Annotated in this window: 170 protein-coding genes and 6 pseudogenes (1 of these 176 running past the window's edge); 105 read left to right on the top strand and 71 right to left on the bottom strand. The window is 71.8% G+C overall.

The features are described from left to right. A protein-coding gene (locus tag OG344_RS17280; RefSeq protein WP_150940250.1) for a response regulator transcription factor crosses the window boundary here: on the bottom strand, positions 1 to 94 show its beginning. It extends 590 nt beyond the left edge of the window; 94 of the gene's 684 nt are visible here — the first part of the coding sequence; the start codon lies at positions 92 to 94; its stop codon lies beyond the left edge, outside the window. A 158-nt stretch (positions 95 to 252) separates the two neighbouring features. On the opposite strand from OG344_RS17280, the gene OG344_RS17275 reads away from it, so the two are divergent. Continuing rightward, complete coding sequence (locus tag OG344_RS17275; RefSeq protein ID WP_405083996.1) at positions 253 to 885, top strand: hypothetical protein; 633 nt, start codon at positions 253 to 255, stop codon at positions 883 to 885. Positions 886 to 913: 28 nt separating this feature from the next. Here OG344_RS17275 and OG344_RS17270 read toward each other — a convergent pair whose 3' ends face one another. Beyond that, a complete protein-coding gene (locus OG344_RS17270; RefSeq protein ID WP_327044316.1) occupies positions 914 to 1,582 on the bottom strand; it encodes a DUF305 domain-containing protein in 669 nt (222 codons plus the stop codon). Between the two features lie 418 nt (positions 1,583 to 2,000). Between OG344_RS17270 and OG344_RS17265 the strand changes: the two genes are divergently transcribed. The 4 genes from OG344_RS17265 (at position 2,001) to OG344_RS17250 (ending at position 5,729) form a co-directional block, all read left to right on the top strand. Continuing rightward, entirely contained in the window at positions 2,001 to 3,005 is a 1,005-nt protein-coding gene (locus OG344_RS17265; RefSeq protein WP_327044315.1) for a LacI family DNA-binding transcriptional regulator, read from the top strand. Next, positions 2,992 to 4,524, top strand: a complete 1,533-nt coding sequence (locus OG344_RS17260) for a serine/threonine-protein kinase (protein ID WP_405083995.1) — start codon at positions 2,992 to 2,994, stop codon at positions 4,522 to 4,524. Before OG344_RS17265 ends, OG344_RS17260 begins: the two co-directional genes overlap by 14 nt. Before the next feature lie 282 nt (positions 4,525 to 4,806). Continuing rightward, entirely contained in the window at positions 4,807 to 5,235 is a 429-nt protein-coding gene (gene mscL, locus OG344_RS17255; RefSeq protein WP_405083994.1) for a large conductance mechanosensitive channel protein MscL, read from the top strand. A 122-nt stretch (positions 5,236 to 5,357) separates the two neighbouring features. Next, the gene (locus tag OG344_RS17250) at positions 5,358 to 5,729 is read left to right on the top strand and encodes a hypothetical protein (RefSeq protein WP_405083993.1); all 372 of its coding nucleotides are present in this window, start codon (positions 5,358 to 5,360) and stop codon (positions 5,727 to 5,729) included. A gap of 136 nt (positions 5,730 to 5,865) precedes the next feature. Here the strand turns inward: OG344_RS17250 and OG344_RS17245 are convergent, their stop codons facing one another. Together OG344_RS17245 and OG344_RS17240 are read right to left on the bottom strand one after the other, a co-directional pair. After that, positions 5,866 to 6,093: a DUF6158 family protein gene (locus OG344_RS17245; protein WP_405083992.1), complete on the bottom strand. Its 228-nt coding sequence runs from the start codon at positions 6,091 to 6,093 to the stop codon at positions 5,866 to 5,868. Positions 6,094 to 6,104: 11 nt separating this feature from the next. Further along, positions 6,105 to 6,254 carry a hypothetical protein gene (locus tag OG344_RS17240; protein ID WP_405083991.1) on the bottom strand — a complete coding sequence of 50 codons (150 nt, stop codon included), beginning with the start codon at positions 6,252 to 6,254 and terminating at the stop codon, positions 6,105 to 6,107. 266 nt (positions 6,255 to 6,520) lie between these two features. On the opposite strand from OG344_RS17240, the gene OG344_RS17235 reads away from it, so the two are divergent. The 5 genes from OG344_RS17235 (at position 6,521) to speB (ending at position 11,931) form a co-directional block, all read left to right on the top strand. Continuing rightward, positions 6,521 to 6,964 carry an ATP-binding protein gene (locus OG344_RS17235; protein WP_327044301.1) on the top strand — a complete coding sequence of 148 codons (444 nt, stop codon included), beginning with the start codon at positions 6,521 to 6,523 and terminating at the stop codon, positions 6,962 to 6,964. A 61-nt stretch (positions 6,965 to 7,025) separates the two neighbouring features. Further along, a complete protein-coding gene (locus tag OG344_RS17230; protein WP_405083990.1) occupies positions 7,026 to 8,465 on the top strand; it encodes an MFS transporter in 1,440 nt (479 codons plus the stop codon). 211 nt (positions 8,466 to 8,676) lie between these two features. Further along, a complete protein-coding gene (locus OG344_RS17225) occupies positions 8,677 to 9,138 on the top strand; it encodes a PH domain-containing protein (RefSeq protein ID WP_405083989.1) in 462 nt (153 codons plus the stop codon). Positions 9,139 to 9,146: 8 nt separating this feature from the next. After that, positions 9,147 to 10,877, top strand: coding sequence for a PH domain-containing protein (locus OG344_RS17220; RefSeq protein ID WP_405083988.1), 1,731 nt, complete (start codon positions 9,147 to 9,149; stop codon positions 10,875 to 10,877). 40 nt (positions 10,878 to 10,917) lie between these two features. Next, positions 10,918 to 11,931 (top strand): agmatinase, encoded by a 1,014-nt coding sequence (gene speB / locus OG344_RS17215; protein WP_327044297.1) that lies wholly within the window; start codon positions 10,918 to 10,920, stop codon positions 11,929 to 11,931. Positions 11,932 to 11,984: 53 nt separating this feature from the next. Here speB and OG344_RS17210 read toward each other — a convergent pair whose 3' ends face one another. After that, positions 11,985 to 12,290, bottom strand: coding sequence for a hypothetical protein (locus OG344_RS17210; protein ID WP_405083987.1), 306 nt, complete (start codon positions 12,288 to 12,290; stop codon positions 11,985 to 11,987). On the opposite strand from OG344_RS17210, the gene OG344_RS17205 reads away from it, so the two are divergent. The 7 genes from OG344_RS17205 to OG344_RS17175 all read left to right on the top strand — a co-directional run bounded on the left by OG344_RS17205 (position 12,277) and on the right by OG344_RS17175 (position 19,906). Next, complete coding sequence (locus OG344_RS17205) at positions 12,277 to 13,002, top strand: hypothetical protein (protein WP_405083986.1); 726 nt, start codon at positions 12,277 to 12,279, stop codon at positions 13,000 to 13,002. The two genes, OG344_RS17210 and OG344_RS17205, sit on opposite strands and share 14 nt — an antisense overlap. Positions 13,003 to 13,097: 95 nt before the next feature. After that, a complete protein-coding gene (locus OG344_RS17200) occupies positions 13,098 to 14,132 on the top strand; it encodes a rod shape-determining protein (RefSeq protein WP_405083985.1) in 1,035 nt (344 codons plus the stop codon). A gap of 53 nt (positions 14,133 to 14,185) precedes the next feature. Further along, positions 14,186 to 15,058: a rod shape-determining protein MreC gene (gene mreC / locus OG344_RS17195; RefSeq protein ID WP_405083984.1), complete on the top strand. Its 873-nt coding sequence runs from the start codon at positions 14,186 to 14,188 to the stop codon at positions 15,056 to 15,058. Further along, the gene (locus tag OG344_RS17190) at positions 15,058 to 15,624 is read left to right on the top strand and encodes a rod shape-determining protein MreD (protein WP_405083983.1); all 567 of its coding nucleotides are present in this window, start codon (positions 15,058 to 15,060) and stop codon (positions 15,622 to 15,624) included. The genes mreC and OG344_RS17190 overlap by 1 nt, the downstream gene beginning before the upstream one ends. Further along, complete coding sequence (mrdA, locus tag OG344_RS17185; protein WP_405083982.1) at positions 15,617 to 17,653, top strand: penicillin-binding protein 2; 2,037 nt, start codon at positions 15,617 to 15,619, stop codon at positions 17,651 to 17,653. Before OG344_RS17190 ends, mrdA begins: the two co-directional genes overlap by 8 nt. Beyond that, the gene (gene rodA / locus OG344_RS17180) at positions 17,650 to 18,837 is read left to right on the top strand and encodes a rod shape-determining protein RodA (RefSeq protein WP_405083981.1); all 1,188 of its coding nucleotides are present in this window, start codon (positions 17,650 to 17,652) and stop codon (positions 18,835 to 18,837) included. Before mrdA ends, rodA begins: the two co-directional genes overlap by 4 nt. After that, positions 18,830 to 19,906 carry a DUF2293 domain-containing protein gene (locus tag OG344_RS17175; protein WP_405083980.1) on the top strand — a complete coding sequence of 359 codons (1,077 nt, stop codon included), beginning with the start codon at positions 18,830 to 18,832 and terminating at the stop codon, positions 19,904 to 19,906. Before rodA ends, OG344_RS17175 begins: the two co-directional genes overlap by 8 nt. Here OG344_RS17175 and OG344_RS17170 read toward each other — a convergent pair. Then, positions 19,903 to 20,805 carry a serine/threonine-protein kinase gene (locus OG344_RS17170; protein WP_405083979.1) on the bottom strand — a complete coding sequence of 301 codons (903 nt, stop codon included), beginning with the start codon at positions 20,803 to 20,805 and terminating at the stop codon, positions 19,903 to 19,905. The genes OG344_RS17175 and OG344_RS17170 overlap by 4 nt on opposite strands. Before the next feature lie 40 nt (positions 20,806 to 20,845). Then, the gene (locus tag OG344_RS17165; RefSeq protein ID WP_405083978.1) at positions 20,846 to 22,954 is read right to left on the bottom strand and encodes an N-6 DNA methylase; all 2,109 of its coding nucleotides are present in this window, start codon (positions 22,952 to 22,954) and stop codon (positions 20,846 to 20,848) included. Between the two features lie 97 nt (positions 22,955 to 23,051). Here OG344_RS17165 and OG344_RS17160 point away from each other — a divergent pair, with 97 nt between their 5' ends. Then, positions 23,052 to 23,747 carry a PP2C family protein-serine/threonine phosphatase gene (locus tag OG344_RS17160; RefSeq protein ID WP_405083977.1) on the top strand — a complete coding sequence of 232 codons (696 nt, stop codon included), beginning with the start codon at positions 23,052 to 23,054 and terminating at the stop codon, positions 23,745 to 23,747. Between the two features lie 40 nt (positions 23,748 to 23,787). On the opposite strand, the gene OG344_RS17155 is transcribed toward OG344_RS17160, so the two are convergent. Further along, positions 23,788 to 24,357, bottom strand: coding sequence for a CGNR zinc finger domain-containing protein (locus OG344_RS17155; RefSeq protein WP_405083976.1), 570 nt, complete (start codon positions 24,355 to 24,357; stop codon positions 23,788 to 23,790). A gap of 134 nt (positions 24,358 to 24,491) precedes the next feature. On the opposite strand from OG344_RS17155, the gene OG344_RS17150 reads away from it, so the two are divergent. Together OG344_RS17150 and OG344_RS17145 are read left to right on the top strand one after the other, a co-directional pair. After that, the gene (locus OG344_RS17150; RefSeq protein ID WP_405083975.1) at positions 24,492 to 25,598 is read left to right on the top strand and encodes an acetate/propionate family kinase; all 1,107 of its coding nucleotides are present in this window, start codon (positions 24,492 to 24,494) and stop codon (positions 25,596 to 25,598) included. Positions 25,599 to 25,649: 51 nt separating this feature from the next. Beyond that, entirely contained in the window at positions 25,650 to 26,480 is an 831-nt protein-coding gene (locus tag OG344_RS17145; protein WP_405083974.1) for a PhzF family phenazine biosynthesis protein, read from the top strand. 175 nt (positions 26,481 to 26,655) lie between these two features. On the opposite strand, the gene OG344_RS17140 is transcribed toward OG344_RS17145, so the two are convergent. Together OG344_RS17140 and OG344_RS17135 are read right to left on the bottom strand one after the other, a co-directional pair. Then, positions 26,656 to 27,153, bottom strand: coding sequence for a DinB family protein (locus OG344_RS17140; protein ID WP_405083973.1), 498 nt, complete (start codon positions 27,151 to 27,153; stop codon positions 26,656 to 26,658). Positions 27,154 to 27,335: 182 nt separating this feature from the next. After that, complete coding sequence (locus OG344_RS17135; protein ID WP_405083972.1) at positions 27,336 to 28,373, bottom strand: carboxymuconolactone decarboxylase family protein; 1,038 nt, start codon at positions 28,371 to 28,373, stop codon at positions 27,336 to 27,338. 194 nt (positions 28,374 to 28,567) lie between these two features. On the opposite strand from OG344_RS17135, the gene OG344_RS17130 reads away from it, so the two are divergent. Both OG344_RS17130 and OG344_RS17125 read left to right on the top strand, forming a co-directional pair. Beyond that, entirely contained in the window at positions 28,568 to 29,749 is a 1,182-nt protein-coding gene (locus OG344_RS17130) for a sensor histidine kinase (protein ID WP_405083971.1), read from the top strand. Continuing rightward, entirely contained in the window at positions 29,746 to 30,420 is a 675-nt protein-coding gene (locus OG344_RS17125; protein ID WP_327044281.1) for a response regulator transcription factor, read from the top strand. The genes OG344_RS17130 and OG344_RS17125 overlap by 4 nt, the downstream gene beginning before the upstream one ends. Positions 30,421 to 30,456: 36 nt before the next feature. Here OG344_RS17125 and metE read toward each other — a convergent pair whose 3' ends face one another. Both metE and OG344_RS17115 read right to left on the bottom strand, forming a co-directional pair. Further along, positions 30,457 to 32,733 (bottom strand): 5-methyltetrahydropteroyltriglutamate--homocysteine S-methyltransferase, encoded by a 2,277-nt coding sequence (metE, locus tag OG344_RS17120; protein ID WP_405083970.1) that lies wholly within the window; start codon positions 32,731 to 32,733, stop codon positions 30,457 to 30,459. A gap of 153 nt (positions 32,734 to 32,886) precedes the next feature. Further along, the gene (locus OG344_RS17115) at positions 32,887 to 33,435 is read right to left on the bottom strand and encodes a hypothetical protein (RefSeq protein WP_405083969.1); all 549 of its coding nucleotides are present in this window, start codon (positions 33,433 to 33,435) and stop codon (positions 32,887 to 32,889) included. Positions 33,436 to 33,497: 62 nt separating this feature from the next. On the opposite strand from OG344_RS17115, the gene OG344_RS17110 reads away from it, so the two are divergent. Next, the gene (locus tag OG344_RS17110) at positions 33,498 to 34,163 is read left to right on the top strand and encodes an SDR family NAD(P)-dependent oxidoreductase (RefSeq protein ID WP_405083968.1); all 666 of its coding nucleotides are present in this window, start codon (positions 33,498 to 33,500) and stop codon (positions 34,161 to 34,163) included. Between the two features lie 7 nt (positions 34,164 to 34,170). Here OG344_RS17110 and OG344_RS17105 read toward each other — a convergent pair whose 3' ends face one another. Then, on the bottom strand, positions 34,171 to 34,512 hold the full coding sequence (locus OG344_RS17105; protein ID WP_150940170.1) for an MmcQ/YjbR family DNA-binding protein: 342 nt from the start codon (positions 34,510 to 34,512) through the stop codon (positions 34,171 to 34,173). Between the two features lie 108 nt (positions 34,513 to 34,620). Here OG344_RS17105 and OG344_RS17100 point away from each other — a divergent pair, with 108 nt between their 5' ends. After that, entirely contained in the window at positions 34,621 to 35,373 is a 753-nt protein-coding gene (locus OG344_RS17100; protein WP_405083967.1) for a maleylpyruvate isomerase N-terminal domain-containing protein, read from the top strand. A gap of 125 nt (positions 35,374 to 35,498) precedes the next feature. Here OG344_RS17100 and OG344_RS17095 read toward each other — a convergent pair whose 3' ends face one another. The 3 genes from OG344_RS17095 to OG344_RS17085 are packed head-to-tail and all read right to left on the bottom strand — an operon-like array spanning position 35,499 to position 41,583. Continuing rightward, a complete protein-coding gene (locus OG344_RS17095; protein ID WP_405083966.1) occupies positions 35,499 to 36,128 on the bottom strand; it encodes a hypothetical protein in 630 nt (209 codons plus the stop codon). A gap of 41 nt (positions 36,129 to 36,169) precedes the next feature. Beyond that, on the bottom strand, positions 36,170 to 38,560 hold the full coding sequence (locus OG344_RS17090) for a family 43 glycosylhydrolase (protein ID WP_405083965.1): 2,391 nt from the start codon (positions 38,558 to 38,560) through the stop codon (positions 36,170 to 36,172). 41 nt (positions 38,561 to 38,601) lie between these two features. Next, positions 38,602 to 41,583, bottom strand: a complete 2,982-nt coding sequence (locus tag OG344_RS17085; RefSeq protein ID WP_405083964.1) for a family 43 glycosylhydrolase — start codon at positions 41,581 to 41,583, stop codon at positions 38,602 to 38,604. Positions 41,584 to 41,783: 200 nt separating this feature from the next. Between OG344_RS17085 and OG344_RS17080 the strand changes: the two are divergent. The 3 genes and pseudogenes from OG344_RS17080 to OG344_RS17070 form a co-directional block, all read left to right on the top strand. Then, positions 41,784 to 41,981: pseudogene (locus OG344_RS17080) on the top strand (SAM-dependent methyltransferase); the annotation flags it as partial. Between the two features lie 30 nt (positions 41,982 to 42,011). Continuing rightward, on the top strand, positions 42,012 to 42,932 hold the full coding sequence (locus tag OG344_RS17075; RefSeq protein WP_405083963.1) for a LysR family transcriptional regulator: 921 nt from the start codon (positions 42,012 to 42,014) through the stop codon (positions 42,930 to 42,932). A gap of 456 nt (positions 42,933 to 43,388) precedes the next feature. Next, entirely contained in the window at positions 43,389 to 43,826 is a 438-nt protein-coding gene (locus OG344_RS17070; protein WP_327044272.1) for a DoxX family protein, read from the top strand. A 53-nt stretch (positions 43,827 to 43,879) separates the two neighbouring features. On the opposite strand, the pseudogene OG344_RS17065 reads toward OG344_RS17070, so the two are convergent. The 3 genes and pseudogenes from OG344_RS17065 to OG344_RS17055 all read right to left on the bottom strand — a co-directional run bounded on the left by OG344_RS17065 (position 43,880) and on the right by OG344_RS17055 (position 45,660). Beyond that, positions 43,880 to 44,412, bottom strand: a pseudogene (locus tag OG344_RS17065) (gamma-glutamylcyclotransferase). Between the two features lie 482 nt (positions 44,413 to 44,894). Next, positions 44,895 to 45,203: pseudogene (locus OG344_RS17060) on the bottom strand (ATP-binding cassette domain-containing protein); the annotation flags it as partial. Further along, a complete protein-coding gene (locus OG344_RS17055; protein ID WP_405083962.1) occupies positions 45,178 to 45,660 on the bottom strand; it encodes an FCD domain-containing protein in 483 nt (160 codons plus the stop codon). The gene OG344_RS17055 and the pseudogene OG344_RS17060, both read right to left, overlap by 26 nt. Between OG344_RS17055 and OG344_RS17050 the strand changes: the two are divergent. Beyond that, positions 45,650 to 47,647 (top strand): annotated as a pseudogene (locus OG344_RS17050) (glycoside hydrolase family 9 protein); the annotation flags it as partial. The gene OG344_RS17055 and the pseudogene OG344_RS17050 overlap by 11 nt on opposite strands. A gap of 2 nt (positions 47,648 to 47,649) precedes the next feature. Here OG344_RS17050 and OG344_RS17045 read toward each other — a convergent pair. After that, the gene (locus OG344_RS17045; protein ID WP_405089110.1) at positions 47,650 to 48,072 is read right to left on the bottom strand and encodes a hypothetical protein; all 423 of its coding nucleotides are present in this window, start codon (positions 48,070 to 48,072) and stop codon (positions 47,650 to 47,652) included. Between OG344_RS17045 and OG344_RS17040 the strand changes: the two genes are divergently transcribed. From OG344_RS17040 to OG344_RS17020, 5 genes are all read left to right on the top strand, one after another. Beyond that, entirely contained in the window at positions 47,996 to 48,328 is a 333-nt protein-coding gene (locus tag OG344_RS17040) for a cellulose binding domain-containing protein (protein WP_405089109.1), read from the top strand. The genes OG344_RS17045 and OG344_RS17040 overlap by 77 nt on opposite strands. Positions 48,329 to 48,341: 13 nt before the next feature. Continuing rightward, a complete protein-coding gene (locus OG344_RS17035) occupies positions 48,342 to 51,083 on the top strand; it encodes a glycoside hydrolase family 9 protein (protein ID WP_405083961.1) in 2,742 nt (913 codons plus the stop codon). A gap of 92 nt (positions 51,084 to 51,175) precedes the next feature. Then, positions 51,176 to 52,615: a cellulose binding domain-containing protein gene (locus tag OG344_RS17030; RefSeq protein WP_405083960.1), complete on the top strand. Its 1,440-nt coding sequence runs from the start codon at positions 51,176 to 51,178 to the stop codon at positions 52,613 to 52,615. 244 nt (positions 52,616 to 52,859) lie between these two features. Continuing rightward, positions 52,860 to 53,798 carry a cellulose binding domain-containing protein gene (locus OG344_RS17025; RefSeq protein ID WP_405083959.1) on the top strand — a complete coding sequence of 313 codons (939 nt, stop codon included), beginning with the start codon at positions 52,860 to 52,862 and terminating at the stop codon, positions 53,796 to 53,798. Positions 53,799 to 53,846: 48 nt separating this feature from the next. Continuing rightward, positions 53,847 to 54,620 (top strand): ribonuclease HII, encoded by a 774-nt coding sequence (locus OG344_RS17020; protein WP_405083958.1) that lies wholly within the window; start codon positions 53,847 to 53,849, stop codon positions 54,618 to 54,620. A 5-nt stretch (positions 54,621 to 54,625) separates the two neighbouring features. Here OG344_RS17020 and OG344_RS17015 read toward each other — a convergent pair whose 3' ends face one another. From OG344_RS17015 to betA, 11 genes are all read right to left on the bottom strand, one after another. Continuing rightward, positions 54,626 to 57,229: a DUF222 domain-containing protein gene (locus OG344_RS17015; protein ID WP_405083957.1), complete on the bottom strand. Its 2,604-nt coding sequence runs from the start codon at positions 57,227 to 57,229 to the stop codon at positions 54,626 to 54,628. Between the two features lie 236 nt (positions 57,230 to 57,465). Further along, positions 57,466 to 58,830, bottom strand: a complete 1,365-nt coding sequence (locus tag OG344_RS17010) for a hypothetical protein (protein ID WP_405083956.1) — start codon at positions 58,828 to 58,830, stop codon at positions 57,466 to 57,468. Further along, on the bottom strand, positions 58,830 to 59,405 hold the full coding sequence (locus tag OG344_RS17005) for an RNA polymerase sigma factor (RefSeq protein WP_405083955.1): 576 nt from the start codon (positions 59,403 to 59,405) through the stop codon (positions 58,830 to 58,832). The genes OG344_RS17010 and OG344_RS17005 overlap by 1 nt, the downstream gene beginning before the upstream one ends. 84 nt (positions 59,406 to 59,489) lie before the next feature. Further along, positions 59,490 to 59,909 carry an aspartate 1-decarboxylase gene (gene panD, locus OG344_RS17000; protein ID WP_405083954.1) on the bottom strand — a complete coding sequence of 140 codons (420 nt, stop codon included), beginning with the start codon at positions 59,907 to 59,909 and terminating at the stop codon, positions 59,490 to 59,492. A 74-nt stretch (positions 59,910 to 59,983) separates the two neighbouring features. Further along, positions 59,984 to 60,571, bottom strand: a complete 588-nt coding sequence (locus OG344_RS16995; protein ID WP_405083953.1) for a sarcosine oxidase subunit gamma — start codon at positions 60,569 to 60,571, stop codon at positions 59,984 to 59,986. A 52-nt stretch (positions 60,572 to 60,623) separates the two neighbouring features. Continuing rightward, complete coding sequence (locus OG344_RS16990; protein ID WP_405083952.1) at positions 60,624 to 63,545, bottom strand: 2Fe-2S iron-sulfur cluster-binding protein; 2,922 nt, start codon at positions 63,543 to 63,545, stop codon at positions 60,624 to 60,626. Further along, positions 63,542 to 63,820, bottom strand: coding sequence for a sarcosine oxidase subunit delta (locus OG344_RS16985; protein ID WP_405083951.1), 279 nt, complete (start codon positions 63,818 to 63,820; stop codon positions 63,542 to 63,544). Before OG344_RS16985 ends, OG344_RS16990 begins: the two co-directional genes overlap by 4 nt. Positions 63,821 to 63,877: 57 nt before the next feature. Then, positions 63,878 to 65,104 (bottom strand): sarcosine oxidase subunit beta family protein, encoded by a 1,227-nt coding sequence (locus tag OG344_RS16980; RefSeq protein ID WP_405083950.1) that lies wholly within the window; start codon positions 65,102 to 65,104, stop codon positions 63,878 to 63,880. Further along, positions 65,101 to 67,584, bottom strand: a complete 2,484-nt coding sequence (locus OG344_RS16975; RefSeq protein ID WP_405083949.1) for an FAD-dependent oxidoreductase — start codon at positions 67,582 to 67,584, stop codon at positions 65,101 to 65,103. The genes OG344_RS16980 and OG344_RS16975 overlap by 4 nt, the downstream gene beginning before the upstream one ends. 2 nt (positions 67,585 to 67,586) lie before the next feature. Continuing rightward, positions 67,587 to 69,077 (bottom strand): aldehyde dehydrogenase family protein, encoded by a 1,491-nt coding sequence (locus tag OG344_RS16970; RefSeq protein ID WP_405083948.1) that lies wholly within the window; start codon positions 69,075 to 69,077, stop codon positions 67,587 to 67,589. Positions 69,078 to 69,163: 86 nt separating this feature from the next. After that, a complete protein-coding gene (betA, locus tag OG344_RS16965; RefSeq protein ID WP_327044253.1) occupies positions 69,164 to 70,828 on the bottom strand; it encodes a choline dehydrogenase in 1,665 nt (554 codons plus the stop codon). Positions 70,829 to 70,942: 114 nt separating this feature from the next. Between betA and OG344_RS16960 the strand changes: the two genes are divergently transcribed. After that, entirely contained in the window at positions 70,943 to 71,746 is an 804-nt protein-coding gene (locus OG344_RS16960; protein ID WP_405083947.1) for an IclR family transcriptional regulator, read from the top strand. Here the strand turns inward: OG344_RS16960 and OG344_RS16955 are convergent. From OG344_RS16955 to OG344_RS16945, 3 genes are read right to left on the bottom strand one after another with little or no spacing between them, the layout of a single operon-like run. Continuing rightward, positions 71,724 to 74,108 carry an FdhF/YdeP family oxidoreductase gene (locus OG344_RS16955; protein ID WP_405083946.1) on the bottom strand — a complete coding sequence of 795 codons (2,385 nt, stop codon included), beginning with the start codon at positions 74,106 to 74,108 and terminating at the stop codon, positions 71,724 to 71,726. The genes OG344_RS16960 and OG344_RS16955 overlap by 23 nt on opposite strands. Then, the gene (locus tag OG344_RS16950) at positions 74,105 to 75,235 is read right to left on the bottom strand and encodes an aromatic ring-hydroxylating dioxygenase subunit alpha (RefSeq protein ID WP_405083945.1); all 1,131 of its coding nucleotides are present in this window, start codon (positions 75,233 to 75,235) and stop codon (positions 74,105 to 74,107) included. Before OG344_RS16950 ends, OG344_RS16955 begins: the two co-directional genes overlap by 4 nt. Then, positions 75,232 to 75,549 (bottom strand): bifunctional 3-phenylpropionate/cinnamic acid dioxygenase ferredoxin subunit, encoded by a 318-nt coding sequence (locus OG344_RS16945; RefSeq protein WP_405083944.1) that lies wholly within the window; start codon positions 75,547 to 75,549, stop codon positions 75,232 to 75,234. Before OG344_RS16945 ends, OG344_RS16950 begins: the two co-directional genes overlap by 4 nt. A 251-nt stretch (positions 75,550 to 75,800) precedes the next feature. Between OG344_RS16945 and pdhA the strand changes: the two genes are divergently transcribed. From pdhA to OG344_RS16920, 5 genes are all read left to right on the top strand, one after another. Next, positions 75,801 to 76,886 carry a pyruvate dehydrogenase (acetyl-transferring) E1 component subunit alpha gene (gene pdhA, locus OG344_RS16940; RefSeq protein ID WP_405083943.1) on the top strand — a complete coding sequence of 362 codons (1,086 nt, stop codon included), beginning with the start codon at positions 75,801 to 75,803 and terminating at the stop codon, positions 76,884 to 76,886. A gap of 99 nt (positions 76,887 to 76,985) precedes the next feature. Next, on the top strand, positions 76,986 to 77,882 hold the full coding sequence (locus OG344_RS16935; protein WP_405083942.1) for an SGNH/GDSL hydrolase family protein: 897 nt from the start codon (positions 76,986 to 76,988) through the stop codon (positions 77,880 to 77,882). Positions 77,883 to 78,361: 479 nt separating this feature from the next. After that, positions 78,362 to 83,107: a ThuA domain-containing protein gene (locus tag OG344_RS16930; protein ID WP_405083941.1), complete on the top strand. Its 4,746-nt coding sequence runs from the start codon at positions 78,362 to 78,364 to the stop codon at positions 83,105 to 83,107. Positions 83,108 to 83,411: 304 nt separating this feature from the next. Next, complete coding sequence (locus tag OG344_RS16925; RefSeq protein ID WP_405083940.1) at positions 83,412 to 85,175, top strand: discoidin domain-containing protein; 1,764 nt, start codon at positions 83,412 to 83,414, stop codon at positions 85,173 to 85,175. A 17-nt stretch (positions 85,176 to 85,192) separates the two neighbouring features. Continuing rightward, the gene (locus tag OG344_RS16920) at positions 85,193 to 88,669 is read left to right on the top strand and encodes a discoidin domain-containing protein (RefSeq protein WP_405083939.1); all 3,477 of its coding nucleotides are present in this window, start codon (positions 85,193 to 85,195) and stop codon (positions 88,667 to 88,669) included. Between the two features lie 83 nt (positions 88,670 to 88,752). Here the strand turns inward: OG344_RS16920 and OG344_RS16915 are convergent, their stop codons facing one another. The 5 genes from OG344_RS16915 to OG344_RS16895 all read right to left on the bottom strand — a co-directional run bounded on the left by OG344_RS16915 (position 88,753) and on the right by OG344_RS16895 (position 94,622). Next, positions 88,753 to 90,225: an ATP-binding protein gene (locus tag OG344_RS16915; RefSeq protein WP_405083938.1), complete on the bottom strand. Its 1,473-nt coding sequence runs from the start codon at positions 90,223 to 90,225 to the stop codon at positions 88,753 to 88,755. A gap of 13 nt (positions 90,226 to 90,238) precedes the next feature. Beyond that, a complete protein-coding gene (locus OG344_RS16910; protein WP_405083937.1) occupies positions 90,239 to 90,688 on the bottom strand; it encodes an ABATE domain-containing protein in 450 nt (149 codons plus the stop codon). Positions 90,689 to 90,697: 9 nt separating this feature from the next. After that, on the bottom strand, positions 90,698 to 92,143 hold the full coding sequence (locus OG344_RS16905) for an MFS transporter (protein WP_405083936.1): 1,446 nt from the start codon (positions 92,141 to 92,143) through the stop codon (positions 90,698 to 90,700). A gap of 53 nt (positions 92,144 to 92,196) precedes the next feature. Beyond that, positions 92,197 to 93,831: an FAD-binding oxidoreductase gene (locus tag OG344_RS16900; protein ID WP_405083935.1), complete on the bottom strand. Its 1,635-nt coding sequence runs from the start codon at positions 93,829 to 93,831 to the stop codon at positions 92,197 to 92,199. Between the two features lie 116 nt (positions 93,832 to 93,947). Then, positions 93,948 to 94,622 carry a GPR1/FUN34/YaaH family transporter gene (locus tag OG344_RS16895; RefSeq protein ID WP_405083934.1) on the bottom strand — a complete coding sequence of 225 codons (675 nt, stop codon included), beginning with the start codon at positions 94,620 to 94,622 and terminating at the stop codon, positions 93,948 to 93,950. A gap of 189 nt (positions 94,623 to 94,811) precedes the next feature. Here OG344_RS16895 and pabB point away from each other — a divergent pair, with 189 nt between their 5' ends. The 11 genes from pabB (at position 94,812) to OG344_RS16840 (ending at position 109,491) form a co-directional block, all read left to right on the top strand. Then, positions 94,812 to 96,977 (top strand): aminodeoxychorismate synthase component I, encoded by a 2,166-nt coding sequence (gene pabB, locus OG344_RS16890; protein WP_405083933.1) that lies wholly within the window; start codon positions 94,812 to 94,814, stop codon positions 96,975 to 96,977. After that, positions 96,974 to 98,431: a 4-hydroxyphenylacetate 3-hydroxylase family protein gene (locus tag OG344_RS16885; protein WP_405083932.1), complete on the top strand. Its 1,458-nt coding sequence runs from the start codon at positions 96,974 to 96,976 to the stop codon at positions 98,429 to 98,431. Before pabB ends, OG344_RS16885 begins: the two co-directional genes overlap by 4 nt. Further along, entirely contained in the window at positions 98,428 to 100,188 is a 1,761-nt protein-coding gene (locus OG344_RS16880) for an ABC transporter ATP-binding protein (protein WP_405083931.1), read from the top strand. The genes OG344_RS16885 and OG344_RS16880 overlap by 4 nt, the downstream gene beginning before the upstream one ends. Next, a complete protein-coding gene (locus tag OG344_RS16875) occupies positions 100,185 to 101,972 on the top strand; it encodes an ABC transporter ATP-binding protein (protein ID WP_405083930.1) in 1,788 nt (595 codons plus the stop codon). The genes OG344_RS16880 and OG344_RS16875 overlap by 4 nt, the downstream gene beginning before the upstream one ends. Further along, positions 101,960 to 103,444 carry an FAD-dependent monooxygenase gene (locus OG344_RS16870; RefSeq protein WP_405083929.1) on the top strand — a complete coding sequence of 495 codons (1,485 nt, stop codon included), beginning with the start codon at positions 101,960 to 101,962 and terminating at the stop codon, positions 103,442 to 103,444. Before OG344_RS16875 ends, OG344_RS16870 begins: the two co-directional genes overlap by 13 nt. Before the next feature lie 106 nt (positions 103,445 to 103,550). Beyond that, entirely contained in the window at positions 103,551 to 104,243 is a 693-nt protein-coding gene (locus OG344_RS16865) for a class I SAM-dependent methyltransferase (RefSeq protein WP_405083928.1), read from the top strand. 33 nt (positions 104,244 to 104,276) lie between these two features. After that, positions 104,277 to 105,107, top strand: a complete 831-nt coding sequence (locus OG344_RS16860) for a DUF5602 domain-containing protein (RefSeq protein WP_405083927.1) — start codon at positions 104,277 to 104,279, stop codon at positions 105,105 to 105,107. Between the two features lie 114 nt (positions 105,108 to 105,221). Beyond that, positions 105,222 to 106,109 carry a thiamine pyrophosphate-dependent dehydrogenase E1 component subunit alpha gene (locus OG344_RS16855; protein WP_405083926.1) on the top strand — a complete coding sequence of 296 codons (888 nt, stop codon included), beginning with the start codon at positions 105,222 to 105,224 and terminating at the stop codon, positions 106,107 to 106,109. Next, on the top strand, positions 106,106 to 106,336 hold the full coding sequence (locus OG344_RS16850; protein ID WP_327044229.1) for an acyl carrier protein: 231 nt from the start codon (positions 106,106 to 106,108) through the stop codon (positions 106,334 to 106,336). Before OG344_RS16855 ends, OG344_RS16850 begins: the two co-directional genes overlap by 4 nt. Next, positions 106,333 to 108,462, top strand: coding sequence for a 2-oxo acid dehydrogenase subunit E2 (locus tag OG344_RS16845; protein WP_405083925.1), 2,130 nt, complete (start codon positions 106,333 to 106,335; stop codon positions 108,460 to 108,462). The genes OG344_RS16850 and OG344_RS16845 overlap by 4 nt, the downstream gene beginning before the upstream one ends. A gap of 18 nt (positions 108,463 to 108,480) precedes the next feature. Continuing rightward, a complete protein-coding gene (locus tag OG344_RS16840; protein ID WP_405089025.1) occupies positions 108,481 to 109,491 on the top strand; it encodes a 3-oxoacyl-[acyl-carrier-protein] synthase III C-terminal domain-containing protein in 1,011 nt (336 codons plus the stop codon). 143 nt (positions 109,492 to 109,634) lie between these two features. Here the strand turns inward: OG344_RS16840 and OG344_RS16835 are convergent, their stop codons facing one another. The 3 genes and pseudogenes from OG344_RS16835 to OG344_RS16825 all read right to left on the bottom strand — a co-directional run bounded on the left by OG344_RS16835 (position 109,635) and on the right by OG344_RS16825 (position 121,782). Further along, complete coding sequence (locus OG344_RS16835; protein ID WP_405089108.1) at positions 109,635 to 116,594, bottom strand: amino acid adenylation domain-containing protein; 6,960 nt, start codon at positions 116,592 to 116,594, stop codon at positions 109,635 to 109,637. Positions 116,595 to 117,305: 711 nt separating this feature from the next. Beyond that, positions 117,306 to 119,635 (bottom strand): annotated as a pseudogene (locus OG344_RS16830) (AMP-binding protein); the annotation flags it as partial. A 254-nt stretch (positions 119,636 to 119,889) separates the two neighbouring features. Beyond that, positions 119,890 to 121,782 (bottom strand): AMP-binding protein, encoded by a 1,893-nt coding sequence (locus tag OG344_RS16825; RefSeq protein WP_405089024.1) that lies wholly within the window; start codon positions 121,780 to 121,782, stop codon positions 119,890 to 119,892. A gap of 224 nt (positions 121,783 to 122,006) precedes the next feature. Between OG344_RS16825 and OG344_RS16820 the strand changes: the two genes are divergently transcribed. The 20 genes and pseudogenes from OG344_RS16820 to OG344_RS16725 all read left to right on the top strand — a co-directional run bounded on the left by OG344_RS16820 (position 122,007) and on the right by OG344_RS16725 (position 146,349). Then, positions 122,007 to 122,789 (top strand): alpha/beta fold hydrolase, encoded by a 783-nt coding sequence (locus tag OG344_RS16820; RefSeq protein ID WP_327044224.1) that lies wholly within the window; start codon positions 122,007 to 122,009, stop codon positions 122,787 to 122,789. Further along, complete coding sequence (locus OG344_RS16815) at positions 122,786 to 125,932, top strand: condensation domain-containing protein (RefSeq protein ID WP_405089023.1); 3,147 nt, start codon at positions 122,786 to 122,788, stop codon at positions 125,930 to 125,932. Before OG344_RS16820 ends, OG344_RS16815 begins: the two co-directional genes overlap by 4 nt. Before the next feature lie 35 nt (positions 125,933 to 125,967). Further along, complete coding sequence (locus OG344_RS16810; RefSeq protein WP_150929924.1) at positions 125,968 to 126,168, top strand: MbtH family protein; 201 nt, start codon at positions 125,968 to 125,970, stop codon at positions 126,166 to 126,168. Between the two features lie 35 nt (positions 126,169 to 126,203). Then, a complete protein-coding gene (locus OG344_RS16805; RefSeq protein ID WP_405089022.1) occupies positions 126,204 to 130,682 on the top strand; it encodes an amino acid adenylation domain-containing protein in 4,479 nt (1,492 codons plus the stop codon). 26 nt (positions 130,683 to 130,708) lie between these two features. Continuing rightward, entirely contained in the window at positions 130,709 to 131,830 is a 1,122-nt protein-coding gene (gntD, locus tag OG344_RS16800; RefSeq protein WP_405089021.1) for a guanitoxin biosynthesis L-enduracididine beta-hydroxylase GntD, read from the top strand. Then, on the top strand, positions 131,827 to 134,043 hold the full coding sequence (locus OG344_RS16795; protein WP_405089020.1) for an amino acid adenylation domain-containing protein: 2,217 nt from the start codon (positions 131,827 to 131,829) through the stop codon (positions 134,041 to 134,043). Before gntD ends, OG344_RS16795 begins: the two co-directional genes overlap by 4 nt. Beyond that, positions 134,040 to 134,945 (top strand): prephenate dehydrogenase dimerization domain-containing protein, encoded by a 906-nt coding sequence (locus OG344_RS16790; RefSeq protein WP_405089019.1) that lies wholly within the window; start codon positions 134,040 to 134,042, stop codon positions 134,943 to 134,945. Before OG344_RS16795 ends, OG344_RS16790 begins: the two co-directional genes overlap by 4 nt. Then, positions 134,942 to 136,612: a benzoylformate decarboxylase gene (mdlC, locus tag OG344_RS16785; RefSeq protein ID WP_405089018.1), complete on the top strand. Its 1,671-nt coding sequence runs from the start codon at positions 134,942 to 134,944 to the stop codon at positions 136,610 to 136,612. Before OG344_RS16790 ends, mdlC begins: the two co-directional genes overlap by 4 nt. After that, a complete protein-coding gene (locus tag OG344_RS16780) occupies positions 136,566 to 137,447 on the top strand; it encodes a thiopeptide-type bacteriocin biosynthesis protein (protein ID WP_405089107.1) in 882 nt (293 codons plus the stop codon). Before mdlC ends, OG344_RS16780 begins: the two co-directional genes overlap by 47 nt. Then, positions 137,360 to 137,989: pseudogene (locus OG344_RS16775) on the top strand (lantibiotic dehydratase C-terminal domain-containing protein); the annotation flags it as partial. The gene OG344_RS16780 and the pseudogene OG344_RS16775, both read left to right, overlap by 88 nt. Positions 137,990 to 138,114: 125 nt before the next feature. Next, a complete protein-coding gene (locus OG344_RS16770; RefSeq protein WP_405089236.1) occupies positions 138,115 to 138,525 on the top strand; it encodes a hypothetical protein in 411 nt (136 codons plus the stop codon). A gap of 173 nt (positions 138,526 to 138,698) precedes the next feature. Continuing rightward, positions 138,699 to 140,057 (top strand): DegT/DnrJ/EryC1/StrS family aminotransferase, encoded by a 1,359-nt coding sequence (locus OG344_RS16765; RefSeq protein ID WP_405089017.1) that lies wholly within the window; start codon positions 138,699 to 138,701, stop codon positions 140,055 to 140,057. Beyond that, positions 140,054 to 140,905, top strand: a complete 852-nt coding sequence (locus OG344_RS16760; RefSeq protein ID WP_405089016.1) for a transketolase — start codon at positions 140,054 to 140,056, stop codon at positions 140,903 to 140,905. The genes OG344_RS16765 and OG344_RS16760 overlap by 4 nt, the downstream gene beginning before the upstream one ends. After that, positions 140,902 to 141,957, top strand: coding sequence for a transketolase family protein (locus tag OG344_RS16755; RefSeq protein ID WP_405089015.1), 1,056 nt, complete (start codon positions 140,902 to 140,904; stop codon positions 141,955 to 141,957). The genes OG344_RS16760 and OG344_RS16755 overlap by 4 nt, the downstream gene beginning before the upstream one ends. Beyond that, positions 141,954 to 142,130: a lysine biosynthesis protein LysW gene (locus OG344_RS16750; RefSeq protein WP_150929950.1), complete on the top strand. Its 177-nt coding sequence runs from the start codon at positions 141,954 to 141,956 to the stop codon at positions 142,128 to 142,130. The genes OG344_RS16755 and OG344_RS16750 overlap by 4 nt, the downstream gene beginning before the upstream one ends. A gap of 3 nt (positions 142,131 to 142,133) precedes the next feature. Beyond that, positions 142,134 to 143,003: a lysine biosynthesis protein LysX gene (gene lysX / locus OG344_RS16745; protein WP_405089014.1), complete on the top strand. Its 870-nt coding sequence runs from the start codon at positions 142,134 to 142,136 to the stop codon at positions 143,001 to 143,003. Beyond that, the gene (argC, locus tag OG344_RS16740) at positions 143,000 to 144,022 is read left to right on the top strand and encodes an N-acetyl-gamma-glutamyl-phosphate reductase (protein ID WP_405089013.1); all 1,023 of its coding nucleotides are present in this window, start codon (positions 143,000 to 143,002) and stop codon (positions 144,020 to 144,022) included. The genes lysX and argC overlap by 4 nt, the downstream gene beginning before the upstream one ends. 19 nt (positions 144,023 to 144,041) lie before the next feature. Further along, a complete protein-coding gene (locus OG344_RS16735) occupies positions 144,042 to 144,869 on the top strand; it encodes a [LysW]-aminoadipate kinase (RefSeq protein ID WP_405089012.1) in 828 nt (275 codons plus the stop codon). After that, a complete protein-coding gene (locus OG344_RS16730; RefSeq protein ID WP_405089011.1) occupies positions 144,866 to 145,942 on the top strand; it encodes a [LysW]-lysine hydrolase in 1,077 nt (358 codons plus the stop codon). Before OG344_RS16735 ends, OG344_RS16730 begins: the two co-directional genes overlap by 4 nt. Further along, the gene (locus tag OG344_RS16725; RefSeq protein WP_405089010.1) at positions 145,939 to 146,349 is read left to right on the top strand and encodes an MmcQ/YjbR family DNA-binding protein; all 411 of its coding nucleotides are present in this window, start codon (positions 145,939 to 145,941) and stop codon (positions 146,347 to 146,349) included. The genes OG344_RS16730 and OG344_RS16725 overlap by 4 nt, the downstream gene beginning before the upstream one ends. A gap of 42 nt (positions 146,350 to 146,391) precedes the next feature. Here the strand turns inward: OG344_RS16725 and OG344_RS16720 are convergent, their stop codons facing one another. Both OG344_RS16720 and OG344_RS16715 read right to left on the bottom strand, forming a co-directional pair. Beyond that, positions 146,392 to 148,380, bottom strand: a complete 1,989-nt coding sequence (locus tag OG344_RS16720; protein ID WP_405089009.1) for a BTAD domain-containing putative transcriptional regulator — start codon at positions 148,378 to 148,380, stop codon at positions 146,392 to 146,394. A gap of 58 nt (positions 148,381 to 148,438) precedes the next feature. Further along, on the bottom strand, positions 148,439 to 148,786 hold the full coding sequence (locus OG344_RS16715) for a chorismate mutase (protein WP_405089008.1): 348 nt from the start codon (positions 148,784 to 148,786) through the stop codon (positions 148,439 to 148,441). A 535-nt stretch (positions 148,787 to 149,321) separates the two neighbouring features. Between OG344_RS16715 and OG344_RS16710 the strand changes: the two genes are divergently transcribed. Further along, positions 149,322 to 150,746 (top strand): IS701 family transposase, encoded by a 1,425-nt coding sequence (locus OG344_RS16710; protein ID WP_405089007.1) that lies wholly within the window; start codon positions 149,322 to 149,324, stop codon positions 150,744 to 150,746. Here the strand turns inward: OG344_RS16710 and OG344_RS16705 are convergent. Then, on the bottom strand, positions 150,690 to 152,603 hold the full coding sequence (locus OG344_RS16705) for a helix-turn-helix domain-containing protein (RefSeq protein ID WP_405089006.1): 1,914 nt from the start codon (positions 152,601 to 152,603) through the stop codon (positions 150,690 to 150,692). The two genes, OG344_RS16710 and OG344_RS16705, sit on opposite strands and share 57 nt — an antisense overlap. A gap of 621 nt (positions 152,604 to 153,224) precedes the next feature. On the opposite strand from OG344_RS16705, the gene OG344_RS16700 reads away from it, so the two are divergent. After that, positions 153,225 to 153,902: a class I SAM-dependent methyltransferase gene (locus tag OG344_RS16700; RefSeq protein ID WP_327044199.1), complete on the top strand. Its 678-nt coding sequence runs from the start codon at positions 153,225 to 153,227 to the stop codon at positions 153,900 to 153,902. 420 nt (positions 153,903 to 154,322) lie between these two features. Here the strand turns inward: OG344_RS16700 and OG344_RS16695 are convergent, their stop codons facing one another. Continuing rightward, positions 154,323 to 155,399 (bottom strand): glycerophosphodiester phosphodiesterase, encoded by a 1,077-nt coding sequence (locus OG344_RS16695; protein WP_405089106.1) that lies wholly within the window; start codon positions 155,397 to 155,399, stop codon positions 154,323 to 154,325. 344 nt (positions 155,400 to 155,743) lie between these two features. Here OG344_RS16695 and OG344_RS16690 point away from each other — a divergent pair, with 344 nt between their 5' ends. Next, positions 155,744 to 156,415 (top strand): flavin reductase family protein, encoded by a 672-nt coding sequence (locus tag OG344_RS16690; protein ID WP_405089005.1) that lies wholly within the window; start codon positions 155,744 to 155,746, stop codon positions 156,413 to 156,415. Positions 156,416 to 156,529: 114 nt separating this feature from the next. Here the strand turns inward: OG344_RS16690 and OG344_RS16685 are convergent, their stop codons facing one another. From OG344_RS16685 to OG344_RS16675, 3 genes are all read right to left on the bottom strand, one after another. Then, positions 156,530 to 157,636: an ABC transporter permease gene (locus tag OG344_RS16685; protein WP_405089004.1), complete on the bottom strand. Its 1,107-nt coding sequence runs from the start codon at positions 157,634 to 157,636 to the stop codon at positions 156,530 to 156,532. Positions 157,637 to 157,649: 13 nt separating this feature from the next. Next, a complete protein-coding gene (locus OG344_RS16680; RefSeq protein ID WP_405089003.1) occupies positions 157,650 to 160,385 on the bottom strand; it encodes an alpha/beta fold hydrolase in 2,736 nt (911 codons plus the stop codon). 170 nt (positions 160,386 to 160,555) lie between these two features. Beyond that, positions 160,556 to 162,007 carry an alpha/beta hydrolase family protein gene (locus OG344_RS16675; RefSeq protein ID WP_405089002.1) on the bottom strand — a complete coding sequence of 484 codons (1,452 nt, stop codon included), beginning with the start codon at positions 162,005 to 162,007 and terminating at the stop codon, positions 160,556 to 160,558. 181 nt (positions 162,008 to 162,188) lie between these two features. Between OG344_RS16675 and OG344_RS16670 the strand changes: the two genes are divergently transcribed. The 6 genes from OG344_RS16670 (at position 162,189) to OG344_RS16645 (ending at position 168,281) form a co-directional block, all read left to right on the top strand. Next, positions 162,189 to 162,896 (top strand): tryptophan 2,3-dioxygenase family protein, encoded by a 708-nt coding sequence (locus OG344_RS16670; protein WP_405089001.1) that lies wholly within the window; start codon positions 162,189 to 162,191, stop codon positions 162,894 to 162,896. Next, a complete protein-coding gene (locus OG344_RS16665; protein WP_405089000.1) occupies positions 162,893 to 164,092 on the top strand; it encodes an aminotransferase class V-fold PLP-dependent enzyme in 1,200 nt (399 codons plus the stop codon). The genes OG344_RS16670 and OG344_RS16665 overlap by 4 nt, the downstream gene beginning before the upstream one ends. Continuing rightward, positions 164,058 to 165,410, top strand: coding sequence for a hypothetical protein (locus OG344_RS16660; protein ID WP_405088999.1), 1,353 nt, complete (start codon positions 164,058 to 164,060; stop codon positions 165,408 to 165,410). Before OG344_RS16665 ends, OG344_RS16660 begins: the two co-directional genes overlap by 35 nt. Continuing rightward, positions 165,407 to 167,014: an FAD-dependent monooxygenase gene (locus OG344_RS16655; RefSeq protein WP_327044190.1), complete on the top strand. Its 1,608-nt coding sequence runs from the start codon at positions 165,407 to 165,409 to the stop codon at positions 167,012 to 167,014. Before OG344_RS16660 ends, OG344_RS16655 begins: the two co-directional genes overlap by 4 nt. Before the next feature lie 78 nt (positions 167,015 to 167,092). Next, complete coding sequence (locus OG344_RS16650) at positions 167,093 to 167,503, top strand: Rieske (2Fe-2S) protein (RefSeq protein ID WP_327044189.1); 411 nt, start codon at positions 167,093 to 167,095, stop codon at positions 167,501 to 167,503. A 1-nt stretch (position 167,504) separates the two neighbouring features. Further along, positions 167,505 to 168,281, top strand: coding sequence for a cyclase family protein (locus tag OG344_RS16645; RefSeq protein WP_405088998.1), 777 nt, complete (start codon positions 167,505 to 167,507; stop codon positions 168,279 to 168,281). 80 nt (positions 168,282 to 168,361) lie between these two features. On the opposite strand, the gene OG344_RS16640 is transcribed toward OG344_RS16645, so the two are convergent. The 5 genes from OG344_RS16640 to OG344_RS16620 all read right to left on the bottom strand — a co-directional run bounded on the left by OG344_RS16640 (position 168,362) and on the right by OG344_RS16620 (position 173,929). Further along, a complete protein-coding gene (locus OG344_RS16640) occupies positions 168,362 to 169,348 on the bottom strand; it encodes a GNAT family N-acetyltransferase (RefSeq protein WP_405088997.1) in 987 nt (328 codons plus the stop codon). Positions 169,349 to 169,415: 67 nt separating this feature from the next. Beyond that, positions 169,416 to 170,432 carry an aspartyl/asparaginyl beta-hydroxylase domain-containing protein gene (locus OG344_RS16635; protein ID WP_405088996.1) on the bottom strand — a complete coding sequence of 339 codons (1,017 nt, stop codon included), beginning with the start codon at positions 170,430 to 170,432 and terminating at the stop codon, positions 169,416 to 169,418. Positions 170,433 to 170,493: 61 nt separating this feature from the next. Further along, the gene (locus OG344_RS16630) at positions 170,494 to 171,786 is read right to left on the bottom strand and encodes an MFS transporter (RefSeq protein WP_405088995.1); all 1,293 of its coding nucleotides are present in this window, start codon (positions 171,784 to 171,786) and stop codon (positions 170,494 to 170,496) included. Continuing rightward, the gene (locus tag OG344_RS16625; RefSeq protein WP_405088994.1) at positions 171,786 to 172,859 is read right to left on the bottom strand and encodes a GNAT family N-acetyltransferase; all 1,074 of its coding nucleotides are present in this window, start codon (positions 172,857 to 172,859) and stop codon (positions 171,786 to 171,788) included. The genes OG344_RS16630 and OG344_RS16625 overlap by 1 nt, the downstream gene beginning before the upstream one ends. 158 nt (positions 172,860 to 173,017) lie before the next feature. Further along, a complete protein-coding gene (locus OG344_RS16620) occupies positions 173,018 to 173,929 on the bottom strand; it encodes an SDR family oxidoreductase (RefSeq protein ID WP_327044183.1) in 912 nt (303 codons plus the stop codon). 166 nt (positions 173,930 to 174,095) lie between these two features. Between OG344_RS16620 and OG344_RS16615 the strand changes: the two genes are divergently transcribed. From OG344_RS16615 to OG344_RS16605, 3 genes are read left to right on the top strand one after another with little or no spacing between them, the layout of a single operon-like run. Continuing rightward, on the top strand, positions 174,096 to 175,826 hold the full coding sequence (locus tag OG344_RS16615; protein ID WP_405088993.1) for a methylmalonyl-CoA mutase: 1,731 nt from the start codon (positions 174,096 to 174,098) through the stop codon (positions 175,824 to 175,826). Then, complete coding sequence (locus OG344_RS16610) at positions 175,811 to 176,212, top strand: cobalamin B12-binding domain-containing protein (RefSeq protein ID WP_405088992.1); 402 nt, start codon at positions 175,811 to 175,813, stop codon at positions 176,210 to 176,212. Before OG344_RS16615 ends, OG344_RS16610 begins: the two co-directional genes overlap by 16 nt. Next, positions 176,209 to 176,358, top strand: coding sequence for a hypothetical protein (locus OG344_RS16605; protein WP_405088991.1), 150 nt, complete (start codon positions 176,209 to 176,211; stop codon positions 176,356 to 176,358). Before OG344_RS16610 ends, OG344_RS16605 begins: the two co-directional genes overlap by 4 nt. Positions 176,359 to 176,381: 23 nt before the next feature. On the opposite strand, the gene OG344_RS16600 is transcribed toward OG344_RS16605, so the two are convergent. After that, positions 176,382 to 177,188: an arylamine N-acetyltransferase gene (locus OG344_RS16600; protein ID WP_405088990.1), complete on the bottom strand. Its 807-nt coding sequence runs from the start codon at positions 177,186 to 177,188 to the stop codon at positions 176,382 to 176,384. Here OG344_RS16600 and OG344_RS16595 point away from each other — a divergent pair. Next, positions 177,187 to 178,251, top strand: a complete 1,065-nt coding sequence (locus OG344_RS16595) for an aminotransferase class I/II-fold pyridoxal phosphate-dependent enzyme (RefSeq protein ID WP_405088989.1) — start codon at positions 177,187 to 177,189, stop codon at positions 178,249 to 178,251. The two genes, OG344_RS16600 and OG344_RS16595, sit on opposite strands and share 2 nt — an antisense overlap. A gap of 66 nt (positions 178,252 to 178,317) precedes the next feature. On the opposite strand, the gene OG344_RS16590 is transcribed toward OG344_RS16595, so the two are convergent. Beyond that, on the bottom strand, positions 178,318 to 178,806 hold the full coding sequence (locus OG344_RS16590; protein WP_405088988.1) for an ATP-binding protein: 489 nt from the start codon (positions 178,804 to 178,806) through the stop codon (positions 178,318 to 178,320). 318 nt (positions 178,807 to 179,124) lie between these two features. Between OG344_RS16590 and OG344_RS16585 the strand changes: the two genes are divergently transcribed. Both OG344_RS16585 and OG344_RS16580 read left to right on the top strand, forming a co-directional pair. Further along, on the top strand, positions 179,125 to 179,952 hold the full coding sequence (locus OG344_RS16585) for a helix-turn-helix domain-containing protein (protein ID WP_405088987.1): 828 nt from the start codon (positions 179,125 to 179,127) through the stop codon (positions 179,950 to 179,952). Continuing rightward, a complete protein-coding gene (locus OG344_RS16580; protein ID WP_405088986.1) occupies positions 179,943 to 180,149 on the top strand; it encodes a DUF397 domain-containing protein in 207 nt (68 codons plus the stop codon). Before OG344_RS16585 ends, OG344_RS16580 begins: the two co-directional genes overlap by 10 nt. 6 nt (positions 180,150 to 180,155) lie before the next feature. Here OG344_RS16580 and OG344_RS16575 read toward each other — a convergent pair whose 3' ends face one another. Both OG344_RS16575 and OG344_RS16570 read right to left on the bottom strand, forming a co-directional pair. Continuing rightward, positions 180,156 to 182,090, bottom strand: coding sequence for an ATP-binding protein (locus OG344_RS16575; protein WP_405088985.1), 1,935 nt, complete (start codon positions 182,088 to 182,090; stop codon positions 180,156 to 180,158). Between the two features lie 147 nt (positions 182,091 to 182,237). Continuing rightward, positions 182,238 to 183,236, bottom strand: coding sequence for a glycoside hydrolase family 11 protein (locus tag OG344_RS16570; protein WP_405088984.1), 999 nt, complete (start codon positions 183,234 to 183,236; stop codon positions 182,238 to 182,240). A 17-nt stretch (positions 183,237 to 183,253) separates the two neighbouring features. On the opposite strand from OG344_RS16570, the gene OG344_RS16565 reads away from it, so the two are divergent. After that, positions 183,254 to 183,634, top strand: a complete 381-nt coding sequence (locus tag OG344_RS16565; protein ID WP_405088983.1) for a hypothetical protein — start codon at positions 183,254 to 183,256, stop codon at positions 183,632 to 183,634. A 299-nt stretch (positions 183,635 to 183,933) separates the two neighbouring features. Continuing rightward, positions 183,934 to 185,025 (top strand): glycoside hydrolase family 11 protein, encoded by a 1,092-nt coding sequence (locus OG344_RS16560; protein WP_405088982.1) that lies wholly within the window; start codon positions 183,934 to 183,936, stop codon positions 185,023 to 185,025. A 130-nt stretch (positions 185,026 to 185,155) separates the two neighbouring features. Here OG344_RS16560 and OG344_RS16555 read toward each other — a convergent pair whose 3' ends face one another. Then, positions 185,156 to 185,863, bottom strand: a complete 708-nt coding sequence (locus OG344_RS16555) for a ThuA domain-containing protein (RefSeq protein WP_405088981.1) — start codon at positions 185,861 to 185,863, stop codon at positions 185,156 to 185,158. Between the two features lie 252 nt (positions 185,864 to 186,115). On the opposite strand from OG344_RS16555, the gene OG344_RS16550 reads away from it, so the two are divergent. From OG344_RS16550 to OG344_RS16520, 7 genes are all read left to right on the top strand, one after another. Then, positions 186,116 to 189,688: a WGR and DUF4132 domain-containing protein gene (locus OG344_RS16550; RefSeq protein WP_405088980.1), complete on the top strand. Its 3,573-nt coding sequence runs from the start codon at positions 186,116 to 186,118 to the stop codon at positions 189,686 to 189,688. Then, on the top strand, positions 189,685 to 190,761 hold the full coding sequence (locus OG344_RS16545; RefSeq protein ID WP_405088979.1) for an AAA family ATPase: 1,077 nt from the start codon (positions 189,685 to 189,687) through the stop codon (positions 190,759 to 190,761). The genes OG344_RS16550 and OG344_RS16545 overlap by 4 nt, the downstream gene beginning before the upstream one ends. A gap of 2 nt (positions 190,762 to 190,763) precedes the next feature. Further along, on the top strand, positions 190,764 to 193,007 hold the full coding sequence (locus OG344_RS16540) for a DUF5682 family protein (protein ID WP_405088978.1): 2,244 nt from the start codon (positions 190,764 to 190,766) through the stop codon (positions 193,005 to 193,007). Positions 193,008 to 193,021: 14 nt separating this feature from the next. Further along, entirely contained in the window at positions 193,022 to 194,143 is a 1,122-nt protein-coding gene (locus OG344_RS16535) for a VWA domain-containing protein (protein WP_405088977.1), read from the top strand. Beyond that, positions 194,140 to 196,182 carry a hypothetical protein gene (locus OG344_RS16530; protein ID WP_405088976.1) on the top strand — a complete coding sequence of 681 codons (2,043 nt, stop codon included), beginning with the start codon at positions 194,140 to 194,142 and terminating at the stop codon, positions 196,180 to 196,182. Before OG344_RS16535 ends, OG344_RS16530 begins: the two co-directional genes overlap by 4 nt. Before the next feature lie 244 nt (positions 196,183 to 196,426). Continuing rightward, complete coding sequence (locus OG344_RS16525; RefSeq protein WP_405088975.1) at positions 196,427 to 197,140, top strand: TetR/AcrR family transcriptional regulator; 714 nt, start codon at positions 196,427 to 196,429, stop codon at positions 197,138 to 197,140. A 62-nt stretch (positions 197,141 to 197,202) separates the two neighbouring features. Then, positions 197,203 to 197,619 (top strand): hypothetical protein, encoded by a 417-nt coding sequence (locus OG344_RS16520; protein WP_405088974.1) that lies wholly within the window; start codon positions 197,203 to 197,205, stop codon positions 197,617 to 197,619. Between the two features lie 109 nt (positions 197,620 to 197,728). On the opposite strand, the gene OG344_RS16515 is transcribed toward OG344_RS16520, so the two are convergent. Then, complete coding sequence (locus OG344_RS16515; protein ID WP_405088973.1) at positions 197,729 to 199,051, bottom strand: ABC1 kinase family protein; 1,323 nt, start codon at positions 199,049 to 199,051, stop codon at positions 197,729 to 197,731. 9 nt (positions 199,052 to 199,060) lie between these two features. Continuing rightward, positions 199,061 to 199,603 (bottom strand): flavin reductase family protein, encoded by a 543-nt coding sequence (locus tag OG344_RS16510; RefSeq protein WP_327044160.1) that lies wholly within the window; start codon positions 199,601 to 199,603, stop codon positions 199,061 to 199,063. Positions 199,604 to 199,813: 210 nt separating this feature from the next. On the opposite strand from OG344_RS16510, the gene OG344_RS16505 reads away from it, so the two are divergent. Further along, positions 199,814 to 200,539 (top strand): TetR/AcrR family transcriptional regulator, encoded by a 726-nt coding sequence (locus OG344_RS16505; protein ID WP_405088972.1) that lies wholly within the window; start codon positions 199,814 to 199,816, stop codon positions 200,537 to 200,539. Positions 200,540 to 200,574: 35 nt separating this feature from the next. Here OG344_RS16505 and OG344_RS16500 read toward each other — a convergent pair whose 3' ends face one another. The 5 genes from OG344_RS16500 to asnB are packed head-to-tail and all read right to left on the bottom strand — an operon-like array spanning position 200,575 to position 206,784. Beyond that, positions 200,575 to 201,237 carry a hypothetical protein gene (locus OG344_RS16500; protein WP_405088971.1) on the bottom strand — a complete coding sequence of 221 codons (663 nt, stop codon included), beginning with the start codon at positions 201,235 to 201,237 and terminating at the stop codon, positions 200,575 to 200,577. 27 nt (positions 201,238 to 201,264) lie between these two features. Continuing rightward, a complete protein-coding gene (locus OG344_RS16495) occupies positions 201,265 to 202,647 on the bottom strand; it encodes an acetyl/propionyl/methylcrotonyl-CoA carboxylase subunit alpha (protein ID WP_405088970.1) in 1,383 nt (460 codons plus the stop codon). A 2-nt stretch (positions 202,648 to 202,649) separates the two neighbouring features. Beyond that, complete coding sequence (locus OG344_RS16490) at positions 202,650 to 203,168, bottom strand: acetyl-CoA carboxylase biotin carboxyl carrier protein (RefSeq protein ID WP_405088968.1); 519 nt, start codon at positions 203,166 to 203,168, stop codon at positions 202,650 to 202,652. Then, positions 203,165 to 204,910, bottom strand: coding sequence for an acetyl-CoA carboxylase, carboxyltransferase subunit beta (gene accD, locus OG344_RS16485; protein ID WP_405088967.1), 1,746 nt, complete (start codon positions 204,908 to 204,910; stop codon positions 203,165 to 203,167). The genes OG344_RS16490 and accD overlap by 4 nt, the downstream gene beginning before the upstream one ends. Before the next feature lie 38 nt (positions 204,911 to 204,948). After that, the gene (asnB, locus tag OG344_RS16480; RefSeq protein ID WP_405088966.1) at positions 204,949 to 206,784 is read right to left on the bottom strand and encodes an asparagine synthase (glutamine-hydrolyzing); all 1,836 of its coding nucleotides are present in this window, start codon (positions 206,782 to 206,784) and stop codon (positions 204,949 to 204,951) included. 261 nt (positions 206,785 to 207,045) lie between these two features. Between asnB and OG344_RS16475 the strand changes: the two genes are divergently transcribed. The 3 genes from OG344_RS16475 (at position 207,046) to OG344_RS16465 (ending at position 214,485) form a co-directional block, all read left to right on the top strand. Next, on the top strand, positions 207,046 to 212,943 hold the full coding sequence (locus OG344_RS16475) for a type I polyketide synthase (RefSeq protein ID WP_405088965.1): 5,898 nt from the start codon (positions 207,046 to 207,048) through the stop codon (positions 212,941 to 212,943). A gap of 6 nt (positions 212,944 to 212,949) precedes the next feature. Next, positions 212,950 to 213,408 (top strand): acyl-CoA thioesterase, encoded by a 459-nt coding sequence (locus OG344_RS16470; protein WP_327044152.1) that lies wholly within the window; start codon positions 212,950 to 212,952, stop codon positions 213,406 to 213,408. A 654-nt stretch (positions 213,409 to 214,062) separates the two neighbouring features. Further along, positions 214,063 to 214,485 (top strand): helix-turn-helix domain-containing protein, encoded by a 423-nt coding sequence (locus tag OG344_RS16465; protein WP_405088964.1) that lies wholly within the window; start codon positions 214,063 to 214,065, stop codon positions 214,483 to 214,485. 26 nt (positions 214,486 to 214,511) lie between these two features. Here OG344_RS16465 and OG344_RS16460 read toward each other — a convergent pair whose 3' ends face one another. Genes OG344_RS16460 through OG344_RS16445 form a run of 4 tightly spaced genes read right to left on the bottom strand, consistent with a single transcriptional unit; the run spans position 214,512 to position 220,768 of the window. After that, the gene (locus OG344_RS16460; protein WP_405088963.1) at positions 214,512 to 215,843 is read right to left on the bottom strand and encodes a cation:proton antiporter; all 1,332 of its coding nucleotides are present in this window, start codon (positions 215,841 to 215,843) and stop codon (positions 214,512 to 214,514) included. 41 nt (positions 215,844 to 215,884) lie between these two features. Beyond that, complete coding sequence (locus OG344_RS16455) at positions 215,885 to 216,946, bottom strand: enediyne biosynthesis protein (protein ID WP_405088962.1); 1,062 nt, start codon at positions 216,944 to 216,946, stop codon at positions 215,885 to 215,887. Continuing rightward, entirely contained in the window at positions 216,943 to 218,925 is a 1,983-nt protein-coding gene (locus tag OG344_RS16450) for an FG-GAP-like repeat-containing protein (RefSeq protein WP_405088961.1), read from the bottom strand. Before OG344_RS16450 ends, OG344_RS16455 begins: the two co-directional genes overlap by 4 nt. A gap of 55 nt (positions 218,926 to 218,980) precedes the next feature. After that, positions 218,981 to 220,768, bottom strand: a complete 1,788-nt coding sequence (locus OG344_RS16445; protein ID WP_405088960.1) for an NAD(P)/FAD-dependent oxidoreductase — start codon at positions 220,766 to 220,768, stop codon at positions 218,981 to 218,983. Between the two features lie 729 nt (positions 220,769 to 221,497). Between OG344_RS16445 and OG344_RS16440 the strand changes: the two genes are divergently transcribed. The 3 genes from OG344_RS16440 to OG344_RS16430 all read left to right on the top strand — a co-directional run bounded on the left by OG344_RS16440 (position 221,498) and on the right by OG344_RS16430 (position 224,750). Then, positions 221,498 to 222,301 carry a helix-turn-helix transcriptional regulator gene (locus OG344_RS16440; protein ID WP_405088959.1) on the top strand — a complete coding sequence of 268 codons (804 nt, stop codon included), beginning with the start codon at positions 221,498 to 221,500 and terminating at the stop codon, positions 222,299 to 222,301. Positions 222,302 to 222,384: 83 nt separating this feature from the next. After that, entirely contained in the window at positions 222,385 to 223,386 is a 1,002-nt protein-coding gene (locus OG344_RS16435) for a DUF1702 family protein (RefSeq protein ID WP_405088958.1), read from the top strand. After that, positions 223,383 to 224,750 carry a cytochrome P450 gene (locus OG344_RS16430; RefSeq protein WP_405088957.1) on the top strand — a complete coding sequence of 456 codons (1,368 nt, stop codon included), beginning with the start codon at positions 223,383 to 223,385 and terminating at the stop codon, positions 224,748 to 224,750. The genes OG344_RS16435 and OG344_RS16430 overlap by 4 nt, the downstream gene beginning before the upstream one ends. Positions 224,751 to 224,816: 66 nt before the next feature. Here the strand turns inward: OG344_RS16430 and OG344_RS16425 are convergent, their stop codons facing one another. Further along, a complete protein-coding gene (locus OG344_RS16425; protein WP_327044143.1) occupies positions 224,817 to 226,361 on the bottom strand; it encodes a GMC family oxidoreductase N-terminal domain-containing protein in 1,545 nt (514 codons plus the stop codon). Positions 226,362 to 226,711: 350 nt separating this feature from the next. On the opposite strand from OG344_RS16425, the gene OG344_RS16420 reads away from it, so the two are divergent. The 4 genes from OG344_RS16420 to OG344_RS16405 are packed head-to-tail and all read left to right on the top strand — an operon-like array spanning position 226,712 to position 230,656. Then, positions 226,712 to 227,533, top strand: a complete 822-nt coding sequence (locus OG344_RS16420; RefSeq protein ID WP_405088956.1) for an SAM-dependent methyltransferase — start codon at positions 226,712 to 226,714, stop codon at positions 227,531 to 227,533. A gap of 8 nt (positions 227,534 to 227,541) precedes the next feature. Then, a complete protein-coding gene (locus tag OG344_RS16415; protein ID WP_405088955.1) occupies positions 227,542 to 229,092 on the top strand; it encodes a GMC family oxidoreductase in 1,551 nt (516 codons plus the stop codon). Between the two features lie 47 nt (positions 229,093 to 229,139). Beyond that, positions 229,140 to 229,766, top strand: coding sequence for a peroxidase-related enzyme (locus tag OG344_RS16410; protein ID WP_327044140.1), 627 nt, complete (start codon positions 229,140 to 229,142; stop codon positions 229,764 to 229,766). 14 nt (positions 229,767 to 229,780) lie between these two features. Further along, on the top strand, positions 229,781 to 230,656 hold the full coding sequence (locus OG344_RS16405; RefSeq protein ID WP_327044139.1) for an SDR family NAD(P)-dependent oxidoreductase: 876 nt from the start codon (positions 229,781 to 229,783) through the stop codon (positions 230,654 to 230,656). Positions 230,657 to 230,686 lie beyond the last annotated feature (30 nt).

Raw genomic sequence — 230,686 nt, 5'->3', positions numbered from 1 at the left:
CCGCGCTGCGGACGGCGTGGCTGCGCCCCGTCAGATCGCGGATGATCGCGGAACGGACGAACTCGTCGTCCTCCACCACCAGAACGGTCGCCATGGGGCAGAAACGTACACTCTTCACCCCTGTCGCGTCCGCCGAAGAGCGATCCGGAAAGTACGGATCAAGGGAGATTCGCCCCGCCTTTATGCCCTTATAGATCATCCGAAAACCAGTCAGGACGGGAGATCCGGACACGAGATAGAGTGAGCGGCCACATGAGACGGTCCACCGGTTACATGATCGCCTGGTGCGGGGCCACCGCGCTGGCCGTCGGTGTGTCCTGGCTCGGCGTGCGCGACGTGCTGCGCAGTGCGCTCCTGGACGACGCCCCCCTCGCCCCGGTGGTGGCCGTCGCCGCCCCGGTCACCGCCTACGCGGCTCTTCCGTCCGCCGATCCGGGGACCGATCCGGACGCGGCCCCCACTCCCGGCCCGGAGTCCCCGCCCCCGTCTCCGTCCTTGTCACGGTCGCCGTCACCGGCACCGCGCCCGGCTCGGCGGAACGCGACCGCCACCACGTCGCCGGCGGCCCCCTCCTCTCCCACGGCCCGCACCGACCGTCCGGACGACGGGGCGGGATCGGCCCCGCCCCCGCCGAGCGCCCGGCCGCGCCGCGACCAGGCGGAGGAGACCCTGCACACGTTCACCCTGAAAGGCGGGCGGGCGACGATCGCGGTCACCTCACGGGACTGCCGGGTCGTCACGGCCACGCCGAACGACGGCTACCAGGTCAAGGTCTGGGAGGAGGAGCAGTGGCTGCGCGTCGCCTTCCTCCGGGAGGTGCACGAGTCGTCGGCCTTCTGCGCGTGGAACGCCCTGCCGCCCAGGCTCGACACGTACGAGCGCTGAGCCGGCGGCCCGGCCGGGCGGCCGGGGGTCACTTCAGCTTGGCGAGGTACTCCTTCAGCTCCTTGACCTCGGCGGACAGGGCCGTGGAGATCGCAGTGGCCAGCGCCTTCCCGCCCTCGAAGGCGCCCTTCTCCTGCTCGGCGCCCGCGATCGCGATCGCCCCGCCGTCGTGTTTGATCATCAGGGTCGTGAACCGCTTGTCGAAGGCGGGGCCGCTCAGCTTGGCGAGCGCGTCGACCTCGGCCCGCGTCTGCGTGCCGGGCATCTTGTGGTCGCGCGGCAGCGGCTCGGCGCCCCACATGTCGAGCCAGCCCTTCAGCGTGCGGATGTCGGTGTCGCGGGCCGACAGGATGCGGGAGGCCATGTCCCTGACCCAGGGGTCACCGGCCCGCGTCTGGGCGAGCGTGGCCAGGTCGACGGCCTGGAGGTGGTGCGGGATGATCTTTCCGGCGAACGCCACGTCGGCGGCGTTGTGATCGGCCGGCGTCTCCGCACCGCCGGGATCGGCCGGCGTGGCGGTGACGGTCGTGCCCTCCGAGGGCTCGGCGGCGGCGGCCGAGGCCGGGGCGGGGGCCGGAGAGGGGGCGGCGCCGTCCGCCCCGCCGCAGCCGGCGAGCAGGGCCATCGCGAGCACGGCGGTCAGCGTGCCTGTCAGGCCGGGGTTTACAGGGAGCGGGCGGCGGGGGGCGGTCGTCACTGGGGGGCCTTTCCGGTCGGGGCTGGGGGACGGCGGGGACGGCCACCGGGGCCGGGCGTGGGCTTCCGGCTCGGGTCGGGCCGCGGGCCCCGCGCCACACCGGCCCTGGTTCCTGGCGGAGGACCCTACCGCCATACCGCCACCGTCACCACGCCGTAACGGGCGCCCACCATCCGCCGACCCGCCCGCTTTACGGCATATTTACTCTAATTTACGGACAAGGTGGACATATAGGGTCAAACCGAACTTCTACTACCCCAAGCAACCCCAGTGCTCTAGCCTCCAACTATGTCAAACAGGAGCGAAACTCTACGAAAGGTTTCACACCGAGGAAACCTCTGTTGACACGAGCGAAACAGTGATACTTTCGCTTGGGAGCGCTCCCAAGCCGTGTGACCCTTCGGGCCGAGGAGACCGGATGGCCGATCTTCCCACCCTCGCAGAGGTAGCCGCCGCAGCCGGCGTCTCCCCGGCAACAGCTTCCCGGGTCTTGACCGGCTCGGTACGCGTGACCACATCGACCCGTCGGCAGGTCCATGACGCGATGTCGCGTCTGGGCTATGTCCGGCGTCGCGCCCCTCGGGGTGCGGCGGGCAGGCGGGCCGAGCAGATCATCGCCGCGGTCGTCTGCGAGCACAGTCCACGCCTATTCACCGAGCCGTTCTATGCCAGGCTCCTGTCCGCGTGCGAGGAGGTGCTGGCGACGCACGGGGTGCCGATGGTCATGATGACCGCGACCCCGGCGACCGCCTCCATCGCCGCGCCACCGCTGGTCGCGGGCGCCGTCGACGGCGTGCTCCTCATCGGAGCGCGAGCGCGGCACCCCCTCGCGGTAACGCTGGCGGCGTCTGGCGTCCCGGTGCGCTGTGCCGGGCGGCCGCCAGACGGCATCGACCTGCCATTCGTCGACATGGACAACCGTGACGGCGGACGGCAGGCGGCCGAGCACCTGCTGCTCAACAACCGCAAGCACATCGCCACGATCGCCGGGCCGCCGACCCTGCCGGCCGCCCGCGACCGGCTGGAGGGCTTCCGGCAGACGCTGCGCGACGCGGGGGTGCTCGACATGCCCGTGGCGTACGGCGACTTCACCCACGCGTCGGGCGCGCACGCCATGCAGTGGCTGCTACAACGGGCGCCGCACCTCGACGCCGTCTTCGCGGCGTCGGACGTGATGGCGGCCGGGGCCATGCAGACGCTGCGCCGCGCCGGACGCAAGGTGCCCGACGACGTGGCCGTGATCGGGTACGACGACGCGCCGGTGGCCCGGCACACGTCGCCGACTCTGACCACGGTCCGGCAGCCCGTCGAGGAAATGGCCACGCTCGCCGCACGACTGCTTCTCATGACACTCGGGGACGGGGAGAATCCCAAGGGCAATCCGGTGCTCCCCACGGAACTGGTGGTTCGTGAATCGGCCTGAGCTTAGAGAAGGCGACATCCTGACCCGTCGTTACCTGCTCCAGGAGCGGTTGGCGACGGGCGGGATGTCGGTCATCTGGCGTGCCTTCGACCAGTCACTGCAGCGCATGGTCGCGATCAAGGTGCTGGACGGCTCGCTCGACGACGAAAACCCCGGCCGGGAACTCATGCGCAGGGAGGCCAGGGCCACCGCCCGGCTGATCCATCCCGACGCGATCGAGGTCTACGACTACGGGGAGACGGTCACGAACGGCGGCAGGCTGGCGTCCTTCGTGGTCATGCGGTTGCTTGAGGGCCGGTCGCTGGCCGACCGGATCATGGAGGGCCCCCTGCCCTGGGCCGAGGCGACGCAGATCGCCGCCGGGCTGGCGCAGGTGCTGGCGGCGGCGCACGACCGGGGCATCGTCCACCGTGACGTCACCCCGGAGAACGTGCTGCTCGCCGCCGACGGGCCCAAGCTGCTCGACTTCGGCATCGCCGCCTTCATCGGCGAGACCGACGACCAGCTGGTGGCCGACTTCGGCACGCCGCCCTACGTCGCCCCCGAGCGGCTGAGGGGGACGACGGCCGACCCGGCGGTGGACGTCTACGCGCTCGGCGTGCTGCTGTTCGAGATGCTGACCGGCTACCTGCCGTATCCCGAGAAGACCTGGGAGGCGATCGAGGCGGCACGGCGGGACGGTCCGCCGCCGGTCCCCGAAGGGGTGCCCGGCCTGCCGCAGGAGGTCGCCGACCTGTGCCGGCGCTGTCTGTCCGGCGATCCCGCCGACCGGCCGAGCGCCCGCGCGGTCGCCGCGGCGCTGGCCGCGGTGCGCAAACCGCCGGGACCGCGAGGCGCGGGCTGGGGCGCCGCCGCCGTCGGAGCCGCCGCTCTCGGCGGCATCCTGTGGGTCTCCCAGTCGGGGGGCCAGGGCCTCGGCGCCGCCGTCGTGCTCAACCCGGCCATCGCGCAGCCGGCGCAGGCCATCGCCACGCCGTCGGCCGCGCGCGTCAAACCGGTGGCCGAGCCTGTGGCCGACCCCATGGCCGAACCCATGGCCGAACCCCTGGTCGAAGCCCGCCACACGGCGGGACCGGTCGCCCGGCACACCGCTAAGCCGGCGACCGACCCCGCCCGCCCGCACGGGCCCTCCCCCTCCCCCTCCGCGACGAAGACCAGGGTCAAGAGCCGGTACGGCGGCAACTCCGCCCAGCCGCGCGCGACGGTCACCCGCAAACCCGGCGTGACCACGCTGCCCCTGGCCACTCCCGCCCCCTACCTGGCGGTCGAGACCGCGGTGCGCCGGTTCACGCTGCTCGTGGACGGCGCCGAGGCCACCCATGACATCGACGACGATGTGGCGCTCGACCTCAAGCAGGTGCTGCGCAACGCGGTGGCGGCGGGACAGGGACTCACCGAGGTGCGGACCAAACTGGAGGTCCGCTACGGCGAGGGACGGCTGCCACTCGTGCTGAAGCAGGAGCTGCACCACGCGCTGGACGGCGTCGAGGCGGCGCTCGCCCGCTCTACTGGTACCTGATTTGGGAGCGCTCCCAGAACAACTTTCTGTTGTCGGGTGTCAAGTAGGAGAGTCGAGGCGTGTCCGTAAAGCGCCCCGACCGGGACCGAAATAATCGTCTGTTTCGCCCGCCCGGCGGGCCGCCCGGTCTTGGGCGGCCCAGTTCCTTGATCGGCACAGTTCCTTGATCGGCACCTCACCGCCCGGCCCGGTCCCTCCCGGCGACGAAAGGATTTAGCACTGCCCCCTGACTCGCGTCAAGCCCTTGAATAGCGGTGGCAAAACCCGATACCTCGTTTCCTCATGAGCGGATTCAAGAAGTTCCTGATGCGGGGCAACCTGGTGGAGCTCGCCGTCGCCGTGGTCGTGGGCGCGACGTTCAGCGGGCTGATCCAGGCCCTCGTCAAGGACCTCGTCACGCCCCTGATCGCGGCGATAACCGGAGGCCGGGAGCCCGACTTCTCCGGCTACACGTTCACCCTCAACGGCGCGGAGTTCAAGTACGGCGACTTCGTCAACAGCCTGCTGTCGTTCCTGATCGTCGCCGCGGTGGTCTACTGGCTGGTCGTCCTGCCGATGACCCGCTTCCTGGCGCTCTTCGAGACAAAGAAGGAGGCCACCGAGAAGCAGTGCCCCGAGTGCCTGTCGGACATCCCCCTCGCCGCCCGGCGCTGCGCCTTCTGCACCGTCGAGCTGTCCACCGTCTCCGCGGCGGACAGGCCCCCTGCCTGAGTCCCCCGTCTCCGAACACCGCTCCCGACGACGCCCGTCGGCGCTGCAAGCGGCTTGTAAGCGGAGCGAAAGGGGCCGTCCGTAGTGTCCGGCGCGTTGCAGATCGCGCTCAGGAAGGCGTCATGAACATCCTCAGGAACAGCCTCGCCGTCGTCGCGGCGTCCACCCTTCTCACCCTGACCGCCGCTTGCGGTGGCGGCCAGACGGCCGTTTGCGAGGAGGCCGTCAAGGCGTTCACCGATTACAGCACCAAGGCCGCCGCCGCGGCCGGCGACATCAAGGGCCTCAACACCGCGACCGGCGACCTGGCCGCCCAGCTCAAGGACCTGTCCGGCAAGGCCGACGGCGACCTGAAGGTGGCGCTCGCCGGCATGGCCGACTCGTGGGGCTCCTTCAAGATCGACCTGTCGGACCCGGCCGCCGCGGCCAAGCTGAGCGAGTTCGGCCAGAAGGCCACCCAGGCGACCCAGGAACTCGGGAGCGCCTGCTCCTGACCCGGGTCACACCCCATGGACCCCCGGCCGGCCCCGGCGACACGGGCGAGGCGCGCGGTGTGGCGCACCACCGCCGCCGTCCCCGTCGCATGGGCCGGCCGGGCCTCACCGGCCCCACCGTCGCCCGGGCTCCTCCTCACGCGCTGCGCTGCCTCGCCCCCTCCCGCAGCCGCTCCGGATCGACCTGCCGGTCCGGGTAGCGGTCGAGGTACTCGCTCTCCAGCTCCCGCGTCCGGGAGGTGTGGCGCTCCAGCGCGTCGTCCGACCCGTGGAAGAACGTGTCGCTCCGGGTCTCGTGCAGATGGCGCAGCTCGCGGAGCAGATCCTCGTCGCCCAGGTCCCGGGGGTCGACTCCCATCGTCATCACCGTTCTCCTCACACCTCTGTCGGCTTTTCCCAGTGCTCGTCCGGGTTCCCGTCGTCCGGCTTCGCGTTCGGCGGATCCGTCTCGGACGGCATCCACTCGCCGGCGATGTCCGGCTCGTCCGCGTCGATATCGATATAGCGACCGTCTTCTCTTCGCATGCCAGGTCTCCTGCCCGGTGAGACGACCCCCATACCGGCCCGTCCGCAAAGGCCGGAGGCGGGCTCAGGACAGGACCGCGGGCGGAGCCGGATCGCCGGCCCGCCCCCTCCTCCCATGCGGCGTGCTGCCCCTTATCCCACGATAGGAAACCAGGCAATCGCATTCGCCATATTGCGGAGCCGAATTGCAAAGTGCAGGATGAACGCAGTCTCACATGGGTTTCGATTCCCCGACGGCAGGCGGGTGCACAGGGAGTTATCACGGGATGACAATTCTCAACCTCTCGGGGAGAATCGCGATCTCACGCCCCTTCTCGGGAGACCCGTCCCAGGTGCGGGCCGCCCGGCGGTTCGTGGCCGCCCGCCTCGGCGACGGCCACCCCTGCCGGGACGACGCGGTGCAGCTGACCGGCGAGCTGATCGCCGAGTCCCTGCGGCACGCCGACTCCTGCGGCCGGCCGCCGGGCTACGGCGTGTCGGTCCTGGCCACTCCCGGAGCCGCCCGGGTCACGCTGTCCACGCAGGGCTGCGGCTGCTGGACGTCTCCCGACCTCACGCCGGGGCGCGGCGTCCACCTGGTGGACCTGTTCACCCGGCACTGGGGCGTGTCGGCCAGCCGCGCCGGAGTCTGCGTGTGGTTCGAGCTCGGGCACGACGGCGTCGTCCCCCCGCCCGGAGGCGTGGGAAGCGAAGGCGCCAGGACGGTCTGACGTGAATTTCCGGCCCGATATCGGGTAGTCGGGCGCCATATCTTCCGAAGAAGGGGACGATATGGCGCAGATAAGCACCGACATTCCCGCGCGGCTGGATCGGCTCCCCTGGGCTCGCTGGCACTGGCTCGTGCTCATCGGGCTCGGCACCGTCTGGATTCTCGACGGGCTCGAGGTGACCATCGTCGGGGTCATCGGCCCGCGCATCACCGACCCGAGCAGCGGGCTGGGGCTCAGCGACAGCGAGGTCGGCGTCGCCGCCGGCGTGTACGTCGCGGGAGCCTGCCTGGGCGCACTCTTCTTCGGCCACCTGACGGACCGGTCCGGGCGCAAGAAGCTCTTCCTGGTGACGCTCGCCCTCTACCTCGCCGCCACCGTGGCCACCGCCTTCGCCCACGACGCCTGGTACTTCTACCTGTGCCGGTTCTTCACCGGCGCCGGCATCGGAGGCGAGTACGCCGCGATCAACTCGGCGATCGACGAGCTCATCCCGGCCCGCGTGCGCGGCACGGTCGACCTGGTGGTGAACGGCTCCTTCTGGCTGGGCACGGCGCTCGGCGCCCTCATCGCGATCCCGGCGCTCGACACGAGCCTGCTGTCGGCGGGGCTCGGCTGGCGTCTGCTGTTCGGGCTGGGCGCCATCCTCGGCGTGGCCATCCTGCTGGTCCGCCGTACGGTGCCGGAGAGTCCACGCTGGCTGTTCATCCACGGCCGGGAACGGGAGGCCGAGGAGATCGTCCGGGAGATCGAGACGAAGGTCCGCGACGAGAGCGGGAAGACGCTCGAACCCGCGCACCGGGAGATCAGGATCACCCAGCGTGAGCGCACCCCGCTGACGGAGGTGGCGGCGACACTGCTGCGGCGCTACCCCAAGCGCACGACGGTCGGCCTGTCGCTGTTCGTCGGCCAGGCGTTCCTCTACAACTCGATCTTCTTCACGTACGCGCTGGTGTTGGCGACCTTCTTCAAGGTGCCGGACGGCAGCACACCGTGGTATCTCGTCCCGATCGCGATCGGGAACTTCCTCGGCCCGGTCCTGCTCGGCCGGTTCTTCGACACGATCGGCCGCCGCACGATGATCGCGGGCAGCTACGTGCTGTCCGGCCTGCTCCTGCTCGGCACCGCCGCGCTGTTCGACGCGCAGGTGCTCTCTCCGGTGACTCTCACGATCTGCTGGATGGTGGTGTTCTTCTTCGCCTCTGCCGGGGCGAGCAGCGCCTACCTGACGGTCTCGGAGATCTTCCCGATGGAGACCAGGGCCCTCGCCATCGCGCTGTTCTACGCGGTCGGCACCGGGCTCGGCGGCATCATCGGGCCGGTGCTGTTCGGCCGCCTGGTGGAGAGCGAGAACGTGGGCAACGTCGTCGTCGGCTACGTCATCGGCGCCGTACTGATGATCGCGGCGGGGCTGGTGCAGTGGTTCATGGGTGTGGAGGCCGCGCGGCGCTCGCTGGAGGACATCGCCGCCCCCCTCAGCTCCGAGCAGCACCAGATGGCCTGACCGCCCACCGAGGACGGCCGTGGAGTCGATCTCACGCACGGGAGGGCCGCCCAGATCATGCGTCCCGCGGCGGAGGAGCAGGCGGCGTTCCCGGTTCGCGAGCTCCTGCCCGCCCTCTGATCCGCGAGCCGGGGGGCGATGCGCCGGGACGCGGACGATCGGGCAGAGTTGAGGCGTGGACGTCCCAACCCTTCGACTCCCTCGGCACCGCGTGAGCCGCACCGCCATCTGGTACTGGGCCGCGCGGGCCGCCTTCGGCTGGCTCATCCTCCTCGCGGCCCAGGTGATCTGGCTGGTGGCCGACAAGCACGGCGTGCCGCTCTCCGCGCACGTCATCGGCCTCGCCGCGACCACCGTCGTCGCGGCGGCGCACATCACGGTCATGCCGCAGTGGCGTTACCGGGTGCACCGCTGGGAGGCCACCCCGGCGGCGGTCTTCACCCAGTCGGGCTGGTTCCGGCAGGAGTGGCGCATCGCCCCGGTCTCGCGGATCCAGACGGTGGACAGCGAGCGCGGCCCGCTGGAGCAGCTTTTCCGTCTCGCCAACGTCACCGTCACCACGGCCTCGGCCGCCGGTCCCATCAAGGTCGGCGGCCTCGACCGGGACACGGCCCAGCGCCTGGTCGCCGAACTCACCGCCAACGCCCAGGCGACGGCGGGCGACGCGACGTGAGCGGCCCCATGAGCGATTCCGCCGGTGGTCCCGTCAGTAATCCCGTCAGTGGCCCCGCCAGTGCTCCCGCCAGTGGTCCTGTAAGCGGTCCCGAGGGCGGCCCGGCCGAGCCCGGCTGGCGGCGGCTCAGCCCGCGGATGCTGCTGGTCCACCCCGTCCAGGAGGTCGTACGGGCCGCCCCGGCCCTGCTCGGTCTGCTGGTGGCGGGAACGAGCAGCGGCGGGAAGGGTCACCTGTGGAGCGCCGCGGGGGTCGGCCTGACGGTCCTGTTCGGCATGCTCCGCTGGTTCACCACGACGTACCGGATCTCCCCGGAGCAGGTGCAGGTCAGGCGCGGGCTGCTGAACCGGAAGGTGCTGACCGTGCCCCGCGACCGGGTCCGCACGGTCGACGTCACCTCCCACGTGCTGCACCGCGTGCTCGGCCTCGCCCGGGTGGAGGTGGGGACGGGCACCTCCGACCGCAGGCACGACAGCCGGCTCAAGCTTGACGCGCTGAGCGCCGCCGAGGCCGCCCGCCTGCGCGTGGAACTGCTGCACCGCTCCCCCGCCGCCCAGTCCCCCGCCGCCCAGTCCCCCACTGCACAGTCTCCCGGGGCGTCTCCGGTGCCGCCGTACGCCGGGAGCACGCCGATGGGCGGCGCCACCGGGGAGACCGAGCTCGCGCGGATGCGCCCCGGGTGGGTCAGGTTCGGGCCGTTCACCATGTCCGGGCTGGTCACCGTGGGCGTCGTCGGCGGCTTCGCGTCCCGCCTGGTCTCGGAGGGGAACATCGACCTCGACCGGGTGGGGCCGGTCCGGGAGACCTGGCGGTGGTTCAGCGCGATGTCGCTGGCGCTGGAGATCGCGACGGTGCTGCTCGCGCTCGTGGTGTTCGTGGGCGTCGCGTCCACGCTCGGTTACGTCCTGGCGTACGGGAACTTCCGGCTCACCCGGCACGCCGAGGGCACCCTCCACGTGACCCGGGGCCTGCTGACCAGGCGGGCCACCACCATCGAGGAACGGCGGCTGCGGGGGGTCGAGATCGACGAGCCGCTGCTGCTGCGGGCCGTACGCGGCGCCCGGCTGTCCGCCGTGACGACCGGCCTGCGCTCGAAGGAACGCGGCCAGCGCGGCGGCTCGACGCTGCTGCCGCCCGCGCCCCGCGCGGAGGCCGTCGCGGTGGCCGGGCTCGTGCTGTCCCACGCGCCCGGCGCCACCGGCGGCCCGTCGCCGGCCACCGCACCTCTCGCCGGGCCTCTCACCGGGCCACTCACCGGACCACTCACCGGGCCTCTCACTCCGCACGGGCCGGCCGCGCTGCGCCGCCGCTTCACCCGTGCGTACGGCGTGCACGGGCCCGTCCTGCTCGCGCTGCTCGCGCTGTGGGCGTGGGCCGGGCTGCCCTCGTGGCCGTGGCTCACCGCCGCCGCCCTGCTGCCGGTGACCGCGCTGCTCGCCGCCGACCGCTACCGCTCCCTCGGGCACGCCCTGACCTCGGGATACCTGGTGACCCGATGGGGCGCGCTCGTCCGCCGCCGGGTCGCGCTGCGGTGCGACGGCGTGATCGGCTGGACCGTCGAGCGGTCGTTCTTCCAGCGGCGGGCGGGCCTCGCGACGCTGACGGCGACCACCGCGGCGGGGGCGCAGAGCTACCAGGTGCGCGACGTCGATCTCGCCGAGGCGCTGCGCCTCGCCGCCGTGGGCACCCCCGGCCTGCTCGACCCGTTCCTCGAACGTGCCGGTTCTGTCAATCAATAGACTCTAGTGTCCGATAAGACCGGTAAGACGTAGGAGTGGGATGAGCCGCTACGGCCAGATGTTCGGCCCCGACATCACCTTCCTCGGGGTCGAGCGGTGCGACCTCGACGACCCGGCCGGCTACGCGGGAGCCGACGTCGTGATCCTGGGCGCGCCGTTCGACGGCGGCACCTCACACCGCCCGGGGGCCCGCTTCGGCCCGAACGCCATCCGCCAGACGTGCTATCTCCCCCACGACGGCTCCCGCCCGAGCCTGGCGCTGCGCGTGGACGCCCTCAAGGACCTGCGGGTGCTGGACGCCGGAGACGTGGAGACCTACGCCGGCGACATCGAGGGCAGCCTGCGCGCGATCGAGGACGCCGTCGCCCGCATCGCGGCCTCCGGGGCCGTGCCCGTCGTCCTCGGCGGCGACCACACGATCGCCCTGCCCGACGCGACCGGCGTGGCGCGGCACCACGGCTTCGGGCGCGTCTCCATGATCCACTTCGACGCGCACGCGGACACCGGCGACATCGAGTTCGGCCATCTGCACGGCCACGGGCAGCCGATGCGGCGGCTGATCGAGTCGGGCGCGATCCGGGGCGACCGCTTCCTGCAGATCGGCCTGCGCGGCTACTGGCCCGGCCCGGAGATCCTCGACTGGATGGCCGGTCAGCGGATGCGGTCATACGAGATGACCGAGATCGTCGCCAGGGGGCTCGACGAGTGCCTCACCGAGGCGTACGCCATCGCGCTGGACGACTGCGACGGGGTCTACCTGTCGGTCGACGTGGACGTCTGCGACCCGGGCCACGCGCCGGGCACCGGCACCCCCGAGCCGGGCGGTCTGTCGGCCCGCCAGCTTCTCGACGCCGTCCGGAGGACCTGTTACGAGCTGCCCGTCGTCGGGCTGGAGATCGTCGAGGTTGCTCCGCCGTACGACCACGCGGACATCACGGCCTATCTCGGCAACCGGGTCGTCCTGGAGGCGCTGTCGGCGATCGCCCGGCGCCGCAGGGACGCCGCCGAGGGCACCCGCTGGGACCCCAGGCGTCCCCTCCTCGACGGACGCTGATCCGTTCGGTCCGGTAATCACGGTCCGCACGGTCTGGTAATCACGTCTGGTAGTCATGGTCGGGTGACGCGATCGAGAACCGCCGCACCCACCCCCGCATCCACAGCCGTGGCCGTCGTGCTCACGGCGCTCCTGACGGCATGCGCCGCGAACGGCGCCCCCACGACCCCCGCGACCCCCGCGAACTCAGCGAACTCCGCGCCCCAGGCGGCCGCGAAGTCGTCGGCGCGGGCGTCGGCAGGGACGTCGGCAGGGACATCGGCGCGGGCGTCAGTGCAGGCGTCAGTGCAGGCGTCGGCGAAACCGGTGCGGGTGCCGGCCGGGGTCACGGCGGGATACTCGGTGGTGGACCTGACCACCGGCAGGACCATCGCCCAGCGCCTGGCGCACCACCGGTTCCGGTCGGCGTCGGTGGTGAAGATCCTCATCGCGACCGACTACCTGGAGCGGCACCGGGGCGCGATCCCCGCCCGGGACGGGGCGCTGCTGACCCCCATGCTCCGCGGCAGCGACGACGACGCGGCCACCGCCCTGTGGAAGCGCGGGGGTCAGGGGGAGATCGTCCGGCGGATGGCGCGCCGGATCGGCCTGTCCGAAACCTCTCCGCCGCCCGCGGCGAAACCCGGCTTCTGGGGCTACACCGCCATCAGCGCGGCCGACATCGCTCTCGTCTACCGGTATCTGCTGAAGCGGGCCGAACCCCGCGTCCGCGACTTCGTCCTGGGCAACCTGCGCCAGGCGTGGCGGTGCGCGAGCGACGGCTTCGACCAGTATTTCGGCATTCCCCGCGCCGTTCCCCGGCCCTGGGCGATCAAGCAGGGATGGTCCGGCTACGGCTCCGTGCCCCCGGTCCGGTGCGCCCGCGCGAAGGCCGCGTCGTACCGTATCGGGCCGGTCACGATGGGCCGCGAACCGGTTGATTTCGGCCGTCCGGTGCTCCACACTACAGGCATGATCAGCGACCGGCTGATCATGGTCGTGCTCACCCTGCAGCCCTCGGGGGCGTCCTTCACGAAGTCGGCCGAACGGGTGACGAAGCTGGCGAGGGACCTCTATCTCAGCGTCACCTAGCGGCCCGCATTCGTGCGGATGTGTTCTGTTTCAGAGGCGGGGGCGGCGGGCAGCGATCACGCGTGCTCTCCCTCCTCTCTGAAAGCTGGTCGCCGATGGGTTTCCCGTGGGGATTGCTCGGCCGGGACATGGCGGTCGACCTCGGTACGGCCAACACGCTGGTGTACGTCCGCAAGAAGGGCGTCGTCCTGGACGAGCCCTCGGTCGTTGCGATCAACCTGCACAGCGACCGGATCGTGGCCGTCGGGACCGCGGCGAAGGAGATGATCGGGCGGACCCCGCCCCACATCGCGACTCTGCGCCCGCTCAAGGACGGCGTGATCGCCGACCTCGACGCCGCCGAGCGCATGCTGCGGCACTTCATCCAGCTCGCGCACCGGAACCGCTACCTGGCCAAGCCCCGCGTCGTCGTCGCCGTGCCGAGCGGCACCACCAGCGTCGAGCAGCGCGCGGTGCGCGAGGCGGCGTACGAGGCGGGGGCCCGGCGCGTCCACATCATCGAGGAGCCCATGGCGGCGGCGATCGGCGCGGGCCTCAACGTGGGCGACACGACCGGCAACATGGTCGTGGACATCGGCGGCGGGACCACCGAGGTCGCGATCGTCTCGCTCGGCGGGGTGGTCGTGTCGAAGTCGGTGCGGGTCGGCGGCGACGAGCTCGACGAGGCGATCGTCAACTACGTCAAGAAGGAGCACTCCCTGCTGCTCGGTGAGCGCACGGCCGAGCACATCAAGATCTCCATGGGCAGCGCCCGGCCGGGCGGCGACGACACGGCGACGCGGCCGATCCGGGGCCGCGACCTGGTCACCGGCCTGCCCAAGACGGCGACGATCACCAGGGGCCAGGTCAGGGAGGCCATCGAGGACCAGGTCCAGACGATCGTCGACGCCGTCCAGACCACGCTGGACCAGTGCCCGGCCGAGCTCGCGGGCGACCTGATCGACAACGGGATCGTGCTGACCGGCGGCGGGGCGCTGCTCGAAGGCCTCGCCGGGCGGCTGGAAGAGGCGGTCGGCATGCCGATCCACCTCGTCGAGCAGCCGCTCCAGTCGGTCGTGCTGGGCGCGGGCCGCTGCACCGAGCGGTTCGACGACATGCGGGACATGTTCCTCCCCGAAACCCGCAGATGAGGATGCCAGGTCACCCAGGCCGCCCGGCTCATCCGGGTCGCCCGGGTCGCCGGGTGCCCGTGCTGCTGGCGCTCGCCGCCGTCGCGCTGATCGCGGCCGACACGGTGACCCCGCTGGATCCCCTGCGGGCGTTCGGGTCGGCGGTCTACGGCGGGCTGGAGGACGCGGCGTCCTCCGGCGTCCGCTGGGCGTCGGGCGCGGGCCGCCTGGAGGACCTCGAACGGGAGAACGCCCGGCTGCGCGCCGACCTGCTCGCCGTCCGCCGGGCCACCCCGTCCCCGGCCCAGGGGAACGGCTACCAGGTCGTCTCGGCCCACGCCGTCGGCTTCGGCCGGGACGGCACCGTCACCATCGACGCCGGGGCCGGCGCCGGGGTCACCCCCGACATGACGGTCTTCGACGGCGACGGGCTGGTCGGCCGGGTCCTGCGCACCGGCCCGGGGACGGCGACGGTGCAACTCGCCACCGCCTCCGGCGCGTCCGTCGGCGCCCGCCTTGAGGGCTCGCGAGAGGTCGGCCTGGTGACCGGCGTGCCCGAGCACGGCCTGCTGCGGCTGGGCCTGCTCAACCCCTCGGCCGACGTGAAGCCGGGCGACCGGGTGGTGACGCTGGGCTCGCGCGACCTGCGGCCGTTCGTGCCCGACGTGCCGATCGGCACCGTGATCAGTGTCGAGCCGGCGCCGGACGCCCTGACCAGGACCGCGCTCGTGCGCCCCTTCGCGCGCTTCACCGCGCTGGAGAACGTCACGGTCGTCCTCGGGCCGCTGCCGGACGCCGGGCCGGACGGCCAGGCCGTCCCGGACACGGCGGCGGACGCTCCCACGACCCAGCAGCAGCCCGAAAAGACGCCCGAGAAGTCCAAGAAGTCCAAGAAAAAGAAGAAAACGAAGAAGAAGGACTCGTCCGGGCACGCGGAGGGGGCGTGATGAGGGCGGTCATCCTGTCGGTGCTCCTCGTCCTCGCCGCGCCGGTGCTCCAGGTCACCGTGGTCAACGGGTGGTCGCTCCCCGGCGGAGTGCCCGACATCGTGCTGATCTGCGTGATCGCGCTCGCGCCGGCGCTGGGGTCACGCACGGGGTCACGCACGGGGTCACGCACGGGAGCGGGAGCGGGGGCGGGCGCGCTCATGGGGTTCGCCGCGGGCCTGGCCGCCGACGTCGCCCCGCCCGCCGACCACACCATCGGACGGCTCGCACTGGTGCTGTGCCTGGCCGGCTGGGTGTCCACGCGGATCCCCGCCGACGACGGGGCCGGGCGCCGTGTCGCGGGCACCGCCGTCGTGGCCCTCGGCGCGTCGCTCGCCGGGGGCGTGCTCGCGGCCCTGCTGGACGGGACGCCCTGGGCCGCCGCGCTCGCCCCCGGCGCGATCGCCTGGACCACGGGCGGCGCGGCCCTCGTGACGGCCGGGCTCGCCCTCCTCCCCCGCCGCCGGTCCTTCGGCCGGGTGCCGGCCTCCCGCCCCCTCTACGCGCGCGGGGGACGGCGTGCGTAGCGGCGCCCGCGGGAGCGCCCCCGGCGGCGTCCGGGGCAACGCCGGCCGGGGACGCCTCACGGTGGTGTTCGTCGTGGTCACCACGCTCATGCTGACCCTGCTCGGCCGCCTGTGGTACTTGCAGGTGGTCACCGGCTCGTCGTACTCCAGGGCCGCGACGGAGTCGCGGGTGCGCTCGGTGGTCCTGCCGCCCGTGCGCGGCCAGATCCTCGACGTGCGCGGCCGGCCGCTGGTGGCCAACGAGACCCGGCCGCAGGTGTCGGTGGACTACATGGCCCTCCTCCACCAACCGGACGGCGGGACGGACGTGCTGACCCGGCTGGCGCGGGCCCTGGGCCGGCCGTACCAGGAGCTCGCCGACCGGGCCAGGCTGTGCGGCAGGAACGTGCCACGGCCGTGCTGGCCCGGCTCGCCGTACCAGCCGATCGTCGTCGCCGACGACGTCAGCGTGCGCACGGCGCTGTGGATTGCGGAGCGGCAGAACGAGTTCCCCGGCGTCAGCACGGCGCTGCGGCCGGTCCGGACCTATCCGCTCGGCCCGGCCGCGGCGCACGTCCTCGGCTATCTGCAGCCGCCCTCCCCCGACGACCCCGAAGGGGGCCCCGAGCTGATCGGCCGCGACGGCCTCGAAGCGCGGTACGACCGCGACCTGGCCGGCCGGACCGGGATCAGGGAGGTGGCGGTGGACAGCACCGGCAAGGTCACCGGCCTGATCCGCGAGGAGGCCGCCGTGCCCGGCGAGACGCTGGTGACCAGCATCGACGCGCGCATCCAGGACCTGGCCGAACGGGCGCTGGCCCGGGCGGTGACCGGCGCGCGCGGGCGCGGCGAGCCCGCCGACAGCGGCGCGGCGGTCGTGCTGGAGGCGAAGACCGGGCGGGTGACGGCGATCGCCGACTACCCCAGCTACGACCCCGTCGTGTGGGCCGGCGGCATCTCCCAGCGCGCCTACGAGGACCTGCCGCTGATCAGCGCCGCGGTGCAGGGGCAGTGGGCCCCGGGGTCGACGTGGAAGGTCACCTCGACGGCCGCGGCGGCGAAGGCGGGCTACGGCCTGCGGGACTCCTACGACTGCCCGGGCGGCTACCGGATCGGCGGCCGGGTGTTCCACAACTTCGAGAGCGCCGAACTGGGCCGCATGGACATGCGGCGGGCCCTGGTGGTCTCCTGCGACACGATCTTCTACCGCTTCGCGGAGCGCATGTGGAAGCGCGACGGCGGCCTCACGCCCGTGAAGCGGCCCAAAGACCCGATGCAGGGGATGGCGAAGGAGTTCGGGTTCGGCGCGCCCACCGGGATCGACCTGCCGCACGAGGCCGCCGGGAGGGTGCCCGACCGGGCCTGGAAGAAGGCCAACTGGGAGCGGACCCGGGCCGACGCCTGCCGCCGCGCCAAGAGCGGCTATCCGGAGGAGTCCGACCGGAAGCGGGCGGCCTACCTCAAGGCGCTCGCGGCCGACAACTGCCGTTCCGGCGGGGTCTGGTGGGCCGGGGACGCGGCCAACTTCTCCATCGGCCAGGGCGACGTGCTGGTGACGCCGCTCCAGCTCGCCCGGGGCTACGCCGCGCTCGCCAACGGGGGCACGGTCTTCAGCCCGAGGATCGGCAAGCGGATGGAGCGCCCCGACGGCACGGTGGTGCGCACCATCGCCCCGCCGGTCGTGGGAAAGATCGACGTCTCCCGCAGGACGCTGCGCTTCATCCGCGACGCGCTGGCCGGCGTGCCGCGCGAGGGGACCGCGGCCGGCGCGTTCGCGGGGTTCCCGCTCAAGCGCTTCCCGGTGGCCGGCAAGACCGGCACCGCCGAGGCGTACGGCAGGCAGGACACCTCGTGGTTCGCCTCCTTCGCCCCCGCGAAGAACCCGAAGTACGTCGTGGTGGTCGTGGTGTCGCAGGGTGGCACGGGCGGGACCACGGCGGCCCCCGCGGCCAGGGAGATCTGGGAGGGCATCGACGCGCTCACCCACCACGACAAGCACAAGAAGCCCGCCAAGAAGGACAGCAAGCACAAGAAGGGGGGTGGGCGATGACAGCACTGGGTCCCCTGCCCGTACGGCTGCCATCAGCCCGCGCGACCCGCCGGCGGGCCTCGGGGGGCGTCTCCCTCCCGGCCCTGGGGCTGGTGCTGCCCGCCGTCGCGCTGTCGGCGATCGGGCTGCTGCTGGTGTGGTCGGCCACCCGCGGCCGGCCGGGCTCCACCCTGCCGGAACGGCAGGCCGTCAGCGTGGGCATCGGCGTGGTGCTGATGTGGGCCGTCTCACGGATCGACCTGCGGCTGCTGCGGGCCTACGTGCCGCTGCTCTACCTGCTCGGGCTCGCCGGGCTGGTCGCCGTGCTGACCCCGCTCGGCCGTACGATCAACGGCTCGCACGCCTGGATCGTCCTCGGGGACGGCCTGCAGTTCCAGCCGTCGGAGTTCGCCAAGGCGGCCACGCTGCTCGCGCTCGCGACGGTCCTCGGCGAGCTGCGCGACGGGGAGCGCCGGCCGGGCGCGGGGGCGGTGCTGCTCGCGCTGGGGGTGGCGGCGGTGCCGGTCGGCCTGATCGCGCTGCAGCCCGACCACGGCACCGCCCTGGTCTTCCTGGTCCTCACCTTCGGGATGATCGCCGTCTCCGGCGCGCCCAAGAGGTGGTTCGCGGCGTTCGCCGCGGCCGGGGCCGCCGGGGTGCTGCTGGTGTGGCGGCTCGACCTCATCCGGCCCTACCAGCTCCAGCGGCTGATGGTGCTGGCCGACCCCGACGCCGATCCGATGGGCATGGGCTACAACGCCACGCAGTCCAGGATCGCCATCGGCTCGGGCGGGCTGCTCGGCAAGGGCCTGTTCCACGGCGAGCAGACGGCCGGCCACTTCGTGCCCGAACAGCACACCGACTTCATCTTCACGGTCGCCGGCGAGGAGCTCGGCTTCCTCGGCGGCGCCTGCGTGATCCTGCTGATGCTCGCCCTGCTGTGGCGGGGGCTGTGGATCGCGGCCCGGAGCCCCTCGCCGTTCGGCACGGTCCTGGCCGGCGGAGTGGTGTGCTGGCTGGCGTTCCAGACGTTCGTCAACGTGGGGATGACGATGGGCCTGCTGCCCGTCGCCGGGCTGCCGCTGCCGTTCGTCTCGTACGGCGGGTCGGCCACGATCTCCAGCCTCGCGGCCGTGGGGCTGCTCGCCGCCGTGAACCGCCGCACCCGCACTCCCCGCATAGGGCAATCTAGGAGGGGTGCGTAGCAAGCTCGGCGGACGGGTGGCCCAGGCGGCGGAGATCGCCCTGGCCACCCGCAGATACGTGACCCCCATCGACGTCCTCACCGGCCTGCGCTGGCTGCACGACCGTCACGTGCAGACCTGGCGGCAGGGCCGCGTGGACAGCCTCGAACGGCTGGCCGCCGTGGACGCGGACCGGATGGAGGAGGCCCTGTCGCATCTGCGGGAGTGGGCCCGGTCGCGGAACCTGCTGGAGAGCGAGGCGGCGTACACGGCCGGGACCCGCGACCGGCGGCCCCTGCGCTTCACCGCCGCGGGCGGCGAGGAGATGGAGCGCGCCTTCCGGATGCACTGGCTGTCCCCCGACCTGAGCGAGGCCCGGCGGCGGCAGATCGAGGAACGGCAGGACCGGGCCCCCGACCTCGTGGTCGTCGCGCCGCTGGAGGCGTGGACCTGCGCCGGCTGCGGGGAGAGCGGGCCGTATCTGATCATGGAGGACGACGCGCCCCACTGCCTGACCTGCGCCGACATGGACCATTTGTGCCTGCTGCCCGCGGGGAACGCGGCGCTGAGCCGCCGCGCCAAGAAAGAGAGCGGGCTGTCGGCCGTCGTGGTCCGCTTCAACCGGCGGCGCAAGAGGTACGAGCGGCTCGGCGTCCTCGTGGAGGAGGAGGCGCTGGCGCGGGCCGAGGAGCAGTGCCTGGCCGACGAGGAGGTGCGGCTGCGCCGCCGGGAGCGCGACCGCGAGCGCCGGGCCGACGAGGACGCCGGGTTCCGGGACCGGATGGCCGCGGAGATCCGCCGGTTGTTCCCCCGCTGTCCCGCCGGGCGGGCCGAGGCCATCGCCGGGCACGCCGCCGTGCGCGGCAGCGGACGGGTCGGCCGCACCGCCGCCGCCCGCGCGCTGGACGAGGGGGCCGTCACGCTCGCCGTCGTCGCGAGCGTGCGTCACCTGGACACCGAGTACGACACGCTGCTCATGTCGGGGGTGCCGCGGATGACCGCCCGCGAGCGGATCCGCTCCCGGGTCGACGAGGTGCTCACCTCCTGGCGGGCTGAAGGGGGCACTGAGCGGGCTCCCGGTGACGTCTAGCGGACGCGGCCGACCATCTGGGCGTACATGCGCCCGGGGCTCGGCACCGACGACGGGTTGAGGAAGCCGGGCAGCGGGGGCAGGTCCACCGCGAACGGCTGCAGCCGCTCGAACAGCGCGTACGCGTCGGACGGGCGCCGGTCCGGGTCCTTCTCCAGCAGTTCGGCGACCAGGCGGTCCAGCGCGGCGGGGACCCCCGGCACGCGGGGCGGCCGCTCCTTCACCTGTTTGTCGAACACGGCGTACTCGGTGGGCCCGGTGAACAGCTGCCTGCCCGTCAGCATCTCGTGCAGCACGCAGCCGAGGGAGTAGAGGTCGCTCTTCGGCCCGGCCACCCCGCGCTGGATCTGCTCGGGCGACATGTACGCCGGGGTGCCGAGGATCTGCCCGATCCGGGTGAACTGGGCCGTCACCCCCGCGCGGTCCGCCTCGCGGAGCATGGCGAGCCCGAAGTCGAGGAGCTTGACGCTGCCGTCCGGGCAGAGCATGAGGTTGGTCGGCTTGAGGTCCCGGTGGCAGATCGACAGCTTGTGCGCGGCGGTCAGCACGGCACAGGCCTGGGCGGCGACGGCCGCCGCCCACGGCACCGGCAGCGGGCCGTGCTCGCTCAGCAGGTCGGCCACGGTCACGCCCTCGATGAACTGCATGACCTGGAAGAGGCGCTGCTCGTAGGTGCCGAAGTCGTACAGGACCGGCGCCCCTGGATGGTCGAGCTTGGCCAGGATGCGCGCCTCACGGATGAACCGGCGCTGCAGCTCCTCGTCGGGGCCGTCGGGCAGGCGCAGGAACTTCACCGCCACCTTGCGGTCGAGCCGCCGGTCGTGGCCGCCGTACACGGCGCCCATGCCACCCTGGCCCAGGGGGAGGTCGTCCAGCTCATACCGGTCGCCGATGACCATGCGCCCCTCCCGTCGACCTTTCGGGGAAAAAGCTACACCGTTACCCGCGCGGGCGAAGACGTCCGCCGACCAGCCCTTCGACACCGAGGCGGGCGAGCGCCTCCCCGGCGGCCGCCACCTCCCGCAGGCCGTCCTCCAGCGCGAGCAGCCGCCGGAAGGCCGCGCCGTACGCCCGCTGGGCGGTCAGGGGAAGCTGGGGGACGCGGGCCCGGCGCGCCTCCACCCGGCCGCTGCCCGGGTGCGGGCGGCCCCCACCCGCCGCGTACCGCAGGAATCCGGCGAGGAACTCGGGGTCCACCTTGCCGGGATCGACCCGGAACAGGCTGAGATGCGGGCCGAGCACCGCCCCGTCCGTCGTGACCACCCGGGCGGTGACCGCGGACGCCACGACGTCCCCGGGCCGTACGGCGACCAGGCCGGGGGCGGGGGCGATCCGCCGCGCCGGCGCGGCCCCCGTCGTTCCTGGCGCCCCCGCCGCCCCCGCCGCCCCCGTCGCCCCGGCCGCCCCGGCCGCCAGGTCGTCGGCGGTCAGCACGGGCACGCCGTCCTCCCCGTTCTCAGCGTCCCCGGAGGCGTCGATGGTTTCGGGGGTTTCGGGGGTTTCGGGGGTTTCGCCGTCCGGGAGAGCTCTCAGCGGCGAATGGCGGATGGTGACCAGCCCGGCCCTGGCCATCTCGGCCACGGTCGACCAGGAGACGTCCCAGCCCGCCCCACCTCCGGTGAGCACCTCCAGGTCCGGCAGGCCGTCGGCCAGGGCCGCCGACACCTCCCGGAAGCGTTCCCGTGCGGCGGGGAAGCCCCGGGTGTCGACGCGCGGAGACAGGTGCCTCGCCGGGCTCACGTCCACCTCGTCGTCGAGGATGTCGATGATCCGGACGACGCGGCCGCCGCGCGGCGGTTCGGCCTCGGCGAGGTGGGCCCGCCAGCACCGCTCGACGGACTCCGGGTCGTCGCCCGCGTCGCCCACGACGATCGTGGCGGGCCCCCGCTCGCCCGGCTCCGGCCTGCGCAGCAGCCACAGGTCGGGCCCTCCGGCGGCCAGCGTGAAGACGGCGCGCAGCGCGCCCGCCCGCAGCAGGTTCGCGCGGATCCGCCGGCCCGGGCGGCGGCTCGCCGCGGCGGCCGGCATCAGGATCGCCACCAGCCCGCCGGGCCGCACGTGGGCGAGGCAGTGCTGCACCCAGGCGAGCTCCGACTCGCCCCGCGGCGGCATGCCGTGCTGCCAGCGGGGGTCGCCGACGAGGTCCTCGTGTCCCCAGGCCCGCTCGTTGAACGGCGGGTCGCACACGACCGCGTCGACCGGCCGTTCCGGCGGGAAGGCGTCGTTTCGCAGCGCGTCCCCGGGCACGATCCGGGCGTCCCGCCCGCGCAGCAGCAACCGCAGCGCGGCCAGGGCGGCCGCCGTCTCGTTGGCGTCCTGGCCGAGGAGCCGCACCGCGTCCGCCGCGTCGCCCGCCCCGGTTGAGCCGACCGCCCCGGCCGGGCCGGTCATGACCTCCGCGGCGCCGAGCAGGAGCGTTCCCATGCCACAGGCGGGATCGAGCACGGTCCGCGCCTCCGCGCAGGCCAGCCGGGTCATGAGGGCGGCCACGTCGGGCCGGGTCAGCGCGAGCCTGCGGCTGTGCGCCTCGGCGTACCGCTCGCACAGGAACTCGAACGTCGCGGCCGCGCCGTGCCGCTCGGCCATGGCCGCGACCAGGCGGAGCAGCCCGGGCTCGGCACTCGGCGTGTCCCCCGGGAACAGGTCGCCGGTCGCCTCGGCCACGGCACGCGGGAGCCGTACGGCGAGGTCGGCGGACCTGGCGAGCCGCTTCCAGCCGCCGGGGTCGCGCTGGACGTAGAGCAGGAAGGCCCCCGCCTCCCGGATCACCTCGCCCAGCCGCAGGTCGTCGGCCGAGGCGCGCAGCCGCTGCCAGACGCGGTCGCCCTGGGAGACCTCGAACGACTTGCCGTTCCGGCGCAGCCACGCCTCGACCTCGGGCAGCGAGAAAAGCGGGCTGGAGGCGGTTCCGCCGACGGGCTGGGGGAAGTCGTCGTACCGGCGGCGCCAGTTGCTGACCGCGGCCCTGCCGACGTCGGCCAGCCGGGCGATGTCACCCGCGTTCACGGTCGCTTCGACGCCGGCCTCCACCGGGGCCTCGTGATCCATGAACACGAGGGTAGCACCATGCTTGTGAAGTGACTCAACCAATGGTTTACTCAAAACCATGACGCACAGCCGCATTCGGTATGCCGCGGGGTCGGACGTGGGACGCTCGCGTGCCAACAACGAGGACTCGGTGCACGCGGGCGAGCGCCTGCTCGCCATCGCCGACGGAATGGGCGGCCACGGACACGGCGAGGTCGCCAGCGCCGCCGTCATCTCCGAACTGGCCCGCCTGGAGGACGATCCCGCTCCCGGCGACCCGGTCGCCGCCCTGGCGGACGCCGTACGCGAGGCCGGGCAGCGCCTGGGCGACCTCGCCGCGCAGGACCCCGCCCTTGAACGGATGGGCACGACCGTCACGGCCATGCTGTGGGACGGCGAGGGCAGGTTCGCCCTGGCCCACGTCGGCGACTCCCGGGCGTACATGCTGCGGGACGGCGCCCTCTACCAGATCACGCGGGACCACACCCTGGTGCAGTCGCTGGTGGACGACGGGCGGATGAGCCCCGACCAGGCGGCCCGTCACCCGCGGCGGTCCCTGCTGCTGCGGGCGCTGGAGACGAGCGGCCTGGCCGAGCCCGACCTGTCGCTGCGGGAGGCGTACCCGGGCGACCGTTACCTGCTGTGCTCCGACGGCCTGACCGCCGTCCTCGAAGCGGAGGCGCTGCACACCGTCCTCAGCACGGTCGCCGATCCCCGGGAGGCGGTCGCCCGGCTGATCGAACTGGCCAACGAGGGCGGCGGCCCGGACAACATCTCCTGCGTGGTCGCCGACGTCGAGCCCGCCGAGGCCTGACCGCTCATCCGGGCGCCGCTCGCGACGGCCCTCGCGTGCGTCAGGCGCCGCGGGCCCGGAAGGCGGCGGTCTTGACGCGGTTCTGGCAGGCGGTCGAGCAGAAGCGGCGGGTACCGTTGCGGGAGGTGTCCACGTACACCCGGTCGCAGTGCGGCGCGGTGCACACCCCAAGCCGGTCGTGCAGGTCGCTGCCCAGCACGACGGCGAGGCCCGTCGCGCAGCCGGCCGCGTAGTTGCCCGCGAGCGTGCCGCCCGCGCCGTGGAAGTGCAGGTGCCAGGGCTCGCCGTCGTGCCGGTCGAGGTGCGGCCGGGCGTCCGTCTCGGCCAGCAGGCGGTTCACCGTGCGCGCCGCCGTGTCGACGTCCCCGCGTGCCACCGCCTCGAACACGCCGCGCAGCGCCCGCGCCGTCTCCGCCAGCTCGCCGGCCTCCGTCTCGCCGATCGCGACGGATCCGCCGCGACCCGCGTCGAGGATCTCGGCGACGACCTCGGCGCGTGCCCCGTCCGCGGGCGGCGCGTACGGACGCCCCCGCGCCTCGCCCGCCGTCAGCGCGTTCACCAGGCCGACGGCGATGACCACCACCGCGTCGGTGTGACTGTTGAAGTTCACGGTTACGCCTTCACATCGCGGTACCGCACTGCAGTACCGCATTCCGGTACGTGACTGCCGAAATCCTACATGGCAGTTACAGCGGCCTGAGCCCGCCGTGTTTGCGGGGCGTGACGGCGGGGAGACGGATCGCCATGACACCGGTCGTGCTCACGGTCAACGCCGGCTCCTCCAGCCTCCAGCTGCATCTGGTGCGGGAGGGCCGGGTGCTGCGCAGCGAGCACAGCGAGCAGAGCCCCGACCCCGCCGCCGCGGAGCGCACGCTGTCGGACTTCCTCTCCGGCGCCCTCTCCGGCGCTGGTGGGGGCATCACCGCGGTCGGTCACCGGCTCGTCCACGGCGGGGAGGCCGTGCGGGCGCCCACGGTCGCCGACGACGGCGTGGTGGAGGCGGTGCGCGGCTACGCCGACCTCGCGCCGCTGCACGTGCCGCCCGCGCTCGCCCTGGTCGAGGCGGCCCGGCGGGTGCTGCCGTCCGTGCCCCACGTGCTCTGCCCCGACACCGCCTTCCACGCGGGGCTGCCCGATGCCGCCGCCACGTACGCGCTGCCCGCCGAGTGGCGGCGCCGCTGGGGCCTGCGCCGGTACGGCTTCCACGGGCTGTCGTACGCCTGGGCGGCCCGGCGGGCGGCGGAGCTGCTCGGGCGCGAGGACCTGCGGCTCGTCGTCACGCATCTCGGCGGCGGTTGCTCGGTGTGCGCCGTACGGGCCGGGCGGAGCGTGGACACCTCCATGGGGTTCACGCCCCTGGAGGGGGTGCCGATGAGCAAGCGGTCGGGCAGCGTCGACCCCGGCATGCTCCTGTGGCTGCTGTCCGGATCGCGGCTCACCCTGGAGGAGCTGCGCGACGGGCTGGAGCACTCGTCCGGGCTGCTCGGGCTCTCCGGCGGCCTGTCCGGGGACACCCGCGACCTCGTCGCGTCGGGCGCCCCGGCCGCCGCGCTGGCGCTCGACGTGTTCGCCCACCGGGTGAGCCGCGAGATCGCCGCCTCGACCGCCGCCCTGGACCGGCTCGACGCGCTCGTGTTCACCGGCGAGATCGGCTGGGACCAGCCCGAGGTGCGCGAGGCGGTGTGCCGGAGGCTGTCGCCGATCGGCGTGGCGCCTCCCGCCGTCGGCGGCGTGTACCGGGACGGCGTTGTCAGCCCGGAAGGCGCCCGGGTGCCGGTCCTCGTCGTACGGCCCCGCGAGGAGCTTCAGGTCGCCCGGGAGACCCTCGCCGCGCTCGGCCATCCCTTCTGACCGCACGGGCTGAACGGGCGGGCTGAACGGGCGGCCGTAGAATCAGCCGACATGCGTATCTTCACCGTCGACTCCTTCACCGACCGGCCGTTCCGGGGCAACCCGGCCGCGGTGTGCCTCCTCGACGACACCGTGCCGGACGAGTGGATGCAGGCGGTGGCCGCCGAGATGCGCCACTCGGAGACGGCCTTCGTCCTGCGGGAGGGCGGCGGGCCGCGCTCGCTGCGCTGGTTCACCCCGGCCGTCGAGGTCGCGCTGTGCGGGCACGCCACCCTGGCGACCGCGCACGTCCTCTACTCCCTGGGCGAGTCCGGCAGGCTGGAGTTCGCCACGAAGAGCGGCGTGCTCACCACCGAGCAGGCCGGTGACGGCCTGATCGCGATGGACTTCCCCGCGAAGCCGGCCACGCCGGGGACGCCGCCGGACGGCCTCGTCGAGGCCCTCGGCGTCACACCGATGTGGACCGGGCGCAGCGAGTTCGACCTCCTGGTCGAGGTCGGGTCCGTCGCGGAGGTGCGGTCCGTGAACCCGGACATGGAGCGGCTGACCGGGGTGGAGGCCCGCGGCGTCATCGTGACGGCCTCCGGCCAGGGCACCTCCGCCGACTACGTGTCACGGTTCTTCGCCCCGCGGGCGGGCGTGCCGGAGGACCCCGTCACCGGCTCGGCCCACTGTGTGCTCGCGCCGTACTGGTCGGCCCGGCTGGGCCGGGACGCGCTCGTCGGCGAGCAGGTGTCGGAGCGCGGCGGGACCGTGCGCACCACCCTGCGCCCGGCCCCGCCAACCACCCCGGGCTCCACCCTGGGCTCCACCCCGCAGGGCGACCGCGTCGAACTCGCCGGGCATGCCGTGACCATCTGGTCGGGCGAACTGGAGGTCTAGTGCTGTGACCGGAAACGATCACCGGGTTGGCGCGTAAGACGGTCCTGCCGGTTGGATGGTGCTGATCACGTTCGATCGGCAGTCGGGAGGCCAGGTGACGCAACCGGTCAAGGTCCGCAAAGGGTAGAAGCTGCAGCGGATCGTGCGGCGCGGCACATCGTTTCCGGTGACAGCACTAGGCGCGCCGGTGGTCGCCGCTCGCGCCGTCGATGAGCTCGCGCACGATGTCCATGTGGCCGACGTGCCGGGCGGTCTCCTCGATCATGTGAATGAGCACCCAGCGCAGCGTCATCCTCTCGCCGCGCTCGTTGGTGCCGAGGTCCTCGAGGCCGAACTTCTCGATGACCTCGTCCGAGGACGCGCGGGCGCGGGCGTAGAAGGCGAGGACGTCGGCCGTGGTCTCGCCGGGGTCGACGCGCAGGTCGGCGTCCTCGTCATCGTCGTCGAACGGGAGCTCCTCGTGCTCCTGCCCGAACGTGTCGGCGAACCACCAGTACTCGACGGCCGCCAGATGCTTGACCAGACCCAGGAGGTTCGTCCCAGACGGGGTCATGGGGCGTCGCAGCGCCTCGTCGTCCAGGCCCTCGACCTTCCACAGCACCGCGTCGCGATGCCGGTCCATGCTGGCCTGGAGGCTTTCCTTCTCAGCACCGGTGAACGGGACTCTTTTCATGCCCGGAACGTAACAGTTGCCCCGTCACTCGGGCTAAGTGGTGGGGCCACCCGGCACACCCGCCATGGACCTCGAACGGCGTGTCATCAGACCCGGTGAACGTATGTGGTCAACGCCCTAGGCAAGGTCTGGGCAGTGTTTAGGCAGTGTTTAGGCAGTGTTTAGGCAGTGTCGGACACTCCCTAGGCCGTCGCGGTGAGCCCGGCCTCGACGCGCTCGACGGCGGAGATCGCCCCGAACGCCAGCAGACGCACGAGGTCGGCGTCGGACCGGCCGCCACCGGCCTCCCGCCAGGCGGCGACGTCCGCGTCGGTCACCCGGTACGGCGCGAGAGCGGCCAGCAGCGCGAGCCGGGCGGCCGGCCTTCGCGCGGGGGCGACGTCCGCGAGCGGCCCGGACGGCCACCCGGACAGCGGAGGATGCCCGCCGTCCCAGACGGCGACGGCGTCCAGGACCGCCTCCACCGCCTCGTCGTCCAGCAGGGCGGCCCCCTCTCCCGCGCAGGCCAGCAGCGCGGCGAACGCCGCGCCCATCGGGGCGCCCGCCGCCCAGGCGGGCTCCCGGTACGCCGGCAGCCCGCGCAGCAGGGGCAGCGCCTCCCCGCGCGGCGGCCTCCGGCGCACCGCTCCGGACAGGGCTCCGCCGCCCAGGCGGCGTACCAGCCGGGACCGCTGCAGGCCGGCGGGCAGGAGGTCGGCGGTGAGCAGGGACGACACCATGCGGTTGACGAAGTGGAATGCCAGCGCGGTGCCGATGTGTTCGGCGGCCTGATCGGGAGGGCACGGCGGCCTCCGCCCGCCGCCGGTCGTGGCTGTGGCTGCGGTGGCTGTGGCTGTGGCTGTGGCTGTGGCCCAGTCGAACAGCCGCGCGTGCTCCGGATCCGGCGGCCGTTCCCCTCGCGCGATGGTCTCGGCCAGCCGGTGCTCGCCGGTCGCGTGCAGCAGCACGGTGTGCGCGTCCACGCAGAACGGGCATTCGTTGGCCAGCGACACCCCGGCGGCGACGACTTCCTTGGCCGCCCTGGGCGCCTCGCCCGCGAGCAGCGACTCGCGCAGCAGCGCCCAGGTGGCGGCCAGCACGTCGGGCGCCGGCGACAGCGTCAGGAAGAGCGGCAGCCGGGTCAGGCCGAAGTCACGGGCGATCTGGCGGTAGACCTCGGCCACCCTGCCGGTGGCCGCCTCCACGGGCACTGGTGTCACATAGCGGTACGGTGTCGGCATCTCGGCCTCCCAGGAGTCGAACGCTCAGGCGCCGATCCTGCCGGTCACGGCCCTCCGGGTCGTCGTACGGCGGGAGAGTCCGCGGGCCGCTCCCCCGGGGAGCGAACACGGCCCGGCGTACTCCGCCGGGAGTAGCGCCCGAAGGGTCCGCCGGGAGGAGGCGGGCGAACCGGACGCGGTTTACGCTTCGGGACATGGACCGTGATCGCGGGCTTCGGCCGTACGCCCAGGACGGGGTGGCGGCGGCCGTCCTGGCGGCGCTGCTCGTGGCCGGCACCCTGATCCCCGGCGCCCCGAACGGCCCGGCGCGGGTGGGGGTGATCGGCTATCTCCTCCTGGTGGGCGGGTGCGCCGCCGTGACCGCGCGGCGGGCCGCGCCGGTGGCGGCGATGGCCGTCGCGACGGCCTGCATGATCGGTTACGCCCTGGTGGTGTATCCGGAGACCGCGCCCGCGTTGCCCGTCCTGATCACCGTCTACTCGGCGGCGAGCGCCGGGCGGCGCGGGTGGGCGCTGTCGGCGAGCGTGGTCTACCTCGGCGGCACCCTGCTGAGAGAGCTGGCGGACCTCGGCGCGCGGACCCCGCGCGAGGTCCTGGACCAGGCCGGTCTGCTGGTCGGCTGGTTCGTCGCCGCCAACGTGGCGGGAATCGTGTCGCGGCAGCGCCGGGCGTACCTGCGCCAGGCCGAGCAGCGGGCCGCCGAGGCGGAGCGCACGCGCGAGGAGGTCGCGCTGCGCCGGGCCGGCGAGGAGCGGCTGCGGATCGCGAGGGAGCTGCACGACTCGCTCACCCACAGCATCTCGATCATCAAGGTGCAGGCGGGCGTGGCCGTCCATCTGGCGCGCAAGCGGGGCGAGGTGGTGCCGGCCGCGCTGCTGGCGATCCAGGACGCGAGCGCGGACGCCATGCGGGAGCTGCGGGCCACGCTGGAGGTGCTGCGCGAGCCCGGCGAGGAAGGCGGCGGCGACGAGGACCGCGCCGGGCGGATCGGCGAGCTGGTCGAGCGGGCCCGGTCGGCGGGCGTGCCGGCCACCCTGGCGGTCACCGGCACGCCGCGCCCCCTGCCGCCGGAGGTGGACCTCGCCGCCTACCGGATCGTGCAGGAGGCGCTCACCAACGTCACCCGGCACGCCGGAGCCGCGTCGGCCTCCGTACACGTCGGCTACCGGCCGGACGCCCTCGTCGTACGCGTCGAGGACGACGGCCGGGGCGCGACCGGAGCCCCGGACGCCGCGCATGAGCCGGGGGTGGGGCTCACCGGCATGCGCGAGCGGGTGTCCGCGCTCGGCGGGCGCATCCAGGCCGGGCCGGGAGCGGAGGGCGGTTTCCGCGTCCACGCCGAGCTTCCCCTGCCCGCCCGGGAGGGAGTGGCGTGATCAGGGTGCTGCTCGTGGACGACCAGGCGCTCATCCGGGCGGGTTTCCGCGCGCTGCTCGACGCCGAGGACGGCGTGGAGGTGGTCGGCGAGGCGGGCGACGGCGCGCAGGGCCTGGCCCTGGCCGAGCGGCACGTGCCCGACATCGCCCTCGTCGACATCCAGATGCCCGTGCTGGACGGCATCGAGACGACCCGGCGGATCGCCGCCGATCCCCGGCTGGCCGCCACCCGGGTGGTGATCCTCACGAACTACGGTCTTGACCGGTATGTCTTCGACGCGCTGCGGGCGGGCGCGAGCGGGTTCCTGCTCAAGGACACCGATCCGGTGGAGCTTCTCCAGGCCATCAGGGTCGCCGCGCGGGGCGACGCCCTGCTCTCCCCCGCCGTCACCCGGACGCTCATCAGCGAGTACGTCTCCCGCCCACCGGACGCGACGCCCGCGGCCACCCTGGACGCGCTCACCAACCGGGAACGGGAGGTCGTCGCCCTGGTCGCCCGCGGCCTCACCAACGAGGAGATCGCCGCCCACATGGTCATCAGCCCCTTCACCGCGAAGACCCACGTGAGCAGGGCGATGACCAAGCTGGGCGCGCGCGACCGCGCTCAGCTCGTCGTCTTCGCCTACGAGTCCGGCCTGGTCTCGCCCCGGCGTCCCGCCTCCCCGCGGTGAACCGCCGCTCATGAAGCCCTGCCGCTCATGTGCCGCTCATGAAGCCGTGCCGCTCGTGTGCCGCTCGCGGAGGCGGGCGGCGGCCTCGGTCACGTTGGCGAGCGCGGCCTCGACCTGCTCGTGCGACCGGGTCTTCAGGCCGCAGTCGGGGTTGACCCACAGCCGGTCGGCGGGCACCACCCGCAGGGCCTCCTCCAGGAGCCGTTCCACCTCGTCGGCGCCGGGCACGCGCGGCGAGTGGATGTCGTAGACCCCGGGGCCGAGCCCCCGGCCGAAGCCGCCGCCCTTCCCATCGGCGACCCCGGCGACCCCGGCGAGCACTCGGCCGCGTGAGCGGGCCGACTCGACGCTGGTCACGTCCGCGTCGAGGGCGTCGATCGCGGCGAGGATCTGGTCGGCGTCCGAATAGCACAGGTGCGTGTGGATCTGGGTGTGATCGCCGGCGCCGGAGGTCGCCCAACGGTAGGCCACGACGGACCACTCCAGGTAGGCGGCCTGCCCGGCCCGGCGCAGCGGCAGCAGTTCGCGCAGGGCGGGCTCGTCCACCTGGATCACCCCGATGCCCGCCTCCTCCAGGTCGCGCACCTCCTCGCGGACGGCGTCGGCGACCTGGAAGACCACGTCGCGCAGCGGCAGGTCGTCGCGGACGAACGACCACGCCACGATCGTGACCGGGCCGGTGAGCATGCCCTTGACCGGTCTGCTCGTCAGCGACTGCGCGTACCGCGCCCAGCGCACGGTGATCGGCTCCGGCCGCCGCACGTCGCCGTGCAGGATGGGCGGCCGGGTGCAGCGCGAGCCGTACGACTGGACCCAGCCGTGCCGGGTGACGGCGAAGCCGTCGAGGTGCTCGGCGAAGTACTGCACCATGTCGTTCCGCTCGGGCTCGCCGTGCACGAGGACGTCCAGCCCCAGCCGCTCCTGCACCGCGATGACGTGCTCGATCTCGGCGCGGACCATGCTCTCGTACGCCGCCTCCCCCATCTCCCCGTCCGCCAGCGCCGCCCTGGCCCGGCGCAGCTCCCCCGTCTGCGGGAACGAGCCGATCGTGGTGACCGGGAAGAGCGGCAGCTTCAGGCGCTCCGCCTGCGCCGCCGCCCGTACGGCGTAGGGCGCCCGGCCCCCTGTCGCCCGGGCTCCGGACGCGGGAGCCTGTGCCTGTGCCTGTGCCTGCGGCGCGGGGAGGCGGGGCACGTCGGTGCCGGGCACGTCGGCGAGCAGGGCCGCCAGCGCGACCACCTCGGCGACCTTCTGCTCGGCGAACGCCAGCCGGCCCCGCAGGGCGGGATCGAGATCGGTCTCCCGCTCCACGTCGTACGGCACGTGCAGGAGCGAGCACGAGGTGCCGGCCACAACCCGTCCGGCCTGTTCCCGTACGGCGTGCAGCGTGGCCAGCGCCCGGTCCCGGTCGGTGCGCCACACGTCCCGGCCTGGCACGACGCCCGCGACGACCGTCTTGCCGGCGAGGAGGCCCACGTCGCCGGCCGTGCCCAGGGCGGGATCCACGGCGAGATCCAGGGCCACGGCCTCGACCGGCGTCCGCGCCAGCACGGGCAGCGCCTCGCCGAGGCTCCCGAAGTACGTGGCGACCAGCAGCGCGGGCCGTTCCGCCAGCCCGCCGAGCCGGCCGTACGCCGCCTCGACCGCGGCGAGTTCGGCGGGGGTCCGGTCGGCGACCAGCGCGGGCTCGTCGAGCTGCACCCACCCGACGCCCTCCGCGGCCAGCGCGCCCAGCAGGCGTCCGTACACCTCGACCACGTCGTCCAGCCGGTCGAGCGGCGCGAAGCCGTCCGGGCTTCCCGGCGCGGCCTGCGACAACAGGAGGAACGTCACCGGTCCGACCAGCACCGGCCGCGTCTCCAGGCCCAGCGCGCGAGCCTCGCGGACCTCCGAGAGCGGTTTGGCGGCGTCGAGGGAGAAGACCGTGTCCGGCCCGATCTCGGGCACGATGTAGTGGTAGTTGGTGTCGAACCACTTGGTCATCCGCAGCGGCGGCAGCCCATCGGCGCCGCGGGCCATCGCGAAGTAGGCGGCCAGGTCGTCGTCGTTCCGGTAGCGGTCGGGCACCGCGCCGAGCAGCACGGCCGTGTCGAGGACGTGGTCGTAGTAGGAGAAGGTGTTCGACGGCAACCCGCCCAGGCCCAGCTCCGCCAGCCGCCGCCAGGTGTCCTCCCGCAGCCGCCGCGCGGTGCGCTCCAGGGCCGCGCGGTCCAAGCGGCCCTCCCAGTACGCCTCCAGCGCCCGCTTCAGCTCCCGATCGGGCCCGATCCTCGGATACCCCAGCACGGTCGATCCGGGAAAAGACGACGTCATCACGGCTCCTCGCTACGTCGGACAGGACGCCCCGCATCCTCCCCTCACCCGATTCCGCCGCGACGGATTCATCACCCATGCTTATGGATCACCTCGATCTCGTCCTGGCAGGCCGAGGGCATCGATAAGCCGGCGTGAACGGCATGCACCGGCTCAGTGAGGGACGTCCATCCGCTGGGTGCCGATCACCGACAGCAGCCGCAGCGCCTCCTCGGACGGCGAGCCGGGGACGGCGGTGTAGATCACCACCTGCTGGTCGCGGTCGGCGATGTCGAGGGTGTCGCAGTTGACGACGACCGGGCCGACCATCGGGTGCCGGAAGGTCTTACAGAGCGTGTGCGGGCCCTCCACCTCGTGGGAGGCCCACAGCGCCGCGAACTCCGGGCTGCCCGCGAGGAGCTCGTCCACCAGCCCGGTCACCTCCGGCGCGTCCGGGTAGCGGGCGGCGGCGGCACGCAGCCGCCGGGCGGCGCGGCGGGCGAACGCGTCGGAGTCGGAGACTCCGTACAGGCGGCGTCCCTCCCGGTGCGGCCCGAGGAACACGCGGCGCACAAGGTTGCGGTCACGCCGCGGCACAGCCGAGAAGTCCTCCATCAGGGCGGCCGCCAGGTCGTTCCAGGCGAGCACATCGAGCGTCGCGGACGTCACGAACGCGGCGGACTGCGGCAGCCTCCGCACCAGGTCGAGGATGCTCTGCGGCACCTCCCGCGGGACGCGGCATCGGGGCCGCGGCGGCGCGGCTGTTCGCCCGGGAGGGCGTCCGCGTGCTGCTCGCGGCCCGGACGGAGGACCAGCTCAAGACGGTGACCGAGGAGATCCGGGCGGCGGGCGGCACCGCGGACCACGTGGTGTGCGGCCTGGCCGACGCGGCCAGTGTGCGCGCCGCCGTGAGCCGCGCCGTGGACCTGTACGGCCGGCTCGACGTCGCCTTCAACAACGGGGCGACGGGCCAGCGGCGGCCCGGCCCGATGGACCGGATGCCCGAGGACGACTTCGACCACCTCTACGCCGTGAACCTCAAGGGCGTTTGGCTGGCCATGGTCGCCGAGGTGGAGGCGATCCGGGCCACCGCCGGCACGGGCGCCATCGTCAACAACTCGTCCGTCGGCAGCTGGGGAGGCAACCCCGAGCTGCCGGCCTACGCCGCGATGAAGCGGGCGGTCAACAGCCTCACCGAGTCGGCCGCCGTCACCTACGGCCCCGAGGGCATCCGGGTCAACGCGATCGCTCCCGGCAACACGCTCACCGAGATGATCCGCGAATGGGAGGCCAGATCGCCCGGACTCCAGGAGCGGCTCACGGCGATGACGCCGCTGCGCCGCGGGGCCGACCCGGCCGAGATCGCCGAGGCCGCCGCCTGGCTGCTGAGCGACCGCTCCTCCTTCGTGACCGGCGCCGTCCTGCGGGTCGACGGCGGCGCCCGGGTCTGAGCGGGGGTCAGAGCGCGTCGTACGCGGCGGCCACCTTCTTCGGGACGACCATCCGCCACGCGTCGGTGACGAGCTCCCGCATCTCGGCCACGTCGATGGCCGCCAGCCGGACCCTGACCCACTGGTAACGCTCGTCCGAGGGCAGGGGCATGAGGAACTTCTCCGGCTCGGCGGCCACGAGGGCCGCCCGCTCCTCCTTGGGGAACCCGAAGCCCATCAGGGTCTCGTCCGGAGACACGGAGGCGTACACGATGCCCCTGACCCGGAACTTCACGTGATCGCGGACCAGTGCCTCCTCGGTGCGCGGCAGTGCCCGCGCGACCCGCCGTACGTCGTCGACCGTGACCATCGGACGCTCTCCTCCCGTTGCCGACGAACAGTAGCGGCGGCCACCGACATTCCGGCAGGCCTGTGGAAATCGTTCGAGGACGCCGGCGGGGGCTGATCTGATTAGGGCATGGAACACCCTCGACTTCTTGAGCATCTCGCCAGGGACTTCTCCCTCCTGCGCGCGGCCGTGGTGGCCGCCGAGCCCACGGCGGCCGTGCCGACCTGTCCGAAGTGGTCGGTCGCCGACCTGACTCGGCACGTCGCCCAGGTCTACCTGCACAAGACCGAGTGCATCCGGCTGAACGCCTTTCCCGAGGCATGGCCGGAGGACATCCCGTCCGACCCGCTGACCGCACTGGACAGGTACTACGAGCGGCTGACCTCGGCCTTCGCCGAGCACTCCCCCACCGATCCCGCGGCGACCTGGCACGAGCCCGACCAGACGGTCGGCTTCTGGATCCGCCGCATGGCCCTGGAGACCGTCACCCACCGCGTCGACGCCGAGCTCGCCGCGGGCGGGCCGGTCTCACCTGTCGCGAGCGACCTGGCTCTCGACGGCGTGGACGAGGTGCTGACCCTCTTCCTCGGCTATGGCAGCACCAGGTGGGACGACGACTTCGGCTCGCTGCTGGAGGCACCCGATCCGCGTACGCTCTCGGTCTCCACCGGCCACCACGCCTGGACGGTGCGGGCCACTCCGGCCGGGGTGGAGGTCCGGGAGGCCGCGACCGGCCTCGACGGCGAGGCCCTGGTCAGCGGCGAGGCCGAGCCGCTGCTGCTGTGGTTGTGGAACCGCGGCGGCGACGGGGACGTGCACCTGTCCGGTGACCAGGCGCTGCTCGACCAGTTTCACGCCTTGCGCACCGCTGCCACACAGTGAACGGCCCGCACGGCCACCGGCGCCTTGTCGCGCACGTGCCCCGCGACGCGTGTCGCGGGGCACGTCAGGTTCCCTCAGCAGCCCTTCCAAGCAGGGCGTGAGCCGGACGGCGTCCCGCCTTCGGCTCAGGACTGGTTGAACAGCGAAAGCGTCAGGGTCGAGTGGTACTCGCCGGCGGCGACGTCGACGGGGGTGCGCAGGGCGAGGTCGGCGTTGACCTTCGAGGTGCCGATCTCGGTGGCGGAGTCGGCGGTGGAGACGAGGAGTTCCTGGCCCTGGAGACCGACGTTGGGGGCTCCGGAGCCGTCGGAGATGACAGAGGAGATGGGTTCGCCGGCGGAGACGGCGCCGGTGGTGCTGTCGGACAGCAGGCGGGGCTTCCAGCCGAGGTATTCGGGGCCGATGGGGGGTGCGGCGCTGCCGGTGGCGGTGAACGCGCTGGCCTGGCCGACGACGGCCCAGAAGTCGCCGGCGGGGATCTCGTCGGGCTGGCGGGTGTCGGTGACGGTGACGGTGGGCAGGGTGCCGACGAACTGGCGGGCGGCGGCGTCGGAGCCGTTCTCCTGGAGGGAGACGCCGTTGTTGTCGGCGACGGTCATGGAGACCTGGCCGGGGGTGGTGGTGGGGGTGATGGTGACCGAGACGTCGATGCCGGCGCCGGGGTCGTCGGCCAGGGCGGGGGAGGCGCCGAGGCCGGTGAGGGTCAGGCCGAGCACGGAGGCGGCCAGTATCTGGGTGGTGCGGGTCATTCGCATGGGGTGATCACTCCGATGTGCGGGGGGTGGGGCCGGTGCGGTCAGCGGCAGGCGGCCGCGTTGTAGGCCGCGTCGTAGGACGTGGTGACCTGCTTGCCGCCGATCGTCGCGGTGCCGGTCACGGTGACCGTGCCCGCGTCGATCTGGGCGGCCCGGGTGTTGAAGGACTGGTAGGCCTGCTTGCCCGGAGCCACGTCGGCCACGGTCCTGGTGCCGTACGGGGTGGCCAGCGTGATCGTGGCCGGCGCGTCGCCGGCGTTGACGGCCGTGACCGCCAGGTACGCCGAAGCGCCGACGCAGCGGGCGGAGGCGGTGACGGTCAGCTTGACCTCCGGCGAGGACTGCTCCGCGGCGAAGGCCCAGGAGTCGATCTCGAAGAGGTCCGCGCCCTCGGGCCCGGCGTAGGTGAAGTACACGTCGTGGACGCCCTTGACACCGTCGAGCCTGGCGCTCAGTCTCGTCCACTCGCCGAGCGGGGCGTCGACGGGGATGGTCGCCACCACGGGCGAGGCGCGGCCGTCGAGACGGACGTCGATCTTCCCTCCGGCCGCGAGCGGGCGCACCTTCGCGGTGACGCCGGTGGCGCCGGCCGCGCCGAAGTCGACCTTGGCGAGCGACGTCCAGTCGCCGTTGTCGATGTCGTACACCACGAGGTTCGGCGCCTGCGTGCCGAACTCCTCAGATCCGCCGTCGACCTTCTTCGTCGCGATGCCCTGCTGCCACGCGATCGTCTCGGCCTCGATCACCCGGTACGGGTCGAGGGCGCGGATCTGCTCGACACCCTTGTAGTCGCCCCTCACCTCCTTGATCGTGCCGTCGGCGTTGAAGTCGAGCTTGGCGAGGTGCGGGCTGCGGAAGCCCTGGGTGGCGCCGCCCGTGATGCGGCTGTTGAGCGTCTGGGCGTGGTACGTGAAGTAGTACTGGCCGCCCAGCTGGAACACCGACTGGTGGTTGTTGCCGCCGGCGCCGAAGTAGGTGCCGGGGTTCTTGAAGATGATCCCCTTGTACGTCTCGGGGGTCCACGGGCCCATCGGGCTGTCGGCCATGAGATAGGCGATCGCCCCGGTCGGCGGGCCGTTGGGGTCGACCGCGCCGCCGAACCCGAAGTTCGACGAGTACGAGTAGTAGTACCTGCCGTCGCGCTTGAACAGGTGGCCGGCCTCGAACACGAGCGGCGCGTCGATGACCTCCGCCGAGCCCTTCGTGCTGATCATGTCGTCGCCGAGCCTGATCACCCGCGTGGACTTCGGGTGGTTGGTGTTCTCGGCGCTGCGCGTCCCGTCGTCGCCGCCACCGCCGAAGACGAGGTAGCCCTGGCCGTCGTCGTCGATGAACACGCCGGGGTCGAAGAGCCAGTTCTTGCCGTTCGACGCGCCCGGGGTGGCGCTGGTGATGAGCAGGCTGCCCCGCTCGTCGCGCCACGGGCCGACCGGCGAGTCGCCGACGATCACGCCCGAGGCGCCGCCGCTGTTGGCGAAGTAGAGGAAGAACTTCTCCTTGCCGCCGACGACCTTGCTCTCCATGGCGGGGGCCCACGAGTTGCCGGCGTAGCGGGCGACGCCGCTCGGGCCCGCGACGGGGATCTCACCGTGGTCGACCCAGTTCATCAGGTCGTCCGACGAGATGACGGTGATCGTGTTGATACTGGCGTAGGTGTTCGTCGTGGAGACCCCGTTGGGGCCGGGCTTGTACTCCTGCGTGTCGTTGGTCATGTAGATGTACACGCGGCCGTCGTGGACGAAGGCGTTGCCGTCCGCTCCGAACTTGTGGGAGATGAGCGGGTTGCCCTCGCCCGGGTTCTTGCCGAGCGCCTCGATCGTCGTGGAGGCGGTGTACTCCGAGACCGACACGTCGTCGACCTTGAAGTCCATGAGGTGCGTGTTCGGAGCGGACGCGGGGTCCGACGTCCAGGGCGTCTCGATGAAGAGCCGCGCGGTCGTGACGCTCTGCCCCGCCGGGATCGTGAACGTGCCCTGGATGAGCCCCCACTGCCCGCGGGCCACCGTCACCGTGCCGACGTTCGTGTACGTCGAGCCGCCGTAGTGCATGGTGGCGAAGAACTGCTTGGTCGCCGGGCTGCTGGGGTTCTCGTACTTCACCCGGGCCGTGATCGCGTACGTCTTGCCGGCCTGCACCTTGCCGGACAGGTCCTGCATCGGGCCGGATCCGGTGGTCTTCCGGTCCGTGACGAGCACGGCGCCCGAACCGGCGAAGGCGTCCGTCGTGGGCGACAGCGTGGCGCCGTCCGTCGAGTTCCCGTTGTTGACGAACCAGCCGCTGAGACCGTCCTCGAACCCGCCGTTCACGATGATGTTCGGGCCGGCGGCCTGGACCGGCCCCGACGTCGCGGCGACCGCCGTGGCCAGCAGGGCGCCGGTCATCGCCGCGGCGGCGACCCGTCGCAGGGCCGACTTTCTGACGCGCTTCAACACGAATGTCTCCTTGAGCTCGGACTTTGCGGGGACGTGTGGGGTCAGCGGCAGCCGGCCGCCGGGTGGGCGGCGTCGTAGGACGTGGTGACCTGCCTGCCGCCGATCGTGGCGGTGCCGGTCACGGTGACCGTGCCCGCGCCGACCTGGGCGGCCCGGGTGCTGAAGGACTGGTAGGCCAGCTTGCCCGGGGCCACGTCGGCCACGGTCCTGGTGCCGTACGGGGTGGTCAGCGTGATCGTGGCCGGCACGTCGCCGGCGTTGACGGCCGTGACCGCCAGGTAGGCCGAGGCGCCGACGCAGCGGGCGGAGGCGGTGACGGTCAGCTTGACCTCCGGCGTGGCGGTCCTGAGCGTGCCGAGCCGGGCGAGCTGGTAGCTGAGCGCCCGCTCGGGCGCGTCGATCTGGTTCTGGGTGCCGAACCGCCCGGCCCGCGCCGCGGTGGCGTCGGCGAGCGCGGCCTGCGTCTCCGCCCACGCGTCCGCCGGATAGTCGCGCCTGTCGAGCGTCCCCGCGTGGGCGATGGCGGCGTCGAGGGCGCTCGTGTCGAGCGGCTTGTTCTGCGCGGTCAGCGTGTCGCTGAGCTTGTAGTAGTCGAAGTCGACGCGCCCGCCGGTCTCCCTGGTCGCGTAGTCGAACAGGCCGACCCGGTGCCCCATGAAGTGCGAGAGGCTGCCGTCCAGCGTCTGCGGGCCGACGCGGCCGCCGAGCTGGGTCCACTGCAGCCCGTCCAGGCTGTAGTAGAACGTCGTCCACAACTGTCCGGCCGGCGAGGCGAAGTCGAGGTCCGCTTTCACGTACACCTGGGTCGCGTCCCCCAGCGGCACCGTCGTGCCCGGCACGAAGCTCTCGGCCGCCGCCTGGTCGATGTCGACGGCGAACGGCTGCCCCCGGTTGACGACGCCCAGCGTGTTCCGGCCGTCGGCGCGCCTGACCGCGACGTAGGAGAACCCGCGGTTGTAGGCGGCCAGTCCCGCGACGTCGCCGTCCTTCATGCCGGAGACGTCCATCCTGGTCTCGGCCGACTGCCGGGGCCCGAACGTCCGCTGCGACAGCGTGTTGCGCGCCTCCTCGAACCAGGTCAGCTCGTCCCGGTTGGAGAGTTTGGTGTAGACGTACTTGCCGGTGACCACCTTGCCGGTCGTCAGCCGCAGCCATCCGTCCCGGTCCGTCAGCGACCAGTACCGGTTGTCGGGAGCGTGGTTCCACTCCCACACCGGGGCGAGGCGCGACCCGTTGGGGGTGATCTCCTCCTTGGCGGGGTACTCGGTCGTGACCGGCTGCCCGACGACGGAGACGTCGTCGATGAGGTACTCCACGCTCGACGACGCCGGCTGCGGGTTCGCCCAGGGCGTCTCCACCGCGAACTTGAAGTTGTCCACGTTCGCCGTCGCCGGCACCGTGTACTGGCCCGTCACCGTCGTCCACTGCCCCGCCGGAACGTTACCCGACGCCATCGTCTGGACGCCCGAGCCCCAGTCGGCCACGAGGTTGAACCGGATACTGGCCGGGCCCGACGCGTACTTGATCTTCGCCGACACGGTGTAGGTCACACCGCGCTGCACCTTCCCGTTCAGGTACTGGTTCGGACCGGAGCCGTTGAGCGTGCGGTCGCCGACCTTCAGCGCCGCCGAGCCCGCGGCCGGGCCGGTCGCATCCCGGCTGATCGTCGCACCGTACTGCGTGCCCCACGGCGAGACCGTCTCGGACTCGAACCCCGGGTTCTGCAGCAGTTCGACGCCGATGAGCGAGCCGTCGTACGCGGGCGGCTGCGGGATCGTCCAGTCCTCGTCCAGGTACGCCCGGTGCGGGGCGTCGTTGGCGAAGTCGTCGGAGGCGACGATGCTCTTCTGCTGCTCGAACCTCTCCTCCGCCGGGCTGAGCCTGATCGGCTTGGCGAACGCGCCGCCCACCGGCACGACCCCGTTGTTCCCGAAGACCGGCCAGCCGTCCTGCCAGGTGGCGGGGATCAGCGCCGGGGTGCGGCCGATCGGGAAGTTGTCGCGGAAGAACATGCCGTACCAGTCGGTGCCGCCGCCCGCACGCGAGATCGGCACGAGGCTGCCCTGCGCGAAACCGTTGGAGTTCAGCACCCCCCGTGCCTCGTAGGTGTTCGTGCCGTCCGCCGAGGTGTAGCGCCCGAGCAGGTCCCTGGAGCGGAACATGACGACCTGGCGCCCCTGGCCGGACGGCCAGGTGATGATGACCACGTAGTAGTAGCCGTTGATGTGGAAGACCTGGGCGCCCTCGAACAGGCCCCCGATGAACGGCTTGCCGGCGTAGTCACTCGCCGCGAAGATGCTCGGAAAGTCCTTGTCGATGCCCGACATGTCGGACTTGAGGCGTACGGCGCTCGTGTTGCCCGAGCCGTAGAAGATGTACGCCGTGCCGTCGTCGTCGAAGAACAGCGACGGGTCGTGCAGACCCCGGCCCAGCGGCGTGCGCTTCCACCTGCCGTTCTCGACGTCGTCGGTGCTGTAGAGGTACGCGCCGCCGAGGTTGTTGGTGTTGAAGACCGCGTAGAACCTGCCGTCGTGGTAGCGGAGGGACGACGCCCACTGGCCCTGGCCGTACGAGTTCTGCCCGTTGCGCAGCGAGAACGCGTCGCCGATGTCGGCCCGGTCGAACACGTAGTTGACGATCTCCCAGTTCACGAGGTCGTACGACTTCATGATCGGCGCACCCGGGCTCAGGTGCATCGTCGTGCTGATCATGTAGTAGACGTCCCGGTGCTCCTTGTTCTCCGCGGCCGGGACGCGCTCCACGCTGATGTCCGGCACGTCGGAGTTGAGGATGGGCACCGTGTAGGTGCCGTCGCCGGTCCCCTTGTCGGTCGAGGTGTACGACGGCTTGGGCGACCATGCGTCGTCGGAGGTGTGGGCGGAGTCGGCCGCGGCCGCGCCGCCTGTGGACACGAGGCCGGCGCAGAGAAGCGCGCCGGCCGTCGCGATCGCGGTTCTGCGCAGGCCGACCGGCCCGAGCGGGTCGCGCGGGACCGATCCAGAAGATCGGGGGGCTACGGACATGGGGGGTCTCCAGTCATAAATATGACGCGCCCGTTAATAGTGTTTGCGCTAACATGTCCTGTCAAGGCTCAAGTGATCGGATGATCTGAAATGTCCGCGCTCACCTCACCGGTCAGGTCCCGGGCAGGCCCCGGGCAGGTCCCGGTCAGTGCCCTCCGGACGGCACTAGGGTTGTGCCGGGGAGGTCGGATGAGTGCAGGCTGGGTGGACGGTCCCGGCGACGAGGGCCGTCCCGGGCTCGAACGAGCGTGCCGCACGCGGCGCGCATCGCGAACTACTTCCTCGGGGGCAAGGACCACTTCGTGTACGTCGACAACGACCCGCTGGTGCTGGTGCGCGCCCACGCCCTGCCGACCAGCTCTCCGCCCGGGGTGACCGACTCCATCGAGGCCGACGCCGGGTGCGGGGTCGGCCGCAAGCCCTGACCCGTGGACCCCGCCCCGCCACTGCGTGACATCGGCTGCTTCGCCCTCGTCGCCCGGCATCTCAGCTTCTCCCGCGCCGCCGCCGAGATGGGCGTCTCCCAGCCCGCGGCGAGCCAGGCCGTCGGGCGGCTGGAGCGCGTGCTCGGGGTCCGTCTGTTCGAGCGGACCAGCCGCGAGGTGCGGCTGACACCCGCGGGAAAGGCGCTGCTGCCGTACGCCGAGACGCTGCTGGAGTCCGCGACGGCCTTCTCGGCCGAGGCGCGGCGGCTGGCCGCACCGGCGGACGCGGGTGTCCGGCTGGCCTATCCCCCGCTGGTGGGTGGTCTCGCGGCGCGGGTGGCCCGCCGGATGGCCCGCCGCGATCCCCCGGCCGAGGTGGACCTGCGTCCCGCCGGGCGCGCCGCCTGCCTCGCGGCCGTCGCCGCCGGGGAGGTGACCGCCGCGATCCTGGCGAGCCCCTTTCCGCGCGATCTGACCACGGCCGCCCGGTTCCACGTGCCCGTGAGCCACCTGGCCGTGCCCGCCGGCGACCCGCTCGCCGCCCTGCCCCGGCTGCAGCCCGAACGGCTCGCCCGGCACCGGGTGCTCGTGCCGCGCGAACGCCCCCCGGGCGGCATGTGGGCACGGCTCGCCGCCCGCGTCGAACCCCACCGGCAGCATGTGGTGGCCGAGGAGATCGACGACTACGCCGCCGCGCTCGACCTGGTCGCGGCGGGCGTCGGCCTGCTGCCGACTCCCTCTCTGCTCGTCGCGTCCGTCCGCAGGGACGACGTCGCCTTCGTCCCGCTCGACGCGGGCGACCTGCGGCTGACGTACGCCCTCGCATGGCAGCGCGATCAGCAGGGGGAATGGCAGGGCGAACGGATGCCGGCGGGCCTGATGGCACTCGTGCAGACCGTGCAGGAATGTCTCTGGACCCGGTGATGCGCGGTCTGTGCTTGGTCCGGGAGAAAGTTTCATGCGGCCTGAATGGTCCTTGCAATGGTGAACATGCGGACGGCCGGAGCACTAGCAGGCATTATCCGGCGCGGCGGCGCCGCGGCCCCCCCTAAAAATTACTTGAACTCTTGACCAAAGACCGGCTTGAGAGCAATCTGAGACCAGCGCGACCCCGTGTCCGTTCGGCGCCGGACAGGGCATCGGGCGCGTCGCGGTCCATGGACGCATGAGCGACACCACCAGCGACGCTGCTGGTGTTCCAGGAGTTGACCTGCACTTTCGGGGTCTTCACCTCTAATCGCGCGCGGCTTCCCACAGCCGGGCGTCGTATCCGCCGACAATGCGAAAGCTCAGGACGCCGGAGATTCTGCACGGTTTACAGAGTCCTGACCGAAAACATTCGGCGGCCGGTTCTCCTCATTCCTCCAAGAAGGTGATCACGTGAAAATCGGTCAGATCAGCGGGCCGGTGCTCTCGCTCTTCCGTGTCGTCACAGGCCTGTTGTTCGTCTGCCACGGCGCGTCGTCGATCTTCGGGATCATGGGCGGCAGCCGGGGAACCGGCCAGGTTCTGCCCTTCGGCTCGTGGCCGGGCTGGTGGGCGGCGGCCATCCAGCTGGTTTTCGGCGCGCTCGTCCTCATCGGGCTGTTCACCCGCGTCAGCGCACTGCTCTGCTCCGGCTCGATGGCGTACGCCTACTTCGTCGTCCACGCGCCGCAGAACCTGTTCCCGATCCGCAACGGCGGCGAGGCCGCGGCCATGTTCTGCTGGTCGTTCTTCCTCATCGCCGTCTTCGGCCCCGGCTCCTGGGCGCTGGACACGCTGATCCACCGGGCGCGGCACCACGAGGTCGAGAGTTACACGCCCGCCACAGCGTAGGAGTGCCAGCGTAGGAGTGACAGCACAGGCATGAACAGCCTCGCGGCCGGGCGCTACGCGCGCCCGGCCGCGAGGTAGGCGGGCCAGCTGCCCAGACCGGTGATGTCCCTGGCCGACCCCACGGCGTACGCCTCGCACAGGAAGCCCCGCACCCGGCGGCCGTCGGAGAGCTCCTCCGTGCCGAGCCCGAGCGGGGCGGGGATGGTCACGAGCAGCTCCCCAGCGCGGCCGGTTCGATCTCGTGCAACTCGACCTCGACGGAGGAGCCGCCCTCCTCCCTGACCAGGCCCGGCCTGTCGCCGAGGTCGTAGAGCCGGTAGCAGGGGGCCGTCCGGGCGACGGCGGCGAACCGCGCGCCGAGCGCCACCAGGTGCGGGTGCAGCGGCTGGCCCACCCGGTGGGCCCCGACCACCGCCAGCGGGACTGTGCCGTCCACCGACACCCGGCCCGCCGGCGTCCGGGGCGCCGAGTCCTTCTCACCCTTCTCCCCCAGAAAGCCCGCGCCCAGGGCGGCCAGGAAGTCGTCGGATCCCGCCGGAGCCAGGAAGGCACGGTCGGCACGGCCAGCGCGTCGATCCGGGTCCATACGGCCGCCGTGGCGGCCCGCAGCTCCGCGCCGCCACGACGCCCGCCAGGCGGCCGTCGTGCAGGACGGCGACGCGGTCGCTGATCGCGATGAGCTCGTCGAGGTCCTCGGAGACGACGAGCACGCCCGCGCCCGCCCGGGCGCAGGCCGCAGGCGACCTCGCACAGCTCCCGCTGGCCGCTGCCCGCCACCCCCGCGATCCCGACGACCTCGCCGGGCAGCACGTCGAGCGTGACATCGCGCAGCCGGAGCACCCCGTTGTCGCCGTACGCGCTCACCCCCGTGAGGGAGAGCGCGGCCGTACGGCCGGGCGGCGGCACGGGGCGGTCGGCGGGCAGCGGCGGCACCGCCCGGCCCACCATCGCCTCCACCAGTTCCGCGTCGTCGTACGCCGCCGGGTCCGCCCCGCGGTGATCACCCGGCCGCCGCGCAGCACCGTGACCCGGTCGGCGATCGCCCTGACCTGCGACGTTCTCTGTCACGGTCAGCGCCGGGACCAGCCGCAGTTCCTGGAACACCATGCCGATCCCGAGGGACCGGGCGGCGGCCGGGCTGCCGACCCGCACCGGCGTGCCGTCCACCACCAGGTCGCCCGCGTCGGGCCGGTGCACGCCGTAGATGAGCTTGAGAAGGGTGCTCTTGCCCGCGCCGTGCTCCCCGACGAGGGCGTGTACCTCGCCGGGGCGTACGTCGAAGTCGACCCCGTCGTTGGCGACGACGTCGCCGAACGCCCGGGTCAGGCCGCGGGCCGCGAGCAGGGGATGGTCAGTGGGAGCCTCGGTCAACGTCATGGCGCCTGCCTCGGTTGAGGGCCATCTGGGTGATCGCGCGAGCGGCTCTGCGCTCGACGACGTCCATCGACTCCCCGACGTGCCGGCGCATCGCGGTCAGGGCGTCCTCAAGGCGCCCGGCGAGGACCTCCTCGACGATCTCCAGGTGCTGCAGGATCGTCAGGGTGATGCGGTCGGCGGTCAGGAAGTCGTACATGCGCACCGCTCTGATCCGCGCGTTGACGGACGCGAGGGTGCTCGTGAGCGCCGCGTTCCCCGAGGCGCGGCTCATCGTGACGTGGAAGTCCTCGTCCATCACCACGAACTGCGGGTCGGGCTCCGGCTGGTCGTCCCGCAGCGCGCGCCACTGGTCGCGCAGGGGTTCCAATACCGCCGGGTCGTGCCCGCGTACGGCCGGCTCCAGCGCGCGGCTGATCCCGCGCAGTTCCAGAGCGGCGTTTCTCGAAATGTCCGGCATGGTTAATTCGTGGTCGCCATGCCCTCACAGCCGCCGGGCCCGTACTGAAAGTTTCACTTCCCCGGCTCGCCGCGACGCCCCTGACCTGTACGGACGGCCCCGCCTCCGGGGCCGTGCTTGGAGCACGCCAGGTCCCGTACGCACCATCCGGGCGGGAGCCCCTTCCGGGTCGTCCCGCCCGTTCATCGTTCCTGGGGGCATGTTCATGCGACTACCGCGACGGCTGCTGAGCGCGAGCACGGCGGCTGCGACAGTGTTGACCGGCGCAGTGCTGTCGGTGACCTCCGCCGGCGCTCCCGCCTCCGCCGCCACGTTCGCCTACGGCGAGGCGCTGCAGAAATCGTTCCTGTTCTACGAGGCGCAGGAGTCGGGCCGCCTGCCGTCAACGAACCGGGTGACCTGGCGGGCCGACTCGACCGTGAACGACGGGAAGTCCGCCGGAGTCGACCTGTCGGGCGGCTTCTACGACGCCGGCGACCACGTGAAGTTCGGCTTCCCGATGGCCTCCATGACCACCACCCTGGCCTGGGGCGGCGTCGACTACCGGTCGGCCTACGAGAGGTCGGGCCAGCTGCCGTACCTGCTGAACACGCTGCGGCAGTCGGGCGACTACTTCATCAACGCCCATCCCGAGCCGAACGTCCTCTACGTCCAGGTCGGCGACGGCGGCGAGGACCACTCCTACTGGGGCGCGCCGGAGACCGTCGAGGCCAAGGGCCACAAGCGGCCGGTCTACAAGATCACCGCCTCGTGCCCCGGCACCGACGTGGCGGCCGAGACCGCCGCCGCGATGGCCGCGTCGTCGATCGTCTTCCGGCCGACCGACCCGTCGTACGCCGACACGCTGCTGACGCACGCCCGGCAACTGTTCACGTTCGCCGACACGACCAAGGGGACGAACGGCCGCGACACGGCGTACGTGAACTGCGTCAGCGCCGCGCAGGGCTTCTACAACTCCACCGGTGAGGGCGGCCAGGTGGAGGGCGCCACGAAGATGTACTGGGACGAGCTGGCCTGGGCCTCCGTCTGGCTCTACCGGGCCACGGGCACCGCGAGCTACCTCGACCGGGCCCGCGAGTTCTATCCCAAGATGGGCACCCAGGAAGACCCGGGGAGCAACGGCGTCCAGGTGCCCGTCTTCAACTTCGGCTTCGGCTGGAACGACAAGCAGTACGCCGTCTACGAGCAGATGGCCGAGCTGACCGGCGAGCAGAAGTACAAGGACGACGTCCAGCGCTACCTCGACTACTGGACCGTGGGCTACAAGGGCAAGAAGGGCACGATCACGCCCGGCGGCCTCGCGTACATCTTCTACTGGGCCTCGCTGCGCATGGCGGCCAACACCGCGTTCGTCGCGCTGAGGTACGCGGACTACCTCGGCTCGTCCAGCTCGCTCCGCGCCCGCTACCACGACTTCGGCAAGCGGCAGATCGACTACGCGCTCGGCGACAACCCCCGCCACTCCAGCTACATGATCGGCTTCGGGACCAACCCGCCGCGCAACCCCCACCACCGCGGCGCGCACGGCTCCTGGACCAACGCCGGTCCCGACGGCGAGCCCGCCGTCAGCAGGCACATCCTGTACGGTGCGCTGGTCGGCGGCCCGGACGGCGCCGACGCCTACACCGACAGCCGGGGCGACTACGTCAAGAACGAGGTCGCGCTCGACTTCAACTCCGGCATCACCAGCTCGCTCGCCGTCCTCTACGGCACGTACGGCGGGTCGCCCCTCGCGACGCTGCCGCGCGAGACGCCCGACGGCCCCGAGTTCTATCTGGAGCCGACGATCACCCACACCACCCGGGAGACGGCGGCCAAGACCTTCGTGATCAACAAGTCGGCCTGGCCCGCGACCGTGCTCGACCGGGCCAAGTTCCGCTACTACTTCACGCTCGACGGCTCGACGACGGCGAGCCAGGTCACCGTGAGCACGTCCTACACGCAGTGCAAGCAGCCCACCGGGCCGCACCTGCTGGAGGGCAGGACGTACTACGCCGAGGTCGACTGCACCGGCACGCTCATCTTCCCGGGCGGCCAGTCGGAGTTCCGCCGCGAGGTGCAACTCCGGATCAGTGTGGCCGACGGCGCGACCTGGGACCCGTCCAACGACTGGTCGGCGAAGGGCGCCGACCGCATGACGCTGTACGGCAACGACGGCAGGCTGCTCTGGGGCACCCCGCCGGGCTCCGGCCCGTCCCCGTCGGTGTCGCCTTCTGCGTCCCCCTCTGCGTCTCCGTCGGTATCGCCCTCTGTTTCTCCCTCTGCGTCGCCTTCTGCGTCCCCCTCTGCCTCGCCTTCTGCGTCGCCTTCTGCGTCCCCCTCTGCGTCCCCCTCCGTGTCACCTTCGGCCGGGGGCACGTGCAAGGTCGCGTACGCGACCAACGACTGGGGAGGCGGCTTCACCGCCACCATCACGATCACCAACGCCGGGACTGCGACGATCAACGGCTGGACCCTGAAGTTCGCCTTCCCCGGCACCCAGAAGATCACCCCGCCCGGCTGGTCGGCCACCTGGACACAGAGCGGGACCAGCGTCACCGCGGCGAACCTCGACTGGAACAAGACCATCGGTGCGGGCCAATCCGTCCAGATCGGCTTCCAGGGCACCTACACCGGTTCCAATCCCAAGCCCACCGCCTTCACCCTCAACGGCACCACCTGCTCCTGATATGAGGCGTTCGATGAGACTCCTTTCCCTGGGCGGGGTGGCCGCCGTACTGGCCGCCCTGCTCGTCCCGGGTTCGGTGCCCGCCCAGGCGGCGAGTTCGTACAACTACACCGAGGCCCTGCAGAAGTCGATCTACTTCTACGAGGCGCAGCAGTCGGGCAGGAAGCCCGCCTGGAGCCGCGTGGAGTGGCGCGGCGACCGCACGCTGAACGACGGCAAGCCTGCGGGGGTGGACCTGTCCGGCGGCTGGTACGACGCGGGCGACCACGTCAAGTTCGGCTTCCCCATGGCGTTCACCACCACGATGCTGGCCTGGGGGCTGGTCGAGAACCGGTCCGGCTACGGGACCCAGCTCACGCCGATGCTGAACAACCTCAAATGGGCCACCGACTACCTGATCGCCGCCCACCCCGAGCCGGAGACGTTGTACGTCCAGGTGGGCGACGGCAGCGTGGACCACGCGTACTGGGGCCCGCCCGAGGTGATCGACATCAAGGGCATGTCGCGGCCGGTCTACAAGATCACCCCGACGTGCAAGGGCACCGACGTCGTCGCCGAGACGGCCGCGGCCATGGCGGCCTCCTCGATGGCCTTCCGCCAGAGCGATCCGTCGTACGCCGACACGCTGCTCACCCACGCCCGGCAGCTGTTCACGTTCGCCGACACGACCAAGGGGACGAACGGCCAGGACACCGCGTACACGAGTTGCGTGCCGGGCATCTCCGGCTACTACAACTCGACCTGGGAGGGCGCCTCCGACCACCCCGGCGCGACCAAGATGTACTGGGACGAGCTGGCCTGGGCGGCCGTGTGGCTCTACCGGGCGACGGGCACGGGGAGCTACCTGGACAAGGCCCGCGAGTTCTACCCCAAGATGGGCAGCGAGCCCGACGTGGGCCAGGGCGCGGGCGGGACGATGGTGCCCGCCTACACCTTCGGCCTGGGCTGGAACGACAAGGAATACGCCGTCTATGCGCTGATGGCCATGCTGACCGGGGAACAGAGGTACATCGACGACGTCCAGCGCTACCTCGACTACTGGACCACCGGATACAAGGGCAAGAAGGGCACGATCACCCCCGGCGGCCTCGCGTACATCTTCAACTGGGCCTCGCTGCGCATGGCGCTGAACACGGCCTGGGTGGCCCTCGTCTACGCCGACCACCTCGGCTCCGGCAACGCGCTCTACGCCCGCTACCACGACTTCGCCAAGCGGCAGGTCGACTACTCCCTCGGGGACAATCCCCGCCACTCCAGTTACATGGTCGGCTTCGGGGCCAACCCGCCGACGCACGTCCACCATCGGGCGGCCAGCGGCCAGTACCTCGGCTACATGAGCGACACCACCGGCCCGAACCTGCACGTCCTGTACGGCGCGCTCGCCGGAGGACCGGACGCCGCCGACGCCTACGCCGACAGCCGTACGGACTACGTCCGCAACGAGGTGGCGATCGACTACAACTCCGGCATCACCAACGTGCTCGCGCGGTTCGCCAAGGAGTACGGCGGCACGCCCCTGGCGGGCTTCCCCGCGCCGGAGAACAAGTACGACGAGATCACCGCCGCTGTCGGCAACGTCTACACCGGTGGGGACGGCACTTCGCTGACCGTCACCATCACCAACACCTCGAACTGGCCTCCGCGCGTCCTCCAGTCGGGGAAGGCGCGTTACTACTTCACGCTCGACGGCTCCACCTCGGTCTCCCAGGTGAAGGTGACCGGCGGCGACACCAGCGGCTGCGCCGTGAACGGGCCCGTCCTCGCCAGGGACCGCACCTACTACGCCGAGGTGGACTGCACCGGCAAGCCGATCTACCCCGGCGACGCCCAGCTCTACCGGCGCAGCACCCAGTTGCGCATCTCGGTGCCGAACGGCGCGGCCTGGGACCCGGCCAACGACTGGTCGGCCTCGACCGCCTCCCACGTGCCGGTATACGACGGGGGCACGCTGGTGTGGGGTACCCCGCCGGAGGGCACGGCCAGCCCGTCGCCGTCTCCCAGCCCTTCGCCCTCCCCCAGCCCGTCGCCGTCCTCATCACCGTCATCCTCGCCGTCGTCCTCGCCGTCTTCGGTGGACACCACGCCGCCGAGCGCGCCCACCGGACTGTGGGTCTGCGGGGCGGACTTCGCGAACGCGGTGCCGATGTGCTGGACGGCCTCGACCGACGACGTCGGGGTCACGGGCTATGACGTGTACATGAAGCAGGGCACCGGCTTCACCAAGATCGGTTCGTCGACCACGCCCCTCTACGTCGCGGAGAGACTGGTCGCCGGCACGAGCTACACCTTCTACGTCGTGGCACGGGACGCCGCGGGCAACACCAGCCAGCCCTCGGCCACGCTCACCGCGACCGCCCAGACCGGCCTGTCCAGCCCGTCTCCGTCCCCCAGCCCGTCTCCTTCCCCCAGCCCGTCGCCGTCGCCCAGCCCTTCACCGGGTGGCGGATGCCGGGTGACGTACGGGACAAGCGACTGGGGCGGCGGGTTCACCGCGACCGTCACGATCGCCAACACCGGCACGAACGCGATCAACGGCTGGACGCTGAAGTTCGCCTTCCCGGGCGACCAGAAGGTCACCCCGCCCGGCTGGTCGGCCACCTGGACCCAGACCGGTGCGAACGTGACGGCGGTCAACCTCGACTGGAACAAGACCATCGCCCCTGGACAGTCCGTCCAGGTCGGCTTCAACGGCACCTACACCGGCTCGAACTCCCGGCCGGCCGCCTTCACCCTCAACGGCACCACCTGCTCGTGATCCTCACCCGGGCCCGGCGCATCCCCGATGCGCCGGGCGCCTGTTCGGAAGGTCATCACATGTACACCCAGAACCGCCGTACCACCGCCCGAGTGAGCGCCTTGCTGAGCGCCGGCCTGCTGAGCGCCGGGCTCGTGGGCGCCGCCGTCCTCCCGGCCTCCGCGGCGGCCGGAGACACCACCCCGCCCAGCGCTCCCGGAGCTCTGTGGCACTGTCCGTTGCCCGCGGCTCCCGGATCGGGTCTCGGCATCGGCGTGTCTCTTTGCTGGGGCGCCGCGACCGACGACGTCGGCGTCACCGAATACGACGTCCAGGTCAAGCAGGACGGCGCCTTCACCTCCATCCGCACCACGACCGGCCCGGGCTCCATCGTCAGCGGCCTCACCCTTGGACAGTCGTACACGTTCCGGGTCGTCGCGAGAGACGCGGCGGGGAACGCGGGCCCGCCGTCCAATGAACTGACGGCCACTGCCGGCTACCTGAGCGGCATGCCTCCCTCCAGCCCGCCGCCCAGCCCGTCCCCGATCGACCGGACCCCGCCCACCCGTCCCGAGGGCCTGGTCACGCAGAACGTCTGCGTCAACGGCTCGGTCGGCCTGGTCTGGACACCGTCCACCGACGACGTCGGCATCTCCACCTACGAGGTCTACGTGTGGACCGGCGGCGCCTTCCTGCGTACGCAGCAGGCCACGATCGACATGCGGGCCGACCGGGTCACCGCGGTGGTCGCCGGCCTCACGGCGGGGAGCGACTACCTGTTCTACGTCGTGGCCAAAGACCGCGCGGGCAACCTCAGCGCGCCTTCCGACCTGGTCCGTGCCCGGGCCATGGTCGAGCCGCCCGTGGCCAGTCCGAGCCCGGGAACCGACACCACGCCTCCTGGCACACCGACCGGCATGGCCGCCGTAACCGGAATGGACATACCCGGCGGAGTCTTCCTCGCCTGGTACAGCGTCAGCGACGACAGCGGCGTCCCGCCCAAGTACGACCTGTTCCGGCGGACCGACCACGGCTACGCGTACGAGGGTGAGAACGGCACCCCCCGCGACATCGTCACCGGCCTCGAAGGCGGCAAGCCGTACACCTTCCAGGTCGTGGCCCGTGACGCCGCCGGCAACCTGAGCAATCCCTCGGCGCCCTACACGGCCGTCGCGCAGCCCGGAGGAACGTCCTCGCCCAGCGCGTCGGTGTCTCCCAGCGCGTCGATGTCGCCCGGTTCCGGATGCAGGGTGACCTACGCCGCCACCACCTGGGACGGCGGGTTCACGACCACCGTCACGATCACCAACACCGGCACCGCCGCCGTCGACGGGTGGACGCTCGGCTTCAGCTTCCCGCTCGCCTCCCAGCGCGTCACCAACGGATGGTCGGCCGTCTGGACCCAGTCCGGCACCGATGTCACGGCCGAGAACTACGAATGGAACAAGACGATCAAGCCGGGCGAGTCGTTGTACCTCGGCTTCAACGGCGCCTACACCGGTTCCAACCCCAAACCCACCGCCTTCACCCTCAACGGCACCAGCTGCTCGTGATCCTCGCCAACGGTGCCCGGCGCATCCCCGATGCGCCGGGCGTCCGATCGGAAGGTAATCACAAACGCACCCAGAACCGCCGTACCACCGCCCAAGTGAGCGCCCTGCTCAGCGCCGGCCTTCTGAGCGCCGGCCTCGCGCTCGCCGCCGTGTCCACACCGGCCGCGCCGCCCTCGCACCGCCCCCGAGCCCTTCCGCGACCCCGACCTCCACCACCGGCAGCGCGCCGAGCCGTCCCACGGACGTGGGGCCGTACAACGCCTACATCAACGGCGCGGCCGGCCTGATCTGGACGAAGTCCACGGACGACGTCGCCGTCACCGGCTACGACGTGTACGCCTGGATCGACGGCGCCTTCACCCCCGTGACCACACAGTTCTTCACGTCCGGCGACTGGGTCGTCGGGGTCGTGCTGCAGAACCTCACCCCCGGGCGCGACTACCTGTTCTACGTCGTCGCCAAGGACGCCGACGGCAACCTCAGCGCGCCCTCCGATCTGGTCCGGCAACGGGCGATGGTCGAGCCGCCGCTCCCCACGAGCCCCGGCCCAGGTGCCCCCGACACCACTCCGCCCGGCACTCCGACCGGCCTGACCGCCGTGACCGGGATGCCGATCCCCGGCGGGATCTTCCTCGCCTGGAACACCGTCAGCGACGACAGCGGCGTCCCGCCCAAGTACGACCTGTTCCGGCGCACGGACCACGGTTACGCGTACGAGGGTGAGAACGGCACCCCCCGCGACATCGTCACCGGCCTCGAAGGCGGGAAGCCGTACACCTTCCAGGTCGTGGCCCGTGACGCGTCCGGTAACCTGAGCGCCGCCTCGGCGCCGTACACGGCCGTCGCCCAGTCTGACACGCCGCCTGTCTCGTGTGCGGTCACCTACACCCAGAGCGCCTGGAAGGGCGGTCTCACCGCCTCCGTGAAGATCATGAACACGGGCACCACGGCCATCGACGGGTGGAAGCTGACCTTCCTGCTCCCCACCCAGCACCTCACCAAGGGCTGGTCGGCCCGCTGGACACAGAGCGACAGCGTCGTCACCGTCGAGAACTACGACTGGAACAAGACCATCAAGCCCGGCAGTTCGGTGTCCATCGGCTTCAACGCCACCTTCCCCGGCGACCAGAACACGCCCCCGATGAGCTTCACTCTCAACCAGCGCAGTTGCACGATCACCTGATTTTTCACCTGAACCCCAGGGGCCTCTGGTGCCTGCGATGATGGCGGGATGACCGACGCGTTGCCCGGATTGGAGCCCGGTCTCGAACCCGGACTGAAATCCGGGGCCGCCGTCCGGCCCCGCCGGGCCGCCGGCTACGAGATCGAGGACGAGTTGCGCGCGGCCGGCATGGTCCACATCGCCGGTGTGGACGAGGTCGGTCGCGGCGCCTGGGCCGGGCCCGTCGTGCTCTGTGCGGCGGTCACCTCCTTCGGCCCGCCGCCGGAGTTGCCGGGACGAGGCGACCGTAAGGTCCGGCTGACCGATTCCAAGATGCTCGGGCCGGCTCAGCGGGAGGCATTCGCCGAGGTGCTTCCGGGCTGGCTCACCTGTCACGCGTACGGCGAGTCCAGTGCGGAGGAGATCGACGAGGTCGGCATGACCGAGGCCCTCCGCCGGGCCGCGCGCCGGGCCCTGGAGGCCCTGCCACTGCGGCCCGACGTGGTGCTCCTCGACGGCGCGCACGACTTCCTGGGGCGGCCATGGCGGGTGCGGTGCGAGGTGAAAGCCGATCAGCGCTCGGTCTCCGTGGCCGCCGCGTCGGTGCTCGCCAAGGTCCACCGCGACCGGCTGATGGCCGAGATCGGCGAGGAACATCCGGCCTACGGCTTCGCTGCCAACGCGGGCTATCCGTCGCCGGTCCACCAACGCGCTCTCGCCGAAAGCGGCCCGACCCCGCACCATCGGCTGTCGTGGGCCTACCTCGACGACCTGCCACGCTGGAAGCATCTGCGCAGGCACCGTGATCCCCTCGCCGGCTCCGGCCAGACGACCCTTCTCTGACACCCTCATGTCCTCGCTCGCCGGGTGCTGTAGGGGTTGCGGTAGGTGAAGGCCCAGCGGTCGTCGCCCACCTTTCGGCGGGTGTAGCGGGTGGGGTGGCGGTAGCGGTCGCGGTTGTGGAACTGGCACGCCGGCCCCAGTAGCTTCAGGTCGGTCGGCCCGCCGCTGCACCAGTTGTCGGCGTGGTCGATCTGGCACATCGTGGCGGGCAGCGGGCAGCCGTCGACCCAGCAGGTGGCGTACCGGGCGAAGACGGCCCGGCGCTGGGCGGGGGTGGCCAACCTGACCTTGCGGCCCATGTCCAGGACCTGCCCGGCGGCGTTCATCACTATCCTCACCAGGGTGCTGCTGCGGGCCAGCCGGTGCACGCTGGAGACGGGCAGCAGGTGCCCGGTCGCCAGGATCAGCCCCGGCAACCTTCGCATCCACACCCCGGGCGGCACATTGCCGCCCGCTCCCGGCGGACTGCTTCCCGGCGGCGCGTCGGCTCCCACCCCCGCCCAGGCATCATCTCCCGGCCAGGCGCCATCGCCAGGCCAAGCGTCGCCTCCCGGCCAGGCGCTCCCTTCCGCATCCGGCGGGGTGTCGGGCTCGGGTGGGGGATCAGGGGCATGCGTCTGCTTCGGGCGTGCCTGCTGCGGGGGTGCCTGCTTCGGGCGCCGCGCTCGGTTTCTGCGGTGTCCTCGCTCGATGCCCTCTTCCTGAGTGCCGGGGTCGTCGTCCGCGTCGTCAGAGTCGTCGGCGTGGTCCTGCTGGACGTCATCGCAGTCGCGCAGGTCGCCGCGCTCGTTGCCGCGCTCGTTGCCGCGCTCGTGGCCGCGCTCGTGGCTGTCGGTGGGGTCGAAGTGCGGCCAGGCGGCAGCCGGACCGTCCATGGGCGAGCTACCGGCGGCTGCGCGGCCGGTGACAGGCTCCTGCCCGTCAGCGCCCGCACCCGCGCCCGCACCCGCAGCGGCAGGGGAGGCGGCGCTGGAGGCGGCACGGCAGGCGGCACTGGGCGCGGCAGGGGAGGCGGCGCGGGAGGTGTCGTCTCCAGCGGAGGGCGCGACGGTCGAGCTACCGTCCTCGCCGACTGAGTGATCATCACCCGCCGGGGGCCCGGTGACTGTGCGTTCGGGGCTGGTGGAGGTGCGTTCGGGGCTGGTGGAGGTGCGTTCGGGGCTGGTGGAGGTGCGTTCGGGGCTGGTGGAGGTGCGTTCGGGGCTGACGGCCGATGGCCGTGCGCCCGGCTCTGCACCCGCTGGCTCTGCGTGTGGTTCTTCGTCTGGCTCTGCGTGTGGTTCTTCGCCGGCGGGCTCCTCAATGGTGGGCTCGCCGTCATCGCAGGGAGTGCCACTCGGAGGGTCGTCGGGAAGGGATTCGGCGTTGACCAGCACCAGAAGCTCAGTCGCGATCTTGTTCTCCAAGAACGCGATCAACGCGTCGGCGTTCCGCACACTCAGCGTACGGTCATCACCCTCCGCCTTGGGCTTGGCGTAGACGTCCAGCATGTGCTGCAACCGCGCGGCCGCCTCCACCGGCAGGTAGAACTCCCCCTCCACACCGCCGCCCCTACGCCGGCGCACCCGGAAGAACCGGCGATCGAAATCCGCCTGCTCATCCTTCTCATGCCCGTCAGGGTCGAGCACCGCGCGTAGGTACCGCCCCGCCTTGGCCACCTCCGCCGCACCCGCCGACCCCGCCAACTCCAGCAGAATCCGCTCAGCCGTCGCCGCCTGCTCATCGGTCAACCCCGCGGTGGCCGTGCAGATCGCCTCCACGACCCCCTCGGTCAGGCCACCCTCCGCGAACAGGCGACGCACCTCAGCAAGACGGTGCACTTCCATGCTCATCGTCACCAACCGGCCCGCCCCCGCAGGCGTCATCCCCCCGGCGCTACGCAGCCACAACTTCGTGGACGCATGCCCATGGTGCTTCGCCTCCCCCGCCCGATGGACACGACCCACCCGGGCCGCCAACGCCGAAGTGATCCGATCACGGACCGCAAGCAACTCCTCCGCCTCGGCCAGACACACACCCGCGTCCTCAGGCACCGGCACCAACGCCACCACCCGAGCCGCCTCGACAAGAGCCGCCACCGCCACCCACGACGGCGACCCCGAGCCGGAAACACCGCCAGAAGCACCACCAAAGACACCCTCAGAGGCGCCACCATCGACGTCTCCAGCGTCGGCACTCAGGGCGTCGGCACTCAGGGCGTCGGAGCCGACGCTGTCAGGGCCGAGAGTGCCGCGGCCGGCATCTCCTGTGTGATCCGCAGCGGGCGGAGAACCGGCTTCGGGGCCGGGAATGGCAGCGCCATCGCAAGAACCATCAGGGAGAGCGTTATTCCCGGTTTCGTCGCTGACGGGATCGTCGCTGACGGAGTCGTCAACGGCAGCGGTACCGGCACGAGTCGTGAATGCTCGAATAAAGGGGTAACTCGTCGGAGTACCGAATCGGCTCGCGTGCTCTCGCGCATCGGGATCGACGATCGGCACATATTCGCGGGCAAGGGTCCCGTCGGAAGACCACAGGGGCGAGCCGGCGATGAGCCGATCCCACCAGTCGCCCTCACCAGTAGTGTTCGAGTCAGGGAAGTGCGCAGGATCATCATCGAACAGATCCATAAGGCACCCCCTCAAGCAATTCGAAAGCCTGTATTAATTCTTCCACACCAAGCCCACATAGGCACGCCCGCGCAAGTGACTTGTTGGGGTTACAGGTGCGCTTTCTTCTTGGAGGCGATGACCGATATTTCCCTCTTGCGTGTCGTGGCGTGAGAGACGAAAACAGCCGGGCGGCCGAAGGCCTACGACCCGCTCGATCAGAACGGAGTCGGCCCCGGCCACCCTTGTGTGCCGTGTCAGGGACGCTCGCGGAGATCGTCCACCCAGCCGGCCTCCTCCAGGGCGACCCGCAGGTTCGGCGCGGATTCGCCGTCGCCGGCCACCTCGTACTGCAGGAGCCTGGCCGAGCCGGGGTCGATGATGATCCGATACTCGATCGATCCGCCGTCATCGCCGGGGCCCTTCGCCGCGAGGGCCGCCCCCGTGCGCCCCAGCGCGTCGGCGCGCTCGCCCAGCGCGGTCAGCCCCCGCTCACCGGCCAGCACCCGGAACAGCGCGGCGCGGGTGCCCGGCGTGATCGGGGCGTTCAGCAGGTCGACGGCCGTCTGCCACAGGTAGACGGAGAAGTCCTCCTCGTTCGCGGCGCCTCCGGGGCGCGCCCGGTAGAGCTCGTGCAGCCGCCGCTCCAGCGCCTTCTCGTCCGTCGGCAGCCGGTCGACGTTGCGGATGGTGAGGCTGGGGTTGTCGATCGACAGGAGCCGGTCGAGCCGGTCCTCGTTGCTCTTCTCGCCACGGCTGACCAGCCGGGGCGCACCCGACTCGCGCCACTTCCGCTCGTCCTCGGGCGACCCGAACGTCAGCCCGCCGCCAGGCTTCCTGACGTTGCGGTTGGCGTCCCCCTTCTGGCGGGCCCGCCAGCTTTCGTCCGTGCTCCCGGAGAAGACGACGTACGGCAGCAGCTCAGGGTGCTTCTTGAACTCGATCAGTTGGTCCTCATACCACCGGTCGGCGGCCTTCCGGGAGCCGGACGCCGCCCTCCTGTCCCGCTCGGCGGCCAGCGCCCGAATTTTCGCGACGTACGCCTCGTCGTCGACGGCGAGGCGGCTGAGGGTCCGGTCGCGGGTGTACCAGTAGTGCCCGGTGCCCGCCTCGACCTTGGACGCGCTCTCGGCGGCGGCCAGCAACACCGTGCGTGCGTCGAGGACCGCAGTGGTCGGCGCGGTGGTGGGCGCAGTGGTCGGCGCGGTGGTCGGCGCGGTGGTGGCTGGGCCGGTGGGGGGTGCGCCGATGCCGGGTACGGCGACGTCGTGTGAGGTGCCCCCGGGCTGACCCGCGCCGCCGGAGACGGCCGGGCCCGAATCGGGGCTCACCCTGGGCACGACGATCACGGCGGCGGCCAGCCCGGCAACCAGCACACCCCCCAGCACCCAGGGGCGACGCCTCGGCGGCCGGGCGGACGACCGTGCCGGCGACAGAGCGCGCTTCGACGGCGCGGGCGGGGTCCGGAAGGCCTGGGCGAGATCATCCGTACGGCGGCGGCGATGGGCCGCCTCGGTCAGTTCGTCCAGCCGCTCAGGCTTGAGCTGGGCGAACACGCGCTCGGTCATGTGCTCGGTCATGTACTCCTCCTGGGGGGTGTCACGAGGGTGTCCGGTGGCCATCACGCCTCCTCCGCGAACCGCTGGCCGTGCTCAGCCGTTCGCGGGCGCCGGGCACCGGCACTGGCACTGGCACTGGCGGCCGGTTCGGCGCGCAGCGCACGGCCCAACCGCTTGCGGGCACGGTGCAGTCGCACGGTGTAGGTGCGGGTGGAGCAGCCCATCACGGTGGCGGCCTGCTCGGGCGGCAGGCCGTGCCAGCTCGCCAGCGCCATCGCCTCCACGTCCTGCTCCGGCAGGGTCGCGAGCGCGGCCAGCGCGGTCGTCCGGTCCACGACGTGGTCGGCCACGTCCCAGGCCACGGTGTCGCGTTCGGTGCTCAGCGCGGCGATGCGGTCGACCAGCGCCTGCCGCCGGCCGCGTGAGTCGCGCTGCTTGGCCAGCAGGTTGCGGGCCACGCCCAGCAACCAGGGCAGCACCGGCTCGGGCAGCTCGTCCAGGCGCCGCCAGGCGACCAGGAACGTCTCGCTGCACACGTCCTCGGCGACGCCGTGCTCGGCCCGCAGCAACGCGTAGCCCAGCACGGCCCGGTAGTGCCGGTCGTAGAGGGCGGTGAATCGTTCTTCGGGATCGTCCACACCCAGTAGTCCCTCCGGAGAGCCCAGGATTACCGGTGAGCCGAAAGCTCACCGCCGGAGGGGAGACCTGCCGTCAGGTGGCGCCTACGCGCCGGCCGGGATGTCGCCCGGGATGAGACCTCTGCCCTCCGGCGCGGAGGCGGGGTCGGAGCCCACGTGGACCGGCCGGTTGTCCCGGTCGACGAAGACGACGCACGGCCTGAGCGTTTTGACCTCCTCCTCGGCGACCAGCGCGTACGCGATGATGATCACAAGGTCACCGACGGAGATGAGCCGGGCGGCGGCGCCGTTGATGCCGATCGTCCCGGAGCCGGCCGGGCCCTCGATGACGTACGTCGACAGCCGGTTGCCGTTGTCGATGTCGACGATGTCGACCTTCTCGCCCTCGACGAGGTTCGCCTCGGCCATGAGGTCCGCGCTGATCGTCACCGAGCCGACGTAGTGGAGATCGGCCTGCGTGACGGTGGCGCGGTGGATCTTCGACTTCATCAGCGTGCGGAACATGGTCTCCCACCGGGGTTCGAAAGCGGCCTCCTCACGAGCGCCCTCGATGGTACGTCACACCGCGAAGCCGCCTTTCATCCCCTGTGCTCGGCGGCCGTGTACTCGACAGCAGCGTCGAGCAGCCACTCCGCCGCGTACGCCGCGAAGGAGGAGCGGACGAGCACCCAGAAGCCGTCCTCCCTCGTGACCAGGACGACCCCGGTTCTGGCCAGCAGGGTCTGCGCGCACCGGCCCGGGCCGAACTCCCGGGGGTGCAGGTCGAGCGCGCAGCCGTGCGCCAGCATGTCCCGCGCCCGCTCCCCGGCCACGACAAGGGTCGTACGCTGGGCCGACACGTCCACGACCGAGACGTGCTCGCCGGCCGCCGCGTCCCGGATCCGCTCACGGAGCTCCCGCGCGGCGCCGTCCGGGCCGACAACCAGCCACTCGTCCGGCCCGAGCCACAGCACGGTCAAACCTCTGCCCTCGGTCACGGCACCGGGCTCCATCGGCAGCGGCACGGCGAGGGCCGTCCCGATCCGCTCCGCCGCCGGGCCTGCGGGGTCGGCCCGGACGTTCAGGTGCGTGAGGAAGGGGATCTCCGCCAGGCGGATCGCGCCGCCCGCGCTCGCCGCCGCGAACCTGTCCGCGTACGCCGCCGCCGGACTCCTGCGCCCGACCACAGAATCAGCCGCAGACCCAGCCACAGAATCAGCTACAGAATCAACCACCGGGTCAGCCGTCACGGCGGGCTCCTTCCGGGTCGTACAGGACATGGGAGGTCACGGTCACGGGCACCAGGTCGTCCCCGACCGGCGCGTACAACCGCTCGCCGACGCGCCCGCGCCCGCCGCTGACCAGCGCGAGCGCGAACGTCCGGCCGAGCGCGGCGCTGCGGTAGCTGGAGGTCACGAAGCCGAGCGCCGGCACCGGCGGAGCAGGCGGAGCAGGCGGAGCAGCGGACGGAGCAGCGGGCAGAGCACTGGGCGGGGCCGGGGCCGCCACAGGGGCGGAAACGAGGTGCGCGCCCTCGGGCAGCAGCACGCCGGGGTCCTCCGGCAGCAGGCCCACCAGGTGCCTGCGGTCGGGCCGGGACGCGTCCGCCCGCGCGTACGACCGCCTGCCGAGGAAGTCGGCCTTCTTCTTCGAGACGATCCACTCCATGCCGAGGTCCTGCGGGGTGACCGTGCCGTCGGTGTCCTGGCCGACGATGGGATACCCCTTCTCCGCCCGCAGCACGTGCATGGTCTCGGTGCCGTACGGCGTGACCTCGCCGGACGCCATGACCGCCTCCCACAGGGCGAGCCCGTACCAGGACGAGACGTTGATCTCGTAGGCCAGCTCGCCCGAGAAGCTGATCCGGCAGACCCGCGCCTCGATCCCGGCGACCTCGGCGTCCCGCCAGGTCATGAAGGGGAAGTCGTCCTTGCCGACGGCGAGGCCGGGGGCGAGGGCGGCGAGCACCTCGCGGGAGCGCGGCCCGGCGAGCGCGACCGTCGCCCACTGCTCGGTGACCGAGGTGCAGCGGACCCGCAGATCCGGCCACTCGGTCTGCAGCCACTCCTCCATCCAGTCGAGCACCGCCGCCGCGTTACCGGTGGTCGTGGTGACGAGGTAGTGGTCGCCGGCCAGGCGAATGGCGGTGCCGTCGTCGAAGACCATGCCGTCGGCGCGGCACATCACGCCGTAGCGGATGGACCCGACCTTGAGCGTGCTCATCATGTTCGTATAGAGCCGGTCCAGGAACACTCCCGCGTCGGGGCCGACCACGTCGATCTTCCCGAGGGTGGAGGCGTCCATCGCGCCCGCGCCCTCCCGTACGGCGGCGCACTCGCGCAGGACGGCGGCCTCCATGCCCTCACCTGGCCGGGGGTAGTACCAGGGCCGCTTCCACTGCCCGACGTTCTCGAAGAACGCGCCGCGCGCCACGTGCCACTCGTGCATGGGCGTCATCCGGACCGGGTCGTGCAGGGGACCCCGGTCGCGGCCCGCGAGCGCGGCGAACGAGACCGGCGTGTACGGCGCGCGGAACGTCGTGGTCCCGAGCGCGGCGACGTCGACGCCGAGCGCGTGCGCCACGACGCCGCCGGTCAGCGGCCCGGAGGTCTTGCCCTGGTCGTGGGCCGTGCCCGCGGTGGTGTAGCGCTTGACGTGCTCGACCGAGGTGAGGCCCGCACCGGTGGCGCGCAGCACCTCCGCCACCGTCACGTCACGCTGCAGGTCCACGAAGTGGGTGCCGTAGTCGCCCGACTCCACCAGCCACAGGTGCTCGGCGGGCGCGGCGGCGGGCTCCTCCTCAGTCACCGGTGCAGCAGCCACCGGCACAGTAACCCCAGACGCGGTAACCCCAGACGCACCGAACCCGAGGGCGGCCAGCGCGCGGCGGCCCGCCTCGGCGCCGTCCGCCAGGCAGTCGCGCAGCGTCGTCACGCCGGCCGCGAACCCCGCGGCCTCGGCCGCCTGGCGGGTCTCCCCCGGCGTGAACGCGCCCAGCCCCTCGTCGTACCGCAGCGTGCCCCCGGCCTGGCTGAACAGGTGCACCACCGGCGTCCACCCGCCGGACACGAGCAGCAGGTCGGCGGCGACCTCCCGGGCCCCGCCACCCACACGCGCGGCGATCTCGACCGCGGTGACCTCGCCCTCGCCCTTCGCCGCCGTCACCACGTGCCCGGTGAGGACCTCGATGCCGCGTTCCGCGCACCGGTCCGCCCACACGCAGTCCGCCGACGCACTGCCCGGTTCCCGCCGTACGTCGGCGACGGCGGCGATCTCGATCCCGGCGTCAGCGAGGTCGAGCGCCGCCGCGTAGGCGGTGTCGTTGGTGGTGAACACGACCGCCCGGCGGCCGGGCAGCACGCCGTACCGGTTGACGTAGGTGCGGGCGGCGCCGGCCAGCATGACGCCGGGCAGGTCGTTCCCGGCGAAGGCGACGAACCGCTCGTGCCCGCCGGTCGCCAGCACCACCCGCTTCGCGCGGATCCGCCAGACGCGCTCGCGCGCCACGCCGGGCGGGGCCGCCGCACCGAGGTGATTGGTCCGCCGCTCGACCGCGACGACGTGGTTGTCGTCGTAGTGGCCGATGACGGTGGTGCGGCGCAGCACGCGCGTCTCCGGCAGGGCGGCCAGCGCGGCGATCTCGGCGGCCGCCCACGCGCGGCCCGGCCCGCCGTCCACCGTCTCGGCCGTGCCGAGCAGGCTGCCGCCAGGCTCGGGCCGCTCGTCGGCGAGGATCACCCGCGCGCCGGCCCGCGCGGCCACGCGCGCGGCGGCGAGGCCGGCCGGTCCCGCGCCGACCACGAGCACGTCGCAGTGCGCGTGGACGGCGTCGTAGCGCGCCGGGTCGGGCCGGTCGGCCAGCCTGCCCCGCCCGGGGAGCCCGGTGGCGACCAGGCCGTCGTACAACTCGACGGTCGTGGCCGTGAGCATGGGCTCGGGGAACGGCTCCTCGATCTGGACGATCGCGTTGGGCTCCTCGCAGCCCGCGGCGTAGACGCCGCGCGGACGGCCGAGCCTGACGCTGGTCGCGACCGTGCGCACGCCGTTGGCGAGCAGCGCCGACGCGAGCGTGTCGCCTGCCAGTCCTTCGAGGTCGCGGCCGTCGAACCGGAACCGCAGGACCTCCCCGGTCACACCGTCCCTGCGGTACGGACCACTCATGTGATCACCGGCCTCGGCTCGCCCACCCGGTAGACGGCGTGGATCTCATTGGTGGCGGTGTCCCGTACGGCGTTGAACCAGCGGCGGCACCCGGCCGTGTGGCTCCACCGCTCCGCGAACAGGCCCTTGGGGTTGTCGCGGAAGAACAGGTAGCGGGCCCACTCCTCGTCGGAGAGGGCGGCCGGGTCCTCCGGATGGGCGACGTGCGCCTGCCCTCCGTAGTGGAACTCGGCCTCGTCCCGCGGTCCGCACCACGGGCAGGCGATCAGCAGCATCGGCACTCCGGAAGTCAGTGGGCGGCGGCGAGTCAGTGGCCCAGTCAGTGGGCGGCGTCAGTGGGCGACGGCGGCGGCGCCGTGCTCGTCGACGAGCCTGCCGGTGGTGAACCGGCCGAGGGAGAAGGGGGCGTTGAGCGGGTGGGGCTCGCCGGTCGCCACGGTGTGCGCGTAGCACCAGCCGACGCCCGGCGTGGCCTTGAACCCGCCGGTGCCCCATCCGCAGTTCACGTACAGGTCCTCGACCGGGGTGAGCCCGACGACGGGTGAGGCGTCCGGGGTGACGTCCACGACGCCGCCCCAGGTGCGCAGCACGTGCGCGCGGGCGAAGATCGGGAAGAGTTCCAGCGCGGCCGCCATCTGCCGCTCGATGATGTGGAACGCCCCGCGCTGCCGGTAGGAGTTGGCCGCGTCGATTCCGGCGCCCATGACGAGTTCGCCCTTGTGTGCCTGGCTGACGTACACGTGGACGGCGTTCGACATGACCACGGTTGGATGCACCGGTTCGAGCAGTTCCGACACCAGCGCCTGCAGTGGGTGGCTCTGCAATGGCAGCGCGACGCCCGCGAACCCTGCGACCACCGAGGAGTGGCCGGCGGCGGCCAGCGCGACCTTCTTCGCGGCGATCGGGCCGCGGGTGGTCCGCACCCCGGTCACCCGGCCGTCGCGCACGTCGAGACCGGTCACCTCGCAGTGCTCGATCATGTCGACCCCGAGATCCGCCGCCGCCCTGGCGAAGCCCCAGGCCACGTAGTCGTGCTTGGCGATCCCGGCCCTCGGCTGGAAGGTGGCGCCGAGCACCGGATAGCGCACGTCGGGCGAGATCTCGACGATCGGGCAGACCTCCTTGACCTGCTCCGGCGTCAGCCACTCGGCGTCGACGCCGTTGAGCCGGTTGGCGTTGACCCGGCGCACGCTCTCGCGCACGTCCTGCGGGCTGTGCGCGAGGTTGAGCACGCCGCGCTGGCTGAACAGCAGCGGATAGCCGAGGTCCTCCTCCAGGCCCTCCCACAGCTTCAGCGCGTGCTCGTAGATGCCCGCGCTCTCGTCCCACAGGTAGTTCGACCGGATGATGGTGGTGTTGCGGGCCATGTTGCCGCCCGCGAGCCAGCCGCGCTCCAGCACCGCGACGTCGGTGATCCCGTGATTTTTGGCCAGGTAGTACGCCGTGGCGAGGCCGTGGCCGCCGCCGCCGACGATCACCACGTCGTACGACCGCTTGGGCTCGGCCGAGCGCCACAGCCGGTCGGGGTGGTCGGGCAGGTGGTCAGGCAGGGGGTTCATCGGGCCTCCCCGGTCCCGCGCAGGCGTTCCATCGCGGGGTCGAACAACGGCTCCTCGGCGACCACGGCGGGCACCCTCCGGTCGAAGTAGCCGATCTCCAGCGTCCGGCCGGGCGTGGCCAGCGCGGCGGGCAGCCAGGCGTACGCGATGCCCTTGCCGATCGTGTAGCCGAAGGCCGCGCTGGTGACGTAACCGACGCCCGTGTCGCCGTCGAAGACCGGCTCCCTGCCCATCACCACGTCGGCGGGGTCGTCGATGGTCAGGCAGGTGAGGCGGCGGCGCACGTTCGCCCCGCGCCGCTCCAGCGCCGCCCGGCCGACGAAGTCGCCCTTGTCCATCCTGACGGCGAACCCGAGCCCGGCCTCGTACGGGTCGTGCTCGAAGGTCATGTCGGTGCCAAAGGACCGGTAGCCCTTCTCCAGCCGGAGACTGGCGAACGCGCCGCGCCCGCCCGCGATGACGCCGTGCTCCTGCCCGGCCTCCCACAGCGTGTCCCACAGCTTCGCGCCGAGGTCGGCCGTCGTGTAGAGCTCCCAGCCCAGCTCGCCGATGTAGGACAGCCGCAGCGCGGTGACCGGCACGGCTCCGACGTACGCCTTCTTCGCCCGGAAGTAGCGGAAGCCCTCGTTGGAGAAGTCGGCGCCGGTCAGCGGTTGCACGAGGTCGCGGGCGCGCGGGCCCCAGACGCCGAGGCAGCAGGTGCCGGCCGTGATGTCGCGGACCACGACCGACCCGTCCTCCGGCAGGTGGCGGTGCAGCCAGTCCAGGTCGAGGTTGCCGTTCGCGCCGACCTGGAACGTGTCGCGGCCCAGTCGGGCGACGGTCACGTCGCTGCGGATGCCGCCGTCCACGTCGAGCAGCAGGCAGTAGGTCACCGAGCCGACCGACTTGTCCATCTGGCCGGTCGTCAGCCGCTGGAGGAAGGCGAGGGCGCCGGGGCCGGTGACCTCCAGGCGTTTCAGCGCGGTCATGTCGTACAGCGCGACGGTCTCGCGGGACGCGCGGGCCTCCGCGCCGACGATCGGCGACCAGTGGCGGGCGGCCCAGTCGCCGGGTGAGGGAACGTCCCCTCCCTCCAGCAGGCGGGCGTTGGCGCCGTACCACTGCGGCCGTTCCCAGCCGGCGGCCTCCAGGAAGTACGCGTCCAGCTCGCGCTGCCGGGCGTGGAAGGGGCTGAGGCGCAGCGGCCGCGGCTCCTCCATCGGCTGGAGCGGGTGGATGATGTCGTAGACCTCGACGAAGTTCCGGCAGCCGCGCGCCAGCACGTAGTCGGGCGCGAGCTGGTGCGGCTCGAACCGGTTGACGTCGCACTCGTGCAGGTCGAACGACGAGCAGTGGCCGTCGACCAGCCACTCGGCCATCGCCCGGCCGACCCCGGCGGAGTGGGTTACCCAGACCGCCTCGGCGACCCAGAAGCCCTTCACGTCGGGCGACTCGCCCAGCAGCGGCATGTGGTCCTGGGTGAAGGAGAACACCCCGTTGATGCCCTCGCCGATCTCGGCCGCACGGGTGCCGGGCAGCAGCCGCCGGGTCTCGGCCCAGGCGTCCTCGAAGTCGCCGGGGGTGAAGGCGAGCACCGACGGCATCACCTCGGCCTCGTCCACCGGCAGCAGGTCCTCGGGCCGGACCGGCATCGGCCGGTGGCCGTAGGAGCCGATGCCGACGCCGTCGAAGCGCTGGCGGTAGTAGAGGTCGGCGTCCTGGTGCCGCAGGATCGGCAGCGTCGCCTCCTCGGTGTGCCCTTTCAGATCGGGCACCGATCCGGTCCAGGCGAGCTGGTGGGCGAGGGGGGTGAGCGGCAGCGGCAGGCCGGCCATCGCGGCGACCTTCGGCCCCCAGATGCCCGCGCAGCAGACCACGACGTCGGCCGGGATGACTTCGGCCGCGATCTCGCCCTGGCCGGTCACGACCGCGGCCACCCGGCCGTCCTCGACGCGGATGTCCAGCACCTCGCGCCGCTCCAGCACCCGTACGCCGCGCGACCTGGCCCGGCGCAGCTGCGCCTCGACCGCGCGTACGGCCTTGGCGATCCCGTCGGTCGGGATGTGGAGACCGCCGAGCACGGCACCGGGGTCGAGCAGGGGAAAGAGGTCTGCGCACTCGGCGGGGGTGAGCAGGCGCGACTCGACGCCCCAGGAGGTGGCCCAGCCGTGCCGCCGGTGCAGCTCCGCGAGCCGTTCGGGGGTGGTGGCCACCTCCAGGCCGCCGACCTGGAGGAAGCAGGGCTCGCCGTCGAGGTCGAGCGAGCCGAGCTTCTCGACGGTGTAGCGCGCCATCTGGGTCATGGTCTTCGATCCGTTGATCTGGAAGACCAGGCCGGGCGCGTGCGAGGAGGAGCCGCCGGTGGCGGGCACCGGACCCTGGTCGACCACCGTGACGTCCGTCCAGCCGCGGGCCGACAGCTCGTCGGCGAGCGCCGCGCCGACGACCCCGGCCCCGATGACGACGACACGCGGGCCCGTCGCATCGACATGTTCCACGTTCACGCTCCTCGGCCGGCGTCGCGCGGCCTGAACCAGTGCTGGGGACGGGGATCGGTGTTCTGCCACACGTGCTTGATCTCGCGGTACTCGTCCAGGCCCGTGGGGCCGAGCTCGCGGCCGACCCCGGACTGCTTGAACCCGCCCCACTCCGCCTGCGGCACGTACGGGTGGTAGTCGTTGATCCACACCGTCCCGTGCCGCAGCCGGGCGGCCACCCGCTGCGCCCGGCCCGCGTCCCGCGTCCACACGGCGCCCGCGAGGCCGTAGTCGGTGTCGTTGCCCAGGGCGACCGCCTCGTCCTCGCCGGAGAAGCGCTCCACGGTCAGGACCGGCCCGAACGACTCCTCCCTGACGACGCGCATCTCGCGGTGACATCCGTCGAGCACGGTGGGCCGGTAGTAGAACCCGCCGGCCAGCTCCGGCTCGTCCGGCCGCCGACCGCCGCAGCGGAGCTTCGCGCCCTCGGCGAGACCGGCCTCGACGTACGCCTCGACCTTGGCCAGGTGCGCGGCGGAGATCAGCGGGCCGGTCTCCGCCTCGGGGTCGAACGGCCCGCCCAGCCGGATGTCCCCGGCCCGGCGGGCGACCTCGGCCACGAACGCGTCGTGCATCGGGTCCTCCACCAGCAGGCGGGCGCCGGCCGAGCAGACCTGCCCGGAGTGCAGGAAGACCGCGGTCAGCGCGAAGTCGACCGCCGTCTCGAAGTCGGCGTCGGCGAAGACGATGTTGGGGTTCTTGCCGCCGAGCTCCAGCGCGACCCGTTTCACGGTCGCGGCGGCCGAGGCCATCACCCGCCGCCCGGTCGCGAGGCCGCCGGTGAACGACACCATGTCGACGTCCGGGTGCTCGGCGAGCGGCGCCCCGGCCTCGGGACCCGCGCCGAGCACGAGGTTGGCCACCCCCGGGGGCAGGCCCGCCTCCTCCAGCAGCCGCATCAGCAGGACGGCCGTGCCGGGGGTGAGCTCACTCGGCTTCAGCACGAAGGTGTCGCCCGCCGCGAGGGCGGGCGCGACCTTCCAGGAGGTCTGCAGCAGGGGGTAGTTCCAGGGGGTGATGAGCCCGCACACGCCGATCGGTTCGTAGACCACCCGGCTGACCGCGTCGTCCCTGCCGGTGTCGATCACCCGGCCCGCGTCCGTGCCGGCGATGCCACCGAAGTAGCGGAAGCACCGGACGACGTCGTCCACGTCGTACTCGCTCTCGGCGAGCCGCTTGCCCGTGTCCAGCGACTCGGCCCGCGCGATCGCCACCCTGTCGCGCTCGATCAGATCGGCCGTCCGCAGGAGCAGCCGTCCGCGCTCGTTCGCGGGCGTACGCGGCCAGGGGCCCGTGTCGAACGCGTGCCGCGCCGCCGCGATCGCGGCCTCGGTGTCGGCGCGGGTGGCCTCCGCGACGGTCGCGACGACCGAGCCGTCGGCCGGGCATCGGATCGTACGGCGTCCGCCTGCGACGGCGTCGGTCCAGGCGCCACCGATGAAGAGGTCCGCCACGGGCAGCGCCTTCCGATCACACTCGTTGCGTAATACGCACCTGTTTGCTTATCGAGGAACAGAATCAATCCCAGACGCGGGCCCCGTCAAGGCGTGATCCCTGGCGTGTGACGGTAGAAATCGGCCTCGGCGGGCGGGAGGGGGGTGTTGCCCAGGATCAGGTCGGCCGCCTTCTCCGCGACCATCATCACCGGGGCGTAGATGTTGCCGTTCGTGACGTACGGCATGACCGAGGCGTCCACCACGCGAAGGCCCTCCAGGCCGTGCACGCGCATTGTGTCGGGGTCCACCACCGACATCTCGTCCACGCCCATCTTCGCGGTGCAGGAGGGATGCAGGGCCGTCTCACCGTCCCTGGCGACCCAGTCGAGGATCTGCTCGTCCGTCGCGACCGACGGCCCGGGAGAGATCTCGCCGGCGCTGAACTCCTGGAGGGCCGGCTGGCCCAGGATCTCGCGGGTGACCCTGATGGCCTCGACCCACTCGCGCCGGTCCTGCTCGGTGGACAGGTAGTTGAACCGCAGGGCGGGCTTCACCCCCGGGTCGGCGCTCCTGATCTTGACGCTGCCGCGCGCGTCGGAGTACATCGGCCCGACGTGCACCTGGTAGCCGTGCCCGCCGGCCGGGGAGCTGCCGTCGTAGCGCACGGCGATCGGCAGGAAGTGGAACATCAGGTTCGGGTAGGCGACGTCGTCGTTGCTCCGCACGAAGCCGCCCGCCTCGAAGTGGTTGGTCGCGCCCGGCCCGGAGCGCAGGAACAGCCACTGCGCGCCGATCCACGGCCGGTGCCGCCACTTGAGGTACGGCTGCATGGACACGGGCCGCGTGCAGGCGTGCTGGACGTAGACCTCCAGGTGGTCCTGGAGGTTCTCCCCCACGCCGGGCAGGTCGTGGACCACCTCCACGCCGAGGGCCCGCAGTTCGGCGGCGTTCCCCACACCCGAGAGCTGGAGCAGTTGCGGGGTGTTGACCGCGCCGCCGCACAGGACGACCTCGCCCGCGCGGATGACGCGCCCGTCGCACTCGACGCCGACCGCCCGCCTGCCCTCGAAGACGATCCTGGTGACGTACGCCCGGGTCCTGATCTCCAGGTTCGGCCGCTTCCGCACCGGGTGGAGGTAGGCGCGGGCGGCCGACAGGCGGCGGCCGCGCCGGATGTTGCGGTCGAAGCGGGCGAAGCCCTCCTGGCGGTAGCCGTTCACGTCGTCCGTGAGCGGGTGGCCCGCCTGCTGCACGGCCTCGAAGAAGGCCGGAAAGAGCGGGCTCGCCGCCGGGCCGCGCTCCAGCACGAGCGGCCCGTCGTGCCCGCGCCGCGGGTCGTCCGGGTCCGCCGCGAGGCAGTTCTCCATCCGCCTGAAGTAGGGCAGGCAGTGCGCGTAATCCCAGTTCTTCATCCCGGGATCGGCGCCCCAGCGCTCGTAGTCCATCGGGTTGCCCCGCTGGAAGATCATCCCGTTGATGCTGCTCGACCCGCCGAGCACCTTCCCCCTGGCGTGGTAGATCCGGCGGCCGTGCATGAACGGCTCGGGCTCCGACTCGTACTTCCAGTCGTAGAAGCGGCTGCCGATCGGGAAGGTCAGCGCGGCGGGCATGTGGATGAACACGTCCCAGAGGTGGTCGGGACGGCCCGCCTCCAGGACCAGCACCCGGGTGGACGGGTCTGCCGACAGCCGGTTGGCCAGCGCGCTGCCCGCCGAACCGCCACCGACGATGACGAAGTCGTACTGCTGAGCGGTCAGTTGTGCGGTCAATCTGCTCTCGTCTCATTCACGTCCGGTACGGGGACCGACTAAAAGGGGAGGTTTCGTGCAAATCGTATCGTCATGATCGCGGGCCGTTCCGGGCGAAGCGCTACAGTCTCGGCTGTGAGCAACGACGCTTCCGCCGCCAGGCCCGAGGCCTCCGGCGGCGGCGTGCAGTCCGTGGACCGGGCGGTCAGCATCATGGAGATCCTCGCCAGGCGCGGGGAGGCCGGGGTCACCGAGCTCGCGGCCGAGATCGAGGTGCACAAGTCGACCGCGTTCCGCCTGCTCGGTGCGCTGGAGGCGCGCGGGCTGGTCGAGCAGGCCGAGGACCGCGGCAAGTATCGCCTCGGCTTCGGCCTCGTCCGCCTCGCCGGCAGCGTCTCCATGCGGATGGACGTGACGCAGCTGGATGTGACACAGCGCAGCAGGCCCGTCTGCCGCCGGCTCGCCGAGGAGATCGGCGAGACGGTGAACGTCGCCGTCCTGCGGTCGCACTACGCGGTCAACCTCGACCAGGTGCGCGGGCCCGCCGCCGTCACCGCGCACAACTGGGTGGGCCAGCTCACGCCCCTGCACGCGACGTCGAGCGGGAAGGCCCTGCTGGCCCACCTCGACCGGCGGCACCGCGAGGACCTGCTGCGCGCGGCCGGCCTGGAGCGCTACACGCCCGGCACCGTCATCTCCGTGGAGGCCCTCGAACGCGAGCTGGCCGGGGTGCGCGAGCACGGCTACGCCCTTTCGCTGGAGGAGCTGGAGGTGGGCCTGAACGCGATCGCCGCACCGGTGCGCTCGTTCCACGGCGAGGTCGTGGCGGCGGTCAGCGCGTCCGGGCCCGCCTACCGCTTCAGCGAGGAGCGCATGCGTGAGACGGCCCCCGTCCTGCTGCGGGGCGCCGAGGAGATCAGCCACCGCCTCGGCGGATAGCCGTCTCCCCCGCCGTCTCCCCCGCCGCGCCTACCGGCGCGTCTTCCGCCGCACGGCGCAGCCGTACGACGACACTCTTGGAGGTGGGCGTGTTCGACGTCTCCGCCACCGAGTCCAGGGGCACCAGCACGTTCGTCTCCGGGAAGTACGCCGCGCAGCAGCCCCGCGCCGTCGGATAGGCGACCGCGCGGAACCCCTCGGCCACCCGCTCGCCGTCCGCCCACTCGCTGACGATGTCCAGCATGTCGCCGTCCGCGAGCCCGCGCTCGGCCAGGTCGTCGGCGTGGACGAAGACCACCCGCCGCCCGTTCCTGATGCCGCGGTAGCGGTCGTCCAGGCCGTAGATCGTGGTGTTGTACTGGTCGTGGCTGCGGATCGTCTGCAGCAGGAGGCGGCCCGGCGGCACCCGCAGCACCTCCAGCGCGTTCACCGTGAAGTTCGCCTTCCCCGTGGCCGTGGGGAAGCGGCGCTCGTCGCGCGGCGCGTTCGGCAGCGTGAAGCCGCCCGGCCCGCGCACCCTCGCGTTGAAGTCGTCGAACCCGGGCACGACCCGCTCGACGCGCTCCCTGATCGCGTCGTAGCCGGCCTCGAACTCGGCCCACGGCACGTGCGGGTCGTCGCCGAACAGCTCGCGGGCCAGCCGGCACACGATCGCCACCTCCGACAGCAGCGCGTCCGACGCGGGGCGGAGCCGGCCGCGTGAGGCGTGCACCATGCCCATCGAGTCCTCGACCGTGACGAACTGCTCGCCACCGGCCTGGACGTCCCGCTCGGTACGGCCGAGCGTGGGCAGGATCAGCGCCTGCTCGCCGCACACGGCGTGCGACCGGTTCAGCTTGGTCGACACCTGCACGGTGAGCCGGCAGCGGCGCAGGGCCGCCTCGGTCGCGGCGGTGTCCGGCGTCGCCGAGACGAAGTTGCCGCCCATGGCGAAGAACACCCGGGCGTCCCCGTCCCGCATGGCCCGGATGGCCTCCACGGTGTCGTGGCCGTGCTCGCGCGGCGGCGGGAAGCCGAACTCCTCCTCCAACGCGTCGAGGAACTCCGGCTTGGGCTTCTCGTAGATGCCCATCGTCCGGTCGCCCTGCACGTTGGAGTGCCCGCGTACGGGACACACGCCCGCGCCGGGACGCCCGACGTTGCCGCGCAGCAGCAGGAAGTTGACGATCTCCCTGATCGTCGGGACCGATTTGCGGTGCTGGGTGAGGCCCATCGCCCAGCAGACCACGACCGAGCGGGCGGCGAGCACGTCGCGGGCCGTCTCCTCGATCTCGGCGCGGGTCAGCCCGGTCGCCTCGATCACCTCGGCCCAGTGTGTGGCCCGGTCCGGACCGGCGCCGTCGAGCCCGCGCAGGTGCTTCTCCCAGGCCTCGAAGCCGTGCGTGTGCGCCTCGACGAACTCGCGGTCCACCACCGTGCCGGGCGCGGCGTCCTCGGCCTCCAGCAGGAGCAGCGACAGCGCCTGGAACAGCGCCAGGTCGCCCCCGAGGCGGATCTGCAGGAACCGGTCGGACAACGCCGTCCCGGTCCCGGCGAGGCCGGAGGCCTTCTGCGGGTTCCTGAACCGCAGCAGCCCGGCCTCCGGCAGCGGGTTGACCGCCACGATCCGCGCGCCGCCCCGCTTCGCCCGTTCCAGCGCGGTGAGCATGCGCGGATGGTTGGTGCCCGGGTTCTGGCCCACCACGAAGATCAGGTCGGCCCGGTGCAGGTCCTCGAGCAGCACCGTGCCCTTGCCGATGCCGAGCGTCTCGGTCAGCGCCGAGCCGCTCGACTCGTGGCACATGTTGGAGCAGTCGGGCAGGTTGTTGGTGCCGAACCGGCGGACGAGGAGCTGGTAGGCGAAGGCGGCCTCGTTGGATGTGCGGCCGGAGGTGTAGAAGAGGGCCTGATCGGGGTGGTCGAGCGCGCGCAGTTCACGCGCGACGACGCCGAAGGCGGCCTCCCACGAGATCGGCTCGTAATGGTCCGAGCCGGCCGGCTTGTACATCGGCTCGGTGAGCCGGCCCTGCTGGCCCAGCCAGTAGTCGCTGCGCCGGGCGAGCTCGTCCACCGGATGCTCGGCGAAGAAATCCCGGGTGACCCGGCGGACCGTCGCCTCCTCGGCCACCGCCTTGGCGCCGTTCTCGCAGAACTCGGCGGGGCTGCGGTGTCCGTCGCCCTCCGGCCAGGCGCACCCCGGGCAGTCGAAGCCGGTCTTCTGGTTGACCCGCAGCAGAGTCAGCAGCGTCCGCCCCGCGCCCATCTGGCGGTACGCCGTGCCCAACGCGTGGCCGACCGCCGGGACCCCGCCCGCCCAGGTCTTGGGCGAGCCGACCTCCAGCCCCTCGTCTCCGACATCCTCCCGAGGCGCCTTACGCGTCACCCCGCATCTCCTCCACCCTCACTCAGTCTGCCGCGCACCCAATCATGGAACAGGCCGATGTGGTGCTCGCTCGGCACCAGCACCCCGCCCCGGGCGTACGTGCGGGAGCTCATCGACGGCTGCGTGCGCTCGCAGGCGTCGAAGTCCTGCTCGTTGACCCGATGGAACAGCTCCACCGACCGGCTGACGTCCCTGCCGCCCGCCACGACCTCGGGCAGGTAGAGCCAGTCGCACTCCACGACCGTGCGGTCCGCCGCGAGCGGGAACATCCGGTGCACGATCACGTGGTCGGGCACCATGTTGACGAAGACCTGCGGCTTGATGGTGATCGCATAGTAGCGCCGGTCCTGGTCCTCCCGGATGCCCGGGATCCGGTCGAGGCCTTCGGAGCCGTCGACCGTGAAGCCCCGGATCTCCTCGCCGAACAACGCGCCGTGGCCCACGTAGTACTGCGCCGCGTAGCCGCCGGCGAACTCCGGCAGCACCTCGGTCAGCTCCGGGTGGATGGTCGCGCAGTGATAGCACTCCATGAAGTTCTCGACGATGAGCTTCCAGTTCGCCCCGACGTCGTAGCGGATCCTGCGGCCGAGCGCCAGGCCGGCGACGTCGTAGTTGTCGAGGGAGGCCACGTCGCCGAGCCGGGTGCGCACCTCGCCGAGCACGTCCTCCTCGAACGAGGGCGGCTCGTCGGCCAGGCAGACCCACACGTAGCCCAGCCACTCCCGCACCGCCACGTTCACCAGGCCGTACTCGACCCGGTCGAGGTCGGGCATCCTGGTGAGGTTGGGCGCCGCGATCAGCCTGCCGTCGAAGTCGTACGTCCACGCGTGGTACGGGCACTGGAAGGCCCGCCTGGCCTCTCCGGACTCCTCCGTGCGCAGCCGCGCGCCCCGATGGCGGCAGACGTTGTGGAACGCCCGGACCGAGCCGTCCCGGGCCCGGGTGACCAGGATGCTCTCCGTGCCGACATGGACCGTGCGGAACGCCCCGGGCTTCGGCAGGTCGGAGGCCCGTACGGCGCAGAACCACATCGACTCGAAGACGCGCTCGCACTCCCGCGCGAAGACCCCCGGGTCGGTGTAGTACGCGCCGGGCAACGTGGCGACCAGGCTGGGGGGCAGGCTCACGGCTGCGGCTCCTGAGAGGGGACGACGTAGATCGTGTCGTCCTGCACGACCACCGTGTGCGTCCGCACCGGCAGCTTCGCGGGAGGGACGTCCACCTTGCCCGTCCGCAGGTCGAAGCGCGAGGCGTGCAGGGGGCACTCGACCTCGCACCCCTCCAGCCAGCCGTCCGCCAGCGAGGCGTCCTGATGGGTGCAGGTGTCGTCGATGGCGTAGATCTCCCCGTCCTCCGTGTGGAAGACCGCGATCGGCGGGTCGGCGTCCAGGCGGACCGCCTCCCCCCGAGGCAGGGAACGGAGGGGACACACAGGAATCATCGGCGTCCTCGGTGGTAGCCGGGCAAGCCAGCACAGTTGTGCAGACCGAAACTGGGAGCACTACGCGCAACACACTGAGGTCGCCTCCGTCCGGTGTCAATAGGCGGATCAACAGACGGACCTTGGCGGACCAACCGGCGCAAAGCAGACACCTGTCACGTCGGGTGAGCCGGAAGGCCCGGCACCCGCGATGATTGGTCTTCGCGTTCTTCACCGTTCGCGTTCTTCACCGTTCTCAGAGAGGAGACGACGTGCGGCGCCAGGACGAGGCCGAAGATCTGGTCCAGTTGCTCACGCCGGAGGGCGAACGTGTCGTGCACCCCCGGTACGACCTGGACCTGTCGAAGAGCCAGTACCGAGGGCTGTACCGCGACATGACGCTGGTGCGGCGGCTGGACCGGGAGGCCTTCGCCCTCCAGCGCCTGGGCGAGCTGGGCATGTGGATCCCCTGCCTCGGGCAGGAGGCCGCGCAGATCGGCTCCGGCCGGGCACTGGAGCCGGACGACCACGTGTTCCCCTCCTACCGGGAGCACGGCGTCGCCTGGTGCCGGGGCATCCCTCCCCTCGCGCTGATGGGGATGCTGCGCGGCACGACGAACGGCGGCTGGGACCCGCGCCACACCGGCTTCCACCTCTACACGATCGTCCTCGGGGCGCAGACCCTGCACGCCGTGGGCTACGCCATGGGGATGCGCAGGGACGGCGACGCCTCCGCCGTCGTGGCGTACTTCGGCGACGGCGCCGCGAGCGAGGGGGACGTGAGCGAGGCGTTCAACTTCGCCGCCGTCTACGGCGCGCCGGTCGTCTTCTTCTGCCAGAACAACCAGTGGGCCATCTCCCACCCGGCGGACCGGCAGAGCCGGGCGCCGATCCACCACCGGGCGCGGGGCTACGGCTTCCCCGGCGTGCGCGTGGACGGCAACGACGTGCTGGCCTGCCTCGCCGTGACGAGGGCCGCGCTGGAGCACGCGCGCCGGGGCGACGGGCCGTTCCTCATCGAGGCGCACACCTACCGGATGGGCCCGCACACCACCTCCGACGACCCGGGGCGCTACCGCCCGGCCGAGGAGGTGGAGGAGTGGCGCGGGAAGGACCCGATCGCGCGGATGCGGGCGTTCCTCCTGCGCGAGGAGCTCGCGGACGACGCGTTCTTCCGGGAGGTCGACGAGGAGGGCGACCGCCTCGCCCTCGAACTGCGCGAGGGCGTGCTCGCCATGCCGGACCCGCCGGTGGACGCCATGTTCGACCACGTCTACACCGGCCGCCATGCGCTGCTGGAGGAGGAACGCGCCTGGTACGCCGCCTATCTCGACCGGTTCGAGGACCCGCGCGCCTGACCGCGCGCCGCGTCGCCGTGACGGCCGAGGCGAACCCGGGGCTCCATCTGGGCGTCCAACAGCGACCCCACATCCGGCAACCGACCATGGAGCTCCCCAGTGGCCCTCGGCATCACCCCGCGCTCCGTCCGGCGTACCACGGCGACGGCGGCGCTGCTCGCCGCCTCGGTCTCCCCACTCCTGCCCGCCACCGCTTCCACCGCTTCCGCGGCCTCCACCGCCGTCACCGCGCGCTACGTCGCCCTGGGCGACTCGTACGCGTCCGGGGCGGGGCTGCCGGAGCCCACGGACCCGGAGTGCTCGCGCTCCGGCCTGAACTATCCGTCGGTGCTCGCCCGGTCGTACGGGTCCCGCTCCCTCAGGGACGTCACCTGCGGCGGCGCGACCACCCGTGACCTGTGGCACCGGCAGGGCGCCAAGGCCCCGCAATTACGCGCCCTGTCGAGGAACACGACCCTGGTCACGGTGACCATGGGCGGCAACGACATCGGCTTCTCGAGCATCATCGGCACCTGCCTGTCCGCCGCGCGGTCCGACCCCGCCGGGAGCCCGTGTCAGGCGGAGTACGCGAAGAGTGGGCACGACGAACTCACCCGCCGCATCCGGGCCCTGTCGCCTCGCATCACCGCGATGCTCGCCGACGTCAGGCGGCGCAGCCCGCGCGCGACGGTCATGCTGGTCGGCTACCCGGCCCTGCTCCCCGAGAGCGGCGCGGCGTGCCCCTCGGTCGTCCCCTTCGCCAAGGGCGACTTCCCCTACCTGCGGGACACGGTGAAACGACTCAACGGGATGCTCCGCCAGCAGGCCCGGCGGAGCGGCGCGATCTACGTCGACACCTACACGCCGACGATCGGGCACGACATGTGCGCGGGCGACGCGCGTTTCGTCGAACCGCTCGTCGTGGCCGCCGGGGTCGCGCCCGCGCACCCCAACCAGCAGGGACAGCGCGTCATGGCGTCCCTCGTCGCGGAGCGGATCGACCGGCTCCGCCACTGACAGGCCTTGTGCCTCTGGGCCAGGCCGGCACTCAGGCCGGCTCTCAGGCCGGCACCGGCCGCCACATGCCGATCCGTACGGACACACCGGGAGACGCGAACGCTCGACCAGCCAGTCGGCGAGCCCGCTCCGCTCGGCGGGGAGGCTCCCGGCGTCCAGCGACAGGAACCACAGGCCGCCGCGCCCCCGCGCGTCCCGCGCGTACGTGCGCACGTTCTACCCAGGACGCCACAGGTCGGTCGTGATGATCTTGTCCAGGTCGCGTTCGGCGAGCACGTTGATCGTGACGAACGGATTGACCGGAACTTTCGTCACAAACTAACGAAACTTCAGCAGATTTGCCGAAACTATCTTCACAATTCCCCAAAAGACGCTTACCTTCGGGGCGAATCACCGCTACGCGGCCGGTTTGTGAAGCGAACGCGGGCCTACGACCGTGCAACTGGCTCGCACCGCACCCAGGGAAAGGAAGCTCCGCCATGCCCCCCAGGTGGCCGACCGATCGCGCCAGAAAACGGATCGCGCAGACCTGCGCCATGCTCCTGGCCTTCACGGGCCTGACCGTGCTCGCCCCGGCCGTGCCCGCGCAGGCGGCACCCATCGACGCCGCCGACTACCAGCGCGTGGAGCTGGCCAGGGGCGTCGCCGAGATGGGCGAGCCGATGACGATGACCGTGCTGCCCGACCTGTCGGTGCTGCACACCGCTCGCGAGGGAGTCCTGCGGCGCACCGACGCGCGCGGCGACACCACCGTGGTCGGCACGCTGAACGTCTACTCCCACGACGAGGAGGGGCTCCAGGGAGTCGCCGCCGACCCGGGCTTCGCGACCAACCGGTTCGTCTACCTCTACTACGCTCCGCGTCTCAACACCCCCGACGGAGACGCCCCGGCCACCGCGTCCGACTTCTCGGCCTGGAAGGGCGTGAACCGGCTGTCGAGGTTCACCCTCAAGCCCGACTGGACGCTGGACAAGGCCAGCGAGGTCAAGATCCTCGATGTGCCGGCCGACCGCGGCATCTGCTGCCATGTGGGCGGCGACATCGACTTCGACGCCGCCGGCAACCTCTACCTGTCGACCGGCGACGACAGCAACCCCTTCGACTCGTCGGGCTACTCCCCGCTCGACCAGCGGCTCGACCGCAACCCGGCGTACGACGCTCAACGCAGCTCCGGCAACACCGACGACCTGCGCGGCAAGATCCTCCGCATCAAGGTCAAGCCGGACGGATCCTACGACATCCCCGAGGGCAACCTGTTCGCGCCGGGCACCCCGGACACCCGGCCCGAGATCTACGCGATGGGCTTCCGCAACCCGTTCCGGCTGAGCGTCGACAAGGCCACCGGCGTCGTCTACGTGGGCGACTACGGCCCCGACGCAGGCACCACCGACCCCAACCGGGGGCCGGGCGGCCAGGTCGAGTTCAACCGGGTCACCGGTCCCGGCAACTACGGCTGGCCCTACTGCACGGGCACCAACACGCCGGTCGAGACCTACAACACGTTCGCCTTCCCCTCCGGCCCCTCCGGGGCGAAGTACGACTGCGCCGGCGGCCCGGTCAACGCCTCGCCTCGCAACACCGGGCAGCGCACGCTGCCGCCCGCTCAGCCCGCGTGGATCAGGTACGGCGGCGACGCCGGCTCCCCGCCCGAGTTCGGCGGCGGCTCCGAGTCCCCCATGGGCGGGCCGGTCTACCATTACGACGCCGCCCTCGACTCCGCGGTCAAGTTCCCCCAGGACCTCGACGGCCACCTCTTCGCCGGTGAGTTCGGCCGCAGGTGGATCAAGGCGATCGACGTGCGGGCCGACGGGACGCGCGGTGACATCACCGACTTCCCGTGGACCGGCACGCAGGTGATGGACCTGGCGTTCGGCCCGGACGGCGCGCTGTACGTGCTCGACTACGGCACCGGCTACTTCAACGGCGACGCCAACTCGGCGCTCTATCGCTTCGAGTACATCAAGGGCCGTGACCGTTCCCCGATCGCAGTGGCCAAGGCCGACAAGACCTCGGGCAAGACGCCTCTCACGGTCACGTTCTCCTCGGCCGGCTCCGCCGACCCCGAGGGCGCGACGCTCACGTACTCCTGGGACTTCGGCGACGGCGCCACCTCCACCGAGGCGAATCCGGTCAAGACGTACGACAAGGACGGCACGTACACCGCGACGCTCACGGTGCGCGACCCCGCGGGCAACAGCGGCAGCGCCAGCGTGGTCGTCACGGCGGGCAACACCGCGCCGACCGTGACCATCGAGACTCCCACGGCGGGCAGCCTGTTCCAGTGGGGCGACTCGGTCCCCTTCACGATCAAGGTCACCGACCCGGAGGACGGCGACATCGACTGCGCGAAGGTCAAGATGACCTACGTTTTGGGCCACGACAGCCACGGCCACCAGATCAGCTCGAAGAGCGGCTGCTCCGGCGAGCTGACCATCCCGGTCGACGGCGAGCACGACGACGCGGCGAACATCTTCGCCGTGTTCGACGCCGAATACACCGACAAGGGCGGGCTGACCACCCACACCCAGCACATCCTGCAGCCGCGGCACCGCCAGGCCGAGCACTACGGGGCCTCCTCCGGCGTGAACCCGATCAGCAAGTCGCAGGCGCACGGCGGCAAGACCGTGGGCGACATCGACAACGGCGACTGGATCTCCTTCAAGCCCTACGAGCTGAGCAAGGCCAAGGGAATCGCCGCCCGCGTCTCCTCCGGCGGGAAGGGCGGCACCATCGAGGTCCGCACGGGATCGCCGACCGGCACCCTGCTGGGCAAGGTGAGCGTGCCCGTCACCGGAGGCTGGGAGACGTTCACCGACGTCTCCGCGCCGCTGTCGAACGCCCCGGCGGGGACGACCGAGCTCTTCCTGCTCTTCAAGGGCAACGACGGCGCGCTGTTCGACGTGGACGACTTCACGCTGACGGCCGAGCCGCCCGCGGGCGGAAGCCCGGGACCGGTCGTCAACGCCGGCGGCCTGTGCCTCGACGTCGCGGGCGCCAACCCGGCCAACGGCACCAACGTGCAGCTCTACCAGTGCAACGGCACCGGGGCTCAGGTGTGGAGCGTCGACGGCTCCACGCTCCGCTCGCTCGGCAAGTGCCTCGACGTGTCCGGCGGCGGCACCGCCGACGGCACACGGGTGCAGATCTGGGACTGTGTCGCCAATGTCGGCGCGCAGGTCTGGACCGTCGGGACGGACGGCACGATCAAGAATCCGCAGTCCGGTAAGTGCCTCGACGGCTCGGCCACCGGGCAGATGGTCATCAAGACGTGTGACGGTAGCGACGCGCAGAAGTGGACGACGTCGACGGGCCCGGGCGGCGGCGCCGAGGGCGAGGTCCTGGTCTTCTCGCGTACGGCCGGCTTCCGGCACGACTCGATCCCGGCGGGCATCCAGGCGATCAAGGATCTGGGCTTCAAGATCACCGCGACCGAGGACCCCGCCGTCTTCACCGCCCAGAACCTGGCCAAGTACAAGGCCGTGGTGTTCCTCAGCACCACGGGCGACGTGCTGGACGACGCCCAGCAAGCGGCCTTCGAGTCGTACGTCAAGGCGGGCGGCGGCTACGTGGGCATCCACGCGGCGGCGGACACCGAGTATGACTGGCCGTTCTACGGCGGCCTGGTCGGGGCGTGGTTCGCCTCGCACCCCGCGGTCCAGAAGGCGACCGTGAAGGTGGAGGACCGGGCTCACCCGGCGACCGCCCACCTCGGCTCGCAGTGGACCCGCACCGACGAGTGGTACGACTACCGCTCCAACGCCCGCACAACCGCGCACGTGCTGGCCACGCTGGACGAGAAGTCCTACTCCGGCGGCAAGATGGGCGAGGACCACCCGATCGCCTGGTGCAAGGAGTATCAGGGCGGCCGTTCGTTCTACACGGGCGGCGGGCACACGGCGGAATCCTTCTCCGAGCCGGAGTTCCGGCAGCACCTGCTCGGCGGCATCAGGTACGCCATGGGCGACCTCAAGGCCGACTGCCGTCCCGAGACCGGCTACACGACGCTCTACAACGGCAGCACCACCGGCTGGCAGCAGGCCGGGCCCGGTAGCTTCACGAACGCCGACGGCACCCTGACCTCGCAGGGCGGTTTGGGGCTGTTCTGGTACAAGGCGAAGGAGTTCCACTCCTACTCGCTCAAGCTCGACTGGAAGATGCGCGGCGACGACAACTCGGGCGTCTTCGTCGGCTTCCCCGCCTCCGACGACCCGTGGTCGGCCGTCGACAACGGCTACGAGATCCAGATCGACGCCACGGACGCCCCGGAGAAGACCACCGGATCGGTCTACGGATTCCAGTCGGCGGACCTCAAGGCCAGGGACGCCGCGCTCAACCCGCCGGGCCAGTGGAACACCTACGAGATCCGCGTGGAGGGCGAGCGCCTGCAGATCTTCCTGAACGGCGTGAAGATCAACGACTTCGTCAACACCGATCCCAAGCGGTCCCTCCAGCAGGGCTACGTGGGCATCCAGAACCACGGCGACGGCGACGAGGTGGCGTTCCGGAACATCCGCATCAAGGAGCTCGGCCCGGCGGAGGGCGACGTCACCATCCAGGCCGAGAGCTGGACCGAGGCGAACGGCGTCGACACCTACCCCCACGCCCCCGCGCACGGCGGCACCGTGCTCGGCTACGTCAACCCCGGCGACTGGGCGGCGTACGACGGCGTGGACCTCACCGGCGTCACCCGGTTCACGGCCCGGGTGGCCTCGCCCAACCCGAGCGGCGGCTTCGAGATCCGGACCGGTTCCCCGACCGGCCCCGTGCTCGGCAGCGTCACCGTGCCGAACACCGGCGGGTGGGAGTCGTACGCGGACGTCTCCACGGCGCTCACGAACGTCCCCTCCGGGAGCGTGAAACTCTACCTGGTGTTCACCGGGGCCGACTTCGACGTGGACGACTTCACGCTCGTCCGCGGCAAGGACGACTCTCCGAAGGTCGAGCTGACCGTGACGGCCGCGCCGCGCTGCGTCGGCAGCTCGGCGTACCTGGCGGTCACGGCCGTCAACAACGGTGACGTGCCGGCGACCGTGGAGCTGACCGCTCCGTACGGTTCCAAGACCGTGGCCGACGTGGCCCCGGGCAAGCAGGCCTACCAGTCCTTCAACACCCGGGCCGCCCAGATCGACGCCGGCACGGTGACCGTCAGGGGCACCGCGACGATCGGCGGCAAGGAGGTCACCACGTCCTACGACGCGGCCTACACCGCGGCCGGCTGCCGCTGAGCTGCTCACACCGCGGTCAGCTTCGCTGACCGCCCGGCGGTGACCGCGGTCCACACGACGAGGACACGGCCGTAACACAACCCGGGGCCGGCCGGCCGACCAGCCGGCCGGCCCCGCTCCCGCCGCGTCATCGAGCGGTCCGCCCGGCGGCACCTCGTACGACCCGGTGGTTGACCCGCTGCTTTCCGCGCGAGTCAAGATCATTCCTTCGCTTACTAAATTCAAGTATTGACCTAAGTCTCGAAGGCGATCATTCTCTGGTCAGGGCTCGTCCCCGTTCACCCCCCGAAGAGAGATCGCCATCATGCGAAAGCGTTCGACGATCCATCCCACACGCCGCGCTCTGACGGCCGTGCTCAGCGCGCTGGTCCTGGTCGTGGCCTGCGTCGTCGCAGCGACGGCCGTGTCCGCGCCGGCCGCGGCCGCGCCCGTCCTGCTGTCGCAGGGCAAGACCGCGACGGCCTCGTCCACGGAGAACGCCGGCACACCGGCGTCGGCCGCCGTCGACGGGAACACCGGCACCCGGTGGTCCAGCGCGTTCGGCGACCCCCAGTGGCTCCAGGTCGACCTCGGCGGGGCGGCGACGCTGAGCCAGGTCACCCTCAACTGGGAGGCCGCCTACGCCACCTCGTTCAAGATCCAGGTGTCGGCCGACGCCTCCACCTGGACCGACCTCTACTCCACCACCACCGGCACCGGCGGCACGCAGACCCTCAACGTCACCGGCTCGGGCCGCTACGTCCGCGTGTACGGCACCGCCCGCGCCACCGGCTACGGCTACTCCCTGTGGGAGTTCCAGGTCTACGGCACGACGACCGGCACCGCCTGCGGCACGGCCGACGCCGCCCAGGGCAGGCCCGCGACCGCCTCCTCCGCCGAGAACGCCGCGACGCCCGCGTCGGCGGCCGTGGACGGCAACAGCGCGACCCGCTGGTCCAGCGCGTTCGGCGACCCGCAGTGGCTCCAGGTGGACCTCGGCTCCGTCAAGACGATCTGCAAGGTCGTCCTGACGTGGGAGGCGGCCTACGCCACGGCCTTCAAGGTCCAGGTGTCCGACAACGCCTCCACCTGGACCGACCTCTACTCCACCACCACCGGCACCGGCGGCACGCAGACCCTCAACGTCACCGGCTCGGGCCGCTACGTCCGCGTGTACGGCACCGCCCGCGCCACCGCGTACGGCTACTCGCTGTGGAGCTTCACCGTGAACACCACGGGCGGCTCGAACGACCCGACGACACCGCCGCCCGACGCCTTCTGGGGCGACACCGCGAACATCCCGGCGGCCAGGAACGTCGTCATGGTCAAGATCCTCAACAGGACCAACGGCCAGTATCCCGACTCGCAGGTCTACTGGAGCTACAACGGCCAGGTCCACTCGATCGCGGAGCAGCCCTACTTCGACATGCCGGCCAACACGGCGGGCCGGATGTACTTCTACCTCGGCTCCCCCAACAGCCAGTACTACGACTTCATCGAGTTCACCGTCGGTCCTTCGGTGTTCAACGGCAACACGACCCGGGTCGACGCGTTCGGCCTGAAGCTCGCGATGCGCCTGCACGCCCGCGACGGCTATGACGTGGCGGTCGGCGAGGACTACGCCACCTTCGCCGAGTCCCGCGCGGCGACCTTCCAGCGGTTCATCGACGAGGTGCCTGCGGAGTTCAAGCAACTGGCCCAGGTGCAGGCGCCGTACCGCATCCCGGCCCCGGGCAGCGCGTCGATCTTCCAGCCCGGCGGGGCGTACGCGAACTACTTCACCGGCTACGCCGCCCAGCAGGGCGTGACGGCGACGACCTCGCAGGTCACCGGGTGCGCCGGACCGCTCGCCGAGGCCCCGAAGATGTGCGCCGCGCTGAACCGGCACGTCGCCGGGCTGTCCGACGCCCAGCAGTCGGACGCGGCGAACTACTACAAGGCCGCCCCGGCGAACTACTACGCGAAGTTCTGGCACGACCACGCCATCGGCAAGCTCGCCTACGGCTTCCCCTACGACGACTACGCGGGCCAGTCCTCGTTCATCTCGCACGGCGACCCGCAGTGGCTGCTGGTCGCGGTCGGCTGGTAGCGCAGGCAGGAGACGCCATGAAGCACACCCTTTCGCTCCGGCGCGGGCTCCCTCTCGTCCTGGCGGTGGCGCTGGCGCTGCTCGCGAGCGTCGTCGCCGGGCCCGCGCACGCCGCGCCCGTCCTGCTGTCGCAGGGCAAGACCGCGACGGCCTCGTCCACCGAGAACGGCGGCACTCCCGCCTCGGCGGCGGTGGACGGGAACACCGGCACCCGGTGGTCCAGCGCGTTCGGCGACCCGCAGTGGCTCCAGGTGGACCTCGGCGGGGCGGCGACGCTGAGCCAGGTCACCCTCAACTGGGAGGCCGCCTACGCCACCTCATTCAAGGTCCAGGTGTCGGCCGACGCCACCACCTGGACCGACCTCTACTCCACCACCACCGGCACCGGCGGCACGCAGACCCTCAACGTCACCGGCTCGGGCCGCTACGTCCGCGTGTACGGCACCGCCCGCGCCACCGGCTACGGCTACTCCCTATGGGAGTTCCAGGTCTACGGCACCACCGGCACGTCCTCGGGCTGCACCGGCCCCAACAGCGCGCTGAACCGGCCCGCGACCGCTTCGTCCACCGAGAACGCCGGGACGCCCGCGTCCGCGGCGGTGGACGGCGACCCCGGCACCCGCTGGTCGAGCGCCGCCGCCGACCCGCAGTGGCTCCAGGTGGACCTCGGCTCGGCCAAGACGATCTGCAAGGTCGTCCTGACGTGGGAGGCGGCCTACGCCACGGCCTTCAAGGTCCAGGTGTCCGACAACGCCTCCACGTGGACCGACGTCTACTCCACGACCACCGGCACCGGCGGCACGCAGACCCTCGACGTGACCGGCTCGGGCCGGTACGTCCGCCTCTACGGCACTGCCCGCGCCACCGGCTGGGGCTACTCGCTGTGGGAGTTCGCCGTCCACACCAACGGCGGCGGCACCACCGACCCGCCGCCGAGCGGGACGCCGATCTCGGCGTACAAGCAGGTGACGGCCTCGTCCTGGGAGGGCGGCAACGCCCCGGCGGCGGCGCTCGACGGGCGGACGACGACCCGCTGGTCGAGCCAGTACTCCGACGACCAGTGGCTGCGGGTTGACCTCGGCGGCGCCGGGCACGTCACCGGTGTCACGCTCAACTGGGAGTCCGCGTACGCCACGGGTTACCGGATCGAGGTGTCCGCCAACGGCACGTCGTGGACGCCGATCTACACCACGACCAGCGGCAGGGGCGGCGTCGAGAACCTGAACGTCACCGGCGACGGCCGCTACGTCCGCTTCGTCGGCACGGCCCGCGCGACGGGCTACGGCTACTCGCTGTGGGAGTTCCAGGTCTTCGGCACCGTGGACACGGCGGCAACGACCGCTCCCCTGCTGTCCCCGCCCACCAAGGCCCCGGCGACCACCGGCCAGTTCGCGCTGTCCGCCCCCGCCGACAAGGCCATGATCACCGACACCCGGCGGCCCGCGTTCTCCTGGGCGGCCGTCTCCGGCGCGGTGCGCTACGAGGTCTGGCTGAACGTCAGCCGCACCGACTACGACTTCACCGCCTCGGGCAACCTGATCGACCTCTACACCAAGGTCGCCGAGCCGACCGGCACGAGCTACACGCCCACCTGGGACATCCCCGACCGGTGGACGTACAAGTGGTTCGTCGTCGCGGTGAGCGGGTCGGGCGCCAGGACGACGTCGAACATCCGCACGTTCAGCCTCTACCTGCCCGACATCGAGCAGGCCGCCGACGGCGTCCCGATCGTCAACGGTGCCCGCGACCTCAACAAGAACGGCACGATCGAGCCGTACGAGAACTGGCGGCTGCCCGTCGAAACCAGAGTCAACGACCTTCTCGGCAGGATGACCCCCGAGGAGAAGGCGTACCAGATGTTCTACAACGCCCAGACCTACCCGCTCTCGGGCTGGCACTTCGGCCCGGCGTTGCCGAACGACCTGCACGCCGTCCTGCTGAGCGCGTCAGGAACCCGGCTCGGCATCCCGCCCGTCTCGGCGGGCGACACCATCGCCGGATACCAGACCACCTATCCCCTGCAGAGCGCGCTCGCGGCGGGCAAGGACTACACGCTCGACTACAAGCTCGGCGACGCGCAGCGCCGCGAGGAGCTCGAGGTCGGGGCGCGCGGCGTGCTCGGCCCGCTCGCCGAGGTCGGCACCAAGGTCCTCTACCCCCGCATCCAGGAGGGCAACGGCGAGAACGCCGACGTCGCGGCCGCCCAGGTCCGCGCGCTGGTGGCCGGGCTCCAGGGCGGCCCCGAGCTCAACCCCGCCTCCGTGCTGGCGACCGTCAAGCACTGGCCGGGCGAAGGCGCGGGCGGCGAGGCCGGGATCACCTACGACGCGGTGACGATCAAGTACCACATGATCCCGTTCAGGGCCGCGATGGAGGCCGGCGCGGTGAACATCATGCCGGGGTACGCCGGAAGCTCCTACCTCGACCCGGGCGGCTCGGGCGCGGGCGACAGCAAACCGATCCTCGACTACCTGCGGAACACCCTCGGTTACACCGGTCTCATCACCACCGACTGGTTGCCGTCCTCGGTCTGGGTCAAGGCCGCGAACGCCGGCTCCGACGTGATGGGCGGGGCCGACCCCGGAGCCACCGGGTTCACGATGGCGACCTTCCTCGCAGGAGTCCCGATCGCGCGGATCAACGACGCGGTGACCCGGATCCTGCGCCTGAAGTTCACGCTCGGCGTGTTCGAGCACCCGTACGGCGACCCGGTGAACGGTCCCTACCGCTTCCACCAGCCGTCGTACGTCGCGCTCGCCAACCAGGCCGCCCGGGAGTCCATCACGCTGCTCAAGAACAACGGCGTGCTGCCGCTGAAGCTCAAGGCGGGCGACAACGTCGTGGTGGCCGGTCCGCGGGCCACCGACGGATCGGCCTGCTGCATCTGGACGAGCTTCTTCCACCAGGAGTACGGCTCGCAGACGTTGCTGGACGCGGTGAAGGCGCGGGCGGCCACCGCGGGCGTCAACGTCTACCAGGACACCGGGCCTTCGCCCAAGCTCGCGATCGTGGCGGTCGGCGAGCCGACCTACACGCACGCCACCGCCTGGGTGAAGGAGCAACCCCAGCTGCCCGCCGACCAGCTGGCCGTCATCCAGAACTTCAAGAACCAGGGCATTCCAGTGGTCGTCGTGCTGACCCTCCCCCGGCCCATCGTCATCAGCGAGTGGAACGGCCTGGCCGACGCCGTCGTGGTGACGTACCGGGGCGGTGAGGAGGTCGGCCCGGCCACGGCCGGCCTCCTGTTCGGCGACTACACGCCGCGCGGACGCCTGCCGTGGCAGCTCCCACGCGGCCTCGACCAGATCCTCAAGCCGGGCGGCGGCGACGTGCTCGCCGACGCCGTCGAGGACTGGAACCTCCCCTACGACCTGGGCGCGACCGCTGCCCAGCGGTCGGAGATCCGGGCCCGCATCGACGCGGGCCAGCCCGTCCCCACCACCTACGGCAACCCCCTCTATCCATACGGAGTCGGACTGCAGGGCTGGTCGTGACGCCGGCCTCGGACTGAGGTCGGCAGCGGCCCGCCGTGCCAGGTCACGGCGTCGCCCAAGGCGGCGAGGAGATCCACCGAGCGTCAGCTCCGGCCGTACAGGGCTGGCAGGTCGATCAGGTGCACATCAGGTGAGGCGCTCGCCTGGGCCACCGCCTTTTCGTTGAATCCGCTGCCGCTGAAGCAGACGAGACGGGTACGCGTAGTGTCGTAACGGCCGGACGCGGCGATCAGGTCGCGGATGTGCTGGAGACGTTCGATGTGGGCGAGTCCCATCGTGTCGTTCCATTTGGCTTCGCCGATGGCCAGGAGCGGCGGTTTGCCGCCGTCGGCGATGCCGACCACGGCCACGTCCACCTCGTGACCGGTTCTGGCTTTGGAATCGTGGACGACACCGTGACCGACGCGGGCGGGCAGCCCGCCGAACAGGTCGGGATCGGCGTGGTGCAGCGCCCAGTCGCGGCAGGTCTGCTCGAAGTGGGGGCCCAGGACGTTGCTGACGAAGCGGCGCCGGCTGGCCTGCCACACCCGTCCGGCGCTGCCGGGCCGCTCCAGCGGGTCCCAGACCGGGCGCATGATGGCGTGGTAGAAGCGGATCAACGGCTCGGAGATGCGGTAGGTGGCGCGGTTGTCCCGGAAGGCGTCCGCGTCGCGGTGCAGCAGGCCGGCGTCCTCCAGGACATTGATCGGATGCGCGATGTCCGTCGCCTTGCGCTCCAGATAGCCGGCCACTCCCCCGCGCGTCGCGTTGCCGTCGGCGACGGCCGCCAGGACGGACAGATACAGGGCGCTGTCCCGCAGGTCGGGCTCCTCGGCGAGGAGATAGCGGGCCTCCCGGAAGAGAGGCGTCTCGGGGTTGAGCACGGTGCGGATCACCCAGTCGTCGAAGTCCCCCGGTCCCGACGGTGTGTCACCCCGTGCGAACTCGCGACGATAGGCGGGTGTGCCGCCGACGATCGCGTTGACCTTCAGGGCCAGTGCGGGATCGGAGATCTCCCAGAACTCGGCGGCCAGGCGGTGGTCCAGCGGGCGGACGAGCATCTCCAACCCCGCCCGACCCCGCAACGGGGCGTTGCCGGACAGTAGCCGGCCCATGAAGGAGAGGGCCGAGCCACACAGCAGCAATCGGGTGCGTGACCGGGTTCGCGGCTCCCGCATGGGCCGGAAAGCCTCCTGGACGAGGGACGGCAGCTCCGGGTTGGCCCGCGCGAGGTAGGGAAACTCGTCGATGACGACGGGGGTCGGCCGCTCGGCGCCGAGGGCGAGCAGCGCGTCCAGGGCCTCGGACCAGTCGGCGAAGTGATAGGGGGCGGCGGGCCGGACGTGGGTGGTGAGCGCGGTGCTCAACCGGCGCAGGGACTCGGCGTTCGCCGCTTCGGTCGCGGCGAAGTAGAAGCCTCCGGCGGCCCGGCAGGCGGCGTCCAGCAGGAAGGTCTTGCCCTGGCGGCGCCGACCGGAGACCACGCCGAGTGTGGCGCCGGGCTGTTCATCGGTGATGAACCGCCGCAGCGCCGACCACTCGTAGTCACGGTCGAACATCTCGGCCGGCTTGTCCACGTGCGCCCCCCGCTTATAGGACTACACGCATGGGCGGGCGGGAGCAGCGGGTGCGGGTGCCGTCGCGGGAGCCGTCCCAGAAGACCCAGCCGCACCGCCGGTCGGGACAGCGCTTCAGGCGCGGCCACTCACCGCCCGCGGTGGTGGCGAGCCAGGCGCGGGCGATGGCGGCGAGCGGGTCGTCGGAGCGGAGCGCGAGACCGTCCAGGACGGCGTGCGCCGCGGCCGTCGACCGGCGGTCCGGCTGCTCGCCGTCGGCGAGCAGCCGGGCCCGCAGGCCCTGCCGCAGGGTGCGGGCGCGGGCCAGGTCGTGCGGCGTGACGTGGGCGGGCAGCCCCTGCGCGGTCAGCCAGGCGCGCATGCCCTCCACGCTCTCCAGGAGATCGGCGCCGCGTTCGACGTCGATCGTGTTCGCGAACGACTCCAGGAGCCTGGTCTCCTCAAGCGGCTGGCGGTAGCTCATCGCGGGCTCTCAGGAGGTCCGGGACCTGCCGATGATCAGGGCGGCGAGCAGCGCCGCCACGGCGAAGCCCGCGCCGGTCAGGAAGGTCGCCTGCATACCCTGGCTGAACACGTACCCGTCGAGGGCCTCCTTGGAGAGGCCGGCCGGCGGGTGCTCGGTCGCGCGAGTGCTCGCCGCGGTGGCGATGACCACGATCACGGCGAGAGCGAGGGACGACCCGACGTTCTGCACCATGCTCACCACGCTGGAGGCCGCACCGGCGTCCTCGCTCTCGACGCCCGAGGTGGCGCGGCTGAACGCGGGGATGATCGCCATGGCGACACCGGCCCCGACGAGCACCAGCGAGGGCAGCACACCGGTCCAGTAGCCGTCGCCGATGTCCATCCGCAGCAGCCAGGCGTTGGAGATCAGCAGCAGCACCGCGCCGATCAGCGCGACCATCCGCCCGCCGATCCTGGGTTCGAGGCGGACGGCGAGGCTCGCCGCGCCGGTCATGCCGACGGAGACGGCCAGGAAGGCGAACGCGGTGGTCAGGGTGCTGTAGCCGAGGACGATCTGGAAATACTGGCTGAGGTAGAAGAACAGGCCGATCTGCGCGCCCGGCGTGATCATCAGCACCAGGTAGGCCCCGACGCGGCTCCGGTCGGTGAACAGCCTCAGGTCGAGCAGCGGCTGCCTGGCCCGCCTGCTGATCAGCACGAACAGCGCGAGGAGCACCAGGCCGGCCGCGACGGAGCCGATGACCCAGCCGTTGAGCCAGTCGCCGCCCTGCGAGGTGGTGAGCCCGTAGACGATCGCGACGATGCCCAGGGTGGCGCTCAGCGCGCCCGCGAGGTCGAACCGCCCGGGACGGCGCGGTGTCTCGGCGATCACCATCGGGCCCAGCACCAGCAGAACGAGGCCGAAGACCGCGCTGGGCAGCAGCACCACGCGCCAGGAACTGATCGTGCCGAGCAGCCCCACCAGCATCAGCCCGACGGCCGCGCCCGCGCCGCCCGCGACCGTGTACGCGCTGATCGCCCGGCGGCGCAGCGGGCCCTCCTCGAACATGCTGACGATCAGGGCCAGCACGCACGGCGTGGCGAGCGCCGCGCCGACGCCCTGGGCTCCCCGGGCCGCGATGACCAGCCAGGCGTCCGGAGCGAGCGCGCGGGCCAGGCAGCCCGCGGTGTAGAAGGCGACGCCCGCGACGAACACCCGGCGCTTGCCGAGGATGTCACCGGCTCTGCCGCCGAGCAGCAGCAGGCCGCCGTACGGGAGAAGGTAGGCGTTGACGACCCAGGAGAGCTCGGCCTGGGACATCTGGAGCGCCTGACCGATCCCGGCCAGCGAGATGCTGATCACCATCTCGTCGACCATGATGAGCGCCCAGAAGGCCACCACGACGGACAGGGCGATCAGGCTCTTGCCCCTGATTCCGTCGGAGACGGTCCGGGTTGACGGATGAGTGAGCATGGAGATCCTCCGGCTCCGGATTCGCGCCGCGGGCGCGGGGGGTGTGCTTCGTGCTAGGAGGGCAGGCCGATGGACAGGCCGTGCCGGAAGACGTTGCGCGGGTCGTACCTCTTCTTGATCCGCTGCAGTCTGGGGTAGTTGTCGCGGTAGTAGAGCGCGTGCCAGGGAGTGCCGGAGGTGTTCCACGCCGGGTCGGCCAGGTCCCTGTCGGGGTAGTTGACGAACGCCCCGCCGTTGACGGCGTTCGGCACGGGCACCCCGCCGGTGTCCTGGTAGAGCTCCCGGTAGAGGTTCCGGACCCACGCCATGTTGGTCTCGTCCTCGTACGCGCTGCTCCAGCCGCCGGCGGTGAAGTAGACCCGCAGGACGGAGTCGCGGTGGACGGCGGCGGTCGCGCCGGGCGCAACGCTGTTGATCCGCCCGCCGAAGCCGGTGATGTTCACCAGGGCGTTGGGGTTGTAGTAGGAGTCGTCGCTGAGGTGCCGCCAGAGCGTCGCGATCTGCGCGGGCGTGTAGCTGCGGCGCAGGTCGGCGGTCTTGTTCTTCTGGCGTCCGGCGGGGTCGCTGACCCAGTTGCGGGGGTCGAGCCAGGCGGTGGTCTCCTGGACGTCGACCATCGGTTCGACGCCGACGCCGGAGGTGACGGCGGCGAAGTGGGCGTCGAGCATCGCCTGGCCGTTCGGCACCGACTCGTCCACGCCGGCCAGCAGCATCATCGTCCCGGCCGAGCGGTGGTTGGTGGTGAGCGTGCCCCACAGGTTCACTGCCGGGCTGCCCGGCGCGCTGTTGTTCTGGTACCAGGTGCAGTAGTTGCCGACCAGGGTGGTGAAGGCCTGCTCGGTCATCGCGTCCCACGACCACATGAGCAGGCGGGCCCGCTGGTTGCCGGTCCGGGGCAGGAGCCTGGCGGGGTCGGCGGACGTCACGCCCGGCGTCCTGAACCAGTAGCGGGTGACGATGCCGAAGTTGCCCGCGCCGCCGCCGGTGTGCGCCCAGAACAGGTCGCGGTCGGGGTCGGACGGGCTGTCGGTGGCGACGATGAGGCGGGGCCTGCCCGTGGCGTCGACGGTGACGACCTCGACCGCGTTCAGGTGGTCGACGCTGAGCCCGTGCTTGCGGGAGAAGAAGCCGTAGCCGCCGCCAGGGATGTGCCCGCCGACGCCGACGGTCGCGCAGCCGGTGAAGGGGATCATCACGCCCCAGCCCTTGAAGAGGGTCTCGGCCACCTCGCCGACGAGGGCGCCGGGCTCCACGGCGAAGGCCCCGCGCCGCACGTCGTGGTAGACCGCCGTCATCTGGGACAGGTCGACGACCGCCTTGACGTCCGAGGTGGTGGTGAAGTCCTCCATGCAGTGGCCGCCGGAGCGGGCGACCAGCCGCCTGCCCGCCGCCACGGCCGCGCCGACCGCGTCGACGACCTGCTCGGCCGAACCCACCACGGTGACCTGGTCGGGCGAACCGGTGAAGCGGGTGTTGTGCCCGCTGCGCAGGCTGTCGAAGCGGGGGTCGCCGGGCCGGACGACGAAGGGGCCGAACTCGGGCACGCACCGGGTGCCGGCGGTTGTGCCGGTGGTCAGGCCCGCGGTTCCGGCGGACGCCGGTGTGCCGCCCAGGGCGACCCCCGAGGCCAGGCCGGCCCCGGCCGCCGCCGCACCGGCCAGGAATCCCCGGCGGTTGTATACGGTCACGCTTTCCACTCCTCAATCGGCGAATTACCCGATCTCGGCGGGCGCCCTTCTCCGACGCCCGCCTGATCGAGTGGTTTTCGTTCTTTCCGGACCGTTCGCAGCGCTGGAATAAGGTTTCAGCTCTTGAACGGCTTGCCCACCGGGAACATCTTGCCGCCGAGGAAGGCGTTCAGCGAGCCGGCGAACAGGTACATGCCGATCAGCGGCATCGAGAAAATCGCGATGATGCCGAAGGGCAGGATCCACGGGTCACCCGCGGCACCGGGCCGCGCCACGCTGACGGCGACGAACAGCGTCAGCAGCGAGAAGTCGATGACGAGGAACAGCAGCCCGAAGATCTTCGGAAGGCGGAGCGTGGTGAGGGTCACCACGGTCATGAGCCCGAGCCAGACCAGGATGAAGTTGGCCTGGGCGCCGCGCTGCGCGGGCTCCGGAAGCTGGCCGAACCAGCTGTTGACGAGGCCGAACACGAGCATGGAGAAGCTCAGCCAAAAGGCGCCGAACAGGCCGAACATGGTCGCCTGCCAGCCGTCGCCGCGGCGGACGGCCCAGACGGTGGCGCCGATGAGGAGCACGCCGCAGAGGCTCATGATCGGCAGCGGTGCGGCGAGCGTGCTGGGGATGGTGACCTGGTTGAAGCCGGTCAGGAACAGGGCCAGCGCGAACGCCGCGGTCGCGAAGGCGGGGTACCCGAGGAGGCCCGGGTCGGCGGTCGCCGGCTGCTTTCCGGCGCTTGCCCGCTCCGTCGAGTGGTTGAGGTCGGGGAGTACGGGGATTTCAGTGGCGGTCATAGGACTCTCCGGTGGCCGGGATTCTGGCCTCGTGAACGTATTCGCGACGGATATCCATTGCCGTATCAATCCGCTCTCGCCCGCCGGGCCCCGCTCTCGGCCCGCTCTCACCTCGCTCTTTTCGCATTGTCCGCGACCAGGCCGCGGTTTATGCAAGTCGTAGCTTCACTGGTCGAGATGAGGGACCGTATGCGTACGCTACTGATCGACAACCATGATTCGTACACCTACAACCTCTTCCAACTGATGGCCCGGGTGTACGGCACGGAGCCGACGGTGGTGACCAACGACGACGCCGCGTGGCCCGGTCTGGACATCGGGGAGTTCGACGCGATCGTCGTCTCCCCCGGCCCCGGCCATCCGGGCCGGGACCGCGACCTCGGCGCCGTCCGGCAGGTGGTGGCGCGCACCACGGTCCCGCTTCTCGGGGTCTGCCTCGGCCACCAGGCGATCGCGTTGCTCTCGGGAGCCGACGTGGTGCCCGCGCCCCGGCCGCGGCACGGTCACCTGACCCGTGTGCGGCACACCGGCGAGGACCTCTTCCAGGGACTGCCCCAGGACTTCCAGGCGGTGCGCTACCACTCGCTGTGCGTGCCGGAGGAGGGCCTGCCCGCCTCACTCACGCCGACGGCGTGGGCGGAGGACGGCGTGCTCATGGGACTGCGGCACCGGGAGCGCCCCCTGTGGGGGGTGCAGTTCCACCCCGAGTCGATCGCGACCGAGCACGGCGCCCAACTGGTCGAGAACTTCGGCCGCCTCGCGGCGAAGGCGCTGGCGGAGCAGGGCAGGTCCCCCAGGTCTCCCAGGTCCCCCAGGTCGCTGCGCTCGGCTCGGGCGCCGCGACGGGCGGCCGTCCCGCCGGCGCCCCTCGCGTCCGGGACGCCGCCCGCCGCCGCCCGTCCGTGGCGGCTGCTGCACCGCGTGGTGCCGTACGAGGTGGACACGGCGGCGGCGTTCACGGACCTGTTCGGCGGTCTGGAGCACGCGTTCTGGCTGGACAGCAGCCGGGTGGAGCCCGGCCTGTCGCGGTTCTCCTTCCTCGGCGCGCCGGAGGGCCGGGACGGCGAGATCCTGAGCTACTCCGTCAGCGAGGGGCTCACGATCCGGAGCGGGCCGGGCCGGGAGACCGTCACCACCCCTGAGTCGATCTTCGAGGCCCTCCGGGCGCGGCTCGCCGAGCCGGTCCTCGACGTCCCCGACGTGCCCTTCGACCTCACCAGCGGATACGTGGGCTACTTCGGCTACGAGCTGAGGGCCGAGCTGGGCTCGCCGTGCCGGCACCGCGCCGCCACGCCCGACGCGGTGTGGCTGTCGGCCACCCGCCTGGTGGTGGTCGACCACGAGCAGCGGACCACCCACCTCATCGCGCTGACCCGGTCGCCGGACGACCCCGCCGCGTCGTCCTGGCTGGCCCGCGCCGAACGGCAGCTCGCCCGGTGGCGGCCGCCGCCGGGTGCCGACGCGCCCGCCGCCGACGGCCACGACCCCGAGCCCGGCCTGCTCCGCGCCAGGGACGGCTACCTGCGCGACGTCGAGGCGTGCCGGGGCAAGCTGCGCGAGGGCGAGAGCTACGAGATCTGCCTGACCACCCAGACCCGGCTGCCCGTGACCGGCGACCCGCTGGAGCTCTACCTCGCGCAGCGCGCGTCCAACCCCGCGCCGTACGCCGCCTTTCTGCGGCTGGGCGGCTTCGCCGTGCTCTGCTCGTCCCCCGAGCGGTTCCTGCGGATCCGGCCGGACCGGACCGTGGAGACGAAACCGATCAAGGGCACCGCGGCCCGGGGGCGCGGCCGCCGGGAGGACCTGCGGCTGCGGGCCCGGCTGACGACCGACCCCAAGGTCAGGGCCGAGAACCTGATGATCGTCGACCTGCTGCGCAACGACCTCGGGCGGGTCTGCGAGGTCGGCTCGGTCCACGTGCCCAGCTACATGGCGGTCGAGACGTACGCGACCGTCCACCAGCTGGTGTCCACGATCCAGGGCACGCTGCGGCCGGACGTCGACGCGATCGGCTGCGTCACCGCGTGCTTCCCCGGCGGGTCGATGACCGGCGCGCCCAAGCTGCGCACGATGGAGATCCTCGACGAGATGGAGCAGACGGCGCGCGGCGTCTACTCCGGGGCCATCGGCTTCCTCGGCCACAACGGCACGGCCGACCTCAACATCGTGATCCGCACCGCCGTGGCCACCGCCGAGGGCCTGACCGTGGGGGCGGGCGGCGCGATCGTGCTCGACTCCGATCCCGCCGAGGAGTTCGAGGAGATGCTGCTGAAGGCACGGGCGCCCCTCCGCGTGGCCGGGCCCCCGCTGTCGGCGTCGGAACCGGGGCTGCGCTGGGCGGAGGCGGCACGATGACCAGGACCGGCAAGGACTACCTCGACGCGCTGCGCGACGGCAGGACGATCTGGCTGGACGGCGAGCGGGTGGACGACCTGACCACCCATCCCGCCTTCCGGCGCTCGGTCCGCTCGATCGCCGACCTGTACGACCTGACGGCGGAGCATCCCGAGACGCTGACGGCGTCGGTGCCCGGCGTCGACGGGCCGGTGTCGCGCGCCTACCAGATCCCGCGGACGAAGGACGAGCTCAAGGCCAAGGGCAGGGCGTTCAAGCTGTGGTCGGAGGCGACGTTCGGGTTCCTCGGCCGCTCCCCCGACTACATGGCGTCGGCGGTGGCCGGGATGGCGACCGTGCCGGGCGTGCTGGCCCGCGACGGCTTCGACGGCTCGGCCAACCTGCTCGCGCACTGGCGGCGGATGGCCGAGGGCGACCTCTACCAGGCGCACACGCTGGTCAACCCGCAGATCGACCGTACGAAGGCGCCGTCGGAGCAGATGGAGGACGACCTCTGCCTGCGGGTCGTCGCCGAGCGCGACGACGGGATCGTCGTGCGCGGCGCCAAGATGATCGGCACCGCGGCGGCCCTCGCCGACGAGATCCTCGTCGGCGTCACCCAGCGCATGCCGCCGAGCGAGGCCGACTACGCGGTGAGCTTCTCCGTGCCGGTCGCGGCGCCCGGCATCTCCTTCGTCAGCCGGGCCTCCTACGAGGCCCGCGCCACCAGCGTCTTCGACTACCCGCTCGCCAGCCGCCTGGACGAGAACGACGCGCTCGTGGTCTACGACGACGTGTTCGTGCCGTGGGAGCGGGTCTTCGCCTACCGCGACCCCGAGGCCTGCCACGCGCAGTTCTGGAAGACCCCCGCGTTCGTCAGCTTCGTCCACCACGGCGCCACCCGGTTCTGGACCAAGCTGGAGTTCCTCACCGGAATCGCCATCCTCGTCGCCAAGGCCAACAACGTCTACGACATGCCGCCGGTGCGGATGCAGATCGGCAGGCTGCTGTCGTGGGTGAACACCGCCAAGGCGCTGGTCGTCGCCGCCGAGGAGCTGTGCGAGCCGGTGCCCGGCGCCGACGCGGTCATGCCGCACCGCGAGACGGCGTACGCCCAGCTCGCCGTGGGGCCGGACCTCTACCCCAAGGTGATCAACGAGATCAAGCTGCTGGCGGGCGGCGGGCTGATCCAGCTGCCGTCCTCCTACCGCGACCTGCTGCGGCCGGAGGTCGCCGCGCTCCTCGGCAAGTACGTGAAGTCCCCCGGGTACGACGCCGAGTCGCGGATCAAGCTGTTCAAGCTCGCCTGGGACGCGGTGGGCAGCGAGTTCGCCGGGCGGCACGACCAGTACGAGCGCTTCTACCACGGCGCGCCGCACGTGTACCTGCCCGCCCTCGTGCGCGAGGGCGACCCCGGCCGGTACGCCGCGCTGGCCGGCCGGTGCCTCGACGGCTACGAACTGGAGGACGGGTGAGCACCGCCCGGCCGCCGATGACCGCCGGCTCCCTCCTGCGCGCGTACGTGGGGTCGCAGCCGGCGGCCGTCGCGGTCATGGCCGGTCTGCTGGTCTTCTCCATCGGCCTGGAGATCGCCGAGCCGCGCATCGCCGCGCACTTCATCGAGTCGGTCCAGCTCGGCCGGGCCGAGAGCACGCTCGCCGGGATCGCCGCCGTGTTCCTGGCCGTGGCCGTGACGCGGCAGGCCGCCCGCATCGTGTCGGCGTACGCCAGCGAGCGGGTCTCGTGGACGGCCACCAACGCCGCCCGTGAGGACCTGACCGCGCACGTGCTGTCGCTGGACCTGACCTTCCACGAGTCGCGCCCGCCGGGCGAGCTGATCGAGCGCATCGACGGCGACGTCAACCAGGTGGCGGAGTTCTTCTCCAGCCTGATCGTCCACATCGCCGGCAACGTCCTGCTGGTGCTGGGCATCCTGATCGCCCTCGCCACCCTCGACTGGCGGGTCGGGCTCACCTTCACGGCGGTCACGATCCTGAGCTATCTGGCGCTGTCGCGGATCGCCGGGATCGCCGGGCTCAAGTGGGAGGACGACCGGGAGCAGAGCGCCCGGTTCTTCGGCTACGTCGGCGAGGCGACGATCGCCACCGAGGACCTGCGCTCGTCCGGCGCCACCGGCTACGCGATGGCGCGCTTCCACCGGCACCTGCGCGCCTGGCTGCCGGTGAAGGTCAGGGCCGAGGGCTGGGGCAGCGCCATCTGGGTCGTGCTGTCGATCGCGTTCACCGCCGGCACGGCGATCGCCTTCGGCTACGGCGGGGCCTTCTACCGCGACGGCAAGGTGTCACTGGCCGGCGTCTACCTGATCGTCGCGTACGCCGCGATGCTGAACACCCCCATGGAGGTGCTGCGCCACCAGGTGCAGACGCTGCAGCAGGCGATGGCCGCCACGCGGCGCATCGCCGAGCTGTTCGCCCACCGGTCCTCCCTCGCCGACGGGACCGCGACGATCCCCTCCGGCCCGCTGTCGGTGCGGTTCGACGACGTCAGCTTCGGCTACGGCCCCGAAAACGAGTCCGACGGCCCCGGGGATGGCATGGTCATGCGGGAGGTGTCGTTCGACGTCCCATCGGGGACCACGCTCGGGCTCGTCGGCCGGACCGGCGCGGGCAAGACCACCATCGCCTCCCTGCTGTTCCGCCTGTACGACGCGGGCCGGGGACGGGTGCTGGTCGGCGGCGTCGACGTCCGCGAGGCGGCCCTGGCGTCGCTGCGGTCGCGGATCGGGTTCGTGCCGCAGGACGTGCAGATCTTCGACGCCACCCTGCGGGAGAACCTGACCTTCTTCGACGAGCGGGCCGACGACCGGCGGCTGCTGGAGATCCTCGACGTGCTGGAGCTGCGGCCCTGGCTGGAGGGGCTGCCCGACGGGCTCTCCTCGCGGATCTCGCCCGGCACCCTGTCGGCCGGGCAGGCGCAGCTCGTCGCGCTGGCCCGGGTGTTCCTGACCGATCCGGGGCTGGTCGTGCTCGACGAGCCGTCCAGCAGGCTCGACCCGGTCACCGAGGCCCAGGTGGAGCGCGCGCTCGACCGGATGCTCGCCGGGCGCACCGCGATCGTGATCGCCCACCGGCTCGACACGATCCGCCGTACGGACCAGGTGATCGTGCTGGACACCGGCGCGATCGCCGAGCGGGGCGCCACCGCCGGCCTGCTGGCCGACCCGGGCTCCCGGCTGGCGCGGCTCTACCAGGTCGGGAAGGTGCTCACGTGAACGGACCGGCCGAGCCCTCCCCGCTGGGGTTCCTCTGGCGGCTGATCACCTACAGCCCCTGGCGCTACCTGCTGGCCGCCTCCGCGTGGGCGGTCTTCCATCTGTGGCCGCTGCTGCCCGGCGTGCTCGGCAAGCTGCTGTTCGACGTCCTGGAGGGCCGGGCGCCCGCCGGGATCACCGTGTGGACGGTGGTGGCGGTCGCGGTGGGCGCGGGCCTGGCCCGGTGCGTCGCGATCGTCGGCGCGACCGTGGCCTGGGCGGGCTGGTACCTGCGCGCCCGGGGGCTGATCCAGCGCAACCTGCTCGCCCTGGTGTTCCGCAAGCCGGGCGCGCAGCCGCTGCCGGCCGCCGCGGGCGAGAACATCTCCACCCTGCGGGACGACAGCGACGCCATCGCCATGATGGGCGGCTGGGGCTTCGACATGATGTCCGGGCTCATCTTCGCGGGCGGCGGGCTGGCGATCCTGCTCAGCGTCGACGTCCAGGTGACCCTGGTGGTCATGGCGCCGCTCGCGGTCGTCCTGGTCCTCGCGCAGCTCGCCCGCGCCCGCGCGTACCGCATCCGGGTGCGCAGCAGGGCGGCCACCGCCCAGGTCACCGGGACCATCCAGGAGATCGTGTCCGCGACCCGCGCGATCAAGGCGGCGGGCCGGGAACGCGAGGTCGTCGCCCGGCTGCGCCGCGACAACGAGGCGCGCAAGACCGCGATGATCCGCGACAAGGTGCAGAGCCTCGCCATCGACTCCGTCTTCAACAGCACCGCGAGCGTCGGCTCCGGCCTGATCCTGCTGCTGGCGGCGGGCCGGATGCGGTCCGGCGAGTTCACCACCGGCGACTTCGTGCTGTTCTCCACCTATCTCATGCAGGTGGCCGACTACACGTCCTTCATGGGCTATCTCGTGCGCACCTACCAGCAGGCCCGGGTCTCGTTCGTCCGGGCGGCCGCCATGCTGCCCGGCACGCCCTCGCGGACGCTGGTCGAGCACCACCCGCTGCACCTGCGCGAGGACGCGTCCCTCACCACGGCGCCACCGGAACCGGAGCCGCTGCGCGAGCTGGAGGCGCGGTCGCTGACGCACGTCTTCCCCGGCTCCGGGCGGGGGGTGCGCGAGGCGTCCTTCACGCTCCGGCCGGGGACCGTCACCGTCGTGACCGGCCCGGTGGGGTCGGGCAAGACGACGCTGCTGCGCACCGTGCTCGGCCTCTACGCGCCGCAGGACGGCGAGATCCGCTGGAACGGCGAGCGGGTCGACGCCCCGGGCGACTTCATGGTGCCGCCGCGCGTCGCCTACACCCCGCAGAACCCCGCCCTGCTGTCCGGCACGATCAGGGAGAACGTCCTTCTCGGCCTGCCGGACGACGGACGGGTCGAACGGGCGGCGGCCCTGGCCGTGCTCGGCCCCGACCTGGAGCGGCTCGGCGGCGGGCTCGACACGGAGATCGGCGTACGCGGCGTACGCCTCTCCGGCGGGCAGGCGCAGCGCACGGCCGCCGCCCGCATGTTCGCCCGCGACAGCGCGCTGCTGGTCATGGACGACCTGTCCAGCGCCCTCGACGTGGAGACCGAGCAGGAGCTGTGGCGGCGCGTCTTCGCCACCTCGGCGACCTGCCTCGCCGTCTCCCACCGGCCCGCCCTGCTGGAGCGGGCCGACCAGGTGCTGCTGCTGAAGGACGGCCGGATCGTCGCCGCGGGCCCGCTGGCCGAGCTGCTGCGGACGTCCCCGGACATGCGGACGCACTACCGCCCCGCCCCGCCAACGAGGAGTCGACAGTGGCACGTGTGATCATCGTCGGCGCCGGCCCCTCGGGGCTGGCGCTGGCCGGCGAGCTGGCGGCGGGCGGTGTCGACTGCCTCGTGGTGGAGAAGCGGTCGAGCCGCGCCGCCCTGTCCCGGGCCTTCACCGTGGAGCCCCGCACGATGGAGTTGCTCGACATGCGCGGCCGGGTCGCCGGGCTGCTGGCCGACGGCCGCCCCTGTGCGCATCCGCCGGTGGGCGACCGGAACGGCTACCTCGACTACGGCCTGCTCGACACGCCGTTCCCGTACAGCCTGGTCGTGCCGCAGCACCGCACCGAGGCCGCCCTGCAGGCCGCGGCCGAGCAGGCCGGCGCGGTGGTCCGCACCGGCGCCGAGGTGGTCGGCCTGCGTCAGGACGCGGAGTCCGCCGAGGTGGACGTGCGCGGCCCGGACGGCGCGGTGACGACCGAGCGCGCCGACTACGTGGTCGGCTGCGACGGCGTTAACAGCACCGTGCGCGAAGCGGTCGGCGTCGACTTCGAGGGCTGGAACTACGACGTCTCGGTCATGATGGGCGACATGCGGCTGCGCAACCCGCCGTCGCCGCCCGCCTACGCCCGCATCACCCGCCGGGGCATGGCGGCGCTGTTCCCCTTCAGGGACGACACCTACCGGGTCATCGTGTTCGACCACGAGAAGATGCACGTCCCGGCCTCGCTGCCGGTGACCCCGGCGGACCTGCGGGAGAGCTGCGCGGGCATCCTCGGCATCGACGTCGAGCCGTACGACCCGATCTGGCTGTCGCGGTTCCGCAGCTCGCAGCGCCACGCCCGGCGCTACCGCGTCGGCCGGGTGCTGCTGGCCGGCGACGCCGCCCACACGCACATCCCCTCCGGCGGCCAGGGCCTGCAGACGGGCATCCAGGACGCGTTCAACCTCGGCTGGAAGCTCCGCGCGGAGCTGGACGGGTGGGCCCCGCCGGGCCTCCTGGACAGCTACGAGGCCGAGCGCTACCCGATCGCCGCGGCGACCCTGCGCAAGACCGACCTCTCCTTCCGGTTCGAGACCTCGAACGGCGTGGCCGCGCGGCTGGTCCGCCAGGTCGTCACGAAGCTCGTCCGCGTCCGCGCGATCCAGCGGCTGAACCTGGAGCACCTGTCCGGGCTCACGCTGCGCTATCCGGCGGGCGACGGCGGGTCCTGGGCCGGGCGGCGGGTCCCCGACCGGCCGCTGACCGACGGCACGCGGCTGTTCGAGCGGTTCCGGGACGGCCGGTTCGTGCTGGCCGGCCCTCCGGGCGTCGCCGGCGACCTGGACGGCTGGGCCGGCCGGGTCGTCACCGCGGCCCTCGCCGAGCCGATCGGGCGCGGATGCCCGCCCGTGGTCCTCGTCCGGCCCGACGGATATGTGGCGTGGGGAGGCGGGGACGGGCGGGCCGACGCCGGCGAGCTCGGGGCGGCGCTGCGCCGCTGGTGCGGCGAGCCGCGGCCCGCCGGTATCGCACGGAGAGAAACGTGAGAGCCGCTTTTCCGACAATGAATTGCACTTAAAAAGCGTCGGAAAACTCCGGAGGCGGGCCATGCGAAATTATTCAGCCGAATCGTATGGCGATGCGATCGCCTCCGTGTTCGACGTCGTGAACGACGACCCGGTGGAAGTGGCCGCCATCGTGGAGTTCCTGCGCAGCCGCGCGGGGACCGGGCCGGTGCTGGAAGCGGGCATCGGGACGGGCCGGATCGGCATTCCACTGGCGGCGACCGGCGTCGAGGTGTTCGGCGTGGAAGTCAGCCGGGAAATGGTCAACCAGCTTCGCACGAAGCCGGGCGCGGAAAAGGTGACCGTCGAAGTCGGCGACATGAAGGAAATCGACTTCGGGCGCAAGTTCTCGCTCGTCTTCCTCGCGCAGGGCACCTTCGGCGCGCTGCTGTCCGAACCGGCGCAACGCTCGTACATGCGGCGCGTCCCGGAGATCCTCACCGAGGACGGCCGGCTCGTCGTGGAGACGATGGAGGTGGACGACTCCCGCTTCACCCACGACCAGTACGTCGCCACGTCACTGCTCGACGTCGACCACGTGGTGCTCAGCGCGGCCCTCCGCGACCCCGGGCACCAGGTGCTGAGCATCCAGAACGTGCTGCTCACCGCGCACGGCATCCAGCTCTACCCCGTGAAGTTCCGGTACTACACCGCCGGGCAGCTCGACGAGATGGCGGGTGACGCGGGACTGCGGCTGCTCGAACGCTACTCCGACTGGACCGAGGCCGACTACGCGCCGGGCTGCCTCCGGCACGTCTCGGTCTACGGCGCCCAGGACTGAACGACCCGTCACCGTCTGGAAGGCGACTCGCCGATGAACATCTCACCCCCCAGGACGCCGCGGCGGTACACCGTCGTGGTCGCGGCGCTCGGCGCCGCGGTATCCCTCACCAGCGGTTGCGCCCTGAACCTCGCCAACGCCAAGTGGTACACCACCACCTACGCGGGCGAGGCGCAGAGCGTGGGCCACGGCACCGCGCGGCCGTACGTCATCATCGACCAGGACGGCAACCCCACGGAGGTGGGGGTGCGCCTGTCGGCGACGGCGCTGGACGGGCTGCCCACCGAGGACACCGTCCCGCCGACGGAGACCATCCTGGAGTTCCCCAAGCAGGCGAAGGCCACGGTCTTCAACCACGTGATGCTCAACTGGTACAGCCACGGGCGCAAGCCGGCCGAGATCTTCGGCGAGCCGCACTTCGCCTTCCACTTCTACACGCCCGACCACCACACGGTGATGGACATCGATCCCAAGCTCCACCCGGACCGCGCCGGGAAGGTGCCGGAGAAGAAGTACGTCGCGCCCGACTACATCTCCGAGCCGGGCAACCCGGTGGAGATGACCAAGCCCCAGATGGGACTGCACTGGATTGACACGACGCGGCACTTCGGGCCGGTCGGCAGCGCCGAGGAGTTCCGCGAGGTCTTCGTCTACGGCTCCCACGACGGCAGGCTCATCTTCCAGGAGCCGCTGGCGACGCGGAAGTGGCTGCTGACCAAGCCCACCTTCAAGTCGGACATCCGCCAGCCGCAGGAGTACCAGCGCACCGGCTACTACCCGACCTTCTACGGCATCAAGTACGACGCCGCCACCAACGACTACGTGATCTCGCTGGGCGGCATGCGGATGCGCAAGGCGACGTAGGTCGTGTCCGGCACCCTCGGCCCGTCGCGCGAGGCCCAAGGCCCCCGGCCCCGCGCGGCGGGCGCCGCCGTCCCCGGTTTGTCGGACGCCGTCTCCGGTTTGTCAGATGACGACGTGGCGCAACTGGTCCGCATCCGCCACTTCGAGCGCACCCTGCTGCGGATGTTCGAGGCCGGCGCGCTGAGCGGGACCACGCACACGTGCATCGGGCAGGAGTACGTGCCGGTGGCGCTGGCCCCGCTGCTCGACGGCGACTTCGTGGTCAGCAACCACCGCGGCCACGGCCACTATCTCGCCCACGTCGGCGACGCCGCCGGGCTGCTCGCCGAGATCATGGGCCGGGAGGGCGCGGTCTGCGCGGGCGTCGGCGGCAGCCAGCACCTCCACCGCCCCGGCTTCCTGTCCACCGGCGTGCAGGGCGAGGGCGTGGCGCTCGCTACGGGCGTCGCGCTCCGGCACCGGCGCACCGGCACCGGCCGGATCGCCGCCGCCTACGTCGGCGACGGCACCTGGGGCGAGGGCGCGGTGTACGAGGCGCTCAACATGGCGGCGCTGTGGCGGCTGCCGGTGCTGGTCGTCGTGGAGGACAACGGGATCGCCCAGTCCACTCCCACCAGTGCGCACCTCGCCGGGACCATCGCCGGCCGGGCCCGCGCCTTCGGCGTCGAGTACGCCGAGATCGCCACCCACGACATCCCGGCCATCCGCGCCGCCGCCGGGCCGGTGATCGCGCGGGTCCGCGACGGCGGCGGGCCGGCGGTCGTACGGTTCCTGACCCGGCGGCTCGGCCCGCACAGCAAGGGCGACGACACCCGCCCCGCCGAGGAGGTCGCGGCCCTGTGGGAGGACGACTGGCAGGCGGGGCTGGAGGCGCGCCTCGGTCCCCGCTTCCGGGAGATCGACCAGCGGGTCCGCGCCGAGGTGGACCGGATCGCCGCCGAGGTGGCGGCACGCCCGCCGTCGCGGTGGGCCGACGTGGCCGACGCGGGAGCCGTAACGTGAGCGAACTGATCACCCTGGTCGCGGGCATCCTCGGCATGCCCGCCGAAACGGTCGACGAGAACACCGGCACGGCCACGGCCGCCGAGTGGAGCAGCCTGCGCCACGTGCAGATCATCGGCACCGTCGAACGGGCGTACGGCGTGCGGCTGAGCCCGCGCGAGGCCCGCGCGTGCCGTTCCGTGGGGGCGCTGCGGGACACCCTGCGGACGCGGGGAGTCGCGGTATGACACCGCTCGCGCCACGGCTCGCGCCCCGGCTCGCGGAGAGCCTGAACGGCGCGCTGCACCGGCTGTTCGCCGAACGCCCCGGCCTGCACCTCCTCGGCGAGGACGTCGCCGACCCCTACGGCGGCGCCTTCAAGGTCACCAGGGGTCTGTCGGACCGGCATCCCGGCCGTGTCCTCGCCACCCCGATCAGCGAGAACGGCCTCGCGGGCGTCGCGGCCGGCCTCGCCCTCGCCGGGGACGAGGTCGTGGCCGAGGTGATGTTCGGCGACTTCGCCGCGCTCGTCTTCGACCCGGTGCTCAACCTGATCTCGAAGTCGGTGACGATGTACGGCCGGCGGCTGCCCATGCCGGTCGTGCTCCGCTGCCCGGTCGGCGGCCGTCGCGGCTACGGGCCCACCCACAGCCAGAGCGTGCAGAAGCACTTCGTCGGCATGCCGAACCTGGCGTTGTACGAGCTCAGCCCGTTCCACGACCCGTACGGGCTGCTCGCGCACGCCCTCGACCACGGGCCCGCGCTGCTCTTCGAGGACAAGGTGCTCTACACCCGGCGGGCGTACTCCGACGGGGTCGTGGACGAGCACTTCCGCTCCTCGCTCATCGGGGACGCGCCCGGCTGGGCGCATGTGACCCCCGTGGGCGGCGCCGCCCCCGACGTCGTGCTGATCTGTCCCGGCGGCGTCGCCCACCGGGCGCTCGCCGCCGCCCACCTCCTGCGGGAGCGGGGCGTCACCGCGCACCTCCTGGTGCCCGGGCGCCTGTATCCCCTGGACATCGGGCCCGTCCTGCCGCTGCTGGAACGGCCCGCGCTGGTCGCCGTCGCCGAGGAGAGCACGGCGGGCGGCACCTGGGGCTCCGATATCGCGGCACTGGTGTACGAGCGGCTGTGGCCGCGCCTGCGCGCCCCGGTGCTGCGGCTGTCGTCGGCCGACTCGATTATCCCCGCCGCGCGTCACCTGGAGGACCGGGTGCTGCTGGGCGAGGGGCACATCGCCGAGGCCGTCGCGGAGCGCCTCGGCACGCTCGCGGCGGGCGCCGCGGTCTTCGCCGAGACCGTCGTGACGCCGGTAGCCGAGCCTGTCACCGAACCCGTCACCGAACCCGTCACCGAACCCGTCGCCGCACCTGCCGCCGTGCCGCTCGTCGTGCCGAAGCTGAACAGCAACGACACGCACTATCTGGTGACCGGCTGGCTGGCCGAGGACGGAGCCAGGGTCGAGGCGGGCGCTCCCCTGGTCGAACTGGAGACGTCCAAGGCGGTCGAGGAGATCGAGGCGCCGGCGGCGGGATATCTGCGGATCTCGACCGGCGCCGGCGCCGGCACCGAGGTGGAGGTCGGCGCCGTCATCGCGGAGCTCCACGAACTCGCGCCTCCCTCGCATACGGCGTACGCTCCGCCTGCCCAGGCCGCGCCGCCTGCCGAGCCGTCCCCGGCCGACCGGCGGACGTACGTGCTCGACCGGGTGCAGCAGGGCACCGCCGCCGTCGTGACCCGGGCCCACAAGGAGGTGCCGGCGGCCTTCACCGCCGTCGAGGTGGGCGTCGACGCCCTCCTCGCCAGACTGCGCCTGCTGTCGGAGGAATCCGGCGCCGAGGTCGGCGTACCCGAGGCCGTGGTGAAGGCGGTCGCCGCCGCCCACGACCGCTTCGGCCATCTCTTCGGCAGTCTCGTGGACGAGCGGACGGTCGCCCTCGCCGAGACGCCACACGTCGCGGTCACGATCGACGCGGGACGCGGCCTCTACACGCCGGTGATCCGGGACTGCGCGAGCCGCTCCATCACCGAAATCGCCGACGACCTGATGGACTTCCGGATGAAAGCGTGGCGGGGCGGCGATTTCACCACTTCCGAGCTCGATGGCGGTACGATCACCATCTCGATCAACACTGAGGCCGATGTGGTGTTCGTCCAACCGATCGTCATGTGGCCGCAGTTGTGCATGCTCTCCGTCGGCGGGCTACGTCGGCAGCTCGCGCTCCACGACGGAGTCCTCGCAACAACCAGGGTCGTCGTCCTCGGCCTCGCCTATGACCACCGGGTCGTGAACGGCGCCGAAGCGGTGGCCTTCCTGCGAGCGGTCGCGGACAACCTCCGCGAGCCGGACCGGCTCGACGAGCTGGTCGCCTGACGGCGTGATGGAGGACTGATGACGTTCGGGCTGATCGCCTTCGCCGCGGAAGTGGGCGAGCCGGTGCCCGTCAAGGACGTGGTCGCCGACTACACCGAGGACGTCGCACGTGTGCTCGCGTACGGCTACGACTTCGTCCATCGCGCGGCTCCCGGGACCGGTCTGACCGATCTCGCCGTCGAAGCGGGCGGCCAGGCCCTCGCCGCGGCGGGCGTCGCCGCCCGCGACGTCGACCTCCTGGTGTTAGCGATCACAGACATCGCGGAGTACCTGTACTGGGACGCGGCGGCCGCGGTCGCCCACCGGCTCGGCCTCTCCTGGGCGGAGGCCGTACTGGTCGACCAGGGCTGCGCGGGCGGCGTCACCGCCTTCGACACCCTGGCCGGCCGGTTCGCCACCCACCTGTCCTACGACACGGCGCTGGTCATCGGCGCAAACCGCACCACCGAGGCGTACTGGAACCGCCTGGACACCCACTCGTTGCTGTTCTCCGACGGCGCGGCGGCGGCCGTGGCCAGCCGCAACGCCACCTCGCTGCGCTGGCGCACCTCGTACGCCGAGACGGACGGCCGCTACGCCGACTTCTTCCGGATGGACGACGGCGGCGGGGCGAATCCCTTCGGGCCCGGCACACCGCCTCCCAAGGTCCGGGACGCCTGGCAGATCATGGAGCACTTCGCGTACGACACCGATCGCATGGCCGCCTTCGCGGACGAGATCAACGACCGTACGGCCCGCGCCGTCCACCGCGCCTGCAAGCAGGCGGGCATCACCGAGGACGAGCTCGCGTGGCTCCTCCTGCTCAACGACAACCCCCGTGTCATCGCCAACCAGGCCGATCTGGTCGGTGTGCCGACGTCCCGTACGAACATCCGGGGCGCCCGGCAGCATGGGCACTTCGGCGCCGCGGACCACCTGTTCGAGCTGGGCAACCTGCACGCCTCGGGAGAGCTGGGCCTCGGCGACTACGTGGCGCTGGCCACGAACGGCCGCGGAATGCACTGGGCGTGCACGATCCTGTGGTCCTGACGTACGCCCTGGCCTGATCGCCCGTTCTTCCGGCTCCCCCCGGCCCGTCTTCAAGCTCGCGTCTCCACGGCTCAGGTGCCGGCCGCCCGGCGGGGCCTCGTCGTCACGCACAGTGGTGTCACGCACAGTGGTCACCCGGGCTTTCAGTCGCTCGCGGCACCGCTCGCCGCCCCGGTGCGGCCGAGTGTGCGGCGCAGCCTGGGGATGGCCGCCGGCCGCACCGGCCCGCTGGCCGGCTCGGGCAGGGACTCCGCCAGTCCCGCGATGGTGGGGTGCTCGAAGACCACCCGCAGCGGGAGCGCCGCTCCGGTGAGGGCGTTGAGCCGGCTGACCAGCCGCGTGGCCAGCAGTGAGTGCCCGCCGAGGCTGAAGAAGTCGTCGTGGATGTTCGTTACGGGCCGGCCCAGCAGTCCGGCGAACAATTCCGCCACCAGATGCTGCGCCTCAGTGCTGGGAGGCTCGGCCTCGCCGACCCCGGCGCTCGTGAGTGACGGCTCGGGTAACGCCTTCCGGTCGATCTTCCCGTTGGGGGTGCGCGGCAGGGCGTCCATCACCACGACGCGAGCGGGCACCAGGTGCTGCGGCAGACACCCCCGCAGATACCGGAGAAGGATCTGCTCATCATCCTCCCCACACTCTTCCCGGTGAGCGTGGTTGGTTGTGGTGGCGATGTGGGCGATCAGGTGATCACCGTGGACGGTGACGACCGCCTCGGACACGGCGGGGTGCTGGAGCAGGGCGTGTTCCACCTCGCCCGGCTCGATCCGGAACCCCCGCAGCTTCACCTGATGATCCACCCGGCCGTGATAGTCCAGGAAGAACTCCACCCCACCATCCGGTTTACTGCGCGGGCGCCAACGGGCCAGATCCCCCGTCCGATACAACCGCCCACCCCCGCCCTGGTCGCTGCCGTTGTCACCGTGGCTCTCGGTGAGGGCATGGGCGCCGCCGTGACCGCCATGGTCGCCTTGGCTGTCGGGGAGGGGGAGATAGCGTTCGGCGGTCAGCCCCGGCCGCTGGTGGTACCCCCGCGTGACGCCCTGGCCGGACAGATACACCTCGCCGATCGCGCCCAGCGGCACCGGCCGCAACTCGCCGTCCAGCAGATGCACCCGCGACCCCGGCAGGGCCCGGCCCAGCGGCGTCCGCTCATCTTCGGGATGAGTGATCGCGTGGGTGGAGTACGTGGTGTCCTCGGTCGGCCCGTACAGGTTGTTGACCGTCCCCACCGCCGGATCCCGGTACAAACCCCGCACCAACTCCACCGGCAACGGCTCCCCCGCCAGATTGACCGTCGCCGCCCGCGGCGGGATCGCCCCAGCCGCCAGCAACTCCGCCGCCGCCGACGGCACCGTGTTCACCAACGTCACATGACCGAACCCCACCCGATCCTCGATCAGATCCAGCGCGTTCCCCGCCGCCAGCGTGACCGCCGCCCCCACCGACAACGGCGCGAAAATCTCAAACACCGACAAGTCGAAACACACACTCGTCGACGCCAACGTCTCCGCCAACACCCCCCGCCCGAACGTCTCCCCCGCCCAGGCCAGCATCGCCACCGCCTGCCGATGCTCGATCACCACACCCTTCGGCCGCCCCGTCGACCCCGACGTATAAATCACATACGCCGCATCCCCAGGACCCACCTCCACACCCAACCGACCATGGCCAGAAGCAGACGAGCCCACCGGATCCACCGAACCCTCGGCAGCGGCAAGCGGACCCAGAACAGCGCCGACGTCGACCACCCGCACCCCGGCCGAGCCCACCGAGCCGGCCGAGCCGGCCAGCGGGTTGTGCTCGGGAGTGGTCACCAGCACCGCCGCATTACTGTCGGCCAGCAGATAGGCCACCCGCTCCGGCGGATACCCCGGATCGATCGGCACATACGCCGCACCCGTCTTCAACACCGCCAGCAACGCCACGATCAAATCACTCGACCGCGGCAGACACACCCCCACCAACACCCCAGCCCGCGCACCCAACCCCACCAGACGACGAGCCAACCACTCAGCCCGCTCATCCAACTCCCGATACCGCACCACCCCGTCAACCGCACGAACCGCCACCGCATCCGGCCACCGATCCACCACCCCCTCAACCAGACCGTGCACACAGCCGTCTACACCAGCAAGCAGACCACCAGCACCCAACGCACCCAGGACGGCCTTCTCCCCCGCCGTACGCACATCCAGATCCGCGACCCGCGCCCCGGGGTCGGCGGCCAGCGCCTCCACCACCACCGCCAACCGCTCCGCCAGCAAACACGCCGACCGAGCGTCGAACAGATCCGTGTTGAAGGTCAGGAACCCGCCCAACCCCTCCACCGACTGCTCCAGATGCACCGACAACTCGAACTGGCTGGCCCGGGGATGCACCGGCACCGGATCGACCGCGAGCCCGGGGAGCTCGTACTGCGGTGGCGTGCCGTTGATCGACAGCATGACCTGGAAGAGGGGGCTGCGGCTGAGGTCGCGTTCCCGTACGCACTCGTTGATCAGCCGCTCGAAGCCGATGTGCTGGTGCTGCTGGACGGCGAGCGCGGAGTCGTGCGTGGCGCCCAGCACGTCACGGAGGGTCGTCTCCGGCGCCGGACGCATCCGCAGGGGCAGGGTCGTCACGAGCATGCCGATGACATCCGTGGTTTCGGGCCGGGTACGCCCCGAGGCGGCGAACCCGATGGTGACATCGTCCTGGCCGCTGAGCTTGGCCAGGAGCACACCCAGCGCCGTCGCCACGACGGAGAACGTGCTCGCCCCGGTCGCCCGGGTCACGGCGGCCACGGTCGCGGCGGGCAGGGACAGCGGAACGGCGTCCCCGCGGTGCGTCTGGTACGGCGGGCGCGGCTTGTCGGTGGGCAGGTCGAGCGTCCGCGCGCCGGCGAGGTGCTCACGCCAGAACTCCACGTCCTCGTGGGTGACGGGTTGCTCCCACAGTTCGACGTCCGCGAACTGCGCGGGCGCGGGTGAAGGTGCCTCGTTTCCCGCCGGGTCTTCGGCCAGCCTGGCGTAGTGGCCGGTGATCTCACGGAGCAGCAGGTCGAGCGACCAGCCGTCGCAGATGAGGTGATGCAGGCTCAGGAGCAGCACATGCTCCTCCTCCGACACCCTGACCAGGACCGCACGCATGAGCGGCCCGGCGGCCAGGTCGAGCGGACGGGAGGCCACCTCGTCGAGCACCGGGGCCCAGTCGGACGCGGTCACCTCCTCCAGCTCGGCGACCGGTTCCGCGGACACCACCTGTACGAGTTCCTCGTTCTCCTCACGGAGGGTGGTGCGCAGGCTTTCGTGGCGCCGGACGGTGTGGGTGAGGGCGGTGCGCAGCACGTCACGGTCGAGCGGCCCGCGCACGGTCGCCGCACCGGTGATGTGATACGCCAGATTGGTGTCCGGGTGCAGATGACACAAGAACCACAACCGCTGCTGATTCGCCGTCGCCGGATGAACATGCTCACCAGCCGGATGACGACCCACCGGAATCGCCGCCACCCCGCCCACCGCACCGGCCGCACCTCCCGGCAGCTGCTCGGCCAGCTCGGCGACAGTCGGATGATCGAACACCAGCCGGAGCGGCACCACCACACCCAGCGCCTCCGACAACCGATGCACCAACCGCGTCGCCAACAGCGAATGCCCACCCAAGCTGAAGAAGTCGTCGCGAATGCTCGTGACCGGCCGGCCCAGCAGCCCGGCGAACAATTCCGCCACCAGGTGCTGCGCCTCGGTGCTGGGAGGCTCCACCTCACCGGCCCCGGCGGCCGTGAGTGACGGCTCGGGTAACGCCCTGCGGTCGATCTTCCCGTTGGGGGTACGCGGCAGGGCGTCCATCACCACGACGCGAGCAGGCACCAGATGCTGCGGCAGACACCCCCGCAGATACCGGAGAAGGACCTGCTCATCATCCTCCCCACACTCTTCCCGGTGAGCGTGGTTGGTTGTGGTGGCGATGTGGGCGATCAGGTGATCACCGTGGACGGTGACGACCGCCTCGGACACGGCGGGGTGCTGGAGCAGGGCGTGTTCCACCTCGCCCGGCTCGATCCGGAACCCCCGCAGCTTCACCTGATGATCCACCCGGCCGTGATAGTCCAGGAAGAACTCCACCCCACCATCCGGTTTACTGCGCGGGCGCCAACGGGCCAGATCCCCCGTCCGATACAACCGCCCACCCCCGCCCTGGTCGCTGCCGTTGTCACCGTGGCTCTCGGTGAGGGCATGGGCGCCGCCGTGACCGCCATGGTCGCCTTGGCTGTCGGGGAGGGGGAGATAGCGTTCGGCGGTCAGCCCCGGCCGCTGGTGGTACCCCCGCGTGACGCCCTGGCCGGACAGATACACCTCGCCGATCGCGCCCAGCGGCACCGGCCGCAACTCGCCGTCCAGCAGATGCACCCGCGACCCCGGCAGGGCCCGGCCCAGCGGCGTCCGCTCATCTTCGGGATGAGTGATCGCGTGGGTGGAGTACGTGGTGTCCTCGGTCGGCCCGTACAGGTTGTTGACCGTCCCCACCGCCGGATCCCGGTACAAACCCCGCACCAACTCCACCGGCAACGGCTCCCCCGCCAGATTGACCGTCGCCGCCCGCGGCGGGATCGCCCCAGCCGCCAGCAACTCCGCCGCCGCCGACGGCACCGTGTTCACCAACGTCACATGACCGAACCCCACCCGATCCTCGATCAGATCCAGCGCGTTCCCCGCCGCCAGCGTGACCGCGCCCCCCACCGACAACGGCGCGAAAATCTCAAACACCGACAAGTCGAAACACACACTCGTCGACGCCAACGTCTCCGCCAACACCCCCCGCCCGAACGTCTCCCCCGCCCAGGCCAGCATCGCCACCGCCTGCCGATGCTCGATCACCACACCCTTCGGCCGCCCCGTCGACCCCGACGTATAAATCACATACGCCGCATCCCCAGGACGCACCACCACACCCAACCGACCAGGCCCAGGAACAGGAGCAGGAGCAGGAGCAGGAACAGACGAGCCCACCGAATCCACCGGATCCTCGGCGTCGAGCGGACCCAGCAGCATGCGGACGTCGACGACCCGCACCCCGGCCGAACCCGCCGAGCCGGCCAGCGGGTTGTGCTCGGGAGTGGTCACCAGCACCGCCGCATTGCTGTCATCCAGCAGGTAGGCCACCCGCTCCGGCGGATACCCCGGATCGATCGGCACATACGCCGCACCCGTCTTCAACACCGCCAGCAACGCCACGATCAAATCACTCGACCGCGGCAGACACACCCCCACCAACACCCCAGCCCGCGCACCCAACCCCACCAGATGACGCGCCAACCGCTCAGCCCGCTCATCCAACTCCCGATACCGCACCACCCCGTCAACCGCACGCACCGCCACCGCATCCGGCCACCGATCCACGACCCTCTCGACCAGACCGTGCACACAGCCGTCTACACCAGCAAGCGGACCACCATCACCCAACGCACCCAGGACGGCCTTCTCCCCCGCCGTACGCACATCGAGATCCGCGACCCGCACCTCCGGGTCGGCGGCCAGCGCCTCAATCACCACCGCCAACCGCTCCGCCAGCAAACACGCCGACCGAGCATCGAACAGATCCGTGTTGAAGGTCAGGAACCCACCCAACCCCTCCACCGACTGCTCCAGATGCACCGACAACTCGAACTGCGTACCGGCGGGCGCCATGTCGACCCGGGTGAAGCGCAGGCCGGGAAGCTCCAGCGTCCGCTGAGGCGAGCTGTCCAGCGCGAGCATGACCTGGAAGAACGGGCTGCGGCTGAAGTCACGTTCGGGCCGTACATGCTGGACGATCCGCTCGAACGGGGTGTCGCCGTGAAGCTGGACCTCCAGAAGGTTCGCGTGGGTCGCACTCAACGCCTCGGCGAGCGTCATGCCGGGGCGGGTCACGGAGCGCAGGGGAAGGGTGTTCGCCAGGAAGCCGATCATGTCGGCGGTGCCCGGGTGCGTACGACCGGAGGACGGGATGCCGATGGTGACGTCGTCCTGACCGGCGAGTTTGGCGAGCAGCAGCGTCAACGCGGTTGTGACCACCGTGAAGGTCGTCGTACCGCTTTCCCGTGCGAGGCGCTCGACGGTCCGCGCGGGCAGGGAGAGCGGAACGGCGTCCCCGCGATGCGTCTCGTACGGCGGGCGCGGCTTGTCGGTGGGCAGGTCGAGCGTCTGCGCGCCGGCGAGATATCCACGCCAGAAATCGAGTTCGGAGTCACCGGCCGGAGTGTCGAGCTTCCACTGGGCGTAGTCGCCGTACTGAAGAGGGGCGTCCTGCGGCAAGGGGTCACCCGCGCAGACGGCCTGATAGTGCGCGGCGATCTCGCGAAACAGCACGGTGAGGGACCAGCCGTCCGCGATGACATGGTGGAGAGACAGCAGCAGCACGTGCTCGTCGTCCGAGACACGCACCACCCGCGCCCGGAACAGCGGGCCACATTCAAGGTCCACCGTCGAGGTTCGCCACTGCTCCAGGGTTTCCGCCAGGTCGGGTACGGCGGCGAGCGGCGGCTCCCAATCCCACTCGTCGTGTACGACCTGTACGAGTTCCCCCTCCGTCATCCGCAGGGTGGTGCGCAGGCTTTCGTGGCGCCGGACGGTGTGGGCGAGGGCGGTACGCAGCACGTCGCGGTCGAGCGGCCCGCGCACGGTCGCCGCGCCGGTGATGTGATACGCCAGATTGGTGTCCGGATGCAGATGACACAAGAACCACAACCGCTGCTGATTCGCCGTCGCCGGATGCACATGCTCACCAGCCGGATGACGACCCACCGGAATCGCCGCCACCGCACCGCCACCCAGACCCGGCAACCGCTCAGCCAGATCGGCGACAGTCGGATGATCGAACACCAGCCGAAGCGGCACCACCACACCCAGCGCCTCCGACAACCGATGCACCAACCGCGTCGCCAGCAGCGAATGCCCACCCAGGCCGAAGAAGTCGTCGCGAATGCTCGTGACCGGCCGGCCCAGCAGCCCGGCGAACAACTCCGCCACCAGATGCTGCGCCTCAGTGCTGGGAGGCTCCACCTCACTGGTGCCGGGCACCAAGGCCGGCTCGGGTAGCGCCCTGCGGTCGATCTTCCCGTTGGGGGTACGCGGCAGGGCGTCCATCACCACGACGCGAGCGGGCACCAGATGCTGCGGCAGACACCCCCGCAGATACCGAAGCAGGATCTGCTCGCAATCCTCGTCGCTCAGGGCGAGGTCACCGTGATCCGCCGCAACGACAGGACGGCTACCATGCTCCTGGTCACGCCGATCACCGTTCACGTCCTGCATACCGACGTGGTCACTGCGCTCGCCGTGGACTGACTCGTCACCCTGCGTGTGATTGGCGTGGCCGGGCTGGCCGAGATGATGGCGGTCTTCACTCTCCGGGTGGGCCTGGTGGTTGGGGGCGTTCCTGGTGGCGATGTGGGCGATCAGGTGATCACCGTGGACGGTGACGACGGCCTCGGACACAGCGGGATGCTGCAGCAGGGCGTGTTCCACCTCGCCCGGCTCGATCCGGAACCCCCGCAGCTTCACCTGATGATCCACCCGGCCGTGATAGTCCAGGAAGAACTCCACCCCGCCATCCGGTGTACTGCGCGGGCGCCAACGGGCCAGATCCCCCGTCCGATACAACCGCCCACCCCCGCCCTGGTCGCTGCCGTTGTCACCGTGGCTGTCGGTGAGGGCATGGGCGCCGCCGTGACCGCCATGGTCGCCTTGGCTGTCGGGGAGGGGGAGGTAGCGTTCGGCGGTCAGTCCCGGCCGCTGGTGGTACCCCCGTGTCACGCCCTGGCCGGACAGATACACCTCGCCGATCGCGCCCAGCGGCACCGGCCGCAACTCGCCGTCCAGCAGATGCACCCGCGACCCCGGAAGTGCCCGGCCCAGCGGCGTCCGCTCATCTTCGGGGTCGGTGACGGCGTGGGTGGAGTACGTGGTGTCCTCGGTCGGCCCGTACAGGTTGTTGACCGTTTCCACCGCCGGATCCCGGTACAACCCCCGCACCAACTCCACCGGCAACGGCTCCCCCGCCAAATTGACCGTCGCCGCCCGCGGCGGGATCGCCCCAGCCGCCAGCAACTCCGCCGCCGCCGACGGCACCGTGTTCACCAACGTCACATGACCGAACCCCACCCGATCCTCGATCAGATCCAGCGCGTTCCCCGCCGCCAGCGTGACCGCGCCCCCACCGACAACGGCGCGAAAATCTCAAACACCGACAAGTCGAAACACACACTCGTCGACGCCAACGTCTCCGCCAACACCCCCCGCCCGAACGTCTCCCCCGCCCAGGCCAGCATCGCCACCGCCTGCCGATGCTCGATCACCACACCCTTCGGCCGCCCCGTCGACCCCGACGTATAAATCACATACGCCGCATCCCCAGGACCCACCTCCACACCCAACCGGCCCTGGAACCCACCCCCGGCTGCTCCGAGCACCGCGCGAACGTCGACCACTTGCACTCCGGGCGAGCCCGCCGAGCCGGCCAGCGGGTTGTGCTCGGGAGTGGTCACCAGCACCGCCGCATTGCTGTCATCCAGCAGGTAGGCCACCCGCTCCGGCGGATACCCCGGATCGATCGGCACATACGCCGCACCCGTCTTCAACACCGCCAGCAACGCCACGATCAGATCACTCGACCGCGGCAGACACACCCCCACCAACACCCCAGCCCGCGCACCCAACCCCACCAAACGACGGGCCAACCGCTCAGCCCGCTCATCCAACTCCCGATACCGCACCACCCCGTCAACCGCACGCACCGCCACCTCATCCGGACACCGATCCACCACCCCCTCAACCAACCGATGCACACACCGGTCATCACGAGAAGGGGGACCACCGTCACCCAACGCACCCAGGACGGACCTCTCGGCCTCGCCCAGCACGTCGAGTTCCGCCAGAGGCCTGTCCAGGTCTTCGGTCAGCGCACGCAGCGCGACGCCGAAGCGGCCGGCGAGCAGCCGGGCGGTCTCGGCGTCGAACAGGTCGGCGTCGTAGCCGAGGAACCCGGTGACCCGGTCGCCCGTCTGCCACAGGTACATCTCGACGTCGTACTGGATCGCGGCGGGCGCCATCGTCAGCGGCCGCACGGGCCGTCCGTCCAGGTGGAACTCGGGCAGGCCGTCCTGGAGGACGCACATCACCCGGAACAGCCGGTCGCCGCCGGTCCGCGCCTCCGCCGCGACCGTCTCCAGGGGGACGTGCGCGTGCGCGTACGCGCCGAGGCAGGTGTCGCGTACAGCCGTCAGGAGGTCGCGGCCGGTAGCGGCGCCGGTGCTGTCGGTGCGCAGCGCGAGCATGTTGACCAGCGGGGCGATGGCTCCCGGGGCGCGGTGCCGTTCGCCGGTCGCGATCGGCGCCCCGATAGTCACGTCGGGCTCCCCGGTCGTCCTCGCCAGCGTCAGGTGCAGGGCGGCGAGCAAGACCATGAACGGGGTGACCCGCTCGCGCTCGGCGGCTTCCAGGGCGTGCCGTACGGTGGCCGCGTCGAGCGACACCGGGACGGCGGCCGAGCGGAAGCGCGGCCGGACGGGGCGTGGCAGGTCGGCCGGGAGGTCGAGCGGAGGCGCGTCGCACAGCCGCTCGCGCCAGTAGGCGAGGTCCGCCTCGGTGACGGGCGTGCCCCCGGTGGACGGGGTGGCCGCGCCGGGCAGGGTTCCCCCGGAATAGAGGGTGGTCAGCTCGGCGAGGAACACGCCCAGCGACCAGCCGTCGCAGATGAGGTGATGGGCCACGACCTGCAGGAGCGTTTCATCAGGACCGAGCGACCACACGGCGACCCGCCACAGCGGGCCGGTGGCCGGGTCCATCGGCCTGGCGGCGAACTCCCCGGCCCGGGCCAGTGCCGCCTCCCGCCGTTCGCCTTCCGGCAGGTGTGCGAGGTCGGCGAACTCGGGCTCCGGCCCCGCGTAGGGCCCCGCGTACGGCCCGGTGACGGAATCGACCGCGGGATCGACGCCGGGATCGACGTCAGGATCGGCAGCGGGATCGGCAGCGGGATCGGCAGCGGGATCGGCTGTGGGATCGGCTGTGGGATCGGCTGTGGGATCGGCTGTGGGATCGACAGCGGGACGGACGGCGGGATCGACGACGCATCTCGGCGGCTCCTCGCGGGGGAACCGGGCGCGCAGCAGCGGGTGGCGCACGGCCATCCGGGCGAGCGCCGACCGCAGGCGGCCGCGGTCGACCGGCCCGGCCACGGAGGCCACGAACGACAGGATGTTCACCGCGGTGCCCGGGTGAAGCTGCTCGAAGAGCAGCAGCCCCGTCTGCGCGGGGCTGACCGCCCCCTCACCGGCGTCGGTGCCGGCGGCGGACACGGCGGACACGGCGGCGGGCACGGCGGCGGACACGGCCGCCCGGTCGCGCCAGCGCCGGACCAGGTCGCGTCCTACGGCGTGCTCGCTCACCGCGACCCACCGGCCTCGGTCAGTGCCGCGATCCGGGCCGCGACCTGGGCGCCGGAAACACCCTGTTCGCGCCAGCCGGCCATGAGCCGGGCCGTGACCTCGCGGGGCGACTGGGCCGACAGCACGACCTCGATCGGCACGGGCAGCGCGAGCGCGTCCTCCAGGATCGCCGCGATCTCGGCGACCCGGACGGAGTCACCGCCGATGCTGCTCAGGTTCTGCGTCGGCGCGCACTCGCCCACGTCGCACACCGCCGCGAACACACCGGCGAGGAACCGCTCCACGGGCGCCGCGCGGTCACCGATGACCTCTCCCCTGAGCTCGCCGGCCGCATACCGGGTGCGGGCCAGCGAGCGCTGGACCTTGCCGCTCGTCGTACGGGGAATGGCGCCGGGCGGGCAGACCACGACGATGTCCACCCGGGCGCCGGTGGCGGCCAGCACCCTGGTCCTGAGGTCGGCGGCGATCGTGGCCCGGTCGACGTCCACCCCGGCCCGGGCGAGTTCGACGGCCAGCACGATCTGTTCGCCCTCCGCGCGCTCCACCATGAACGCCGCCGCCGTCGGCCGCAACGCGGGGTGCCCGTCGACCGCGGCCGACTCCAGGTCGTGGGCGTGGAAGTTCACGCCGCTCTGGATGAGCACGTCCTTGGACCGGCCGGTGACGAACAGGTGCCCGTCTCGCAGGTAGCCCAGATCGCCGGTGCGCAGGTAGCGCTCGCCGCCGAGTTCGCCGAACGACCGGTCGTCGGAGTCGTTCCAGTAGCCGCGGCAGACGCTCGGCCCCCGGACCCAGATCTCGCCGTTCTCCCCGTCCGCCGCCGGGGCGCCGTCGTCCACGACCACCACGGAGTGCCCGTCGACGGCCGGGCCGCAGTCCACCCGTCCGTCCTCGCCGACGCCGTCCCCGGGCGAGAAGTGCCGCCCGGTGACGATCAGGGTGGCCTCCGCCAGTCCGTAGCAGGGCAGGAACGCCTCCGGCCGGAACCCGTTGCCGGCGAAACGCTCGGCGAAGGCCCGCAGCGTGCCCGGGCGGATCGGCTCCGCGCCGTTGAACGCGAGCCGCCACCGGCTCAGGTCCAGCCCGGACAGGTCGGCGCCGCGGGCGCGGCGCACACACAGGTCGTAGGCGAAATTCGGCCCGCCGGTGTGCGTTACCCCCATTTCCGAGATCTGCCGCAACCAGTCGAGCGGTTGCCGGAGAAAATGCACGGGCGACATCAGCCGGACCGGAAATCCGCCGTACCCGGGCGTCAGAATGCAACCGATCAGACCCATGTCGTGGTACGGCGGAAGCCATGAGATAACCCGGATGTCCCGATCGACGCGAAACACGTCGCTGATCGCCCGGATATTCGCGACGAGATTGGCGTGGTCGAGGACGACGCCCTTCGGCTGCCCGGTGCTGCCGGAGGTGTACTGCACCAGCGCCACGTCGTGCGGCCGCGGCAGGGCCTCCGGCTCCACCGGCTCGCCCGCCTCCGAGATCACCGGTGGCAGCGGCACGCCGCCCACGGGGATGAGCGCCAGGATCGCCGGGTCGGCCAGCAGCGACGTCGCGCCGGAGTCGGCGAGGATCCGGGCGAAGCGCTGCGCGATCCGGTCGGCCGCGCCCATCAGCGGCGGATACGTCGGCACCGCGGGCACCCCGGCCAGGAAACAGGCCCAGACGGCGGCCACGAGGTCGAGGCCGGGCGGATACAGCAGCAGCGCCGGCCCCTCCTTGGGCAGCCGCCCGGCGAGGCCGCAGGCCCGCCGCCACAGCTCACCGTAGGTCATCGCGTCGACGCGGCCGTCGTCGTGCAGGTACTCGTACGCCACCTGGCCGGGGCGTCCCGCGGCGTGGTCGGCCAGGACGTGGGCGAGCGTGCGATTGGCCGGAGTGGGCATCGCTGGGGCTCCTTCGCGTGGTGACTGCGGCGGGCGGAGCCCGGCGCGGCATTACCGACGAGGCGGCGATCAGAATGTAAGAAGGCCCGCTCTCGCCCGGTTCTCAGGCGTCTACCGGCGTTCTCTCAGTTTCCGAACGAATTCTTGACGGATCCCGCGGTAAAGCTGTGCCATGAATTCACGAATTACCCGCGGCGGGATCCGATATTTCCACGGAGGTGTGCATGGCCCGCATGAGATCATGCTGGTTGGCCTCGTTCGCCGATGTGCCGGATCCGGCGTGCGAACTCGTGTGCTTTCCGCACGCCGGAGGCAGCGGGTCGGTGTTCCGGGGGTGGCAGCGCCACACCCGGAGCCTGCGCGTCACCGCCGCGTGCCTGCCGGGCCGGGAGGTGCGCCTCAGCGAGCCGGCGATCCCGGACCTCGACCGGCTGACCGCCGCCCTGCTCACCGCCGTCACCCCGCTCACCGGGCGGCGTTACGCGTTCTTCGGCCACAGCATGGGCGCGCTGGTGGCCTTCGAGCTGACCCGGCGGATCCGCGACGCCGGCCTGCCGCTGCCCGCCGGGCTGTTCGTCGCGGGCCTGGAGGCGCCCCACCTGGTGCGGTTCGACCCCGCGCACGACCTGCCGCGCGACGAGCTCGTGGCGTGGCTCCACCAGGGCCAGGGCCTCGACGCCGAGGTGCTGGCCTATCCGGAGCTGATCGACCTGATGCTGCCGACGATCCGCGCCGACCTGGCGGTGGCAGAGAACTACCGCTTCCGGCCGCTCGCGCCGCTGCCGGTGCCGGTCCACGTCCTGCACGGCCGCGACGACGAGGTGGATGTCGCCGCCGGCGGCGCGTGGGCGGAACTGACGTCCGGGGAGTGCCGCGTGACGACGTTCGACGGCGGCCACTTCTTCGTCCGGGAGCACGAGGGCCGGATCGTCCGCCTCATCGAGGACGCCCTGACCACGACGACGCCTGCCAGGGAAACCGGGGACATCGGGGGAATCGAACGATGACGAGCTCGTCCTACGTCGGCGCGGTCGGCAGCGGCCCCGAACGCGACTACGGCGACATGATGATCCTGCCCGCCGCGCCGTCCCAGCGGCAGCTGTGGTTCCTGTGTCAGTGGGACCCCGCCGCCAACGCCGCGTACAACGTCACCAGCGCGGTGCGGCTCACCGGCCGGCTCGACCCGGTGCTGCTCCAGCGGGCGCTGAACCAGGTGGTCGCCCGGCACGAGAGCCTCCGCGCGGGGGTCGGGGTGGTCGACGGCGACCCCCGTCAGGTCGTCGCGGTGGAGACGCTGGTGGCGCTGCCCACGGTCGACTGCTCGCACCTCGATCCCGAGGCCGCCGAGCAGTACGTGCAGCGCGCGGCCGAGGAGCAGGCCGGCCTGCCGTTCGTGCTGGACGAGCCGCCGCTGCTGCGGGTGCTGCTGGTGCGGGAGGCCGCCGACCGGCACACCCTGATCGTGGTCATCCACCACATCTGCTGCGACGGCTGGTCGATCGAGGTCTTCTACCGCGACCTCGCCGAAAGCTACCGCCGCCTGCTCGACGGCGAGGGCCCGCTTCCCGAGCTGCCCATCCAGTACGCCGACTACATCGCCTGGCGGGAGGACTCCCTCGCCGGCGAGCCGCTGCGCGACCTGGTCGCGCACTGGTGCGGAACGCTGGCGGGGGTCCGGCCGCTCCCCCTGCCCGTCGACCACCCCCGCCAGGCCCAGCGGCGCATGGCCGCGGGCCGGCTGGAGGAGACGCTGCCCGCCGGCGAGGCGGCGGCCCTCGACGCCCTCGGCAGGGGCTGTGAGGCGACCCCGTTCATGGTCCTGCTCGCCGCGTTCGCGGTGACCCTCGCCCGTGTCACGGGGCAGCCGGACGTCGCGGTCGGCACCCCGGTGGCCGGGCGGCACCACCCCGACGCCGAGGACGTCATCGGGTTCTTCGCCAACCCGCTCGTGCTGCGCACCCGCCTGCCGGAGGGCGCCGGGTTCGGCGACGCCGTGCGCGCCGTACGCGACACCTGCGTGGAGGCCTTCTCCCACCAGGAGATGCCGTTCGACCGGCTGGTGGAGGAGCTGCGCCTGCCGCGGGCGATCGACCGCAACCCGGTGTTCGACGTGATGTTCTCCATGCAGAACACGCCCGGCGTCCTCGCGCGGCTGCCCGAGCTGACCATGGTCCCGGTCGACCTCGCCGTCACGTCGGCGAAGTTCGACCTGTGGCTGACGGTCCTGCCGGACGCCGACGGCCTGCGGCTGCGGCTCGACTACGACCGCGACCTGTACGACCCGGACACGGCGCGGCTGCTGCTGGACGTCTACCGCGCGGTGCTGGCCGAGGTCCGCCGCGACCCCGGCGTACGCTGGGGCGCGCTCCCACGCGCGGACGCCGGGGAGCGCGCGCTCGCCGAGCGCCGGTCGCGCGAGGAGACTCCCGTGCTGCCGGACGGCACTCTCCTCGACCTGCTCGCCGACCGATCTTCCGGCCGGTCCCGCACGGTCCGCGCCGCCGACGCCGAGATGAGCCACGCCGACCTGCGTACGGCCGCTGCCAGCCTCGCGGCGCGGCTGCGGGCCGAGGGCGTCGGGCCGGGCGTCGTCGTCGCGACGCCGCCGCTGCCGTCGGCGGCGCTCGTCGTCGCTGCGCTGGCGGTCTTCGAGACGGGCGCGGTCCTCACGTACGGCTCGCGCCACCCGCGTGATGGTGCGTTCGTCACGTTCACGGCGGACGACTGGCTGGTCACCACCGGCCCCCGCTTCGACCCGGTGCCCTCCGGCTCGGCGCGGGCCGGATCGCCCGCCTGGCAGGTGGACGGTGACGATCGCGACGGACACCCGGTCGTGTTCTCCCACCGCGCGCTGGCCGCCGCGGCGACGGCGGTGGCCGCGCGGCTGGGTCTCGGCCCGGACGACGAGGTCGTCCTCGTCTCCGACGGCGGGCCGGTGGACCTGGCCGACCTGCTCGCGCCGCTGACCGCCGGCTCCCGCCTGGTCCTCACGGGCGCACCGGCAGGCGGGACCGCGAACGGCACCGTGGTGGTCGCCGCGCCGCAGGTCTGGCGCCGGCTGCTGACCGAGGGCTATGTGCCGCCGCCGGACGCCCGGCTGGTCTGCGTGGGTCCCTTCGTCTCCGACGACCTGGCCGAGGCGCTCGGCCGCACCGGGAACCCAGTCTTCCTCGGTAGGCGGACGCCGCTGTCGGCGGCTCCGGTGAGCCTGTCTCCCCTGGGGGAGGTGTCCGGCCCGCCGCTCGCCGGGACCGTCCGGCGACTGCTGGACGAGACGGGCGAGCCGGTGCCCCCGGGCGTCGTCGGCGAGCTGTGGCTGTCCGGTCCCGCCGTGGTGGACAGCGCCGTGGTGGGTGCGGACGCGGTGGGTGCGGACGCGGTGGCGACCGGCGAGCGCTACCGGTGCACCCCCTCCGGTGAGCTGCGCTTCGCGGGCTACGCCGACGGCCGCCTGGTCCTGGGCGACCACGTCGTACGGCCGGACCGGATCGAGAAGCGGCTGGCCGAGGTCGAGGGGGTGCGCGAGGCCGCGGTCGTACCCGGCGAGACCGGGGCCGGGCCGCGGCTCGTCGGCTGGCTGGTGCCCGTGGACGCGCAGGCGGCCGCCACGCCCCGGACGCGCGAGGCCCTGGTGGCCACCGTGCGGGAGGCCCTGGCGAACGCGCGCGACCGGGTCCGTACGGGATCGGAGGAGCCCGGGACACCCGCCGCGTTCGGCGTTCTGCGCGAGCTGCCCCGGCTGCCGGACGGCGGGATCGACCGGGCGGCGCTCACCGCGATGTGCGCCGACGCGCTGCGGGAGGGCATCGACGAGACCCCGCCGCGCAACCGCCTGGAGCGCACGATCATCTCCGTCTTCCGGGACGTGCTGCCGGTGCCGGAGTTCGGCGTCCACGCCGACTTCTTCGCCCTGGGCGGGCACTCCGTGCTCGCCGCCAAGGTCATCGGCCGGGTGCGGGACCAGCTCGGCGTGCTCGTCCCGGTGCGCGACTTCTTCCGCAGGGCGACCGTGGCCGGCCTCGCCGAGGCCGTCGCGGAGCTGGAGGAGGAGCGCGCCCGCGCGTCCGCCGACGCATCGTCCGCCGCGTACGGCGAGCTCGCCGGACTGTCCGACGCCGACATCGACCAGTTGCTCCGCCGGCTCGGCTGAGCCGGGCCTTTCCATCCCCCCTTTAGGAGATCCCCATGGGCATCGATGACCCCGAGACCGTCTTCCAGGTCGTCGTGAACGACGAGGAGCAGTACTCCATCTGGTTCGCCGACCGGCCCGTGCCGCCCGGCTGGGCCGGCGTCGGCGTCACGGGCCGCAAGCAGGAGTGCCTGGACCACATCGAGAAGGTCTGGATCGACATGCGCCCCCGGTCGCTGCGCGAGCACGCCGCCTGAACCCCGATTCGCATCCACCGACAGGAGTACGACACATGAGCCAGCGGCCGGAATTGGAGTCGATGACCCCGGAGGAGAAGCGTGCGCTGCTCGCCAAGCTCCTGGACGGATCGGTCGAGACGACACCGAGCACCCTTCTCCTGGAGCAGCGCCGCCTGTGGCTGCTGCACCAGCTGGACAACGCCAAACCCTGGCAGGTCAGCGCCGCGGTGCGGCTGTCCGGCCCGATCGACCCGGCGGCGATGCAGCAGGCGCTCGTCGCCGTGGTGCAGCGGCACGAGGTGCTGCGGGCGACCTTCCGCGAGGTCAACGGCCAGGCCATCGCCACCACCGCGGCGGCGGTGACGCTGCGGCTGCCCGTCCACGACATCGACCCCGGCGACCTCGACGGCGAGCTCGCGCGGGTCGCGGCGGCCGAGACCGCGACCCGCTTCGACCTCGGCAGGGGGCCGCTGGTCCGCGCGTCGCTGCTGCGCGCCGCCCCGGACGACCACGTCTTCCTGCTCACCGCCCACCAGATGGTCGCCGACCGGCGCTCGGTCCGGCTGATCGTCGACGAGGTGCTGTCGCGCTACACGGCGCTGTCCGGCGGCGCCGAGGCCCCGCCCACCGGCACGCCCGCCGACTTCCGTTCGCTCGTGGACGCCCAGCGTGCCTGGAGCGAGAGCGACGACGCGGGCGAGGCCGTCGACTACTGGCGCGCCCGGCTGGCCGCCCTCAGCCCGCTGGAGCTGCCGACCGACCGGCCGCGCCCGCCGCTGAAGACCATCCACGGCGACGCGGTCACGGTTCCGGTGCCCGCCTCCCTGGCCGCCGACCTGACCGCCGGGCGCGAGGACCCCGGGCCGGCGCTGCTCGCCGCGTACGCCGCCGTGCTCTCGCGTTGTTCGCAGCAGCAGGACCTGGCGGTCGGCGTCCCGGCGGCGGGATCGTGGACCGCCCCCGGCAACACCGCCGCCGACAGCGCCGCACTGGACGGCACGCGGGACAGCACGGTCGGGCCGCTGGAGAACATCGTGCCGCTGCGCGTCGAGCTGCGGGCCGGCGACGGCCTCGGCGCGCTGACCGGGCGCGTCACCGACGCCCGCGCGCAGGCCCTGGCGCACGCGCGGCTCCCGTTCGACCGGATCGTGGACGCGGCGCAGCCCCAGCGCGACCTGAGCCGCACGCCGCTGTTCCAGACCACCTTCGCCTTCGAGGAGGACACCGAGGACCGCGCCCTGCCCGGCGCGGTGGCGCGGCCCCTCGACCTGCCGGTGACCTGGACCCCGCACGACATCGACCTGTTCGCGGTGCGGCGCGGCGACGGCCTGCACCTGCGCGCGCAGTACAACACCGACCTGTTCGACCGGGGCACGGTCGAGCGGTTCCTCGGCCACGTCCTGGTGGTGCTCACCGAGGGGCTGGCCCGCCCCGACCACCCGCTCGCCGACATCCCGCTGCTCACCCCGGAGGAGCACGAGCGGATCGTGGCCGGATGGAACGACACGCGGACCGGCCGCGACCGGTCGCTCACCCTGCACGCGCTCGTCGAGCGGGCGGCCCAGGCGCACCCGGAGCGTACGGCGATCACCGGCGGCGGCGTCGAGATCAGCTACGCCTCCCTCGACGGCCGCGCGGACGCCCTCGCGGCCGAGCTGGTCGCGCGGGGCGCCGGCCCCGAGTCACGGGTGGGCGTCGTGGTCGACCGGTCGCCGCACAGCGTGGTGGCCCTGCTCGGCGTGCTCAAGGCCGGGGCGGCGTACGTGCCGCTCGACCCGTCCTACCCGGCCGACCGGCTGACGTTCATCGCCGACGACGCCGGGATCGGCCTGCTCGTCGGACGCGCGGAGGCCCTTGCCGCCCTGCCCGTCACGCTGGCCGGGCGGGCCCGGGTCAGCGTTCCCGTCACCGACCCCGATCAGCCCGCGGGCCGTGCGGTCGTCGCGGCGGGTCCCGCCAACCTGGCCTACGTCATCTACACCTCCGGGTCGACCGGCCGGCCCAAGGGCGTCGCGGTCGAGCACCGGCAGATCGCGCACGCCACCGAGGCCCGTACGGCCTGCGAGGGGCCGGGCCTGCCCGAGCGCTACCTGGTGCTCGCGCCGCTGACCTTCGACGCGGCCGGCGGCGGCCTCTACTGGACGCTCACCCGCGGCGGCACGGTCGTGCTGCCGACCGAGACGGAGGTGCTCGACCCCCGCCTGCTGGGCCGGCTCATCCGGAACCGCGAGGTCACCCACGTCGACGGCGTGCCCTCGCAGTACGCCCTGCTGCTGGAGACCGACCTGGAGCCGCGCCCGTCCGTCCGCGCGACCGTCGTCGCGGGCGAGGCGCTCCCGCCGAGCCTGGTCGCCGAGCACTTCCGCCACTCGCCGGACGCCGCGCTGTTCAACGAGTACGGCCCGACGGAGGCCACGGTGTGGGCCTCGGTGCATCCGGTGTCGCCGGCGGACGCCGACGCGCCCCGCGTGCCGATCGGCCGCCCGATCCCGGACGCGCGGATCCACCTGCTGGACCGGCGGCTCCACCCGGTGCCCCCGGGGGTGCCGGGCGAGCTGTACATCGGCGGCGAGGGCACGGCCCGCGGCTACGTCAACCGCCCCGCGATGACCGCGGAGCGCTTCCTGCCCGACCCGTTCACGCCGGGGGGCCGGCTCTACCGGACCGGCGACCTGGCCCGCTACCGGCCCGACGGCACCATCGAGTTCCTCGGCCGGGCCGACACCCAGGTCAAGATCCGCGGGTTCCGGGTCGAGCCGGCCGAGGTCGAGAACGTGGTGCTGCGCCACCCCCTCGTCTCCGAGGCCGTGGTCACCGTACGCGAGGACCAGCCCGGCATGCCGCGCCTGGTCGCGTACATGGTGCCGGTGAGCGGCCGCATTCTGACCCAGGAGGCGCTGGTCAACCACGTGCTCGGGCAGGTGCCCGACTACATGGTGCCGAGCGCCTTCGTCACGCTGGAGCGGATGCCGCTGACCCGGCACGGCAAGATCGACCTCGCCGCGCTGCCCACGCCGCAGGAGGTGGCCGCGGGCGACTTCGTCGAGCCGCGCACCGCGCTGGAGGCGGAGATCGCCGAGACCTTCGCCTCGGTGCTCGGCCTGCCCCGGCTCAGCGTCACGGCCGACTTCTTCTCCCTCGGCGGCAACTCGCTGCTGGTGGCCCGGCTCGCCGCGCAGCTGTCGCGCCAGCACACGATCGAGCTGCCGATCGACGACATCTTCCGCGTGCCGACCGTCGAGGGCATCGCCCGGGTCGTCGAGCTCCAGCAGCGCGAGCGCAGCGCCCAGGACAACGCCGCCCTCTATCTGCAGCAGCTCGCCGACCTGCAGGCCGACGTCACGCTCGACCCCGCCGTACGGCCCGACGGCCTGCCGCACGCCCGGTGGTTCGAGCCGGAGCACGTGCTGGTCACCGGTGCCACCGGCTACCTCGGCGCCTTCGTGGCGGTCGAGCTGATCGAGCGCACCGACGCGATCGTGCACTGCCTGGTGCGCGGCCAGAGCCGGGACGAGGCATGGGACCGCCTGGAGGAGGTGCTGCGCAAGTACCGGGCATGGGACGAGTCGTACCGGTCGAGGCTGCGGGTGGTGACCGGCGACCTCGCCAAGCCGGCCCTCGGCCTGTCGAAGGAAGCGTACGACGAGCTGGCCGGGTCGCTGGACGCGATCTATCACAGCGGCGCGATCGTCAACTTCACCTACCCCTACGAGGCGATGAAGGCCGCGAACGTCCTCGGCACGGAGGAGCTGCTGCGGCTGGCGACGACCACCCGGCTCAAGGCGTTCCACCTGATCTCCAGTGTGGACGTCTTCATGGGCACGGGCGCGGAGCGCCCCTTCACCGAGCAGGACCTCACCGACCGGCCCAAAAAGATCCCCACGGGCTACCCCCGGACGAAGTGGGTCTCCGAGCGGATCGTCACCCTCGCCCGCGACCGCGGCGTGCCGGTCACCGTGCAGCGGCCGTGGATGATCACCGGTCACACCCAGACCGGCGCCTCCCACGAGACCGACTACCTGTACGTCTACCTCAAGGGCTTCCTGGACCTCGGCGTGCTGCCGCTCTACAACGACGTCATCAACGCGGTGCCCGTCGACTACACGGCCAAGGCGATCGTCTACACCTCCCTGCAGGAGGAGAACCTCGGCCGGAACTTCAACATCACCAACCGGGAGCCGACCACGATGCAGCAGTGCTACGAGTGGCTGCGGTCGTTCGGCTACGCCCTCAACGTCGTCGAGGAGGAGGAGGCCAGGCGGCAGGCCCTCGCGGTCGACGAGGACCACATCCTCTACCCGCTGACCCCGATCCTCCGCGTGGCGTCCATGCGGCACGCCGCCCTCGACCCCGACCTGCAGGAGCGGGTCAACCCGCTGGACGAGTGCCGGGTGCTGACCGCGGCCCTGGACGGGTCCGGCATCGAATGCCCGCCGGTCAACGAGGAGTGGGCCCACTCCTGCTTCCGCTTCCTCGTGGAGAACGGCTATCTCCCGGCCCCCGACGAGGTGGCCGCGCGGGTCGCGGCGTAGCGGGCGTGAGGCGAGAAAGGACCATCATGGAGGACGTCTCAACGATGCCGCGGCCGGACGGCGAGGCCACGACGGGAAGCACCGGGACGGGAAGCGTCCGTTACGTCGACCTCGATCCGGCCGAAGCTGCCCAGATCGACACCTACACCCGCACCCTCGCCGCGCGCCACGGGTCGAGCACCGCCCCGGCGCTGCTCGACGGCGCCGCGACGTACGCCCACCGCCTCCCGGAGCGTCTGGTCGGCGAACTGCTCTCCCTCCGGCTGTTCGAGCGCAGCCCGGCGCTGGTCGTCCGTGGACTGCCGGTCTCCGACGACGAGATCGGCCCCACCCCGCTCGACTGGCGGGAGCAGGCGAGGCCCGCGACCGTGCCCGCGCGGACCGCGCACGAGGTGTATCTGGTGCTGGTCGCGAGCCTGCTCGGCGACGTCTTCGGCTGGTCGTCCCTGCAGAACGGCAAGCTCGTGCACGACGTGGTGCCGATGCCGACCGAGGAGAGCGAGCAGAGCGGGCACGGCACCGTGCTGCTGGAGTGGCACACGGAGGACGGTTTCCATCCCCTGCGCTGCGACTACCTGCTCCTGCTCGGGATGCGCAACCACGACGCGGTGCCGACCACTGTGGCCGGCGTCGACGAGGTGCGGATCGACCCCGCCCACCGCGCGGTGCTCGCCCAGCCGCGCTTCCTCATCCGCCCCGACAACGAGCACCTCAACCGGCTGCGGGCACGGGCCGAAGGGGCGACGGCACTGGGCACGACGGCGCCGGGCACGGCGACGACGGGCATGTCCCCGCACAGCATCCAGCGGATGCAGGACGAGCCCGAGCCGAGCGCGGTCCTGTTCGGCCACCCCGACACGCCGTACCTGCGCATCGACCCGGTGTTCATGTCGGCGCTGCCGGGCGACGGGGAGGCCGAGGGGGCGCTGGCCGCCCTGGTCGCGTCGCTGGAAGCCAACCTGCGCGGGGTCGCGCTCGGCCCCGGCGATCTGCTCATCGTCGACAACTACCGGGCCGTGCACGGCAGGAGCGCGTTCCGCGCCCGGTACGACGGCACCGACCGGTGGCTGAAGAAGGTGCTGGTCACCCGCGACCTGCGCAAGTCGCGGGCGCACCGGTCCGCTCCGCACGAACGCGTGCTGCTGTGAACCGGCTGCCCGGCCGTACGGCCTACCCCGGAGATCCGCACCTCGACGGCGGCGTCCGCCACGGCGGCGAACTGCCGGCGTGGCTCCGCTGCGGCAGCGTGCCATCCGGCACGTCGGACACGGTGTTCCGTCCGTGGCCCGCCTCCGGCGGCTCGGCCCCGGAACACCCACAGCCGGAAGTCGCGACACCGGAAAGCGCACGGCCGGGCAGCGCGGGCACAGTAGGCGCGGTGCCGGAAGGCGCGGTGCCGACGAGCACGTGGCCGGAGGGCGGGCCGTCGCAGGCCGTCCTGGCGGCGGCCGTGGCGATCCTCCTCGCCCGCCACACGGGCGAGCCCGAGGTGCGCCTGGCCGTCGGCACTCCCCGCCCGGTCGCGCTGACCGTTCGGGTCGACGAGCGCGAAGGGGCCGCCGACCTGGTCCGCCGGGTGGCGGAGGAGCTGCGCACCGCCTCTCCCCTCCCGGCCGGCGTGTCCGTACCGCACGAACTGGTGGTGCGGTGGGCGGACGGCGGGGTGTGCCTCGACCACGACACCGGCCTGTTCGACCCCGAGGTGGTCGCCGCCCTGGCCGACCGGCTGCTCGCGGTCCTCGGGGAGATCGCCGAGGACCGCCCGGTACGCGACGTCGCCGCGCTCACCACCGCCGAGCGCGCGGCGATCGCCACCTGGTCCAGCGGCGATCCGCAGCCGGTGGAGGACGTCTGCCTGCACACCCTGATCGAGCGCCGGGCCGCGGCCGAGCCCGCGCGTACGGCGCTCGTCTGTGGCGACGTCACGCTGAGCTACGGCGAGCTGAACGCCCGGGCCAACCGGCTCGGGCGGCGCCTGCGCGCGGCCGGCGCCGGCCCCGGCGACCTCGTCGCGGTGTTCGCCGGCCGCGCCGCCGAGTCGGTCGTCGCGATGCTCGCCGTGCTCAAGACCGGCGCGGCCTACGTGCCGGTCGAGCCGTCCCAGCCCGCCGACCGCGTCCGCCGCATCCTCGCCGACTCCGGCGTACGGCTCGCGGTCGGCGGCACGACCGGGTTCCTGGGCGTACACGTGCTCGACCCGGACGACCCCGGCGCGGAAGCCGGTCACGACCCCGATCAGGACGACGACCTGGGTGTGCCGGTGCGCACGGCCGACCTGGCCTACGTCATCTACACGTCCGGGTCCACCGGCGTGCCGAAGGGCGTCGCGGTCAGCCACCGGGCGATCGTGGTGTCCACGCACGCGCGCGGGGTGGGCGGCCCGCCGCCCGAGTGCGACCTGGTCACCATGCCGCTGTGCTTCGACGGCGCGGCGGGCGGCCTCTACTGGACGCTCACCGGCGGCGGCACGGCGGTGCTGCCGACCGAGAGCGAGGCGCGTGACCCGCTGGCCCTGCGCACCCTGCTGCGGCGGGTGCCGATCACCCACATCCACTCCGTTCCGTCGCACTACGGGCTCGTCCTGGAGGCGGCCGGAGAGGAGTGCCTGGGCCGGCTGCGGCTGGTCTCGGTGGGCGGCGAGCCGATGCCGCCCCGGCTGGTCGCGCGCCACCTGCTCACCTGCCCGGACGCCGTGCTGCTCAACGACTACGGGCCGACCGAGTGCGCGGTGTGGGCCACCGCCCACCCCTGCGGCATCGCCGACGCGGCGGAGGGGCGGATCCCGATCGGCGGGCCGCTGCCCAACTACCGGGTCGAGGTCCTCGACGCCGGGCTCCGGCCGGCGCCCCCGGGAGTGATCGGCGAGATCTGCGTCGCGGGACCGGCCCTGGCCCGGGGGTATCACCGGCGTCCCGGCCTCACCGCGGCGCGGTTCCTGCCCGACCCCCGAGGCGGAGCAGGTGGCGAAGGCGGCGGGCGGATCTACCGCACCGGCGACCGCGGGTTCTGGTCACCCGGCGGCGAGCTGCACATCGCCGGCCGCACCGACAGCCAGGTGAAGATCAGGGGCTTCCGGGTGGAACTCGGGGAGATCGAGGCGGCCGTGGCGGGGCATCCGTCCGTCACCGGCTGCTTCGTCACCCTGCGGACGCCGCCGGGCGGTGCGGAGCAGGTAATCGCATTCGTCGCCGCGAGCGGCGCCCCGCCCACCGAGGACGAGCTTCGCGCGGTCGCGGCGGCCACCCTCCCCGCGTACATGCGGCCCGACCGATACGTCGTCCTCGCCGAACTGCCGCGCAACCGGAACGGGAAGATCGACGTGGCCACGCTGCGCGCCGCTGAGCCGGTGGAGTCCCGTTGACGACGGTCGTGGTCGGCGGCGCGGGCGAGGTGGGCGGGCTGCTCGCCCGCCTGCTGCTCCCGGACGGCCCGGTGGTGTGCGCGGATGTGCGGGCGGCGGAGATCCCGGGCACCGTGGCGATCGTCGCGGACGCCTGCCGCCCGTCGGCGGACCTGCTCAGCGTGCTGCGGCAGGCCGGCACGGTGGTCTTCGCGCTGCCCGAGCACGTCGCCGTCCCCGCCGTCGCCGCCTGCGCGCCCGCCGTACGGCCGGGGGCGCTGCTGGTCGAGACCCTTTCGGTCAAGGAGGCGGTCACCCCCGCGCTGGCCGGGGCGGCGGCCTCCCGGGGTGCGGAGGCGTGCGGGCTCAACCCGATGTTCGCGCCCGCGCTGGGCTGGCAGGACAACGCCGTGGCGGCCGTACGGGTGGCCGACGGCCCGCGCACCACCGCGCTGCTCGGCTCGATCACCGCCGCCGGAGCCCGGGTCGTCGAACTGACCGCCGGGGAGCACGACCGCGTCACGGCGGTCCTCCAGGCGGCCACGCACGCCGCGGCGCTGGCCTTCGGGCAGGCGGTCGTCGCGGGCGGCGCGGACGCCGAGGCGCTGCTCGCCCTGGCCCCGCCCCCGCACCTGACCATGCTCGCCGTCCTCGCCCGGATCACCGGCGGCAACCCCGACGTCTATTGGGACATCCAGGTGGCCAACCCGCACGCCGCCGCGGCGAGGGCGGCGCTGCGCGAGGCCGTCACCACGATCGACACGCTCGCCTCCACGGGCGACCGTGCCGGATTCGACGCGCTGCTGCACGGTGTCGAGAAACATCTCGGCGACCGGGCGCCGTTGCTCCGGGGATTGTGCGCCCGGCTTTTCACCATGCGGCTCTCCGCCCGTTCCGGAGAATTCTGGAGGCGTTTCCCGTGAATTCGATCGCGAGCGACAGAACGGTCCGGGACGCCACCCGCCGGCTGCTCCGGCAACTCGGCCTCACCACCGTTTTCGGAAATCCCGGAACCACCGAGATCGCATTTCTCACCGACTGGCCGGACGATTTCCGCTACGTGCTCGGGCTGCACGAATCGGTTGTCGTCGCCATGGCCGACGGCTATGCCCAGGCCACCAGGCGGCCGGTGCTGGTGAACCTGCACAGCGCGGGCGGCCTCGGTCACGGCCTCGGGCAGGTGTTCAACGCCGCGCGCGGCCACGCTCCGCTGATCGTGATGGCCGGTCAGCAGAGCAGGACGCTGCTGCGCGACGACCCCTTCCTCGGCGCCACCGACGCCACGGCCTTCCCCCGACCGTACGTCAAGTGGAGTTGCGAGCCCGCCCGGGCGCAGGACGTGCCCGCGGCGATCGCCCGCGCCTACCACGTGGCGTCCCAGGCTCCGCGAGGCCCGGTCTTCGTCTCCGTCCCGGCGGACGACTGGGACGCGGAGGCGGGCGCGCCGGTCGCAGCGCGCCCGGAGATCCCCGGCTTCGCCCCCGACCCCGCCGCCCTCGCGGCGCTGGCCGAGGCCCTGCACGGCAGCGCGCGGCCGGGCATCGTGGCCGGACCCGGCGTGGACGCGGACGGCGCGGTCGCCGGCCTCGTCGCCCTCGCCGAACGCGTCGGGGCGGGCGTCTGGGCCGGGCCGGTCTCGCCCCGGTGCTCCTTCCCCGAGGACCATCCCCTCTTCCTGGGCTTCCTGGACGCGGAGAAACGCGCCACCGCCGCCGCGCTGGCCCGGCACGACCTGGTCGTGGTGATCGGCGCGCCGGCCTTCACCTACCACGTCTACCGGGGCGAGCCCGACGTGCCCGTACCCCCGCTTTTCGTGGTCGGCGACGACGAGCAGGTGCTCGCCAGGGCGGAGACGGGCGCCGCCATCAGGGCGACACCCCGGCTCGCCCTGCAGGCCCTGGACGAAGCCCTCGACAGTACGGAGAGCAGGACGGCGAACAGGACGCCGGGCCGTCCGGTGCGCATGGCCGGCAGGGCGGCAGGTAGAGCGACCGGCAGGGCGGCCCCGCCCGTCCTCTCCCGGCCGGCGGGACCGGCGGACGGGATGATCAGCGCGGCGGAGGTCTACGCCACGCTCGCCGAACTGCTGCCCGCCGACGGGATCGTGGTGGAGGAGACGCCCAGTCACCGCAGCGTGCTGCACGACCACCTGCCGATCACCGCGACCGACACGGGGTTCCTCACCACCGCCAGCGGCGCGCTCGGCTACGGGCTTCCGGCCGCGGTCGGCGCCGCGCTGGCAAGACCGGGCCGCAGGGTCGTCGCGGTGCTCGGCGACGGGTCGGCCATGTTCGGCATCCAGGCCCTGTGGACCGCGGCCCGCGAGGGCACGCCGGTGACCTTCGTGATCCTGGACAACGCGCGGTACGCCGCGGTGCGGCTGCTCGGCGAGGCGGCCGGCGGCACGGGCATCCCCGGTGTGGACCTCGGCGGGCTCGACTTCGTCGCGCTGGCCCAGGGAATGGGCTGCGCGGCCCGGTACGTCGCCGAGCCCGCCGAGCTGAAGAGCGCGCTCGCCGCCGCCCTCGCCGACGACCGGCCGCATCTGCTGCACGTGCGCACCGACCCCGCGCCGCCGCGCATGTACTGACCCTCGTCAGGCCGACGGCCACCCCGGCCACGTCCGCACGCGCGGGGCCGCTCGCGGAGCATGTCGGCGTCTCGCCGCGAAGCTGGAACGGCACCTGGCCGCCTACCCCTCACCGCATGAGGCCACGTGGGACTCCGGGGAGTACGCCGCAGGGTACGCCGCCGCGGCCGAGCGGTTCGCCGGGGCCGAGCACCTCACCCACTACGACCGGCGGGTGCGCACCAGCGACGCGGTGGAGGCCGTCGCCTACCGCCCTGAGTACGCGACGTACGGCGGGCCGGAGGCGATCGACGCCGTGGAAGGGCACTTCTGCGACTCCAGCCGCATCGCGCTCGCCCTGCTCGACGGCGGGATCGAGCCCGGACGCAGGCGGGGTTTCGCCGCGGCCGCGCTGATGCTCGCCCTGGCGGCCTGGGAACCGGACCCCACCCGCCTCGCCCGCGCGCTCGAAGCGAGCCGCGAACGCTGGGACCCGCATGACCGGCCTTCGAACGATCGGGAACGGGCCGCGCTCACGGCGCAGCTCCTGCGCTGCCACCGTATCGCCGCCGGGGCGGAGATCCCCGGCGCCCGCGACCCCCTCGGCGCGTGGTGGCGCTCGATCGACACCCTGCGCCTGCGCGCCCTGGACCTCCAGGCGGCCGGGCGCTTCCACCCCGAAACCGCCGTCTCCTCCTTCCAGCCGCCCGGCGTCACCCGGGCGCGCGGCGACGTCCTGATCCTTCTCCTCCGCTGCGTCCACCTGCTGTGCAACCGGCTCGGGCTGCCGGGGGAGCAGGAGACGCACCTGCGTCACCTCGTCGGCACCACCTACCGCGAACTGGAGCACCGGTGAACGACCACACGACCCCCTGGCACAGCATCCAGGTGCGTTACTACGCGACGGAGAAGGACGGGCTCATCCTCGACGCCGTACGGCCGCTGCTGGCCGAACTCGGCGACCGGGTGCGGCAGCCGTACTTCGTGCGCCACTGGCGGCGCGGGCCGCACCTCCGCCTCAACCTCCGCGCCGCCGACGACGTCTGGCAGGACGAGATCCTGCCGCTGGCCACCGAACGCCTCGGCCGCTACCTCGGCGAGCATCCCTCCCGCGCGGTCCTGGACGAGGCCGCCCTGGAGGAGGCCCACCGGGCGCTGGCCCTGCGGGAGAGCGAGCTCGGCCCGCTCCGGCCGTGGTACCCGGACAACACCATCCAGGCCGAGCCGTACGAGGATCGCCGGCACGTGCTCGGCGGTCAGGCTCTGGTGGACCTGCTCGACTCCTTCTACGCCGAGAGCAGCCGGATGGCGTTCGGGACGCTGGCCGCCTTCCGCCGGGGCGACCTGTCGCTCTTCCAGCTCAGCCTCGACCTGATGATCGCCTTCGCGCACACCAGCGTGCCGCCGATCTCGCGCGGATACATGTCCTTCCGCTCCCACGCCGACGCCTTCGCCTCCTACTGCGTGGACCGCGACGGGGTACGGCGGGCTTCGAGGCGAAGTACCGGCAGCACGAGCGGCAGTTGCGTGCCCTGGTCCGCCGCCGGGTGGCCGAGGTGGACGAGGGCCGGACGCCGCCGCACGTGCGCGAGTGGCTCGACCACGTCGAGCGCGGGAAGGCCCTCGCCGCGCCCCTCATCCGCGACAGGAGGATCGACCTCGACGCCGGCCCGCGCGAGCCCGCGAGGCCGCAGCTGCACACCGTCGACTTCCACGAGATCCTGCTGGCCACCGGGCGGTACAGGACCGAGGTGCTCGGCTCCGACTGGTTCCTCGGGCACCGGCTGGCCGTCAACCTGCTCTACTCCCACCTGGGCAGGCTCGGGCTCGTGCCGCTGCAGCGCTACCTGTTCTGCCACCTGGTCGCGGCCGCGGTCGAGGCGGAGTACGGCGTGTCGCCCGTCGAGAAGGCCCTCGCCTGGGCCCGGGGCTGACTCCACAACCACCGGCATCGCCATTTTCTCCTAACGAGAGAAATGTCAGCTCGAACCAATACCACGGCGAGAGAAAAGGCAGGCCATTTCAGTACCGCCGCGAGAGAACGGATGATTAGCGTGGTCTCCGCCTGACGCCCGAATAGGGGAAATGGTGCGGCAAAAGGAGAGAAATGAAGGCCGATCTGGCGATGTTCGGCGGCAAGCCCGCGGTCCGGCCGGAATACCGCAGACTGGAATGGCCGGTGGTGACGCAGGCCGATCGGGACGCCGTGCTACGCGTGCTGGACCACGGGAAATTCACCGTGGGCGCGAAGGAAGAGCCCGAGATCAGCGGGCTGGAAAGCGAATGGGCCGAGTTCTGCGACACCCGCCACGCGGTGTCGGTCAACAGCGGCACGGTTGCGCTGGAGCTGGCGCTGACCGCGCTCGGCATCGGTCCCGGCGACGAGGTGATCGTGCCGGCCCTGAGCTACGTCGCGACCGCGATGGCTCCCCTCTACCAACTCGCCGTCCCCGTGTTCGTGGACATCGATCCCGTGTCGTTCAACATCGACGTCACGCAGATCGAGGCGAAGATCACCAATCGCACACGTGCGATCATCCCGGTGCATCTCGGCGGCCTGCCGGCCGACATGGACGAGATCCTGGCGCTGGCGCGCAAGTACGACCTCTACGTCATCGAGGACGCGGTCCAGGCCCAGGGAGGCAAGTACCGCGGCCGTACGGCGGGCTCGATCGGCGAGGTCGGCTGCTTCAGCCTCAACGTGGAGAAGAGCATCCCGACCTGCGGCGAGGGCGGGCTGATCGTCACCGACGACGAGCGGGTCGCCGAGCGCTGCCGCAGCCTGCGCATCCTGGGCGAGGACCTGAGCACGGAGGAGCGCCTCTACGTCTCCGCCACACGGGGATCGAACCTCAAGCTCAGCGCGGTCCTCGCCGCCTTCACCCGGGCTCAGCTCGACCGGTTCTGGGACTACCAGGTGCGGCGCGAGCAGAACATCCCGGTGTTCCTCGACCGGCTCGCCGAACTGCCCGGCATCGTCCTTCCCTCCGTGCCCGACGACCGCACCCACATGTGGCACATGCTGCGCTTCCGCTTCGACCCGGAGGCCGCGGGGCTGGACGGCGTCACGCCCGGCCGGTTCCGGCAGGCGCTGCGCCGCGCGCTGCTGGCCGAGGGCGTGCCGCTGACGCACTACCAGATCATCCCGCTGCCGGGCCAGCCGGTGTTCCAGGAGCAGGACGCGTACGGCCGGGGTTACCCCTGGTCGCTGCCGGGGGTCAACCCGCAGCGTTACGACCTGGCCGACTACCCGGTGACCTGCGCCGTGATCGAGGACTCCCTGTGCCTGCGGCGCATGCACCTCAACCCGGACGCCGGGCCGGCGCTGGAGGAGTACGCCGACGCCTTCCAGCGGGTCTGGGAGAACCTCGACGTGATCGGCCGCTTCGCCCGGTCCGCGCCGTACGCCCCGCCGTGGGCGGCGGTGAAGGGCGTCGGCCACGCGCACGCCGGAGCGGCCGCATGACCGTCGAGACCGTCGCGCGGAGCCCCGAGGGCGCCGCCGACCCGGCCGCGTTGTCCCGCACCGCCCTGGCGGTGCGGGAGCACGTGCTGGCCATCGGCGCCGGGGCCGTCGGCACCCACATAGGGGGGTCGCTGTCGGCCGCGGACATCCTCGTCGCGCTGTACTTCGAGGTCATGCGGGTGCGCCCGCAGGAGCCCGGCTGGTCCGGGCGCGACTACTTCGTGCTGAGCAAGGGACACGCCAGCGCCGCGCTCTACTCCACGCTCGCCGAGCGCGGCTTCTTCCCGCCGTCGGAGCTGGCGAGCTACGGCCACCCCGACGGCAGGCTCATGGCACACCCCACCCCCGCGGTCCCGGGGGTGGAGTTCGCCACCGGGTCGCTCGGCCACGGCCTGTCCCTCGCCGTCGGCCTGGCACTCGCGGCCAAGCGGGCCGGGCGTGCCAACCGCGTGTTCGTCCTGCTCGGCGATGGCGAACTGCAGGAGGGCACGGTGTGGGAGGCCGCGATGTCGGCCGCGCACTACCGGCTGGACAACCTCACCGCGGTGGTCGACCGCAACCGCCTGCAGATCAACGGCTCGACGGAGGACCGGATGCGGCTGGAGCCACTGGCCGACCGGTGGCGCGCGTTCGGCTGGCAGGTGTCGCACGCCGACGGGCACGACTTCGCCGAGCTGGTGCCGGCCCTGCGTACCCCGCCCGCGCCGGGAGGCCCGGCCGTGCTGATCGCGGCCACCGTGAAGGGCCGGGGGGTGCGTCATCTGGAGCACCGCAAGCAGAGTCACTTCGCCAAGCTCGGCCCCGAGGCGTACGAGCGGGCCCTGGCCGCGCTGCGGGCCGCGGCATGACCACCACGCGCGAGCGCGGCGCCCCGGCCCGGGCGCCGGCGCCCGACTCCGACCGCGCCGCCTATCGGGCCACGCTGCTGGAGCTGGCCCGGGCGGACGGCCGCGTCTGGTGCCTCGACTCCGACATGGGCGGGCTGGAACGGCAGTTCGAGGCCGAACTGCCGGGCCAGTACGTCGACCTGGGCATCGCCGAGGCCAACCTGATCACCGTCGCGGCGGCGGTGGCGAGCACCGGCGTCCTGCCGTTCGTCAACACGATGGCGGCCTTCGCCTCGGCGCGGGCCCTGGAACAGGTCAAGATCGACGTCGCCTACCACGCGCTTCCGGTGCGGATCGTCGGCACCCACTCCGGGTTGTCCGCCGCCCACCTCGGCCCCACGCACCACGCCCAGCAGGACCTCGCGGTCATGCGGAGCCTGCCGAACATGACCGTGATGACGCCCGCGGATCCCGCGGAGACCGTCCGCATGGTCCGCGCCGCCGCCTACCTGCCGGGGCCGGTCTACATCAGGCTCGGCCGCAACCCGACCCCTCCGGTCCACGCCGGCGACGACGGCGACGGCGACGGCGACGGCGACGGCGACGGCGACGGCGACGGCTTCACCGTGGGCCGGGCGGTACGGCTCCGCGCGGGCGGCGACGTGACGATCGTGGCCGCGGGCGCCCTCCCCGTACGGTTCGCGCTCGACGCGGCGCGCCGGCTCGCCGCGGCGGGGATCGAGGCGTGCGTGCTCAACATGCACACGATCAAGCCGCTCGACGTCGCCGCCCTGGTGGAGGCGGCGGAGACGACCGCGGGCGTCGTGACCGTCGAGGACCACTCCGTGCTCGGCGGGCTCGGCGGCGCGGTCGCCGAGACCCTGGCCGAGCACCGCCCGGCGCGGGTGGTGCGCGTGGGCGTCGGCGACGCGTTCTGCTCCCGGCCCGGCAGTCACGAGGAACAGCTCGCGCAGTGCGGCGTGTCGCGGGACCACGTGGTCCGCGCGGCCGAGTCCGTCCTGCGCGGTCGTCCGGATGTCCGCACCAGCACCGAACAAGGAGAGTCTCCATGACCGTCGCAGTGAGCACCTGTCCCGACTGCACCGAGGCCGTGCCCACGTCCTCGGACCTGCGGGTGACGTCCATCGTCGTATGCCCGGCCTGCCAGGCGGAGCTCGAGGTCATCGGCCTCGACCCCGCCGAGTTCGCGCTCGCGCCGGAGATCGAGGAAGACTTCGGGGAGTAGAACGTGACGATCAGCGCTGGTCAGGACGGTCCGCTCGCCGTCCTGACCACCCGCACGCGCCTTGAGGAACGCTTGATCTTCGAGGCCCTCGAACGGCGCGGCGTGCCGTACGAGCAGGTCGACGAACGCCGGGTGATCGGCGACCTCGGCGCGCCCGTGGCGGGCCGCTACCGGGGCGTGCTCAACCGGAGCATGTCCCACACGCGCGGTCTGTACGCGGCGCGCCTGTTCGAGGCCGGGAACCTCCCGGTCTTCAACTCCAGCGCCGTGATCGAGACGTGCGGCGACAAGATCCTCACCTCGCTGGCGCTGGCCGGCGCCGGGATACCGGCACCGGAGACGGTCGTCGCGCTCACTCCCGACGCCGCCCTGGAGGCCATCGAACGCGTCGGCTACCCGGCGGTGGTCAAACCGGCCGTCGGGTCGTGGGGCCGGCTGCTGGCCAAGGTCAACGACCGCGACGCGGCCGAGGCGCTGATCGAGCACAAGCAGTCGCTGCGCTCGCCGGTGCACTCGGTCTTCTACGTGCAGGAGTACGTCGACAAGCCGGGCCGCGACCTCAGGGTGATCGTGCTCGGCGACGAGGTGGTGGCCGCGGTCTACCGCCGCTCCGGCCACTGGATCACCAACACCGCCCGGGGCGCGTCCACGGAGCGGTGCGCTCTCACCGACGACCTGGTGAAGCTCTCGCTGCGGGCGGCCCAGGCGGTCGGCGGCGGCATGCTCGCGGTGGACCTGATCGAGCGCTCCACCGGGGAACTGCTGGTCACCGAGGTGAACCACACCATGGAGTTCCACGGGCTCATCCAGGCGGCCGAGGTGGATCTGGCCGACCTCGTCGTCGGCCACGTCCTCGGGGCGCTGGCGCGATGAGGGCCGCCGTCGTCGGCGGCAGCGGCTACATCGGCGGTGAGATCGTCCGGCTGCTGCTGCGTCATCCGCACATCGAACTGGCACAGGTCACCTCGGAACGACAGGCCGGGCGCCCCCTGCGGGTCTCCCACCCGAACCTGCGCGGCCAGACCGACCTGTGCTTCACCCGTGAGGAGGACCTGTCGCCCTGCGACGTCGTCTTCCTCGCGACCCCGCACGGCACGTCCATGCGTTCCGTCGAACGCTGGTCGGGGCTCGCGCCGACGGTCGTGGACCTCAGCGCGGACTTCCGGATCCACGACCCGGCGAGACGGGCGCGCTTCTATCCCGGGCCGCCGCCCGACCCCGCCTGGCTGGCCCGCTTCCAGCCCGGCATCCCGGAGCTCAACCGGGACGGGCTGCGCGGCGCCACCCACATCGCGGTGGCCGGCTGCATGGCCAACGCGGCGATCCTCGCGCTGCACCCGCTGGCGGCCGAGGGACTGATCGGCGGCCCGGTCGTCGTCGACGCCCGTACGGGCTCCAGCGGCGGCGGGCGGACGCCCGACGAGGGCAGCCACCATCCCGAGCGCAGCGGCGCGATGCGGATGGCCAAACCCCACGGGCACCGCCACACCGCGGAGATCGAGCAGGCGTGCGGGATCACGGCGCACATGTCGGTGACCGCCGTGGAGGCGGTGCGCGGGGTGCAGGTCGCCTGTCACGTCACCCCCTCCCGCACGGTCACCGAACGCGAACTGTGGGCCGTCTACCGCAAGGCGTACGGCGAGGAGCCGTTCGTCCGCGTGATCAGGGAACGCTCGGCGCTGCACCGCATGCCGGAACCGAAGATCCTCTCCGGCAGCAACTTCTGCGACATCGGGCTGGCCCTCGCCCCCGGCGGCGACCACCTGGTGGTGGTGGCCGCACTGGACAACCTGGTGAAGGGAGGTGCCGGAAATGCCGTCCAGTGCCTCAACATCGCCGCTGACTGGGAGGAGACCGCGGGACTCGGATTCGTCGGGCTCCACCCCGTCTGACACCCGATCGGAACGGTACGTGATCAAGGTCGGCGGATCGCTCGGCGCGGACATGTCCCGGGCGTGCGCCGACATCCGCGCGCTGGTGGACCGCGGCGACAGCGTCGTCGTGGTCCACGGCGGCGGCGCCGAGGCCGACCGGCTCGCGGACGAGCTCGGCCGCCCGACGCGGTACCTGACCGCGCCCGGCGGGCGCCGCAGCCGGTACACCGACGCGGCGGCGCTCGACGTGCTCGTCCTCGGCATGCTCGGCCGCCTGAAACCCCCGCTGGTGACCGAGCTGCTCCGGCTCGGCGTCCGGGCGGTGGGCCTGTCGGGAGCCGACGGCGGGATGGTCACCGCCCGCCGGACGCCCCCGGCGAACGTCGTCGTGGACGGCGTCCGGCGGGTGGTCCGCGACGACCTGTCCGGGCGGATCTCGGCGGTGGACGCCCACCTGCCGCGGACCCTGCTCGCGGCGGGATACGTGCCGGTGATCTCGCCGCCCGCGTACGACCCGGAGGCGGGCCCGGAGTCCGGCGCCGGGCTGCTCAACGTGGACGCCGACCGGTTCGCCGCGCGTCTCGCGGTCGCGCTGGAGGCCGACTGGCTCATCATCCTGTCCAACGTGCCGGGGCTCCTGCGGGACCCCGGCGACCCCGCCAGCCTGGTGGCCGAGATCCCGTGCGAGGACCTCGCCGGATACCTCGACCTGGCCGGCGGGCGCATGAAGGTCAAACTGCGGACCGCGGGCGAGGCGTGCCTGGCGGGCGTGCCGCACGTCGTCCTCGGCGACGGGCGCGGCCCCTCGCCGGTGCTCACCGCGCGGGCCGGAGCGGGAACCACCCTCGTAAAAGGAGCGCGATGACCAGCAGCGTGACCAGCGGTACTGCGAACAGGGCCGAGACCCTGCTCCGCCGCATGGTGGAGGTGCCCTCGACGACGGGTGAGGAGGCCGAACTGGCCTCCCTGCTCGCCCGCGAACTGCCCGAGTGGGGCTTTCGCAGCCACATCGACGAGGTGGGCAACGTGATCGGCAGGCGTGGCGACCCCGGCGCGCCTATGATCATGCTGATGGGCCACATGGACACCGTGCCCGGCGACATCCCGGTCCGGCAGGAGGGCTCCCTCCTGTACGGGCGGGGCACCGTCGACGCCAAGGGGCCGCTCGCCACGATGATCGCGGCCGCCGCCGCGGCCGACCTGCGCGGCATGCAGGTGGTGGTGGCGGGGGTCGTCGAGGAGGAGACCTTCGGGAAGGGCGCGCAGCACCTCGCCGAGACCTTCCGGCCGGACGTGGCCGTCGTGGGCGAGCCCAACGGCTGGGCCGGCGTCGGCATCGGCTACAAGGGCCGCGTCATGATGCGCTACGACGTCAGCCGGCCGGCGGTGCACACCGCCAGTCCGGAGGAGAAGGCCACCGAGGCCGCGGCCCTCTTCTGGGACCGGGTCCGGTCCTACTGCGCCTCCTACTGCGAGGTGGTGGCGGCGGGCGACCGGGCCTTCGACCGTCCCGTCCCCACGCTGAACGACATCACCGGCACGATCGAGCGGGCGCTGATGACCGTGTCCGTACGCACCCCGCCGGGGTTCGACCTGGCGGCCTTCGAGCGCTTCGTCACGGACGCCGCGCGCGACGGGACGCTCTACGTCGACGACCGGACCCCGCCGGTGCGGGTGGACCCCGCGGGGCCCGCCGTACGCGCGCTGTGCGCGGGCATCCGGCGCCGGGGGGAGCGGCCGAAGCTCAAGCTGAAGACCGGGACCGCCGACCTGAACATCGTGGAGCCCCGCTGGCAGGTGCCCATGGCGGTCTACGGTCCCGGTGACTCCAGCCTCGACCACACCGATCGCGAGCACATCGACCTGGTCGAGTACGGCAGGGCCGTGGAGGTCCTGCGTGAGGCGCTCGGGATCCTCGCCCAGGCGGAGTGGCGTTGACGGCGGAGGTTCCCGGCGAGATCGTGGCCCGCCTCCGGGAGGCCTGCCTGCGCCTGCCCGAGGCGTACGAGGAGCAGGCGTGGGCAGGCACGCGGTGGCGGGTGGGCAGGAAGACCTTCGCCCACGTGCTCGTGGTCGAAGGCGGCCGGCCGCCCGCGTACGCGCGGGCGGCCGGCACGCCCGGGCCGGTGGTCGTGCTGACGTTCCGGTCGTCCGGGGAGGAGCTGGCCGCCCTGGGCGGCCTCGGCCATCCGTTCTTCCGGCCGCCCTGGTTCCCCGACATCGTCGGCATGGTCGTCGAGGCGGACGTGGACTGGTCCGAGGTGACGGAGCTGCTCGCCGAGAGCTACCGCCACCTGGCGCCCAGGAGGCTGGCCGGACGGCTGGACCCGCCGCCCGGCCGCTGAACCTCCCCGAAGGCCGGGGAATCACCGAAGACCGGGGCATCGTCACACGCTCGTGGCGACGAGCGGCTCGCGGAGCTCCGCGAGGTTGGGCCGCTCCTGGGCGAGCCACACGTCGGCGTACTGGGTGATGTCGCGGATGATGGTCCGGCCGATGCGCAGCACGGAGGCCGGCGCGGGGCGCGCCAGGCCGTTGCGGGGCGATCGGAGGGCCACCCGCGCGTGCTCCTCCAGCCATGAGAACACGTCGAGGAGCCGGTCGCGGGCCTTGGCGCGGGTCGTCGCGTCCAGCTCCACGGCCGCGAGCGCGCGGGCCCGGATCCGCACCAGCGAGTGGAACTCGTAGCGGGAACCGCCCAGGCCGTCCTCGCTGACCACGTCGAGCACCTGGTGGTCGACCAGGAGGTCGAGCAACCGCTGCGCCTCGTCCTCCGACAGGTCGGCGACCGCGGCCGCCGCCCAGGCCGAGACGTGCGTCAGGTTCATGACGCTCAGCAGCAGCCACAGCGTGCGGGCCACGTCGGGCAGCCGCTCCGCCGAGGCGACGAGCCGGGCACCGGTGTCCAGGGAACCGTAGGTCAGCTCGGTGATCCTGCGGTCCTCGTCCGACAGGCGATCGACGAACCGGTCGAGCCGGTAGGCCGGGCGGGCGTTGAGGCGGGCGGCGGCGGCGCGGATCGCCAGCGGCAGGTGCCCGCAGCGTTCGACGACCAGCCGGGCGCTCTCCGGCTCCTGCGCGACGCGCTCCGCTCCCACGAGCTGGGCGAGCAGCTGCACGCCCTCGGCGGTGGTGAGCCCCTCGACGCGGCGCATGGCGACGCCGGGCGCCTGGATCATGCTGGGCTGGCTCGTGCACAGCACCACGCTGCCCCGGTCGCCGGGCAGCAGCGGCTCGATCTGCTCGTAGTCGGCCACGTCGTCCAGCAGGACGAGCAGGCGGCGGCCGGCGCTCACGCTGCGGAACAGCGTCGCGCGGCCGGACAGGTCCGGCGGGACGCTCCGCTGCGGCACCCCCAGCGCGTGCAGGAACTCCGCGAGCACGTCGGCCGCCTGCCGCGGTTCGGTGCTGCCGCGCAGGTTGGCGTGGATCTGCCCGTCCGGGTAGTGGTCGCGCACCTTGTGCGCCGCGTGGACGGCCAGTGCCGTCTTGCCCACGCCGCCACGGCCCACCAGGGCGATGACCCGCGGCCGGTCGGTCCGGTCGTGGTTGAGCTCCCGGCACAGCCAGTCGACCTGGTCGAGCCTGCCGGTGAAGTCGCCGACGCCTGCGGGCAGCTGCGCGGGGATCTTCGCCGCGTGCCGGGCGCGCTGCGGGAACGGTGACGGGACGGGGTGCCCGGCGATGATCCGGCGGTGCAGGTCCTGCAGGCGCGCACAGGGATCGAGGCCGAGGTTGTTGACCAGCGCCGTACGGCCCGCGCGGTACACCGCCAGCGCGTCCGCGCGCCGGTCGGACAGGTAGAGCGCCGTCATGAGCTTGGCGCGCAGGTGCTCGCGCAGCGGGTGCTCCTCCACGAGCAGCCGCAGCTCTCCCACGAGCTCGCGGTGCCGGCCCATGGCGAGTTCGAGGTCGATGCACTCCTCCAGCACCGACAGCCTGCGCTCGGCCCAGTAGGTGGCGACCGCCTCGATCACCGCGCTGTCGAGCTCCGCGAGCGGCTGCCCGCGGAACAGCGACAGGCCCGCGCGGTACTCCTCCGCCGCACCGCCGAGATCACCGTCCTCCACCCTGCTCCGCCCGCGGGCCACGGCCCGCTCGAACAGCCACGCGTCCAGGCCCGACTCGCCCAGGCGCAGCCGGTATCCCCCTTGCGTGGTCTCGATGATGTTCGCGGGCGCGCCGGCCGCCTCGAAGACCGAACGCAGCCGCCACACACAGGTCTGGATCTGCTTGTCCGCCGTGATCGGCGAGGCGTCCCCCCAGACGGCGTCGATGATTCTTCCCACCGACACGATCTTGTTCGCTTCGGTCGCCAGAAGCGCGAGAACGGTCAGCTGCCTGTTCTTGGCGAGCTTGACGACCGTATTTCCCACATTCACCTGAAAGGGGCCGAGAATTCGAAAGAATACGTCGCCCTCATCTGTCTCGGTATTACACTCTGGTCCCATCGGCTACGCCTCCAGCTCCGCCTGCCCGGGTATGTTCAGAGGTGTGGGGTCCGATCGACGTTCCCATGATTCCCGCTTCCAGCCGGCAGGCCTCGTCGATGAGGAGAGCGGCCACCCGGACCAGGAGGTCCGGTGACACGCCCAGCTCTCGTGCCCGTCCGGCGTAGGCGTCGCGAACTGCGGTGACGCGGTCCGGCTGCATCATGGAAATCCCCTCGGCCAACTTCACGTGAGCCACCTGAGCGCACAGCCCGAGACGTTCGGCGATGATTTCCGCCAATTTCTGGTCGAGGCTGTCTATTTGCGCTCTTAGTGCGTCCAGTTTCGCCACGGGAAACGTCCCTTCGAACCAACGGATGCGCCGGCGGCGCAACAGAATGAGGCGCGCACTCGGCAAAGTTAGATGTCGGATCTCTTAGGGCGGTATCATCGCGTTCCCCCCTTACTCCTGATAGGGCGGCAACTTCCCGGTATGTGCAGGATCGTCCGGGAGCCCTGGGAGGCCGTCAACGGATATTCTCAAAATCCGTCAGGTCCGTGGTAAGGCAGATTTATCAAGATTATCGCCATTTCGGCCAGCTTCGGGGCCCACCGCACACAGTGACCAGGGGTCGTACGGACCGCGGCGCGGTGACCGTGCCACACGCCCGCACCTGATGGGCATCCGCCCATGGTGGCCCGGCCACCCTTCGGCCGAGTGACCGGCGCGGGAAGATCCCGGATCGGGAGGCGCGAACCGGGCGCGGGGTGGCGCCGTCACCACCGCGGCCCGGCACATGAGGGCGAGCGCATCTAGGCGCGCGCCGCGCGCGGGGCCGATGGTGGAGGCGACACGTCCGCCCGCCATCCGCCCGGGGTGACCCACCATGCGCGACACGCGCAGCGCCGCTTCCGACCGCGCCGCTCCCGACCGCGTCCCGCCTGCCGAGATCCCGCCCGCCGAGATGCTGCCCGCCGACCTCTGCGCGGCGCTCTTCGCGCCCCTCCCCCGCCGCGACCAGCGCCGCAGGGGAATGGACTACCTGTACGGACTGCTGACCGCGACCGGACGCAAGTCGATCAGGAACATCGCCGGCGTGATCGGCGGCCCGGCCACCGAGCAGAGCCTGCACCACTTCGTCTGCGACTCGACCTGGGACTGGATGCCGGTGCGGCAGGCGCTGGCCGAGTACGTGAGCGGTGTCGCCCCGCCACAGGCCTGGGTCGTGCGGCCGGTGCTCATCCCCAAGGCGGGCGAGCACTCGGTGGGCGTGGACCGGCGCTTCTTCCCCGGTCTCGGCCAGGTGGGCACGGCCCAGCTGGCCATGGGCGTGTGGCTGGCGTCCGAGCGGCTGTGCAGCCCGGTGAACTGGAGACTGCACCTGCCGGACGCGTGGCTGGACGACAGCCGGCGGCGCAGCCGGGCCGCCATCCCCGAGGGCGCCGCCGCCGACACGCCGTCCGGCTGCGCGGTGAACGCCTTTCTGGACCTGTCCGCGTGGGACCTGCCCGTGCGGCCGGTCGTGCTCGACGCGCGGGAGCTCGACGTCCACGTTCTCGCGCGCGGGCTCGGCGACGCCGGCGTCCCGCTGCTCGCCAGGATCGACGGCGAACAGCAGCTCTGTCTTCCCGGCCGGGCGCGGGCCCTCTCCGCCCGGCAGATCATGTCGGCGGCGCGGCACACCCGGCGCCGCGTCGAGGTGCCGGACACCGACTCCGGGCGGCACACCCGCCTGGTGGCCACGGCCTCCGTCGTGGCGCCGCACCGCCACGACGGAGGCGCCGCCCCCCGTTTTCCGCACTCGGGGGCCCTGCATATGGGGGGTCCGCATATGGGGGGCCCGCATACGGAGACCCCGCATCCGGGGGCCGTACAGTCGGGGGTCGTACAGTCGGGGGTCGTACGGCCCCGTTCCGCGCGGCCGGGCGGCGTTCCGGTGAGCAGGGCGGCCGGAACCCCCGAGGCGGGCGGCTCCGACCGGGAGCTGCTCCTCCTCGGGATCTCCGGAATCGGCGAGGCGCGGCCGGGCGAGCTGTGGCTCACCAACCTGAGCACGCCGGATCTCACCACGCTGGTCAGGCTGACCCGGTTGCCGCGGCTCGTCGACGAGGACTTCGCCGACGTCTCCGACGACGTGGGAATGCGGGACTTCACCGGCCGGTCGTTCTCCGGGTGGCACCGCCACACCACGCTGGCCTCGGCCGCCTGCGCCGTCTCGCTCCTCACCGAGCGGGACAGGACCGCGGCGCGCGGCTCACGCGCCTTCCCTCCCGGTGCCGGGTGTGACGGAACCGCCGAGCAGGTGGCGTAGGCGCACGAGCCGGAGCGCGAGCTGGATGTCCAGGGACCGCTCGGTGTCCTGCCAGCCCGGGCCGAGCAGCTCGCCGATGCGTTCCAGCCGACGGGACACGGTGTTGGGGTGGACGTGCAGCTTCTCGGCGGCGTACGTGGGACTGCTCCCCGACTCGAAGTACGCCCCGAGAGTCTGGACGAGTTCGGTGGACCGCTGCCGGTCGTACTCCAGCACGGGCCCGATCGCCGCGGAGATGAATCCGTCGATGTCCGGGCTGTCGGCCAGCAGGACGCCCAGGAAGCCGAGATCGCCGACCGAGGCCGCGGAGCCGCCGGCCCCGAGGGTCGTCATGGCCTCCAGACAGCGCAGCGCCTCGGCGAATCCGGACCGGACCGACGCGGGGTCGGAGATCGGCCCCGCCGCCGCGACCGTCACCGGGGTGTCCAGCAGGGGGGACAGCTTGGCGGAGACGGCCCGCGCGGCCGCCGCCGGGTCGGACCCCATGAGCAGCAGCACGTTGCACCCGTTCTTGACCGTGTGCAGGCCGCCCATGCTGTGGGCGTACGACGCGGCCCACACCGCGGCCTTCCCTCGGGCGGCGCCGTCCGTACGGCTCAGCACGATGACGTGGTCGGTGTCGAGGTCGATGCCGAGCCACCGGGCCCGCTTGCGCAGCCGCTGGGCCGGACGCGGCGGGTTCGCGAGAAGGTCGTCGAGCAGCTCGCCCCGGTCGCCCGCTTCGAGCATGCCCGGTTTGCGGTCCAGCAGCACGAGCACCGCGGCGACCTGCGCGACGATGCCGAGCAGCCGCCGCGCCCACTCGTCCAGCGGCTCCGCGGGGAACACCAGCAGGGTGCCGAGATGCCCGTCGCCGGCGAGGACCGGCGCCGCCCACATGCCCTCCAGGTAGAACGGCTCCCGCGCGGCGTGCGCGTTCATCCGGGCCAGCAGGACGAGGTCCTCGCGTTCCGGCAGCCGTCCCGCCGTGGCCAGGACCGTGCCGTCCGCGCCCCGCAGCTGGACCGAGGCCCGCAGGCGGTGCGCGGCCTCCACGGTCAGCGTCTGGAGGTTCCCGCCGGAGAGCGCCATGTCCATGAGCCCCTGGTGCACCTCGGTGAGGTCCGCCAGGCTGCCGAGCTGGGTCTCGGCCTCCTCCACCCGGATGCGCAGCGCCTCCGCCCGGCTCCTGGCCGCCTCCAGCCACCGGGCTTTCTCGATCATGGCGCTGGCGAGGCTCGCCAGCGAGCTCAGCAGCGAGATCTCGTCCACCTTGAAGTGGCGGACGTTCCGGTCGCCGACGTACAGGATGCCGAACGGCGCCTTCTCGTACACGAGCGGTGCGGCCATGATCGCGTGCAACCCCTCCGCCCGCACGACCTCGTCGGTCCGCTCGCTGTGGGCGAACCGCTGGTCCACCAGGTAGTCGGGGGTCCAGAACGGCAGGCTGTCGGTGAGCACCTTGCGCCCCACGCCCCCGGTGTTCGGCAGCCGCAGTCCCACGCTGAGCATCGAGGTGTGCCCGTCCGCCGCCCGGATGCACACCTCCTTCAGGTCGTCGTCCGGCATGCCGATGTAGGCCATGTCCACCCGCAGCAACAGCCGTGCCCGCCTGGTCGTCACGTTGAGCAGGACGTCGAGATCCGGCGGCTTGGCGAGCTCCCTGGCCGTGTCGACGAGCGTCGCGAAGGTCCCCTCACGCTGCTGGTGCCGTTCGAGCTGGGCGTGCACCGCGAGGCTCAGGCGCTTGGCCCGCTCCAGCTCCTCGAGTCCTTCCCCGGTCACCCCGTTCCTCCGTGCCACGGCCACGACCATCTCGAACTCGTCCGGCGATCCCTCCCTCGCCAGGAGTTCGAGAAAGGACAGGGTGTCAGCCATACAACGCCTCGCAATCGGGAGACTGGCGGGGCTCGCGACCGTCCGTGCGGGGGTGACGGAGGAACCCGTGCGGCGCGCACGGGGACGAAACGGCGAGTATAACCCGTTGACTCGTCGGCACAGCAGGGCCCTTTCCTGGGGGTGATGGAGGCCGTTCACGAGGTGCAGGCTCGTCACTTGATAGGCGAAATGTCTGTCCTTACCGTCTACATGTCAACTAGACGACAAGTTGACACAGACCTCCACCGCCTGTCGAATCGACCGGCGGGCACCGCTTCCATCACCGCGACACGTCCGGCTGATGTGATCATAAGCGCCGCCGGCCGCCTCGCGACCCCGGCTGACACCCCTGACCGCCTCCTGTTCACCCGCCACCGTCCCGCCCGCCCCTCCGGGTTCCCGCCATCGGGCCTCCCGGTGGCTGCGTCACCATCCGAGACCGGAAAGTGTGTTGTGCCGCAACCTTTCCCGGCGTTCCCCGCCGGGTGAAAGTGAGCGTAAGCCCTATTGCCGACAAGGAGGGAGACAAACGACGTGACCCTGGAGGCCAAGAGTTACCTACGCTCGCTTGAACGAAGTCAACGCTCGCGAACACGGACGGACCGCCCGAGCGTGTTCAGCATGTACGACCGGGAATGGGACCTCCTGCCCGAGGTTTTCGCCCCCATCTATTCTCCTTCCACCCAGATCGCGATGGGATTCCTGGGACTCATGGAAGGATCGGACGCTCCTCGCTGGAGCTCTCTTCTCGAAATGGGATCGGGTTCCGGGCTGATCTCCGTGTCGGCCGCGCTGGCCGGGTGCGCGCGCGTGGTGGCGCTCGACATCAACCCGGAGGCGGCCCGCAACACGGCGATGAACGCAGCGCGCCACGGCGTGGCCGACCGGGTGGACGCCCGGTGCAGTGATCTGTTCGCGGGACTCGCCGAAGGCGAGCGCTTCGACCTCGTTTTCTGGAGTTCGAACTACGTGCTGGCGCCGCCCGGATTCGAATACGAGAACATGCACGACCGGGCGTACGTCGACGCGGGTTACCACACGCACCGCCGATTTCTCGAGGAAGCGCCGAACTGGCTCACCCCGGACGGCGTCGCGCTCATTCATTTCAGCACCCGCGGCGATCTGGTGGCCCTCCTGCGGGGCGCCGGGGACGGCGACCGGACCCTGCGCCTGCTGGCCGACCGGACCGTGCGGGAAGGAGAACTCGACATAGAACACATGCTGCTCGAAGTGACGGTGAGCGCGCCCCGGCGGCGGGATCTCGCCTTCGCCGGATCGGACGCCGCCGCGCACGCGTGATCGGCTGAAGCCGGTTCGGAATTCATCGGAGACATCACCCTCCGCCTTCGCGGTTCATCCCATGCCACGCGACTCGTTCGCGAATCTGGGCAGGGCACCGCACAGACGTCCCCGGCCCACGCGGCATTCCGCGTGTTCGGCACATCGATCCGCGTGCGGGCGCGGGTAACCACCCTGACGCGTCACCCGGTTCTTCACAGCCATGCGGAACGCCACGCCTTTTCCCCGAACCCGGCGCTTCTCTCCCCGATTCGAGAAGCGCCGCGTGCGCGGCACCCGTTTCCCGACTTCCCGCCCGCGCGTCGCCCGATCCGTACGGCGCTGTTCGCGCGGCGCCGTACGGCGGCAACGGGCGGCGGGAGGACGGGTGGGAGGGGGTGGGAGGGGGTGGGGGGTGGGAGGGGGTGGGACGGGCGGCGGTCAGCGTTCGGCGCGGGCCGCGACGCCGATGTCGGTGTTGTCGGTGAAGACCCCGTCGACACCCGCGGCGAAGAACTTCTTCAGCTCCCCGAACAGGTCGCCGTAGTCGCCGTCCCGGTCAGACGACCGGAAGTCCTTGGGCAGGGTGTCGTTCTCGGCGCGGAACGTGTACGCGTGCACCACGAGGCCCGCGCGGTGGGCGTCCCGGACCAGGTTCGTGACCCGGCTCAGCGTGCCGTCCGGATTCCGTCCGATGACCATGTCCTTGTCCGGGCCGATGCCGGCGGCGTAGGTGGCGATCTCCCGCAGCCCGGCAGGAGTGACCAGGTCGGCGTAGGTGCGCGGGTCGCCGGACTCGGCGAAGTCGGGCGGCGCGCCGTCCTTGTAGAGCAACTGGATCAGCGGCACCCGCAGCCGCTTGTGGAGCTCCTTGAGGTTTCCCACCTCGAAGGACTGCACGATCACCTTGGCCCGCGGCGTGTTCAGCCCGTTGTCCTCCAGCGCGCGGATGAGCTTGGGTTCGATGGGCATGCCGAGCTTGCGGTAGTAGGTGGGGTTCTTCGTCTCCGGATACATGCCCACGTCCCGGCCGAGCTCCCGGGACAGCCGCCGGGTCAGGCCGATGATCTCCTGGAACGTCGGGATCTGGTAGCGGCCGTCGTAGATGGTGGTGTGCTGGCGGATCGACGGCTCGTCCTCCCGGCAGCGCAAAGTCTTCAGCTCGGCCAGCGTGAAGTCCTCGGCGAACCAGCCGGTCATCTCCCAGCCGTCGAGGTTCTTGGTCTTCTGGCGCCCGGCGAACTCGGGATGGTTCGCGACGTCCGTCGTCGAGCCGATCTCGGGCGAGTGCGAGGCCACCAGGACGCCGTCCTTGGTCAGCACGAGATCCGGCTCGATGTAGTCGGCCCCCATGCGCACCGCCAGTTCGTATCCCGCGAGGGTGTGTTCGGGCCGGTACGCCGAGGCGCCCCGATGCGCGATGATCACCGGCCCCGACGTCTGGCCGCCCAGGGCGCCGGTCCGCTGCGCGGTGGCGTCCGCGGCGGGCAGTACGGCGACCGTCGCCAGCACGCTCATCGCCACGGCCGCGCCGGCGCGCGCCGCCCTCCCCCGCCGCGACGGCGAACGGCCGGGTACCGGGGCGGCGGGTACCGGGGCGGCGGGTACCGGGGCGGCGGGTACCGGGGCGGCGGGTGGCGCGGGAAGCCTCCGCGGGCTCGATGTCATGATGCGATCTCCTCGACTGGACGCTTCCAGATGGCACGTCCGGCCCGCGGGCGGCGAGCGGAGCGGCGATGCAATTGCACCAGCGCCCGCGCTCGGCATGCTCTCGTGACGATCTCGCCCCGCCACGTGTGTGCAGGGCGTCTTCCTCCGGATGGCGAGAGCTGGATGATAGGCCGCGGCGTTACGGTCGATGGGTGATCATTCGACGGGATGACCCGAGGACGACACCCCTGCCGCACATCGCTCCGTCGGTCGGCGCCGACACCTTCCGCGAGGCGATGGCGCAGATGGCGGCACCGCTGACGGTGCTCACGTGCTACGCGCCGGACGGCCGGATGTGCGGCCTGACCGTGAACGCCGTGTGCTCGGTCTCCCTGTCCCCGCCCATGCTGCTCGTCTGCCTGAGCCGGGCCAATCTGAGCCATGACGCGGTCGTCGGTGCGCGGGAGCTGTGCCTGCACGTGCTCGAACCCGGCCAGCAGGATCTGGCCCTGCGGTTCGCCTCGCCCGTCGACAGGTTCCGCGGCCTGGACGTCCACCCCGGCGCGGCGCCGGAGCTGACCGACGTACGGCTGCGCGTGAGCTGTGAGCCGGCCGGCGCGCTGGACGGCGGCGACCACACCATCCTGCTGGGCCGGGTCGTCCGCGTGGTCGGCCCGGACAGGCGCGACGGCGGCGGGCTCGTCTGGCACCGCCGTGGCGCCGCCCGCGTCTCCCCGATGCGCCCCGTCAACGAGACCATCGGCGAGAAGTTCGGCGACAGCATCGGCGCAGCGCTGGGCAACGGGCTGGGCAACGGGCTGGGCAACGGGCTGGGCAACGACCTCGGCAACGGGCTGGGCGAGGGGCTCAGCGCCACCGCCTGACGTTCCGCCGGCCGTTCCTCCAGGCGTCCTCCAGGCGTCCTCCTGACGCCCGCCCTCGCGTCCGCTCCTCAAGCCGCGCCTCGCGCCCGTACCTGAAGCCACCCCACCTGGGGATCAGGTCGTGATGTCCTTGCGGCTGAACCGGTAGGCGGCGAGCACGCCGAAGACCAGCGCGTACACCAGTGAGACCAGCAGGCCGTCGGCCATGCCGGTCACGTCGGCGTCGGTGGCGAACAGGTCGATCCACGCCCAGGCGTGATGGGTGGGCAGCAGGTCGCGGAAGGACCCCAGCGCGGTGATCTGGTCCAGGATCTGGGAGAGCACCGACGCCAGCGCGGCGCCGCCCACCGCGCCGAGCGGGGCGTCGACGGTCACCGACAGCCACAGCGCGAGGGCGCCCACCCAGGCGAGCTGCACCACGGTGTAGCCCACCGCGACCGCAAGCATGATCACGCTGCGGCCGAAGGGGACCGCGTCGCCGGCCGGGCTGGTCGCGTCGCCCGCGCCGTACCAGAGCACCCCGGCGAGCAGCGCCACCGCGGGCAGCAGGCCGAGCGCGAGGAGGGAGAGCAGCGCGGCCGTCACGGCCTTCTGGCGCAGCAGCCGGAGCCGGGGCACGGGGATCGCCAGCAGGTATTTCAGGCTCGACCACGACGCCTCGCTCGCGACCGCGTCGCCGAAGAACAACGCGACCACGACCGGCAGGAGGAGCGAACCGGCCAGATAGAGGGTGAAGACGACGAAGTTCGGGCCGCTCGTGACCGCGAGGTCGGCGTAGGTCACCGCGCTGCGCGCCGGGTCCTGCCCGCCGATCTCGAAGGCCGCGACCAGCACGATCGGCAGCAGCGCGATCAGGGCGAAGACCAGCTGGGTGCGCCTGCGGCGCCACTGCCTGCGCAGCTCGACCAGGACGCGCAGGGTCCCCCGCGGCCGGTATCCCGCCGCCGCGCCGGTCCTGCCGTCCGCACCGTCCCTGCCGTCCGCACCGGTCCAAGCGCCGGTCGAGCCGCCGGAGGCGGCTCCCCGGCCCATGCCCGTGCTCCGGTCGATGTTCTGGCCGGGCGTCGTCGCGGCTCCCTCGTACGGCGGCGCGTCGCGGGCCGGGCCGCTCGCGTCCCGCCTGGTCACGTCGCTCGCGTCCCGCCTGCTCGCGTCCTGGCCGCGGGGGATGCCGAAGTCGTGCTCGGGGGTGGTCGTCGCCTCGCGTTCCGGAGCGGTCACCGGGTCACACTCCTCACGATTCCTCCTGGACGAGCCGCAGGAAGGCTTCCTCCAGCCGTTGCCGCGGTGCCACCCGGTCGACGGCCACGCCCGCGAGAACCAGCCGCTGCACGGTCTCCCCACGGGCGACGCCGTCGAGGTTGGCGTACACGGTGCCCTCCTCGACGCGTACGCCGGAGACGCCGGGCACCGCGCGGAGCAGACCGGCGGCGACGTCCGGACGGTCCACGGCGAAGCCGGTCTCCCCCGACCCGGCCGTGATGGCGCCCACCGCGTCGTCGGCGATCACGCGGCCCCGGTGGATCACGACCACCCGGTTCGCGGTCTGCTCCACCTCCGCCAGCAGATGCGAGGAGACGAGCACCGTGCGGCCGGTCGCGGCGTACCGCCGGAGCACCCCGCGCAGGTGGTGGATCTGCGGAGGGTCGAGACCGTTGGTGGGCTCGTCGAGCACCAGCAGGTCCGGCAGCCCCAGCATGGCCTGCGCGATGGCCAGCCGCTGGCGCATGCCCTGGCTGTAGGTGCGCACCCTGCGCTCCACGGCGTCGCCCAGGCCGGCGATCTCCAGCGCGTCGTCCAGCCGGGCCTCGGCGACCGGCCGGCCCGTGGCCGCCCAGTAGAGGCGCAGGTTCTCGGCCCCCGACAGGTGCGGGAGGAAACCGGCGCCCTCCACGAAGGCCCCGATCCGCGACAGCACCGGGGCGCCCGGCGTGACCCGATGGCCGAAGACCCGCACGGTGCCCGCCGTCGGCGTCACCAGCCCGAGCAGCATGCGCAGGGTCGTCGTCTTGCCCGCGCCGTTCGGCCCGAGCAGGCCGAGGACCTGCCCGCGCCCGACGCGGAAGGACAGCCCGTCCACCGCCTTCACTCCGCCGGGATAGCTCTTCGTCAGCCCCTCGACCACCAGCGGGGTGCCGGCCAGCGCGGGATCGAAGTCGGGCTGCCGGCGCCGCATCCCCGCGATCACGCTGAGCAGCAGTCCCGCACCGAGGACGGCGGCGATGCCGAGGAGCTTGCCGACCGGCCAGGCCGTCTCCAGCGGCGTGCCCGGCACGACGGGCGCCCGTAGCCCGCCGATCACCGCCACGCGATAGACCGCCGGGGCGGACGACGGGCGGTAGGTCTGGTCTGTCGTCGCCACGGTCAGCTCGAGCTCGTGCCCGCTCACCGCGGAGTGGACGATGCCGGGCAGGCTCACGGTCACCTCGACCGGGGACCCGTCGGCGGGCAGCGACGGCAGCCGGACGGCCGCGACCCCGTTGCCGGGCAGCGTCCTGGTGCCGTCGGGGCCCTTGTCGTACAGCTTGAGGAACAGCGCGCCGTCCCCCGGCGCGCCGACCGCCGAGACCCGCAGCCGTACGGTGGGCACGCCGGCCACCAGCAGCGGCGCCTTCAGCGCGGCGGTGGAGAACTTCGCCGACTGCCCGGGCAGGTCCATGCCGACCAGCGAGGCGAGCCAGGGCGTGCGCGACAGGTAGCCGTTCAGGCCGGGGATGCCGCTCACGGCGGCCGGCTGGCCTCCCGGCGGATTGACGATCGTCTGCTCCCCGCCGATGAGCGGGGCGGACCAGCTTCCGGTCTCGCCGGACAGCAGCCCGGGGTAGGCGCGGGCCCGCACGGTGCGCACCGCCGCCGAGCCGTCCGGCCGGATCGAGCCCTGCACCTGGTATTCGAAGGGGCCGAACGGGTCGGTCCCCCGGCCGAGCAGCCGCAGCCGCAGCCAGTCCGCGATGCGCACCCGGAGCGCGGCGTCGGGGCGGTCGCCGTCGTGGCCGCCCGCATACCACACCATCTGCACGGAGGCGCCCGCGCGGGCGATCTGGCGCGCGGTGACGTCGGCGTGGTCGAGCCCGAAAAGCGTGTCCTGCTCGCCCTGCACCAGCAGGGTCGGCGCGGTGATGCGGCCCGTCACCGACGTGGGCGAGAGCCGGTGCAGCAGCCGCTCCAGCGCCGGGGTCGGCGCGCCCGTGGTGGCCAGTTCCGTGTAGGCGCGGCAGATCTCCGGCGTGAACCGGCCGCACTGGGGCGAGCCGCCGAACTGCCCGCCCCCACCCTCCGGATCGCTGCCGAACCCCATCGAGTAGAGCCAGCCGGCCCACGAGCTCTTGAAGACGCCGCCGGTGGCGAAGGCCGTCGCGGACGGCGTGACCGCCGCCGGGCCGCCGGCCGAGTTCGGCAGCAGCGCCCGCATCAGGTCGTTGTAGGTGATCACGGGGACGAGCGCGTCGATCCGCCGGTCGAGCCCGGCCAGCAGCAGCGCCAGCGCTCCGCCGTACGACGCTCCGGAGACCGCCACCCTGGGGTCGCCCGGGCCGTCCTTGAGCACGTCGGCCCGGCGGGCCAGCCGGTCGAGCAGGCGCCGCGCGTCGGCGACCTCCAGGTCGGGGTCGTTCAGGCCGATCCGCCCGCCGCTGCGGCCGAACCCGCGCGCCGTGTAGGTCTGCACGACGAACCCGGCCTCCGCTAGCTCGTACGCCTCGGCGTCCACGCTGTGCTTGTCGCCGCCGAACCCGTGGGCCAGCAGGACCGCGGGTGCGGGGGTTCGTGTCGGCAGGTAGAGGCTGGTGTCCAGGCTCACCCGCCCGGACGCGCCGGGCCCGGCGGGCACATCGACGAAGGCGCTCTCCACGCGCACCTCGGCGGGCCGCTGGGTGTGCAGGGTCAGGGCGGTCACGCCGAGCGCGGCGACGACCAGCGCGGTGACCCGGAATCGCGCCCGCTGCGGTTTCAGCCACCCGAGAAGTGCCACGGCTGCGACGCTAGACATCCGGGTTATCACCTCGGTCTCCGCTCGTGCCCGAAGGGCCGTTCCCGAAGGGCCGTTCCCGGCCGCGCGACGGGCCGCTCGGACAGACGACATGTGCCGGACGCTCCATGGTCGCCGCCGTGAGTCGTCCGAACAGGCTCGTCCCAACAGGGTCAACCGAACAGCAGGCCCCAGTAGGCCGCCCAGGGCAGCAGCACCGCGCCGCCGCCGAGGAGCAGGCCCAGCCGTACGCGCTCCGCCCGGGTGATGTGGCGCCGGGCACGCCACCATCCGGCGACGACGAAGGCCATCGCGGCGACGGCGAGCAGGACGATCCCCCGGAGTGCCAGGTACGGCACCACCACCCCGCCGACGGCGCCCGTACGCTGGGTGAGCAGGAGGGCGACGACGTAGCAGACGAGGCCGAGGGGGGCGAGCAGCCCGCAGACCGCCAGGAGCCGGGCGGTCCGGCGCATCCCCGGATCCTGCCGTGAATCCTGCTGTGAGCCCCGCTGTGAGCCCCGCTGTGACCCTCGCTGTGGCTGTTGCTCCGGCCCCTGCTGTGATCCCTGCTCCGGCCCTCGCGCCGCCTCGGCCCGGCGCCGCCGTCTCCGCCCGGCGAGCCCGGCGCCCAGATAGGCGGAGAACAGCACCGCCATCAGCACCAGCGCCCCGCCCTGCGCCCAGGCCGACTCGTACCAGGTGCGCGGCTCGACGGGCAGGCTGGTCCGCTCCTGCGAGGGTGGCGCGTCGGACCGCCCGGCCGCCTCCGGGCTCTTCAGCCACGCCACCACCAGGTCGTAGAACTCGGGGACGATCCAGGTCGTGCCGCGGGCGAGCGGATGGGTGGCCGACGAGACGACCCGCATCGTGTAGTCGTGGTTGCCCCCTCGCTCCAGAGCGTTCCGGACGACCGCCATCGACTCGGCGGGCGGGACGGTGTGGTCGTCCGCCCCCCACACGGCGAACACCGGCTGACGCACCCGGGTCAGCGCGGACGCGGGGTCGAAGGCGGCCTCGGGGAACTGCCCGAGGCCCTCGGCCAGCCGGACGCCGTTGAGCGCGAGCGGACCGGACACGCCGTCGTGCCGCAGCAGGTTGTCCAGGTGCCAGGCCGTCTGCCGGGCCGGCCGCACGCCGCTCGCCGCCAGCAGCACCACGAAGCCGACCTCCGGCGAGCGCGCGGCCACCAGCGGCGCCACCCAGCCTCCCTCGCTGACGCCCCACAGCCCCACCCGATCCGGGTCGACGTCCGGGCGGGCGCGCAGCAGCCGCACCGCCGCCAGCGCGTCGTCCGCGAGGCGGGAATAGGACCGCTGCGTCGCCGAATATCCGGCCGTCCGCTTTTCGTAGACGAACGTCACGACGCCCGCCTCGACGAAGGGCGCGACCATCTTGTGCAGTTCCTCGCGCGGCATCCAGCCGGACACCGAGACGAGCACCAGGCCGGGACGCCGATGGCCCGTCCCGGTAGGAGCGAAAACGGTGCCGTTCAATCGCGTTCCGTCGCTGGTGAAAGTCACCTCCTCGGCTCCGGCCGCTCCGGCCGCTTCCGGCGCGAGCGTGAGTGCGGCCGTCATCAGCAATACGCCGACAAGGCCCAGCAGTTTCCGGGCAGCAAACATGGATTCTCCCGTCCATTGTTTGTCGATTCGCCCTGCGGAAGAATTGACGGCCCGGCTGTGCCGGGTCTCCGATTCTCCGTACGTCCGCGCATAACCGGCAATTCACTGAGACCCGGATGATAGGACGCCCTCGTACCGTCGCCCCATGAATGTCGACGAGTGAGACATTGGGGTTCGCTACATGAAGGACTACTCCAAGCAGGTGCTCACCGGCGAGGGTGACACCGATTACGCGAGGTATATGCGGACCGATACCTTGCTGTCCTTGCAACGCGGCCCGGACGAGGTCGTCCACCGGGACGAGTTGCTCTTCCAGGTCGTGCACCAGACCACCGAACTGTGGCTGAAGCTCACCTGCGCCGACCTCGACGAGGCCGCCGAGCGCATCGGCGCGGAGGAGCTGGAGAGCGCCACGGGCCTGCTCGGCCGGGCGTCTCTGGGCATCGAGCTGGTGACCGGCCAGCTGGAGATGATGCGGCACCTGTCGCCCTGGGACTTCCAGCTGATCCGCACGGTGCTGGGGCACGGCTCGGGCGCCGACTCACCCGGCTGGCGGGCCATCCGGCGGTGCGGGCGCCGGCTCGAAGCGGCGTTCGCCGCCATGGTCCGTCGGACCGGGCTCGACCTCGCCGAGCTGTACCGGAGCGGGCTGCACAGCCCCGAACACCGGCTGGCCGAGGCGCTCATCGAGTGGGACGAGCGCATCTCCCTGTGGCGCGTACGGCACTACAAGATGGCGACGCGGATCATCGGGCATCAGGTCGTGGGCACCCAGGGGACCCCCGTGGACGTCCTGGCCAGCCTGATCAACTACAGGTTCTTCCCCGAGCTGTGGGAGCTGCGCGACGAGCTCACCCGCACCGGCCCCATGGCAGAGACCGCGCTATGAGCGGCACGAGCAGCGCCGCGGCGGCGTTCCGGCGGCGCTTCCCGATGCTGGAACGCACGGTGCACCTGTCGAGTTGCGGCCTGGGCGCCCGCTCCACCGACCTCGACCACGCGCTTGGGCGGATGGCGGCGGACATGACCCTGGGAGCCGGTGCCTGGGAGCGGTTCTCGCGGCAGGTCGACCGGGCGCGCGCCCGGTTCGCCCGGCTCGTCGGCGCCGACGCCGAGCGCGTGGCCGTGGTGCCCAACGCCTCCGTCGGGGCCTACCAGGTGGCCTCCACCCTGGGCCGGCGCGGACGGCACCGGATCGTGAGCAGCGCGGCGGAGTTCCCGTCGATCTCCCACGTGTGGCTCGCGCAGGGACGCGACGGCACGGAGGTCGTCCACGCCCCCTCTGCCGGGGAACCCGTGGACGATACCGCCGACAGTACGGACAATCCTGCCGGCGACTACGCCGCGCTGATCGACGATCGCACCCGGCTGGTGTCGGTGCCGCTGGTGACCTACGCCGAGGGCCGCGTCATGCCGGTCGCCGAGATCGCGGCGGTCGCGCACGCCGCCGGGGCTCCGGTGTTCGTGGACGCCTACCAGGCCGTGGGGGTCCGGCCCGTACGGGTGGACGAACTCGGCTGCGACTTCCTGGTGGCCGGCACGATGAAGTATCTGCTCGGCCTGCCCGGCCTGGCCTTCCTCTACGTACGCGCGCCCGGGTCCCTCGGTCTCGATCCCGTGCTGACCGGGTGGTTCGGGCGCGTCGATCCCTTCGCCTTCGACGTGCGCCTGCTGGACTTCCCCGCCGCGGCCACCCGGTTCGAGACCGGGACGCCCGCGGTGCCGGCGGCCTACGCGGCCAACGCGGGGTTCGACCTCGTCGAGCCGCTCGACCTCGCCGAGGTGCGGGACCACGTGCTGGCCCTGACCGACCTGGCCGCCGGAAGCCTGCGCGAGCGGGGCGAGCAGGTCGTCCTGCCGCCCCGGCGGGCCCGCGGCGCGCACCTCTGTCTCCTCGACCCCGACCCCGAGTCGCTGGCCCGGTTCCTCGCCGAGCACGGCGTCAGCGTGAGCCCACGAGGCCGGTACGTCCGGATCTCGTGTCACTTCTACAACGACGCCGGCGACGTCGCGGCCCTGTGCGCGGCCGTCTCGGCGTACCGAAGCAAGCATGGATCGTGCGGTGGTGTCCGTGTCCACAGCTGAGCTGAGCTCCTGGCTGCGCAAGCCCGACCTCATGAAGTTCCCCTACGCCGCGGTGGTGCGCGAATATCACCACGTCGGCAAACACTTCGTGCCCCCGGAACTGCTCCGGATGCTGGCGGAGGCGCGGACGCTGCTGCCGTCGCTGCACGGACCGTGGCCGCACGTCCACACGCTCGCGAGTTTCCTCGACACCGCTCTGGACAAACCCGACCAGCGCTACGACTACCCAACGTATCTGGCGCTGTCGCTGCTCCAGCTCCCCGGGCCGGACGATCCCCTGGAGCAGGCCCTCTTCGCGCGGCCTCGGTGCGACCGGCTGATCGCCCAGCTCGTCGCCGACGCGCTGGCCTTCGAGCTGGCCGCCCGGGACGGCCGTACGACGCTGCTGCCCCGCATGCGGCCGGACGCGGCCCTGGTCGGCAAGCGCTACCGGCACGGGCTGCGGGTGCTGCGGCCGGTGCTGGGCCGGATGGCGCTCGACGCGGGGCTGACCGAGGTGGGCCCCGCCGACCAGGCCCGCCAGGCGTGCGCGGCGGTCCGCGGCGACATGTCCTTCGCCGAGCGGCGGGCCATGAAGCTGAGCATCCTGCCCGTCGACACCATCCACGACGAGTATCTCTTCCTGCGCGTGCTCCAGGCGTTCGAGACCACCTTCGCGCTGCTGTCCACGCACCTGCGCGGCGCGATCGCGGCGCTGCGGCAGGGCGAGGTGGACCGGGCGGTGTACTTCCTCGACGGCTCCCGGGCCGCACTGGAGGAGTCGGGACCGCTCTTCTCGATGCTCGCCACCATGCAGGTCGAGGCGTTCCGCACCTTCCGCCAGTTCACCGAGGGCGCCAGCGCGATCCAGTCGCGCAACTACAAGCTGGTCGAGTCACTGTGCAGCATGCCCGACCCGGGCCGGATCGACTCGCAGGCGTACTTCTCGGTGCCGGACGTGCGCATGCGGGTGCTGGCCGGTCAGGAGACCCTGGACGAGGCCTGCGCCGCGCTGCTCGGCTCCGGCGTGCCCGAGCCGGACCGCGTACGGCTCGGGGCGGCGATGGAGTCCTTCGCGCGGACCCTCGCCCGCTGGCGCCAGACCCACTACCGGCTGGCCGTGCGCATGCTGGGCGAGGCCTCCGGCACCGGATACACGCAGGGCACGCCGTACCTGGCGGCCGTCCGTGACCTGCCGGTGTTCCGCACCCTGCAGAACGGCGTGCCCGGCACCGGCATGAACAGCAACGGCGTGAGCACCAACGGCAACGGCAACGGCCTGCACGCGGACGGCGAGGCCGTCCTGGAGGCCGACACGGAGACGAGGAGGGCGCCGTGAGCGGAGTCGAGGCACCGGTCGGCATCGTCGGCGCCGGGCCGGTGGGACTGGTCGCGGCGCTGCGGCTGGCCGGTCAGGGCGTGCCGTGCGTGCTGCTGGAGGCGAGCCCGCACCTGGTCAAGCAGGGGTCCAAGGCGTGCCTGATCCAGGGCGACGTGCTGGAGGTGCTGGACAAGTTCGGCTGCGCGGACCCGATCGCCGAGGAGGGCGTGACCTGGGACGTCGCCCGGACCTACGTGCGCAACCGGGAGATCAGGGCGGCCGAGTATCCCCGCGGCCCCGGCTTCGGGCCGTTCGTCAACATCTCCCAGCACCGCATCGAGCAGATCCTGGTGCGGGCGGCGGAGGCCGAACCCCTCTGCGACCTGCGGTGGGACCACGAGGTGACCGACGTGCGCCAGGACGGGGACGGCGTGGCCGTCCGCGTGCGCACCGGCACGGGCGAGCGGGAGCTCGCCTTCTCCTACCTGGTCGCCTGCGACGGCGTGCGCAGCAGGCTCCGGGAGCTGATGGGCGTCCGGTGGACCGGCTACACCCACCGCGACCGGTTCCTCATCACCGACATCAAGGCGAAGCTGCCGCTGGCGCGGGAGCGGCACTTCCACTACGACCCGCACTTCAACCCCGGCCGGCAGCTCGTCATGCACCCGCAGCCGCACGACATCTGGCGCATCGACTGGCAGTTGCCGCCGGACGCCGACATCGACGCCGAGCGCGCCGACGGCCGGTTCGACCAGCGGGTCAGGGCGGTCATCGGCGACATCCCGTACGAGGTGGACTGGGTCAGCACCTACCGCTTCCACCAGCGGGTGGTCGAGCGGCTCCGGGTGGGCCGGGTGCTGTTCGCCGGCGACGCGGCGCACGCGCTGCCGCCGTACGGCTCGCGCGGCATGAACAGCGGCATCCAGGATGCCGACAACCTCGCCTGGAAGCTCGCGCTCGTGCTTTCGGGCCGCGGCGGCGAGGAACTGCTGGACAGCTACCACACCGAGCGGTACGCCGCCGCGCTGGAGAACCTGCGGGTGACCGAGGCGACCATCCGCTTCATGGTGCCGCCCAACCTGGTCAGGCGGTGGGCCCGCGCGGCGCTGCTGCGCCTGTCGCGCATCCTCGGCCTCGCCCGCCGCCACGTCAACAGCGGCAGGATGGCCGAGCCCCACACCTACACCGACTCCCCCATCGTCGAGCGGGGACATCCGCTGCTGGGAGCGTTCGCGCCCGACGGCGAGGTCACGGTGGACGGCGTGCCGACCCGGCTGCGCCGGCTCCTCGGCCAGGGCTTCACCGGTCTGGTCTTCGCGCCCGGCGTGGCCGAGGCGCTGCCGGTGGTCGAAGCCGCGCGGGCGCGCCCGTGGGTTCTTCCCGCCCGCCTCGTGATCGTGGTCCCCCCGGACGCCCCCGCCGCCGCGGCGCCCGCCGGGACCACCCTCGCCCGGGCCGCCGGGCAGGCGCTGCCGGGCACGTACGGCGGGCTGGACCAGCCGGTGTGGTGGCTGGCCCGGCCCGACGGCCACCTGTCCGCCACCGGCGGCTCCGGCGAGCGGTTCGCGTCCGCCCTGCGCGCCTCGGCGTCCGCCGGGGAGCTCTCGCTCGCGAAGGGCTGACCACCCCCTCCTCCCACCCCTCCCACCCAGGTCCGATTCCTCCCCGCCGGAGGCGGGAGTTTTCTCCGGAGGTACCCGATGAGCCCCACCTACAGCCGACGCGCCGTGCTCGCGGGAACGGGCGCGGCGGCCGCGGCCGCCGCCGCGACCGCCGCGCTCTCCGGGTGCGAGGTCGCCCGTACGGCGGACGCGCCGCCGAGCGGCACCTCCCTCGGCCGGACCGCAGACGTCCCCGTCGGCGGCGGCCACGTGCTCTCCGACCTCGACGTCGTGGTGACGCAGCCGGAGGCCGGCACCTTCAAGGCGTTCTCCGCCCTGTGCACCCACCGGGGCTGCCGGGTGGACGAGGTGTCGGACGGCGAGATCGTCTGCCCCTGCCACATCAGCAGGTTCGCGATCGCCGACGGCTCGGTCACCTTCGGCCCGGCGGACCAGCCGCTGCCCGCCTTCAAGCTGAAGGTGTCCGGCGACGAGATCATGGTGGCCTGACATGGGCCTGCTCACCGAACTCGTCCACGCGATGCGCCGCGGCGTCGTCGAGGTCGTCGACCTCACCGCTCCGCTCTCCGAGCGGACGCCGATCATCCAGCTTCCGCCGGAGCGGGGCCAGCCGTGGCCGTTCTCCCGTGAGGTCATCAGCGACTACGACGCCGCCGGGCCCACCGTCTACTGGAACAACATCCGCCTGTCGGAGCACACGGGCACGCACTTCGACGCGCCCGTGCACTGGCTGTCGGGCAAGGGCACCCACGACGTGTCGGAGGTGCCGCCCGGGCGTCTCGTGGGCCCGGCAGTCGTGCTCGACTTCACCGCGGAGGCGGCGGACGACCCCGACTTCCTGCTGCGCCGCGAGCACGTCGAGCACTGGCAGGAGAGCCACGGCGAGCTTCCGGAGGGCGGCTGGCTGCTCTACCGCACCGGCTGGGACACCCGCCGTGAGGACCCGGCACGGTTCCTGAACGAGGGGCACACGCCCGGCGTAGCGCCGGAGTGCGCGCGCTGGCTGGCCGAGCGGACCCCGGTGATCGGCATCGGCGTGGAGACCGTCGGCACCGACGCCGGCCTCGCGGGCGAGTTCGCCGACCGTCCCTACCCGTGTCACTGGTACTTCCACGGCGCGGGGAAGTACGGTCTGACGCAGCTGCGCAACCTCTCCCTGCTGCCGCCCACCGGCGCCGTGCTGATGGTGGGGCCGCTGCCCATCGTGGGCGGCTCGGGCAGCCCCACCAGGGCGCTCGCCCTGGTGGAGCATCCGGGACCGGCCTGACGGCACCCCCGCGAGGGGCCGGACGAGTGGGCCGGGCGGGGGCCAGCGGGGTTCGGAGGCGGGGGTTCGGAGGCGGGGGTTCAGCCGATCCGCACCACGCCGAGGCCGGCGAGGAACGGCGCCCGGTACGGCCCCAGATCCGCCTCCGGGTGGTCGGCGTCCTCGCCGGTCAGCACGTCCAGGCGGAGCGGGGTGTCGAAGGTGATCTCCGCGTTCCCCGCGTCCGGGGCCAGTGCTTCCGGGGCCGGTGCTTCCAGGGCCGGGGCGTACGAGATCAGCAACGACGGCTCGGTGAGCGTGTCGAGGCGGAGCACCCGGGTGGCCTCGTCGGGGTCGTCCATGGTGCCGAACAACCGCGCCGGGATCGGGGTGAAGCCCAGCCGGCTCTTGAAGCGGAACAGCCCCGGCTTGGCGATGTGGCCGTAGAGCGCAGGGTCGGTGCCCAGAGAGACGCTCCGGTACCCCATCTCGCGGGCCTTGGCGAACACCCGCATGTACATGGCGCGGACAATGCGGTGCTGCCGGCTGTCCTGGGTCGTCGTCACGAATCGGATCACCACGGTCGAGGCGTCGGCGCGCTTGCGGCACATGCAGCAGCCCACGAGCGCGCCGTCCTCGAACGCCTGCACGGCGAAGTAGTCCTCGCGCATCCCGAGGATCTCCTCGCGCTCCATGCTCGCGTACGGCACGCCGTGCCGCATGCCGCCGATGTGCGGCTCGTACAACTTGAGGAAGTCGTCGAAGACGAGGTCGTCCACCGGGTCGGCCACGTCCATCCGGACGTCGCGGCCGGCCGCGTAGCGCAGCCCGAGGCGCACGTTGCGCCGTTCCTGCACCGACAGCCGGCTCAGGAACTCCTCCTCCGACGCGGCGACCGAGGCCATCCAGGTGATCCACGCGGGGTGGACGGCGAAGCCCGCGGCCCGCAGCCGCGGCCACGACTCCGGGGGCGGGCCCACGACCCGGACCAGGTCCAGCTCGGCCCGGTGGCGCTCCCAGTCGCCGCGCTCGGCCTCGTCGGCGTCGACCAGCCCGATGGTCAGGCCGTTCACCGTCTCGATCTTCACTGTCTCCTCCTCGGCCGGTCGTGACCGTCCCGCCGGGCCGCGCCGCCCGGCGGGACGGGACGACGGTTCACGCCGCGGACGGGATCCGCCGGGTGGCGGGGATCTCAAGCCGGCGCTCGGCCGTGCCCCGGCGGGTCCGCAGGACGACGGCCGGCGCCGCACCGCCGGGCACGACCTGGATGGTGCGCTCCTCCGTCCATCCGGTGAAGCGGAACTCGCCCTCGCCGACGTGGACGAGAGCGAACGCCGGCTCGCCGTCCAGCGTCAGGACCAGGCGGCTCCCGTCGTCATCGCTCTCGACGGTCGCCGCGAGCTTCGGCTGGGGCAGCAGGAACTGGCCCTCCGCCTCCTCCCAGTCGGCGAACGACGCGGGGATCTCGAACGCGCAGTGGTAGCGCTCGGGGTCCTCCAGCGGCACGGCGGGACGGGCGTAGAGCACCTCGTCGGCGGACAGCGTGCCGAGGAAGTCCGGGGGGAACAGGCTCAGCGTGTCCGGCGTGATCAGTGTGTCGACGATCATGTGGATGCGCTTGTCCTGGCCGGTGTTGAGCACCTGGTGCCACCGGCCGAAGTCGCCGAACCAGAACGTGCCGGGCTGCCACCGGTGCTCCACCCCTTCGATGATCAGGGCGGCGCCGGGGTTGGTCGTGATCGGCACGTGCAGCCGCAGGTTTCCCCAGGGGAAGCCGACCTTGGTGTCGAAGTGGACCTCGCCGATCGCGCCCGGCCCGAGCGCGAGCAGTCGCACGCAGCGCAGGGGGGCCGGGATCGAGGCCAGGATCTCGGCGAAGTAGGGGGCCTGGGCGAGCCAGGGCGTGTCGGCGAACTCGTCCAGGCCGGCGCCGCCGGGGTCGGTGCGCTCGGGACGGCCCGTCGGGCTGCGGAGCGGCAGCGCGCGCCAGTCATAGGGCGCCCGCTCGGCCAGCCCGGCGGAGGTGAAGGTCTGCTGCAACGCCCACTGGTGGTCGTCCAGGCGGTCCAGATCCTCGAGAAGCCGCGCGACGTCGAAGGAGGGCAGCAACCGGGCCGCCGCGGGATGACCGCAGACGATGGGCTCCATGACCTGCTGGTGCGTGACGCTCATGAGTTCGATCTCTCCGCATTCTGCTCGACAAGTCTGACGATCACTGTCACCCGAGCCGATATCAGGACGGTCTTGGCGAGGTCTCCTGCGCCGCCACCACCTGCGCCTCGGTGGGTTCGGTGGGTTCGGTGGTTTGGGTGGGTTCGCCGGCCTCGGTCGCCCGCGTGCCGCGGAACCGCCCGGACGCCACGGCCAGCCCCACCAGCGCGACCACGCAGAGCACGCCGAGCAGCAGGAAGGAGGTGGCGCCGGTCCAGCCGAACAGGGCGACCCCCAAGATCGGGCCGATGATGTTGCCGGAGTCGCCGATGAAGCCGAACAGCCCGAACGCCTTCCCCTGACGGCTCATCGCCGAGCGCAGCTCGATGAGGCCCCGCCGCGCGGTCAGGTAGAGCACCGCGCAACCGGCCATGCACAGGACGAACGACGCCGCGACCGGCGCCACCTCCGCGCTCAGGGTCAGGCCCGCCAGGCCGAGGGCCATGGCCGCCATGCCGGCGCGGATCAGGGTCATCAGCCGCAGCCGCTCGGTGTAGCGGCCGAGCGCCCAGGTGAACAGGGCGAAGGTGGCCAGGCCGACGGCGAAGACCACCGAGATCGTGCCGCGTGCCGAGCCGTCCCTACCGGCGCTCAGGTAGAGCGGCAGCATCGGCTCGAAGGCCGAGTAGATCACGTTGGCGAACAGGTCCAGCGCGCCCAGCGCGAGCACCCACATCCACCAGGGGCCCGCCGAGCCCGCGCGCGCGTCGCCGGCGGCCGGGGCGGCGTCCGCCTCGGCCTCCCCGGGCACTTCCTCGCCGGACCGGGGAATCGCCTGGAACAGCCCGAAGGCGGTGACCGCCGTGACCGCCGCGCCCGCGAAGAACAATGTCTCCAGCCCCAGCGGCGCGGCCACCCCGGTGACCAGCGGGCCGACGAGGAAGCCCGCCATCGCGGCGGTGCCGAAGGTTCCGATCAACCTGCTGGTCGACAGGCCGTACCGGCGGCACAGCAGGCCCATGCCCGCATAGAGGGCGGGCGTCACCAGCCCCTCCCCCAGCCCCCAGCAGACGCGGCCCGCCAGCAGCGTCAGCGGGTCGCGGGCCACCGCCGTGATCACGATTCCGGCGGCGGCGACGAGCTGGGCGACGAACGCGACGTGCCCCGGCCGCCAGCGGTCCACCCACAGCCCGCCGAGCGGCTGGGACAGCGTCTTGGCCGCGGCGAACAGGGCGAACATCAGCGCGATCACCGTCCGGTCGGCTCCCGCGCGGTGCTGGAGCTCGGGCACGAGCGGGATGAGCACGGTATAGGAGGCGTTGACGCTCATGACCGCGATCAACAGCAGCGCGGCACGCCTCCGGGCAGGCGACATCAATGCGCCTCGATGTAGTCGAACAGCACCCAGTGCATGTGCGCGATGTCCACGCTGAGGTCGGGTTGCGGCCGCGGCGTGTAGACCAGGGCATACAGGTTGGTCCCGGTCAGGCCGTGCCGCTCCTTGAAGCGGTAGTTGTCCCGGCCCCACTCGATGCGGCGCATGCCGTTCTCGTAGGCCCACCGGGTGCCGCCGTACATCAGCGCGATGTAGGTGCTGTAGTCGTTCAGCGTCGCGTAGTCGACGCCGCCGCACATGTACGTGACCTCGTCGCCGCGGCGGAACGCGAAGAACGCGCCGACGAGCCGGTCGCCGAGCTTCGCGGTCAGCATCATCGCCCCGGGCACGCGCAGCATCGAGTGCAGCGCCTCCTGGTCGAACAGCGCCGGCCAGTCGTTCTTGTCGCTCGTGTCGACCGTCAGCGGGAAGGCCGCCGGGACCAGGTCGTGCGCCGCGTCGCCCTCGACCATCTCGACGCGCAGCCCGCGCTCGTGCGCCCGGCGCAGCCGCCGCGCGACGTCCCGCCGGATCTTGTTCGGCAGGCGCTCGTGCACGTGGGCCTCGTAGTCGCGCGACATCTCGCAGGAGTAGGTGCGCTCCAGCAGCACCCGGCCGGTCGGCGGGCCCACGGTGGCGACCCAGTCGGCCACGCCCTCCTTGGTGAGGTTGGGCACGACCAGCGTCTCCGCGTCGCCGTCCGCGATCCACTCCATCGCGGTGTCGTACGCGCCGCGGATGAGATCGGCGGGCACCCGCCCGCGCTTGCCGTACATCGAGTAGGTCGACCCGGCGAAGACGATCGGGTTGCCGAACCTGCCCACCAGGCCGACCTGCACCTCGTACCCGTGCCAGAAGGGCGACCGGGTGGTGAGGTAGAGCGGCAGCACGGACGAGCCGTCCTCGCCCTCCGGCCGGGTGTGGACGTAGGCGTGGCGCACGCGGTGCTCGATGGGATTGTTCTCCCACTCGCGCAGCCAGCCCTGTGAGTCGTAGAGGCAGCTCGCGATCACCTGGTCCGGCACGTGGTCGGACAGCGACCAGCCGGAGGCGACATCGGTGAGCGTCGTCATACCGGTTCTTCCTCCTCAGCCCGGCCGTGTTTCGGCTTCCACGGCGACGCCCGCGAGTCGGAGCGCCGCCACACGCTAACGAGAGGGGCTCTCAGCCCGGTCTCCCCGCCGCCGATCCCGCCGCCGTTCAATGCGTTCCATGCGGCCGGACGGCCGGCTCAGCGATATCCCGTCGTGTCGGCCGGCAGGCCGCGGTCCTGCACCTCGACCAGATAGCGCCACGCGTCCGGCCGGCTGCCGTCGACGTCGGTGAAGTCGTAGACCCGCGCGAGCTGCCCGCTGGAGAGGGACTGGCCGTTCCAGCGCGCCACCTCGGGGTCGCCGGCGAGGGCCGCGACGGCGCGTCCCACGTACGCGGGGGTCTCGGAGATCGCGAAGTGCGGGGAGAACTTCGTGGCGTCGCGCCAGTTCTCCTCGCTGACGCCGAACTGCTCCAGCATGAACTCCGAGCGCAGCCATCCGGGGGTGAGCAGCACGGCCGTGCAGCCGAACGACTTCAGCTCGTGCGCCAGGGCGAAGGCGATGCGGCTGACCGCGCCCTTGGCCACGTCGTAGAAGAAGGAGACCCGGTAGTTGGCGGCGTTGTACTCGTCGGTTCCGTCGGTCACCTCCACCACCAGGCCGCCGGGGTTCTTGATGAGCAGAGGCAGCGCGAAGTGGCTGGTGATCGCGTGGGTGTCCACGGCCAGGCGGAGCTGGTGGAGTCCGTACTCCAGGTCCGACTCCCAGACCGGCTTGTCCCACTCCATCCTGGTCGCGCCCCAGATGTCGTTGACCAGGACGTGCAGGGCGCCCTGTTCCTTCTCGATGCGGGCGACCAGTGCCCGCACCTCCTCGGGCACGAGGTGGTCCACGCGCACGGGGACGCCGTGGCCGCCGGCCGCGTCCACCAGGGCCGCGGTCTCCTCGATGGTCTCCGGCCGGTCCATCTCCGAGCGCCCGGACTCGCTCGACCGTCCGGTGCAGTAGACGGTCGCGCCCGCGGCGCCCAGCTCGACCGCTATGCCCCTGCCCGCTCCCCGGGTCGCTCCGGCGACCAGCGCGACCTTGCCCGTCAAGGATCCCGTCATGGAGCACACCGTACGACGAGGGTGGCCGGGGCACGGGGGAATGACCCCTAGTCTGTCAGGTCCGGTTCGGTCGCCCGCCGCATGCCCTCTCACCTGCGACTCCGGCCGATCTCGGGGTGGTCTCGGCGATTGGTCACCCTCGCGCGCACCTGTCAGCCTCGGCCTCATGAACGGCGTCAGGAAGCAGCCGGCGGAGGACGCGCCGATCCGTTCGGCGAGCGGCGTGCCGTTGCCGGAGGTGGCGGTGCCGGAGGTGACGGTGCCGGAGGTGGCGGTGCCGGAGGTGACGGTGCCGGAGGTGACGGTGCCCGGCACGGCGGAGCGGCACCCCGTGGACCCCGCCGACGGGCCGGGCGACAAGCCGGCCGGGGGGCCGGACGACCGGCTGGGCCTGCCCGGTGAGTTCCCGTACACCCGCGGCATCCGTCCGGGGATGTACCGAGAACGTCCCTGGACCATCCGGCAGCTCGCCGGGTTCGGCACCGCCCAGGAGACCAACGCCCGCTACCGGATGCTGCTCGACGGCGGGGCCACCGGGATCAACGGCGTCTTCGACTATCCCAGCCTGCGGGCCTTCGACTCCGACGACCCGAGGGCCGGGGCCGACGTCGGCCGCGGCGGCGTCGCCGTGGACCTGCGCGGCGACTTCGACACGCTCTTCGACGGCATCCCGCTGGACGAGGTGAGCGTCTCGCTGGTCTCCTCCCAGCCGATCGGGGCGGTGCCCCACCTCGCGATGTACGTGCGGTCGGCCGAGCGGCGGGGCTTCGCGCCCGCCCGCCTCGCGGGCACCAGCCAGAACGACTTCCTCATGGAGACGGCGATCACCATCGCGCCCGAGGCGCTGCCGCCCGCCGGGTCCTTCCGGCTGGCCTGCGACCTGGCCGAGTTCGCGCTGCGGACGATGCCGCGCTGGAACCCGGTCAGCGTGAGCGGCTACAACTACCGCGAGGCCGGCGCGGACGCGGTCCTGGAGATGGCCCTGTGCCTGGCCCACGGCCAGGCCGTCGTACGGGCGCTGCTCGACCGCGGCCTGGCCGCCGAGCCGGTCCTCGCCCGGGTCACCTTCTTCCTCAGCGCGCACAGCGACTTCTTCGAGGAGGTCGCGAAGTATCGCGCGCTGCGCCGCATGTGGGCCCACTGGGTGCGCGACGAGCTCGGCGTCCGCGACCCGCGGGCGCAGCTGCTGCGCTACCACGTCCAGACGTCGGGGGTGACCAACAGCGCCCGGCACGCGCACGTCAACATCGCGCGGAGCGCCCTGCAGGGCCTCGCGGCGGTGTGCGGCGGCACCCAGTCGCTGCACGTCAACGGATACGACGAGGCGGTGTGCATCCCGAGCGAGCACGCCGCGCTGACCGCGCTGCGCACGCAGTACGTGCTGCTGCACGAGACCGGGGTGGCGAAGGTCGCCGACCCGCTCGGCGGCAGCTACCTCGTGGAGTACCTCACCGACGCGCTGGAGGAGCGGGCCCGGCGGGTCCTGGAGCGCATCGGGGAGCTCGGCGGGATCGTCGCCGCGACCGAGCGGGGATGGGTGCACGCGGAGCTCGCGCGGACCGCCTTCGCCGAGCAGAAGGCGATCGAGAGCGGCGAGCGCCTGGTCGTCGGCGTCAACACGCAACTCGACGGCGACGCCGAGGAGCTCGACCGCTTCGAGCTGCCCGACGGCAGCCTCGACCGGCAGGTGGCCGCGCTGGAGCGGGCGCGGTCCCGCCGCGACCGGGAGGCGGCCGGCGTCGCCCTCAAGCGGGTCGCCCGCGCCTGCCGGGACGGCGAGAACGTCATGCCGGCGGTCCTCGACGCGGTCGACGCGGATGTCACGTTGGGCGAGCTCGGCCGGGTGTTCCGCGACGAGCTGGGACGATGGGAGTTCCCGTTGTGGCAGGAGAGCTGAGCGGCCGCAAGGGCGTCGTGGCGAAGCTGGGGATGGACGCCCACTGGCGGGGCGCCATCGTGGTGTGCAACGGGCTGCGGGAGGCCGGGATGGACGTGGTCTATCTCGGGCACACCACCCCCGCCGACCTCGTGGCCGCCGTCCGCCGGGAGCGGCCCGACATGGTGGGATTGTCCTCCCTGTCGGGCAACCACCTGCACGAGTGCCGCCGCCTGATGAGCGCCCTGGGCGCCGAGGGGCTGGGAGACGTGCGGGTCGTCGTCGGCGGCACGATCCCGGCCGAGGACCGCGACACGCTGCTGGCCCTGGGCGTCGACCAGATCTTCGGCACCGGCAGCCGCCTCGACGTCATCGTCGGCGACGTCGCCGCCCTGCTCGACAAGTGAACCCGGCCCCCAGCCCGGCCACCTGGCTCGACCACCTGGCTCGACCACCGAGCACGACCGCCGGGCTTGTGGCGCTCCCCCCGGTCCGCCGGGCCTCGCGGGTGGCGCCGCGTACGCCGGACGCCGAGGGGAAGGCGACCGCGTGAGGCCCGAAGGCGTTCCGGGTGGTTCAGGCGTTGAGGGGCTCCGTCGTGGCGAAGCGCTCGGCGTGGCAGGCTCCGGGCGACCGGTCCAGGTCGATGCCGAAGATGTCGCGGTAGGCCGCCACGATCGCCTGCTCGCCCTCCAGCGTCACCTCCGTCGTACGGCCGCCCGACGTCGTGATCAGCCGATTGCCGTGCAGCGTCACCCGGCCGCCCGGGGTGCTGAGCGAGCAGAGGTCCATCGCGTTCCAGAACGACTCGGGCGACACCTGGTGCCAGTCCCAGGACGGCACGAAGTCGCGCAGCCGCCGGGGGTGCGCCTCGACGCGGTAGCGCGGGCTGCCGTCGCAGTACACGTCGAGGTCGCCGTGGCCGGCCTCGACCACCCGGAACTCGCCCCCGGGGTCACGCTGCGGCTCGTCGGTGTCCATGCGCAGCGGGAACACGTTGAACTGGCCGAACCCAACGTCCACCAGCCAGGGGCCGTCCAGCTCGACCCGCAGGACGAGGTGGTCGAGCGGGAAGACGGGCGTGCCGTCCTCCTCGAACACCGCCGCCGCGAGCAGCGTGACGTCGTACCCGATCTCGCGCAGCAGCGCGGCGAAGGCGCCGTTGAGCTCGTAGCACCCGCCGCCGCGGCGCAGCCGTACGAGCTTGTCGAGGAACACGTCCTCGTCGAGGGTGACCGGCGTGCCGAGACGGGTGTGGATGTTCTCCCACGGCACGTGGTAGAGGTGCCGCTGGTGCAGCTCACGCAACGTGTCGAGGTCGGCCGCGCGCGGCGCCGGGGCGCCGATGCGGTCGAGATAGGCGCGCATCATCCGCTGGTCCATGCGTTCGATCGTGCCATCGCGCGCGCCGCGAGGGCGGCCCGCGAGAGCGGCCCGAGACCACGCGGAGGCGGGGCTGAGGCCGCCGCGGCGGTGGGATGCGGCTGAGACCACGTTGATAGCGCGCCCGGCTACGGTGCGGACAGCCCTGTTTGCCCCTGTTGTCCGTGACAGGAGGACGACCATGCGCACCTTGTCCTGTTCCGGCCCGGACCTGGCCGGACGGATCGCCCGGCGCCACTTCGTCGGGCAGGACAGGGTCGCCGTCGCCGCGGACGCCGACGAGCTGATCCGCCTGCTCGCCGCCTCGCGTCGCGACGATCCCCGGCCCGCCGTGATCAACGCGCAGACCCGGCGCGGGCACGCCGACAGCCTGCGCGCCGCCGGGACGCCGTTCGTGGAGCTGCCCCTGCGCGATCACCGGATCTGCGCCGAGGAGCTGTGCGCGCGGATGGCGCGCGGCGCCGGCCTGGTCGTCGTGGCCCACCCGCACGATCCGACGGGCGGGGTGCTCGACGCCGAGTCCGTACGGTCGCTGTGCGCGGCGGCCCGGCGGTACGGCACGCTCGTCGTGTTCGACGAGTCGAGCGCGGAGTTCGCGCTGGGCCCGGGCTTCACCTCCGCCCGGTGGAACGCGCGGTACGGGTCCGACGTCTGCGTGCTGCGGACCTACGGGTCGCCGGGGTTCGCCTATCTGATCGGGGCGCCCACGGTGGTGGGACGCCTGCCCGCGCCGCGTCCGCCCGCCGCCCCGCCGTCCCACGACCTGGTCGTGCTGGAACGCCTCCGCACCGCCAACCGGGCCGCCCGGGAGTCGCTGTGCCGGGGGCTGGCGGAGTTGGGCGTCGAATTCCTCCCCTCGGCCGCCGACTTCGTGCTCGTCCGGCTGCCCGGGACGGCGTCGCGGGTCGCGGGCGAACTGCGGGCGGCCGGCCACACCTGGGCCGCCGACCTGGCTCCCATCGGGCTGCGCGACCACCTGCGCGTGCCGGTCGGCCAGGAGGACGACGTGACCGCGCTCCTCGGCCGGCTCCGGACCATCCTGGCCGCCCGCACAAACCCGTGACCCCACCCGCCTGAAGCCGTGGTGTAGCGTGTCCCGCCGCGTCGAGCATGCGTCTGGTCCGTACGGTCACCGGCGCCCGGCCACCCGGAACCAGACCGATGTGCCGGTGTCGTCCCGCCACGCACCCCACGCGGTGGCGAGCCCGTCCACCAGCCGGAGGCCGCGCCCGCCGACGGCCTCGATGTCCGGCGCCCGCACCACCGGCGCGCCGGTGGCCGATCCGCCGTCACGCACCTCGACGCGTACGCCTCCGGTGTCTCGGGTCATCCGTACCCTCACCCGGCCGTCCTGCGCGCATCCCGAGGCGGAGTGCGTGACGGCGTTGGTGACCACCTCGCTCAGCAGGAGCACCACGTCGTCGAGGACCGGTGCCGCGACCCGCTCCGCGAGCAGGCCGCGCGCCCACTCCCGGGCCTCGGAGACCGACCTGCCCGTTCCGGGGAACTCCCGCCGCCAGGTGCCGTACGGCCGAGCGACCGGCGAGGCGCGCACGCCCGCACCGCGCTGCTTCCGGCCCGTCCCGACGAACCCCTCGTGCCGCTCGCCCGCCGTCACCGATCGCCTCCAGCCTGGAGATCCGGCCTCGGCCGGCGTCCCCGCCCTGTGCGGCCCTCCGCTCGCCGGTCGGCGGAGGAGTTTCACCGCGTTCATCCGGGATCGACCGTGCAGCCGCCGGAAAAATGCGCGCTCTGCTTTTATCCGGCTTTCCCGAATGGACGACCCGCGCCTAGACTTCCTTTCCGTCATCGAGCCGGCGAGCGGTTCGGCAGGCCGAAACAGCGCAGGTCATGACACTCTCTGGCGTGTCGTGGACTGGGCACGGAATTACCCCGCGTACGCCGAATGGAATTGTCTGGATCGGGAGGAAATGCGATGAATGTTGTGCCGTCTCTCGATCCCGCGTCCCCGAGGGTGCGCTTCGGCGCGGAGTTGCGCCGCCTCCGGGAGGCCGCGCAGCTCTCGCAGGCGGCGGTGGCCGCACGCCTCGGCCGCACCCAGACCCAGGTGAGCCGCCTGGAGAAGGCCACCCGGACCCCGTCGAAGTCCGACGCCGAACGGCTGGACCGGCTCTTCGGCACGCCCGACGGCGTCTCGTTCACGCGGCTCTATCAGCGCATCGTCACGCAGCCCGGCGCCCCGGTCTGGTTCCGCAGCTGGGTCGAGGAGATCGAGCCCACCGCCCGCATCCTCCGCTCCTGGGACCCCCTCCTGATCCCCGGCCTCCTCCAGACCGAGGCGTACGCACGGCATCTGTTCAGCGGAGGACGGCAGATCGGTCGCGAAGAGGTGGAGCAGCATGTCGAAGCTCGTATGCAGCGGCAGCGGATCCTCGATCGGGACAATCCCCCGATTTACCTCGCCCTCATCGACAAGGGCGTGTTGCGCCGCAGGATCGGCGGTGGCGAGCTGATGCGGGAGCAGCTCGATCACCTGATCGAGATCGCGCAACGGCCTGCCGTCGCCATCCAGGTTGTCGATCCGGAATGCGTGGCGGGACTGGCCGGCGCATTCATGATCGCGGAGTTCGCGGGCGGCGAGCCCGACGCCGTCCACGCGGATTCATCCGTGCAGGGACATATCACTACCGATTGCGACCACGTTTCCGCGACTTGGAAGCGCTATGAGGTGATACGACTGTGGGCCTATCCTGAGCACGTATCCCTTCGAATCATCGAGAAAGTGAGACGCGAGTGGACCTGAGTGCCGCCGTCTGGCGAAAGTCGTCGCGTTCCTCGGACAATGGCGGCCAGTGTGTCGAAGTGGCCGTCAACCTGCCGGGGGTGGTCGCCGTACGGGACAGCAAGGACCCGGACGGCCCCGCGCTGGCCTTCACCCCCGCCGACTGGCAGGCATTCATCAGCGGCATCAAAACCGGAAAGTTCGACTCCCTGATCTGAGGAAGATCAGGCGGTGACCGTCGCCGGCGCGACCTCTCCATGGACGCGCTGGAGGTATTCCACCGCGTGCTCGGCGGCCGGATCATGGTTCAGCCGGTCCTGGTAAAAGTGGAGGCGAGCCTCACAGTCGTCGATGATCTCGCTCCACGTCCGTGCCCAGATGCGCACGCCGCCCTCCCATTCGGCGATGCAGCCCGGCGGCCGGTTCGGGGCAGCGGCGTCTCGTCTGACTACCTCCGACATCTCGGTGGAGACGACCCAGAAGTCCCAGGAGACGCGGGCGTCGCGGAACTGCGGATCGCTGACGATCGCCTCGGCGTAACTCTTGATCTGCGCGACCTCCGCCTGGCCGATCCTGACTCTGGGTGCCTTGAGTTCGACCACGAGATGTTCTCGCCCGGAACCTCCCCGCCGTACGCGGCCGAGCAGGAGATCGACGATGCCGGTCCGGCCGTCCTCCCGCCGGACCGGATTCAGCCGGCCGTCAACCGGCTCCCGCCCCAGCTCCTTGAGGTGCCGGAGGAGGACCGCGTCCAGGCTCTGATCGCTGATCATCAACGCGTGGGCGTCACCGAATATCCACGTCTCGCGCTCCACGATCCGGTGGAGCTCGCTTCGCTCCCTGAGCGTCCTGCTGACCTCCGGTTCGAAGACGAGCTTCTTGAGAGCCGCGAGGAAGTCGAGCCGATCGGTGATCTGTCCCGTCGCCCTGATCACTTCGGCGAGACTGGTCCGCTGGAGGATGCGTTTGAGCTCCTCCTGCTCCGACTGGGGCAGCCGGAAAAGCTCGTCCAGAACGGGATAGAGCCCGCTGGGATCGCGCGAGATGACCTCTCGCAGAAGCCGCAGGGTGGTCTTCTTGCTCTGCGTCGCCCCTGGTAGCCGACGGGCGATCCGGGCCGCCACCTCGTCGAACATCTCCCGTTCGACCGCCTGCGCGGGCTCGGACGGCCCTGCGGCGTACGGGTAGACGCCCTCGGTCTTCCATTCCTGAACGAGGCGGACCCTGCGCTCCTGTTCGCGCCTCTTGAAGTGGGCACGGAGCTTCTCCCGGGCGAGTGCCAGGAGAGGAGCGATCTCGTCCGTCTCCGCCAGGGGCAGATCGTCCCGGCGCTCGACGAAGCCATCCCAGAGCAGGTAGGCCGTGAAATGGTAGCCGGGCGCCTGGATGCCCGGGGAGGGCTCGTCCAGGACGACACCGCTGGCATCGCAGAGAGCGAGCACCCGGCCGACGTCCTTCGGCCATTCGATGACGCGCAGCAGCGGCGCCGGATGACCATCCGAATCCGGCCAGCGCAGCGGATACTCGGCCATGCCGGTCCATACCGTGGCTGGATCAAGGGGTACACCCTGGTAGACGATCCGCACATCGGGATTGGCGGCCAGGAACGGCGCGAACGTCGAGGCGAGTTGCTGAGCCGTGTCGTCCTGGGTGAGGCGGCTCACGAAGTCCGCCGGGACGGAGGCCTCCACGCGTGTCCCACACGCGAGCCGAACAGGCTCCGGTTCGGAGATGTCGAAGTCCGCGGGGCGGTCGACGGTCCCGCTGATGACCGTACGCTCGATCCGCCCGTCGGCCGCCTCCGCGATCGTGATCCACCTGACCTGGCCGCCCAACGAGAACGCGCGGAGCCTGCCCTGGCCGCTCCGCCCGTGCAGACCGCGCTTGAGCCGCGGAGACACCTTGGCCGCCGTCTTCCACGACCCGCCGAGGCCGCCGAAGTAGTTCCTACAGGACGCGTTCGGCATCCCGTGGCCGTCGTCCTCGATGCTGACCGACTCGACGCCGTCCAGTTCGTTGATCTCCAGGTCCACGTTGACGAGGCTCGCCTCCGCGTCCAGGGCGTTCCAGATCATCTCCACGACCGCGCCCACCGGATCCCTTTGACGGGCGAGGCGCAGCAGGTGATCCGGTTTGGCCTCGATGTGAACCGTACCCACCCGGCCACTATCCCAGATGACGTGCGGAATCACGCGAAAGATCGACAGAACGAATGCGACGACCCTCCGGGCTTGCGGCGGGTGGGACGGGGACGTGGCGCGGCGGGTGTGAGCCGCCGCGCCACGGTGTGCCGTGTGGTGGGTGGGTCAGCTCGCCGAGCAGGAGACCGTGGGCCAGGTGTAGTTGCCGTTGTGCTGGATCGTCACACCCCAGTTGTTGCCGCTGCCGTTGGGCTTGGCGACCAGCTGCTGGGAGCTGGGGTAGCTCGCGCTGATGTTCCAGGTGGAGAGGACCTTCGCCGGGGACGGCACGTTCATCGTCACCGTCCAGTTGCTCGAACCGCTCACCGAGACGTTGAGGTTGTACCGGTCGCTCCACTGCTGACCGGCGGAGAGCGTCGCGGTGCAGCCGCCGCCCCCGTTGCCGGGAGGCGGAGACGTGGGGGTCGACGTGCTGCCGCCGGAGCCCCCGATGGTGATGTTGGAGTTGCCGCTGCTCTGGTAGCCCTCGGTGGCGAGGATCTGGTAGTCGTGGCTGCCGAGCTGCATGCCGTAGCGGGACCAGGCATCGAAGTGGTTGCCGACGGTGATCGTGCCGCCGGTCCGCTTCTGCTGGCGGACGCTCCAGTACTGGTTGAACGTCTGGTTGCCGTCGATGGACGGGGCGTTGTAGCGGGTCGTCTGGTAGACGTCGTACGTGCCGCCGTCGGACGTGACCGTGCCCTTGTACGTCCCCGTCGGGCGGTAGGTGCCCCAGTTGTCCACGATGTAGTACTCCACCAGCGGACCACGGGTCCAACCATAGACGGCCAGGTAGGCGTTGCCGGAGGGATTGAAGCTGCCGGAGTAGGTGATGGTCCGGCGTCCACCGGGCTGCCAGCCCTTGCCGGCGACGAAGTTGCCGGTGTTGCGCCAGGAGGTGCTGTAGTTACCGCCCGATCCCAGATCCATGGAGACGGTGCCCTGGCTGTCGGTCCAGAACGAGTAGAAGTAACCGTTGTTGTTCCCGGTCTGGTTGGTGGTGACGGCCGCGTGGGCCACACCGGGCAGCAGCGCCACCACCGCGGCCAGCACCACGGCGGTCACACGGCCGATCAACGACCGCAGACGGCCGCGGCCTCTCAAGTGCACGTGAACGTCGTTCATGTACGTACTTCCTCCTCGTGAACAAGCCGAAGACGGCAGAGAGAACGGTCGCGGCCGGCATTCGCGATCAACCCGATGCCGAAACTATCGGCGCATTGACGAAAGTATCGGCACGCCTGACTTGGGGTGTCAACGATTTCGGAGGGTCCCTAGCACCCTTTGGGCAGGTGGAGATTCGCGTAAACGCTGGTCGGCCAGTCGCACGAGGCCGAACGCCGGGTAGTGAAGAGCCGGTCAATCTCGGTGAAAGTTTCACGATTCCGGCTACACCAGGCAGCGAGACGGGTGCGGGACGCGAAAGCATGTGCCGTTTTCGGCGGCGACCCGGCTTCTTCCTCGAAATTTTCATCGTTCACCTCGCGCCGCGATCGGCCGCGAAGGGCGGTGGCCAGGGGTGATGAATCCGGCGAGATCGTCGGCCCCGGCCCGCCTCACACGCGTCGTTGACAGCGGTACGGACGCCATCTGACACTTTCGCCGTTCAATCGATAGTTTCGTCGGCGAGAGACCTCAACCGCTGTCGGAACCGGCCAACCGACCGCGGTGTGGTCCTCCGGTCGTCGCCGACACGACGCCCGGTCACCCTCCGCCGCGTTGTGCGACGCCGACGCCCGGTGGCGGCCGTGACCCCCACAGGCCACCGACGGCCTGGCGCCGCCTGGCCGCCTTCGGCCTTTCACGAGGAGGAAGTACGTACATGAACGCGCACTTGAGAGGCCGCGGCCGACTGCGGTCGTTGATCGGCCGCGTGACCGCCGTGGTGCTGGCCGCGGTGGTGGCGCTGCTGCCCGGCGTGGCCCACGCGGCCGTCACCACCAACCAGACCGGCACCAACAACGGTTACTTCTTCTCGTTCTGGACCGACAGCCAGGGCACCGTCTCCATGGACCTGGGGTCCGGCGGAAACTACAGCACCACCTGGCGCAACACCAACAACTTCGTCGCCGGCAAGGGCTGGAAGCCCGGCGCGCGCAGAACGGTGTCCTACTCCGGCAGCTTCAACCCCTCCGGCAACGCCTACCTGGCCCTGTACGGCTGGACCCGTGGTCCGCTGGTGGAGTACTACATCGTCGACAACTGGGGCACCTACCGCCCGACCGGCACCTTCAAGGGCACGGTCACTTCGGACGGCGGCACCTACGACGTCTACCAGACGACCCGCTACAACGCCCCGTCCATCGACGGCAACCAGACGTTCAACCAGTACTGGAGCGTCCGCCAGCAGAAGCGGACCGGCGGCACGATCACCGTCGGCAACCACTTCGACGCCTGGTCCCGCTACGGCATGCAGCTCGGCAGCCACGACTACCAGATCCTCGCCACCGAGGGCTACCAGAGCAGCGGCAACTCCAACATCACCATCGACGGGACCACCACCAGCCCCTCCACCTCGCCGTCGGCCTCGCCCTCCCCCCGTCCCTCGCCCTCGGTCACACCCTCGACCTCGCCCTCCTCGCCGCCGCAGGGCGGCGGACCGTGCCGAGTGTCCTACGTGAAGAACGAGTGGAACAACGGCTTCACCGCCGACATCACCGTCACCAACACCGGTAGCAGCGCCATCAACGGGTGGACGCTGACCTGGTCCTTCTCCGGCGGCCAGCAGGTCACCAGCGCCTGGAACGCCACCGTCACCCAGAGCGGCTCGTCGGTCACCGCCCGCAACGTGTCCTACAACGGCTCGCTGGCCCCCGGCGCCAACACCTCGTTCGGCTTCCAGGGCACGCACAACGGCAACAACCCCACCCCCTCGGCCTTCAGCCTCAACGGCTCGGCCTGCACCATCGGCTGACCCACCCGCCCGTACGTCACGGCGTACGGGCGATGTGAAGAACGATGTGAAGAACGTCGCGAAGAACAGGGGGAGCGGGCGGTCACGCCCGCTCCCCTCTCCATGCCTCAGAGGGCGCGCTTTCGCGCGTTCACCGGGAGGCCCAGAGCATGCCCCGTTCGATGACGGTGCGTACGCTGTCGTTCCGCAGAACGTCGAGGTTGTGACCGGGAGTCGCGACGAAGACCTTCCCGCTCCCCCACCGCCGCGTCCAGATCGCCGGCGAGGTGACCTCGCGGTGCCAGGGGTCCCACGGCCGGACCTTCTGCGTCGTCGTCGCCAGCACGTCGACGTACTCGTCGGTCAGCACCCAGTACTGCTCGGTGACGAGGTCGAAGTCGGCGATGCCATCCGTGATGGGGTGCGAGGCCGCCTCGGGCAGGATGTTCACGGTGTACGGCACGAAGTAGTTCTCCTGCGCGCCCTCACGCCACTCGGCCGGGTCCTTCCCGGGATGGCAGGCGAACTGCCCTCCGATGAGGTGCAGATAGTCGGAGGTGCTGCGGAAGGAGTCGGCGATGCCGCCGTGCCACCCCGCCATCCCCGTGCCCGCCCGGATCGCGGCGTCCAGCCCGCGCACCTCCTCCGGCTCGATGGTGCCCATCGTGTAGCACTGCACGATGAGATCGACGTCCGCCATGAACGCGCTGTCCGCGTACGGCGCCGGGGAGTCGGCCCGGACCACCTCGAAGCCGTTCTTCTCCAGGAACGGAATGAACAACTCGGTGGCCTCCACCGGGACGTGCCCTTCCCAGCCACCCCGCACCACGAGGGCCCTGAGGCCCTGGTCACCTGTCATGCTCTCGCCTGCCTCGCTCGGGATCAGCGTCAGTGATCTTCACATTCCACACCAGCGTGGCGGCTAACGCCATAAATCCTCCACACCACCGCCGGAGCGGCCGATCGATAGAGCGGGATTGTCGGTCGCGAGCGCGATACTCGCGCTGCGATCACGAGGACCAGACGTCCGAGACGGCACGGCCGCTCCGCCGTGACGCTTGAGTCCCTCGAACGGCGGGCTCTACACCAGACGCAGCGTGGAGGTATCGGCATGAGCGCGGGTCGGATGCTGACCTATGTCGGCGGCGGTTCGGCGAAGTTCTGGGAGGTGCGCCAGAACGGTACGGAGCTGAGCATTCGCTATGGACGGCTGGGCGCGACCGGTCAGACGCAGGTCAAGTCGTTCGGCTCCGCCGCCGCCGCCACGGTGGCTGCGGACAAGCTGGTGGCGGAGAAGCTGCGCAAGGGCTACACGGAGGACGAAGCGGCCGCCGCGCCGGTGACCTCCCCACCCGTGACCTCTCCGGTGGCGACTTCTCCCGCGGCGACCTCTGCGGCGGCGACCGCTCCGGTAGTGATCGGCGACGCCGAGGACGAGGACCGGCTGACGATGCCGGCCGCCTGGCTGCGCGCTCTTCATCCGCGGCGGGGTGGCGTGAAGGTCACCGTGAAGCGGCCGGACGCGGGTGCGCCCAGTCAACTCGCCGCGAGAGTGGACGGGCAACGACAGCTGATCCGCGACTCCCTGGCGGAGTGCTCCGACCCGGAGATCGCCGCCGCGGGCGCGGCGCACCTGGCCGGGGAGCCCTCACCGCTGGGCGCCGCGGTGGTCGCCCAGATGGTGGCGGCATCCCTGCCGTGGAACGAGCGGACGTCGCTGGCCCTCTTCGCGGAAGCCTGGCTGGCCGAACGCGGCCCGGTGTTCGCGGCGACCGCCGTGACCGAGCTGGCCTCGCTGGGTCTCGCAGCCGGCGGGCACGTCTGGCCGGTCCGGCGGCTCGCCGCCGGTGAATCCGTCAACCACTGGTACGGCCGGCCCTGGATGGAGATCGCCCCTCGGGTCCGTGCCGTCCTCTCGTCCGCTCCGGACGCCGAATACGCCGAGGTCGTCGCGGCCCTGGCGGCGATCCGGGAAGGCGGGCTCCATCATCGGGTGGCGGCTTCCTACCTGGCGCCCACCGAGGTGGAGTGGGTCACGGACGACTGCGCCGAAGTGAGCCGCGTCAACCCGGATCTCGCCCTCGAACTCGTCGCCGCCGTCGGCACTCCCGAGCACGCGGCGCTCATCGCGAGCCACGTGCAGGGCTACTACGCGATGCGCTCCCTCGCTCTGCCCGCCACGCTCGTCGACGGCATCGGGACCGCGGCCGTGCCGGTGCTGGCCGGATGGTTCGACGACGTCGGCGACGCGGAGAACCGACGGCGGCTGCTGGGTGTGCTCGCCGAACTGCCGTCCGACGCGGCCATGCGGGCACTCCTCGACCGGATCGACCACAAGCACGCCGAGCCGGCGTTCCTGCGCGCGGCGGCCCGCTTCCCGCGCCGGGCGATGCGGATGCTCGCCACCTCCAATGGCAAGGTCGTGGACACGCTGCTGCGCGCCCACGTGCTGGCCCATCCCGGCCTGGTGGCCGAGGTGCTCGCGAGCGTTGACGCCACCGCCGCCGGGCGGATCGACAAGATCACGGCTGCCCCGGCCGTCCCTGTCGCTCCGCTCGACGCCCTGCCCGAGGTGCTGGTCAGCCCGCCCTGGACCCGCCCGCGCAAGGCCCGCAAGCCGGTCGTGGTGAGTGACCTGGTGTGTACCGACGAGCCAGCCGTGGTGTGGCGGCCGGGCGAGCGGGACAGCTGGAGTGCCGCCCTGCCGGAGCACCGTTCCTGGGATCGGCCCCGGCGCGAGTGGAAGAAGGTCGCCTCCCGGATCGCCGAGCAGATCGCCGCTGGCCGGCAGACCCCCTCGTACGCGTACGACGAGAGCGCCCTGTTCGCCGGCGGGCCCGAGGAGCTGGCCGCACCGCTGATCGAGAGGTGGCGCCCGGGCGACCTGTGGGGAGTCTCCGACTGGATGCCGCAGGTGGCCGCCAGGTTCGGGCCGGCGGCGCTACCCATGATGCTGGACAGCGCCCGGCGCGCCCCCGTCCAGATCGCTCCGCTGCTGCTTCCGTTCGCCGCCCCGGAGATCGCCGTACTGATGGCCGAGTGGCTGGCCCGGCTGAGGTCGGTGCGCGCCACCGCGCTCGCGTGGCTGGCCCGCCACCCCGAGGCGGCCGCGAGGGCGCTGATCCCGGCGGCTCTGGGCAAACCCGGGGTGGCCCGGCGACAGGCGGAGCAGGCGCTGGCGGTGCTGGCCGCGGGCGACGGCCGCGAGGCCGTGACGGAGGCCGCCGCGGGGTACGGCCCCGCCGCCGAGGCCGCGGTCGCCGATCTGCTCGCGGCCGACCCGCTCGACGCGCTGCCCGCCAGGATGCCCGTGCTGCCCGAGTGGGCGGAGGTCGCGGTCTTCACGCCGGTCCAGTTGCGCGGCGGCGCGGGTGTGCTGCCGCCCGAGGCGGTCCGCCACGTGATGACGATGCTGGCGATCTCCCGGCCCGGGGACCCGTACGCGGGACTGACCCTGGTGAAGGAGGCCTGCGACGGCCGCGGCCTCGCGGACCTCGGCTGGGCGCTGTTCCAGCGCTGGCAGGGGGCCGGCTATCCGTCCAAGGAGAGCTGGGTGATGGACGCGCTGGCACTGATCGGCGACGACGAGACCATCCGGCGGCTGACGCCGCTGATCAGGACCTGGCCCGGTGACGGCGGGCACTCGCGGGCGGTCGCGGGCCTGGACCTGCTGGCCGCCATCGGCTCCGACGTCGCCCTGATGCACCTGCACGGCATCGCCGAGAAGGTCAAGTTCACCGGGCTCAAGAACCGGGCCAGGCAGAAGATGAACGAGGTCGCCGCGGATCTCGGCCTGACCCCGCAGGAGCTGGCCGACCGGCTGGTGCCCGACTTCGGGCTGGCCGCCGACGGCAGCCTGACCCTCGACTACGGCCGCAGGCGATTCGTGGTCGGCTTCGACGAGCAGCTCAAGCCGTACGTGACCGACGCCGCGGGGAAGCGGCTGAAGAACCTGCCCAAGCCGGGGGCGAACGACGATCCGGAGCTCGCGCCCGCCGCCTACCAGCGGTTCGCCGGGCTGAAGAAGGACGTGCGTGCCGTCGCCGCGGACAGCATCCACCGGCTGGAGCAGGCCATGGTGAGTCGGCGCCGCTGGACCGGTGCGGACTTCCGGCGGCTGCTCGTCGGCCACCCGCTGCTCTGGCACATCGTGCGGCGGCTGGTGTGGGGGCTGTACGACTCCTCGGGCCGGCTCACCGGCGCCCTGCGGGTGGCCGAGGACCGCAGTTTCGCCGACGTCGAGGACGACGCGCTGACGTTGCCCGACGAGGCCGTCGTCGGGGTGGCGCACCCGCTGGAGCTGGGTGCGGAGCGGGCCGCGTGGGCCGAGGTGTTCGCCGACTACGAGATCCTGCAGCCGTTCCCGCAGCTGGGCCGGGAGACCTACGGCCCGGACGAGACGCTGCTGGCCGAGATCATGGCCGCCCGAGTCCCCACGGGCCGGGTGCTCGGCCTGGAACGGCGGGGCTGGCGGCGGGGCTACCCGCAGGACGCCGGTTGGCAGGGCTGGATCGAGCGGGACGTGCCCGGCGGCGGAACCGTCACGGTCGGTCTCGATCCGGGCATCTCGATCGGCTACCCCGAGTTCGCCGACGAGCAGACCCTGACGGGCGTGTCCCTCGACGGCCTCGACCCGATCACCGTGTCCGAGATCCTGCGCGACCTCAGGGAGATCACCCGTTGAACGAGCACGCACAGCGGCCCCCGGCCGAGATCCGTTACGCCGGCGAGCTCGCCCGGCTGCGGGACGGCGACACCGACGCCCGCCCCCCGGGCTGGGCGCTGAGCCTGCGGGCCGCCCGGCGCTTCGTCCTCGGGGACGAGAAGCTGGGCGTCAGCCGCAAGTTCGTGGGCGACCCCTCACTGATCGACCGATCGCTGGTGACGCTCGCGACCAACCGCGGGCTGATGCTCGTGGGCGAGCCGGGCACGGCGAAGTCGCTGCTGTCCGAGCTGCTCGCCGCGGCGGTGAGCGGAACCTCGACGCTCACCATCCAGGGCGGAGCGGCCACCACCGAAGACCAGATCAAGTATTCGTGGAACTACGCGCTGCTGGTCGCCGAGGGCCCGTCCACCCGGTCGCTGGTGGCCGCTCCGCTGCTGCGCGGCATGGCCGAAGGCAAGGTGGTGCGGTTCGAGGAGATCACCCGGTGCCCGCTGGAGGTGCAGGACTGCCTGCTGTCGCCGCTGTCGGACCGCGTGCTCGCCGTACCGGAGCTGACCGGCCCGGAGGCGATGGTGTTCGCCCAGGAGGGGTTCACCGTCATCGCCACCGCCAACACCCGCGACCGCGGCGTCAACGAGATGAGCGCAGCGCTCAAGCGCCGGTTCAACTTCGAGACGGTCTTCCCCATCGCCGACTTCGACACCGAACTGCTGCTGGTGGAGGCGGAGGCCACCGCTCTGCTGAAGCGGTCCGGCGTCGGCGCGCCGCCACGGCGCGACGTGCTGGAGGTCCTGGTCACCGCGTTCCGGGAGCTGCGCGGCGGGCAGACCGCGCGTGGCGACGCCACCGACCGGCTGTCGGGGGTGATGAGCACCGCCGAGGCCGTTTCGGTCGCGCACGCCGTCGGGCTGCGCGGCTGGTTCCTGCGCGGAGAGCCCGGCACCGCCGCCGACCTGGTCTCCTGCCTGGCCGGCACGGCGGCCAAGGACAACCCGGAGGACCTGGCGAAACTCCGCAGATATCTGGAGCAGCGGCGGTCCGGGAAACAGTGGAAGGCCGTGTACGAGGCCCGTCATCTGCTGCCGGGCTGACGATGTCGGTCACATTCCTCGGCGTACGGCACCACAGCCCCGCCTGCGCCCGGCTGGTCGCCGACACCATCCGTTCCCTGCGGCCCGCGTACGTGCTGGTCGAGGGCCCGGCGGAGATGAACCACCGGATGGACGAGCTCCTGCTGGGGCACGAGCTGCCGATCGCGGTCTACACGAGCTACCGGGACTCCGATCGTCGGCACGGTTCGTGGACGCCGCTGTGCGACTACTCCCCGGAGTGGACGGCGCTGGTCGCGGGCCGGGACGTCGGCGCCGAGCTCCGGTTCATCGACCTGCCCGCCTGGCATCCGGCGCTGGCGGACGTCCGCAACCGTTACGCCGACGCGGAGGCCCGCTACGCCGAGGTGACCGGGCGGCTGTGCCGCGCCTTCGCCGTGGACAACGTGGACGCGCTGTGGGACCACCTGTTCGAGATCGAACCGGCGGGCGGACTGGCCGAACGGCTGGCGACCTACTTCGACCTGGTCCGCGGCGACACACCGGCCGGTCCGGACGACACGGCCCGCGAGGCGTACATGGCGCGGTGGGTCCGGGCCGCCGTCGCCGACGCGGGCGACCGGCCGGTGGTCGTGGTCACGGGCGGCTTCCATCGCCCCGCGCTGGTCCGGCTGGCCGGGCAGGGCGACCCCGACTGGCCGGAGGTGCCGCGGCCGCCCGTGGACGCGGTCGTCGGCAGCTACCTGGTGCCGTACTCGTTCCGGCGGCTGGACGCCTTCGACGGCTACCAGTCGGGGATGCCGTCGCCGGGTTACTACCAGCGCCTGTGGGAGTCGGGGCCCGCCGAGGCCGCCCGCGGGCTCACCGAGGCGGTGACCGCCCGGCTGCGCGCCCGGCGTCAGCCGGTGTCCACCGCGGACCTCATCGCCGCCCGGGCCACCGGGGACGGGCTCGCGTTGCTGCGCGGCCACCCGCATCCGGCCCGGGTCGACGTGCTGGACGGCCTGGCGAGCGCGCTGGTCGGCGAGGCGATCGAGACCCCGCTGCCCTGGGCGGCGCGCGGCCCGCTGCGGGCCGGTAGTCATCCCGTGATCGTGGAGATGGTCGCGGCCCTCAGCGGTGACCGGGTGGGCCGCCTGCATCCCTCGACTCCGCTGCCACCGTTGGTCCACGCGGTTCTCGCGGTGCTGGGTGATCCGGGTGAGGAACGGCTCGACCTCGGCTCGGACACCGGCCGCGAGCGCAGCCGGTTGCTGCACCGGCTGCGGGTGCTGCGGATCCCCGGCGTGGTGCGCATCTCGGGACCCCGCCCGGCGGGCGGCGCGGAGCTGACCGAACGATGGACGCTCACCGAGGCCGACGACCGGCTGCCCGCGCTGATCGAGGCCGGCGGGTACGGCGTGGACCCGCAGGAGGCGGCGGCCGCCGCCCTCGCCGAGCGGATCCCGGGCGCGGGCCTGGACGAGCTGGCCGAGGTGCTGTTCGACACGGCGCTGTGCGGCGTCGGCGACCTGACCGGGCAGGTGCTCGACGACCTGACGAGAGCCGTCGAGACGGCGGCCGACCTGGGAGCGCTGGGCCGCGTCCTCGCCGTCGCCCTGGCGATGTGGCGCCACGACGACCTGTTCCGGACCAGCGGCGGCGCCACTGTGGGCATGGTGGTCCGGGCCGCCACCCGCCGGGCGCTGTGGCTGGCCGAAGGCGTGCGCGGCGGACCCGCACCGGCCGACCTCCGGCGCGTCGGCGCCATGACCGCCGTCCGCGACGCCCTCAGGCACGCCGGCCCGTCGCTCGGGCTGGACACGTCCGCGGCGCTGGGCGTCGCGGACCGGCTCGCCGCCTGCCGGGACGCGCCGCCCGATCTGCGCGGCGCCTCACTGGGCCTGGGCTGGTCGCTGCGGGGCACGGCCGCCGCGGACCCCGCCCGGGCGGTGCGCGGCGCGTTCGTCCCCGAGTCGGCCGGAGACTGGCTGACCGGGTTGTTCGCGCTCGCCCGGGAGGAGGTGCTGCACACCTCCGGGATGCTGGAACTGCTCGACGACCTGGTCGGAGAGATGACCGACCACGACTTCATGGTCGCCCTGCCCGCGCTGCGCCAGGCGTTCGGCTTCTTCCCGCCCCGCGAACGGCACCTCATCGCCACCCGCCTGGTCGAGCGGCGTACGGGCGGCGCGTCGGGATGGGACCTGATGCGGCTGGACGCGGCGCCGGAACTGGTGGCCGCCGGCAGGGCTCTGGACGAGCGGGTCGAGGCGGCGCTGCGCAGGGAGGGGCTGATCACACCGTGACCTCGGAGGCTTTGATGACCGACCCCACTCTCGAACGGTGGCGTCTGCTGCTCGGCGAGCCGGGCGGCGCCTGCCTCGGCGGACAGGGGCTCGACGCGGCGGCCACCGCCCGTGACGCGGCCCTGGACTGGCTCTACGGCCGCGACGAGGACCTGCGCCGGCGGGGCGTGCGGCGGCAGAGCGGGACGGGCGAGTCGGTGCTGACCACCGTCGACTGGCTCGACGACATCACCCGGCTGTTCCCCAAGGAGACCGTCGAACGCCTGCAACGCGACGCGGTCGAGCGGTACGAGATCCACGACGTGGTGACCGACCCGGACGTGCTGGCGCGCATCGAGCCCAATCCCGCGCTGCTCAAGGCGGTGCTGCGGACCAAGCACCTGATGAACCCGCAGGTGCTGCGGCTGGCCAGGCGGATCGTGGAGCAGGTCGTCCGGCAGTTGACGGACAGGCTCGCCACCGAGGTCCGCAGCGCGTTCTCCGGCACGAAGGTGCGACGGCGCGGCCGGCTGCGCCTGGCCCGCAACTTCGACATGGTCAGGACCCTGCGCGCCAACCTCGGCCGCTACCGGCCCGAGACCGGCAAGGTGGTGATCGAGACCCCGTACTTCTTCTCCCGCACCCGCCGCCACCTGGAGCAGTGGCAGGTGATCCTGCTCGTCGACCAGTCCGGGTCGATGGTCGACTCGGTGATCCACTCGGCGGTCACCGCGGCCTGCCTCTGGGGCCTGCCCGGCGTACGCACCCACCTGGTCGCCTTTGACACCGAAGTGGTGGACCTGACCTCCGACGTCGACGATCCGGTGGAGTTGCTGATGAAGGTCCAGCTCGGCGGCGGCACCGACATCGCCCGCGCGGCGGCGTACGGCGCGGGCCTGGTGGACCGGCCGCGCCGGGCGATCGTCGTGCTGATCTCCGACTTCTATGAGGGCGGCGATCCACAGCGGCTGGTGCGCGTCGTACGCGACCTGGTGATGCAGGGCAGCAAGGTGCTGGGCCTGGCCGCCCTCGACCAGCAGGCCAATCCCGACTACGACCGGGGGCTGGCGCAGCGCCTCGCCGACGCCGGAGCCCACGTGGGCGCGATGACCCCCGGCGAGCTGGCGTCCTTCGTCGCGGAGCACGTGGGCCGATGAGGACGGACCTGCTCGGGCTCACCACCGACTCCCTCGCCGCGCTCACCAATCGCGGGCTGGTCAAACGGGCCGGCAAGGAGGCCGCGCCGGAGGTGCGGACCGACGGCGACGGCACCGTGCACGGCGTCTTCCCCGACGGCGTGACCACGGCCCTGCCTCCCGGCGGGCTCGACGCGGCCCGCTGCACCTGTGGTTCCGTCGGCGTCTGCCGGCACGTCATCGGCGTGATCCTCGCCTACCAGCGCCTGCCCGCCCCGGTTCCCGTAGAGGCCGCCCCGACGCCCGTGGACGCCGACGCGACGCCCGTCGATGCTGAGGGGGTGCCCGTCGATGCTGAGGGGGTGCCCGTCGACGCCGCCCCCGTGGCTGCCGAGACCGTCGCGGAGCCCGCGCCGCCCTGGTCGCCGGGCCAGGTGACCGAGGACGAGCTCACCGCCAGGATCGGCGCCCGGCTGATGGCCGCCGCGCGCCGTACGGAGCGGACCGGGTTCACCGCGCGGGTGCGCCGCGCGACCTCCGGCGATCCGGTGCCGCAGGTCGAACTGGCCGCCGCGACCGTGCGCTTCCTGGTCCCCGGCGACCTCGGGTTCGTCCACACCGACGCCGTCGCCGGCAGCCGCGACGACGTCATCGCCCTGGCGGTGTGGGCGTTCCGGGTCGCCGACGCGCGGCACCCCGGCGCCCAGGACGTGCGGGTCGACGTCGGCGGCGCGCCCGGGCCGGGAGGCGGATCCGGGCTGGAACGTGCCCTGGGCCTGGCCGGCTCGGTCCTGCGCGCGGGCGCGGCGCATCTCGGTCAGGGACTCGACGCCACCATCGCCGACGTCCAGCGCCACCTGGACGCCGCCGGGCTGCGCTGGCCGCTGCTCGCCGTCACCGACCTCGCCGGGCAACTGGCCGCCTACCGCGACCGGAGCTCCCACTACCATCCCGAACTGCTCGCGAGCCACCTCGCCGAACTCCACGCCCGGCACCGCGCGGTGACGCGGCCGGAGGCCACCCTGCGCAGCAGCGTGCTCGGCACCGCCGAGGCCGCCGAGACCCCGCTGCGCCGGGCCCGGCTGGACGGTCTCGGCTGCCGGATCCGCGCCGTCGGCGACCAGCGCATCGCCGAGGTCTACCTGGTCGACGGCGACAGCGCCATGGTGCTGGTCCTCCGCCGCCACTGGGACGGCGACGACGACGGGCCGGCGCTCGCCCGGCGGCGGATCGCCTCATCCTCACTGGAGGCCCTGGCGACCGGCAACGTGGTCACGGAGTCGGCCGTCCGCAGCGCCAGCCGCACGGTGCGGCTGGCCACCGGCCGGATCTCCAGGACCACGGTCGGCGCGTCGCGGGGCGCCTGGGACGAACTGCCGTCGTCCCTGGTGGTGACCGACCTCGCCGCGCTCGGCCGTGAGCTGGACGCTCTCCCGCTCCGGCCCGTCCGCCCGCGGGTGGAGGCGGAACTGGTCCGGGTCGTCGCCGTCGAACGGGTGATGGCCGTCGGTTACGCGCCCGGAGACCAGCGTCTCGACGCCGTCATCGCCGACCGGGCGGGTAACACCGCCACCGTCAGGGCCACCCACACCGCCGCCGCTCCCGGACGCCTCGACTCGCTGGCCGCCGTACTCCTCGGTGCGGAGGGCGAACCGCGTTTCGTCAGCGGCGTGGTGGGGCGGACCGCGGGCGGCGTCGTCATCGAACCGCTCGGCCTGTCGGCCGGCGGCAGGGTCGTCGTCCCCGACCTCCGGCCGCCCGATCGAAGCGGCAGGCTCACCGTCGCCGAGGACGTCCGGCACGAACCACTCACCGCGGCTCTGATCGACGCCCGGGCGCTGCTCGCCGAAGCGGCCCATCACGGCCTGTCCCACCTGCCGCCGACGTACGACGACCGGCTCGCCGACGCGGCGCGGCGGTTGACCGTGCTCGGCCTGCACCGCGTCGCCAAGGCCGTCACGGCCTTCGCGGCGGCGCGGACCCACACCGGAGACGAGACGGCCGAGCAGGCCTGGATTGACGCCTACCTCCGCCTGGAGGTGGCTCTGGACCTCAACTAAGTCAGTCTCCGGGCTCCGGGGCGATACCAGAAGACGAGCGTGCCGAGCAGCGCGATCACCAGGGCGGCGCTCGCCCACACGAAGGCCGACGAGATCGTCTCGGCGAGGCCGCCGGTCCGGATTGCCAGTAGCCGTAGTATCCCTGCGACGTTTCCACTACTGATGGACGCAAGAGTTAACATGTGTAAACTGTAGATCTCCCACAGGTCGCTGCGGGAGGGGCTACGTGCGGTGGAGGCGCTGTATGACCGTTTCGCTCCGGCGTCAGCGGGTACGCGACGCCACGTTGCGTGAGCTGATCTCCGTGAGCCGCGGCATCCTGACGAACCAGGGAGCCGAGGCTCTGACGATCCGGGCGGTCGCCCGCGAGATGGGCATGACCCCTCCCGGGGTCTATCGCTACTTCGACAGCCACCGCACCCTGGTGGACGCGGTCGTCGTGGCCGTTCTCGAAGAGTTGACCGAGCACATCGCCGGCACCGTCGATCAGGTCGACGCGGCCGACACGGCGGGCCGGCTCGTCGCCGCGAGCAGGGCGCTCCGGCGCTGGGCCGTCGACCACGCCGCGGAGTTCCACCTCTCGTGGTTCGTGTCCTCGCCGGACGAGGGCGCGTCGGTCAGCCGGGCGCGGCGTCAGGTGGGCAGGCTCTTCGCGGACGTCTTCTCCGGGGTCTGGCGCGACCACGGGCCCGCGCCCCTGCCGCCCGGACAGCCCTCCCCGGCGATCGAGACGCCGGCCCGGCGGCTCCTCGAACAGCTGGAGACGGAGCTCCCCTCCTCCTCGGCCGCGGTCGCTTTCACCCGGTGCTGGCTGCGGCTGTACGGCATGGTCAGCGTCGAGTCGCTCGGCCTGACCCGGGCCATCGGCGACGACGCGGGCGAGTTGTTCGAGGCGGAACTCACCGATCTCGCGCGGACGCTCAATCTTCCCGCGGCCGCACTGAGCACCGGCCGGTGACCGGTTCCGCAGCAGTCGTACGCCCTGACCCCCTATCGGACACTTTCCGCCACAGGAGAGCCATGACCCCCCTGCAGCTCAGCCAGGAGACCCGGGTGATCGCGGGCGCCGTCCTGCTCACCATCGTGACCATCGAGTTCGGCGGATGGTTCCTCTCCAGGATCGTCCGCGGCCAGGTGTCGTTCACCCCCTTCCAGCAGGCCTTCGCCCGCGCCGGGCACGCGCACGCGGGGGTGCTGGTGACCCTCGGGCTCGTGTGCCTGCTCTTCGTCGACGCCACCGACCTGAGCGGTGTCCCGCTGTGGATCGCCCGCCTCGGCGTACCGGCCGCCGCCGCGCTGATGTCCGCCGGCTTCTTCCTGTCCTCGCTGGGACAGGGCACCACCCGCCCGAACCGGCTGATCGTCCTACTCTGGATCGGTGCGCTGTGCCTGGCGGCCGGCGTGCTCACCCTCGGCATCGGCCTGCTGACGAGCTGAGTTGGTCGCGAACCGCGCCCGAACCGCCGCGGTGGGCTCGCCGGCGCCTGGGGCACGGAGGTGGCGTCGAGGCCGTTCCCCAGCTCGGCGTCGCCCCCGGATCCCGCCGTTACGGTCGCGCCGTACGCTCCCGCGGCATGTTGCGGCGCCGCAGGACCGGCACGGCCTCCGCCTGGAAGTCGACGCCGCTGTCGAAGTTTTTGATCATTCCCTCGATGACCAGCAGCGAGAGCAGGGGGAAGGCGAACTCCGGCGCCGGGAAGAGGCCGAAGCGGCGTTGCAGGTCGAACAGCCGGCCGGCGAAGCGCGCCAGGTCGAACTCGCCGGATCTGGTTCCGGCCGCCTCCCGTACGAGCTCGGTCAGGGCTGCGCGGAAATCCGGCACATGACGGTCGTCGGCGATGTGCGCGGCGCTCTCGATCACGACCTGGGCGCAGGCCCAGCCGTCGCCCATCGCCATGTTGATGAAGAAGTCGGCGAAGGAGCGGCGCACCTCGTCCGGCAGCCGGATGACGAATCCCGCGTCGAGGATGACCAGGTCGGCCCGCTCGTCGAAGTACAGGTTGCCGGGGTGCAGGTCGCAGTGCACGACGCCGTCGATGAAGAGCATCTCGTAGACCGCGGTCAGCACCGCCCGCACCACTTGGCGCCGTGCGCCGGCGTCGAGGTCGTCGGGGCCGAAGCGCCTCAGATCGCCGATGTACTCCATCACCACGATCTCGGGCGTGCACAGACCGGGCAGCGGCTCGGGGACGCGCACGTTCCCGAGCCCGGACAGGTTCGCCCGCAGCTCGGCCAGCGCCGAAGCCTCCGCCGAGAAGTCCAGCTGGCGGAGTATCGCCGAACCGACCTGCTCGTGCATCATCTTGAAAGGCATCTCGCGTAGCTTCGGCACGGCACCGAGCGCGCCCATGACGGCGCGTGTCAGCGCGAAGTCCCGCTCCATCACGGTCTGGATGCCCGGCCTGCGCACCTTGACCGCGACCCGGCGGCCGTCCCGGGTCACGGCTTCGTGCACGGTCGCGATGCTGCCGCAAGCCACCGGCTCCCAGACGAACTCGCGGAACGGCCAGGGCCTCCCGGCGTAGGCGGCGCGCACGGCCAACCGGATGCGGCGCCCGCTCGGTGGCGGCGCCGAATCGGTCAGCCGGGCCAGCGGGCCGGTCATCTCGGGCGGCAGCAGGTCCCGCCGGGTGCTCACGAGCTGGCCGATCTTGATGAAGGACGGTCCGAGGCGGGTGAGCATCCTGACCCACCTCTCACCATCCTTCACGCCGCCTCCCCCTCCGCCGTCGCCACCTCGCCTCCGGCCGAGGCGACCGGCCGCGGAAGCGCCGAGCAGCAGCCCGTAGGCGGACACGATGGCGCCCACTCTCGCGGCGCGCAGTGTCAGGCCGGCCACCCGCAGGAGGCGGCCCGTGATCTCTTTCACGATGGCTCCCTACAGAAGGATGTGGTCGCGCCAGTCGGCCGGTGCGTCGAGGCGCCGGAAGGCACCGCCGTAGAACAGCAGGGCGTCCTCACCGGAGCCGTGCCCAAAGGTCACGATCTCGCCCAGGAAGATCGAATGGTCCCCGCCGCCGTAGACGGCGGCCAGGGAGCACTCGAACCAGGCGAGCGCTTCGGGCAACACCCGGCACCCGGTACGCGGCGCGGGGACGCTGTCCACGGCCGCGAACTCGGCCCGGCCGCGCGGCCGGTCGCGGTCGGCGAAGTACCGGGCCACGGACTCCTGCCGGTCGGACAGGACGGAGACGGCGAACGCGCGATGCTCCTGGATCGTCTCGTGCATCGCGGCGTCACGCAGCACGCAGATCAGGACCATGGGCGGATCCAGGGAAACGGACGTGAACGAGTTCGCGGTCATGCCACGCGGCTCCTCGCGGCCGGCGGTCACGACCGTGATCCCGGTGGCGAAGCGCCCGAAGACGCGCCGCAACTCCCGGAGGTCACAGATGGGGCCGACCGGCCCGTCCTTGGCCATCGCCATCTCCGCTCAGCTCCGTCCCCGGGCCGCGGCCCGCATCCGCTCCTCTGGAAAACGAGTATTCGACGTGATGTGCGGCGCCTGCTTCTCCGTACGTGCCTTGCGCACACGCCGGCCGGACTCGGCAACGCAGGAGAAGGGAGGACAGCGATTCGTGAATAGCCTCAAACCGGGTCGCCTATTCTCCCTGGAAGGAAATCCTGCCGGATGTCACCGCGCAAAATGGATACGCGCGTCCGCGCACACCTGCTGGACGTCGCCGCACGACTGCTCGCGGAGGACGGCCCACAGGCCCTCACGGCGCGGCGGATCGCCACCGAGGCCAGCAGTTCGACCATGCCCGTCTATACCTATTTCGGGGGGATGAGCGGCCTGGTACGCGAAATTGTTCACGAGGGCTTCGCGCGAATGCAGCAATATTTCACCCTCGTGCGCAGATCCGACGACCCGGTCTCCGACATGGCCCTTCTGGGCCGCGCCTATCGGCGCAACGCGCTGGCGAATCCACACTTGTACGCCGCCATGTTCGGCGCTTCGTCACTGGCCGGATTCGAACTGTCCGAGGAGGACCGCCAGCACGGCCGCTACACTCTCGTCGACGTAGTCGAGTGCGCCGCCCGATGCATCGCGGCCGGCCGGTTCCGGGCGGCCGACGAGGCGCTGGTGGCCCATCAGATGTGGAACGCGACGCACGGCCTGGTCACCTTGGAGCTCGGCGGCTACCTGATTCCGCCCTACGATCCCGAGGTCTGCTTCGAGAACCAGCTCGTCAGCCTGATGGTGGGCGCCGGAGACACGATCGAGGACGCCGGCCGATCCGTCGAGTCGTCGAAGCACCGGCTGGCGTGTGAACTCGATCCCCAACTCGGTGATTCGCGTCGCCCGGCAGCGCCACCTCCCGGCCGGACACCGCCGGCGGACCGGGCGGGCTGATCGGGCGGGCTGATCGGAACGGCGGAGCCGGAGGTTCACTCGATCGGGGCCGCCGGCGGCGTGAACGGCCCCCAGGTGAAGGCCTCGTGCCAGGGCCCGGGATCGGTGCTCCATGAGAGTCCGGCGATCTGCTGGTAGGTGCGTCGTCCGGCGAACGACCGGATGAGATCGTGGAGGCCGCCGCGGACCGTGGCCGCCGGCTCTCCCTCGCCCGCCACCCAGCGCAGGTCGCCCGACTCGATGCTCAGCGCGGGGAGGCCACGCGAGATCAGGGACTGCGAGAACCCCCAAATGCCGAGATCCATCGTGGACATGAAGGCGGGATGCCCGGCGGGCATCGGCTGCCCGGCCACGACCCGGATGTCGCCCTCGTGAACGACGGCGTCCGCTATCAGGAGAGCGTCCATCTCCGCGACTCCGCGGGCGACCGCCTGCTCGAATTCCCCGGCCAGCTTCTCCCAGTGCGCGAGGAGTTCCGGGATGCCGGCGGACTCGCCCGGCGGTTCGGGCGCGGGCGCCTCCGCCCACTCCCGGCCGAAAGCAGTCGCGCAGACCTTTCCCAGATGAGCGACGAGTTCCCGGACCGTCCAGTCCGGGCAGGCGGGCACGACCTTGTCGGCGACCGTTCGATGCCTCGTCAGCATCCGCACGTTCTCGCGCACCCTACGGTAGACGAGCGTATTCGGAACACGTTCCATGGCCGTCCTCACCTGCACCTGGGCGTTCTACAGCGTGACGTTCGAAAGGGTGGTTCGTGGTTCCGCGAGCGCGTCGACGTGGTCCGTGGTGTGCGTCGCCGAGCGGAACTCGGGAGAGTCGATCAGACCGTGGAGGAACTCGGCCGTGGTGTGTACGCCCTCACCTCGCACCGAGACCTCCCCCAGCGCTCGGCGCATGCGGGCGATCGCGGTGTCCCGATCGGGCGCCCAGCTGATGATCTTCGCGATCAGCGGGTCGTACTCCGGCGCGATCAGGCAGCCGGGGTGGGCGTGGGTGTCGACCCGGACGAAAGGGCCGGCAGGCAGGTTCAGCTCAGTGATCATCCCCGGAGCGGGGGCGAAGTGGCGACGTGGATCCTCGGCGTTGATCCGGCATTCGACCGCCACCCCGTTGAGCACGACGTCCTGCTGGGCCAGGCGCAGCGGTTCGCCCGCCGCGATACGGATCTGCTCGGCGACGAGGTCGATGCCGGTGACCATCTCGGTCACCGGATGCTCGACCTGGATGCGGCAGTTGACCTCCATGAAGAAGAACTCGCTCGGCTCGCCGGAGCAGTCGACGAGGAACTCGAAGGTGCCCGCTCCCTCGTAGCCGACGGCCCGCGCGCCCGTGACGGCCGCCGCGCGGATCCGGGCGACGAGCTCCGCCGGAAGCGCGGGCGCCGGCGACTCCTCGACGAGCTTCTGGTGGCGGCGCTGCATGGTGCAGTCCCGTTCCCCAAGGTGGACGACGTTCCCGTACCGGTCGGCGAGGACCTGGACCTCGACGTGGCGGGCGCGGGTCAGGTAGCGCTCCGCATAGACCCGGACGTCGCCGAACAGGGTGGCGGCGGTGGCCTGCGTGGAGCGGAAGACCTCCGCCAGCATGCCGGCGTCCCACGCCACCCCCATGCCCCGCCCGCCGCCCCCGGCCGCCGCCTTGATCAATAGCGGGAAGCCGATGCGCTTCCCCAGCTCGACGGCGGCGGCCAGATCGAGTGGTTCGGTGGCGCCCGGCAGCAGCGGCAGCCCGAACCCGGACAGGAGCGATCGGGCGTTCACCTTGCTGCCCAGCTCGGCCATCACCTCAGGAGGAGGACCGATGAAGGTGACCCCGGCCGACCGGCACGCGTCGGCGAAGTCGGCGTCCTCGGAGAGGAAGCCGTAGCCGGGGTAGACGGCTTGGGCGCCGGTGTTCAGGGCGGCCTGCAGGATCACCGCGGCATGCAGGTAGCTGCGTCTGGCCGGTGGAGGCCCGATGCAGACCGTCTCGTCGGCCAGCCGCGCCGGCAGGCTGCCGGCGTCGCGGGAGGAGTGCACCAGCACGGTACGAATCCCGAGCTCCCGGCAGGCTCGGATCCCTCTGAGAGCGATCTCGCCCCGATTGGCGATGAGGACCTTGCCGAACACGCTCAGGTCGCCTTGCGGAGCGCGAGCAGGGGCTGACCGTACTCGACGGGCTGCCCGTCCTCGACCAGCACGTCGACGACCTCCGCGTCAGTGCCGGCCTCGATGGGGATCATGAGCTTCATCACCTCGATGATCGCCACCTGCCGGCCGCGGCTCACCCGGTCGCCCACCTGGACGAACGGCTCGGCCCCGGGTTCGGGGCGGAGGTAGAACGTCCCGGCAGTGGGCGCGGTGACACTGAGGCCGGCGGTCTCGGTGACCGATTCGACCGTTTGCGCTCCGGGGTCGGACGAGGTGGACCGCACCGGGTGAGAGGCGGTTTCAGCCGGCGTGGCCCAGCCCAGTTCCACCTCGATGTCCCCCGCCCGGACGCGGAGCCGGTCCGCCGTACCGGGCAGTTCGGCGAGCAACACCACCACAGCGTCCCGCACCCGTTCCAGCAGATCGGTCCCCTCGGCCCGGAAACCGGGCCCGCCCTCGGGGGCGGAATCGGGGGCGGAATCGGAGTGAAGGGGGATCATGACGCCTCCCGTTCTGACGCGAAGTCCCCGTCCGTCGTCACGAACTCGCTGCCGTAACGAGCGAAACGTGCCTGACGGTCGGTGTACAGCCTGTCGCCGCACAGCCCTTCGAGGTCGTCCAGACTCGACGAGATCGCGAAACCGAGCCGCCGCGCGGCCTCCACCGGGGCGGCGTCGACCCCGCCGGGCGGTTCGAGCAGGACGCCGTCCACCACTCCGAGCTCCAGCAGGTCTCGGGAACGCAGCTTGAGCGCGGACGCCGCACGGCCCGCCTGGGCCGGGTCCTGCCACAAGATGGCCGCACATCCCTCCGGACTGATCACGGAATAGAACGCGTCCTGCCACATGAGAACGTGGTTGGCCACGGCGAGTGCGAGGGCGCCGCCGCTGCCGCCCTCCCCGGTGACCACGGAGACCACCGGCACCGGCAGCCGGGCCATGAGCTTGAGATTCTCCGCGATCGCGGTGGCCTGCCCCTGCTCCTCGGCCTGCCGGCCGGGAAAGGCCCCGGGGGTGTCGACCAGCGTGACCACCGGGATGCCCAGCTTGGCGGCCAGTCTCATCAGACGGGCGGCCTTCCGGTATCCCGACGGCAGCGGCATGCCGAAGTTCCGGCGGGCCAGTTCCGCAGGCTCGTGCCCCTTCTGATGGCCGATCAGCATGACAGGACGGCCGTGGAGACGTCCGAGGCCGCCGACGATGGCCTGGCAGTCCCCGGACACCCGGTCCCCCGCCAGCTCACGAAACCCCTCCAGCAGGAGGGCGGCGTAGTCCAGCGTGGTGGGCCTGCCGACCCGCCGGGCGCGCCGGACCACGTCGTGCGGGTCGTCGTCGCGCAGCCGCGCCGGGTCGCGCACCACGATCTCGCCGGCTCCGGCGGTGACGCGCGACCGCGGCGGCCCCGGATGCCGTGGACGCGCGCAGCGCAACAGCTTCCCCAGCTCGGCGCGGTGCCGGCCGCGCGGGGCGATGAAATCGACGAACCCGCGCTCCAGCAGGAACTCCGCCGTCTGGAAGTCCGGCGGCAGGGTCTCCCTGATGGTCTGTTCGATCACCCTCCTGCCGGCGAACCCCAATCGGGCGCGCGGCTCGGCGATCGTGACATCGCACAGGGTGGCGAACGAGGCGGCCACCCCGCCGAACGTCGGATCGGTGACCAAGGAGATCGTCATGAGCCCGGCCTCGTCCAGCCTCGCGAGCATGGCGCTCGTCTTGGCCATCTGCATCAGCGACAGGGCGCCCTCCTGCATCCGGGCCCCTCCGGACGCGGTGACCAGCAGCAGCGGCGCGCGGCGGGCCAGCGCGACCTCCCCGATCCGGGTGATGATCTCACCGGCGACCGAACCGAGGCTGCCGCCAAGGAAACGGAAGTCCATGCATGCGATCACCACCGGACTGCCCTCGATCTCACCGGCGGCCCCCAGCACGGCCTCGGGCAGGCCCGTCTTCGCCCTGGCTTCGGCCAGCCGGTGAGCATAGGGCCTGCCGTCGGTGAAGCCCGGCGGATCGGCCGGTGCGATGGAGAAGTGCAACGGTTCGAGTGAGCCCGGATCCAGCAGGAGCCGCATCCGGGCCCGCGCGGTGAGCGCGCCGTGATGGCCGCACTCCGGACAGCAGCCGAGGTTCCGCCGCCAGCGCTTTCCGTAGATCATCGCCCTGCAACCGTCGCACAGCACCCACTCCGGAGGCGGCTCCTCCAGCGCGGCGGGTGGTGTCGAGGTCTCGTGTGAAGTGGTCGGCATCTCGTCGGTACTCCCTGGCCCGCGCGTGGCGCCCACGACTACGGCAGTTTGATTTCGGGGTGGTAGACGTCCAGCCACATGGCGAGATCGAGGGTCCGTTCCAGGCCGAGCCGCGTCAGCCGGTCCACCGCGGCCAGATCGCGCCGCGTCGCGTCCTCGAGCCAGCCCCGGTCCACCAGGTCGAACACCTCGTGGCTCCGGCGCGTCAGCAGCTCCTTGCCCTGATGCTGAAGCTCCTGGCTGTAGTAGGGATCCTGGGTGGACGGGTACGGGCTCTTCGGCCGCCAGGCGACCGATTCGGGAAGCATCTCCTTGGCCGCCCCGCGCAGCAGGCTCTTCTCCCTGCCGTCGTAGGTTTTCAACGACCAGGGCGCGTTGTAGACGTACTCGACGAGCCGATGGTCACAGAACGGCACCCGGACCTCCAGCCCGACCGCCATGCTCATCCGGTCCTTGCGGTCGAGCAGGTACCGCATGAAGCGGGTCACATGCAGATAAATCATGATCCGCATGCGGTGCTCGAAGTCGTCATCGGAGTCGAGCCGCTCGACTTCGCCGACCGCGCTGTCGTACCTGTCCAGCCGGTACTGCTCGAGGTTCAGCTGCGCCAGCAGTCGCGGGTGCAGCCCGGTGGCGTCCTTGTCGAAAGGACCCACGTTGACGGCGATCCACGGAAACGCGCGTGCGGCCTGGATCGCGGGGACGTGCATGTGCCGGTACCCGCCGAAGACCTCGTCCGCCGCCTCGCCGGACAGGGCGACGGTCGATCTCCCTCGGATCGCCTTGAAGAGCAGGTACAGCGAGAAGTCCATGTCACCGGTCCCCACCGGCACATCCCGCGCGATGAGCGTGGCCCTGCGGACGTCGGGGTCGGCTAGCGTCTTCGGATCGAGCACGATGTCGTTGTGCTCGGAGCCGACATGCTCGACCACGTCGCGGATGAACGGTGTGTCGGCGGTGTCGCGCAGGTCGTCGGGCCTGAAGTTCTCCGCCTGGCCCATGAAGTCGACCGCGAACGTCCGCACCCGCTCGTCGCCGAGATGGGCCGCGGCCAGCGCGGTGAGCGTGCCGGAGTCCAGCCCACCGGACAGCAGCACGCAACGCGGCACGTCGGCGACCAGCTGCCGCCGCACGATGTCGTCCAGGAGCTCTCGGACCCGTCCGACGGAGGTCTCGGCGTCGTCGGTGTGCGGCCTGGTCTCCAGCCGCCAGTAGGTGCGCTCGCGCACGCCCGCGGCGTCGACCGTGACCACGGTTCCCGGCTCGACCTGCCGCATGTCCGCCCAGATCGCGTGCCGTGGTGTGAAAGCGTACGAGAGGACCTCGCGCAACCCGTCCGCGTCCACCGTGCGCCTGGCCAACGGGTGGGCCAGGACGGCCTTCTGCTCCGAGCCGAAGATCACACCGTCGGGCGTCCGGTAGTAGAAGAGCGGCTTGATCCCCAAACGGTCGCGGATCATGACGAGCTTCTGGTCCCGCCCGTCCCAGATGGCGAACGCGTACATGCCGTTGAGCCGTTCGGCGAGCGACGCCCCCCAGCGCAGGTACCCGCGCAGGACCACTTCCGTGTCGCTGGACGTCGCGAAACGCTCGCCGTGCCGGGTGAGCTCATCGCGCAGTTCGGCGAAGTCGTACACCTCGCCGCTGTAGACGAGCGTCACATCACCCTGTTCGGTGCGCACGGTCATCGGCTGCACCCCGCCGACCAGGTCGATGACGGCCAGTCTCCGGTGACCGAGGGCCGCATGCCGATCGATCCACGTGCCGTGGTCATCGGGACCACGGCACGCCATGGTCTCGGTCATCGCCTCCAGGACCCGCCGCTCGTGCGTGAGGTCACGATCGAACGAGACCCAGCCAGTGATTCCGCACATTTATCCGCCTCCTGTGGCGATCAGGCACGGCTCGCAATCGGACGAGACCCAGCATTGCGCGAGCACCGGTAAGGGGTCTTCTTTCTTCGTGCTCAGCTTGCCGGAGCGGGACGGCGCGGCAGCGGAACGCCTCGGTCCAATAAATCACACCATTATCAAACAGCGTTATTTTTGACTCGTTGACGTGTGAGCATTGCAGGAGAAGACGCACCGGCCGGCACCGGGCATGCTTGCGCTCAGTGTAAAAGCGAAGGGGCGAATATGGATTTGCAGAGGATTGCCGTTGTCGGAATGGCGTGCATCTATCCCGACGCCGATTCACCGGCCGAACTCTGGGAGAACGCGCTCGCCGGGCGCCGGGCCTTCCGGCGCCTTCCTGACGAGCGCATGCGGCTCGCCGACTACTGGCGTGCCGATCCGGCCGCCCCGGACAGCTTCTACGCCAAGAACGCCGCGGTCATCGAAGGATACGACTTCGACCGGGTGGCGCACCGCATCGCCGGGAGCACGTTCCGGTCGACCGACCTCACGCATTGGCTCGCGCTCGACGTGGCGGGCCGGGCTCTCGCCGACGCCGGCTTTCCCGACGCCGAAGGACTGCCGAGGAAGAACACCGGCGTCATTGTCGGAAACACCCTCACCGGCGAATTCACCCGCGCCAACCTGCTGCGGCTGCGCTGGCCCTACGTGCGGCGCACGGTCGGCGCGGCACTCCGCGACCGCGGCTGGGAGGACGACCAGCTCGGAGGGTTCCTGGACGAGCTGGAACGTGCCTACAAGAGCCCTTTCCCCGCACCCGACGAGGACACGCTCGCCGGCGGGCTGTCCAACACGATCGCAGGCCGGATCTGCAACTTCTTCGATCTCAACGGCGGCGGTTACGCGGTGGACGGGGCCTGCTCGTCGTCGCTGCTGTCGGTCACGACCGCGTGCCGGGCACTACTCGACGGCGACCTCGACGTGGCGGTCGCGGGCGGTGTCGACCTCTCGATCGATCCGTTCGAGATCGTGGGCTTCGCCAAGACCGGTGCGCTCGCCAGGACCGAGATGCGGGTCTACGACCGGGGCTCCAACGGCTTCTGGCCGGGCGAGGGCTGCGGGATGATCGTGCTGATGCGCGAAGCGGACGCCGTCCGGACGGACCGCAGAATATACGCCACCATCGCCGGCTGGGGCATCTCCTCCGACGGCCGCGGCGGCATCACGCGACCAGAGGTCGAGGGCCACCGGCTGGCGCTGCGGCGCGCGTACGAGCGGGCGGGTTTCGGCATCGAGACGGTTCCGCTGTTCGAGGGGCACGGGACGGGGACGGCCGTCGGAGACGCCGCCGAGCTCACCGCCCTGACCGAGACCCGGGCCGAGGCCGTCTCGGCGGCCGGTCCGAGCACGTCCGCCGCGGCGACACCGGCCGCGCTCGGCACCGTCAAGGCGATGATCGGCCACACCAAGGCCGCCGCCGGAGTGGCGGGCCTGATCAAGGCCATCATGGCGGTGCACCGCCGGGTGCTGCCGCCGACGGTCGGCTGCGTCGACCCCCATCCGCTGCTGGCGCGGGACCCGGCGATGCTGCGGGTGCTACGCCAAGCCGAGCCGTGGCCGGACGGCGCCGCGCCACGAGCGGGGGTCACCTCCATGGGCTTCGGCGGCATCAACAGCCACGTGGTCGTGGAGGGCGTCGGAACGCGGCGGGCGCCTGCCTTCAACCGGCGCACCCGCGAGCTCGCCGCGTCCGTCCAGGACGCCGAACTGCTGCTGGTCGACGGCGGCTCCCCCGGCGAGTTGCGGGATCGGCTCACGGAACTGGCCGATTGGGTGCCGGCGCTCTCCTACGCGCAGCTCGGCGACCTCGCGGCGACGCTGCAGCGGCGGCTCCGCGAGCTGCCGTACCGCGCCGCGGTCGTCGTGACCTCTCCCGAGAACGCGGAATCGCGGCTGCGCCGGCTCCTGGAGGCGCTGGACGCCGGCGAGACGGCCCTGGCCGATCCCGACGGCGGCTGTTTCCTGGGCCATGCGAGCGGCGAGGGCCGGATCGGCTATCTGTTCCCCGGGCAGGGTTCGGGCCGAGGGCTGAGCGGCGGCGCGCTGCGGCGGCGCTTCGCCGAGGTCGACGAGGTGTACGAACAGGCCGCGCTGCCCATGACGGAGGACACGGTCGCGACCGCCGTCGCGCAGCCGCGCATCGTCACCGGCTCCATGGCCGGACTGTACGCCCTTTCGCGGCTCGGGCTGGAGGCGACCGTCGCCGTCGGGCACAGCCTCGGCGAAATCTCCGCGTTGCACTGGGCCGGAGCGCTGGACGGCCCCGCGCTGCTGAAGGTGGCCGGAGTACGCGGGCGTGTCATGGCCGAGCGCAGCGAGTCCGGCACCATGGCAGGTGTCAGCGCCTCCCCCGACGCGGTCGCCGCACTGATCGACGGCCTGCCCGTCGTCGTCGCCGCCTACAACGGGCCGGAGCAGACCGTGGTCGCGGGACCGATCGAGGCGATCGCGGTGGTCGGTTCCAGAGCCGAGCGCGCGGGCGTGGGCTGGACCCGGCTTCCCGTCTCCCACGCCTTCCATTCACCGTTGGTCGCTCCGGCCGCGGACGTTTTCGTGGCCGAGCTGGACGGGGTGCGGTTCGGCCGGATCCAGCGTCCGGTCGCCTCCACCATCACCGGCGAGACCCTTCCCGAAGACGCCGACGTCCCCGCTCTGCTCCGCCGCCAGATCACCGATCCGGTTCTGTTCACCAGGGCGGTGGAACTCGCCGCCAAGAACATCGACCTCTTCGTCGAGGTCGGCCCCGGGCGCGTGCTCAGCCGGCTGGCGGCCGAGAGCACCGACGTTCCCGCCGTGCCCCTGGACACCGACGACGAGTCGCTCGGCGGGCTGCTCCGCGTGGTGGGCGCGGCGTTCGTCGTCGGCGCGGCCGTGGACCACGGGGAGCTGTTCCACGGTCGCCTCGTCCGGCCGCTGGAGATCGGCGAAACGTTCCGCTTCTTCGCCAGTCCCTGCGAACAGGCGCCCGTATCAGATGTCGAGGAACCCGGCGGGACGCCGGCATCCGGTGCCGGGCCCGCGTCCGTCGAAGGGGACGGCCCCGTGGCACCGGCCGAGGAGCGGACCGGCGAGAACACCCTGGTCGTCCTCCGCCGGCTGGTGGCCGAACGCGTCGAACTGCCCGTGGAGATGGTCGCGGACGACAGCCGCCTGCTCGACGATCTGCACCTGAGCTCGATCACTGTGGGGCAGGTGATGGACACGGCCGCCAAGGCCCGCGGAGTGACCGTCCTGCAGCCCGCGACCAACTTCGCGACGGCCACGCTGCGCGAGCTGGCCGAGACGCTCGACGGCCTGGCGGAGACCGCCCCGGCCGCCGCGCCCTCGTCCGCCGTCGAGGGTGCGGCGGCGTGGGCGAGGCCGTTCGCCGTCGAACTGGTCGAGGCGCGCCTGCCCGAGGCGTCCGTGGTGGGTGGGCGAGCGACCGCGCGGGCCGTCGCGGGCGAGCGCCCCGCCGGACAGCCGGAGTGGCTCCTTTACGCCTCGCCGGGCAATGCGCTCGCGGAGCCGCTGCGAGCGGCTTTGCAGGGGGCCGGCATCGGGTCCGGCGTCCTGGTCTGCCTGTCCGAGAACTGCGCCGAGGACGAGTTGCGATCGGCCCTCGACGGTGCGCAGGCCGCGTTGTCGAACACGATCGGTGACCGGTTCGTCCTCGTCCAGCACGGACGGGGAGCGGCGGGACTGGCCAAGACGCTGCGTCTGGAGGCCCCGCATCTCCGTGTCACCATCGTGCACGTCCCCCCGACGACGGAGGCCGTCGGCCGGGTGGTCGGGGAGGTGGCGGCCACCGGGGACTACGCGGAGGTCCATTACGGCACGGACGGCGTACGACGGATTCCGACCCTCCGCGCGATGCCCGTACGTCCGGATGTCGCGGAACCCCGGCTCGACGACACGGTCGTTCGACTCGACGACACGGACGTGGTTCTCGTCACGGGCGGCGGCAAGGGCATCACGGCGGAATGCGCGCTCGCACTCGTCGGCGACAGCGGCGCCCGGCTGGCCATTCTCGGCCGTTCCGAGCCGAGCGAGAGCCCCGAGCTCGCCGCCAACCTCCGGCGGATGGCCGCCGCGGGCGTCGCCGCCGGCTACTTCCGCGCGGACGTCAGCGACCCCGCCGAGGTGCGGGCGGCCGTGGCCGCGGCGACCAGGGACCTCGGGCCGATCACGGCGATCCTGCACGGCGCCGGACGCAACGTCCCCCGCGGCCTGGCCGACCTGGACTTCGACGAGGTCCGCGCCACCTTCGCACCGAAGGTCGGCGGGCTGCGTGCGGTGCTCGACGCGATCGAGCCCGAGAGGCTCCGGCTGCTGCTGACCTTCGGGAGCATCATCGGCCGCTCGGGGCTACGCGGCGAAGCGCACTACGCGATGGCCAACGAATGGCTCGCGGCCCTCACCCAGGAGACGGCGGCCCGGTACCCCCGATGCCGGGCGCTGTGCCTCGAATGGTCGGTCTGGTCCGGGGTCGGAATGGGAGAGCGGCTCGCCGTCGTCGAGTCCCTCGCCCGGGACGGCATCACTCCCATCGTCCCCGAGCAGGGGGTGGAGATCATGCACCGCCTGCTCGCCGACCCCGGCGCCCCGGAGGTCGTGGTGGTGAGCGGGCGGACGGGGACCATCGACACGGTCCGGCACGACTCGCCCGAGCTCCCGCTGCTGCGCTTCGTGGGCAGGCCGCTCGTCCGCTACCACGGGGTCGAACTCGTCACCGAGATCGAACTCAACGCGGGGACCGACCCCTATCTCTCCGATCATCTGCTGGACGGCAACCTGCTGTTTCCGGCGGTCTTCGGTATGGAGGCGATGGCGCAGGCCGCCGCGTCCGTCACCGGCCGCCTGGAGGCCCCGGTGATCGAGGACGCGGAGTTCTCGCGGCCCATCATCGTCCCGCCGGCCGGGACCACGACGATCCGCGTCGCGGTGGTGGTCACGGAGGACGACACCGTCCTGGCCACCATCCGCAGCTCGGAGACGGACTTCGCCGCCGACCATTTCCGCGCCCGGCTGCGGTTCGGGCAGCCGGACGTCCCCGACGGCCCTCCCGGCCAGACCGGGGCGGAGGTGCCGGAGGTGCCGCTCGACCCCGCCACGGAGCTGTACGGCCCGGTGCTGTTCCAGGGCGGACGCTTCCAGCGGCTGCGCCGGTATCACCGGGTGTCCGCGCGGCACGTCGATGTCGAGGTCGAGGCGCTTGAGCCTGGGTGGTTCGCCGATTTCCTGCCCGGCGAGCTGCTGCTGGGCGACCCGGGTGTCAGGGACGCCCTGATGCACGGCAACCAGGTGTGCGTTCCGGACGCCACGCTGCTGCCGACCGGAATCGAGCGGATCCATCCCGGAGGCGCGCGGCTGAGCACCGCGGGAAAGCTCCGCTACTGCGCCGCCGAGCGCTCCCATGACGGCGACGACTACGTCTACGACATCGCGGTCAGGAACGAGGCGGGCGAGGTCGTCGAACGCTGGGAGGGCCTGCGGCTCAGGGCGGTCCGCAAGGGCGACGGCCGCGGGCCGTGGTCGGCTGCCCCGCTGCTCGGTCCCTTCCTCGAACGGGCGGTGGAAGACCTCACCGGCGCGCGCGTGGCCGTGACCGTGGAGCCCGACGGCGAGGACACCCCTGGACCCGGCGCCTCCGTGACGGAGCGGCGCCGGCGCACCGCTCTCGCCGCGGCACGCGCTCTCGACGAGGACGTCGACGTCCTCTACCGGCCCGACGGCCGTCCGGAGATCGACGGCGACCGGCTGATCACGGCGTCCCACTGCGCCGGGCTGACGGTCGTCGCCGTGGCCACGACGACCGTGGCCTGCGACGTCGAGGCGGCGGCCGAGCGGACCGCGGCCGAGTGGGCCGGACTGCTCGGCCGGTACGAGTCCGTGGCCGGTCTCGTGGCGAAGGAGATGGACGAGGGCGCCGCCGTCGCCGGCACGCGGGTGTGGTCAGCCGTCGAGTGCCTCCGCAAGGCGGGGCTTCCGCCGGACACCCCGCTCACCCTGGCCCCGAAGACGCGGGGCGGCTGCGCCGTCTTCGTGTCGGGAGACCTGCTCATCGCGACGTTCGCCGCCTTCCTGAGCGGGCGCACCGAGCCGATGGTGTTCGCGATCCTGGTTGAAAGGCGGTCGTAGACAATCATGGCGGACTACTTCGAGTATCTGCACACGGTCGGCTTCGAGGAGACCAACCTCGTCGGCAACGTGTACTACGTCAACTACCTGCGGTGGCAGGGCCGGTGCCGGGAGCTGTTCCTCAAGAGCGAGGCGCCGGAGATCCTCGCCGAACTGCAGGACGACCTGAAACTGTTCACCCTCAAGGTCGACTGCGAGTTCTTCGCCGAGATCACCGCGTTCGACGAACTGTCCATCCGGATGCGGCTGATCGAGTTGTCCCAGACCCAGCTGGAGTTCGGCTTCGACTACGTCCTGCTGGACCCCGGCGGAGTCGACAGGCTCGTCGCGCGCGGCCGTCAGCGGGTCGCCTGCATGCGGGGGCCGAACACGCGCACCGTCCCGGCCAGGGTGCCCGACTCCCTCGTGGAGGCACTCCGGCCCTACGCCCCGGGGGTCCCCGCTCAGGCGAGACGACCGGCCTGACGACCATGCCCGGCCGTCCCAGGACACGGGCCGCCTCACCGAGACGCGCTTAGCGATTCTTCGATCGTGCTCACCTCACCGTTGGCCGGAGATGGCCAGGCCTGGTCCTTGCGACAAACCGACCGCCAGGATTACCAATGAAGGGATCTGGAGCGCGCCAACACTTCATCGGACGCGCGAATCCGCCAGGTCGCCGGTCACTCACGGTAAGTTACGGAGAGGCGTTCTGTGTCCTTCACGAGAGTTTCGATGAACGGATCGCGGCCGGCGGCACGGCGAACTCGGCGAAAATTACGACGCCCGGCGACTGCCATTTCCGTCGAGCAGTCCAGGTCCCCCGTGGACGGCGCGGGCCCACGTGCCGCGCGGGGGCCTCGGTGCCCCCGCGAACGGCCGAACCGCCTGTCGCCACCCCGTGAGCTGAGCCGACGCGAACCGCGGCCGACTTCACACCTCCGCAGTCCTGCTGTGATCCAGCCGGGAATTGTTCGAATGTGCCCCGATCGCCGCTGACCAGGGACAGCCGGGTCCGGTCCTGGCGACGAATCGGCCGCCAGGATCACAAGGGAAGGCACTGGAGCACGCGATTATTTCTCTGGCGTGAACTCGCCAGGTCGTCGCTCACCTACGATCGGTTCCGGGAGAGATAATTCTGTGGGTATCAGCATCGAGCAGTCGATCGAACGAGTCATCGTTGCCATGCAAGAGAACCTCGGTGAACGGATCACGATTGACGACATGGCGAAAATCGCACTGTTCAGCAAATTCCATTTCTGTCGTGCGTTTCGGGTCTACACAGGAATGTCCCCGGCTCGGTTCCTGTCGGCACTGCGGCTCCAGGAGGCCAAGCATCTCCTCGTCTCGACGTCGCTCAGCGTCGCGGAGATCAGCAACCAGGTCGGCTACACCAGTGTCGGCACCTTCACCACGCGGTTCAGCAGCTCGGTGGGAGTGACCCCCGGCGCGTTCCGCGCTCAGGGCGGCCGAAACCTCCGCCCCCGCACCGGCGGTCACCTCGTGCTCTCCAAGGGAAGCAGGGCAGCCATCCGGACCCGGGTGTCCGTGAACGCTCCGTAGGACGACTCGGCCGCGCATCCGGCAGGTCAGGCGGCGCCGGAACCCCCGGAACCCCCGGAACCTCTGCCGGCGCCGGCGGCCGGCGCGGCTTCCACGGCCGCCGCCGGAGGGAGGGCGCCTTCGGGTCTGGCGTAGGGCCGGCGGGGGATGAAGGGCCCCGCCATCGCCGTGGTGGCCAAGGCCATCAAGACCATCATGGTGAACATACGGGTGTCCAGGATGCCCAGGCTGAGCCCCGCGTTCAGAATGATCAGCTCGGTCAGGCCACGGGTGTTCATCAGCAGGCCGACGGTCCGCGCGTCCGCCCACGACATCCCGGCCGCGCGGCCCGCGGCGACGACGCCGCCGAGCTTGCTCAGGCAGGCCACTCCGATGATGGCCGCCAGCTCCAGGAGGCCGCCGCCGCCGAGCCCGATGATGTCGACGGAGAGCCCGGTGCTGATGAAGAAGATCGGCATCAGCAGCCCGGTGACGTGTTCCATCGGGATGCGCACTCGTGAGGCGAGGACCCCGCCGGAGCCGCGGGGCATGATCAGGCCGAAGGAGAAGGCACCGAAGATGGCGTGGATCCCGATCAGGTCGGTCGTGTAGGCGGACAGGAACACGCCGGCGACGACGAGCACGAGCAGTTGCGGCGACACGTCACCGCCGCGGCTCAGCCGGCGGATCAGGACTCCGAGCAACGGCCTCACGGCCATCCAGAGCACGAGTGCGTACAGGGCGGACCAGCCGATGACCTGCAGGAGTCGCTCGGGGTGCGACGACGCCGCCACGATCGAGACGAGCGCGAGCATGCACCAGGCCAGGACGTCCCCGACCGCCGCGGCGGCCAGCGAGATCACACCTACCGGCGTCATCTGGAGCCGGTGCTCCATGATGATCCGGGCCAGCACCGGAAAGGCCGTGACGGCCATCGCGGTGCCGACGAACAGGACGAACGCCACCTTGTCAACGTGGTGTCCGTCGACGATCGCGTGATCGCGATGGAGCCAGGCGGCCAGCACGGCCCCTGTGCCGAACGGCAGGGCGATGGAGGCCAGCGAGATGCTCAGCACGGCGCCGCCGCGCGTGCGCGCGTGGCCGAGGTTCATCTCCCAGCCAACCAGGAACATGAACAGCAGGACGCCCACCTGCGAGATCGCCGACAGTTCCGGCCGGACCTCGGCCGGGAACAGACGCGTCGTCAGATGCCCCGGCAGCAGGCCGAGCAGGCTCGGGCCGAGCGCGATGCCCGCGACGATCTCGGCTATCACCCGCGGCTGCCGCAGGCGGTGGATCAGGGGGGTGAGAGCGGCTCCCACCGCCAGAACCACCGCCACATCGACGACCACCAGCATCGCGCCGGAACCCCCGGTCATGATCTCCTCAGTCGGCTCGTCCCACTGTGCTCATTCGACGGTCATGATTCGACGGGTACGTGCGGTGCCCGCCCGTGCCCGCCCAGTCGCACGTCCGTCGTCACCCGCACCCGGCCCGGTTCCTCTCCCGTCACGGGGGCGGCGTCGGACCCGCGCCGGGCCCGCGAACGCTGGATGAAGTGGTGGCTCCACCAGCCGAGACCGCGGACACCGCAGACGATCACCAGCGCGAAGAAGAGGGTGTAGGTGATGTTCAACTGCATCAGGATCCCGTAGACGATCGCGACCGAACTGCCGAACATGAACTGGGCGCGCGCCTTCATGGGCGTCGTTCCCGGGTCGGTGATCATGTAGTTGGTGAACAGGACGAACGCGACCCCGGTCATCGCGCCGAGCGCGGAGAACAGCGCGACGTCCCAGATCCCGTGCCGGACGAACGCCTGGATGGCGAAGCCTCCCATCCAGCCGAGGATCAGGGGCACCTTGCGGGTGAGCATGGCGTTGAGCACGGTGCCGGCGGTGATGATGATCAAGGGGATCATCAGCCGGAAGAAGGTGTTGACGTTCTCGGTGAACTCGTACGGCGGTGCGATGCTGACCCAGCTGCTGAAGGAGACCAGGACCACCGCGATGCCGAAGTTCGACGGGTTCATGAAGTGCCGCATCCGCCCGTTGACGGGCGCCTGGAACACGTGCTTGCCGGCGACCCCGACGAACACCCCGAAGATGATCGGCAGGATCTGGTTGTTGGCGTAGAGCAGCATGTTGACGGCGAGGGACGTGATGTGGGCCGGCAGCAGGAACTCGTACACGCCGCGCGGTCCCGCACCCAGGAAGCGAGGCCGCCGCCGGTACGCCCACGCACTGACCATCTCAAGCGTGATCTCGGTCGTGTACCCCGTCGCCAGGGCGATGATCGGCCATAACCAGGGCTGCTCGAAGCCGAGGACGGCATAGCCGAAGATGTTCAGGACGCTGATCGACATGGCGAAGTTACGCAGGGCGATATACCGTGCGTCCGGCTTCGGCTTCGGCTTCGCGGAGTCGACCGTCGAACCAGACGGGGCGCTGTCACCCGCATGGTGGTGCAGGACGGCGGTCATCGGCTGGGAACCTCCTTGACGGAGTCGGTGAGCATCAGGTTGTGGACACCGGGCGTGAGCGAGAGCGACTGCTGGTGCGACGCTCCGCCGACATCACGCCACCGGACACGGGCGGAGACGGGGCCGGCGTACGAACCGAGCCCGAAACGGACGTCGAAACTGCGGAACCCGACGTGGCCCCCGCCACCGTCGAGCTGCGAGATCTGGGCGCCCCGCGGTGTCGTGATCTCGACCGTGGCGCCGTAGGCGGGACTGCCGATCATCTTCAGGCCGCTGCCCGCGCCGGACGGCGTGGTGGACGGACGGTACAGCTTGAGTTCGAGGACGTTGCCGCGGTTCGGTGCCTGATTGGCGTAGAACGCCGGCGGTCCCCACTGCCGCGCCACCGCGAAGTCCAGCGCGCCGGTGCTGGTGGTGTCGCCGGTGGCGACCGCGCGTGTCGGGGTCTGCACCGCCAGGCCCAGCAGGGAGCTGATGTTCACGTAGGTGCCGCTGGAGTTCTTGGCGTAGAAGGCGAGGGCCTCATGGCCCGAGACGTCGTCGCCGGGCTGGAAGTTGGGCCACATGTCCGGGTTGTCCAAGAGCTCGTCGTTCATGGTGGCCGCCTCCTGCAGCCAGTTCCACCGGTTGACCTCGCCCTTGACGAAACCGGTGGTCTGGACGACCTCCTTCTCACCGCTGTTCAGGAAGTCGTCCGCCTTGACGTCCCAGCACCAGCCGGTCCAGGCCAGGCCGTACTGCTGGGCCTGTTGCGTGAAGGGGGCGATCCCGGCGCCGAGCTGGCGCGCCATCTCGGCCTCGCTCTTGGTCTGGTTGATGAAGACGAAGTTGCTCTCCTGCAGGCCCCAGGGGACGTTGATGTTGCTGACCAGGAAGTCGAACCGGCCGTTGCCGGTCAGATCGGCGAAGTCGACGCCCATCCCCTTGAAGGAGCCGTTCCCGAGCACGAACGACTTCGGGGTCGTCGGGGTGCGTTGCCCCTTGACCTCCGTGAACTTGATCCGGCCCGGCGTCGACTGGTTGTAGAGAAGGTAGCCGTGGCCGAAGTCGTTGGCGAGGTACACCTCCGCCAGCCCGTCACCGGTGAGATCGGCACCGGAGATCGCGAGCGTCCAGCCGGTGGAGTTCTCGAACGGGATGGCGTCGTGGTCCTCGACGTAGGCGGCCTGCGGATCGGTGCCCGCCGTCGCGCTGACCCAGCGCAGCACATGAGCGCCGCCGGCGTTGTTCGCGGAGGAGAAGCTGTTGGGCATCAGGACGTTCTTGATGCCCTTCGGATCCAGCACGTCCGAGTCGGGCCAGTAGTTGCCGATGACCACCGACGGGTGCCCGCTGCCGTCGAGATCGCCGATGTACACGGCGTCGGTGTTCCACCGCGGGCCGTGGTATCTGCCGTCGAGCGTTTGTGAGGGCACGAGTTCCCGCGGCACGTACGCACTCGGTGAAGGCGTCGTGGCGTCCGACTTCGGCAGGAACAGGATCGGGGTCCGGCCCCAGTACGTCACGAGGAAGCCGATGCGGCCGTCACCGGTGAAGTCGCCGGGCGCACAACCGGTCGGCGCCATCGTGCCGTCGTACGGCAGCGGCGCGGGGTTCAGGGTGAACGGCGTGAACCGGTCACTCGCCGGCGCCGTGGGCGTGTAGGTCACGATCGCCTGGTTGGTCCGGGTGTCGACGATGCACATGCCGTCCGCGCGGCCGTGGCCGGTGACGTCGTTGATGGCGATGCCGGCCCCGACCGCGGAGATCCAGGAGCGGATCTTGTGATAGGACGGATTCACCTCCCGGATCGTGTTCATGTGCTGGTTGTCGTAGCCGGGCGGTAGCGCGATCGGCAGCTCCTGGAATTTGTACTTCGCGGCAGCGCGCTCGCCGCCGGAGACCGCGACAGCCGCGTTCGCGCTGAGACACAACGACGTGCCGACGGCGACCGCCAGCACTCCCGGTACCAGCCGGCGGAGACGCTCACGTTGCCTCACTGCTCTCTCCTCTCGAAACACCGTTCATGAAGACGCGGGGTCCCTCCCCGCTCGGCTAGGCCACGCTCTGCGAACTCCCGGCCGGGTCGAACTCGGTCGGTTCGTCCGCGAAGGGGGTGACCGGCGGAATGGGCGTCACGAGATGCGGGTGTGCGTCCAGCGCCGGCGCCGTGTGGCGCCAGTCGCCGTTGTCCGCGAAGAAGACGTCACGCAGCGCGGAGAAGCCGCGCCGCCATGCCTGACGCGTCTCGTCCAGCACGAAGCCCGCACCGTCGCGCGCGTAGGTGAGCAGCGGGAAGGTGCAGTTCTCCCGGTACGTCGCGTCGCCGTGGGACCGGTACCACATGACGTGCCGGGCACCGGGGATCAGTGTGAACGTCGCCGTGGCGGTTTTCCCCGGATCACCGAACCCCATGTACGGCGGCAGGAAGTCGACCTGGCGGAACCGCGCGAAGATGCGCTCGCTCGCCTCCGCGTGGGTGATCTCGCCGTCGACGGCCGCCTCCATGTCGGCGCGCGAGGCCCGCACCACGTCGACGACGCCCGGCAGGTGGCTGCCGAGCACGCCCATCCGGCTCGGCTCGGTCGTCTTCATCAGGTACGAGCGATCCTTGGTCTTGTGGTAGCGCACCCAGAGCGACAACGGGCCGAATGTGCCGAGCAGGCTCCCCATGACCCAGTTGCGGTTCCACGCGTTCCAGGTGTCGTAGCTGGCGAACGAGTCGAACGCCCCGGACACGATCGCGTCGTAGTGGTCGAATCCGCGGTTGACCACGTCTTCCACGAACTGGAACCGCTCCATGGAGTAGTCGTCGTCGGCGACGGCTTTGAGCAGCGCCTCGGCGATCAGGTCGATCGCGACGATGAGCACCGACATGCCGCTGGAGTAGAGCGGATCGACGAACGCGGCCGCGTGCGGGAGCTGGATCAGGCGGGGCGCGATCAGGTGCGGTGAGGAGTACTGGATGCGGCCCGACCTGACCCACGGCCGCACGGCCTCCGCCTCGGCGAAGTGGCGCGCGACCGTCGGGTAGGCGGAGATGATCCGGCGGAACTCCTGCTCCGGCGTCCCCTGCGGCTCGGGGTGCTTGCGCCGGTCGAGCATCAGCCCGACGCTCGTCAGCGGGTTGGTGGCATCGCGGTGGTTGCCGAACGGGATGACCCACATCCAGCCGCCGTCGAAGACGTGGTGCATGGTGGACTGGCCGAGCGGCGAGATCAGGCGGCTCCTGCCCCGGGAGTCCAGCAGCAGATCGGCGCTCCTGAGTCCCACCATGTGGGTGTAGAGGGCGCGCGTGTCGGTCCGGAAGCGTGGCACCTCGTCGCGCAGGCCGAGCTGGTCCGAGACCATCGACCGCATGCCCGAGGCGTCGATCAGGAGTTTGGCCCGGTACGTCTGGCCGGATTCCGCGCGCAGCTCGACCTCGTCGTCGCCGAACTTGATCTCGGAGACGCGCGTCTGGGAGTGGAACGTCGCCCCGTACTTGACTGAGAGCGCCGCGAGGAACGCGTCCGTGTCCTGGCGGAACAGGTGCGAGTCGGGGCCGACGGGCGGTGCCAGCGTGCCGAACTGGTTGATCTCGTCGGGGCGGTTCTCCTCGCCGGCGCGGTGATACATGAAGCCGAACGAGCGCTTCACGCCGCAATTGCTGCTGACATGGTTCCGGAGCTTGTGGAACGTGCCGATCCACCCGATCTCCGGAACGCCGTACTTCTCGGCGACGATGCGCAGGCGGAGCCCGGTTTCCGGGATCAATGACTCACCGATGGTGAACCTGGGATGGCTCGCCCCCTCGAGCAGGAGCGTCGAGACCCCCTGTTTGGCGAGGATGCTCGCGAGCATCGAGCCGCCTATTCCCGATCCTAGGATGGCCACGTCAAATCGGTTGGACAGCATCGTTCTCCAAATTTCGATTGACTGCGGATGGGCTTCTGGGGGGAGCGCCTGAACTCGCCGTCGCCAGCATTGCACCGGGTTTCGCGCCCGTCCTTCTCCTGCCTTGCTTCGATTGGAATTCGGCCGCGTCGCCGCGCAATCCCAAATGCCGGACAGCGCAATCTATAAGAAGCCGCCGAACCCCTCGGCGATTTACTCGGCACGACGAAGGGCGGGCCGCGGCGGGCCTCCTCCGTGGCCGGCGGCCTACCGGTGCCCCCGGAGCCAGGAGGCGCGTCGTGCGTCCGCTTCGGGGGACGGCGGGGTCGGGATAGGCCGCAAAGAGCACGGTCCCGCTGAAGTCGAGCACCCCTGACCAGCCTAGGCGTCCCGGCGGCCCACGACTTCTTTCGTATTGACCCCGTTCGGTGCGTCACCGGTTCGGCACGCAGGGGCACCACAGGAAACCGGCACCGCTACCGCACCCACGCAAGCAAGTTCAAAGAAGTGGAATCGGGAAGGACCTGCGCATAATGAGCTGACCACCCCCGGGCAGCCACCTCACAAGCAAATACTCGGGAGTGTTATCCCTGGAGAGCAAGACAACCGGATCAAGCGGGTTGGGGCGCAGAGAAACGATCAAGCCTGTTGCTTCTAGAGAACGGGGGTTCTATGGAGGAGATCTGTAGAGAGGCCGTGGAACGTTCGATAACGATGATGTGGAATCACTATAGTGAACCTCTGTCCCTTGATGACATAGCCGACAGCGCCAAATTGAGCAAGTTCTACTTCTCGCGAATCTTCCGGTCCGTCACCGGCACGTCGCCCGGGCGTTTCCTGAGCGCGATCCGTCTCTACAGCGCCAAGCGCCTGCTGCTGGACACGTCACTGAGTGTCACCGATATCACCTACATGGTCGGATACAACAGCCTTGGAACGTTCACCACCCGCTTCCGCCGAAGCGTCGGCGTGACGCCGGCCCGCTTCCGTACGCTCTTCCGCGGTGGCCGGCCGTCGTTCCCGCCCTTCGCGGGGGACTCGCGCCGCCCGTCCGGCGCGGTGCACGGCATGATGGTGCTGCCGCCGAGCAACTCGCCGCTCCGCGTCTACGTCGGCGTGTTCAGCAGTCCCATCGTCGAGGGGATGCCGGTCTCCTGCGACATCATCGACAGCCCTGCCGACTGTTGTCGTCTGCGCGAGTACCGGCTCGCCTCGGTTCCTGTCGGCGAGTGGTACGTCCGTGCGGTGGCCATCGCGGTGTGCGGGGCCGGCCTCGATCCGCGGCCATGGGCCAGGCCCGGTTTCGTGGGCGACGGGCGCCCCTTCGCCATACGGGCGGGTGAAGAGGTCGAGATCGACATCCCGATGCGCGACATGGACCTGACCGACCTGCCGATCCTGCTGGCGCTTCCCGAGCTGGACCAGCAGGTCTTTCCCGGGCACAGGCCGATCGTGCAACCACGCCCGGAACTCGCTTCGGGCCGACGCAACGTCATCTAGGCGAGCACGGAGCGGGCGCCCCGAACCCCGGCCTGCGAGATCCCGCTCGGGCGTTCGGGCGATCCGTTCAGAGGAGAGGAAAAATGGCCAGTGGTTGGCGAGCGCTCAGACGCCGGATCCTGACGCCGAGCATGAAGGAGGCGAATCTCTCGGTCCGCGGCTTCCATGTGAAGGACTCCGCCGCGCGGTCGATGCTGGAAACGATCGGTGAGACGTTCCTCACCGGATACGCGTACGCCGTCGAGGCGCGCCACCCGGAGGAGGCCGAGGAGCGTCTTGAGCAGCTGCCTTGGCAGTTCCGCGGCTTCGCGTACGAGGGCGCCGGCATGGGTTTCGCGGTCCGCGACGGCCTCCCGTTCGGAGGCCACCACGTGAGCCGGTTCCTCCAGGGCAAGGCCGACGACCACGTGTACATGGTCTACGTCGGGATCGGCTGGGCCATGGCCAGGCTGCCGCGGTTCCGCTGGGCCAAGGCATCCGCCGCCGCGACGGATCCGGTGCTGCGCTGGCTCGTGCTCGACGGCTATGGATTCCACCAGGCCTACTTCCACACCGACCGGTACGTGCACCGGCAATACCGGGAGCCGGACTTCCCCTGGCCGGCCGACGGCCCGGCCCGGTACGCGAGCCGCGCGATCGACCAGGGCATCGGGCGCGCGATCTGGTTCGTCGGCGGAGCCGACCCCGAGATGGCCGCCGACCTGATCGACGCGTTCGACGAGAGCCGGCGGGCCGACCTGTACAGCGGCGCCGGCCTGGCCGCGACCTATGCGGGCGCGGCGGACGAAGCGGAGCTGCGGGCTCTCCGGCGGCGCGCCCGGAACTACTCGCCGCAGGTCGCCCAGGGCGGCGTGTTCGCCGGCGCGGCCCGGTTCCGCGCCGGCCTGGTGACCCCGCACACCACACTGGCGGCCGGGCTGCTCTGCGGCGTCACGCCGGAACAGGCGTCCGAACTGGCCGATACGTCCCGTGCCGAGGCCGAGGCGACCAGTGCCGAACCTTCCGGCCCCTCGGGCGTCCCCGCCTACGAGCTCTGGCGGCGGCGCATCGTCTCGGGGCTCTCCAATCTGGAGACCGCGCCGTGACGACCCGAGGCCTGTCGGCCGCGCGGAACGACCCCCGCATCCCCGGGCCGCCCCGTACCTCCACCCTGGCCGTCCTGGCGAGGATGATGCGGAGCCGCCTGGACGTCATGACCTGGGCCGCCGCCGAGTACGGTGACGCCGTCCGTCTGCCGCTCGGCCCCAAGACGCTCTACTTCTTCAACCACCCGGACCACGCCAAGCACGTCCTGGCCGACAACGCGGGGAACTACACCAAGGGCCTGGGCATGGTCCACGCCCGGCGCGCTCTCGGGGACGGTCTGCTCACCAGCGAGGGAGAGCTCTGGCGCAGGCAGCGCAAGACGATCCAGCCGGTGTTCCAGGCCAGACGGATCGCCGCCCAGCTCGGCGCCATCGCCGACGAGGCCGAGCAGCTGACGGCACGGCTCCGCTCCCATGGCGGCCGGGGCCGGGTGGACCTGCGCGAGGAGATGACCGCGTTCACTCTGGGCGTGCTCGGGCGCACGCTGGTCGACGCCGACCTCGGCATGTTCGAGTCGATCGCCGGGTCGTTCGAGGCCGTCCAGGACCAGGCGATGTTCGACGCCATCACGCTGGGCGCGGTGCCGCTCTGGCTTCCGCTGCCCCGTCAGGTCCGCTTCCGGCGGGCCAGGCGGGACCTTCAGCGCATCGTCGACACGCTGGCCGCCGCCCGCGCGGCCAAGCCCGCCGGCGACGACGTCGTCTCCCGGCTGATCGAGTCGATCCGCCGCGAACCCGACCGGCACGCCGGACGGATCCGCATGCGCGATGAGCTGGTCACCCTGCTGCTCGCCGGGCACGAGACCACGGCCAGCACGCTGACCTGGGCGCTCCACCTGCTGGACGAGCATCCGGAGGCATGGAGGCGGCTGCACGACGAGGCCGTCGAGGTGTTCGGGAGAGGCCCGTTGACCATCGAGAGTCTGCACGGGCTCACCTACACGACGCAGGTCCTCGAAGAGACCCTCCGCCTGTATCCCCCGGTCTGGCTGCTGCCGAGGATCGCCCGCGCGGACGACGAGATCGGCGGATTCCCCGTCCCGGCGGGCGCCGACGTCCTCCTCTGCCCGTACCTGCTGCACCGGCACCCCGCGTTCTGGACGTCGCCCCTGCGCTTCGACCCGGAGCGATTCACTCCCTCCGCGTCAGCGGGCCGGAACCGCTACTCCTACATCCCGTTCGGCGCGGGGCCGCGTTTCTGCGTCGGCAACAGCCTCGGCATGATGGAGGCCACCGTCGCGCTCGCGACAGTGGCCCGCGACCTGCGCCTGACCAAGGTGCCGGGATACCGGGTGACCGGCGAGGCGATGCTGACCCTGCAGATCCGCGGCGGCCTGCCGGTGACGGTACGCCCGGCGAACTGACAAAGGCCGGGCGCGTACGGAACCGGCCGGGACGCTGATCCGCCCCGGCCGGTTCGTGCCGTCCGGCTACTCGCGCAGCCAGTCGGCCGTACGCTCACCGATCATGATCGAGGTGAGGTTTGTGTTCGCGCGGACGGTGTTGGGCATGATCGAGGCGTCGCAGACGTAGAGGGACTCCATGCCGTGCACCGCGCCCCGCTCGTCGACGACGGCCGAGGGGTCCTCCGCCGGCCCCATGCGCACCGTCCCGACCGGATGGTAGGCGCTGTCGAGGCTCGTCTTGACGTACTGCCGGATCATGTCGTCGTTTTCGATCATCGCCTCGCGCAGGATGACGAAACCCTGTCCCAGACCGCGGATGCCGGGGTGGGCCGCCAGGCGCCAGCAGGTGCGCACGCCCTCCACGAGGAGGTCCAGCTCCCGGCCGTCGTCATTGAGGAAGTTCAGCTCGATCCGCGGCTGCGCCAGCGGATCCGCCGAGGTCAGCGCGAGCGTCCCGCGGGAGCGCGGGCGCTGCGACACGACCATCACGCCGTAGATCATCGTCGTCCCCGAGAGCATCTGGAGTTCGGGGAAGTGAGCCAGGTCGAAGTGGTTCACCATGTAGAACTGCAGGTCGTTCGTCTCGTCGGAGCCGGGCGCGGTCGTGCGGAGGATCTCCTGCAGGAAGGGGACCGACGGGTCGCACGCGCCGGGTCGTGGGGTGAGAAACGCTCCGGTGCGCTGGTGGTCCACCAGGTTCGCGCCGACGCCCGGCAGGTCGGCCCGGCAGTCGATGCCGAGCCGCCGCAGGTCCGCCGAAGGGCCGATGCCGGATCGCATGAGGATCATCGGCGACGCCACGGCGCCGGCCGCCAGGATCACCCGCCGCGCGGTGATCGTCTCGTAGCCGCCGCCGGCCGTTCCGGCCACCACGCCGGCCGCGCGCTGCCCCTCGAAGATGACCCGGTCGACGACCGTATGGGTCCTGATGTCCAGGTTGGGGCGTCCGCGCGCCGGCGTCAGATAGGCCATGGCGGTGGTGACCCGGTTCGCGGCGTCCCGCCGGTTCGACGGAATCGGGCCCACTCCCGAGGCGTCGGGGTGGTTGTGGTCCTTGGCCTCGGGGAAGCCCGCCTCGATGCAGGCCTCGACGAAGGCGACCTGCCCCGGCAACAGCTCGTCGGGGCGCCAGCGGCGGATCGGGTACGGGCCGCCCTGCCCGTGGTACTCACCACCGAAGTCGAGGTCGTCCTCCAGACGCCGGAAGTAGGGCAGCACCTCCTGCCAGGACCACGCCGGGTTCCCGGCCCGCGCCCACTCGTCGTAGTCCGCGGGAAGGCCGCGCAGCGCGACCGTGGCGCCCACCGCCGAGGAGCCGCCCGTCACCTTGCCGCGCGGAAAGCGGATCCTCCGCCCGTCCCGGATGTCGGCCTTGAACTGCCAATCGTGGTCGTGAAAGGACATCGCATTGCCGGAGCGGATCTCGTCGGGGGTCTCCTGCGGCGTCAGATAATCGGGTCCGGCCTCAAGGAGAAGCACGCGCCGCGACGCGTCCTCACTTAGTCGTGCCGCGAGCACGGCACCGGCCGATCCGGCGCCGACGACGATGTCATCGTACTGAGGCGTCATACGTGATCCTCGCTGATCTGGGCTGGGGGAATCGCGACGCGAAACAAGTGCGCGTCGCCCACTGAACGCGGACGCGCCTTTCTTTTTCCGAGCGTCTTTTCCGGGCGTCCTTTCCAGAGCGTGGCATCGGCGGGGGCGGCGAACTACTCCGGAATTGCCCGGCATTGCCCGGCATTGAAGAAGGCCGAACGGCGTTGAAGGGCGTTGAACGGCATTGTCGGCGCGCTGAGCACGCTAAGAGAAGCCCCGCTCTCCTTCTGGCGTCACGCTGTTCTCGTGAACGCTCTTCAACACCGCGAGCTTCGATGCCGCGGCTCCAAGGAGGCGGCAGCATGCAGGAGAGCCAACCGATGACCATGGATCCGGCGGTGGCGCCGGCCGGGGTGAACCCGATGATCCCCAACACTGCGAGGATCATGGACTACCTGCTCGGCGGGACCGAGCACTTCGCGGTCGACCGCACCGTCGGCGACACCGCGTTCGTCAACTGGCCGGGCGAGACCGGCGGCATCGAAGGGGTCCGCGTCGACCTCCACGCGGCGCGCGACGCCCTCCGGCGCATCGTCGGACACCTCGCGGGCGAGTGCGGGATCCGACAGTTCCTGGACCTCGCCAGCGGGCTGCCGACGATGGGCAACACCCACGAGGCCGCACGCGCGGTCGCGCCGGGCTGCCGGGTCGTCTACGTCGACAACGCCGCCTCCGTCGCGGCGCACGGGCAGTACCTGCTCGCCTCCGACCCCGACACCCTCTTCCTGGAGGCCGACTTCCGCGATCCGGAGGACATCCTCCGCAGGGCCGCCGCGACGCTCGACTACTCCCGGCCCGTCGGGCTCATCCTGTTCGGCGTGCTCCACTTCGTGGACGACTCCGAGGGGCCCCGGCGGATCGTGGACGAACTGCTCGACGCCGTCCCCTCCGGCAGCTACCTGGCGCTTTCCCATTTCGCCAAGGACGACGCGGACACGGCGATGAACGCGATGCTCACCGAAATGGACAAGCAGACCGGCGACGCCGTGACGCGGCGGACCCGCTCCGAGGTCGAGCGGTTCTTCGACGGCATGGACATCGTGGCGCCCGGAGTGGTGGAGACGGAACTGTGGAGGCCGCCGCAGGGAGCCTCCGGACCCAGGCCGCTGCCCATGTGGTGCGGCCTCGCCCGCAAGCGGTGAGGATCGCGATGTCGTCATTGAAGGCTTTCGACGTCGATGACATCGTCGTGGGGGCGGGCAGCTCCGGCGCCGTGCTGGCCGCCCGGCTGAGCGAGGACCCCGGCCGGCGGGTGCTGCTGGTCGAGGCGGGGCCGCACTACGCGGCGACCGGAAGGACCCCGGACGATGTCCTTGACGCCAACACGATGTCGCTGGTGGACCACAGCTGGGGGTTCACGGCCCGGCTCACCCGCGACCGCCGCGTCATGCTCCCGCTCGCGAAGGTCACCGGCGGCTCCTCGGCGGTGGGTAACACCGTCGCGATCCGGGGCACGCCCGAGGATTACGACGAGTGGGCGAAGGACGGCAACCCGCTGTGGTCCTGGGAGCACGTGCAGCCGTTCTTCCGGGCGCTCGAGGACGATCTGGACTTCGGCGACCGCGAGTTCCACGGCCGCGGCGGCCCGGTTCCCATCCGGCGATGGCGGCCCGAGGAACTGACCGCGCTGCAGCAGGAGTTCCGCGACGCCTGCCTCGGCGCCGGCCACCCCTGGACCGACGACCACAACGACCCCGAGTCGACGGGCGTCGGGCCGATCCCGACGAACCGGCGCGATCTGCGGATCCGCGTCTCGACGGCGATGGCGTACCTCTGGCCGGTGGCGGGGCGGGAGAACCTCCGGATCCTGCCCCGCGCCCTCGTCGATCGGGTCGTGTTCGAGGGGCAGCGCGCGGCGGGCGTGGTCCTGGCCGCCGATGGCGGCCCGTTCGAGACGATCCGCGCGCGGCGCGTGATCCTGGCGGCCGGAGCGATCGGCTCGCCGGCGATCCTGCTCCGCTCGGGCGTCGGGCCCGCGGAGGACCTGCGCGCGCTCGGCGTCCCTGTGCGGGCGGACCTGCCCGGGGTGGGCGCGGGGCTGACCGACCAGCCGCGCATCGGCGTGTTCATGACCCCCAAGCCGGGCAACGAGAACGAGGGCAAGTCGACCGGCCAGATCGTGACCCGCGCGACCGCCGACCGGTTCAACGATCTGTACTACGCGGCGGTCAACCGCTTCGACCTCACCCATCACTTCCCCGAACTGCGCCGGGTCGCCGGGGCCAGGGCGGTGTTCGGCGTGATGGTCGTGCTCCGCCGGCAGCACTCACGCGGCAAGGTCACCCTCGCGTCGTCCAATCCGTACATCGCACCCGCCGTCGATCTGGGGTACCTCTCCGACGAGCGCGACTACGGCCTGCTCGCCGACGGCGTCAGGGGCTGCTGGGACCTGGTCCGCTCACCGAAGATCTTCGACAAGGGCGAACAGCTGGTCGCGGTGGACGAGCGCGTCATGGACGACGACCAGGCCCTGCGCGGCTACATCGAAAGCGCCGTCGACAGCGCCTACAACCCGGTGGGCACGGCGCGTATGGGGCCCGACGGCGACGCGCGGGCGGTCGTCGACCAGCACTGCGCGGTGTACGGGGTGGAGAACCTCCATGTCGTGGACGCGTCCGTCATGCCCAGCATGGTCTGCGCCAACACGCACCTCAACGTCGTCATGATCGGCGAGCGCGCGGCCGCGTTGCTGCGCCGCTGAACGCGCGGCGCGTGCTCCGGCCGGCGCGTGAGAAGAAAGGTAGGCAGATGGATTCGAACTCAGGGGTCCGCGTTCGCCTGATCGACGAGGCGGACGCGGCGGGACGGGTGGCGGAGCTCTACGAGCGGGCCAAGGAGGTGACCGGACTGAACTTCGTTCCCGACATGTTCCGGCTGGTCTCCACCCGGCCCGAACTGCTCGAGACCATGCTGGCCGGTTTCAACGGCGTCTTCAACCACGGCCGGCTGCCGCGACAGACCAGGGAACTGATCTCGGCCTGGACGTCGAAGGTGAACCAGTGCCCGTACTGCGTCGGCACGCACAACTTCTTCCTCCAGGTCTTCGGCGGCAGCAAGGAGCTCGCCGACGCGATCGAGACGGCGGAATCGCCCGACGACCTCCCGGTGGACGAACGCGAGCGCGTGCTGCTGCACCTGCTGACCAAATTGAGCCGCGAGGCCTACCGGATCACCGACGCGGACTGGCAGCGGGCCCTGGCCGCCGGCTGGACGGAGGATGATCTGCTCGAGGCGTTCTTCTGCGCGGCCCTGTTCAACTTTATCACCCGTCTGGTCGACGGCCTCGGGCTCGGCACCACCGTGACCAGGAGCCGCATCTCCCAGCAGGAGGTTCCGGACCACTCCGAGCCGGCAGCGGCCGCGGCGGCCGAATGAAACCGGAGCCGATCATGAAACCATCCCGCGCGGTGCTGATCACCGGTGTCTCCTCGCTGAGCGGTCTCTCCTCGGGGACCGGCAGGGCGCTCGCGCTCCGCCTGCATCGCGCCGGATGGCCGGTCTACGCGAGCGGCCGGAGCCTGGAGGGGCTCAAGGACCTGGAACAGGAGGGCATCACCACCCTGCGCGTCGACGTGACCGACGAGGAGTCGATGATCGAGGCGGTCGACCGGATCACCGCCGAACACGGCGCGGTGGGCGTGCTCATCAACAACGCCGCGTACAGCCTCAACGGCACGATCGAGCAGACCCCGATGGACGAGGTCCGCCGGCAGTTCGAGACGAACGTCTTCGGGCTCTCCCGGATGACACAACTGGTCCTGCCGGGCATGCGGGCGCAGGGGGCGGGCCGGGTCGTCATCATGTCGTCGATCTTCGGGCTCTTCGCGACCCCGGGACGCGGCTACTACGAGGCCACGAAGCACGCGCTCGAGGCGATCGGCGACTCCCTCCGGCTGGAGGTGAACCGCTTCGGCATCGAGGTCGTGGTCGTCGAACCCTCCCCCATCCTCGGCGCGTTCGTGCCCACCACCGTCGGCGATCTGGGGCTCGCGCCCGGCTCGGGCGACGATCCCTACGGCGATTTCTGGGAGCGTTTCGTCGTCTGGCACGGTGCGTATCGGGAGGTCGAGCACCCGAAGGGCCGAGGCCGGATGTCGCTTCGCGCCAACGAGGTGGCCGCCGTCGTCGAAAAGGCGATCACCGTGCGGCGCCCGCGGATCCGGTACCGCATCGGCATACCGGTGCGGCTGCTTCGCCCGCAGCGCGTCCTCTTCGGGGAGCGGGCCTGGGAGAAGTTCGTCCGCACGTTCTTCCCGACGCCCTAGCCGGCGTGTCCCGGCGGAATCCGGCCCGCG

Source organism: Microbispora sp. NBC_01389 (assembly GCF_045040095.1).
Lineage (GTDB): Bacteria > Actinomycetota > Actinomycetes > Streptosporangiales > Streptosporangiaceae > Microbispora.
Note: the sequence above shows the minus strand (reverse complement) of the source record. Positions and strands in the feature narration are given on the sequence as shown.

What these genes read in the sequence shown, in the direction of transcription:
- OG344_RS17275 (WP_405083996.1), top strand. Translation starts at nt 253, where the DNA reads ATGAGACGGTCCACCGGTTACATGATCGCCTGGTGCGGGGCCACCGCG.
- OG344_RS17265 (WP_327044315.1), top strand. Translation starts at nt 2,001, where the DNA reads ATGGCCGATCTTCCCACCCTCGCAGAGGTAGCCGCCGCAGCCGGCGTC.
- mscL (WP_405083994.1), top strand. Translation starts at nt 4,807, where the DNA reads ATGAGCGGATTCAAGAAGTTCCTGATGCGGGGCAACCTGGTGGAGCTC.
- OG344_RS17250 (WP_405083993.1), top strand. Translation starts at nt 5,358, where the DNA reads ATGAACATCCTCAGGAACAGCCTCGCCGTCGTCGCGGCGTCCACCCTT.
- OG344_RS17245 (WP_405083992.1), bottom strand. Translation starts at nt 6,093, where the DNA reads ATGACGATGGGAGTCGACCCCCGGGACCTGGGCGACGAGGATCTGCTC.
- OG344_RS17240 (WP_405083991.1), bottom strand. Translation starts at nt 6,254, where the DNA reads ATGCGAAGAGAAGACGGTCGCTATATCGATATCGACGCGGACGAGCCG.
- OG344_RS17235 (WP_327044301.1), top strand. Translation starts at nt 6,521, where the DNA reads ATGACAATTCTCAACCTCTCGGGGAGAATCGCGATCTCACGCCCCTTC.
- OG344_RS17230 (WP_405083990.1), top strand. Translation starts at nt 7,026, where the DNA reads ATGGCGCAGATAAGCACCGACATTCCCGCGCGGCTGGATCGGCTCCCC.
- OG344_RS17220 (WP_405083988.1), top strand. Translation starts at nt 9,147, where the DNA reads ATGAGCGATTCCGCCGGTGGTCCCGTCAGTAATCCCGTCAGTGGCCCC.
- speB (WP_327044297.1), top strand. Translation starts at nt 10,918, where the DNA reads ATGAGCCGCTACGGCCAGATGTTCGGCCCCGACATCACCTTCCTCGGG.
- OG344_RS17200 (WP_405083985.1), top strand. Translation starts at nt 13,098, where the DNA reads ATGGGTTTCCCGTGGGGATTGCTCGGCCGGGACATGGCGGTCGACCTC.
- OG344_RS17190 (WP_405083983.1), top strand. Translation starts at nt 15,058, where the DNA reads ATGAGGGCGGTCATCCTGTCGGTGCTCCTCGTCCTCGCCGCGCCGGTG.
- rodA (WP_405083981.1), top strand. Translation starts at nt 17,650, where the DNA reads ATGACAGCACTGGGTCCCCTGCCCGTACGGCTGCCATCAGCCCGCGCG.
- OG344_RS17170 (WP_405083979.1), bottom strand. Translation starts at nt 20,805, where the DNA reads ATGGTCATCGGCGACCGGTATGAGCTGGACGACCTCCCCCTGGGCCAG.
- OG344_RS17165 (WP_405083978.1), bottom strand. Translation starts at nt 22,954, where the DNA reads ATGGATCACGAGGCCCCGGTGGAGGCCGGCGTCGAAGCGACCGTGAAC.
- OG344_RS17150 (WP_405083975.1), top strand. Translation starts at nt 24,492, where the DNA reads ATGACACCGGTCGTGCTCACGGTCAACGCCGGCTCCTCCAGCCTCCAG.
- OG344_RS17145 (WP_405083974.1), top strand. Translation starts at nt 25,650, where the DNA reads ATGCGTATCTTCACCGTCGACTCCTTCACCGACCGGCCGTTCCGGGGC.
- OG344_RS17140 (WP_405083973.1), bottom strand. Translation starts at nt 27,153, where the DNA reads ATGAAAAGAGTCCCGTTCACCGGTGCTGAGAAGGAAAGCCTCCAGGCC.
- OG344_RS17135 (WP_405083972.1), bottom strand. Translation starts at nt 28,373, where the DNA reads ATGCCGACACCGTACCGCTATGTGACACCAGTGCCCGTGGAGGCGGCC.
- OG344_RS17130 (WP_405083971.1), top strand. Translation starts at nt 28,568, where the DNA reads ATGGACCGTGATCGCGGGCTTCGGCCGTACGCCCAGGACGGGGTGGCG.
- metE (WP_405083970.1), bottom strand. Translation starts at nt 32,733, where the DNA reads ATGACGTCGTCTTTTCCCGGATCGACCGTGCTGGGGTATCCGAGGATC.
- OG344_RS17105 (WP_150940170.1), bottom strand. Translation starts at nt 34,512, where the DNA reads ATGGTCACGGTCGACGACGTACGGCGGGTCGCGCGGGCACTGCCGCGC.
- OG344_RS17100 (WP_405083967.1), top strand. Translation starts at nt 34,621, where the DNA reads ATGGAACACCCTCGACTTCTTGAGCATCTCGCCAGGGACTTCTCCCTC.
- OG344_RS17095 (WP_405083966.1), bottom strand. Translation starts at nt 36,128, where the DNA reads ATGCGAATGACCCGCACCACCCAGATACTGGCCGCCTCCGTGCTCGGC.
- OG344_RS17085 (WP_405083964.1), bottom strand. Translation starts at nt 41,583, where the DNA reads ATGTCCGTAGCCCCCCGATCTTCTGGATCGGTCCCGCGCGACCCGCTC.
- OG344_RS17055 (WP_405083962.1), bottom strand. Translation starts at nt 45,660, where the DNA reads ATGCCGGACATTTCGAGAAACGCCGCTCTGGAACTGCGCGGGATCAGC.
- OG344_RS17045 (WP_405089110.1), bottom strand. Translation starts at nt 48,072, where the DNA reads ATGGTGGCGGTGAAGCCGCCTCCCCAGTCGTTGGTCGCGTACGCGACC.
- OG344_RS17035 (WP_405083961.1), top strand. Translation starts at nt 48,342, where the DNA reads ATGAGACTCCTTTCCCTGGGCGGGGTGGCCGCCGTACTGGCCGCCCTG.
- OG344_RS17020 (WP_405083958.1), top strand. Translation starts at nt 53,847, where the DNA reads ATGACCGACGCGTTGCCCGGATTGGAGCCCGGTCTCGAACCCGGACTG.
- OG344_RS17015 (WP_405083957.1), bottom strand. Translation starts at nt 57,229, where the DNA reads ATGGATCTGTTCGATGATGATCCTGCGCACTTCCCTGACTCGAACACT.
- OG344_RS17010 (WP_405083956.1), bottom strand. Translation starts at nt 58,830, where the DNA reads ATGGCCACCGGACACCCTCGTGACACCCCCCAGGAGGAGTACATGACC.
- panD (WP_405083954.1), bottom strand. Translation starts at nt 59,909, where the DNA reads ATGTTCCGCACGCTGATGAAGTCGAAGATCCACCGCGCCACCGTCACG.
- OG344_RS16990 (WP_405083952.1), bottom strand. Translation starts at nt 63,545, where the DNA reads ATGAGTGGTCCGTACCGCAGGGACGGTGTGACCGGGGAGGTCCTGCGG.
- OG344_RS16985 (WP_405083951.1), bottom strand. Translation starts at nt 63,820, where the DNA reads ATGCTGCTGATCGCCTGCCCGTGGTGCGGACCGCGGGACGAGGCCGAG.
- OG344_RS16980 (WP_405083950.1), bottom strand. Translation starts at nt 65,104, where the DNA reads ATGAACCCCCTGCCTGACCACCTGCCCGACCACCCCGACCGGCTGTGG.
- OG344_RS16945 (WP_405083944.1), bottom strand. Translation starts at nt 75,549, where the DNA reads ATGATTCCTGTGTGTCCCCTCCGTTCCCTGCCTCGGGGGGAGGCGGTC.
- OG344_RS16930 (WP_405083941.1), top strand. Translation starts at nt 78,362, where the DNA reads ATGCCCCCCAGGTGGCCGACCGATCGCGCCAGAAAACGGATCGCGCAG.
- OG344_RS16925 (WP_405083940.1), top strand. Translation starts at nt 83,412, where the DNA reads ATGCGAAAGCGTTCGACGATCCATCCCACACGCCGCGCTCTGACGGCC.
- OG344_RS16920 (WP_405083939.1), top strand. Translation starts at nt 85,193, where the DNA reads ATGAAGCACACCCTTTCGCTCCGGCGCGGGCTCCCTCTCGTCCTGGCG.
- OG344_RS16910 (WP_405083937.1), bottom strand. Translation starts at nt 90,688, where the DNA reads ATGAGCTACCGCCAGCCGCTTGAGGAGACCAGGCTCCTGGAGTCGTTC.
- OG344_RS16905 (WP_405083936.1), bottom strand. Translation starts at nt 92,143, where the DNA reads ATGCTCACTCATCCGTCAACCCGGACCGTCTCCGACGGAATCAGGGGC.
- OG344_RS16895 (WP_405083934.1), bottom strand. Translation starts at nt 94,622, where the DNA reads ATGACCGCCACTGAAATCCCCGTACTCCCCGACCTCAACCACTCGACG.
- pabB (WP_405083933.1), top strand. Translation starts at nt 94,812, where the DNA reads ATGCGTACGCTACTGATCGACAACCATGATTCGTACACCTACAACCTC.
- OG344_RS16885 (WP_405083932.1), top strand. Translation starts at nt 96,974, where the DNA reads ATGACCAGGACCGGCAAGGACTACCTCGACGCGCTGCGCGACGGCAGG.
- OG344_RS16860 (WP_405083927.1), top strand. Translation starts at nt 104,277, where the DNA reads ATGAACATCTCACCCCCCAGGACGCCGCGGCGGTACACCGTCGTGGTC.
- OG344_RS16845 (WP_405083925.1), top strand. Translation starts at nt 106,333, where the DNA reads ATGACACCGCTCGCGCCACGGCTCGCGCCCCGGCTCGCGGAGAGCCTG.
- OG344_RS16840 (WP_405089025.1), top strand. Translation starts at nt 108,481, where the DNA reads ATGACGTTCGGGCTGATCGCCTTCGCCGCGGAAGTGGGCGAGCCGGTG.
- OG344_RS16835 (WP_405089108.1), bottom strand. Translation starts at nt 116,594, where the DNA reads ATGGACGCCCTGCCGCGTACCCCCAACGGGAAGATCGACCGCAGGGCG.
- OG344_RS16825 (WP_405089024.1), bottom strand. Translation starts at nt 121,782, where the DNA reads ATGCCCACTCCGGCCAATCGCACGCTCGCCCACGTCCTGGCCGACCAC.
- OG344_RS16820 (WP_327044224.1), top strand. Translation starts at nt 122,007, where the DNA reads ATGGCCCGCATGAGATCATGCTGGTTGGCCTCGTTCGCCGATGTGCCG.
- OG344_RS16815 (WP_405089023.1), top strand. Translation starts at nt 122,786, where the DNA reads ATGACGAGCTCGTCCTACGTCGGCGCGGTCGGCAGCGGCCCCGAACGC.
- OG344_RS16810 (WP_150929924.1), top strand. Translation starts at nt 125,968, where the DNA reads ATGGGCATCGATGACCCCGAGACCGTCTTCCAGGTCGTCGTGAACGAC.
- OG344_RS16805 (WP_405089022.1), top strand. Translation starts at nt 126,204, where the DNA reads ATGAGCCAGCGGCCGGAATTGGAGTCGATGACCCCGGAGGAGAAGCGT.
- gntD (WP_405089021.1), top strand. Translation starts at nt 130,709, where the DNA reads ATGGAGGACGTCTCAACGATGCCGCGGCCGGACGGCGAGGCCACGACG.
- OG344_RS16765 (WP_405089017.1), top strand. Translation starts at nt 138,699, where the DNA reads ATGAAGGCCGATCTGGCGATGTTCGGCGGCAAGCCCGCGGTCCGGCCG.
- OG344_RS16760 (WP_405089016.1), top strand. Translation starts at nt 140,054, where the DNA reads ATGACCGTCGAGACCGTCGCGCGGAGCCCCGAGGGCGCCGCCGACCCG.
- OG344_RS16755 (WP_405089015.1), top strand. Translation starts at nt 140,902, where the DNA reads ATGACCACCACGCGCGAGCGCGGCGCCCCGGCCCGGGCGCCGGCGCCC.
- OG344_RS16750 (WP_150929950.1), top strand. Translation starts at nt 141,954, where the DNA reads ATGACCGTCGCAGTGAGCACCTGTCCCGACTGCACCGAGGCCGTGCCC.
- argC (WP_405089013.1), top strand. Translation starts at nt 143,000, where the DNA reads ATGAGGGCCGCCGTCGTCGGCGGCAGCGGCTACATCGGCGGTGAGATC.
- OG344_RS16730 (WP_405089011.1), top strand. Translation starts at nt 144,866, where the DNA reads ATGACCAGCAGCGTGACCAGCGGTACTGCGAACAGGGCCGAGACCCTG.
- OG344_RS16710 (WP_405089007.1), top strand. Translation starts at nt 149,322, where the DNA reads ATGCGCGACACGCGCAGCGCCGCTTCCGACCGCGCCGCTCCCGACCGC.
- OG344_RS16705 (WP_405089006.1), bottom strand. Translation starts at nt 152,603, where the DNA reads ATGGCTGACACCCTGTCCTTTCTCGAACTCCTGGCGAGGGAGGGATCG.
- OG344_RS16700 (WP_327044199.1), top strand. Translation starts at nt 153,225, where the DNA reads ATGTACGACCGGGAATGGGACCTCCTGCCCGAGGTTTTCGCCCCCATC.
- OG344_RS16695 (WP_405089106.1), bottom strand. Translation starts at nt 155,399, where the DNA reads ATGAGCGTGCTGGCGACGGTCGCCGTACTGCCCGCCGCGGACGCCACC.
- OG344_RS16675 (WP_405089002.1), bottom strand. Translation starts at nt 162,007, where the DNA reads ATGTTTGCTGCCCGGAAACTGCTGGGCCTTGTCGGCGTATTGCTGATG.
- OG344_RS16670 (WP_405089001.1), top strand. Translation starts at nt 162,189, where the DNA reads ATGAAGGACTACTCCAAGCAGGTGCTCACCGGCGAGGGTGACACCGAT.
- OG344_RS16665 (WP_405089000.1), top strand. Translation starts at nt 162,893, where the DNA reads ATGAGCGGCACGAGCAGCGCCGCGGCGGCGTTCCGGCGGCGCTTCCCG.
- OG344_RS16660 (WP_405088999.1), top strand. Translation starts at nt 164,058, where the DNA reads ATGGATCGTGCGGTGGTGTCCGTGTCCACAGCTGAGCTGAGCTCCTGG.
- OG344_RS16650 (WP_327044189.1), top strand. Translation starts at nt 167,093, where the DNA reads ATGAGCCCCACCTACAGCCGACGCGCCGTGCTCGCGGGAACGGGCGCG.
- OG344_RS16645 (WP_405088998.1), top strand. Translation starts at nt 167,505, where the DNA reads ATGGGCCTGCTCACCGAACTCGTCCACGCGATGCGCCGCGGCGTCGTC.
- OG344_RS16635 (WP_405088996.1), bottom strand. Translation starts at nt 170,432, where the DNA reads ATGAGCGTCACGCACCAGCAGGTCATGGAGCCCATCGTCTGCGGTCAT.
- OG344_RS16630 (WP_405088995.1), bottom strand. Translation starts at nt 171,786, where the DNA reads ATGTCGCCTGCCCGGAGGCGTGCCGCGCTGCTGTTGATCGCGGTCATG.
- OG344_RS16625 (WP_405088994.1), bottom strand. Translation starts at nt 172,859, where the DNA reads ATGACGACGCTCACCGATGTCGCCTCCGGCTGGTCGCTGTCCGACCAC.
- OG344_RS16620 (WP_327044183.1), bottom strand. Translation starts at nt 173,929, where the DNA reads ATGACGGGATCCTTGACGGGCAAGGTCGCGCTGGTCGCCGGAGCGACC.
- OG344_RS16615 (WP_405088993.1), top strand. Translation starts at nt 174,096, where the DNA reads ATGAACGGCGTCAGGAAGCAGCCGGCGGAGGACGCGCCGATCCGTTCG.
- OG344_RS16595 (WP_405088989.1), top strand. Translation starts at nt 177,187, where the DNA reads ATGCGTTCGATCGTGCCATCGCGCGCGCCGCGAGGGCGGCCCGCGAGA.
- OG344_RS16600 (WP_405088990.1), bottom strand. Translation starts at nt 177,188, where the DNA reads ATGGACCAGCGGATGATGCGCGCCTATCTCGACCGCATCGGCGCCCCG.
- OG344_RS16585 (WP_405088987.1), top strand. Translation starts at nt 179,125, where the DNA reads ATGAATGTTGTGCCGTCTCTCGATCCCGCGTCCCCGAGGGTGCGCTTC.
- OG344_RS16570 (WP_405088984.1), bottom strand. Translation starts at nt 183,236, where the DNA reads ATGAACGACGTTCACGTGCACTTGAGAGGCCGCGGCCGTCTGCGGTCG.
- OG344_RS16560 (WP_405088982.1), top strand. Translation starts at nt 183,934, where the DNA reads ATGAACGCGCACTTGAGAGGCCGCGGCCGACTGCGGTCGTTGATCGGC.
- OG344_RS16555 (WP_405088981.1), bottom strand. Translation starts at nt 185,863, where the DNA reads ATGACAGGTGACCAGGGCCTCAGGGCCCTCGTGGTGCGGGGTGGCTGG.
- OG344_RS16550 (WP_405088980.1), top strand. Translation starts at nt 186,116, where the DNA reads ATGAGCGCGGGTCGGATGCTGACCTATGTCGGCGGCGGTTCGGCGAAG.
- OG344_RS16540 (WP_405088978.1), top strand. Translation starts at nt 190,764, where the DNA reads ATGTCGGTCACATTCCTCGGCGTACGGCACCACAGCCCCGCCTGCGCC.
- OG344_RS16535 (WP_405088977.1), top strand. Translation starts at nt 193,022, where the DNA reads ATGACCGACCCCACTCTCGAACGGTGGCGTCTGCTGCTCGGCGAGCCG.
- OG344_RS16530 (WP_405088976.1), top strand. Translation starts at nt 194,140, where the DNA reads ATGAGGACGGACCTGCTCGGGCTCACCACCGACTCCCTCGCCGCGCTC.
- OG344_RS16525 (WP_405088975.1), top strand. Translation starts at nt 196,427, where the DNA reads ATGACCGTTTCGCTCCGGCGTCAGCGGGTACGCGACGCCACGTTGCGT.
- OG344_RS16520 (WP_405088974.1), top strand. Translation starts at nt 197,203, where the DNA reads ATGACCCCCCTGCAGCTCAGCCAGGAGACCCGGGTGATCGCGGGCGCC.
- OG344_RS16510 (WP_327044160.1), bottom strand. Translation starts at nt 199,603, where the DNA reads ATGGCCAAGGACGGGCCGGTCGGCCCCATCTGTGACCTCCGGGAGTTG.
- OG344_RS16505 (WP_405088972.1), top strand. Translation starts at nt 199,814, where the DNA reads ATGTCACCGCGCAAAATGGATACGCGCGTCCGCGCACACCTGCTGGAC.
- OG344_RS16500 (WP_405088971.1), bottom strand. Translation starts at nt 201,237, where the DNA reads ATGGAACGTGTTCCGAATACGCTCGTCTACCGTAGGGTGCGCGAGAAC.
- OG344_RS16490 (WP_405088968.1), bottom strand. Translation starts at nt 203,168, where the DNA reads ATGATCCCCCTTCACTCCGATTCCGCCCCCGATTCCGCCCCCGAGGGC.
- accD (WP_405088967.1), bottom strand. Translation starts at nt 204,910, where the DNA reads ATGCCGACCACTTCACACGAGACCTCGACACCACCCGCCGCGCTGGAG.
- asnB (WP_405088966.1), bottom strand. Translation starts at nt 206,784, where the DNA reads ATGTGCGGAATCACTGGCTGGGTCTCGTTCGATCGTGACCTCACGCAC.
- OG344_RS16475 (WP_405088965.1), top strand. Translation starts at nt 207,046, where the DNA reads ATGGATTTGCAGAGGATTGCCGTTGTCGGAATGGCGTGCATCTATCCC.
- OG344_RS16470 (WP_327044152.1), top strand. Translation starts at nt 212,950, where the DNA reads ATGGCGGACTACTTCGAGTATCTGCACACGGTCGGCTTCGAGGAGACC.
- OG344_RS16460 (WP_405088963.1), bottom strand. Translation starts at nt 215,843, where the DNA reads ATGACCGGGGGTTCCGGCGCGATGCTGGTGGTCGTCGATGTGGCGGTG.
- OG344_RS16455 (WP_405088962.1), bottom strand. Translation starts at nt 216,946, where the DNA reads ATGACCGCCGTCCTGCACCACCATGCGGGTGACAGCGCCCCGTCTGGT.
- OG344_RS16445 (WP_405088960.1), bottom strand. Translation starts at nt 220,768, where the DNA reads ATGCTCGCGAGCATCCTCGCCAAACAGGGGGTCTCGACGCTCCTGCTC.
- OG344_RS16435 (WP_405088958.1), top strand. Translation starts at nt 222,385, where the DNA reads ATGGCCAGTGGTTGGCGAGCGCTCAGACGCCGGATCCTGACGCCGAGC.
- OG344_RS16425 (WP_327044143.1), bottom strand. Translation starts at nt 226,361, where the DNA reads ATGACGCCTCAGTACGATGACATCGTCGTCGGCGCCGGATCGGCCGGT.
- OG344_RS16420 (WP_405088956.1), top strand. Translation starts at nt 226,712, where the DNA reads ATGACCATGGATCCGGCGGTGGCGCCGGCCGGGGTGAACCCGATGATC.
- OG344_RS16415 (WP_405088955.1), top strand. Translation starts at nt 227,542, where the DNA reads ATGTCGTCATTGAAGGCTTTCGACGTCGATGACATCGTCGTGGGGGCG.
- OG344_RS16410 (WP_327044140.1), top strand. Translation starts at nt 229,140, where the DNA reads ATGGATTCGAACTCAGGGGTCCGCGTTCGCCTGATCGACGAGGCGGAC.
- OG344_RS16405 (WP_327044139.1), top strand. Translation starts at nt 229,781, where the DNA reads ATGAAACCATCCCGCGCGGTGCTGATCACCGGTGTCTCCTCGCTGAGC.